Source organism: Paenibacillus sp. FSL A5-0031 (assembly GCF_001956295.1).
Classification (GTDB): Bacteria; Bacillota; Bacilli; order Paenibacillales; family Paenibacillaceae; genus Pristimantibacillus.
Genome location: NZ_MRTD01000004.1, coordinates 57672 through 288357 on the forward strand (window position 1 = coordinate 57672; position 230686 = coordinate 288357).

Consider the following 230686-nt stretch of genomic DNA (forward strand, 5'->3'; position numbering starts at 1 on the left):
CATTTTTGTCGAAGATCGTAATCCGACTGTTTAAGTCTGGGAAGAAGAGATCGTCCCCGTGATAATAGAAGCTGCAGGGCTGATCCATATCATCGATGATGACTCTTTTGAAATCGCCCTGTAGAGTGAAGACTTGAATCCGATGATTGCCACGATCAGCTACATAAACTTCTTCTATCCCACTGCGAATATCAATCGAAATACCATGCGGGCAGTTCAACTGTCCTAATTCCGTACCTTTCCCACCCCACGAACGGATATATTCTCCTGCTGCTGTATATTGATGAATCCAGCTTTGTCCATAACCATCGGATACATAAATATCACCATTTGCCGAAACGGCTACGTCTGTAGGGACATATTTAAGCTCCTCGTTATAAATATCAGGACGATCAGGTGTTCCCAATGTCAATAAGTGCTTTCCGCTCAAATCCATTTTCACAACATTACCGCGAGCTGTGTCTGTGATATAAAGGTATTCGCTATTTTGCTCCTTATGAAGATAAAATCCGTGTGCGCCACCCTCGAACTCTTCGCCCCAAGCCGCTTGAAACTCCCCGTTCTGATCAAATTTAAAAATAGAGGGTTTTCCTGTATGAAAGACATAAACATTATCCTGTTGGTCTACGACGATTCCATGTGTATAGCCAAACTCCAAGTGAGCAGGAAGCTTTGCCCAGCCTTGAACAAGATCGTAGCTGCGTGCCGTATTTCCTAATTGCGGTGTTTTGTTTGTGATCATATTTAAATCCTCTTTTCCTTAGTTGAGTGATTAACTTTTTTGTTAGCAAACGCTATCATGAATTGGCTCATCATTTGATTTAAGATCAGCTTCTACCCGCCCGCGAATCAACAAATGATAGTGTTGTCTGATATGATAAACTCCCAACCTCTATTAGTCTTTGAACTAACGAGACTTAATTTTGCACTATATGGACATTTAGATGAAAAAACGAAGATTTTGATCATTGGCTTCTTCAATAAAAGAAGAAGGGAAGGCTTTTCTGCCTCCCCTCTGTTCCAACTACTTTGGCCCTGAATTATACCTTTTCCGCTTCACTATTAATTTGCTTTTTCTTTATGTTCCAACATCCCCAAGATCATGATCACTGCTTCCGCTCTCGTGGCGTTCTCATTCGGTGCGAAGAGGTTCTTCCCGCGGCCTTTAATGAGATTCACTTCATACGCTGCGGAAACAGAGGGTCTTGCCCAATCAGCTACTTTGTCCGCATCGGCAAAAGATAACTTAGCATTCGGATCAACTTTGAGCTTTAGTGCACGAACGATCATTACCGTCATTTCAGCGCGGGTAATATTACGTGCCGGACGGAAGGTGTTATTGTCATAGCCTTTCAAAATGCCTGCTTCTATCGTTTGTGAGATGGAAGGTCTAGCCCATGCCGGAATTTTATTAAGATCCGTGAAAGGCAGATCTCTTTCTACGCCTTCTAGTTTCAATGCACGGCTCATCATGACGGCGAATTCACTTCGTGTGGTTTGTGCGTTCGGCCGGAATGTACCATCAGTAAAGCCCGCGATGAATCCTAACTTAACCGCTTCTTCGATAGACAATTTCGCCCAGTGACTGGAAATATCGGTAAACCCATTGGCATTAGTTCCTGTATCGTTTTTCACAACAGCTTTCACGCTGGAACGACTTGAAACGACCGTGGACTCTATTTCGGAATTTACGAGTTTCATGCTTGAAAGTGTAATTTCGACTGATCCCACAGCAATCGCCTTAAAGGTTAGTGTGGCTAGAGCCACATTTCCTTTTTTGCCTGCTTTTTCTCCTATTTGTGTATGAGCTAACTGAATCGTATTTCCTTTCAAAATCGGTTTTACTGCGAACCCGTCCTTTCCGAGGTCCGCGCTCACAAACTGAAGTCGTTTCGAATCGTAAGTTAAATTAATTTCATAAGCGTACAAATCAATAACATTTGTTCCATTCACTTTGACCTGAAAGGTTTGGTTCACCTTTGGACTAGCATTGGCAATGGATAACGAGTAGGCTTGCTCTTTCGCTGCAAACGCAGCTTTCGGAGGAACACAAGATATACACAGGAATAAAGCCAAACTGTACAAAAGTAATTTACGAATCATTATTGAATCATCCTTTCGATAGTTGAATGGCTATTCGCTCACTGTTTACTACCTCAGTATATGTTGATAACCTCACCATACTAAACATTAAAAAATGAATAAAACATCAAAATCAATAGACTCGACGCACCAAAAAATAAAGAAACTCTAAAAAGAGAATACTATTCAAGCTCTACATATAGTTAAGGCACGGCTCAGAATGATTGAGCCGTGCCTTCTCTGTTTTCACCGAACATAGCAGTCGACTTATTTATTAGTAAAGAGAATCATAGTGACCACTTTCGCCCATGTTGCAAACTTAATAATCTTCCTTTCTAGGTTTATAAAGGTCATTCCAAAATCTTTCTAGCAATCGCCGCAAGATCCAGAATATCGATAACGCCATTACGGTCAAAGTCTGCGGACTTGAACTGATTCCAATCTGGGTGCTTTTCATCCATACCATAATGAGCCGCTGCGATAGCGAGATCGGCGATCGAGTACTTGTTATCGTTGTTCGAGTCTCCTGGCAATACAGGAACCGTCATTACCTCAACGTGTACAGACGCTGGAATTGCTAGACTTTCATTTCCTTCCGCGTCGCCTAAAACGGCGCTTGTTACCGATATCGACCCGCTTGCGTTCTGCGAGACTTGCTTAGCTATAAATTTCAGCTCTACGATTTCTGCATCACCCTTGATCGCATTGTCCATTCCAAGACTAGCGACTAGCAAACGTATTTGTCCAGGAGCTGGTATCTCCTGTACATAGACACTAATTCCTTCATGAATGGCAACCGCCTCTTTGAATTCATAGAGACTGGAGTCATACTGGAGCAGCACATCCTGACCCAGCACCGGATTTTGTACTTCCTTCAGACCATATTTCAACGAGAACGGCTCGCCCTTCATAACGGAAGACGGTCCAGAAAGCTTCACAGCTGTTTGCTGCTCGTCACGCTTTGTCACATGAACCTGCGCCGTCACCGTTTTTCCGCCATAAGTTGCGCTCAACGTCGTGCTTCCTTCCCCTACCCCGGTCACCATTCCTTTGTTATCTACAGTGGCAATCTTCCGGTCCTCTGTCGTGAATATGGCTAGTGAGGTGACATCCTTCACCACTCCGGATTCGCTGTATGTCGATGTGACGACCGTTTGGTGCGTATCGCCTACGGTCAGGCTGTAGGACGGTTTGTTCAGGCTGAGCGTAAACAATTGTTGAACCTCAGCTACTCTAATCGTAGCTTTTGGTTCCACCGATGATCCTTCTACCGTTCCTTTAACGGTAATCACGCCCGCTTGGGCTACCATTTCTGCCGTAATTGGTGACCACACAACATCCGCGAGTCCAGTCGTTCCGTCGTTGTACACGGCTTCAACCTGTGCGGGAAGTGTGGGAATTACGCCTTGATCCGTATCTACGGCAACCGATTTATAATCCACGATTGTTTTTTCGAATGGTGCCTCTGCAGCGAATACTTCAAATTCTGTAAGTCCTAGCTCACCCTGTTCAGCAGGGGATGAGTTCGAATATTTATTGTCCGGGTCTATTGTGAATTTAATCCAGCTCGTCAAAATCGGCTCGTCAAAGATGACTACGTTATCGGGTTTGCCGTCCCACTTTATATTCTGAACCTTCCGGCTGCCGCCTTCCCATTCCAGAACCCCTTCCCCGATCTCATTGATTTTGTGACCGCGGTCAACTAGATTCACCTTACCGATTGTGTACGGAGCATCAAATTCCAATCGAATCCATGGAGCCTTGGTGTTGTCGCTTGGAGATGACGCCCAGCTTGTCGATTTGTCGCCGTCGATCGCTTTCGTGCCCACGTACCGGGCATCATCGAATCTGACCGACACGACTGAGACCTTGGCTGACCGAGCTAAATTCTCGCCGACCGCAGTAATTGCCATAGGGCTGCTAATTTGAGTTATCCCATCCAATGTGACCTTAACAGTAACATTCGCTTTAAATCCATTGCCGATATCACCCTTCACAACGATCGTATTGCTGCCTTCGACAACGGACAACCTTCCATCGCTGAATTGATATTCGACTACAGCCCTAGATAAATCAGCCTGTGTACCCGTGTTTAACCTTCCCTCTAAAGTCCCTATAATCGGTTCATTCAATCTTATGGAGCTGTTATTTAGAGATAGCTTCACTTCTCTCAGAAAAGGAGCTGAATGTATGTTACCGTCAGCGTCAACATCCACATAGAAGAAATCGCTAGCGCTATTGCTGCCAAGCCTTGCGGTTACATTGATCTTCGCCTTGCCTTCTGCCACGGCTGTAATCACCCCATCTGCGCCAACAGCTGCAACGGAGGGGTTTTCACTTGTGATCGTAATTTTTGCATCGGTAAGGTCCAGAGGTTCTCCTAAGAAGGAAAAACCTTCTACATTAACCGTTACCGTTTTGTTATCCACACCGACCTTCGGTGCAAGCTTAATGTTCCCAAGTGCTGTTAAATCTCCTGATGAGAATACCTTAACCTCCAGCACATCAATCGGGCTTCCTCCTTGACCGCCGCCTGGAAAGGATACTCTTACAAAACGCCCCTGTGCGTCGGGTTTGCTCGGATCAAGCGGATAGTTGTAATACAAGCCCTCTTGCTCCCAAGCATACAAGGTTGTATTGCTTTTTGGAACGGCCAGTGTATTTCTCGATGTCGGCAATCCACCGCCAGACAATGTATTAGTTTCATTGCCTGCTATCCAATTTGTTCCGTCAACGCTATACTCAATCTTTACCTTGTTCGGCACGTTGTAGTAAGTAACGTTGTCGGCATTTGGCATATGGTGGTTGAAGAAGATATTAACGCGGTTAAGCTTTTGCAGTTTGCCCAAATCATACGTGATGCTTGGATTTGCGTCGCTTGCCGGCGCTACCCATTTTGAGAGATTGCCGCCGGTGGAATCGTTGAGTATGCCATCAGATAATGTTCCGGCGTTACCGCTGTCGCTTGTAACTGTCGGTATAATTCCAGCTGCGACGTTTGCATCCGGGATAAGTGTAATGTAGTTACGCGTCGATGTATAAGTCTTTCCGTCTACAGTGATGTCAGCCCAGTAGCTGTACATCGTAGGAGTAGAAATTTTACCTGTAAATTGCATGGTGTTGCCATTCACAATGAACGGTACTTGATCGGCCGGCACTTCAGTTACTATGATTTTACCTGTAGAGTTATCGCGTTTACCGTCAACGGTTGCATAATGGTACTTGATAGTTGTGCCGCCCAGAATATCAACCGTACCGCCCTTTTCTGTAAAGCCCTGGAATGTCACAGCAAGGTCTTGATTGGTGGAGAATTGACCCCAGAATAAAGCGCCTTCTGTGAGCATATTCACACCAACAAGCGGAAGTGCAGCTGAAATCGCACCTCCCGATACCTTTACAGGATAGGTATCGGTCTTAACCTGAGGAGCGTTCACACCATCATCATAGGTTGCCGTAACTGTGATGGTAGCTGTACCGTCACCGACAGCTGTTACCAAACCTGTGGCCTGGTCTACAGTTGCTACGCTTGTCTTGTCGCTTGTGTAGTGAAGTGTAGCGGCCGCGAATAAATTGCTGTAGTTATTCATATAGCTCTCTGCTCTAAGTTTCAATTTGTTTGATTCCGTTTGGCTGCTGAACAATTTAACGCTTGTCATTTTGTATTTTCTTGCAGCGTTTTTTGTTGTAATTTTTATGATTGTATCAATAGGGTCTGCAACAACTTGTGATGTATCAATTGTAATGTAATATTTATTATTCTTTTCTTGCGTCGTGAATGGCAGTGAAACACCCTTGTTCAGCCACTCGACCTTGTCAACCGGGTAATCGAAGGGGCCAATTCCGCTCATCGAGGCTTGGCCGGTAAATCCGGTCTTGCTCACGCCGGAAATTAGGTTTTTAATCATGTGCATATAGACATACTGGTCACGGGACATAGCGTAACCCCAATCAGGACCCTGACCGTGGGAGATAGCCTTCTGCGGGTCGGTATGCCAGCCTGATTTAATGGTGTAATCCATCGTATATGGCAAGGTGCCGGACATGGACTCCCGCAGGTCCGGACTGCCGGCATTTGCCATCCATTTTGCAATGGAGCTGCGCATACCTAGCGCATTCTGTGATTCAATAGGCACCATTGAGAAGATATTTGCGTTATCCAAATTACTAAACAGGTTATCCATACCGCGGGTTCTACCAATGGACTGGTCATAATTCATGACATAACCGTGTCCATATTGGTTCAAGATTTCCTTTGTTAACTCAATCCAATTGTCTCGTTCGTTGCCTTTTGCGTATTGGGCCCAGATATCGAGTGCAGTTGTAAATGGATCGTTCCATTCCTCATGGGCAACTTTTTTCGTTTGTGGCAAAATACCGTTTATCCAGCCACCGTTGGTGTAAGGTTCACTGTGCCAGAATGGACGCTCGTGAAGGGTAATATCTTGGTCACCGGTTTGTGCATCAGGGTTTGCATTAATTAATACACGGTCGTTATAGTTGCGTGCAGAGCTCCACGCCACGTCAACATTGCCAGTGCCCTGAGGATTACCATCGGCAAAGACATACCAAGGGTTGTATCTTGCTACCAACCCTTGGATATCACTTTCTATAATGTCTCTACCTTCGTACTGTGACGACAAGTACACACCGAACTTCATGCCGTAACGCTCTGCAGCCTGCTTTGCCTGCATCACTCTGTCTTTGACATGCCAGTTGTCGTCATCAGATTTGTACAAAGCGTTGTATTTATACATTTTGTTACTGTCGCTTGGAGTTAAGTTTGCGTTGGGTGACGGCCAGTAGTAAATGGTGTTTTGCACGGTTTCTGTCGAAAGCATGGTCATTCCCAATTCTTTAGCTGCCTGTGCCCACGCGTCAAAGTTATAGTTTGGGTCATAAAGGTTCGGATAGGTGCCTGTAGTGTGTGACAGCGCTGACATCTTGCCCTCAATAAACCAATCCACCGGGTTTTCCTTGACCGTTATCGTATATTGCTGCGTTGCAATAGAACCTTGAGCGTCCGTCGCCTTCACTGTGAAGGTGTAATCCTTCTGTGATGTGCCTTGAGCGCCGTCTGCAACCTTACCTTCAATGTGACCGCCTTCTGCTAATGTCAGACCGGGCGGCAACTGACCATCGGCAATTTCCCAGGTGTAGCCGGGATTTCCACCCGCAGCCTGGAATGCAAAGGGAGATGCCTGCGGGGCATCAGATGATGTATTCAGTTTGTCGTCAATTTTCCCAGCCATCCATACATATGGATTTTCATCGTAAGCGTATGGTAGTGTGTTTGACGGATAGTCGTTTGCCGGAACATTTGCATTGCGGTCATCAAATGCAGTTTTATCAATAGCAAGGCCCTGTGTCACAATTTTCAGTTGGTTGTCTGTTACGTTTGGTCCCGTTACGGAATAGGTGAGACCTAAAATTTCATTTCCGTTGTTGTCGGAGAGTCTTGTGTAAAAACCGAGGAAATTCTTGTTCGTACTGGGGTTTTTGTGCTGAATTTCAATGAGAAGCTTGTTCCAACCTTGTTTTAAAGCAATTGGATATTTGGTGCCGTTCTTGTTCACACGAGATGCGGCTTGGGTTTGTTGTCCACTAAGCGTTTCGTTGGCGAATAGTTTATACACACCCGAACCACCAACCTGCCACTGAACCGTTTGCGCTTTGGGGCTGTAAACATAGGTCCCTGCAACAACCCACTTGTTGACTGTGTCCTGTCCCTGCTTGACATCAAAATAACCCATTAGGTCATTGTAATCATCATAGTTGCGGTTGAAGATACGATCATCGAAATATTGCCAGGTAGATGTTTCCGAGCTGTTCGGATCGACAAAAGACTCGCCAATGACAGGAACGATGTTTCCAAGAGGCTGCTCGTTGGTAAAAGGACCGGAAACCGCCCATTGGTTCAAGTAAGGCGCGGTTCCGTTCGTTCGAGCCGCGTCCACTTGATTTGTATTCATATACGTGAACGATGAAACCATTATAGTGGTTGCTAATAATAAAGAAGAAAATCGTTTCAGTTTTTTTCTCACTGGATTATTCCTCCATTAAAGTTTTTTAGAAACAGACTCTTTATTAGTCGTTTGGTCCGACATGATACCGCTTTCACGAAAACTTATCTATTCACAACGCAGAAATGAATACAAAGTATATCTCCTTTCTATCACACTCCTTATGTAATTAAGAATTTGTGCAGCTAACCCCCGATAAGCATCATCCTCCGCGATCAAAAAAAATGAATTCCTGTGGATTGCAACTCAACACTAATGGATCTGATTCATCTTGAATACAAAAAAAAGGAGGTATTCCTCTAAAAATTAACGACAGCAGATCTCCAAAATGAACTTTTTTCATTAAGATTTTAATATTTTCAATCCTAGCGTATGAAAAAGCCTTTGATATTCGCTAAGTTACGATTTCGGCATCGCATGAGAAACAACCACCCGCTCTGCATGATGACCAGGCGGATGGTTGCACGGTTAGCGTCTATGAATCTTCGTTACAGGTTTTGGATGCGATTCCCTTGGTCATTCCAAAATTTTTCTAGCAATCGCCGCAAGATCCAGAATATCGATAACGCCATTGCGATCGAAGTCTGCGGACTTGAACTGATTCCAATCTGGGTGCTTGTCATCCATGCCATAATGAGCCGCTGCGATGGCAAGATCAGCGATCGAGTACTTGTTATCGTTGTTCGAGTCTCCTGGCAATACAGGAACCGCCGTCACTTCTACGCGTATGGACGCCGGAATCGCCCCACTCTCGTTTCCTTCCGCGTCGCCTAAAGCGGCGCTTGTAACCGATATCGACCCGCTTGCGTTCTTCGAGACTTGCTTAGCTATAAATTTCAGCTCTACGATTTCTTCATCACCCTTGATCGCATTGTCCATCCCAAGACTAGCGACTAGCAAACGTATTTGTCCAGGAGCAGGCATCTCCTGTACATAGACACTAATTCCCTCATGAATGGCAACCGCCTCTTTGAATTCATAGAGACTGGAGTCATACTGGAGCAGCACATCCTGGCCCAGCACCGGATTTTGCACTTCCTTCAGACCATAGCTCACCGAGAACGGCTCGCCCTTCATGACCGAAGACGGTCCAGTAAGCCTCACGGCTGTTTGCTGCTCACCGCTCTTTGTCACATGAACCTGCGCCGTTACCGTTTTTCCGCCGTAAGTTGCGCTCAATGTCGTGCTTCCTTCCCCTACTCCCGTCACCATTCCTTTGTTATCTACAGTGGCAATCTTCCAGTCCTCTGTCGTGAATACGGCTAGCGAGGTGACATCCTTCACGACGCCGGATTCGCTGTATGTCGATGTGACGACCGTTTGATGCGTATCGCCTACGGTCAGGCTGTAGGACGGTTTGTTCAGGCTGAGCGTAAACAATTGTTGAACCTCAGCTACTCTAATCGTAGCTTTTGGTTCCGCCGATGATCCTTCTACCATTCCTTTAACGGTAATCACGCCCGCTTGGGCTACCATTTCTGCCGTAATTGGGGACCACACAACTTCCGCGAGTCCAGTCGTTCCGTCGTTGTACACGGCTTCAACCTGTGCGGGAAGTGCGGGAATTACGCCTTCGTCCGTATCTACGGCAACCGATTTGTAATCTACAATCGTTTTTACGAATGGTTTCTGAGCTTCGTATACTTCAAATTCTGCCAGTCCGCATTCTGCACCGCTTGGATTGTTGTATTTATTTTCCGGATCGATGGTAAACTTAATCCAACTTGTCGTTATCGGAGTATCGAATGTCACGATGTTATCCGGTTGGCCTTGCCATTTGATTCCCGTTACCTTTAGGCTGCCGCCCTCCCACTCAAGGAGTCCTTCAACAATTTGGTTCACATCGTGTCCTCTATCAACCAGATTAATATGGCTAATTTCCATAGGACTAGGGAATTGAAGTTTTATCCATGGGTTTTTATCCGCAGCTTTCGCTGCCCATGTAGTTCCTTTATCACCGTCAATCGCTTTAATTCCAAAATAGCGATCGTCCTGATTGTTTCCATCAGGGACGCCATTTCTATCTCTTACAGAGGATACAGATACGGTGGCGATGTTGGCTATATTTGCGGCTACAGCAGTAATGCTTTGCTGATTTGACTCCACAATCACTCCATCCAGCGTTACTCTTGCTTTCACAGTCGATTGGAACGTTTTGTTGACAGCTCCTTTTACCACAATCGTATTGCTGCCCGGAACAACCTCCAATCTCGAATCACTAAACAGATATTCGACTACAGCTCTTGATAAATCACCTTTTTCTTCCGTGTCTAACAAACCTTCAATAGCTGCAACGATCGGTTCGTTAGGTTTAATAGTCGTTTTATTCAACGTAACGCTAACTTTGTTCAAATAAGAACGAATATAGAGATGTCCTGACTTATCAACGAATAAATATGCCACTTTCTCCAGTGAGCGTCCGCCAATCATTACCTTAATATTCAATTTGGCCATACCTTCGGAAACAGCCGTTATCAGGTTGGATTCATTCACCGCAATGACATCCTGATTTTCACTTGTCACCACAACCTCAGCATTTCCATCGATTTGCTCGCCCGCGCCAGTGTAAGCTTTAATGTCATATTTCCCTGTCGTCGCGTTCACTGGTTTGAACTCATATTCGAAGCTATCGAACAAATTGGACTTATCAAGTCCATTCACAGCCACTTCTAACAAATCCATCGTCGATCCGTTTGAGCCGCCCTCGAATGCGAATCTGACATATTGCGCCGAAGTGTTTACTGGATATTGATTATAGAATCCAAAATAAGCATTCCCCGTCGGACCATTAACGGTGCTGACATCGTTCCAAGCCGTACCATCCTCGCTCGTTTGGATGTTAATCGATTTCGGCGTATTGATATATCTTTGATCTAATGAATTAAAATTGATATTGATGTTTGCAATCTCGGACTTGGTCGGCAGCTGAAATTGAATCCATGCCTTTTCCTCTGCTGCAACGGACCATTTTGCTTGATCAAAATGAATGCCGTCGATAGTTTTGCCATCCGCTAAATGTTCTACCGCAGCTTGATTATGGCTCGCTGTAATCTCGGCAGACTTCGCAAGATTGGTATAAGGAAGCACATCCATGAACACTTTATTGGTCGTAAATGTCTTCCCGTCTAACGTGACATCCGCCCAAACAACACCCTTCATTAGTTGATCGACATACGGCGTGATCATTACATTTTTGTTGAAAGTAAAAGTACTTATTTCTTTGATCGCAACTGGTTTATATTTATCCCCCGCCTGCACGTCAACGATGCCGCCGTGCCATACAATTTGTGCGGCATCCAATCCGATGGCTCCGCCTTTCGCTGACCTGCCCTCAATCTGATAGCGGAGTGTTTCTAATGTGTTGAATTCACCGAATGCCTCCTTACCATTGACAAGCAATGTTGCCCCAATCATACTTTCACCCACATAAATTTTGCCGTCTCTTGCAGTTACCTTCAATGTATCCTGTTTCTTAACTCCCTCATAAGTACCGCTTACGGTAATGGTTGTTGTTCCATTCGATACCGGAGTCACGGTTCCATTATTATTGACTGCCGCTATGTCAGCATTCCCGCTTTGGTAAGTTAAACCGGAAAGCTTGACTTTAAGCGCTGGGAAGGTCATATATCCCTCGGCGTTGATTTGGAGTGACGAAGGCGATAACTGCTCGCCCGTCGCATTAACATTCGTAAGTGTATATTTGCGAGCGGAATTGTCCGTTACAATTTTGATGATCGTATCGATCGGATCCTCCTGTACGCCCGCCAGATCAATGGTCAGGCTGTCCCCGCTTTGTGTAAATGATGGGATTGGACTATTTTCGTTTAACCATGTTACCGATGTTACGTTATCCTTGATCGGACCAATAGTCAAAGATCTATCCGCAATCGCATCGAATCCTTTTTTGCTGTCGGGACCTTTCATAATATGAAGGTAGATATTGTTATCCCGATAAGTCGCATATCCCCATTGCGGGCCTGTTGTGCTGTTAGGAAAAGCAAATTTCTCATAGTTTCCTTTTCCATCATCTGCGAAGCCATAGCCTCTGAGGAAATAGGGCGTTGTCCCTGTCGTGGATTCGTGCCTCTCCGGTTTGCCTGCAGGCGTAAACCATGCGATCATTGCTTCTCTCACATCTATGAATTCCTGCTCTGCTTTCGGATACCTTGTTGCTATATCCTGAACAGAATCCCAGAAAGGCCCCCGGCTGTCTACAGGCGTCTGATCATTATTGTCTACGTAGCCTCTGCCTGCATTCATCATCATTTCTTTGGCCACTTGCCGGAAATCGTCGCGTTTGCCGTAATAGGGAGACAGCGCGTTTTTCGTCCGAATCAGTTTCCACGGTTCCATCGGCGTCCGCTTCAACAGATGATTCGCCCCGGCATTGTGGTAAATGCCATCCGCTTCCGCCGTTCTTAGATCCGGGTCTCCAAACTCCTCGCCCCAAGCATTGGAATTGACGATAATTTCATCGCTATAATTGCGGATGTTGCTGTACATTACATCATAATTGGCGCTGCGCATAGCTTGAGGACCGTCAAAATAAAGGTAGGACGGATCATAACGCAATATGAGGTCCTCCACATTCTGCATAAACACATCCGTAGAATTATGCTGCAGCCCTCCGCCTTCGGTTGCGTAATAGATACCGAACTTCATGCCATGGCGTTTGACTGCCTCCTCAAAAGGCTTAATGGTGTCGAAGAGCTTGCCGTTTTCATCCTTGGGTAAATGCTCATGCCGAGGATGTTTCGGATCTGCAAATTTAGACGGCCAAGTATAAATTTGTTGCAGCGATTCAATCGAAACTAATGAATGTCCTTGACGCTTTGCTCTTTCTGCCCATAGATCAATCGAGAAATTCGGGTCCACAAAATTGCTGTACGACGGGAAAGCATGAGTTAAAGCACCCACACGCCCTTCTTCAAACCATTTGTTAGGACGTTCCTTTACTGTAATGGTCATATCCTTACTAGTTGTATTTCCATCTAAATCCTTTACTTGTACAGTAAAGTTATAATCACCTGGTTTAGTATTAATATCGATGATACCTTTCCTGCTACTTAAGTCGACATTTCCATTTACTAATCCATCTGCAATGGTTCCATCTGCATTTAATTCCAAGCCGTCAGGCAGTTTGCCGTCTACGATCGTCCACGTATAACCGGGCTTCCCACCGCTCGCCATAAATTGAAATGCCGATGCCGCGACGCCGTGTTGCTTAGCGGAAGTCGATTTATTCCATACATAAGGCCATTCCTTGTAACCAATCGGCATATTATGAGTTGGAAGTGCGGCTTCCAGCTCATCCTCGGTTGAAAGGCCTTGCGTGACAATTTTTAAAGATGCAGCTTCGCCTTCGACCGATTGGATTAGTCCGCTTATTTTATTGCCATTTTGATCCGCGACTCGGCCATAAAACCCGAGATAAGCCACGTTCTGATCCTTTCCTACCGGAACATTGTTGGCATTCACATCTTCTGTGTAGGTATGTTTGATTTGAATCATCAGTTTATTCCAACCCTGTTTCAATTGGATCGCTTGTTTTGTCAAATCCTTCTGCACTTCCACCGGGGTGGTCGGCGTGGTAACGCATGCATCATTTACATAGAGCCGATACGAACCGCTGGCGCCTACATTAAAATAGGCTTGTTGTTCAGTCGGACTATAAACATAGGAGTGGGCGTACACATATTTGTTTCTCGTGTCGACCCCTTTTTTGACCGTATAATAACCGTATAAATCTTGATAATCATCGTAGTTGCGGTTATAAATGCGATCATCAAAATATTCCCATTTATTATTTTCACTTGCTGAGCCTAACGAATCTCCTACTTTGGGAGCGATTACAGAATTGCCCGTACCGGATTCACTCTTAGGCTTGTTATAGACCTCTATTTCCGATATGCCCGTTATCGAAGGATACGGCGTACGTCCTTTGTCGACTTCAACCTTCATTTCAACTACATTTTTTAACGCAGTCTGCATGGTATATATGGTCGGTTCCGATGAGCTTGGAGACGTGCTGTCAATCTTTCCGGATTCTACTTTGCTTCCGTCTTCAAGAGTGAAAGTAAGATGATACCAATTGTTAATGTGACGCGAGTCGCCCCATTGCGTTAATTTAACTTCGTTGATTGCAATAGGTTCACTCCACTTCAAATTCACCCACGGACTGGAATCGTTTTCCGTAACCCACTGATTTTTTGTACTCCCGTCAACTAAATTGGAGACAGGATTCGCTGCAAGAGCTGCGGATGCCGTAACTTCCGATGCCTGCGGCGCTAAATTTACGATTTCCCCCGCATCGCATGCATAGATTTGATCCGCTACGGGCGAATCGAATGGACCGGAGACCAGCCACGAGTTCATAAACGGAGCATTGCCCGCCGTTTGCTGCGCGTATACGTTCGTGCTCAGAAAGCCAAACGAAAATGATGTAAAGATCACGGCAGTTGCCAATGCAAGGGAAGTCGTTTTTCTGATTTTTTTCATCATGAATACCATTCCTCCTCTATTGTCAATTTCCAGACGTTTTTATGACCGTTGCCTATTTGCTTGGATCCGCCGAACCGCAATCATGCATAAGTTCCCTCCTTTTTCTTTTCTCTATTAATAAAGGATACCAACTACCGTGGACGGTAATTTCACATTAGTAGAACGGCGAGATCTTGCATACACAAAAAAGCATACATTCCTCTAATAATTGACTGTTGAGATTCTCTGAAAAATATATTTTTCAATAATTAATCACTCTCTACTTAATTGATCCAACAAGCCTATGTCCTGTAAGGGATAAACAGCTATCCTCTCCTATTAGACTGACTCGAATTACAAAAAAACGACAGCCTTGGACTGAAAAAAAAGAGTCCTAGACTGCCGTTGATTTATTTCCACTATCATACATCTCAACATCTGTGTTGACCAAATGAATCATTGCGGAGTCCAGAGTCAGCTTCTCGACCGAGGTAGAAACACTTTGAAGTAATCCTTGTCTCTTCTTCGCAGTGTCAAAAGATCGAACACGACCGTGTTTTAGAGCACCATCCGGGATATACATCGACGTGTCAACACCCGTTGTCCTATGTGTCAAAGCATAATCATTTCCTATTCTTTAATTCATTGATATATTCAACCATCAAAATAACTCGGCTTTCCAAACGCGATTTTTCAGCGGCGAAAGCAATCAGATGACTCTTTACAGAAACACCTGCACCTGTAAGCCCTTCTTCCTTCCCATCACTCCGAACAAGACGTACAAAATCTCTCATTATACCTGTATCACCGCCCCCATGACCTGCCAAGTCCGTATCCAAAGTAATTGTCTCCGTCTCCCGAGTAACAAAGCTCGTCACTTCAATTACATTCTTCTCCATATCGCCTCTTATCTGACCATGAGTGCCCATTAGCTTCACCGAGCGTCCGCCTTCATAAGTAAATGCGCTCATTGTGAACGCAACCGTCACTTCATTTGCAAATTCCATGTTCACTACCTGATGATCGACCACATTGTTATCGCAATGATACACGCATCTTCCATATGGCCCATTTTTCAGTGCTCGAAGCACTCCCTCATCACTTGTATCGTTGCTAACGACCGTGCGCAGCACCTCACCCACCCAATCATCTCGTTCAATATACATTTTAGGTGCATAATAAGGGCAGCTGTCCTGCACGGGGCAACCGTCTAAGCAGTACTTAGGCGCGCCTTCCGGCGCACTTTCTTTGCGGAAATGAGTTAATGAGCCGAAAGATGAAACTTTAGTACAATCTGCATCAACAAGCCATTGTAATATATCCATGTCATGGCAGCTTTTTGCCAGAATCATTGGACTCGAAACCTCTGAATCACTCCAGTTTCCTCTTACAAAGCTATGTGCTTGGTGACGATGTTCTACATTTTCAGTATGTTGAATTGAAACGAGTTTGCCGATTTTTCCCTCCGTAATAATCTGCTTGATCGTTGAAAAAAAGTCCGTATACCTAAGTACATGACATATCGAAAATACCCGATTATATTTCTCAGCATATTCCCCCATGACAATACATTCTCTTGGATCGGGTGACATCGGCTTTTCCATGAGCACATGGTACCCTTTCTCCAATGCTTTCAACGCAGGCTCATAGTGCAGTTTATCTTGGGTACAGATGAGAATCGCATCGGCTAGCTTCGGCCCTGCAAGCAGATCCTCCCAGTTCGAGTAACAATTCTCATTCAGAACACCATGGTCTTTTTGGAATCGCTCTCTTCGCTCAGGATCGATATCCGCAACGGCAACGAATTGAATGTCGTCTGGATGTTGCAAGGCATATGGAGCATAAGCACCTCCCCCTCTTTGTCCAGCTCCAATTAATACAGCAGTAATTTTTTTCATTCCTGTGCTCCACTCCATCTCTATTGTTAGTTAATATCAGCTTAAATAGGTTCGTCCATTTTGAAAATAATAAAAAGTTTGTATTTCTTCGAAAAGTAATACAAATCGACTACTATTTAATATCTTTTCTCTGAATTCTATCTGATAACTTTCAAGTTAATAAAAAAAAGCCCAATATCCGCAATGGAATCAGGCTCTTCAGAACGATGCTAATATTGAAATGGCATATCATTTTCATGATCTATCTCTTGCCCAAGCTGCAGTCTGTAATCACTCAAAGACATGCCAAAATGCTTTTTAAATCGCGTGTAAAAATAATTATTCCTCTCTAGTCCCACCTTTTCAATAATGGATGTTAAAGGAAGCTGCGTATTGCGCATATATTCGTCCAGTTTTTGCATTCGCGTATCGAAAATAAACTGCGCAATAGACTGCCCATGTGCAGTTTTGAATATATGGCCGACATAGTTAGATGATAACCGTAATTTTTCGGCGATAGAGCTCAGGCATAACTCTGTATTGGAATATTCTTGCTCGACAATTGCGACAATACGTTGGATCAGATGGTCATTACTATTGGAAGTGTTCCTGAGAACCTCCACTTTATTACACAGCTTCTGTAAAAATGAATCCATAATGCTGTCCATATCTGTACTCACTTCTGCATTTTGAATCCCGCGCAAAAACTTTTGTAGAGTTAAATCCTGGCTATCCTTTACTGCAGGCATCTTGCTTAGCACACTGGAGTAAACACTGTAAATCAAATGAACAATGCAATACAAAATTTCGTCGTAAGTGTATTGATATAACTTTGGACTGATACTTTGATAGATTGCGGCAGCAGATTCATAATTGCCCTCGAGTACTTTCTCAACCAACTGCTCTTCTTTCTTGACGGGTATATGAAAATTATCCGTGTTGATTTCATCCATCATGTAAGGAGTAATAATACAACCATGTCCGTAGCGCATCTTCAACAGAATGGAGCCCTTCATATTATTGTACATGCTAGGTAAATGCTCAATCCCCTGAAACATCGTGCTGTACGCCATAGATAAAGAAATACGAAGATACTTAAGTGTATTACTGTGTACCTCGAGCAAGTAACGTTCTATTTTCTCCTGCAGCACTTTATATTGGGTTACTGTGGAACAATCCATAATCACAACGAATTTATCGGGCTCACTGCTGAAAATTTCGCACACACCATAGTCCGCTGCCAGTTCTGTTGCAATATTCACAATAGCATAGCGTAGTGCCCATCGTTCCTTCTGGCTATTTACAGATACAAATTGGCTGTAATTATCGATTTTAATGAGACACATGCACAACTGACTGGTGGCGATATAATCCAGTTTAATGTCATGTAGTTTCTCCTGCACTTGGTCTATAGAGTGTGTAGTACTATCACTTAATAGTGCATTAAGAAAGTCTTGTTTGACCGCATAGCCTGCTTCATGGATTATTTTATCAAGCTGTTGATTTCTCTCCTTCATAGACTCGAATACAGACAAAATAAATTGAAATTCTTCCATTCTCGAAATGACTACATCGTTTTTCTCAGAAGCTTCGCCGTTAATAATTTTCGTAATCGTTTGAATCGGATGATTCAGTCTGCGAGCCAAGTACAGGCAAATTATTGCGCAAATGATAAATACAACAACTACGATACCCGCAGACACCATTGATGCTTTAATTACATCCTTAAACGTTTCTTTTACAGGAGTAAGGCCCATAATGTACCAATTGTTTGCGTTGCTTTTACTGCTGGATACCAAATAGCTGATACCCCCAATTTCTCGTATCTGATTATTGCTTCCAACAAGTTCATTTACTTGCTGGCTTAATCCGCCTACTTCACTCATATTATGCTCAAACTCCGGTGTGAGCGTCTTACTTAGAATAGAGCCGTTTGAATCAACGACTAAAAAAGAAGATTTCGTTTCAGGGTCATTGCCATTGATCGCTTGAATAGATTCCGTAAGCGCTTTCGTGCGAATGTTGACGACAATAGCATTTTTCAAGCCCGATAAAGTCTCCCCCGGTTCAAATAATATATAGGAACATGTATCGGCCGATTGCGTTGCTTCTTCTACAGATGTCACAATAGGCCGACCACGATACTCCGCTATAAAATTTTTATCGGTTAGCAGCGCTACAATCGCTTGATCTGAGAAGGTAGAGGCTGATTGGCGTTCACCGCTCCTTGAAGAATAAAACAAATCCGCCCCCGCATTGTAAAGATAAACGCTATCGATATCTTTTAGTGTCAGAAAGTGCTTGTCAATGACCTTGCTTGCTAAAATCGCCACGATCTCATCATTTTTCTTCATATTAATAAATTGGATGATATCTTTATCGCTGTACAGTGCATTTCCTAATTTTTTTGCAGTCTCATCTAGGTAGGTAATACTGTAATTGTAATGTTCAATCAGCTCATGATTGAAGCGGTTAATCATCGAGATACTCGTGCGTAAATAAGTAATGGTCAAGAAAACAGTAAGCAATACAGTGATGAGGATCGTAATAATCAGAAAGGAGAAGAATGATTTGCGAAAAAAGCTCGTACTGTTTTTTTCCAATATCCTCGGTAGCTTCATTGTGATCCCCCAGTTCATACGACTTCGATTTTCTATGTATTTACAATTATCATCATAATAGCATAAGTATCCATTTAGCATCACAACGATTAAAGCTCTTTGTAGATTTCATTATTTTTTAGAGATGCCATCTGTCGAAAAACTAAGAGAATGATGGTTTTGATTGTTGTGGATAAAAGTACCACTAAATACAATGAGGGAAGTAAAAGATTAATTGCACGGAAGGGGGTGAACTCAATGAAACTAACTACAAGACCAATTCATAACAGAACATTGCGCAGCGTACGTAAACAGTTTCCTTTCTATTTAATGATGTCACCTGGTCTTCTATTCATTGCAATCATGTGTTATATCCCAATGGGCGGTGTCATAATCGCCTTTAAAGATTACAATGCACGCGATGGTATATTCGGAAGCGCATGGATGGATCCGCTGTTCAAAAACTTCGAATTTTTCTTTAAATCCGAAACAGCGAGAATTGTTACGTTCAATACACTTTTCTACAATATCATAGAGATGGTTGCCGTTACGCTCGGTGCACTAATATTGGCCATTCTATTGAGCGAAGTGAAAAATAAAAAGCTCTCAGCCACCTATAAAGGTGCTTTATTGCTGCCAGTTTTCCTTTCATGGATTGTAGTTCAGTATATTGTGTTCGGTATGCTTAGTGTAGACCGAGGTATTGTCAACAATGTTATCGAATCATATGGTGGAGAAGCTATTTACTGGTACAGTGAGCCTTCACATTGGCACTATATTCTTCCCTTAGCCTATCTGTGGAAGAATATCGGTTACTACTCGGTATTGTATGTAGCAGCGATTGCGGGGATTAATACAGACTATTATGAAGCTGCTCAATTGGATGGCGCTTCGAAGTGGCAGCAAGTCAAATATGTTACACTGCCGCTGCTGAAACCAATAATTATCGTCCTTATGTTGTTATGGGTAGGTAAGTTGTTCAATGGCGGATTGGGCGACTGGAATGGATTCTATACCCTTTCCAATGATTCAGGAGCACTATATGGTGCAACAGATGTTATAGACACCCTTGTATTCCGCTCTCTGAAAAAGCTGAACGACTATGGCATGTCGTCTGCAATTGGTCTATATCAGGCAGTGATTGGTCTCGTTCTTGTCCTGATTTCTAACTATATTATTAAAAAAACAGACCCCGACAGCGCCTTATTTTAATCGATCAGCGTAGAGAAAGGGAGGGATTTTCATTTTAGCAAGAAACTTTCACGTGTCAAAGATCGTGATTCATCTCATATTCATTGTATCAGCACTAGCCTGTATCATTCCGCTGCTATTAGTTGTATCGATATCGTTTACAGCTGAAAAGTCGCTTATGGTCGACGGATATAATTTTTGGCCCAAAGTGTTCGATATTTCAGCTTATCGATACGTATTTAGCGGAGCAGGCTCGATTGCCAATGCATACGCAGTAACGATCTTTGTAACCGTTGTTGGTACGCTGCTGCATTTACTTGTTACTTCGATGCTGTCCTATTCGTTGACGCGACCTGAAGTTACCTATCGAAATGCACTCACTTTATTCGTGTACCTTCCCGTGCTGTTCAATGGCGGACTTGTTCCATCCTACATTTTAATAACGCGATATTTGCATCTTAAGAATACCATCTGGGTTCTCATTGTCGTCTTCCTTGTGTCAGCGATCAACGTGCTCATTATGAAAAACTTTTTCAAATCGATTCCTAGTTCCTTGTTCGAGTCTGCACGTATAGACGGCTCAGGTGAAATTCGTACTTTTTTCAGTATTGCACTTCCACTTTCAAAACCGTCACTGGCGACTATCGGTCTGTTCACAGCGATTTCCTACTGGAATGACTGGACGACCACTGCCTTGTATATCGAAAAGCCGAAGCTGTACACATTGCAATATTTACTGCAATCTTTAATGAACAATATCGGCTATTTGCAAGCCAATGAAGCAGCATCTAAATCTATGGAAGCCGCCATCGGTATGCTTCCTAGTGAAGGAGCACGGATGGCGACCTGTGTACTTGCCATCGGTCCGATTATATTACTGTATCCTTTTCTACAGAAGTATTTCGAGAAAGGCTTAACAATAGGTGCTGTAAAAGAGTGATTTTACAAGAATCTAGTTGAGAATAAAATTAGTTTTTAGGGGGATATCAATGAAAAGAATTTCTATGTTGTTGATCAGCGTAACTCTGCTTCTCACCATGATCCTATCTGGCTGCTCAAAGGCTTCACCAAATGCTAACGGCGATTCTACGACTCCAGCACCTGATACTAAAAATGCTGAAAAAGAAAAGGAAAAAGAAAAAGAAGAACTCGTTACCCTTAACTTCTATATGTCGAACAGCCCTGTCAATGACTTTGACCGCATCATGAACAAAGCTAATAAAATTATTGCTGAAAAAATCAATGCCAAATTGAATTTAGTACTTGTAGACGGCAGTACTTATGCAGATAAAATGAATCTGATGATCAATTCGGGCGACGACTGGGATCTTGCTTTCACTGCATTCTGGGGTGGAATCAATTACTTCGGAAACGCTGCAAAGGGAGCGTATGCTGACTTAACTGACCTTCTTCCTGTACATGCGCCTGAAACGTTTTCCCGCATCCCTCAAGGTCTATGGGATGGTGTGAAAATAAATGATCGTATTTATGCAGTTGTCAATTATCAGCAATGGGGCGTTGCCAAGCGCAGTGGCTTTATCTTCCGCGAAGATGTTCTTAAAGAAACGGGGTTTGACTGGAAAGCTGTTAAAGGCAAGCCAACCATAGAAGCTCTCGAAATGGTAGGACCATTCCTTGGTCAAGCGTTAGCTAAGCATCCTGATATGATCGGATTTGAAACTAGCGCTAATCATAGTTTTTTTGCCAATGAGCCGCTTTACTGGGATATGGAGCCTGTAGGTGATTTGCTAACTCCTGGCTGGGTCAATCTCAATGCGCCAGACAAAGTTATCAACCAGTTTGAAACTCCTGAGTTCGCTAAATACGCAGAAATTATGCGTGACTGGTTCAATAAAGGCTATGTGCGCAAAGATGGTGCAACGGTAAAAGATACAACTCCTGATCGTAAAGCTGGAAAAATTGTTTTTGCGATGCACTATGGCTGGCCTGACAGCATCGATCTTCCAGGTCAAGAGCAAGCTATGTCCATGACAGAATACAAAGATTTCCCTGCTCTATCCGTATCTACTACTCGTACATTGATTTCAGCTGGAGCTGCCTCCAATGCAGCTATTGCTATCAATTCAGGTTCAAAAAACGTTGAAAAGGCTTTGCAATTAATTGAGTTGCTAAACACTGATGATGATCTATACAAACTCATTACATTAGGAGAAAAAGACGTTGACTACACCTACAACGAAAAAGGTGACTTCACTCAAATTGAAGGCAAATATAATTTCAACTGGAATGAATGGCAAATCGGTCAATCCTTCAGCCCAACATTCAACCGTGCCGATCATGCCGAAAATGCGGCTGGCGAAATGAAGAGAAAAGCTCAGTCAATCGTTTTTGAAAATGATCAAACAGCAGATGTTTCGCCATTATCAGGCTTTGTATTTGACCCAACTCCTGTAAAAACGCAAGTTGCCAACGTAGCTTCCGTTATGACTGAGATGATCCCGGCTATCAGCTCTGGTTCGATTGACCCGACTACAGCCGTGCCTAAATTCCTCGAGCGTTTGAAAACTGCTGGCGTAGATGACATCATCAAAGAAAAACAAGCTCAATATGACACTTGGAAAAAATAAAAATCTCTCACTAAGTAATGAAATCCGGTGTATCGCTTACACCGGATTTCTATTTTAATGAGCCAAGTAGAAGGGAATACGCTATTCATTATTCATTTATGTGTAAATCTTTTTCACGCTATTCTTTCGATCGAGTCAACTTGTAATGCCCTTACATTTTCTAATGCCACCAGTCACTCTTTAGTTTTTTGTTCTAATACCTCACAACAACCATTAAAAAAACGATCAAACTGAGCGCCATACAGCCGGCGAACTTGTAATTCGGTGCAGCTATCTCAAACACTGATTTCTTTAGCAAACCGGACAGCAAGTTGTTTACAGCCGAAGCCGGCGAGATGGGATTAGACAAAGCCCAGCTTCCAAGCAGCAGCACCGCAAAATAAGTTGGGCTGATTTGCACGCTCACGGGATCAATGGCTCCAGCAAGCATAGTCACTGGCACGATTGGATGGAGACCAATTAATGAAGTGCTTGCAATCAAAAGAACGGTTAATATCGTGAATGTGAAGGAAATCGGCATTGGAACAAACTCAAGTAAATTCGGAACCTTTGAGCCGAAGTTTGTAATCCCAATTGCGCCACTGAAAAAGCCAGCGGCCAGAAAAAGCGTAATCTCTTTCTGCAAAGCCGGCAAAGTGATTGTTACATGATTTATAATTCCTTCTCTGTATATATTCATGGTCCCCTTTATAATGCACCAGAACAAAGGGAAAGCTACTGCAGCCATACAGATTAATAAGACCATTGGCAGCTTGATCATACGTTCCATGGTTAAGATGACAATTATGGCGCCTATTAAATACATGCCGAGTCCAACTGGAAAATTCGAGTTCTCCTTTTTGTCTACTGCCTCTTCAAATTCATCTAGACTAGCGTCACGCAATTCCCGAAAATCGACTGCCCAGCTTATGCCGAGGCTAAGAATGGCGAGTCCAAGCATATAGGGCAGAACGGACGACCAGGACAGTCCTAACGTTGAAGTCACTAGTGTCATGGCAGCGAAATAAGGTGACCAGAGAATCGCTCCCGCAAAACCTCGGTTGAGCGCATTTGCAAGCAAACGGCTCATCCCTGGCTGCGGTTTAATAAAGACCATTTGATAAACAACCGGTATCGAACCTACGTTGATAAATACGCCCATAATTTGAGTGAGCAGCTGCGTTCCCAAGTATAGAGCGGCCTTGCTGTGCAGGTTAGCCTCGTAAAACCGCTTCAAGGCCTTAACGTATTCAGGAATACGAACTGGAATCCCGAACAACGGAGCGAATAGGAAAAGCGTTACAATGGTCACGTTTATTCCAGCCGACTCGAACCAAATCCTAGCATTTGCTTTCTGAAGCGCAAGAAGTACAACTCCAATAGTCACAAAGAAAATCGTGAGCCAAAACGTCATCCCCTTCAGTTTTGGCAACAGTAAGACGATTGCAGAAAACACCAATCCACCGAGCAGAAAGACCAGCATCTCAAGCTGCGCCGCTTGCAACGCAATATACACAGCGGCAATGGAAAATATTATTATCCTCTCCGCTGCCGTCTTAAATGCGGATGTCATCCGATCCGCCCTCTTTCATTTCATCTTAGTTGAATTGCCAGCAGCTTAAGCTTAGGTTACCGTATTGGTAGCTGCGGTGAAGAAGTTTTGCGTTACGGTTGACGTCACCTGCTCCCATGGCGAGAAGAAGCGGAATGAGGTGCTCATTCGTCGGTACAGCCTCTTGGGCATGCGGAGCGAGCTCACGGTATTGAAACAGGGCTTCGGTATCCCATGACTCCAATTTACTTTGAATCCAGTTGTCGAATTGTTCCCCCCACTCGTCAATTCCCTCCGACCGCCAGTTCAATTTCCGTAAATTATGAACGGTCCCACCGCTTCCGATGATAAGAACATCCTGCTCGCGAAGTTCTGCTAATGCCTTGCCGATTTGATACTGCCTTTCATTAGATAAATAACGATTTACGGATAGCGCTACGACCGGAATATCTGCATCCGGATACAGTAGTTTTAGAACAGCCCATGCCCCGTGGTCTAAACCTCTTTTTTCATTTTGAACGTTCTCAACACCATGCTTTGTAAACAAGTTTTGAATCTGATCTACTAACGATCGGTCACTTTGTGCCGGATAGGTCATCTGGTAAAGCTCATCTTGGAACCCGCCAAAATCATAAATGGTTTCATAAGTTTCTGCGGCGCTAACTGTCTGTATCGATTCTTCCCAATGAGCGGAGAAGAGAACGATAGCTTTCGGTCTTGGCGTATGTTCTTTAAATTGCTTAAGCAACTTTGTATATTCGTTATCATCGAGCACGATTGAAGGTGCACCGTGCGCGAAAAAATAAGATGGCATCATATGATCTCACTCCTTATTTACGTTTAGTTCGGCATCCTTCTTTATCCACTTCATAAAATCAAGCTGGTTCTCTTCAGATACGCCGTGGTCGGTCGGATATAGTTTGAAAGTTAAGCGCTCCGTCTGGTCTTTTAAATAGGCAGCTGTCTCGTGCCCGATACGAACCGGGAATACGGAGTCGAATTCACCATGCGAGACAAATACGGAAACATCCTTAACACTTCGAAGTGAATACTCCGTTTTCACAAATTCAGGAATATATCCGTTCAACGCTACGATTCCCTTTAATTGATCTCCCATTGTAAGTGCAAGCGTCATGGACAGGATTGCGCCTTGGCTAAAGCCGAGCAAATAACGTTTGTCAGGATCGATTGGATACTCCTCAGTCGCATAATGAATGAATGCTGCGAGATCTGTAACCGCTTGGTCATACATCTCTCGAATTGGGTTTCCTAGGCTTTTCAAATCGTAATATTGGAATCCCGTACCAAGCGGCAAATTACCGCGAACCCCAATGATGATGAACTCTTCAGCCAATGGAGCAACCAAACTGAACATATTTTGTTCATTCGATCCTTTGCCGTGGAAGGTGAATATCGTCGGATATTTCTTTCCTTGCTCTAGTTTAACCGGTAAGTGAACGTCATATTGATATTTCGGATTCATCTTCGTTTCCTCCATGCTGTAAGTTATACACTGCGCTTGCTCATAATAAAACTGTCAATAGAGAACGGTGATCGATCGGCAACAACCAGATACAACGAGACCAAGATGAATCCAAGATCCAGCTCATAGCCAGCCATTTGACCGTTACCAAGAAGTCCAGCCGATAATTTCGCGGTTATAATTGCACCGATGAGTATGATGACAAACAATCCTGCTACATAACGAGTAAACAACCCCAAGATCAACAATATACCGCCGATAAGTTCAATCGCTGCAACAACATAAGCTAAAACTCCTGGGATACCTATCGAACTGAACCAAGCTTCTACATTGCTTATTCCCTGAAACTTATCCACTCCGTGAAATATAAATATGATGCCCAACACCACACGCATGATAATGGAAACAAAAGCTGTTTTAGTCATTCTTTTTTCCTCCAAAAATATTAGTAATAGAAATATATTTTCTATAGGTGTAATTTAAAACGATTTACATTGACTTGTCAATATAAATATTGATAATATAAAATTAAATTTAGTATTACAAATATTCTAGAGGTGTGATTAGATGGATATTGGCTCCACTATACGAGCGATCCGGAAGCGAAAAAATATCACAATCGCTCAAATATGCGAAACAACCGGCTTGTCTCAAGGATTTATGAGTCAGGTTGAAACGAATAAGACCTCACCGTCCATCTCAACATTAGAAAGTATAGCTCAAGCACTTAAAGTGCCACTTGCCTACTTGCTTCTAAAGAAAGAAGAGCGAATGAGAATTGTTCGGAAAAACGAGAGGACAATCACTACAAGCGGTTCAGAAAATCTAAAAGTCGAACACTTGAGTTCCACAAAAAACGTACGGATGATGATTATAGAGTTTCCTCCTGGTTCTACGACTGGCAATACTCCTCATGCACATGAAGGTGAGGAAGTCCATATGGTCATTAAAGGGAGAATTTACGCGGAACAAGGGGAAGATAAGGCTGAATTTGGAGAAGGTGATTCCTTTAGTTGGAATGCTTGTACGCCACATTTAGTAAGAAATATAGGTGAAGATACGGCAATCGTGCTGATCTCCATCTATAAAGAGAATGAAAATGAAAATGAGAATGGATAGGACCTCATCTAACTAAGCCAAAAACCCACAATCGAGCCAGATAGGCCGAATGTGGGTTTTTTCAATAACTTTTGAAAACCTGTATTGGGTAAATTCGAAGCAGATGGTGTGAGAAATAGTAACAATTGAGATTAAACACACTTAAAAACTGCCGATTTCATACTCAAAAATGATACTTTTAATAATTTCATTTGAGACTTACCGTTATTTAAACATCTACATTTGACACTTTCTAATATATCAATTTAGAAGGTCTCTCTAACTCTTAAGGCAAAGCATCCCAAGATAGATACAGACACAATCCTGCAAGTACAAAGAATAATAAGGAGATCCGTTTGTTTCGCCTCATGTTTATACCAAACGTGCCGAAGAAAATTGCAACAGCTTGCTTTGATACACTTTCTTCATATCCATCGAGCGATATGGCAGCGGTACTTAGTACGATCGACACCCACGAAGAAATGACATTAATTGCACGATACCACAAGGGTTCTCTCTTAAAAAATCTATAGAAGGCTTTCAATCTCCTCAAAATGCTTGGCCTCCCGCAAGATTATGTTTCTTACGAATTATCTCAGTTATATTGGATGCTTACGTCGAATATATGCGTTGATAAAACTATTCTAACAAACTTGATATCTGTTGGAGGAGCTGATCTAGGGGCAACTGCTGTTTTTTACAAAAGTAACATATCTTCTGTGGTTTAAGTTCTCACTTTACCGAATGAAGTGGTGTTTTTCTATGTTGGCAAAATTTCAACTTAAACCGCCCCACCTTCACCCCTTCAGGCTCAACTCGGTTTTTATTCTGCGAAATTTGAGTAACTAACAACTTTATTTTTCCCAGATGTTTTAGCTTTTTTCAAATTTATTAACGCCTCTAATAGCGTCGCCCCCACACCTGCACTTAAGGATTCATTGCAGTTAATATTAAATTGATCCCTAATATAATTGGTAAAACTAAGCACTTTATCGATATCATTCTCTACTGTTGCAATTAATAAATCGTCTGCACCACTCATTAGTAACGAGTAGTTCTCACTTTCATCTATAAGTTGTCGTAATGCTTTCATACACTTTTGTATGCTATTGTGTATAGATTGTGCACCACTCCAATCATTGCAAAGTAAACTAAATTCGATTTTATCACCAATATTATCAGCATCTAACCTAATATAGTATTTATACAAGTCAATCCACCCTTATCTGATTTTTAATTTCTTCAAAAGTCGTTAAATGTTTCTTATTATAAAATTGAAGTGATATGGTTCCACACGTCTTATTCCTTGTCCAATACTTTCCCTTAAGGCATGTCTGGCCTTGCAATAATCTTAATTCTGTAGCACCTTGTCTTTTATCCTCTTCTTCACTATTAATGTCTGAACAGTACAAATATACTAAGTTGATTTCATCAGATCTTTCATTACAATCAAGCTTTTCAATATACGATTTCCCAACATAACTTTCTGTAAATGTTTTTATATTAATATTGATAAATTTTTGTTTAATAACTATATAGAATTCGAGCGGTTGGACTGAATTTCCATCTTCATTTTTCCAATCACTTTCTAAAGTTCCTATCCAAGTTCCATTTAGATTCGGAATGTTAAAAATCTTATCCAACCATTTGATTTTCCAACCAATATTAAAAAAAACCAACCAAAAAACTGTAACACATGTAACGACTTTTCCAGATGTGTGCATAAAATTAAATTCATTTCCTTCAACAAAATAAAAAACAAGAAATATAAAAATCGTTAAGTAAGCTGATATTTTCATGGTTTTATTTAACATTTGTATATCCACATTTAATCACTCCAAATAAAAAACATGATATTCTTCACTAAGCTAACAACAATACCTTGTATAAAAGAATCATGCAATATTTTATAATAGTTTTGGCAAGCCACTGAATGCCTCTTTAGTCCAATTGTAAGCAGGGAGTTCGATAGATCATTACGATAAGATCCTTGATTTCCAGCACTCCCTGATGCAATCATCGTTCTTTCAGTAATGGATCATTCTATATGCGGTGCTCCTTTCGGACATTGGGAGCAACGAAGTATGCCAAACGTTCGAATTGCTCCTAATCATCATTTTCGAGTTTTCTGCAGCATTCTTATTTTAAGTAGCTTTACAATTAAACGAACCTAATATCGAAAATACACGTCAATGGTAATTAACGTTTATCTATTTTTATGCTTATAGTTTTATATACTATTTCATTTCCCGTGTTCCTTCCAATCTTGTATATGAGCTACTCAGATATTTTTTTCTTTATGTAATAATAATATTTCCCCTGCTCCTTATCATATCTATAAAGTTCATCTTTTGTGTGTAGATACTCTTCCTCACATAGGATAATGTTTCTTGAATCAAGACTATACAATATAATTAGTCCTTTATTATCTAATAGCCTTTGCTCTGATTCCGAGGGGATTTTTAATTGATAATAAGTTTTTACTTTATTTGAAATCAATAAATCTTTAGGCAAAACTTCAAAATACAAATAATATAACAACAAGGGAGCCATCATTAATACCACAATTAGCACGATACCTTCCATGTAGCCAACTGATTTGAAACTAAAATATTGCGAGAAATAGAATACAACAAAGAGCAAATAAATATAAAAAGTAGTGATTCCATGTACCGGCACAATCACCATAAAAAATTTTCTTGTAAGATCTTTAATAGACGTTTTCTTCTGAATTGTAAATATGAGAATTAGTATAATCAGAAAAATAGCTACCAATCCCCAACATAAGAATATTACAAATAACACTGTAGCTACAACATTCCCTACTGGACTGCTCTCACTTGTTGTATCTGTTGAATCATTGCTGATATAAAGCAGAATGGAAATAAACATTAGTACAAAGTTTAATACGAAGACATTGATAATTTGCTTTATAAATTTTTGCCACATATTGTGTTCCTTAGTTTGATGTAGCTCATCAAATCCCGTTCTGGATATTGCATTAAAATATGGTTTGATAATAGGAACACTTGATATAAACGCTAGTAATAACACTGCAATAGGGTACTCAGTGAACATTTGCAAAAATTGCATAAACTACCTCCATATAATATTGCTCTATTTTTTCAGATTGTATTACAAAGCTCACCTTTGTAATGGAGCGCCCTCTTTATTCTAATCGTCTCTAGTTCAAAAAAAACAGCCAATGCTTGGCTGGCATCTTGAGATTTACGGTTAAATACAAAGCCTAGATAGCTACGCCCTGTACTCTGTACTTTTGCATTTCGGACAAGGAGGAAGACTATCAGAGTGGCATTTAGAACGATACTTCTGCCACAATTCGTACATTTAATAATCCCACTCCTCGGTTTTTAATCTGTCTCGACATCGCTATAGCTGCCTCATTCAAATTAGCTTTTATGTTAATCCTATCTACCTGGACCTTATTGGGGGTAACGGTTTTCTTTCAATTACCGAAAAGAATGCTGCAAGGCATGAGAGCTCGAGCAAAAAGCAACATTTTCAGAAAGAATAACGGCTGATTACAACCAAGCGGAACATGACTTGCTTATGGTCAAGCTGAAACAAAAGATCTCTGGAGTTTTCCGAACCATTTCCAGTGCAATGATCTTTGCTCGCCTTAACAGGCATCATTTCAACATTCATGAAACAGCAACGATCCACTATCTTTATCTTCCCTTACCAACGCCATAAATGGTCAATACATATTCTGGTCACCTATCCGGTTATTTCTGTCAACCAAATAAACCACCATCAGACCCTGTTTCATCTCTTGGATAAACTACACCTAGTGTCCTCTGTAGTATTGGATTAGAGGTGGATTACTAGGATCATCAGGAGTCATGTGTTTTACTTCTATCCGATCTTTTTCTTTAAAAAATTCTTTAAAATCTGAATCCTCAGGGTCAAAATATTCTTTATCGACGATAATAAGCTGCCTACTTGATAGTTCACTTGAATAAAGTTTGTAAATTAAATTATAGAAGCCCTCAAATATATCTCGGTTTTCTCTTTCGCTAATATTTTTCATCGGTGTATCGAGCATCAAAAATGAAGGAAACTGAATATTTTTTTGTGCCACTAATCGATGTATTGCGAGTATAAAGCAACATTTAAATATAGTCTTTTTACCACCACTACCAAGGTTAGCAAATTCGGTTGTAAATACATCGTCTTCACCTACCCGCGTTATGCGCGGGATAAAATCACTGGTATTAATTTCGATATAATCATTAGCATTAATACCTGGAAAACCAACTATCGTTAAGTTTTCAATAAACAAATCCTTTAATTCCTTTAGATTAGTAGCATCTAATTCAGCATTTCGTCTAGCGATTGCTAACTCATTTTTAATTCTTTCTTCTTCCTTTGCGAGATCAGCAACGTCTAAAAATATTTTTTCTATCTTCTTAGGCAATGGTAGTAAATTCAGCAGTTCCTTGCTCCTCCCCTCATATTCACCAATTTGTCTTTCTAATTCCTTTGCTTTAGCTAAAAATGCTGAATCATACTCCCGCTCGAGCTCAGAGATTTTTGAATCCAGTTCAATTTTACTTTTTAGTAATAATAGTTTTTCATTTTCTACTACACTTAATTGACGTTCAAGTTTTAGAACTGATTCTTTTAATTCATTTTGTCTCACTTTCAAATCCGCTTTTAACATTTCAACTTCTTCTATATTTCCTGAATTTTTAAAAGGTTGTAGACATAAGGAGCATGTACTTTCATTGTCAATTCGCTGTTGAATTTCTTGGCCACATTGAGGACAGTTACAAAATTGGACACCTTTCAATATTTCTTTAGCTACATTTGATCTGCTCACTTTCACAGCAGCTATTGCATATTCATTTTGTAGCTTTCTACGCCTACTTATTTGTTCATTTAGATCAATTACTAGCGTAGAAAACTCTGTTATATTTTTGGAGTGATCTATAGCACTTGCTTTATATTCTTCCAATATATGTCCATTGCTAGTACGGAAATTTTCTTTAAACTGCAATGCCTCTGCTTTCTTGAAAGTTATCTTACCTTGTAATAGGCCAAGTTCTTTCTCTATTTCCTCAGTGGTTCCTATATTATTTTCTTTTAAAAACCTTTCAATTTGGATGGCTGTCTCTAATAAAGTATTTTTTCTCTGCCTAGTTTCATATAGTTGTGACTCAAGTAAAGCAACTTGTTCTTGATGAAATCCCAATATGAGTCTCATCACATCTCTACTTTTCAAGCGCTTATAGTCATGCTCTTCTTTTCCTAAATTAAAAAAGGAACTATCGATTTCGTCTTGATCTAAATAACAATACCACATAATATCTCTATAACTCAGTCTGATTAGTTCCGTATCCTCTTTCAACTTACTCTTCCGTACCTTCGGCGGTTCTATACCAGAGATATAAAATAAGAGATCAGATAAATGCTGTACTCTCGTGTCTGGCAGTAAAGGCTGTGCATCGCTTTTTGCTTTTGTTGGAGCTATCACATTTAATACTTCACCCTCATCATTAAACCAAACTACATCTACCTGATTAGAACCTTTGTTTCGCGATAGTTCTACCACATTATTAGAAATGATCAAATGCAGATCAGCACCAATAAATTCTTGCTGGAGTGCTGGAGTTTCAACAAGTTCATTGCCTAAACAAAAATCAATCAGATGTAAAACCGTTGATTTACCAGCACCCATTTTTCCGTAAAAATATGTAATAATGTCTGAAAATTCTATATTAAAAATATCTTTTCTGCATCTAACTATTAAATTATTAATTTTAATATCCACATACACACACCCTCAATTTTTCATGTTTGTATATCTAATAACAAAAGTTAATAATGAATCGAGTTTAGCAATAGATAAGTTTGCAAAACTTGACTTAATCACTTTACTTTGTTTTAAAATATCAACAAATTCATCAATTAAGACGACTTGATCGCATAATTCTTTACCTAAATCCGTTAAGCTAAGTTCTATTTGCTTACCATTCACTTTCCAAATTATCAGTGCACGAGCAGAGAGAAGAACTAGTAATTTTCTGAATTCAGAACTCCATGGACTATATGAGAAAGCAAGCATTTCCGTTTCAATGCTATTTCTTTCTGCCTCACTGATTTCAAAATTTTTTATCACATTTAATTGTATTAGTGATCGCTCTAGAACAATAGGATAACGAAGGATAAAATCAAATTTTGAAAGTGTAGATATAGCAATCTTGGTTTCGTTTTTTTTACCTGCTAATGCATTAATTAAGATTAATAATCTAATTGAGTGTAAATCATCGTGATTTTCAAGCCGTATTACTTGTTCAATCAGTGAGGCTGACATTATTACGCCACCCTCCTTCAGGTACCTTGCTATATTCAATTTTACATTCGTTTGTAAGAATCCCTACTATACCTTTTAATATTTCATATGGGCACTCAAATACATCTTTTGACCTGGTTTTAGATACTTCTCGCAGTCTATTTTCAATCTCATGAAGCATGTCAGAACCATAAGGGACATTTTCTTTTTTTAATCTTGATTTTGATTCCCTAGACTCATTTAAGACTATTTTTCTTATTTGATTCAACTCTCTAATTGAATTGTCTTTGTTTTCTGCTTTATAACTCTGAACTAAAAAGTATTCTTCGGCATCTGCCCTAAAGTCATCTACCATTTCGATAACATCGTTGTCAATTAAACCCGAAGCCATTTTAAACTTCATTAATTGACTTGAATTTGACTGAGATAATTCAGAGATACCTAGCCTTGAACTAAGAAATAAATTAGTACTGATGTTTTCTGAGACTAGTTTGCTTAGCATTTGTTTCGTTATTCGTTTTGAATTAATTTCTTCAGCATTAATAATAGATTGGCCTCCAGCTAATGCAGCATAGTCCTTTACCGCATTATCTAATAATTTGGAAGATGCCTGATGCATTTTCTCACAAATTCGTCGATGAAGAACCCGTAGCTTTTCAATTCCTACACTCATACATTCAGGTAACTTACCAAGATGTTCAGATATTACCTTTGAGTCAATATCGTCTAATCCCGGCCCTGCTAAGTAGTCTGTTTTTTTCAGAACATCAAGCACAATATCAATTCCAGTTTCACTATCTTTAGCAACTTCTAGAATAAATTTATCAAGTGTTTTGGGAGTGAAATTTTCTATAGTCCCACTTTTTACTTGGGCTAATAAATTCAAAAGACTTTTACCTGTCTCATCATCTCGGCACGGACAATTTGAAACAATGACAAATTTAACAAATGAACCAGGGTAATTGATATTATGTTGAATAAATCTCAACAAGCTTCCCTTGATTGCAGGATCGTCTAATTCAAAGGGACCATCTTTTAATTGTCTTGTTTTAATTTGAATCCCATGATATTTCCCGATTCCCTCTACTGCTAAAATATCTTCGTGATGTTCGCAATACAACTCTTTATAAGGAACTTCACCTGATAACATCTTTATTGCAACCAATGCTGTAAAGGTGTGTTGATATCGAAATCTCTTTTGCGTCTCATCACCCGGATCACTTGAATTAATATTGATTGGACTAATTGAAAAACCGTTGTTTTGCAACATGCCCTCGTTAAGCATTAGATCTCCCCATTTTTTAAAATTGTTTACTTCACTCTGTAATTACATTGCTCCGCGAATTTATATTTAGTATAAAATATAATATTATGACCTTATAACCATCGTTTCGCCTGAACAACGACATGTTCAGAAAGAGCACGAGCGAATAACATACATCTATTCCAATAAGGCCAGCGGTATTTCTGGCTCGATTCTTTACATTTAATGGGAAGGATATAATCTTCCGGCACACTCTTGCTGTACGCTTCACTTTCTAATTGAATTCATGCCAGCACATATTGCTTTTACGCCCGCACACGAGCACCTTATTACATCAACATTTATCTAACCACTTTTTAAAAACTCTTCTTTTACAGACTCATAATTTTTTATTGTTTCACTTATATAACCTAGAGTTATAGATTCTCCAAAATTTACGCTCATAGGCATACCAAGAATTTTAAAACATTCATTTCTAACTATATAAATCAACGTATTTGTGTGATTTTTATACGCTTCTGTTGCATAAAATCGATTAATTAAATTTTCAAGATCAAACAAAGGATATTTAGTTACTATATTTTGTACTTGAAAGGGGACTTCATCGAGTTGATATTCGAGAACATCGTATCCATTAATATATGAGATAATATCTTTTAGCCCGTTTAAACAATGCAACATTATATTTATAGAGCATTTTTTTAAGTTAGTTTGGTCTAAAAAAATGAAGTCTTTTTCTTCACACAACAAATGTAATGATGTTTGATAAAGCAATTCTTTGCTGCGTTGATGACTTGCTTCAGTTGATCTTGCATATACACTAGTTCCGATATCAATAATTTTAGTAGTATTATCCTTTAATATCATAATATTCTTCCAATGAAGGTCACCCAATACAACTTCTTCCTTTTCAGCTAAACGTACTCCATCTATTAAAGATTGCATTGCAGTTCGTCTATACTCAAAAGGAGGACTAGTTAATAACCAATCTTTTAAAGTACTGCCTTCAATAAATTCCATTACAGCGTAATAAACTTCGTTACCCTTCCCAGCTGTATATATTTGCACGACTCGTTCAGAATTAATTCTAGCCGTTTTATTAACTTCTTCAACAAAACGTTTCTCGTCTGATACATCTATGTCTTTCCGAGATAACCATATTTTGATAACCACTTTTCTTTTGGGAAAATCACAGTGACCTTCAAAACATATACCGTTTTTACCTTTTCCTATTTCTTTTTCAAATCTCACATTTGGTATTTCGAGGATATGACCATCAATAAGTAGTTTTCCATCTTTTAGTTCATACATTATATACTTAATCTCCTTTTTTCTAATTGTCATTTGATTAATCTTTTTAGACTTCTGAAATATTTAATAAAAACAAAGATATGCATCAGACTATTTCGGTGCAATACACGAAATATTTATGGAAGAACTCCAATTAGCAATCTGCTTCGATATGATTTAGGATTTAATTGTCTAGTCGATATACGATACCAATTCTAGTTTTGATTTAAGAATTTCTTCACCTATTGCTCGTAGCTTAGTTTCAATTTCGTACGCAACGCTAGACTCAAGTATTATTACTCAAGCAAATCATCTCATGTAGGAATGAAACATATGCAATTTTCCAATGATTGACTCAAACAAATAAAGCTTTGATGTCAGATTATAGAAGAGGTACATATAGATGATCCCTTTTGTAAGTAACATATATCTCAAAATCATTAATCTATCTAAACAGGAGTATACTTCGATTTCTTTGTTCGGTTCTCATTGGGTTCTAATTAAGTATACAATTCTTCAAAGTCCTCAAGTAAGAATGGCGATTACTACAATATTGCTTTAAAACATCGTCAGGGATAAAAGAAATTAGATTAATCTCTTCCCTATAGGCCAAGTGAAGATTTAGTCATATTGTACCAGACAACGAGTGTCACTAACTGTCGATAATAGTCGTAAAATATCACAACCTTAAATAAAAGCAAAAGAGCTTTATATCCTATCTGATGCGATGCCTGGTTGAACCAGTTGACATAATCGTATAATCCCAAAGCCAGATAACGGAAACTCTGAAAGGTCATATGGTTAACAAACTCTGTTTTCATTACCTTGTAGATAGCTTCAGCCACAGCGTTGTCGTACGGACATCCTTTCATACTTAGCGATCGACCGATATTAAACGACTCCAGCAACTCGTCCATCTTGTGATTTTTGAAACCGTTGATACGATCGGTATGAAACCATTGAATCTGGTGTAACTCACCCTTAACGGTCGCGAAGGCACGGGTAACCAGAGCAGCGTCCTTGTTTGAACCTGCACTTCGACAAATGATTTCTCGATTAAACAGATCCACCAGCACACAATTGTAATGCCATCGGTTCTGGACTTTCACATACCTCAAATCACTGACGACGAAGCGTTTAGCTTCCGTCTGTTCAAGCTCCTCTTCAGTACATTTACTGTTTTTGCTTCGTTACAGGACGATTTAAAGGGCTTATATTGCGCTACCGTGTAAGTGGAAACGAGCCCTTTCTCTTTCATAATGCGACCAATACAGCAGCTGGAGACGTTGAAATTACGATCAAAGAGGTTTACTTTGATCTTGCGTGTACCGTAAGTGGTAAAATAATAATGAGGTATAGGAAGGAGTAGGCAAATGGGGAATTCAATAAAAGTGCATATGATGAACAAACCGATATCTGTGCAGTCATACGCGAACTACAAATACTGCAGTACCCTGAAGGCAAAGCAAAAGAAATTCTAGTTCATCATTACCGAGTTATCAAACGCACTATGGGATTTGGACCGATTGCTTGGGAAATCGCTCGAGATGTTGACGAAATTCATAAAGCGCTTCAGAAAAAATTACGATCCGAATGGTCTCAACCAGATATATATTGGAGATTTACGAGAGCGTATAAAACTGCATAATCTATGTTGATGGAAGTAAATACTACTACCTCCATTCTAACGAACGAACTCATCAGATGGCTTTCACGATTAACAACTTGGTTATATATCAATAACAGGGTGGCTTGGATCGTCTACACTAAGTTAGACAGAAAAAATAAGGGCTAGTAGAATGAAGGGAACAGAGAAGGAGCGAATCTACTATGCCAAAACCAAGAGGTACATTAACTGCCGAGTTTAAGAAGCAGATGATCCAGCTCTACGAGAGTGGAAAATCAAGAGCAAACATCATTAAGGAATATGATCTGAGTGCTTATGCATTTGATCGTTGGATCGCACAAAGTCAGAAGACAGGTTCCTTTAAAGAAAAAGATAATCGCACAGAGGAAGAGAACGAACTCCTAGCTTTACGTAAAGAAATTCAATGTTTGAAAATGGAGAACGATATTTTAAAGCAAGCCGCGCTGATCATGGGACGAAAGTAATTGTGATTCGCAATAATGCACACAAGTACTCGGTATCAGCAATGTGCGCAGTCCTACAACTACCACGAAGCACCTATTACTACAAGTCTGAGCCTGCCGTAACGAGGAAGAACAGCAGCTAGAAGATGCGATTCTAGAGATCTTCTCAGCTAGTCGAAACAACTACGGCACACGAAAAATCAAGGTTGAATTAGGAAAGCGAATCTTGTTAGCCTCGCGCCGTAAGATCGGTCAGATCATGAGAAAACATGGCCTGGTATCTAATTACACGGTAGCGCAGTACAAGCCTGTTAAGAACGATTCTAATGAGGCCGTCGTTGAGAATGTACTACAACGCAAATTTGATCAAAAAGAGCCATACGCTGTTGTCGTCAGCGATTTAACATACGTACGAGTAGCCGGTACATGGCATTACGTATGCTTGTTTGTAGACCTCTTTAATCGTGAAATTATTGGATGCAGCAGCGGTCCGAACAAGTCAAAAGAGCTTGTTTACAAAGCCATAGCGAGCATCTCACAGAGATTAGATCGTATTAAAATGTTTCATACGGATCGAGGCAGAGAGTTTGATAATAAGCTCATTTCTGAAGCGTTGACAACGTTTGGCGTTACACGATCCCTTAGCCGAAAAGGCTGTCCCTACGATAATGCCGTTGCAGAAGCAACATTTAAAATCTTCAAGACGGAATTCGCTAACCAAGTGCATTTCCTTACGGATGAGCAGCTTGATGTCGAACTCCATGATTACGTCCATTGGTTTAATTACCATAGGATTCACGGAACACTAGATTATCTAACTCCTGTTGAAGCCAGGAGTATGCCCTTATAAAAGTTGTTCAGTTTTATGTTGACAATCCAGCTTGGCTCTTATTCATAAACTCATTAGCGCTCAGGCGCCGGAATATCATAAGGAGTTTTGTAATGATTCTAAGGAATTCATTGATATTACGATTAGTGAAGAAATGATTAATAGAATTGATCAGTGGAATCAGTGTAAAGCAACCGATGATAGCGGGGCTAAGTTTGTAATCATCTTTGTACCATTGGGTCGTTTTTTCATAATTTCATTCATAAACTACCCGACACTCAGACAGATCTCGGCAACGGTGAAATAGACCACATCGTTGATGACAATGGATCCCGCATTCCCTTTGTCAACCGAGAAGGAGCACCAGACAAGTGATCCCACTGTAAAGCAGTCAGTCCGCCGTCATTGTGCGTATGAATGTAACTGCTCACAGTCATTCGATCCCAATTTAGAATGTCAGCAATCGCCGTCATGGATATGCCTTTCAAATGCAAATAGATGGCTTGATAGAGTTCATACATTCGACGATCTTTGAATTGCTTCATCGCTTCTGTTATTTTATCCAGTTTCTCCTTGTTATGGTTTGCTAAAAACTTTAATTCAACTAATATAGCAACTGCCGAGCTGCGGCTAGACATAGAGCCTCTAGCGGGTCCGGTACTCCCACGAAGGGCGAAGCGGCTAAAGGTCCGATTGAGTTCCGACGATCTGCCTATAGGACCCTACTCCTCCACGTAAAGTCGCTTGAATATGCTCCACCGCTTGGAATTCATTATTATATTCGTTCCTCCGAATTCAATTGTCGATAGGTTTAGTATGTTCCACTTGATCGTTTTCAAAGGTTCCAATTTTTATTTTAGACTCCACTAACTCGCTCTATGCCATGCAATAGTCGTCATAGAAGCATAGCCTAGCCCATATTTAACAGATATCTGGACCACCCGATAGAATTTATTCTGGACTTAGTATCACGTGTTAGCAATTTTTCCGTTCTCTTTTTGACTTTATTTCATTCCAGTTTTCATTTGTTTTATAGAGGTAACCTAAGAAGTAACAATAAAACAACAAAAAAACTACACTAAATGAAATTAATGTAGTTTTCTATGGATAAATATTTTCATTATACAGGAACGTTTTGTGTTGCGTTATGAAACATCTTTTTTCCTCTTATATACTTTTCAATCAATATCTTTCGATATTCCTTATAGGAACGTCCATCCCTGTTATGTTTATAACCTTCAATTTTATCATACATCCTGTCAAACTGTTCTTCAAAGGTTGTAAAATCAACGGCAACATTTTGTATTAAGTTCATTAATTGTATGAAAAGATTTCTCTTTAGCTGAATATCTACAATGTTCTCTTTGTTTAATTTCCCTGTGATATCTACATCCAATATATTTTCATCCAATTGATATGCATATTTCCATTGCCCATGTGCAATTTTATTCCGTATTATAATTGATTGGGAAAAATCTTCTTGGATAAGATTTACCAATCCTTCGTATCTTAATCTGTTTGTATATGGAAGTTCATATTTTAATAAAGATTTCGTGAAAGCAATATTATAATTTTTACACATAGCCATATTGAGCAGAAAAACAATTCTTTGCTCTAATGATTGTGCAGATCTTATTTCTAGTACATCTTCATTCGTAAATGCGTTATTATCAAAACAAATTTTCAGTATTACTGCTTCCATCCATATGACTGTAATAGTGGAAAGTAATCTTGTAAACACAATTTCTTGTTCTTTATTTTCCGTTTTTATATGATGTTTAACACTCTTTTCAATACCGGTATAAGCGTCTTCTATTAGCTTTACGTTCTGACATTGTTGTTTATAAAGTTCACTATACTTTCGAGTCAAAATGATTCCTCCCGGCCAAAACGTATAAAATATTATTTTATACACTTTGGACGAAGGGAATCGAACCCTTATCTTCTATACAAAAGTATAGACGAGTTAGCCATTACTCCACGACCATAAAGAAATTATACTATAATTTAGGAACTTTTTCAACATGTTTATGAATCATTTTTTCTAAGGTATGTTTCTATATTCTTATGTTTTTCATAATGATTGTAGGTACCTTGCAGAACTTCATCTTAGAAATGCTATCACATAAGATAGTAATTAGTGCATCAAATTACTACTGATTTATCCATTTGGTTAATTTTACTGACTTGGCAAGCTAAGCAACATCAAAAGTTATCTGGGTATGATTGGGCTAGCGTTAGTATTGTAGCAGTACAGTGTAACAGCAATCGCGTCCCTCTTTGATAAGGAACGAAATTCACAGGAGAAAAATCTTTAATTTCAATTGTAATAACGTCACAGAAATTATCAATTAATAGTATAACCAATGTTAAATCTATCTTTAAAAACATAAAGTGATTGCAGATCTCCTTCTTTAAATTTCTCTAGCACTAGCAGAGGTTCAATAACTTCCTTCGGAAGTTATTATTAGTGGCGCTTTCATTTCAGTATTTATACCAATCATGCTATTTGAAGAAATAACTTGACGAACATCAGTTAAAAAGACACCTACAGCTATTAGATGATAAACAAGGGGTTTAATGAAGAGTGGATCATATGAGTCAATGAAACTTAAAGATAATTGCTCAACCGTACATGGTCCTATAATATGCATTCGATTAATAACTCTCTCATACCATTCATTGTAGTAGGTATGAGTCCTAAGAAATCCTGATAAAAAACTTATGTTACGTGGTAACGGATGAGGGAGTGTTTTTGGAAACACTACAGCGTAGCTCCAACCATACATTTTAGTAATTTTTTCACACTCGAGATTACATTGGATAGTTTCCATTTTTAAATTATCTTCTTCGCACTATTTTATCTGAATAAGAGCCGGCTGTGAACCTTGTCGAAATACCAATACATCAGGAATATGAAACCACTCTTTTTTATCAGTTAAAATGGGTACTTGAATTGGCTGCACAAAATATCTAACAACATCTCTTTCTAATTCCAAAAAGTAATAAAAAAGCCTTTCATTTAAAGACTCAAATTCTACTACTTTAGAATTCCTAAAGCTGTAGAAGCTTCCTATAATATGAGGATGCCACTGACTCCCTTTGTTATTAAATTTCCTTTTTGGCGAATAGGCCTCATCTTCAAATTCCCATGTTTTATTGTTCCAGTCCATTTTCACACCTTCATTTCAGAAAATATCATTTGTTGACATTGACTAATTCGTATTCTAATATGATATCTATTATTTGTAAATTAAATCAATTAAACAAAAAATCCGGTTAGATCAAGTATTGATCTAACCGGATTTCAAAATCAGTCTCATTAAAAGATCTTATTAGTATCATTTAATGATATTACTGGTATCATTTGTAAATGTTACTCACAGATGGAACCAAGAACTACTCCTAAATCTTATACGCCTTCATAGCCTTGCGGATTTCTTTCAAGCTAGGGCGCTTGCCGTACATAAGTACGCCGGTGCGATAGATCTTAGCGGAGATGTAGACCGCTGCGTAGATCGAGACGAGCAAGATGCCGAAAGAGAGAAGCGTCTGCCACATCGGCACTTCCGTCAGCCCAAGGCGGAGCAGCATGACGAATGGCGAGAAGACCGGAATGTACGACGTCACCTTCACAAGCATGCTGTCCGGCGCGCTTATGCTGAAGATTGCGATGTAGAAGCCTGCCAGCGAGACGAATGTCAGCGGCATGACCGCTTGACCCAGGTCTTCCGTCCGGCTTACGATCGATCCGACCGCTGCGTACAGCGTCGCGAACAGGAAGAAGCCCGTCAGGAAGAACAGCAGCGCGTAGATGAGCAGAATTGGATCGACGAGCGACAAGTCGATGTCGAGATTGCCTAATGCCCCTTTGTTATGCGGCATGGATATGTTCGTCAGAATGACGACTAAATAGAATGTGACCTGCACGATGACGACGACGAACATGCCGAATATTTTGCCGAACATTTGCTTCAGCGGCGAAACGCTCGTAATGAGGATTTCCATGACACGCGAGCTTTTCTCCGCCGTAATCTCCGACGCGATCATATTGCCGGAGGTCATGATTGCCATGAACAGGAAAATAATCATGACATAGATGACGCCCATGTTGACGCCTTGCTCCGCCGGTGTTCTGCCCGTGTTGCCACTGCCCGAACCTTCACCGGTATAAATCTGAACGGTGCCGATCTTGATCGGAGCCGATAGCTGCGCCATTTGCTCGGCCGAAAGGCCCGCATCCTGGAGCACGTTCGTTTGGCGAATTTGCAAAAGCGCTCCCTGCAGTGATTCCGTCATGCCGAATTCCATCAGCTTCTCGGACTTGTAAGTCATTTCCGGGAAACCGCTGTCCGTCATATCGCCGAACTCAAGGTAGCCTTTGATTTCCCCTTCATCGATTGCTTTTTTCAACTGCTTCTCGTTTGCCGAGGCATCGCCTTTGTCCTCAAGAGGAACCATCACGATGTTCGAATTTTCTAGTTTCTCGTAGTACGCCTTCAAGCTGTCGCCTGTTGCCGTGCCGCTCGCCGCTTGTTCGCTCTGCGACTGGATATAGCCGATATTTGTTACTTTGTCGCCTTTATCAAACTGTGCAATGATATAAGGAAGATTAATGCCGATGCTGATAATTAACGCGATAATCAACGTTGTAATGACGAAAGCTTTGCCTTTGACCTTATTCCGGATCGTAAACCCTACTACCGTCCAGAAACTATTCATGACGATCACCCACCATTCGGATAAAGATTTCATTTAGCGTTGGTTCCTTGATTTCGAAATGATTCACGTTCGCCTGCTCCATCGCCAAACGCAGAATGTCAGCACCCGCCGCTTCGTAGGAAATGGCAATGTCGTAGCCGCGCTCCGTACGCGTGACGCCGGTTACGCCAGCCAGCCGATCGAGTCCGCTAATTTCTTTGTCAGTGCCAAGGATGACACGTTCTCTCGGAAATTGTTTTTTAATTTCCTTCAAGCTGCCCTTCAAGACCGTGTTCGATCGATGCAAAATCGTAATGTTGCGGCACAGCTCCTCGACATGCTCCATCCGGTGGGTCGAGAACAAGATGCTCGAGCCGGAGTCGCGCAGCTCCTTCACCGTCGACTTCAACAATTCGACGTTGACGGGGTCAAGTCCGCTGAACGCTTCGTCCATGACGACGATGCGTGGTTTGTGGTTGACAGCCGCGATGAACTGAATCTTCTGCTGGTTCCCCTTCGACAACTCTTCGACCTTCTTGTTGTAATATTCCGGCACCTCGAACCTCTCCAGCCACTGCTTCAGGTTGCGGTCGGCATCCGCTTTCGACATTCCTCTGAGCTGCGACAGATAGATGATCTGATCGCTGACCTTTACCTTCGGATATAGCCCGCGCTCCTCCGGCAAATACCCGAGCAGGCTAAGCTGCTCATTGCTGTAAGGCTTACCGTTGTAGAGAATTCGCCCTTCGTCCGGATAGATCAAGCCGAGCACCATCCGCATCGTTGTTGTTTTGCCGGCGCCGTTGGCCCCGAGCAGGCCGTAAATCTCGCCCTCGCTTACCTCCAAGCTAATTTCGTTTACTGCTGTTTTATCCCCGTATTGCTTAACTACTTTTTCTACTATTAATGGATTCATTTCATTACTCCCCTCTACTAGTTCATTCTTGTATTTAATCTATCTTGTGTAAGCAAGGCATTCATAATCTCATCCAGCTCTAGTGCCTGCCTGCTTACAATCTGATAGCCTTCCTCAGCACACCATGCTTCAGCTTCTGCAGCCTGATTTGTCGCAATTCGATAGGTCGTTCCACCTGCATGCTCAACAACGGTTTGACCTGGGATTAACGTTGCTTTCTTCGGAGTCAGATCCGCTCCACTTACAAATAGCGTAAACCAACTGCTGAATAACTCATCCTTCTCGTACATGCCAAGCACTCTGCCTTGAGCCATAAATATGATAAAATCAGCAAGTCGTTTCACCTCTTCGATGATATGTGAGGTCATAAGAATGGTACGATCTCCTCGATCCATGTACCGATGAAGCACCTCAATCATCGTTTTCCATGCAAGCGGATCAAGCCCCGAGGAAGGCTCGTCGAGCAGGAGCAGCTCCGGATTATGTGTTAGGGCTAGCGCAAATTCAAATTTGCGACGCATCCCCTTCGACATTTTGCCAAGCAGCTGATTATCATCGACCTCAAGAATGCGAAGCAGCTCCCGATAACGATTTACATCCCATTTGTCATACCAGAAGCGATGAAACTCAGCTTTCTCCGTCCCCTTCATGTTGTCCTCATGCGGGGAGGATTGATCATGCAAGTAACCAATTCGTTTTTTAACCTCTGTGCTGAGCCCATTCTCCACTTGCTCTCCAAGCAGCTGAATGGTGCCCACATCCGCTTTATCCAGATCAAGCATTAAGCGAAAGGTGGAGCTCTTACCGCATCCGTTCGGCCCAACAATGGCAGTGATGTAACCCTGTGGAATACTCATATGGACCGGCCCTAGTTTGAAGCTCGCACGATTTTGCACAACGCCGTCTAATTGTATCGCCATCGTCTCATTCATCATATGTCCCACCCTTTAATCAAAATGCTTGCTCATCGCTTCTTTAAACATCGTCTGCAGCTCTTCCTCTGTGCACTGAACCCGCTTGCCGGCTACAACTGCCTGCTCTAGCGCTTCAATAACAGCAGCAAGACGATGCCGGTCACGTTCCTGATCACCTACCTGTGCCACATAGGTGCCAGTTCCTTGCCTTGTTCGAAGCAGCCCTTCCGCTTCCAAATCGTTATATACTCTTTTTACTGTAATCACGCTGCACTTGACGGTTTGGGCAAGCTCGCGAATCGATGGCAGCAGCATCCCTTCCGAAAGTTGGCCGCTGACGATTAAGGCTCGCAATTGTACTTCGATCTGATGATAAAGCGGCTCTGCACTTTGTTCATTAATTTGGATCGGCAGCCGCATGAGGTTCACCTTCTTCCATTCTCAAATATCTATGCTCTGTAGGTTCTTTTCTCCAGCCGATTTTCAATTCGTTTAACGCCGAGGAACGCAGCAGCAACACCAATAGTTACGGTTATGATTGGCAGCCACCAACTGCCGTTCTCGATTGCATGCAGCGAACTTGAGACAATATTTCCAATATCCAAAAAGGCTAGACTGATTGAAAAGATAAGCAGAAAAGCGAGATAAGTGATGTTGAAGAAAAAATATGTTTTTCCTGAATGCCCCAATTCCCAGTATACATAACCAATCCCCATTGTCAGTGAATAGCCAAACCAGCTTGCTCCATATAACACGAAGCTTAAGGCTGAAATATCAACGCCCATATTCCGTGCAATGATAAATTGCAATAAGAAGAAAACAAGTTGAGCAGCAAACAATACGATAGCCAGCTGAATGATTCTCCCTAGTGCAATTTGTTTCGATGAAATCGGCAGCGTTCTCCATTGTGCGATCTTCCTCGTATAGGAATTCTCTTTCCAGGAACGCATCATTGTCTTATTAGCAATGAACCCTAGAACAGGCAGAATCGAAAGGTAAATGAAATCGAGTGACCAGTTTCCGAATGGTCCATTTTCCCCTATGAAGCCATCCCGCATTAAAGGAACGGTAAATAACAATAAATATCCAATAAAAAATAATGTAAAAAGACTTTTCCAACGATCTTTAGCCAGCTCATGCTTCGCTAAATACCATGCACCCTTCCATAACCCCACAGCATTTGCTCCCTTCAATCGCTTAGCGAATATACTGTATATATCCTTATACACAGTATATTCAGTGTATACACAGATGTCAAGTACTCCCATAAAAAGATTTTTGGAGGAGAATTCCCTTCTACGGTAAATAATCCTGCACAATGGAAATCCCCCTATTTGCAAGCCAATCACTTCTGCATAAACATAAAAAAAGCCATGTTCTCAAAAGAGTAGTCTCTTTTGAAATCATGGCTTACACAATATCTTTTCTATCCGAAAATAGCATCAATAACGGGTTTCGTATGGCCGCCTGGATACATAAGATACAGCAATACGTACACCGCTGTGCCTGTAATAGCTGTAATAAACCAAACTACTGAAGTTACTTTACCCCATTTGCGATGTTTGGCAAACTTTTTCTTATAACCAAGCGTTAGTGTTGTAATTCCGAAAGCGCCGCCAACTGTAGCAAGCACGATATGGAACAATAAGAAGACAAAATAGTAAGGCTGTAAGCTGTCTGGCCCGCCCCAGATTGTATTTCCTACGAATATCGAACGCGATACATATACGATGAAGAAGATCGTTGCTGACACTGCTGCATAGAACATAACCTTCTGATGCTCCGCCAGCCTGCGCTTAATCGCGAGCCTCCAGCCTACGGCTACCAGCACCGCACTAAGCACGATGAAGAAAGTACTGATTGTCGGTACAATATTATATTTGTCCACTTTTACCCCACCTAATGTTCGTTAAATAATTGGTATTAAGCTGTTCCTGTATTCGTATTCGGCAATTCATCGTCCTTATGCTCACGCTTGAACCATTGCTTGAATATATACGCCAATATAATGCCGTACATAATTTCCTGCACGAACTTCATGACGATTCCGCCAAGCTGCTGGTCTTCAACAACGTCCATAATATTAAAAAATTGCGGACCGCTAAAGCTCTCCAGCAAACGGCTCGGATCACCCGATACACAGTACCCCATCGCTGTAACCCAAACATTAGGATCGCTATAAATCGCATACATAGACGTTTTGGCAAAAATAATTAAAGCACAAGCTGGTGTCAGAAGCATGCCGTTCGCAAACACATAAGCCATTCTCTTCACATCGCTAAGTCTGCTCCACTCCGGAACAGGTGAGGCAATCTGCCACCACATCATAAACGACGTTACAAGCAAAATAAAATAATAAAGACGATGCACAGAGAAGTGCGTCATCACATAGTCATGGACAATTGGGACATGATAAACCGAGAACAAAATATTAAACAACAAAAGACAAATAATAGGATGCATCATGAAGCTCAGTTTTTTCCAAAACGGAGCGGAGAACATTTTTCGCCATAAGAAGCTTGGAACTCCAAGCAATACTAGCGGCGGTACAACTAAATAAGATACTGACATATTGACCATATGAAATGTAAACATAAGGTGACCTAATAGATTTAAAGGTCCTCCGTGAACCATATAAAACATAATTGCAGCCGAAACAAACATAAACTTCTGAAGCTTTGTCGCTGCATCAGCCTCAGGAGCATTCTTCTCACGCCATGGTCCAATTAAGTAAAAATATAGAATGACGATTGCGGCCATTCCGAATAGAAACATGGGGGTCCACAATTCCTCGAAGCGAAAATATTGTAAGCCAAGCATCGTGGAAACTCCTTTCAATTACGCTAGCTTTTTTACAAAAGAGGAGGGACCCAAGCCTCGGGACCCTCCTCTCCTCCAATAGTTAAATCGGTTACCACCAAGCCCAGTATTCAGCCATAATGACACATGTGAAGACGATGAATACACCAGTCAAAATCCCAATAATTGCGAAAGTATGACCACGGTCTTTCATGTGCATCCAGAATGCCATTTGTACGAATACTTGCAATACCGCTAAGCCGATCAAAATGATGTAGATAAAATCTTTGTTGATTTCTCCGCTTATTACGGTCGCGAATGCGATGAACGTAAGCAAGATCGAGAAAATAAACGCGATAATATGCTTCTTAGGTCCTTCGACCTTATGACGCTTGGGGCTTTCCTCAGTGGCTGTATGATTGCTTGCCATGGATTAAACCACCTTTCCCATCAAGTAGACGACGGTGAAAATGAATACCCATACAACATCGATAAAGTGCCAGTACATACCAGCTACATATACCTTAGGTGCTGTTACTACAGTCAATCCTTTTCTTGCTAATTGAATAATAATCAATGTGATCCATGTAATACCGAAAGCAACGTGTGCTCCGTGGAAACCTACCAGCGTATAGAACGAGGAGCTGAATGCGCTCGTTGTAAAGCCGTGGCCTTCATGTACATAGTGCCAGAACTCATAAATTTCAAGAGCAAGGAAACCTGCGCCAAGAATGACCGTAATAATCAGCCAATTAATTAACGCCTTCACTCTGTTTGTATGCAGCGCATGAACAGCGAACACGCTTGTTAAGCTTGACGTAAGCAAAAGTGCTGTCGCAAGCGCAACGAGTGGAAGCTGGAACAATTCATGTGCTGGCGGTCCATCAAGGACTTGATTCCGTAGTGCTAGGAACGCTGAGAACAACGTTCCGAACAATACAGTTTCTCCGCCAAGGAAAAGCCAAAAGCCTAATACTTTATTGCGTCCCTCGAGGGTCGCCTTTTCGGGCTCATGAGGCAATTGCCCCTCTACATGCGAATGCGCACTCATGCTTTACCCCCCATATCTCTAAGGATTTCTTCTTCTTCAATGTGGAAGCCGTGATCATCGATTACGGAACGAAGGAACATGCAACCGAACAGGATCAGCAAACCAACAATACCGAGAGCATAACCTGATTTGAATGATCCAAACAAGTTGCCCCAATCTTTAGCGTACATGAAACCTAAACCTGCGATAAACAATCCAAATCCCATGAAGAAAGGCAGGATCGAAGGAGAAGGCATATGAATTGGACCAATTGGCTCCGCAGGCGTCATGCCCTTGTGACCGTCCGTTTTTTCTTTCCAGTATGCATCATAGCCGCGTACAAGCGGTGTTTGAGCAAAGTTGTATTCAGGAGGTGGAGATGGAATCGTCCACTCTAGAGTACGACCGTCTTCCCATGGATCAGCTGGTGCATTTTGTGGTTTGAAAGCTGTGATAACAACGTTCAGCAAGAAGAAAATTGTACCAAAGCCCATCAAGAATGCGCCTACTGTACTGATCATGTTCATTTCGTTGAAACCAAGACCGTCGAGATATGTCCAAATACGACGAGGCATACCTAGCAAGCCAAGGAAATGTTGAATAAAGAATGTTAAGTGGAAGCCAATAAAGAACGTCCAGAACGTCAATTTACCAAGTGTTTCATTCAGCATGCGTCCGAACATTTTTGGCCACCAGTAGTGAAGGCCTGAGAAAATACCCAGTACCAAACCACCTACGATAACATAGTGGAAATGCGCTACGACAAAATAAGAATCATGATATTGGAAGTCAGCAGGTGCTGCTGCCAGCATGACGCCGGTAACGCCGCCCATTACGAAGGTTGGTATAAATCCGACAGCGAACAAGTTAGCTGTCGTGAATTTAATGGAACCGCCCCACATCGTAAATAGCCAGTTGAAAATTTTGATACCTGTTGGAACCGCGATAAGCATCGTTGCAATGGAGAACAGCGCATTCGCAACTGGTCCAAGACCAACCGTGAACATGTGATGCGCCCAAACCATGAAGCCCAAGAAGCCGATCAGGATTGTAGCGAATACCATCGAGCTGTAACCGAACAAACGCTTACGTGAGAATGTACTTATTACCTCGGAAATAACGCCGAAGGCCGGCAAGATGAGGATATAAACCTCAGGATGCCCGAATATCCAGAAAATATGCTCCCATAGGACTGCGTTACCGCCGCCAGAAGGATCAAAGAAATTTGCATCAAACAATCTGTCGAACATGAGTGCCGCTAGACCAACTGCCAAAGCAGGGAAAGCGAACAGGATTAGCGCCGAAGTAATGAACGCAGCCCATGTAAACATCGGCATACGCATGAACGTCATGCCTGGTGCACGCATGTTAATAATCGTTACGAGGAAGTTAATACCCCCGATAAGTGTTCCGATACCCGCTATTTGCAAACCTAGTACATAATAGTCAACGCCGTGATCGCCGTTATAGGTCGTCCCCGCGAGCGGTGCATATGATGTCCAGCCTGCATCTGGAGCGCCCCCAGTAAACCAGCTCACGTTAAGCAAAATACCGCCGAACAAGAATGTCCAGAAGCCTAATGAGTTAACGAAAGGGAATGCTACGTCACGCGCGCCGATTTGAAGCGGTATAACCGCATTCATTAAGGCGAATAAAAGCGGCATCGCTGCAAGGAAGATCATCGTCGTTCCGTGCATGGTTAAAAGCTCATTATATGTATCCGCGCTAACAAAGTTATTTAGCGGCTTCCACAATTGAACCCGAATCAAAATCGCTTCCAAACCACCGACAAGGAAGAAAAAACCGCCGGCAATCATATACAATATTCCGATTTTTTTATGGTCAACCGTAGTCAGCCAGTCCATCAGACCGCTGTAACGTTTGACCTTATGCGTATGCGCATGAGCCAAAGTAGGTACCTCCTTCAATCACCGATAAATTATTGTTCGTAGTTAAGCTTCAATTCAGATAAGTATTTAGCAATACCTTCAATCTCTTGTTCAGTCAAATCTTCGATTTTACCCATTTGGTTGCCCGGTTTAACTTCGTCCGGGTTTTTGATCCAACGGTGCAAGTTGTCGTATACTGAACCTTCATTGGAATATTGCGGATCATCGGTGTTAACAAGTATACCCCCGACAGTCTCACGGCTTCCGATACCTGTCAAGTTAGGATAAGCAGGTCCGCCCAAATCACCCACTGCGTGGCAAGATAGACATTTGCTTTCAAATGCTTTAGCAATTGCCGGATCGCTTGGAAGCGCTACAGGTTCTTTAAGTGCAGCTACCCAACGATCAAATGACGACTCGTCCACTGATTTAACTTTAAAGTCCATCAAACCATGTGAAGGTCCGCAAAGCTCAGCACATTTACCCAGGTAAACGCCTTCTTTTGGTGCAGAGAAGTACATTTTATTTACGTTAGCACCAGGGTTGGTATCGATTTTCCCAGCAAGCGATGGAATCCAGAATGAGTGAAGCACATCTGCCGATTTCGCTGTGATGGAGATCGTCTTACCTTTTGGAATAATAAGCTCTTGTGCTGTCTTGATTCCGTAAGCTGGGTATTCAAACTCCCACCAGTATTGGTGTGAAGTAACGATGACCTGAACCGCTTCCGGATCTTTGCTGTAGTCTTTAGCAAGATTAAATACGGATTGAACGGTTGGAACACCCAAAATGATAAGCATGATGATTGGAATTACTGTCCAAATAATCTCAAGCTTATGATTTCCTTCCACCTGCTTAGGAATTGTTTTGTCTCCCGGACGTCTGCGGAAACGAATAATTACAAACAAAGAAATCGCAAATACGGCAACAATCACGATTAACATGATTCCAATTGCCAGCTTCATCAGCCCGAATTGTTCTTCCGCTACAGGTCCCTGAGGATTCAGCGTCGACAAATCGCTCCGCCCGCAAGCCGCTAGTACTAGCACCATCATGGCCATAAGCGGCGCAAGCCGTTTTACAAATCGCCACCGTTTCATCATTAATCAACCCCACTTTTGACGTTTTCGCAGCTGCCTAATTTTCACGTGGCATACGGCTGGCTGCGTGTTTCACAGATGTTATTACAACTCCTGCAACTTAAATCACTTTATTAAATATAAAGTTGAAGCCCCTATTTGTCAATGTTCCACAGAGAGTTCACAAATTGTTCTCAAAGCTGTCAAATTCGCATCATTACTGCGTTTTTTCGCATGATAAACTGTGTTGTTTAGCCCGTCTGCATGGCGTTCTCTCTATCTTACATTGTGCACCAAACCCATGGTCAATTATGTATGCTTGCAAAAACGTATATTTACGGAGCCGCGGCAAAAACTAAAGCCATTATCGTATGAATGGGGGTCCGTTCTTTATGGTTAAACGAATTGCCGCATTGCTGTTGTCGGCAGTCATGATAACAACTTCAGCCGGCTGTGCCTACAAACAGTATGCTCAGCAAAGCGACACCGATTATGGAAGCCGTCAAGCTAACGATCCGAAGATGCTCGGCGGCAGAGCTTATGGCAAGGCTACGAACAATGCTGACCAGCATAATAATTCATTTTTTGAATACAGCTCCGTCATCTCACGCAAAGTAACTGATCTTAACGGCGTAGCTTCCGCAATCGTTATGCTCACAGACAAAAATGCTTATGTCGGCTTAATGCTTGATTGGACCGCAGTTGGCACTCGCAATTCCGGCGGCAAAAGCGAGCAAGACAATACAGGCACTAGTGAAGGCGTATATAACCATGATACGGGCAGTCCGTATGGCAACAGTAAAATTCTTGTATCACCGTACAACTCCTATTTCTCAGTCAACGATGTTAATGATTTGTCGGATGAACTTAAGCAGACTGTCGCTCTTAGAGTTCGAGAGCTCGCTCCAGCTGTACAAGAAGTTCATATTTCAGCCAATATGGAGTTCGTAAATTACTTCAACGATTTTGCCAAGGAAGCTTGGGGCGGTCGATCCTTAATGCCACATATCGATAAATTCAATACTGTAGTGAACTATCATTTTGCCGGTGGAAAGGATATGCCTTCTCCAATTACACAACCAGGCACCTACAGCCCCACCGAGACCCAAATGAATCATTAAAAAAAAATCGCTTCTATTATATATATAGCAAAAAGGCACTTCTCTCGAAGAGCCTTTTTGTTATTTCTATCATTTTGCTTTTTAACGCATCGGTGCAAAGCCACTGATTTCTGCCAAGATTTCTTCAGTTTGTGATAGCAGCTCATCTGTCAGCTCAATATCTACTGATTTTATGTTTTCTTCGATTTGAGCCGGTCGGCTCGAACCGATAATCGCTGAGCTTACATTCGGCTGGCGCAGCACCCATGCTAATGCAAATTGTGATAACGATGCTCCAATCGTTGCAGCCAGCTGCTCCAGCTTCTCTGCAACCTGCAGCAATCTTCACGCAAATAACTGTTTATGATGCCATTTGTTTTATCATTTGCAGCACGACTGCCTGCTGGCACGGCTTGGCCTGGCTTGTACTTACCTGTTAGAATCCCTTGTGCAAGCGGGGAGAAAACAACCTGTCCCATGCCTTCTTGCTCACAAGCTTCGATTACGCCTCGTTCAATATACCGCTCAAACATATTGTAAATCGGTTGATTCGAAATTAGCTTTCGGAGGTTAAGACGTTTGCCTATCGCAGCAGCATCCGTAATTTGTGCAGCTGTCCACTCACTGACCCCTGCATAAAGCACCTTCCCTTGTGCCGTCAAATCATCGAGTGCCCGCAAAGTTTCCTCAACCGGCGTTTCCGAATCAAAGCGGTGGCATTGATAAAGATCTATATAATCTGTACCCAAACGCTTCAAGCTTGCATCACATTGCTCGACGATATGTTTTCTAGAAAGTCCGAGATCATTCGGGCATGAATCGATTTACTCCGCTCTTCATCTGTAGTCTATAGTACAACGTACTATTATTAAAGTAGTGAATCTTTTTTCAAAATATAAGAAAGTATATTATTTTCTCATACTTATCTTATATTTCACCGTCTAAGCTGCTTCAGCGTCAGAAGGACGAAAGCGCTTTAGCTAGCTTTACTATCTTTAATATACATACTATACTATTGGTAGCAGGAAACAGAGAGGGGAATTGTCGATGAGTGCACATAATTACATTCCGAAGGAACCGCTCCATATCGAATGTAATATTGAGAAGACATTAGATGTGATTGGCGGTAAATGGGCTTTTTTAGTGCTGAGAGAACTGTTTTGCGGCACCAAAAGATTCGGAGAAATACAGAGGCTTATTCCGGCGGTTAGTCCTCGTGCATTAACAAGCACGCTCCGTCATCTCGAGGATAAGGGCGTGCTTGAACGCAAGGTTTTTCCAACCGTGCCCGTTACCGTCGAATACACACTGACACCTAAGGGCGAGGACTTGCATCATATTTTAAAAGAAATGAAGCTTTGGTCGGCTAGATGGACATAGGCTAATGCTTCAACAGCTGATCAGGCAGTGACTTGGTGCTTGCTTGAAAGCGATCAATTGCAGTCTGATAAACGCGTCGATCGCTTTCATTACGAGACAAGCGTTCAAGTCGAATCAACTCCGCCTCAAACTGCTCAATCAACATAATCACACGATCCTTTGGTTTGGATTGTTGACTATTTTGCGGCTGCTTGCTCTCTTCCCCAGTATCGATAAGCAGCTCGCCATTGCTGTCAATTTGAGCAAAAAACACCTCTGATTCCTTCACATTTCGCTTTTCCAACTCCTGCAGCAGCCATTGTCGGTCATGGCCTAGGTTTGAGAGCACTTCATCCTGTATTTCCCCGTCCATCAATACGGTCATTGCCTCTCGCTCGTTCGGCACCTGCCAGCCAAGCGTATCCGGCGTTAAAGGCTGATAGGCTTTCTTCAGCAGCACATTGACCTCACCGCTTGATTCCATAACAGCAAACTCCACGTCGGCTACACGGTATACATCCTTTTTGCGCAATTGCTCCAGCATCTCATCCAAGGTCAACCGTTCCTTGTGCAAGCTTTCTTTGAGCAGCTGGCCATCTTTAATTAGCACAGTACCTTTACCATCAATAAAGTCACGAGCCTTCTTGCTTTTTATGGTCAAAAATTCCATTCCGACCGACACACTAACCCAAACCGCTAATGATACCATCCCTAAAAACCATAAATTGTCGAGATCAAGCGAGATATATGCGGCAATATTACCGATAGATATACCTGTTATGTACTCGAACAGCGACAGCTGAGAAATTTGGCGTTTTCCCAAAACCTTCGTAAGCGCAAATAAAATAGTGATGGCCGCTAACGTTCGCAGTACAATTTCAATCCAACTTGGCATTTTACTTCCCCCTTCCATTTCTAGAGTATCCAGAAAGGAAAAAGTCATTCGCTGTAATTTGTTGTTGCATTTAAATATAATATGTAGTATGATAATGGGAATGTATAATATTTAACCCCATAACATCCCCAGTAAGATTCAATGATTTCCTCAGATTTTGATTTCTTTGCTGTTAATTCCAAACCTGTTACGTGATGTATTTCTGATTCACACTGGCGCGGTCATCGGAGCCGCGAGGACGGAAGAGAGGTAGGGCTTTCGTTGTTTTAGGATGCGAGTTTAAGACAACTTGGTACACATGCTGTTTGCTGTTAACAAGGGGACCCAATACGGCCTTTCTTATAAGAAGAAGAGGTCCGGTTAAATATATGATACAAATAAGGGCTGTCCGGCTAGCGCATTTATGTGCTATCGGGGCAGCCCTATCCAATTTTTCAACCTTTATTATTCATTAGGACAACCGCTTGCTGCAAAATGACCCGAACGATTCACTTTTGTCGCGAGATACCTCTCATTATGCTCCGATCGATCTCCCCACAGCGGAATACGATTTTTCACATCAAGTCCCGCCGCCTGCAAGGCATCCAGCTTCTTCGGATTATTCGTAATGAGTGACACTGGTTTCTCACGAAGTGCTTTCAATACGAGTATCGCATCACTATAACTGCGAGCGTCATCAACAAAGCCAAGCTCCTCATTCGCCTCTACGGTGTCATAACCCTTCTCTTGCAGTAAATAAGCCATCGCTTTGCTGAACAAACCGATTCCTCTTCCTTCATGATTGGCCAAATAAAACAATGCGCCTGTACCCTGTTCCACAATCATGTGCATTGATTCATGCAGCTGATAACCGCAATCACATCGTTTGCTGCCAAAAATATCGCCCGTATGACAAATGCTGTGCATACGAATCCACGCCTCATCTGCCTGTTCGAAGTCGCCATACACCAGCACGCTTGATTGCTGCATTTCTGCTAAATTAATCGACGAAAGCTTCTTGATGACTTGCTCCGCATCGTCAAGCTGCTCTTTGCAGAGCAGCCAACAATACCATTGAAAAATTGCCTCGCCTTCATCAAGCTTCACCGGAAGCTGAATGGGACCGACTAAATAAATAGTGCCATGATCGCTTTCAATTACTTTTATCTTCTGATCAACTATAGATACTGCTTCTTTAAACATATCGCAATGCTCCTGACCTGTTCATAGTCTTTGTTTCGACTATTATGTTCGGTAAGTACATTAGCTATGCTAAGTGCAGTTCGCAGCATTGGAATATCGCTTATAAAACCGGGATCATTCCTTTGTTTAACTCTCGGTAGGTTTCAATAGGAAGCTTCGGTTCACGCTCGAAGGACAGCAAGCCATTTTTCTCCTGCTCAACATCCGTTAACTGCGTATAACAATAACCTTGCAGTCCGCCAGCCGCTATAATCGGACGCATCACGGCAACTAAACGGTTCAAGAAATCCTGATCGTCTCTAGCCGAAGAATACCCCCAACCTACTTCATTATCCTTAATATACGAAATACCGCCGAACTCCGATAGCTGCACCGGCTCGCCATTATAAGTGAACCCAGGCACAAGTATTTTTCTGCCTTGTGGATCACATTTGACGGACATTTCTGGCGTTGCATATCGACTTGCCAGTATCTCTTCTTGGCTCTCGTAATCATGAACCGTGTAAATATCAGATTTCACATGCTCCCAGCCATCGTTAGAGATAACTGGTCTTGTATCGTCAAGTGATTTGGTCAAATAGTATAGAGTAGAGGCATGGTGCTGCTGCCTTTTGTCTATTAATATATTTGGCGTTCCCCAGCTTTCATTAAGCGGAACCCACACGACAATACAAGGATGATTATAATCACGGTGAACAGCCTCCTGCCATTCATTCATGATACGCGTCACGTATTGCTCGGAGTATTGATACGCATTAGCCATCTCGCCCCAAACGAGCAGTCCAAGCTTATCGCACCAATACAAATAACGCGGGTCTTCAATTTTTTGATGTTTTCTCGCCCCATTGAACCCCATTTGCTTGGTCAGCTCGACGTCTGTACGGAGCATTTCATCGCTTGGAGCTGTCAGCACACCGCCTGGAAAATAACCTTGATCCAAAATTAGCTTCATATAATAAGGACGATTGTTTAAGCAAATGACGCCATCCTCAATCGATATCTTTCTCATGCCGAAGTAGCTTTTGACATGATCCAATTCTCGTTCTCCATCAAGCAGCATAAATTCAACGTCATACAGGTTTGGCTTCTCCGGCGACCACCAGCGGCCAAGCCCATGATCATTAAAATCATGAAGCTTGATAGAGACCTCCTCTTCCTGCTCCATAACACGAATAACATCCTCAGCGATTAATTCACCTTCAAACGATATTTTAATGCTGAGGCGCAAGCCATTATATAATTCCGTTCCCTTAATAAAGCTGCGAATATGAATTTTATTATGATCGATATCCGGCGTCAACCTCACTCGGCTCACATGCGCCGGATTAACAGCCTCCATCCAAACCGTTTGCCAAATCCCAGTCGTCCGCGTGTAGAAAACTTGCTCTGACTGCTCCTTCCAATACTGCTTCCCTCTAGGCAGCGTGACGTCTTTACTATAATCTTGAGCACGCACGACTATGCTATTGGGTCCTATTGCATTCAACACAGCAGTAATATCTGCATGAAATGGGGTATGGCCTCCCTCATGACTTGCTACTAAATGTCCATTTACCCATACCTTTGCTTCATAATCAACAGCACCGAAATGGAGAATGATTCGTTTCCCAGCATACTCCGTTGGAACCTCAATACTTTTACGATACCATACGATATCGTGAAACGATTTTTCATTAATGCCGCTTAACTCGCTTTGGTAACAAAATGGCACCTGAATCTTGCGATCAAACTGTTTTCTCTCGAACCATTTATTATCACAACCTGCGTTTGAGTCATCATACTCAAATTCCCATTCCCCGTTCAGGTTTAACCAGGATGATCGCTCAAATTGCGGTCTTGGATATTCATTTCGTATTGCATCCATCATGTTCCCACTCCAGTCCTATTGCTTATGCTTATATATTATTTTTTTAGCGGATTTATCATTAAATGGTTGAACAACATTGTTGAACGTTCTGACCGAATGCCTACCTTGCCATGCAAAAATGGATAAGGGTCCGTATAATCAATAACTGGAGTTGAGCCATCCCCCAGAAATACTTTTATGTTCCCGTCTTTTGCAGCAACTCTGAACGAATAGGCTTTACCGGTTTCCAGTTCTGCGCTTTCACTAGCTACTAAATTGGAATCATAGTTCATCCGATTCAAAGTCAGCTGCGAAGAAGAAATGCCGATGTAATAGCCCATGACTGCATCCCTAACCTGAGCCGGATGGTAGGATTCATTGGAAGCTCGAACAAAAACGCCTCCGATATCCGTTTCTGCATTCAACTGCACATCAAACGCCAGCTCATAATTGTCCCAATTGTCACTGCCCGCAAACAACATGTCATCATCTATGCCGCTGCCGCTATAGTCATCCTCCGATTGTCCGAACAGCCCCATTCCCGTTTGGGAGGATAATGAATGGAACGGCTGCTCCTTATCCAGCAGGTCTATAGCAAACAGCTCAAAGGAATGCACTTCCACTGGTCCAGCTTTCAGTTCAATCTTAAGCTCATGAAAACCTGACGCAATTTCGATTGTTCCGATTCGAAGCTTCGCTGTGCCTTCTACAAAGGCTGGGTCATCGGCTTTGATCTTTGTCTTCACGGCTTCGCCGCCGTCAATTGACCACGCCAAGACAACATCCTTCTCCGGCTTTTTAAGCGTTAAGCCGATCCCGTATTTTGCATGATCCTTCACATTCAGCTTGTATTTCAACCAGTCACCGCCTTGCAGCAGGCTCACGGAATAACTGCCATCTTCCAGCTTGCGAATCGGAACTCCGTCTGCTTTCCTAAAATCACTGATCTCGGATGACTTCTGCTCCAAATAAAAGCCGCGATCAGCTTCCTTCAAATAATGAACTGCTTCAATTGCTCCAGGCACAGGCTTATAAGCTTCAAAATCACTGCTGCCGCCTGCTTCATTCGTAAAGGCTGTATATTCATAAATGGGCTGCGACTGATTGGCGATATAGCCAATTTTTCCGCCGGTCGGCTTAGCTGTATGCTCCTCTATCTTTTTCATTCCATCGAAGAAGACAAGAACACTTTCATCACGCTGCTCAACACGAATCGTATGCAGCTTCGAGTAATCAAATGCATTAGGAAGCAGTGCTTGTGCAAGCTGTTTCTCTGATCCATTTTGAACCGTTACATACCCAATCTCATGTTTGCCTGGCCACAGCTTGATTGCTGAATAATTAGCTTCATCTGCATAAGAGAATACAACTGCAATCGTACTGCTATCCACTGCACTGTCCGAAAGATTCAATCGGAAGTTATATTCCGCAATAAAGGCATCTTCCGTCGAAAGTTTACTCAGCACCTTTTGTTCAGCCGCGGATGAGGATTCATCCCATTGTTGTGAAGAAATGCCGTCTGTGAGCCAGCTATATAATGAAGGCATTGCTGGCGCAGGCTGCATATGAGCATGAGATGGTCCAAAAACAACCAGCTTATCACCGTTATAGGCAAGTCGATCAATATTCAATTCACGTACTGGCGGGCCTTCAGAAGAATGTCCAATCAGATTATGATAAGTCAAATAATAAGAGTCCATATCTGGCCCAAGCACTGTTGCACTATGGCCAAGCCCTTTAAATTCATCCTTTACGCTGATGACGATCGGATTGTTTGCAGGAATCGTATAATCACCGAAAGGCCCCTCCTTGGATACTGCGTAGTTCACCCGATAACCGTTGCTAAATACGTGATTGCCCGTATACGTCATATAGTAAAGGCCATTTCTCTTCCAGATCATTGAACCTTCTGTCCAATGTCCAAGAAATGCATTAGTCGTTACGCCAACATCAATCGTTAATGGATCTGGCATTTCATGCGCGACGATGCCTTGCGTACCTGCATTCGTAAAATACCATTTCCCGTCATCGTCAATAAAAACAGAGCCATCGATAGAATTCCCGAGATTTTCGGTTTTGACGACGAAAGGGCCCGTTGGGCTGTCGCTTTGCAGCACATAATGCCCTTGGCCTGCCGGTGATGTATATAGGTAGAAGCTGCCATTCCAGTAAAAGACCTCAGGTGCATAAGCCCCAGTCGTAATGAGATCTTCAGTAACTAGTCCTTCATATTTCCAATCTACTAAATTTTCGGAGCTCCAAGCTTTAATGCCCGGACGAAAGTCCTTTGTACTGCAATACAAATAAAACCTACCGTTGTAACGCATGATGAAAGGATCACCGATCCCGTAATCCTCCCACTCTTGCTCCAGCTTCAACGAATTTGTATACAATTTAGCATCCTCCTTCAACAGTACGACTGCTTTTTCTTCTGGCGTGGACTTGCAGCCACTTAACATGACTACCATGCATACAACGAGGAAGGCGACAAGCTTCGTCGCCCTCATTTGTGTAAGGTTAAAATATCTCATGCGCTAACCTTTTAAGCCGCTAATCGCCATAGACTCGATAAAGTAGCGTTGGCAGAAAAAGAATACAAGAATGACTGGAACCATCGATATAATCGATGCCGCCAAGATGACCGGATAGTTAGAAGATCCCATATATTGTGATTGCATAGAAGCAATGAGAACTTGAATGGTTTGTTTCTGCGGGGAGCTTAAATAAATAAGCGGTCCCATAAAATCATTCCAAATGCCCATGAAGCTAAGCGCCGCTTGAGCTGCAATCGCAGGTTTTGCAACCGGCAGTGCAATGGTCCAGAAGGTACGGAAGAAACCGCTGCCGTCCAGCTTTGCTGCTTCCACCAACTCATTCGGCAAACCTCCCGCCAAGTATTGGCGCAGGAAGAAAATAACGACGATATTGCCAAATAACCCTGGTACGATAAGCGGCAAAAGCGTATCCGTCCAATTAATTGACGAGAAGCCAATAAACTGAGGAATCATAACGACGGAAAAAGGAATCATCATCGTGCCAAGCAACGATAGAAAAATAGCATCTTTAAACGGAAATTCAATCTTAGCGAATGCATATGCCGCCATTGTGGAAACGAATATTCCAATGACAAGGACAAAGACGACAATAATCATGCTATTCATAAAACCGCTTAGCAACGGAGAATCATTCCAAGCCGTTACATAGTTTTTGAATGTAGCCGGGTCTGGAATCCATTTAGGCGGAATCTCAAAAACGTTGCGTTGATCTTTTAATGAAGTGGATATCGTCCAAACGAACGGCGCCAGCATAATAATAGAGCCGATACATAAAATGAATGCCACCCAAAGGTTTGTTAGTCGTTTCTGTTGCATTTGAAATCAAACTCCCCTCGCAAACTGTAACGGTAAAAGATTAATCGTTGTACACCCATTTTTTCGATAAACGGAACTGAAGGAGTGTAACGATGAAAATAATAATGCCAAGAACCCAAGCCACTGAGCTGGCATAACCCATGTTAAAATACTTGAACGCATTTTCGAAAATATAAAATACTACGGTTGCCGCACTATACTCCGGCCCTCCGTCGCCTGCCAATACGTAAATTTGGCTAAACGATTGGAACGCGCCGATAACGCCCATGACAATAACGAAAAAATGAATGTTCGTCAGCAGTGGAATGGTAATTAACCGCAATTTCTGGAATGCACTCGCGCCATCCACTTCAGCTGCCTCGTAATAGGACGACGAAATCGATTGCAGCCCGGCTAAATAAAGAACCATCGTACCGCCAACGCCGCCCCATACTCCCATCAAAATCATGGAAGGTTTAATCCAATTTGCGTCACCTAACCAGTTAGGCCCTTCAATGCCGAACCAACTCCACATCGTTTGGTTGAGCAAACCAAAATCTTGATTCAATATCCATTGCCATAACAACGACACCGCAATAATGGGCGAAATGACTGGCAAGTAATAGATGGTCCGTAAAAACGAGATTCCTTTGAGCGGACGGTTCATCATAATAGCAAGCAAGAGTGCCACGATCATGCCAATCGGTATGCCAAGCATCATAAATACAGTGTTAAAAAGTGATTTGTACACCTTCTCATCGTGAAAAACTTCGATATAGTTGTCAAAACCTACAAACTCAGGCGGCGTAACCAAATCCCAAGACGTGAAGCTTAACCACGCTGAGTAAAGAAGCGGTGCGACTCCAAAAATGAGAAAGCCAAGCACTGGGGCCGCCACAAACAGGTAGGCCCATGCATATTCTTTGCGGATATAACTAGGTTTACTTTTCCTCATGCGTACACATCCTCGCACTAGCTATTCGTTATTTATGTTTATCATTCGAAACTTTAGTTTACTTATTTCCCTTGTCATACAGCTCTTGAAGCTTCGGCTGCAATTCCTTCGCCCAGTCCGCTGCTGTCATCTTGCCGTCCCACACTTTGCCTGCCTCTTGCCACATCGTATCGATCCACTTCGTATCCTTCGAACCGAAATCAATTGGCGGATGACCGTAATCTTCAATAATATCAAGGAAAACTTGACGATTTGCTGGTGCTTTGTCATAAGCTACAAACTCGCCTTTTGCCATATCAATCAAGTTTGGCACCGCTTGCCCAAGCTCGTAGTTTTGCTTCTGTCCTTCTTTATCCAGCGCAAGGAATGCCGCTAAGTTAAACGCTTCTTGTGCATGCTTCGATTTGCTGGATACTGAGTATCCCATTGAGCCAACCCATGTTCCTGCTTTTCCTGTCTCCGGGTTCACCGGCCATGCCGCGATATCCCATTCAAACGGCAAATCCCAAAATCCCGGTTGATCCCATGGTCCCATTGGGAACATGCCTACTTTGCCAGCTACAAATCGCGAGTACGAATTCATCGCTTTCTCATCCTCCGGCGACGGCGATACATTATGCTTCAGGCGCAGGTCTGCTACCCATTGCATTGCTTTTGCGAATTCCGGTGTATCAATCGTTACTTTGCCTGTTGTATAGTCGATGAAGTCGCCTCCGCTTGCCCATACCGCGCCTTCCAGCGTAAAGTTGGCTCCGCCATAAATGTCGACTTTGCCATCGCCATTCTCATCCTTCGTCAGCTTCTTCGCTGCATCTAACCAGTTGTCCCATGTCCATTTGCCAACCTCTGCAGGCGGCAATTCGAGCCCAGCTTCAGTAAACATCGTTTTGTTGTATGCCATTGCCCACGGACCTACGTCCTTCGGCAATCCGTACAAATCCCCTTGCCCGAGCTGCTTACCGTCAAAGCGGTAACGATCTAGCGCTTGTTTCCATACGTTATCGGCTTGGAACAGCTCTGTCGTTTCTAGAAACGGCTGCAGGTTTTGAATCGTGCCTGCTTCGGCAAACTTATAAAACTGCGGCCCTGATACATAAAATACGTCCGGTGTTTTGCCCGATGCAACCAGCGTAGACAGCTTCTGATTGTATTCAGCTGGCGGCACGCTTGTGTACTCTACCTTTACGTTCGGATATTTCGTTTCGTATGATTTGATCAGCTTCGTAAATATATCTTTCTCCTGCGGACTGCCATGACCCATAAACGATATCTTCACTTTTTCTTGCGGTGCGTTTGTTGCTGCATCGCCTTTATTCCCCGTATTTCCATTTGTAGCAGAGCTGTTGCCATTTCCACCTGATGAACAAGCCGATAGCAGCATTCCAAAGCATAATAGCATTACAAGTCCAAGCTTCGCGGATAATTTTCTATTCATTTCGTTTGACGCCTCCCTTTTTTTGCAAGCGCTTCCTTGATGAACTCATTCTAGATTATATTGTTATACTTTTAAATACTCTATTTAGTATAAAAAAAGAGAAATAATCTTCTTTCAACTAATGCTTCATCTTAAAAAGCAGTCTATAACCCCATCTTCTAATGAAAACTTCTGCATTTTCATTCAACTTCTATCATTCCAGCGTTTTTAAAGCACAGGATATACTAACTTTAGTATATATTTAAATACTAATATATTCTATAATCCGTTTTGAAGCGCTTACAAAACAATAAGAGGAGATGGTTTCACATGTTTGTCCAAAGCAAGGTTAGAATAACCGCTTTATGGATTGGCTTGCTTCTTATAATCAGTATTCTGCTCCCTGGTTTTCAAGCTTTTGCAGCTCCTGGATTAGCTTGGCCCTCAAATACCGCAACCGTATTCACCCCTCAAAATGGCGGAGTATGGTATCCACGGCTGCTAAAGCTGAATAATAACGATATTTTAGCCTCTTTCGATACGAATGCAGGCGGGGGAAATACAAGAGTCATGCTTTCTCGCAGCACGGACGGCGGTCATACCTGGTCTCCTGCCATACAAGCTGCAGCTGATTCCAGCGGTAATGTAGGTAATGGCCAAATGCTTCAGTTGCCGAATGGCGAGATTTGGCTATCGTACCGCCTTGTTGTGCAATCGGGTTCGATTTATAACACTTACCTAAAAACCAAAAAAAGTACCGATGGCGGCAGCACCTGGTCAGATTTAACGAACGGCCAAATCGGATCTGCCACAGCAAACTCGTTCAAAGGATTATGGGAGCCGCATCTACAAATGCTTGGCAATACAATAGCTGTATATTATGCGGATGATAGTCCTGCCACTGTAGGCAATACAGGCCTTCAGAAGCTTATTATGAAAACATGGACCGGTAACGGCTGGAGCGGCGAAATAATTGTCAGCGACGGCGTTGCCGCAGGCTCTAGAGATGGAATGCCAGTTATTACCCAAATGGCTAATGGCCAATACCTCCTAGTGTTCGAAGCGACCGACGTCGCAGGTCATCCTTTTGTTATAAAATATAAAATATCGTCGGATGGTTATAACTGGAACGTTCCTCGTCAAACCCTTTATGTCCCTTCCAAAGCCGGAAAAAAAGCTGGTGCGCCTTTTGTTGTTAAGCTTGGAGATGGCCGCTTGCTTGCTTCTTTTCAAACGGACAATGACAGTACGAATACCGGCGACGCATTCTCCTCCATGTACACGATGATTAGCGCAGACAATGGTGCAACTTGGCAATATCGGACTAATATTTTCCCAGTAAGCGACTCGACCAGCTCCAATTGGAATGCCTTGCTGCCCATAGATTCTACTCACGTCCTTGCAGCGACGAGTGCAGACTATCCAAGCAGCGGAGTGTATATTCGATTTGGTCATGCAGTTACACCATCGAACACAAATCTAGTAACAAATTGGAGCTTTGAAACGGCAAATGTAAGCGGCTGGACGACATTTGGCGATGATTTCCCCGCTCGAATTAAAGTACATGGCACAAACGATGGTGTCGGTGTACCCGCCGCCCAAGGCAATTATTTTATCGGACTAGCCGGAACGAGCGGACCTGCATCGGCTTATGTTGGCCAAACGATTAGCGGGCTTGATAATGGCAGCTATACGCTGCGTGCGTATATGCGGAGCAGCGGCGGGCAGAATTCTTGTGTAATGGAAGTAAAAGATTTTGGCGGAACGTCGCGGCAAACCAATTGCCCCGTAACCACAGCTTGGACGCCGGTTACCCTCTCGAACATCGCAGTTGTAAACGGGCAGGCAACCATTGGCTTTTTCACATCAAACAGCCAAACGAGCCAATGGGTCGATATTGACCGGGTTGAGTTTACTCGCAACGATGTCTACAATGGTGTCGTTTCAGGCGGTGTATACAAGCTTATCAATACAAATAGCGGCAAAGCGCTTGAGGTGGATGCTTGGGGAACAACGAATGGCTCCAATGTGCAAATTTGGACGGAGGGTGCGAATCAGGCAAATCAGCTCTGGCAGATTACGCATGTCGGGGGCGGAGCATACAAGCTCATTAACACGAACAGCGGCAAAGCGCTTGATGTCAGCGGGGCAGGAACAGCAAACGGCACCAATGTTCAAATCTGGGATTACGCGAACTCAGATAACCTGCATTGGAAGATCATCGACACAGGGAGCGGTTATTTCAAGCTTATCCACTCACTCAGCAATAGAGCGCTGGATGTCGCTGCTTCTGGCACAGCCAACGGATCAAACGTTCAAATCTGGGATGATCTCGGAAACGGCGCCCAAAGATGGAAGCTTGTTCGCGTTAGCTGATGAGGCAACCCCTGTTTGTTTTATTAGCATAAAAAAGAATTCAATACATGGGTTGGTTGGCCTAGAAGGTAAAAAGCTTATCGGACATTTCATCACCGTATTAACACATCGTTTCTTTTGTGCTCTTTCCGGCAACAACTAGTCTAAAATAGGTCACCTTTCTATCCACGAAGCGTTTGGAAGTGGAGTCCTATCTAATTGTGTAATATGAAGGATTGCATAAAAAGTAAGCCATGAAGTAAATACTCATCTCGCAAAAGCTGCCTAAACCATTCTAGAGAGGAGTATTTATTCATGGCTTCATTTCAGGTTACACTAAGTTTAGGTCACCAATGATGCATCCCAGAGCTGTTTATCGAAGAGTCTCGGGACGTAGGCGTAACAGTTATAGATGGGGTTTCACACATAAGCATGGACTTCGCACCTTTTTAAAAATTGATCTAGAAAATAGCCTTATTTTCGCTCATCACCCACGATAACGCTCAATATGAGCCAATTCAGCAAAAATAAGACTAAAATATAGTCTTATTTTTATCAAACGTACCCTTCTCACCAAAATAGAGCTAGAAAATAGTCTTATTTTCGCTCTTCACCTTCGATCTAGCACGTTAGGAGCCTATTCAGCAAATATAAGGCTAAAATATAGTCCTATTTTCATCAAACATTCCCTTTTTACCAAAATAGATCTAGAAAATAGTCTTATTTTCTCTCATCACCCACGAAGAAGCTCAATAGGAGCCAATTCAGCAAATATAAGGCTAAAATATAGTCCTATTTCATCAAACATTCCCTTTTTACCAAAATAGATCTAGAAAATAGTCTTATTTTCTCTCATCACCCTCGATGATGCTCAATAGGAGTCAATCCAGCAAAAATAAGACTAAAATATAGTCCTGTTTTCATCAAACGTGCCCTTCTCACCAAAATAGAGCTAGAAAATAGGCTTATTTCAGCTCCTCTTAGTCAAGTAAAATCACTGCTTTAAATAAAGCAATGGCAGTCTCAAAAGCAGATAAACTGCTTTTGAGACTGCCTCTTTTTGTTAAACAAATATACTCCATACGGCGCTGGCTCACTACGAGATCTGCTCCAACTCCTCCGCCCTATGCCATTACACTCGCTCTACATCGCCCGTCAAACTACTCCTCATAAATCATTTTTCTCGTCATACCGCCATCAATTGTGATGTGGGTTCCGGTTACAAAATCATTTTGAGGGTCTGTTAGATACAAACATGCCCGTGCAATATCCTCCGGTTTACCTACCCGCTTAGACGGATGCTGCTCATGATCCACTGGGCGCAGCTTGCTGTAATCACCCGTTTCGATCCAACCTGGACATATTGCGTTAACCGTAATATGATCTGGGCCGAGCGATACCGCCATCGCGTGGGTTAGCGAGAGAATCCCACCTTTGGATGCCGCATAGGCTTCTGAATTCGGTTCTGACATCATTGCTCTCGTAGAAGAAATGTTTACGATAGCTCCGCCGCCGGTTGTCCGCATCAACTTGGCAGCCTCACGCGTACAGACAAACGTCCCGCGCAGGTTCGTATTCACAACGCTGTCCCATTCATCAATGGATAGGTCGTATGGCGACTTCCATATGCCAAACCCCGCATTGTTTATGACGATGTCTAATCTCCCGACAATCATTTCCAAATCACGCAGCATTTTAATAATGTCATCAGGTTTGCTCATATCGGCAGAAAGGGATAAAGAATCATAACCTGCCTCTTGCAGCAGCAAGCCGGTCTGCTCCAGTCCTTCTTCGTTTTTATCCACTAATACAGGCAGTGCTCCTTGTTCCGCATAAGCTAGTGCAAGCGCTCGTCCAATACCAGCTCCAGCGCCTGTTATGAGTACAACCTTATCTTCGTGTGCTGCTTTCATTTTGAATGCCTCCTTAGCGTGCCCTTTTACCTAAAGAGTTTAAAGCAATTCGAAGCAAAATGAAAATCCCATCCGCTCGCCCTCCATGAAGAGGACAAATACATCAGTATCACGAAATAATAGGCAACAGAACGATGGCACAATTAATAATAAATTTGAAAAATGGAGCTGATCACCCTGAACACCAGAGCTATCTTTTTCGATTTATTTGAAACGTTGATAACTGAATTTACGGATGGCAAGCGCACCATCAATAGATCCACGGACGATGCTGCACTTCTCGGCATGAATCATGGCGATTTCAAGAAAGAATGGCGCAAACGTCAAGAAGCAAGAATGACCGGACAATATGTTAACTTCATTGAAGTGATGAGAGACATTTTGGAGAAGCAGAATTTGCCTTACAACGAACAAGTGGTGGAGCAATTGTATCGAACAAGAATCGATGAAAAGCAGGCTCCATTTTTAACAATTCAGCCAGCTGTTCTTGCCATGCTGAAAGAGCTGCAAAGCAAGCACATAAAAATAGGGCTTATTAGCAATTGTACAGAAGAAGAAATTCGCCAGTGGCAAGCTAGCCAGCTTGCTCCCTACTTTGATGATGCCCTCTTCTCGTATGAAGTTGGCTTAGCCAAACCAGACATTCGTATATATCAATTAGCCTGTGAGAGGTTAGGCGTATTGCCCGAAAATGTAGTATTTGTAGGCGATGGAGGATCTAATGAGCTAGATGGCGCATACAACGCTGGCTTAAAAGTTTTTCATGCTTTTTGGTTTAATACCTACATAACAAGCCCCTACACGAAGCTGCTCCATCCTGATCATTTAATAGCTCATTTGCCATAATAAAATAGAAGCAAAAAGATACTTTGACGATTCACAGCCGCTGCTCTGAGTTTATTATCATCTAATCGTATGGATAAATGGTTACTGTGGAAGTTGTGGACAAAACGTGTCAAATAATCTGAAAATTTAATTAATATTGTAAAAACAGCTTGAACACCCCTTGTCAATTTTCTCAAAAGCGAATATGATAAAAGCAATCAAAGGTTGTGAATCTTTTCACACTGTATAGTATATTGTGAATTAATTCACGTTGTAAGGGCGGCTGCCATAGCAGACTACCCTCTACACATCCCATAGGAGGCGTTTTTTATGACGATGAACATTGCTGTTATTGGCTGTACACATGCAGGAACGGCTGCAATTAAACAAATGGCTGCACTTTACCCGGAGGCCAACATTACCGTTTATGAACGGAATGACAATATCTCGTTTCTATCGTGCGGCATCGCACTGCATGTTGGCGGTGTAGTAAAAAATGCTGAGCAGTTATTTTATGCTTCGCCCGAGCAGCTTGCTGAGCTTGGCGTGAAGACGCATATGCGACATGATGTGCTTGCAGTAGATACGGATGCCAAACAAATTGAGGTCCGCAATCTTGTAACTGGCGACGAATTTACTGAAAGCTATGATAAGCTCGTCGTTACAACAGGCTCGTGGCCGATTATTCCGCAAATGGACGGCATCGCGCTTGAAAATATCGTTCTTTGCAAAAACTACAACCATTCGAAAGAAATCATCGAGAAAGCAAAAACAGCGAACCGCATTGCAGTTATCGGAGCTGGCTACATCGGTATTGAACTCGTAGAAGCATTTGAACAGCTTGGCAAACAAGTAACCTTAATCGACAATATGGAACGCATTTTATATAAATACTTGGATCGTGAATTTACAGATGTTACAGAGCAGGCGTTGATTGATAAAGGGATAACGATCGCAACTGGTCAGACGGTTACTTCGTTCAAGGGCAGCGAGGGACATGTAACGACGGTCATCACGACAGCTGGCGAATATGAAGCGGATCTCGTCGTACTATGCATCGGCTTCCGTCCTAACACTGAACTGCTGAAAGGCCAAGTAGATATGCTTCCTAACGGCGCGATTATTGTGGATGATTATATGAGAACGAGCAAATCGGATGTATTTGCTGCTGGCGACAGCTGCGCCATTCACTATAATCCAACAGGGCAAAACGCCTATATTCCTTTAGCCACAAACGCTGTCCGCATGGGAACGCTCGTTGCCAAAAACCTGATGAAACCAACGGTCAGATATCTCGGAACACAAGGCACGTCGGGCATTAAAATTTACGATTATAACATTGCATCGACTGGTTTAACGGAAACAGGCGCGCTTGCTGCGGGAATGAATGTGAAAAATGTCACAATCATTGATAGCTACCGTCTTGAATTTATGCCTACCTTTGAGCAAGTGACTTTAAAGGTCGTATATGAAGCGGATAGCGGCAGAATCGTTGGCGCACAGGTGTTATCGAAGGTTGATCTTACCCAGTCGATTAATACGTTGTCGGTTTGCATCCAGAACGGAATGACAATGGAGGAATTAAGCTACGTCGATTTCTTCTTCCAGCCGCATTACAACAAGCCATGGAACATGCTTAACCAAGCTGGTTTGCAAGCTGTATAATTTTATAAAAGCTGCAAGGATGGCACTCTGCCATCCTTGCAGCTTTTTTATTAAAATAACAAAAGCCGCCCTTATACAGGCGGCTCTTGCCTATTCACTACAAATTATCAGCCGGCGGCTTCCCGAAATGAGGGGTCCCATCGACGTTCCACGTAAATACCTTGGCGCGGGCGTGACGATTGGGATCAAATAACGGATCACCTTCAATGTCCTTGTAGCTGCGAGCATGATAGATCAAAATATCCTGTTCCCCATCCTCAGACACGGTGAAGCTGTTGTGCCCTGGCCCATACTGACTATTTTCCGGGCAGCTTGTAAACACTGGCGACTGCGTCTTCACCCATGATCGCGGATCGAGCAAGTCGCTCGTATCGTCAGCTGTCAATAAACCCATTGCATAGTTATGATTGGTGGCGCTGCCGGAGTAGGTCATAAATATTTTCCCTCCCCGCTTCAGGACAGCCGCTCCCTCATTTACCATGAAACCAATGACTTCCCAGTCGAGCTCCGGCTTCGTAATCAATACCTGCTTGCTCTTCAACGTCCAAGGATTGCTCATCGAAGCGATATACAAATTTGTATTGCCTTGAATGGCTGGGTCTTGCTGCGCCCATACTAAATATTGCTCGTCATTATGCAGGAAGCTTGTCGCATCAAGCGAGAAAGAATCCCAATCCGTAATGATCTGGCCCCTCTCCGTCCACTCGCCCTCAAGCGGGTTAGCCGAATCATTTTCAATAACATACATGCGATGCCTGAATGGCGCATCTGCCCTTGCGGCAGCGAAATATACATACCATTTTCCAGCGATAAAATGCAGCTCAGGTGCCCAAATATTGTGGCTCATTGGACCCGAATCGTGTTTTTTCCATACCACAACCTGCTCAGCAGCAGTAAGTCCTTCCAGCGTTTGTGCTCTTCGCAGCTCAATCCGATCATACTCCGGCACGGAGCCTGTGAAATAATAATACCCGTCTGTGTGCTTCACAACCCACGGATCTGCTCGTTGCTCGATTAACGGATTTCGCAGCTGCTTCTGCGACTGTTCAGATGCTTGTGTGCTCATGTTTCTCTCAGTCCTCCAGCTAATATTTCTATTTTTATAAAATAACTTCATCGATTCATTACTATAAATACGAAGGGTTCCAGCGGTCTAAATATAAATTGTCAACGTTTCTCTTTGCATATAAAATAGATAAGATATATCAGAATAACATTTTCATTAACGAATTCGACTTCATATTTTCAATCACCAGCTGTAAGGCAAATCCAATGTTAAAAAATTGAGCGGAGTGAACGTATGAAAATTGATATTTCAGATACTCATTTACCCATCTATGAAGCATTAGCCAGCGATGTAAGGCTTAAAATCATACAACTGCTTGCTCTGCAGGAGATGAACATCAAGGATCTCGCACAAGCGCTCGAGCTGAGCAGCCCCATTATGACGATGCATGTGAAGAAGCTCGAAAAAGCTGGTTTAATCAGCTCCGAGATGGTTTCCAGCAGCGGCGGGACCAAAAAAATGTGCAAACTTATCACGGATAGCATTGAGATAGATTTCCCGTCAACACGGCGCCCAGCGCTTCGCACTTATCATGAATCCATCATTTCCATCGGTCACTACACCGACTTTGAAGTGGAGCCTACCTGCGGCCTCGCTACGACTGCTAAAGTCATTGGCATGTTCGATGAGCCGCGTTTTTTTCTCGATCCTGATCGTATCAATGCCAGAATCCTTTGGTTTAGCAGCGGCTTTATTGAATACAAAACAGCCAATTTTCTATTGAAAAGCGAGAAGCCTACTGAGCTCGAAATATCGTTTGAAATTTCCTCCGAGGCTCCTTTTGCTAATGACAATTGGCCTTCGGATATTTCCTTTTACTTAAATGACACCAAAATCGGCCTATGGACGAGTCCTGGCGACTTCGGCGGTAAACGAGGAAAGTATACCCCCGATTGGTGGTGGGATGAAATTAATCAATATGGCCTGTTGAAGGTGCTGAAGATTACGCAAGCCGGAACCTTCATCGACGGTCAGCAAATTTCCGATGTTACCCTTGATGATGTCAGCATATTAAGCAAGCAATGGAAATTTCGCATAGCTGTCGAGAAGGACGCCGAAAATGTCGGCGGCGTTACGTTATTCGGCTCTGGATTTGGCAATTACAATCAAGACATCGTCTTTAAGCTTTATTATGAAAGGAACGAATAAGAGCTAGCGGCGCGAGCTGCTAGCTCTTCATCCCCTTTTTACGGTAAATTTTTCAGCCTAAAGATTGTAATGGATTGTTGCCCAAGCTCAAGCTTAAATTTGTTAGACAACCCATCGACAGCCTGCTCCTTAGGCAGCACGGCCGCTGGCATCGCAAACGAATTCTCCACAACCATATCCGCTTGGAGCGACAGCTTCGTTCCATGCGGGGCTATCGTTTCCCCCTTTATTTCAATAGACGCATTCACTGTATAGTCATTGGCATTTACGATTTTCAGAATGATCTCATCTGTTTTCTCATCTCTGCCCGCTATGAAATAGAACGGCTCCTCACCTTGTTTACCGCCGCGTCCCGCCTCGTACGATTCGCCGCTGCGCATGCTAATTGAAGCAGGCAGTACCGAGCTCGCAACATGATGGCTGAACATTTGCTGCAAATTAACTGGAAAAACTCCTGCTAATATAGTGCCATCAGGGGCGTTATTCTCACTTAGAAGGAATTTCTCCCGTTAATTCCTATTATTTAAGCCAAAAGAGGCTTCCATAGTTAAATTAACGGGACAATTTCCTGTTGTTTCTCACTTATCCCGGCATTTCAGAAAATTAGCTGGAGAAATTCCAGTTAGTTTCACTTGGATGCTGGATGTTAGATGGTGTCTCCTACTATTCACCTGCGATACCGGAACGCTCGACGCTCTCGACGAAATAACGCTGCGTGAACATATACAAGATAAGCACCGGCAGGATCGTTAGCATAACCCCAGCCATAACTTGGTTTTGCAGCGTCGGCGCCATGCCGAGCGTACCTGAGGATACCGAGCTGGATGCCTGTTGAAGATCCAGATTCGCATTGCCGTTGAAGAAGGCCATATTTTGCGCCAGGTTGAAATACTCTGGAACGAGTAAATACATATTCGGCTCAAACAGGTCATTCCAGTGCCACACGACCGAGAACAGGAAGACAACCAGCATGGCAGGTTTCGCGAGCGGAAACATAATCATCCAGTACGTCCGGAACGCACCCGCGCCATCGATTCTTGCCGCTTCCTCCAGCACATTCGGCAGCGTTCGGTAAAATTGAATAAAGATAAGGACGAACAAAGAGCCTTTCAGTCCGTGTCCAAGCAGCGCCGGCACAACGAACGGCAGATGCGTATTTACCCAGCCCAAGTCGAGGAAAAAGGTAAACAACGGTACAACGATCGTCTGCGGCGGCACAAGAAATGTAAATACAACCATCGCCAGAAACAACGCTTGACCGGGAAAACGGTAACGTGCAAAGCCATATCCTACAATTGAACAGCTAACGACTTGAAGCATCGCGCTGCCAAATGAAATGATGGAGCTGTTCAGCAGTCCCGGCCAGAAGTTGATTTCCTCCATCGCGATCGAATAATTCGTTAGATTAAACTGCTTCGGAATCCACTGAATCGTAGCATCCGCCACATCCTCCGGCCGCATTAGCGATTTTGATACCAGATAAAGCAGCGGATAAACGAAAACAAACGCCAAGCTGAGAATAACGACATAATAGAAAATCGTTCCGATTACGCCGCGTCCGCGCTTTATCCAAGTAATCTTCCAGACCTCTTCCGCTTTGCCTTGAAGGTCGGCATATTTTTCGGTCATGCTAGGTGAATTCATGCCCTCTACCCCCTACCTTCGGTTGCTGACAAGCTTTTGCGGAAGATGAAGAATACGACCGCTAGCACAACCGAAATCACAATAAAGTAAATCCAGCCCATTGCCGAGCCATAAGCGTAATTATTCGTTTTGAACACATTGTTCATAATGTGATTCATAATTTGGTTATCTGTTTTGGTGAACGAGTTGACGACGCTATAAAGCGTGTTGACGAACAGCATCGGCATAATCATCGGAAACGTAATCTTCCAGAAGCTTTCCCATTTTGTCGCGCCATCACATTTGGCTGCTTCATATAACGCCGGTGAGATCGTCTGCAAACCCGCGATAAAAATCAATATTTGCACGCCCGAATCCCACATGACGAGGGTTAAAGAATCTGCATATTGAAGCAGCGGGTCCAAGATGCTGTCCGGTATAAATGCGTTTAGCTTGCTGTAAAGATCATATTGATAGAAGATCGGGAGCTGAGCAGCACCCTGCTCCAGGAGCTCCCTCAAGATGGCGCCGGAAGCGATAATAACCGGCAGAAAGAATATGCCGCGGAACAACGTACGACCGCGAAACGGACGATTAAGCAGCAATGCACTAAACATCGCAAAAATTAGAATAAGCGGTACCTGCGTCAGCATCGTTGTCAGCGTAGCTTGCAGCAGCGGCACAAAATCGATGTCTGTCGTAAAGGCAGCCCGGTAATGGGTCAAACCCGTGTAAGATGCCTTTAGCCCTGCCTTCGTAACCTCCAAATTGTTAAGCGAATAATAAAGTGATTTGCCAAGCGGAATGACCATGAACAGTAAGAAACCGACAACCCATATGGAAATGAACGAGTATCCCTCAAAGATGTGGCGGCCTCTCATCGAGAGTCCAAATTTTTTGCCCATGCTCATTTCCCTCCGTTTCGCATGAAATATCCTGCCGCAGGAATAGATAAGCCGTCAACCGTTGCTGAAGCACTGCCATAATTGACAATAACCTTTGTTCCATTCGCATACGTTGTTTGGTATACGTTATTGCTCAACTTCTCATGATCAGCAATCGTCTGATTAGCAATCGCTTTATAAATAGACTCAAGATCGTTATATTGCTGAACGGCATCATCAATCCATGTCCTATATTCGGAGCTCCATAACCGATCCTCCAGCGTTCTTTGAAGCTTCGTCGTAGGCTCATAAGTCAGTTCTAGACTAGGCAGCGCACCATACTCTACCATCCGAAGCAGCTCGTTCTGAGCATCATTTCGCAAATTGATTGGATTAGCCGTATAAGGCACCAGCCCGCGTACCGCAATCTGATAGAAAGGAACCGTCTCGTCATTGTAAATAAAATGGCTGGAATCAAGCGGTGCTCCGCTAATGCCATCAATATGCCCAAGCATATAAGCAAATCCGTAATCGACTGACGCTCCGCCGGTAGTCTCCCGAATAGCATCCGTTGCTTTCACCCAAGCTGATGCTGTCTCGCCGCGCGTTGTCAGCGACTTCGGATCGATATCGGAGTACAATGTATTTCCCCAAAAGCTAAGATGGACACCAGAGATGCCAAGCTTAGAATAATCCTTCAGCTCTTTGTTCAGATGTTTGCTGATGACACGCTCTGGCTTCATCCAATAGTAGAGTCTGCTGTCGTCATTCCATCTGCTGCCAATATAATAGTCCGTACTTGGCGCTACTTCACGATCCATGCCGCGAATGGCGTCTTTTGACTTCTTCATGCCGTCGCTATCCGCGATTGCGCGAGCATAGTTTGCTTCCAAATAAAGCGAAACCCCTTTATTAGCGGCATAGGCGGCAAGATCCTTCAAGTCCTTTGCTCCGCCCAGCTTCTTCTCCACTGGAAAGTGATCCGGCTGATCGCCATATAGACCATCATCAGACCATCCGGAAAACGTAAGCTCTAAATTCGCGATTCCTTTTTTCTGAAAAGCATCAATAATTTCACGTGCTTGATCGAATGTCGTCATCGAAATGAACGTATTGCCAAGCACCTCATCACGCAAAATACCGCCAAGCAGCTTCACCTTAAAGGGAACTGCCGTTTGCTCCAAAGGCTTAACTCCTTGCTCTTCTTTCAGAAATTTGCCATATGCCTGTGCCATTCCGACATAATCAGCTTCCTTGTCTTGAAGCAGTACGTAACGCAGCTGCCGATCGCCTTTGATCCAGTTGCCTTGGAAAAATGGGATTTCACCCGATGTCCCGATGAAAATAACATCGCTCCAGCGGTACACGAATTCCGCCGACGTCCGGTAATAGGAGATCGCGCGGATGCCTGACGGCGTTCCATTAATCTTCGCATCGTATTGACCCTTCGTTATGATACCGAGCGAGCCTATATCGTTGCGGTAATTGCCGAATACCGGCAGCGCAACCATTTCTTTTGGAGCAAGCTTTTGCCGCCACATTTGATCAATATTCGTATGTGATTGCGTAACATAAGCCGGGTCGGCGCCATAGATCATTTCGGAGTAGCCTGCAAAATACTGCGGATGCTTCGCGCTGTATTTCATAAGCGCGCCGGAGCCGTCCGGCAGGAAAATCGCTCCTTCCTCCGTATCCGCAGCAGCGTTCCAGAATGGCAGCGGCTCAATACTTACAAACTTTGCTTTGCCCGCTTCCTTAATGGATGCTTCCGGAATCGACAGCTCGAAGCCTTTCTCATTCAAGCGATATTCAATCGCAAACTCCAGCTTTTCCTTCACGAATTGGAAGGTTACTTTCGCCCCGCCGTCGATTGTCTCGATCTTCAGCTTGTTTTCCTTTTCCTTTGCCAAATACGTTTGTACAGTATCCGAGCCCTCTGTATACTTCACATGAACGGCCGCATCCATAAACTTCTTGTTATTAGGCATCGTCGTTCTAGGAAGCTGCGGCGTCCCCAGCCATTCTTTCTTCGTTCGCTTGTCAACGAGGCGAACATTGCCTGTTTTATCGTCGATGTACATCTTGTAGCTGTCATTCTCCGCAATCTGCTTTGTAGCCGATACAGGATACAGCTTCACTTCGCCTTGGTCAACAGGTTCCGTTGTCTCTGCAGCAGACTCTTCTACTGGAGCCTCCGAAGCAGCAGTTGAATCCGAAGCCGCTGCGGCATCTTCATCCGTGGTCGCCTCCGACGCAGTCGCAGTTGCACTCTTGCCCGCGTCTTCCTCTGCTTGAACACGGGTTTCGCCTTCCACGCTCCCGAAGTGAGGGAATATGCTGACAACGAGCAGCAATGCCACGATAATAAGCCATTTTCGTTGTTTCCTCATCTCGTCCACCTACCTTCGGAAGTTTATTTCTTTGAACATGTCGATTATAAAGTTAAGGAGTTGATTGATTAAGCCAAACATCAGAATGCCAATAAACCAAATAATTAATATGCCGACGATGCTCAGCACCGTAATCCAGATCATTTTGCCAAGCTCAAAATCATGAACGATTCTTACCTTAAGCAAGAGCAGCCACCCTACCCAGTAAAGAGTAAGATTGATTAAAAACGAATAAATAGAGCTTTCATCAAGCGCCAAAATATTGGTTAGCAGCGTGATTGGGATAATAAAGATCGCATAAGGAACCAGCGCAAATGCACTGCCGACAAACACTTCCTTAAATTTCCCTTCCCCTTCAAGAATCGCACTGACGCCCCAGTTCGATATCGTCCACGTTACCCATGGCACAACGATCCAGATCAACTCATGCACAAACGAGATCTCATACGTTTCTCTCGTCTCGAACGCATACCCCGTAATTAGAATGGCAACCATTCTCGCGATATAAGCCAGTGCGACGATGAATAACGCTTGCCCCCATTTAATGCGGCCCGGCTCCTGAATATCGTGGTAAAAATCGATCGGGTGCACGAGCACCTGCCGCATCATTTTAAACGTTGCGATCATAAGGCACTCCTCCCTTCACCTGAACCACTTTAGCCGACTTGCGGTCTTTCAGCATCGCAGAAGCTCTGCGCCAAACAAAAGGGATGATGTAGCGCAAAAGCACGATAAGCACGATAATGGCTAAACATATCCATGCAAAATGCTCTCTAATATATTCCTTTCGATATTCCTTAAAAGCGACCGAGTAATCGTAACGCGATCTTGCCAGCTCAAAATACTCCATAGCTCCCTTATAGTTTTCCGCTTTATAGAGAGACTTGCCGATTGCAAGGTAGGCTAGATCAAAGTTTGCATTCAAATGCAAAACCTCGTTCCACATTCCCTCCGACTCTTTGTATCGTCCATCAACGAATAACCGCGATGCGTCATGCACCAGATCTGCAAACGGCGTCGTACGGAACAAATCGATGCGATTGCGTCCTTTATCGACCACATACACCGTGCCGTCTGCTGACTGATCAAGGCTTGATGGCGTTATAAACAAGCCGTTCTGATCGCCGAGCCCTCCGAACACGAACAAGAAATTCCCGAGCTTATCGTACTGATAAACTTTGCTGGACTGAAGGTCAAGTGCAGTGATAACACCGTCCTTATCTACAGCTAGATCAAGAAACGACGGTACTTCGAAAGGTCCAGCATCAAAACGTCCACCGTATCTCTTAGGAACAATATTGAGCGTATCCACACCAACAGGCGATAAACGCTTTAATTGGTTCATTTCTGTTCCAAGTGTGGACGTGTAGACGAAACCTTCCTCATCCTGCACCGCATTGGAGAACTCGAGCGGCTTAACAACCGACAATTTTGCCTTCTGCTCCTCCGTTGCAACGAGCTTAACGAACAATCTGCTCCAGCTGAAGCCTACATGATTCGCACCATAAAACCCTTTAAATTGCCCGTTCGGATCAATTTGAATGAGGCCCTGTGTGTTTCCGTCACTTACGACAAACATGTAATTCCGCTTATCCACGAGCAGCTTTGATGGAGAATACGAGAAAGTTGCTCCGAGCAGCGGACTTTCAGGCTTGCCGAACTGCTTCTGGAATTTCCCGTTTTTATCAAAAATAGCGATTCGTTGGTTTTTGGTATCAGCTACATAGATGGTTCCATCCTGCTTCACGTAAACGCCTTTTGGCTCGTTCAGCTTGCCGTCGCCTTCTTCGTCGCCGATAATGTTCAGCACCTCATGCTTCCCATCCAAATGGACGACCCGGCTATTTCCTGTATCCACGATATAGATCGTTCCATCGTCAGCAAGGAAAATATCTTCGGGTGAGCTAAATGGTCCAGATGATAGGTTATAACCGTCAATTGAGCTCTCATACATGTACCCGTTGATCGAGTGAACATCTTGGCCCAGCTTATTTCTCGTATACCCTTCATATGGAGAGGCCGCGAACGTTTGAACAGGTAGAGCTGTAACTAGCATCAGTAAAGCGATAGCTGTACTGACAACGAATCGGAATATCGTAACCTGCTTCATCCCGGTTGTCCTCCTACTCTTTCAGACCTGAATGCGCCATCGTTTGCAGCACTAAGCGCTGCGTTACGATAAAGACGATTATCGTCGGCACAATCATCAATAAACTTGCCGCGGCAAGCGTGCCGACACGCGCAACGACGCCGTATCCACCGCTTAACGTCTGGATTGCCAGCGGCAGCGACTTCATATCCTGATCGGTCGTATAAACCATTGCTGGGTATGGATCATTCCAGGCTGATATGAAGCTGAATAATGCAAAGGTCGCGATGGCTGGCTTCAGCATCGGCATAACGACAACCCAGAACACCTTCCACTCGGATGCACCGTCCATGCGTGCTGCCTCCAGCAGGGCATCCGGAATTTGGCGCAAAAACTGCGTCATCAGAAACATCCCTATCGGAGCCGCCAAATATGGCAAAATCATCGCCCAATACGTATTAATCAAACCGATTTTGCTAATGAGCAAATATTGCGGAATTTGCACGACCATCGGCGAGAACATAATTGCAAGCACGACCATGTTGAATATAGCGCTGCGAAACGGCATATTGTGCTTCGCCAGCGGATACGCTGCCATGGCCGATACGAGAATGCCAAAGCCAACAATACAGGAGCTGATCAGCAAGCTGTTAAAAATAAACCTGGAGAACGGAACGCTTGTCGTTCCCGTTATGAGCAATAGATCGCGAAAATTGACTAATGTCGGATTGTTCACGAAAAATCGCGGCGGAAACAGGAACAGCTCGCTTGTTGGTTTAAAGGCTGTAGATACCATATAAACCAGAGGGGCAAGCATCAAGAGACCGAACAACGTTAGAAATAGATAAAGGAAAAACCCTCCCCAATCCTTCCTGCCTTTCACTGCGCCAGTCATATCGGTTCAGTCCTTTCCTAGCCATTTGAATATGAGACGGTTTAGTCCGATCATCATGACGAACAGAACAACCGCGATCGCCGCAGCGTAACCCATCTCAAACTTGATAAAGGCATAATCGAATAAATGTGTCAAAATCGTATGGCCTGCATAAAGCGGACTCGGCAATCCGACGAGCTGCACGCTGACATCAAACACGGTCAATGAGCTAACAACCTGAAGCACTGCGCCGAACAGCAATTGCGGCTTTACGGATGGAACTGTAATATAAATGAGCTGCTGCCATCTATACTTAATTCCGTCGATTTCCCCGGCCTCGTAAAGATCCTTCGGTACGTTCTGAAGTCCGGCTAGGAAAGCCAAGAAACCTACCCCCATCGACATCCATAGCGAGACGATGATGATAACAGGTACAATTGAATTAATATTTTGCAAAAATAAATAAGGCTCGTCGATAATGCCCAGCTTCGATGCAAAATAGTTAAGCAAGCCTTTGCGGTCGCCCGCAAACAAGTAGAGCCATACGACCGACATCGCCGTAGCGCTCGTAATGGACGGCGTGTAATAACAAAGCGTATAGAAGAAGCGGTATTTTTGCGGAATTTGGCTGATGAGCCAAGCCAGCAAGAACGCCATCACATAGCCGACCGGCCCTGTAATGAACGCGAATTTCAACGTAATGCCAATCGCCTTAAGGAAAATATCGTCATCGACAAACAACAGCTTGTAATTGGAGAGACCAATAAACTTTGGCGCCTCCAGAATGTTGTAATAGGTAAAGCTGAGTACAACCGAAGTGACGACCGGTACGATCGTAAACAAGGTGAACAGGATAAGAAATGGAGCGAGAAACAGGTAGGAAACCCTGTTTCTCTTCATTTCATGCCACAGCAAAGACAATTTGCTCGGTTTGCGGAGGCGCTCCGCTGCCGGAGTGACCACGGTTGCCGCTGAATCAGTGTTCATTTTCACGGGCTGTCGCCTCCTTTGGAAGTTGCTTGACTGGAAGATGCAGGCGCATCATTTAAACCAAATTCCTCGCGCTTCTTGCGCAATTCCTTATCGATTTCCTTAACGCCTTCCTCCACCGCTTCACGCGGTATTTTGCCATTCAATACGATTTGGTTCCAAATATTCGCGATATGTCTGGTCGTGTAGTAACCGCCAATGACAACCTCGCGCTCCTTGAACCATTCCCACTGCTCGAGAATCGCGTTAATATCAGAGGATTGCCACGGCATACGCTTCAGCGCCTCGATATTAGCGGTGTTCCATCTTGCTTCTACGCCAAGCAGCGCTTCAAGCTCGGAGCCGAATCTTTCCTGCGTATCTGCACTCGTCCACCATTTCAGAAATTCCCATGATTGTTCTTTCATGTCGGTATCTTTGAAAATCATGCCCGTTTGCGCGAGGCCGCCAGTTGAACGGTTTATTTGTCCATCCTCTTGCGGGGTGCCCGGCATCGGCTTCATGCCCCACCAGCCTGTAAGCTCCGGCGCTGCAGTGGATAGCAGCACATAAGTAGAATAGTCCGCTACCCCAATTGGCATTTCGCCGGAACGGAAACGGTTATAGAAATCGGCTTGCTTCGAAATTTTAAAGTTCGTGAACAATCCTGTCCAAAGCTTAAATGCCTTCATCGCCTCTGGCGAATCAAGGTTCGAATATTTACCGTCTTCACGGTAAAACTCGCTGTTTTGCTGGAACAGGAACGGCGCAAATTCATTAATCGCAAGCGCCGGATTATTCGGAGCATGCGGGTAGAAAAAGTCCATTCCGTTTTGCTGCAAGATCGGAATAAGATCCATAACCTCCTGCCAAGTGTCTGGAATTTCAGACTCGGAAATGCCCAGCTGCTGCAAAATATCTTTGCGATAGAACAGCATGTTGAAATTTTGATTTTCTGGCAAAGCGTAGCTGCCGTTATTATATTTATAAGGAATAAGTGCACCTGGTCTGAAGCGAGCGGCTACTTCATCGTAATCGTCGTATTCCTCCAAGTTGACCAAACCATTGCGCACAGCATAATCAATTGGAATCTCACCTTCTACGCCAAGCGCAACATCTGGCGCTAGACCCGCCGTACTCGCTAGCAAGAGCACTTGCATCTGCTGAGCCGGAATCACGTTGACATTTACTTTGATGCCTGTTTCTGTGGTGAAATCCTCATCAATCATTTGCTTAATAATGTCGACCCAGTCGCGCCCTCTCGCTACCCAAACGTCCAGCACCTTCTCGTCTTCATACACGTTGCCGATACCGCCATAGTTTTTCGTAAACGAGCTCGTAAAGTCGTAAATCATCGTACCCGTTCTAGCCAACCAGCCTGCATCAGGCTTCGGCCATGCCGTATCTGGCGATTTAATGATGAGATAATCAAGCAGCAAGCTCTGCTTGCTCAGACCATTCACCCATGTCCCAAGCGATGCCTGCAAATCATTGAATTGCAGCATGCGCCCTGGAATAGAGGTTGTGTCTTTAGACATGCTGAGCAGTACGTCGCGCGCTTCGTATAGCGGACTTACTTCAGAGCTGCCCTTGTCAACGCCCAGCTCATAAAGACCTTTGATCGTATCGTCGAAGCTCTTGGCCATAAGCTGCAGGCGTTGTACGAGATTCGCGATATTTTGCTCCAAGCGCCAGTCGCCATTCGGATCGGGGTTCGTACCCGTAACTTGAATAACCTCACGGCCGAGCAGTGACATTTTGCGTGTCGTATCTGTAACCGTCTCGAGCATACGCCCAAGCGCACCGACCTGAACTTCCATTCGAATCGTATGCTTGCCCTTTTCTAGATAATAGAGATAGGGCTCTTTGCTCTCGCTGTCGCCGCCGAACTTAGCAACTTGGAACTCTGCCTTATAAGGAAAAGAAATTTCATTCATTTCTTTAAATGGCAGCTTGCCGTCAATCGTTACTGTCCGCTGTGTTGGCATTCCGTTAAGAAACCACTGCCCATAACGTGCTCCGATTTCATACAGACCACTTTCAGGCACCTCAATTTCCCATTCCGCCCACTGTCCGCCCGTTCGCCAGCTAGCGCCGCCGAACGTGTTAAGTACAATAGAATCTTTTTTGAATGGCTCTGTTAACGGCTCGCGATCCTCGATACGCTTCAGCGTCGGATCGGATTTTAAGGTCGACAGCTCGGCCTGTGCCTTAATGAGCTGCCCTGCCGTTTTCTTGTAGCCCTTCTGTTCATATGTGCTGGCAACCTCGGCGTAAGTCGGTACCTTGACCGGCGAGTAAATGTCAATTTTCCCAATTGCCGCAGGTTCCCTAACCGCTTGAAGGCGCAGCGTATGCTTGCCCTTAGTCAGATAGAAACGAAACGGCTCGTACGTTTTGCCTTCTGCATCACGGAATTCCCGGTATTGCCAACCGAATGTCTCTTCCCTTCGCGGATTGAATTCATTATTCTGATTGTCAAACCATGTTTTTCCGGCTTCCTTCCACATCCTTTGGAATTCCAGCTTCTTCGCTTGGAAAAACGGATATTTTCCGTCAATTTGCAAGCTGCGAACGACGGATGAGCGCTTGCCCTCCATCGCGTAATAGCTCATTCCCATTTGATAATAGCCATCCTCCGGCACTTCAAAGGAATAGTCCGCCCAGCTGTCCTCATCCATAAGAGCCAAGGCTTGACCTGGCTGATCACCTAAGCCCGAAACGATTTGTGTTCCTGACTCGCTGATTCCCTCATAATCTGTAGAAGACAGCGTGATGCTGAAATCCGTCGTATCCGACGCTCCTTGTTCACTCCAGCTGTCTACATATTTATTAAAAGACGGCTCCAGCTTACTGCTGGCGTCTTCACCTTCCAAAATTGACGATTGATCGATTCCAGCATCCAGCGCAATTCCAGCCATCGCATCATCGTTGTAGCCCCTTGAATTATTCCACCATAAAAAGAAGCAGACTAATGCGGCAATGACAATCAATGTTACCTTATACTTGCTTAGTGAGCGGATCACCAAGGAGCACCCCCTTGCCATACTAGCGTAAACGGCTTGCGTCATTTAAAGCAGGCGCAGCTATCGTTTCGCGATAAATGTTAAAACGTATAGTTGTGTTATCATGCCGAATCATCCTTCAATGAAGGATGATTCGGTTTTCTGATAAAGGAAACAAAATTATTGGGCGAGCTCTTTAATCAGTTTTTCCTTTTCAGCCTTCAGCTTGTTCTCAATGTTTTCTTGCGTTTGCTGAATGGCTGTTTTTGAATCAACGTTTTTATCAAGTGCGGCTAATACACCTTCAACCCATAAAGGCCATGCTAAACCGTCAAGACGAGTAAAACGTCTAATAGGAATGAGGCTTGCAAGCTCATTGTAGAACTTGTAATCCTCTTGGTCGCCGAGGTAAGGATTTGTATGTGACAGGTACCATTCTTGGCTTGTAATATGCTTGTAATCCGGTTGAACCGATTGTTCAATCCATAGTTTCCACGCTGCTTCGGACGTTGTAATAAATTCTACGAATGCCCATGCTGCATCTTTATTGCTGCTTTGTGAAGGAATGACGAATGTCGATCCGCCCATACCTACGTTAAGCCCAAAAGGCATTGTTGTAGCTTTCCATTTGCCTTTTTGATCCGGGAAGTTGATTTCTAGATCACGTGCGCCGTAAGTTCCCGCTACGTACATTGGGGACTCGCCTTTTTTCACGCGCTGCTTGCCTTTGTCACTGTAGATGCCGTCATGCGGAGCAATTTTCAATTGGTTAACTTGTTTTGAAATATCGAGGAATTTTACGAACTCATCCGTGTTGCGAACCCAGTTCATTTCGCTGTCGTAGTATCCAAGTGAATCGCCTAACCAGTGAACGGGTGAATCACGCCATTCCATGGAATACTTTCCGTTTGCTTTCAACGTTTGAGCTAGTGTGAAGAAGTTGTCTGGATCTTGAATGTATTCGCCAAGCTCGGCTGGATCAGATGGCAAGCCCAGCTCTTCAAAGATGTCTGCACGATAGTAAGTTACAGCAGGTGTAACATCCCACGGCATACCTAACAATTTGCTGCCGTCAATGGACGACCAGCGGTTCCAGTTATACTCCGATACAAGGCTTTGATATTTGCCCGCATCATATTGTGGTTGAAGCAAATCCTCCAGCACATTTCCTGTGCTATAGCGTGTAAATTGGCCTTGCTCAACAAGTGCAACATCCGGTGCTCCTTTGCCAGCTGCCAAAGTCGTTTGCAGCTTATCGTGCAAATCTCCGAACGGTACAAAAATCGTTTTCAGCTTAATATTCGGATAAACTTCATTAAACGCCTTTTGAAGCGCAGCATCCTTCTCTTTGTTGTCAAGGAACGTCCAGAACGTTACTTCACCTGCAATCGACGAATCAATGGAGGACTTGGCAGCCCCGCCATCAGGCTCAGAATTATTAGCGGCCGGCTCATTTGTAGACGCTTCCTTATTGCCTTCCGTATTCGCAGGCGTATTCTCTTTACCATTATTAACCGAGTTTTTACCTGCACCGCTGGAGCATGCCGTTACGAGCATAATAAGAGCCAACATAAAAATGAAAGTGCTTGTTAACTTTTTCATTTAAAAAAGCCTCCTCCGTAATTTTGAATAAAGCGTTTACATTTTAACCCTTAAACGATATAGTCATTAATGCCTTGCTTGATTATGGTTCATAGATGAGTAAACAGTGTTTAACACATTTGTTAATCAGAAGCATTTTTTGCAGGCATCAAAAACAATTTCTATTTTTTGTTTCTCTTGCTGCTATGACTCCCTCTAGTTATCAGCATTGTAGAGCTTAAACAACTCCAGCTTACTTTCACTGCTCGGCTTCTGTTTTGAATCAAACATAAGCAGCTCTTGACTTAACAGCCCAGTTTGCTTATATTCTAGTTAATTTATTAACCGTATAGCGCGAACCTATATTATTGCATTAAAACATACGTAAACTTATTTAGCTCAAGCTTCACCTCCATGAGAAATAACCATTATGTTAATTGATTAATGATTATGTTACATGATTTAGTTTAACACGTATTTTTACGTTTTCAAGTACTAAAATTCGATTCAAGCAAAATTTTCGTTCAACTTTTTTCAATGCAGAATCACATTTTTATTAACAATCTGCTTATTACCCGCTGGACTGCCTCGTTTTTCATGTTTAAGCACAAAAAAATCACCCATTTCTGAGTGATTAGCATTTATATAAATATTTAATGTTGATCAATTCTTTACTCTGCCTCAATCGTAAACGGAACAATAAATGTTTTTCCTCCACGCTGAAATTGTCCCCAAATTTTATATAACCCCGGTTCAGGGAAACGAGTGGAGAATTCAGCAGTCGGTCCACTTCGGTTGTCATCCTTCGGATGGACATGCAGGTAACGGCTCATGTCCTCGCTCAAAATAACAACATGTCCGATAGCCCCTAAGTAAGGCTGTAAATCAGTAATCGGTTCTTTCGTTTTTTCATCGCTTAACGTGAATATCAAATCTGTCTCTTGATCGGCTTTAAATGAGGAAATCTTCAAGGAGACAGCAATACTATCAACGATTTTTGTTAAGTTTTTATCCTTCTTCAGCGGCCCCTGAGCTTGTTTTGCTCCAGACACCTGTAGAAGGGAGGTAACTGTCATTTGCGGAGAACCTGTTGGAATAAAATCTGCGTACAGCTTATAGTTTCCACTCTTGTTGAAGGATGCAGCTACCTCGAACTTACCTTTTCCTTTATACTCCGGATGAATATGCATGAAGTCCTTCAAATCCTCGCTTACGAGAATGAGATGCATGAGCTTCTCATGATTGACATCATATTTTTCAATCGCCTTTCCCACTTGATCATAAAGAAACAGCTCGATATTTGTTTCTTCCCCAGGATCAGGACGCACTGGAGAATAACGCCATTCCAGCTTAATATCGGCTGCTGACATTTGTTTTAAGTCGTTGTGGCCGCTATGATTTTCCGAAGTCTCATGTTCTATCTCATCACCCTCTGTTTTAGCAGTGTGACCACGATGTTCATCTGCGACAGCAGCATTGCTCACAGCATGCTGGGAATGCTCACTCCCTGCCGGACTTCCGCAGCCCGCCGCAAGCAAGCCAAGAATTATGAATCCCGCAGCTACTGTCCGCTTCTGATATTTTTTTGAGTGCAAAGCCGATTTATTCATAACCATTCACCTCATGCTTTAAAATCTAATCTCATCCATTATTGCCCATCGGCCTCAGCCTCAATCCTGCTAACGGACGACAGTAAACGTTATCCCAGTGCTTAGAATATTGTAATAAATAGTACCAAGTCATAGTACCTTGTTATATGATTATAGTAGATATTACCATCCGCTTAAGGAGAGGATCAGATGGATGATTTTAATAAGTATTTATCTACAACTAGAGAGAATTTGTTAAATGAAATATCATTCCTAAATGACGATGAATTCAATCGTACATTTGAAACTTCAATGTGGAGTATAGCTCAGGTTTGCCATCATTTATTGAAAACGGAAAATTTGTTTAGAAAGGCCATTTTATTCGGGATTAAGCAAAAGATTTTATCCAAAACCGAACGTCAGCCTATTGAGATTGTGTTGGATAAGTCGGTGAAGTATCAAGCTCCCCAAATTTCAGAACCTGATTCAGGACCATTTCAAGTATCACAGATCATTCAATTATTAAGCGAATCAAGAATTAAATTAATGGATGTTCTTGTTAAGATTGAGGATAAATCTATTGTGGAGGAAATAGCAGTGAATCACCCGAGGTTTGGCAACTTGCCATTAGATCAATGGATCGAACTGCTATATTTGCATGAGCAGCGGCATACCGAGCAAATTAAAGATTTAAAAGCACTTCTTTAATATAAACGTTACATTTATTGCTTTCATAATAAACGAAATCAGAACCAAAAAAAGAGGGGCTGCATTCAGCCCCTACCTGCTTTATTTTATACGATATCGTAGCCTTGATCCTCGATCGCTGCTTTTACTGCCTCTATCGTAACCTTCGATTCGTCGAAATCGACCGTTACTTTCTTGTTTGCCAAATCTACCTTGCCTACCGCTCCTACATTTGCAACGGCCTTCTCAACCGAACTGACACAATGACCACATGTCATGCCCTCTACCTTCAATACTGCGTTTGCCATCATTAAAATCCCCTCTCCGTCTATTATTTCATTAGTTTGTTAACGGTAATGAGCAATTCATCGATAACTTCACTTTCGCCTGCTTGAATCCGTTCAATTACGCAGCTTCGCATATGTCCTTCAAGCAGCAGCTTGCCGACACTGTTCAGAGCGGATTGTGCTGCGGCAATCTGATTAAGCACGTCATCACAATACGTATCCTTCTCTATCATCGCCTTAATGCCCCTAATTTGTCCTTCAATTCGGTTCAAGCGCTTTGTTAAATTGTCCTTCATTTGTGAGGAGTGATGACTCTTCCGCGGACCATTTGGGTCGCAGCAGTCATCCGGTGGATGGGAATGCTCATGACTCCCATCGATTATTGCTTCATTGTTCATTTCGCATACCTCCATGGGGTATTACTTAATAAATTTATAATATCATACCCCTTAGGGGTATGTAAATACTCTTTTCAATAATGTAAATTTATCCCTTATATTACACTTTTATTCTTTTCTCTAGTATGCTACGATCATCCTCGTGTTCATCCTAAACCACATCGAATCGGAGGAATATCAGTTAATGGATTATTATGCACATGTCAAATGGTTTACAGACATCATCGCGGAGAAACAACCGCTTGCCGCCATTCTTTCTCCTTTTTTCATGAAGCTGGCAATGATCATCACCGTTCTGCTCGCCGCGCTAACCAAGTTCCTTCCTGAGTTGTCGAGCTCAAATTTATCTACAAAGGTGGATCGCCAGCTCGTTAAGCTCCGGCGATATTCCTTACCCATCCTAAAGTACGGCACAGCTGCTGCTCTTCTCATTCAAGCAGCTTCCGGAACACGCTTCGCACTGGAATTTAAGCTTACAGACGGCTGGCAAACGATCCTCATGTGGGCTGCAATCATATTACTGCTTATTCCGCGGCACTATGCAACAAAAATTGGTGCGCTTGTGCTGCTCGTTCTGTTCATTGAAACAGGCATTGAAGCCGGAATATTTCATATGCTTGATTATGGTTTTTATTTGGCCATTATCGGCGCCTTGCTGCTCGAGCGGACCAAACAATCCGAATGGGGATTCCCCCTTCTCTATTTGGGAACAGGCTTATCGCTTTGCTGGGTCGCCGTAGAGAAATGGATTTACCCGACAATGGCAGAGGACATTATTATGAAACATCACGTACCCACGTTTGGTTTCGATACCTCACTATTTATCGTCATGGCTGGTTTTATTGAGTTTGTGGTCGGTTATTTACTCGTAATCGGTATTTTAAACCGAATGTTGTCTGTGGTGCTAACCTTCATTTTCATCTCCGCAACGATGCTATTTGGCATGAAAGAGCTGATTGGTCATTTTATGATTCACATCGTACTGCTTTTGTTTATCATCGAAGGCGCTTGCATTTATAAGAAACCGCTCTCCGTTTATCGCACGACCTTCACGCAAATGGTGTTTGTTCCGCTTAATTTTATTTTCGTACTGGCTACCTACCTCCTCCTGTATTACCGCTTCGCTTAACTCTTATTGGAAACATTCCGAAGCCCGCTTTTTTTTCGTGTTTGACACAGCCATAATATTACTTCTATATAGTTAGTAATAGACTCTATTGTGCAGAAAGGATGAATCGTTATTAAAACTATTATTAATTTCGCCCATCGCGGAGCAAGCGGTTATTGTCCCGAAAACACGCTCGCTGCATTCAAGAAAGCCATTGAGCTAGGAGCTACTGGCATCGAAATTGATGTTCAACTAACGAAGGACGACCACATGGTTATCATTCATGATGAATCACTAATGCGAACAACCGGCTTGAACAGGCTTGTAAAGGATACAGCATACGAGGAGCTTATGTCACTCGATGCTGGCAGCTGGTATGGCCCCGCCTTCCACGCCGAACGAGTTCCACTTTTAGAGCAGCTTCTTGAGCTTCTCCGTCATACGGATATCATTTTAAATATCGAGCTTAAAAACGGAATCATCCAGTATCCAGGTTTGGAGCAAAAGGTAATTGACATGGTTCGAGCCTTCGGAATGGCTGATCGCATCATCCTATCCAGCTTCAATCATTATTCGCTCTTGCTCTGCAAGCAGCTGGCGCCTGAAATTCGTACCGGTATTCTATATATGGAAGGGCTTTATCGTCCTTGGGAATATGCGGCGACGCTTCAGGCTGATGCACTGCATCCTTTCAAATACGCTGTAACGCCAGAATGGACAGCTTCCGCCGCTGCACATGGCATTGCCTACCATCCGTTTACGGTTAATGATGCGGAAGAGATGGAGCGACTCATTGACGCAGGTGTAGACGGCATCATTACGGATTATCCTGATCGATTGGCTGAGGTGCTGTTAAGGAGAGGGGCATAAGCGGTATGAAAAAAACATGGCTGCTCGGGTTCGGTTTTTTTAGCATCAGCATTACATGGGCGCTTTACAACGCATTCGTCCCCTTTTTTCTTGATAAGTTTTTGACGAGTACGGCGCTGATTGGATTCATGATGACGATCGATAATTACTTTGCTCTTTTTTTGCAGCCATGGATTGGAAGCCGCAGTGATCGTACAAACACACGCCTTGGCCGAAGAATGCCCTATTTGCTCATCGGCATGCCACTTGCAGCCTTGTTCGGTGCGCTCATCCCTTGGCACACAAGCTTGCTCACGCTCGTATTGTTTATGGTGCTTATGAATCTGTCGATGAGCTTGTACCGCTCCCCGACCGTCGCGCTTATGCCCGACATCACTCATGACAGCAAGCGTACAAAAGCAAATGGCATTATTAACTTCATGGGCGGAATCGGCTCCATTATCGCTTTCGCAGGAGGCTCGTTTCTATATGAGAAACATCACTCACTCCCTTTTCTAGTTGCATCCATTTTAACGCTCATTTGTTTAGTCATTCTATTGAATAACATAAAAGAAAAACGTGATGCACTCTCATACTCGCCTGCTGAGGAAAAAACAAAAATATCGTTCAAAGAACAATGGAACCGTCCTACGATCTTTTTGCTTGGCGCAATTTTCTTCTGGTTTCTTTCCTATCAAGGGGTTGAAGCCTTCTTTACTCTGTATGGCACAAAGCACTTACAGCTAACCGAAGGCCAATCATCATTCTCGCTCGCCTTCTTCTCACTCGCTTTTGTAGCTGCCGCCATTCCAAGCGGACTGCTTGGCAACCGCTTCGGCAAAAAGCTTATTATCACGTTAGGGGTTATTGGCCTCATCGTTATTTTTGCAGCGATCTCTTTCGCAGACGCGCTGCTCCCGCTTCGTACCTTGCTTATTGTCGGAGGCATCTGCTGGGCGATGATCAATATCAATTCCTATCCGTTTATTGTTTCGCTCGGCAAAGAGCAAAGCATTGGTACACGGACAGGCATCTATTACTTAATTTCTTCACTTGCTGCTATCGCTTCACCGCCGCTCATGGGCGGCTTGATTGATCTGCTTGGTTATTCCGTGCTGTTCTATTTCTCATCAGGAGGCATGGTTATTGCGCTCTTGTTTCTGCTATGTGTAAAAGACAAGGGTCTCGCTAGGCCTGTGAGTGATCCATCTATTTCGACAAGCTTATAATATAAAAAAATCCGGCTGCGCGTCTTCTGACGTGGCAGCCGGATTTTATTGTTATGCCTTAGTGGATGCTGCCTTTGCTGAATCCGCCGCCCATGACGTCGGATACATGCTCGATAGCAATAAAGGCATTCTCATCGATGGATTGCACGATAGCTTTGAGCTTCGCAAGCTCAAGTCGGGATACGACGCAATAGATCATTTGCGTTTCATCCTTCGAATAGCCGCCGCGCGCTTGGATCAATGTCGTTGTACGACCTAAACGGTCAATAATCGCTTGCGATACCTCATCATATTCAGAAGAAATAATCGTTACCGATTTCGACTCATCGAGACCTTCCACAACGATATCAATTAATTTAATCGCTATATAATATGTAAACATCGAGTACATGGCTGAATCCCATTCAAACACAAATCCCGCAATTACAAAAATGATAACGTTAAATATCATGATAATTTGTCCGACTGGCATACGCATTTTCTTCGAAATCAGGATCGATACAATTTCTACGCCATCCAGCGAGCCGCCAAAACGTATTGCAAGACCAACTCCTGCACCGAGAATAAGACCACCGAACAAAACAGCAAGCAGCTTTTCTTCTGTAAATGCTTCAACGTGATGGAGCAATGATGTCGTGATCGACATGACGATAATGCCATAAAGGGTTGAGATCGCAAACGTTTTCCCAATTTGTTTGTATCCAAGAATTAGGAATGGTACGTTTACTACGAACAAGAACACGCCGAGTGGAAGCGATGTGAGGTGCGCCAACATAATCGATATACCGGCAATGCCACCATCGATTACATTATTCGGAACAAGAAACAATTCGAGTGCGACGCCCATTAAAATCGAACCAATCGAGATAAAAATAAACCGCTTAAAAATTTCTAAAGAAGATAACCCCTTATGCGTTTTTGCCAACTGCCCATCCTCCGTTTTCCCGATTTCATCCTATAACTTTAGCATAAAAAAGCATTTTTTTCAAAAACGCATGTACCTCGTTTAGAACATATGCTGTACTATCCTGTCCTTATTCCGTCGCAATAACCGTGCAAAACATCTATTTTCAGCTAGTGTTTACAAAAATATTATAAACTTTCCAACACAAGAAGAACTGCCTCAGCCAACATGCGCTTAGAAGCAGTCCTTCATAGACTTACCTTTTTGTGCTCACAGATTAGTCTACGTAACCTGCAAGGCCTTTGTCCATCAAATAATCCATTTCTGCGTCCAAGATCGATTCCACAACCAGCTCGTTCGACTTTACATCAGGACGGCTCAGTACATAATCTACGAGCTCGTCGCCGTCAATATCTACCTCGCCATTTTTATCTTCCTTCGCGCTGCCGATAAACGCTTGCTCATGCTTTAATACAAGCTTAATCAGCTTCTCATCCGCATTTGTTTCGTTTGCTATATACTGCAAAAGTTCTTGCTCGTTCAGTTGTTCTGTCATCGTCTGTCATCTCCTAATTGTATCGCTCGTCTCATTGTACCACATTCATATGACCTTTATGAGACCGTACGTCTATACTTGTTGTAAAAATTGACTGCCATGCAGTTGATCATATAACCCTTTTTTGGCGAGCAGCTCATCATGTGTACCGCGCTCCGCGATTTCACCATCTTTAATAAATAAAATGGTATCCGCATTTCGTATGGTACTGAGTCGGTGCGCAATAACGAAGCTCGTTCTGCCGCTAAGCAGCTTCTTCATCGCTTCTTGAATTTGGAGCTCAGCCAGCGTATCTACACTGCTCGTTGCTTCATCGAGTATAAGCAGCGCGGGGTCTCCAAGAATGGCCCGAGCAATCGTGATAAGCTGGCGCTGACCGTGACTTATGTTCCCGCCTTCCGCTGTCAATTCGGTCTCATAGCCTAGTGGAAGCTTCGTGATGAAGCTATTCGCATTCGCTTGGGCAGCCGCCTCCTCCACCTCTTCATCGGTAGCATCCAGCTTGCCATAGCGGATATTCTCACGAATGGTACCCGAGAACAAATGGGCATCCTGCAGCACGATTCCTAGCTGTTTGCGCAAGCTGTTTTTGTTTATCGTGCAGATGTCTTCGTCATCAATCAGTATTTGACCGTCCTTGATCTCATAGAATCGCCCAATCAGATTAATGATCGTAGTCTTGCCCGCTCCAGTTGGACCCACTAGCGCAACGGTCTCTCCCGGCTTCGCAATAAAGGAGATGTTATTAAGCGCTGCGGTTCCGTCGTTATATTCAAACCGCACATCACGAAACTCTACCTTGCCGCCAATCGTTTCCATCTCTTTCACGGCCTCGGGTTCTTCATATTCTGATGGAATATCCATCATCTCAAACACCCGCTCCGCGCCTGCTACCCCCGACTGAATCATGTTATATTGATTGGCAACCTCATTCAAAGGGCCTGAGAATTGCTTTGAATAACCGAGAAAGCTTATGATGACGCCCACTGTTGCATGGTCATGAATTGCCAGCCAGCCGCCGACACCTGCAATGATCAAATAGCTGATATGACCAAACATGTTCATAAACGGGCCCATCGTACCCGAATAAATTTGAGCTTTTGTTCCGACTTTCTTCAGCTTGGCATTAGCGGCGCTGAACTGCTCCGCCATTCGCTCCTCTTGATGAAACAGGGCTACGACCTTCTGCCCTGATACCGTCTCCTCGATAAAGCCGTTAAGCCCGCCAAGCTCCTGCTGCTGTCCTTTGAACTGACGCTGTGTTACCTTCGCAATTCGTTTCGTTACCAAAACAATGACCGGAATAACAATGAGTGCTACAAGCGTTAGCCACACATTTAAGAAAAGCATCATCGCGAACGAGCCTATGAGCATGATAACGCTCGATATAATTTGAATTAAGCTTTGATTCAGCGTATTCGTAACATTGTCGATGTCATTCGTCGTACGACTCATGAGCTCACCGTGGTTTTTACTCGCAAAAAACGGAATAGGCAGCTTTTGCAAATGATTAAATAATTCCTTGCGAAGACTCCATACGGTCCGCTGCGATACATCAGCTAAATAAATGGCTTGAAGCCAGCTGACTAAGCTGCCAGCCGCGTATATGCCAAGCATAAGCAAACAAATAGAAAGCAGCCCCTCGTATCGATTCGCTACAATATAATCATCCAAAGCTTTGCCCAAAAAATAAGGACCGGCGAGCGTAAGTCCTGCGGCAACTATCGTTAGTGCAATAACCGCCAGCAATCTAGCGCGGCCATGAAGCAAATAAGTTCCAATTCTTCTTAATGTCGTTAGCGTATGATTCATCTATCAAGCTCCTTGCTGGGAAAAGGCCATTTTCTGGTATAGCTTGCTTTGTTCAAGAAGCTCCTGATGCGTGCCAATTGCAGTAATTCTTCCATCCTCAAGCACAATAATCCGATTTGCCTGCTGTACGGATGCAATTCGCTGACCAATGATAAGACAAGTGCTGCTCTTCATAATCTCTTGCAATGATTTGCGTATGAGTAAATCCGTTCTCAGATCAACCGCGCTTGTACAATCATCAAGGATGACAATTTTAGGTTTCAGCAGCAACGTCCGAGCTATGGACAACCGCTGCTTTTGGCCGCCGGACAGATTGACCCCGCGCTGGCCAAGCAGCGTATCGTAGCCATTCTCCAGCTTCATAATAAAGGCATGAGCCTCAGCCGCCTTGGCTGCTGCCTCTATTTCATCCTGACTCGCATCCGGTTTGCCATAGCTGATATTGTCACGAATGGTTCCACTGAATAGATGCGCCTGCTGAAGCACCATACCGATATGGCTATGCAGCTCTGCAGAAGCGATCTCGTTAATCGGATGGGAATCAATGCGAATCATCCCCTCTGTCGCTTCATAGAACCTTGGTATAAGGCTGACCAGCGTTGATTTTCCTGAGCCGTTTACTCCTACGATCCCAATTGTCTCGCCTGGCTCTATATCCAGATCTATGTCGTGAAGTATGTTTTTCTCCGAGCCTTCATAGCTGAAGCTCACATGGTCAAACGTAATTCTGCCAGCCTGTATTTTCTTGGACTGCTCGTTAGCTTTTCGTTCAGCTGTCCATTTATCTGCCGGTACCTCCAATATCTCGTTAATGCGGTCAGCAGAAGCCTTCGCCCGAGAGATTGCAATCAATTGATTTCCAAGTCCTAGAGTAGAGAAGAGAAGCTGTGTAATATAAGTTAAAAAGGCGGCGAGACTGCCCACCGACAGCGCCCCGTGCTCAGTGAGCATTCCCCCATACCATAATGCAGCTACAATACTAAAATTAAGAATGATCGACACAAGCGGCGTATTAAGCGCAACGATCTTAGCTGCTTTTAGACTGGCATGCAGTAAATTTGAGTTCGTTTCATTAAAACGTTCTTCCTCGTAATCGGACCTTACAAATGCTTTCACAACGCGGATACCAGACAAATTCTCTTGCATCACGGTATTCACTTGATCAAGCCGGTGCTGCATCATTGAAAACAAAGGAACGGTAATCCGAGTTGTAATGATGAGGAATAGAGCTAATAAGGGTATCATTGCGAGCAAAATAATAGAAAGGCGCGGGCTTATTACAAAAGCCATGACCAGACTGCCGATAATAATAAATGAACTGCGTGCAAATACGCGGAGCAGCAGCAATACTAAGCTCTGAATTTGTGTGACATCACCCGTCAGTCTCGTCACGATAGAGCCTGAACCAAAACGGTCAAGCGATCGAATCGACAGCGACTGGATTTTTTGAAACAGCTCCTGCCTGAGATCAGCCCCAAAGCTTTGTGATGCTATCGTCGAGAACACCGTGCAGCCGACACCTGCTATTAGTCCGATTAATGCGGCGATCAGCATTTTGGGCGCGGTGCTCGCGATTGCTGTGAGATCCCCCGCTATAATGCCATCATTCACAATGCTCGCCATGAATTGCGGCTGCAGCAAATCCATAAACACCTCTAGCAGCATAAACAATGGTGCAAGCACAGCGCTAAGCCAATATTTCCTCAAAAATCTAGTGAGCTTTAACAACTTATCACCTCTATCTCCCATCATTTTGCGCAAACTGCAATAAAGAGGGCAGCGCGACCCGCTCCCTCTTGATAAAGTAATTATAGCATCCATCCTCTCATTTCTACACCTAAATAATCATAAAATAACGTTAATGACTCGCTTTTAAACTTTCCACCTGTTAAAATCAAAATACCATTAAAAAGCTGTGCGTAACTGGCGGAACATGGATAGCCATGAGGAAGCGCACAGATCATTAGCCGTACGCCTGGGCAAAGGTAAGGGGACATACCCCTTGCCTTTTTATGTTTTTTAACATCTATTTATAAGGGGCTGAGGTAGAAGATGACGGAAAAATTGATTTTGGATGGAGCCATTGTGGCCGATGCAATTAAAGAGCAGCTGAAAGCAAGAGTGGAGACTCTAAGCAAGCGGGGAATCATTCCATGCTTAGCGACAATACTGGTGGGCGATGACCCTGCCTCTGAAACCTACGTTCGAATGAAGGGCAATGCATGCAAGCGGCTTGGCATTGATTCCAAACGTATTCATCTGAACAAAAACATATCCACAGATGATTTGATTGACGTTATTTTGCAGCTTAATGAAGACCCGCTTATTCACGGCATCCTCTTGCAGCACCCCGTTCCGCATCAAATTGATGAGCGCGCTGCCTTTGAAGCGATTAGTATCCATAAGGATGTTGATGGTGTAACCGCGCTAGGTTTTGCTCAAAATGCATTTGGTTATGCCCAGTATCCGTCATGTACCCCTGCTGCTATTATGGCTATTCTTGATTACTATGACATCAAGGTTGAAGGCAAACATGCCGTCGTCGTTGGACGAAGCCCGATTCTAGGCAAACCCGTTTCTCAGATGCTGCTGAACCGCAATGCAACCGTAACAACCTGTCATTCCAAAACAGAAAATTTAGCAGAGCTATTGCGTCTTGCCGATATCGTCGTTGCTGCAGTCGGCAAACCAAGCTTTATTCAAGGCGAATGGATTCGCGATGGCGCTGTAGTACTTGATGCAGGGTACAATAAAGGGAATATTGGGGACGTTGACTACGAGGCATGCCTAGCAAAAGCAAGTGCGATCACCCCTGTGCCAGCAGGCGTAGGTCCTGTTACGATCGCCACGCTTCTGAAGCATACGGTTGACTCCGCTGAGCGATTTGCACTTCAATAAGAGATATAGGAAGAAAAACGAGGGGATCTTATTTGCTGCCTTGCAGCTAAGATCCCCTCGTTCGTTCTATAGGATGTTTACACATCCCGTTCTAATAAATACCTCGCTGTAAACTGATCGGTAATGAGTACATTCGTGTAGCCGCCGCGCAGCGCGCCATAAATGCCATCTACCTTCTTCGCACCGCCCGCCACAAGTATCGACTGGTCCTTGCGCTTCAGTTCATCGAGACTGATTCCAATCGTGCGCTGGTTCATGAGTGTTGAACAAATATTGCCTGTAATATCAATATAGCGTGAGCATATATCGCCAGCGGCCTTCTCGCGAATAATTTCCAGATCGGAATCTGTGAAATAATTGGCTCTAATTAATACAGAATCATCCGTAGGGGCTCCCACGGTTACAACGGCAATATTAGAAAGCTTTCCTAGCTCCAAAATATTGCGGATATGGCGATCCGATTCAATCGTCCGCTTGACAACCTCATGGTCAACAAGCGCCGGCAGCGGAATAAAGTAAGGAATCGTATGGAAAGCCTTGCCGAATAAATGAACAATTTCATAAGCGTATGTATTGGTTTCCGAATGGCTAACCCCGCCGTTGAGCTGCACGACCTTAACGTCGCGAACCGGCTTATCCTTAAGCTGAGAAGCCATTTGAAAGAGCGTCGTTCCCCACGTTGTCGCAATGATATCGCCATCTTTTACCGTATCGTATAAATAGTTCGCTGCCGCTTCGCCAATATACCTCTTTACGATGCTGTCCTCATACTGCGGCACAGAAACGATAACCGCTTTTTTCAGCCCAAACTTCGCTTCCAAACGATTCGCCAGAACAAAATTGTTTTCGTTCGGGTGTACGATTTTTATTTGAACGTACCCCTCATCCTTCGCCTGCTGTAAAAATCTTGATATCGTAGGGCGCGATACCCCCAGCTTCTGGGCGATTTCTTCCTGATTATAATCCAGTTCATAATACAGCCTTGCTACATCAATCATTTTGCTAAGCTTATCATCCAGTCGATCATCAGCCATCCAAGTTTCACTCTTTCTATTTATGTCTAGAAATGCAAACGGTATCTACTCCCTCTAATTTAACATAGGTTTCAAATGAAGTGTCGCCTTCTTTGTATGAAAACAACAAATCTTACTAAAAAAAACGTCCCACCCCACTCTTAACAAGTGGAATGGGACGCTTTTGCTTAATTAAATTCCGTTTCTTCCTTCATACTCTAATGCGGACAAAATCAGTGTAACCACATCTGCTCTTGTTGCATTTTTCTTAGGTGCAAATTTATTGCCGCCCATGCCTGCTACTAGTCCTTCGGCTTGTGCCGCAGCGATATAAGGACGTGCCCATACAGGGATGTCACTCAAATCAGCAAACGTCGGCTTCGCCTTCGGATCAACTTTAATGCCTAGTGCGCGAACAAGAATTACGGTCATTTCCGTTCTTGTTAATTCACTTGATGGTCGAAGCGTATTATCCTCGTAGCCTGCAATGACCTTATCTTCAATAAGCTGTGCAAAGAAGGAGCGTGCCCATGCAGGAACTTGATCTGCATCTGCAAAGTCCAGCTTGCTCGTCGACGATTCAAGCTTCAGCGCTCTGCCTACCATTGTAATAAATTGCGCTCTTGTTGCTGTGTCTCCAGGGTGGAACGTACCGTCTCCATACCCATTAACAAAACCAATTTCCACTGCCTTCGCAATAGCATCTGCCGCCCAGTGGCCGCGTACATCACTAAATGTGATGGATGGTGTCGGCGTTGGTGTCGTCACCGGCGGTGTCGTCGGTGTTGGCGTTGGTGTCGGCGTCGGTGTTGTCACCGGCGGTGTTGTTGGTGTTGGAGTAGGTGTTGGAACTACAACATTCACATCAACAATGCGTCCTTCAGTCGTTGCATTAATCGTACCTAGTTGATTGATATACTCCAAGAATACCTCGTAGTCAACAATGTTCATTTCGTGCTGACGTCCAGCATCTTTGGCTTGCTTCATCGAGCGATAGAAATCGCCGCCATTAGCCATAAATGAGTTTGTTGCTACAAAATAATAAGCGTTCAAATCAATTGCACTGTAGCTGCCATCTGCGTTTTTGATTTCAACCTTCGTAATGCGTTCGCCAGTTTGCTTAAGAATTCCGTCTGCATCCAAAATTTCTGGTTTCTTACTAGAATCGTAGTAGAAGCGCATGCCCGATACTTGCGGGAAGCGGCCTTGTCCTGTTTCGATTCCACTTACACCGTTCTCAAGCGCAGCAACAATTTCTTGCCCTGTCATACGAAGCGCTGTAAGGTTGTTTCCGAAAGGCATCACAGTAAGCAATTCACCCATCATGATGTCTCCATCTACTTTACCTTCAGCTGTCTTCTTAATCGAAGCGCGAATGCCGCCACCATTCTGAATCCCTACATAACCTTTTACATCTAATTCCTTTAATGCCTCATTGCTGTTTACAAAGCTTTTTACTTTGGAGACCATTCCGTCTGTCATTAGGTTTCCGAGATTGGTTTCCTTTGCTCGTGCAGAAGCACGTTCACCATCTAGGAACACATTTGTTTTGCCGATCACTTGTTTCTGAATACTCTCAACACCCGCACTATATGGCTTCAGCATTTCAACAGCTTCCGGGTCCGCTGCATAGCCGCTAACTGTAAGCAGCTTGCCATTCCATGCGGTCAATATCCCTTTGTTATTGAATTCGAGGTCCAAGCGGCCCAAATAATTGCCATACTCTTCTGCCTGTACAACGAGTGTCGGCTCTCCCGCAGCATGATATACAAGCGGTGCGTCAACCTTCGTGTGGCTATGTCCACCGACGATAACGTCGATGCCCGTAACCTTCTCAGCCAATACTTTATCAAATTCATTTCCTAGATGCGTCAATGCCACAATCTTATTGATGCCTTCTTTTTCGAGCATTTTAACCGTTTCTTCAGCTTTCTTAATATAATCCTCAAACACAATATTATCTCCTGGCGAAGCAAGGAATTTTGTGTCCTCCGTTGTTAAGCCGAATACGCCGATTTTTTGCCCGCCTTCATCCAATATAATTGCGTCATAAATTTTACCTTTCGCAGCTGGTTTACCGATTGCCTGCTCAGATACAAGTCCGTTCATTGCAGGTTCCTTGCTGAAGTCAATATTGGAGCTTACAAACGGGAACTCCGCTTTTTTGATAAAATCAGCAAGTACGTTTGGACCTTTATCGAATTCGTGGTTTCCGAATACCATCGCGTCATAACCAATCTTGTTCATAAACTCCAAGTCCGCTTGACCAAGATATTTGTTGAAGAACAGCGTACCTGAGAATACATCACCTGCATCAAGCAAGATAGAGTCTTTTACTTCTGCACGAATTTCTTTAATCGCTGTAAAACGTTTTGCAATCGAATCAAGGTGAGCATGCGTGTCGTTCACATGCATAATCGTTAGCTTGAATGGATCGTTCTCACCTGGAAGCGGCTCGCCTTTTAGATCAACAATCCGGCCCTCAACAGCAGAAGTTGCCGCCGTAATAGCTCCAAGCTTCTGAATGTAGTTCGTAAACACTTCGTAGTCCGGCAAATACAATAAGTTTACGCGTCCTTCTTTATAGGCCTTCTCAAGTGAAGCATAGAAATCTCCGCCTTTGGCCGTAAAAGCATTTGTCGCAACTTCATATTTTGCTTTCAAATCGATCGGAACGTAGCTATCTCCGTTTTTCACTTGAATGCGCACTACACGCTCGTTTACTGGTTTAGTCGAGTCATAGTCAAAACGCATTCCAGCGATATGCGGGAAGCGACCGTCCTTAGTCGTTGTAATCGTAGACACACCGTTTTCCATTGCGTCCTTGATTTCTTGGCCCGTTAAAGTGATCGTAACCAAATCGTTATTGAATGGAAGAACGGTTAATACTTCCCCTTGAGTGATCGGCCCCTCACTAATCGTTTCACGTATTCCGCCGCCATTTTGCAGCGCAATGACCGCATTTGTTCCTGCCGCTTTCGCAGCTGCCAGCATACCGTCAGCGATCAAATTTCCAAGGTTCGTTTCTTTTGAACGAACATCAGCACGAAGGCCATTCAATATAACATCCGTATTTCCTACTACCGTTTTTGACATCTCAACAACGCCGGGCTTATACTTCGATTCTAAAATTTGTTTAGCTTCGGTATCCTCATCAATGTTAAATTCCTTACCTGTCATCGCATCGATGGATATCAGTTGATCATGCCATTTGGTTAGAATACCTTCATCGTTAAAGCTCACTTCAAGCTTGCCAAGGAACTGGCCTTTTTCACCCGTTTGAACGATAAGCTTTGGTGCGCTCGGATCCGAATTGTCGACAACTGCTGCATCTAGTTTCGTATGACTGTGTCCTCCGACAATGATATCGATACCTTGCACCGCTTTAGCAAGCTCCACATCTGCCTCATAACCAATGTGAGATAAAACAATGATTTTGTTAATGCCTTTTCCTTGAAGCATAGCAACTGTCTCTTTGGCCTTCTCGACTGCATTTTCGAAAGTTACATCGCCCGGTGAAGCGATATTAGCCGTATCTTCCGTGGTAAGACCAATGATTCCGACTTTCGCACCATTAATATCTTTAATAAGTGCCGGATATATGGTTGCACCAACGGTTCCATTGCCAATTTCGTTTTTGAACAATTCGTTCAAAACAACATCTTTCGAAAAATTCACATTTGATGAAACGAAAGGAAACGTTGCATTTTTAATAAAATCAGCAAGTACATTCGAATTTTTGTCAAATTCATGATTACCGAAGGTCATCGCATCGTATTTAACTAAATTCATAAATGCAAGGTCCGCTTGTCCCAGGTATTTGTTGAAATACAGCGAGCCTGAGAACACATCTCCAGCATCGACCAGAATCGGATTCTTCGAGCTTGCTTTCGCTTCCTTAATCGCCGTCACACGGCGTAAGATATTGTTCGGTACGCTCGTCGTATCTAAATCCAAATTCGCATGCGTATCATTTGTATGCAATACGGTCATTGCAAATTCTTTCTTTTTCTTAGCTGAAAGATCCAACTGCGCGAGAAGCGGATCATGATCGCTAACTCTGCCCTGTTCTGTAGAGAAATCTGCATTGACATGTACTACGTCGATTTCTGCTGTTGTCCCAATCGTTTTATCCACGAGAATGTGATCAAGCGTTTGTGAATTACCGTCATAGATATACGAGTAACGCTCTGAAACTGGCAGCGTATCAACAAGATTTGTTAATTCATTGCCTTTAATTTTGTTCAATGTGCCTGAGAATTGGAAATCGTTAAAGTCGCCTAATACGACTACGCTTGCTTCAGGGTCTTTCGTTGTCAATTCCTTCACGAAGCTGTTAACAGCTTCCGCTTGCTTCGCGCGCTGCACTTCGCTGCTGCGAACAACCGGCTGAACATCGCCCCAAGGCTTGCCGTCTCCACCTTTTGAATTCAGATGGTTCGCAATCGCAACAACTCGTTTTCCTTGGAACATAAATTCTGCTACAAGCGGTTTACGAGATGAAGCAAATGTTGAAGCGTCATCAGAGCCAATACGGCCAGGATTTTGCGTTAAGCCGCCAATTCCGTTTACTTTAATTGTTGATTTGTAATCGCCTTTCGTTCCTTGAGCAAGTGTTACACGGTCGGCTTGATATAAGAAGCCTACACGGATATTACCGCCAGGAGCGCCGCCATCTTTATTTCTCTCAGGAGCGATGTCTGTATAAGAATACGTAGGTCCGCCTTTTGCTTTAATCGCATCAATCAGCGTTTTGAAGCTTTGTTCAGCATCCGTATTTTCGGTATCCTTTTCGCCATCGTTGTCTTGTACTTCCATTAAACCGATAATGTCTGGCTGCTTCATATTCGTTACAATAATTGAAGCTATTTTTGCAGCTTTAGCTGTTTGATCTGCGCTGAAGTTTTCCACATTAAATGTAGCAATCGTCAGCTTTTCCGCATTCGGCACGATACTCGTTACCTTCTGGACGTTTGTACTGCGTACGATAGTTGGCAAAGCTTGTGTAGGCAACAGTTTATACAGATCACCAGCGTATTGAATTACGCCAATAATATTGCCGTTAAATGCATCGCCAGTTTTAATCTCTGCACCAGCTGGCTTTGATCCGCCTACATACAGCTTCTGCGGGTTCAAGCTGCTATCAATAGCAGACAAACCATTTCCTTGCAATACAATTCCGCCTACAGCGGTTTTCTCTGGATTGTTAGCACCATTATCAAACGTAATTGGAGTTACCGCATTCGCGTAAGGTCCAGTAATCGTTGGATTTTTCACTTCAACGAGCATGCTCTCCAAACTCTCGAAGAAATCAATTGCATCGTTTTCTGGGTTGAACTTACTGAAGCTGTCGGTATCGATCAGGTTAGGAATGATTCGACCGCCTGTTCCTACCAATGTAGCTTTAGGAAGCTGGTTATCGCTCGATACCTTAGTGATTGTTGATGCATTGATTTGCGTTACAGTCAAAGATGGACTGTTTCCAAATTCCTCTACAGTACCTGTGACTGATACTCCATCCTTAACAGCTAGACCATGTGCTGGCTTGTACACCTGAATAGCCTCGGACGTATTCGAATTCTCATCCTGATCCGCATCAGGTGCCTGCATGTAGAAGGAATTCGCGCTGACCGAAGTAATAATACCAGTAACATTCGAAACCTTTACATTGGTATAGATCGATTTATGCGTCTCACCTTGAATTGTATGAATGGCAATACCATTCGTATTTTCTAATACTTTATACGTAAACGTCGATACATCACTTGTCACTCCACCAGCTGTTACAACTGCTTTAATGACCATATCCGCATTTACAACAATGGCTTTCGTATAAAGCGTTCCTGTTGTAGCTGTAGGAACAGTTCCGTCTGTCGTGTAACGAATCACACCACCCGGAACTAGTGAGCTTAGCGATACAGCTCCTCCAGCGTTAATGCCGCCTGACGGAATGCTCGCTTGAACAGCCAACCGTTTCTCAACAATGTCGAGTGTATTACGCGGCAATAATTCCAATCCTACACTGGAATGGAACGTCATAACGCCAGTAACCTGCTCGAAAGTTTTACCTGCCACGAACGAAGCATCGGAAGAATAAATAATAACTTTGCCGCCATTCACAGCATCGGTAGCTGTAACAACGCCGCTGGCAACACTTTCAACTTTAATATTTTTGACTTGAACCAAACGACCTTCGAATTTGTTGCGATTTTCAGTCGTTTTGCCAAAGCTCGAAGAATCAACAACGATCTGATCTGGAATAGGAGCAGAACCCGTTACTTTTGCATTTTCAGCAGATGCCTCCAATTGAAGCAATCCCGAAAATTCAGTCAGCTTGCCGTAAGCCTCAATCATGTCGCCCGGTTGTGCGGAGACGCTGTTTGGAACTCTGACAATAATGCCTCCGTTTTGATCCTGTACAAAAAGATTTACAAAAGCGCCTGAATCCGCTCGATGTGTTACAACACCACTAAGCGTTACGCTTGTACCAAGTGCAGCCGCACGTGCTTGCGCGATAGTCACTAGTGTAGATATCGTATAAGAATATTCACGCAAAGCACTATTTGGAAAACCTTCTTTTTTGGCATAAGTATGAACCGTTGTAGGCGCATCAATTTTAATTTCTGTTACATTCGGTTGATACCATGTAAAGTCCTCTGGAGCAACTTGCGTTTCTCCTGCACCGTATACACTGTAGTAAACACTAGCGCCAACCGTTGGCGTCGAGAGCTTAATGATTGTACCCGGAAGTACAGCTCCTTCGTTTACGTCTGGCGTTACTGCTTCAACATCAACAGCGACAACACCGTATGTGGAGTTGCGCGGGTCGGGTGTTAGAATGTCAAAGTCCGCGGAGTTATTATCTGTATCCTTCCCGCGGCTGTCACTTGCTGCTCCTGTATCTGCTTTACGAATGGCAGCTTTTGAGCTGGATAAAGCTGCTGTTGGCTGCTTTTCAGATTCGTTCGCTGCTCCGTAACCAATAAAGTCAATCTTATCTGATGTTTTGTTTAACAGTTCTACTTTCCCATCAGAGACGCTCATTGCCAATGTCCCTACAACATCAGGTGTTGGAAGGCTTGCTCCCACGGCAGCGTTACTCGCTTGTTGAATTAGAAAGTAGCCTTTTGATTTAATAGTCCCTGTTAAATTTGTTGTATTTCCAACTGTGAAGGCACCTTCTTTACTTGCGTATCGAACGCTCCAACCTGTCAATACAACGTCTTTATTCGTCGGATTATACAATTCGATAAAATCATTTCTCAGTGTTGCTCCGCTGTTCCCCCCACCGCCATACACTTGTGAAATAACGATATTATCTCCTGCAGGCGACGCCTGAACCGGCGCACCTAAGCTGCCGAGCGTACCTCCAACCAAAAGAAGAGCCGCTAACAGCATGCAAGCTTTTCTTTGTATTCGTATGACCAATTTGTGCATCCTACATTTTCCCCTCTCCACAACCATTAATGAATAAAATAGTTTACCCAACAATTAGATTAGCTACAAAGTGTAATCACAACATCAAAATGAAATTAAGTTCTCGTAAACATGCACATTTGTTCATAGATGGCAATAAAAAATCCCCTTACTCCAAAAGCATGCATAACATCCGTGAACAGACTATTTGCATTGATGAAGGAAGGGGATTTCAACTTCGGGCCCAAAGTTTATGAACCATCTACTTTTAAATGTAATGTAAACTAACACAAGACTTTATGGAGAGTATACAACGGAACATTTTTCCTGTCAATTGGTAGAAGGATTTGTTTTAAACAGACTGAAATTGTGTTTTAAGTACCATGTACATAACTTAACATGTAACTTTAATGGGTCATTTTGTCTATTTTATAAATGCCGAAGTGGTTCTTTCCGTATATTCAAGCTTAATGTTACAATATTTTCAAATACTTAAGCGTGCCTAGAGATGTGTTGCCCTTCTAATTTCTCTACGAAACTCCTATTAATATGTCGAAAGATACGATATTCATAGGATTTAATAGCAAAAATAAAGGCTTATCGAAATAGTTTGAAAATGAAAGGATGGGCAATAGTTCCCCACAACTGAAAACTAACGAACACCAAACACCTTATTTGCTTTAAAATGCTACCTTTTTAGTTCTAACGAACCTAGGGAGCTTTAATAGACCTCAATTGATGTAAATGAGCTCTTTTTTACGCATATAACGTTATCTGAGTTCGTTAGAATTTATTTAGGACCTGATTATTGCAAATAGCAGCATATAGGTTCGTTAGAATTCAGTTTATGCTCGTTGCTTCTAGGCTAGGCAGAATTCAATCTCTGCTCGTTGCTTCTGAGTTCAATAGCATTCAGTATCTGCTCGTTACTTCTGGGTTCACTAGAATTCAGTCTCTGCTCGTTACTTCTGGGTTCATTAGCATTCAGTTTATGCTCGTTACTTCTGGGTTCGTTAGAATTCAGTCGCTGCTCGTTACTTCTGGGTTCATTAGCATTCAGTCTCTGCTCGTTGCTTCTGGTTTCATTAGCATTCAGTCACTGCTCGTTGCTCCTATATTCATCAGAACCAGCCGCCCCAAACCCAACAAGCACTACTCTCTACAATAAATCCACATTCACAGGTGATTACTTTGAAAATAGAACGATTGCTCGCTGTTATCATTTATTTATTGAATCACGGCAGAACAAGTGCTTCGGTATTGTCCCAGAAGTTTGAAGTCTCAAACCGAACGATTCAGAGGGATATGGAAGCTATTAATATGGCAGGCATCCCCATTCTTTCATTCCCCGGACTGCTCGGAGGTTTTGAAATTATGGAAGGCTACCGCTTAAGCCATCAGGTTCTCACTAAAGATGAGCTCGTTTCCGTAATGACAGGGCTAAAAGGGCTGCAAAGCCATTCGGATGATCTTGATGTTGCCCGTACGCTGGAGAAGATGCGAGCCCTATTGAAAAAAAGCGATATTCATTATACAGACAAAGCACTGGAACAATGGATTATTGATTTATCCTCATGGGGCTGCAATGAGGAGGAGAAGAAAAAAACAACTCTCCTTCGACAGGCCATTCAGAAGAAAATGGTCGTAACTTTTGACTACACCAATTCCCAAGGCTGCTCAGCTAAAGCTGTCGTGGAGCCGGCTTCCGTCGTTCATAAAGGGTTCCATTGGTATTTGTATGGCTATTGCAGAGACAAAAATATAACAAAGCTTTATCGACTATCAAGAATGCGAAAACTAGCTGTCATCTCCGAATTTTTCGACCGCGAAATCGCCGCTTATGACGCTGCAGCCATTGAAGCCGAATGGAAAATGAATACGAAGACGGTGCATTTGGTGATGCGTTTTCAACCTAGCGTTAAGGTGAGAGTCGAAGATTCTTTTCAAGAAGGAATCATTCGCTGCGAGAACGACGGTACAATGTTTGTTGAAATCGTTTATCCTGAGGATGAATGGGTTTATGGCATGATTTTGAGCTACGGGGATACCGTGGAAGTAATGGAGCCGATATATGTGAGGGATATCATCCGAGATAGAGCGAAAAATATATGGCGGCTTTACAGCTAAAAAAAAGGAACGAAACGATGACAGGCAGTTGTCGTGGTTTATGTTCTACAATTCAGTTATATCTGATTGTAGGAGGATTATATGATTAAACAAAATGAACTTATTCAACAGTTTGGCAGCTTGGCGCCGTGGTATTCATCCTTATCCCATATCGCACCTGAACCAGCATGGCTTAACCCGATCAAGGAAGGCAAATGGTCCGCCGCAGAAATCATTGCCCATTTAGACAGATGGGATCAATATTTCATAACAAGCGTACTGCTCGAAGCTGAAAAAAACAGCAATGTTGAATTCCCGAACCACGATGAATATAATGCTGCCTCCTCGGCTTACGCATTATCGGGCATATTGCCTTCTGAAATTTTGAATCAAGCGATGGAGACAAGACAAAAGCTCGTGCAAAAATTAACCGAAATGACTGAGCAGCAATTTTTTCATCCTATCACTGTACACGGAAATACACATTGTCCACAAACGAAAGCTCCCTATTCGATCGGATATTTAATCTTTGATTTTATCCAGCATGACGAGCATCATCGCAAACAAGTGGAAGAGTTTCTACTTCAGCCGCAGTCTAACAAGTGATACAAGAGATCACATAAATGAAGTCGATTTCAACTAAATCAGCACATGGTTTAAAATATATGACTCTATAAGGTCATAACATAGCAGCGGCAGCCTCGGAATAATTCCATGGCTGCCGCTATTCTCATTCCTATTCTAAGCGTTAAAAGTAAACTTCTATCGTCCTTGTGTTTCCATCGTAACAGCGGACGTCTCAGTCGATACTTTCTCGCCTTTCTGCAGTTGATACATTTTATAATATCTGCCTCGCAGCGCCATTAAAGCATCATGATTGCCGCGCTCCACGATTTCACCGCGATGCAAGACGAGAATCTGATTCGCCTCTCGAATGGTGGACAAGCGATGAGCGATAATTAGTGTTGTCCTGCCTTCACTGACCACCTTCAAGGCTTGCTGAATCAGCCCCTCCGTCTCACTGTCGATGCTGGCTGTCGCCTCATCCAATATAAGTATAGAAGGATCGAAGGCTAAAGCTCTAGCGAAGGAGATAAGCTGCCGCTGTCCCGAAGACAACGTACTGCCGCGCTCAACCACTGGCTCATCATAACCGCCAGGCAGCTGCTCTACAAAATTTGCCGCCCCAACATCCTTCAGCACGCTTTTCACGCGATCTATTGTGATGTCCTTGTTGTACAGGCTGACGTTGAATTTAATGTCGCCTGCGAACAAGTACGGATCTTGCAGCACAATGCCCATATGCTTGCGCAGCTCCTGCTTCGAATACGTCGCTATATTACGTCCATCAATCGTAATGTTCCCTTTGTCCGGCTCATAAAAGCCAAGCAGCAGATTCATGATCGAGCTTTTGCCCGAACCGGTATGACCGACTAATGCAACCGTCTCTCCCCTGCGCGCTTCGAATGAAATTTGCTTCAGAACGTTTTCGCCCTCTTTATACGCAAACGTAATGTTATCGAATTTCACGACACCATCCGGACGTTTCACCTGAGCTACCTCTTCGACCTCCATGCCTTCCATGTCTAATATTGCAAATACCTTCTCCGCAGAAACAAAAGCACGCTGTGCATTCGTCAATTGATCGAAGATACCGATAATCGGCTGAAAAATACGACCCAAATAATCGATAAAAGCATAAAACACGCCGTAAAGAATTGCTGTTTCCAGTGAAGCACGCCCAAAGTACCAAATAACCATCGCTGTTACCAAGCTTCCAATGGTGCCCACAATGTTTCTTGAAGACAAAGAGAAAACTCTAAACTGCTTGATCTGGTTAATGTAACGATCCTCGTTCAGCACCTCAAACTCTTCGAGCGTCACCTTCTCGCGGCGAAAGGCTTGAATAATCGGCATAACGACAATCGATTCGTTGATCATCGCATTCATGTCGCTGAGACGTGCGCGCATAATCGTAATGTATTTCTTTGAGTATTTTAAATGTATAACCATAATGATCGCGAAGAGCGGCGGCAATAACAAGCAAAACATCGCTAGCCGCACATCCAAGATAAACAATGCAGTAAAAATACCGAGCAGCTGTACGAAGCTGACAACAAAGGTCGCCATGAAGCTCATGAATAAATCCCTGACCGCCTCTGTGTCGTTCGCAATTCTCGATACAATTTGCCCGATCGGCGTATTGTCGAAGTAGCGCAGCGGAATTCGCTGGATATGACTCATTAAATCCATACGCATATTTTTGATAATGCGAAGCGCCGTCGTCTGCAAAATATAGGATTGCGAGAAATTGCTAATACTTGCAACAAGCAGCAGCCCCATATAAACGCCCAGCAGCCCGAGAACTGGCATGATATCATTCCCGCCGACGGATAAATGCTTGTCGATTATCGTTTTTATAATAAAAGGTCCGCCGAGCTCAGCACCTACCGCGCAGCACAGAATAAGCAGGGCGCCGATAATTCTAAACTTATAGACGAGAGCATATGCGAATAGTCTTCTCGCCGTTGATTGTTTTGGCATTCTAAGCCTCCTATTCTTCCAAGCTAGCTTCCATTTGCTGCCGTTCCCATTGTTCCTTGTACCAGCCGCCAAACAGCATCAGCTCTTCATGAGTGCCTTCTTCGATGATTCGGCCCTCATTCAGCACAAGTATCCAGTCCGCGTGGCTAACCGCTGATAGGCGATGAGTCGTAATAAATGTCGTCTTTCCTTCACGCTCCAAACGAATATGGTGAAGAATTCGGCTTTCCGTCCGTGCATCAACAGCCGAAAGTGAATCATCGAGCAGCAATATTTCTGAATCAACGAGCAATGCCCGAGCAATCGCCAGCCGCTGTTTTTGTCCACCTGAGAGCATGACACCATTTTCCCCAACGACCGTTTCAAGTCCTTCTGGCATTTGTGCAATATCTTCTGTAAAAGAAGCCATTTGAACCGCTCGAGCGATTTCGTCTAGCGTTGCGTTCGGCTTGCCTAGCGCAATATTTTCTCGAATGGTCTTGGAGAGAAGCAGATGCTCCTGAGGCACATAGGCAATCCAGCGTCTCATCTGGTCTATCTCAATTTGCTCAACTGGAACTCCCGCTATCATTAAACGATCCGCTTCAAGCGGATATTGACGCAGTAGCTGCTTAAGCAGCGTACTCTTTCCACTCCCCGTCTTCCCTACGATTCCAAGTGTCTGGCCTCGTTCAAGCTGAAAGGATACATTGTTCAAGCTAGGCTGGCTAGCCGTAGGATAAGTAAAGGTGAGCTGCTTCATCTCAATGCGCGTAGGCAACTTAATGGCAACAGGCTTATCTGAATCTTGAAGATCCGGCTTTTGCGTTAACGCCGAGTCCAATCGGTCAGCAGAAGCACTGCCGCGCTGCAGCACATTAATAAACTCGCCAAACGAAATCATTGGCCAAATGAGCATGCCCAAATAGATATTAAAGGAAATGAGCTGGCCAAGTGAAATCTCGTCTTGGAATACGAGATATGAGCCATAACCTATTCCAATCGAATAACTGACTCCTACAATTAACGAGATAATCGGCTGAAACATCGCATTTAGAATCGAGACTCGTTTATTTTTGTTCATAACCTCTGAGGTTACATGATCAAATGCAACAAGATCATTGTTTTCCTGCACGTACGAGCGAATAACGCGTATGCCCGAAATCGATTCCAGCGCATGTTCATTCATTTTCCCAAAGGAAGCCTGCGCGTCCAGAAAGCGGGTTCTTACTTTTTTGCCCAGCTTGCTAATTACGACTGCCAGCAACGGAAGCGGAATAAGTGCCGCGATCATTAATTTGTAGCTGACTAATGAAATCATCATAATAATGACTACCGATGCCCCTACCAGCGTGTTGACGAGCGTCATTACACCGTATCCCGCTGTCTGGCCAATTGCGAGTACATCATTAGTCGCGAGCGCCATCAGCTGTCCCGTGCTGTTGCGCTGAAAGAAAGCAGGCGTCATCCTTGTTAAATTTGCGAGCAGCTTCCCTCTCAGCACCTTCTCGATAAGCGCCGAATTGCCAAACAGCGTCGTAATCCATATATAGACCATGACATAAAGAAATAACGCAAGCAGAACTAGTATCAACACCGTCTGCGTTAAACCAGCTGAGGTCAGCTGGCCATCGCGGATGTTGTCAACCGTTCGTCCAATTAGATTAGGCGGTATTGTGGAAAGCAGGCTAACTAACGCCATAATGCCTATGGCAAGCGCATAGCTGCCCCATCTATCCTTAAAAAACCATCGCAACCGTTTTACAAAAGACATGAGATCCCCCTTTTCCGCTAATTCAACGACCTTTTCTCTCTAACATTTGAGACTCGAAATGGCAATCGAAGAAATAGCAGCTCCATAATGAATAACAATATTCCAAAAGCGATTAACAGCATGACCCAGCTATCTTCTACATTCAACAAGAACGGATATATTATAACCATTAAAATGTTGAACACCAAATAAGTATTTCTGCGGCTAATCGCAGTATCCAACAACTGAACAGCCCCATCCTGTTTCAGCATTTCAATAAGTCCATTGAAAATCCAATACGCCATCAAAATATGAAGAATAAACAGCAGTTGCGAATAGAGATGGACGGCGAGCGGTATAGACGAAAATTCCGTAATCATTACATTTGTTTGGATAAACAGAACTGGAATAGTAAGAATGACCAGAACAATAGAAATGTACTTCGCTTTTTTATATGCCGGGTGCATGGAGCCCAGATGCTGCAGGGCTGACAAAACCATCAAGTAACCTATAATGTCAGGCAGCAAATCAAAGTATCCAATCCTTATATCAATCATTGCAATAACAAGGCCCCAGCCAAGTCTCCTTAGTTCACGTCTGAAAGGGGTGCTCAATGCATTTCACCTCCCGTACGGACTAAACGCTTCAGCTGCCGCTCACTAAAATTAAGGTTATGATTAATCGGAATATCCTCAATCATTTCCTGTCCATCTTCCAGCTTGAAATGAAGAATGATTTTGGATTTAAACATCGAGACGGCTTCGGGCTCATTATCCGGAATAGACCATTGATATGTAAATGCTAATGAATCATCTTGCGACAGCTTCATAGGGAATTCAACCGACGCAAGCGGCTTCCCTGATAGATCAAGCTTGAACCATGGCTTCACTTTGTCGCTGAACGTATATTCAATCTTCTCCAAAACAGCCGTTTTCCTTACATAAACCTTATAGCTTCCAGAGCCATTTGAGGATGAGCTTCCCGAAGCAAAGTCCAGTATGCTTTCTCGTTTATTCCACACGACATTAATTTCACCAATCGGAACTTTTCTAGACTGCCCTTTCTCGTAATACACCGTAATCTCTCTTATTGTGAACGGTATTTTCCTATCCTCGTTGATAAGATCTGGCATCAATTGTCCAGAGGCTCGCATCTCAGATTGATGAGTATGTATGTTTCTTTTATAAATTTGAAATCGAAATTCGGGCAGTTCTTCTATTTGAATGCTGCTTACTTTATTAGATGCTTGTTTATTTTCAAAAAATGTAAAATCAAGTATTTCACCAGTGCTCCCATTTATGGTGCTGTCATGCTTTAGAAACAGCGCCTCCTTCAGCTGCATGCTCTGAAAATACCAAAGGTTTCCTAGCCAGCTTCCCGCAATGAGAAACACGACGACAAACCATCTTATTTTAATTTTCAGTCCTGTCACCCCTCTCCTCATCTGTTCATATTACCACTTATTTGTGCTAGAGATAATAATTGGTTTAAAAATAAGAGGTTGTTCTTTATAACGAATATGATATGATTATTTTGAACATTGCTTTATGAAATTCAAACGATCGAACACGTCAGAGGTGTAGCCTATGAATTACGCGATAAGTGCGATTGTACCTATATTCAATGCTGAAAATTGGCTGCGTCCCTGTTTGAAAAGCATTCTTAATCAGCCTTTTCGAAATATTGAGGTGCTGCTCGTCAATGACGGTTCCACTGATCTCAGCGGCGCGATATGCGAAGAATTCGCTATAACAGACAATAGAGTTAAAGTGATTCACAAGCCAAACGGCGGTGCAAGCAGCGCCAAAAATACCGGTTTACAAGCGGCAAGCGGCAAATACGTCGCCTTTCTTGATGCTGATGATGAAATCGATCCGCTTTTTTTCGTAAAGCTATACGCCATGGCAGAAGAGCATGCTTGCGAAGTGTTGATTGGAGGTTACGCGACAATTCCAACCAAACAGAACGTATCGCCCTGCTTTCGGCTGCATACCGTTATGAACGGCAAAGATTTAATACTAAGCGCCGCAGCTGTTCATTCTAATAATGACCTGTGTTTTACTTGGCGCAGTCTATTTCTTCGCGCATCGCTTGAAAAAAACGAGATTCTGTACAACGAGGGATTAACGGTAGGAGAAGATACCATTTTCCATTTGGAAGCCTTGCTGGCCTCTGATCGTGTCTGCGCGATTCCGGACCCTTTGTATTTTCACAACACGGTTAACAATCTGAACAGTCTGATACGTTCTCCCTATAAACATTATCTTGAAGAAAGCCTTGTTCTGCAGTACCAGCTGCGAAAGAGCTTATCCGAGAAATTCGGTTTATTAGCGCATGCCCATTATAGAAAGGATATGGCGTCCTACCACATCCAAACGATCCTTTCGATGCTGATCAACAATTTCAAACACAATCCTGTCGCCCCTGCAAAAAAAGATTTGGCAAGAATCATCGACCTTAAAATGATGACAGACAGTACGAAGGAGCTTGGCTGGCTTCACAATTACAGCAACATCAAGTCATTTCTTTATTATTTAACGCTTAAATTCAAGCTTGCGGCATGGCTGTATCACTTTGAATTCCGCTTGCCGCGCCAATCGCCATTGCTGTTTCTCAAGCTTTTTGGTAGAAAAAAAACCGTTCATAACCGACTGATTCGCTACACTAAGCGTTAATCGCACATCGCCATTCCTTTGTCCGCCCATCCTTTTCATGTATACTAGAGGCTTCAATTCAATTATACAAAGGATGCGACAATAACTTGGAAAATAGAAACAATCTATTCGTATATACCTATGGCTATCGCATTGAAGAGGCTGATTTATGCCGCTTGGAGATGCGTTCTTTATTTGGAAAACAATCAGAAACTGATCTTTTGTTTAGCGAAATAGACGTACATCCCGATCGAAGTCCTTTTATGAGAGAACGGCTTGAAGTTTTATATCAAGGCGAACGGCTTGAGGATATTTTGGAGCAGGTGAAGCAAATTCAATTAGGAGAGGCTACATTTAAGGTGATTTTCCTAAAAATGAATGACCTGACGGCGGAAAACAAAATCGATTTTGAAGGACAACGCGCAATTGAACGTGAACTTGGCGTTTATATCGAAGGCGAGGCTGATGTACGCAAACCTGATCGCGTTTTTGGCATTTTAACTTGGGGCGGACGCTGGTACTTTGGCAATTATATAAAAAGCAAAGCCGTCTGGCTCGCTCACATGCAAAAACCGCGCAGCTATTCCATTGCACTCAGCACGCGAATTGCGCGCGCCATAGCCAATATCGCTATCCCGAATCCAGTCGGGATCAAAGCGATCGACCCTTGCTGCGGCATTGGGACGGTACTGGTAGAGGCGCTGTCTATGGGCATGAACATCGTCGGCCGAGATATCAATCATTTTATCATTCGCGGGACACGTGAAAACCTGGCTCATTTCGAATATGAAACAGATGCCGTTTGCGGTGATATTGCTGATATCTCAGACCATTATGATGTAGCCATTGTAGATATGCCTTACAATCATTTCTCTAATACGACACCTGAGGCACAATTCTCCTTGCTGCAGCATACTCGCCGAATCGCAAACAAAGCTGTCATTGTGACTGCTGATCCAATGGACGAGCTTATTGCAAACGCAGGCCTTAACATCTTAGATCGCTGCACGACTCGAAAAGGCAGCTTCGTCAGACAAATAATCGTCTGCGAATAGTAGATTACAGCTATTATTTGTACCCATTAAATGCTAGCCAGGATGCGCAAGCAGCCGTCCATTCTTTTGTATGCTCCTCATCCTCGGCTAAGCCAAGCCCATGACGTCCTTTCGTGTACACGTGAAGATCAAAAGGAATCTGGTGCTTGCTCAGCGCGGATGCAAACAAAAGGCTGTTCTCGACAGGAACGGCGCCATCATCTGCTGTATGCCATAAAAAAGTTGGCGGTGTATCAGGGGTTACCTGCGTTTCATTGCTGAGCTGTTCGATTTGATTCAGGTTCGCTTCTTTGCCAAGCAAATTTTCTCTTGAGCCCTCATGCGTAAAAGGGTCTTTGAGTGTGATGACAGGATAACATAAGACGAGTAAATCCGGACGGCAGGACTGTCGTTCAATAACATCCACTGCATTTTCATTCCCTTGGTCATAGCTTGTCCCCGCGTTCGAAACTAAATGCCCGCCTGCTGAAAATCCAAGAATGCCTATTTTATTCGGATTAATTCGATACATTTCTGCTTTGAAACGGACGGTACGTATCGCCCGTTGAACATCCAGCAGTGCGCAAGGATATTGATAAGGCGCCACCCGATATCGCAAAACGAACGCAGAAATGCCTAAACTGTTCAACCACTGTGCAATCGGTTCTCCTTCATGGTGCGCTCGCATGCCATAACCACCGCCTGGACATACGATAATTGCTGGTCTATTCTCGCCATCTACAAGATAAGGCGTTATAGCTGGACAATCCTCATCTGCATTTCCCTGTGCATACGGCGCTCCGTGCATCCATAATAATTGCTCTGCCACCTTATTTCCCCCTTATGCTGCATAAGAATTGAAATCTTTTACCATTATATAACTAACGATAATGTCAGTCATCTGCAATCCTATATTCAAATAAAAACAGGCTTAAGCCGAAAAAACGCGGCTAAGCCTGTCTGTTCATTTTACAATTGCTGCTTGCCTTATTTCTTGATAATCGTCAAAGCTCCAACGAAACCGATAAGTGCTCCAAGCAGTGAGCCAGCTAAAACTTCACTAGGCTGATGACCGAGACTTTCCTTAAGCCGTTCACGCCTGCGCTCATGATACAATCCTGGATGCTCGCCAGCCAGCTTCTCCACATCCTCGTCCAAATCATTTACCTGCACAGCAATTTCACCTGTATGTCTGCGAATATTCATCGCATCGTACATCACAATAATGCCAAGCATCGCAGATATGGCAAATTCCGGCGTCTTTACGCCATACTTGGTCGCCGTGTATGCAGCTAGCGCGGAAACGCCGCTTGAATGTGAGCTCGGCATTCCACCTGAACCAATAATTTTCCGCACATCCCATTTGCCGCTTCTCGCAAAATGTACAGGCAGCTTAAGCAATTGGGCTGTCCCAACAGCCGTCAACGCTGTCACAAGTCCTCTGTTTGACATATCCGTCAACCTCCAGTCCTTATTCCCATCTCATTTTGCCCTGCTGAGCGTAAATTATTTCATATAAATAAATCGCTCACCAGGTGCGAACATATGGAACTTCTGGGCTGGATAATGACGCTGGATATAATCGACGAAATAAGCCGGGTTCTCATCATTGTGTGGAAATAAGCCATAATGCATCGGAATCAATAAATCAGCATGAATTTGTACCGCAATCTCAACAGCCTCACGATAATTGCAATTGCCGACGATCCCCTGTTCATTGCGAACAAAATCTCTTCCATTGATCGGCAATAATGCAATATCGATTTGTCTGCTTTGCAGCCAAGTGACAAGCTCTGGGAAACCAACGGTATCGCCAGAGTGATAAAGATGAATGCCATTAAAATTCGCAACATAACCTAGAAACTTATGTTCACCTGCTTCATCCTGTTCGAACTGTTCATGCTTGGCAGCGAATGCATCGAGCCTTATGCCGCCTGCAAGCTCAATCGATTGTCCATGAGAAATACCGATCAGCTGCTCATCACGGAAACCCCATTCCTTCAATAGCGGAAGATGTGCTCTCGGCACGATAAATCGTGTTTTGGATGATTGCTGAATAACTTGCAGCGTCTGCTTGTCCATATGATCCTCATGGTGGTGGGAGCATACGACATAATCGACATCGAGGCAATCCGAAGGCGACAGCGGCGATTCGAAGGCTCGTGACCACGGCGGTCCTGCCATCTCATACACCCAGTTTGTCAAATACGGATCAAATAAAATCGTTTTTTTGTTCCATTTGACGAGAAAGCCCTCTTGTCCAAGCGCCCATAACGCCAAAGCTTGATCTGGAAGTTCAGTTCCGGCTATTTGCTTTACTAAATTTTTCCCACTGTTATATACGTTCACGACGGTCATCACCCTTTTTGCTCCATATTTTGAATGCGAAGGTCTTTCGTAAACCATAGCTTATAGCTTAATAAACTTAAAATAATGCTCGTAACCGCAGCTGAGCTTGCGAACGCAAACACAATTAATATTTGGTACCGAACCGCTTCGATCGGATTCGCGCCAGCGATAATCATCCCTGTCATCATACCGGGAAGCTGAACCAGCCCTACCGTCTTCATCCCGTCTATCGTCGGAATCATGCTCGATTTAACCGATCGCTTCATTACATCTTGAATCGCTTGCCTTGCTGTCGCTCCAAGTGAGAGCAGCGTCTCCATCTCGCCTTTCGAGGATTCGACCTCTCTTCTCATTTGATTGAGCAGTAAACCAGAAACGACCATCGCATTGCCGATCGTCATGCCGCTAATCGGAATAATGTATTGCGGTGTCGCTTCTATAATTCGAAAGCCGAGCAGCAGTCCCATCATAAGCAGCTCTGTCGATGTGATCGCAATCGCGATTTTCCAAATGATGCCCTTCAGTCCAGCTCCCCTTTTACCAGCATGATAAGACGCTACACTAATCATAAGTACAAGGATCATTGTAATAAACAGCGGATTGCTCGTATTAAAAATAAATTGCAGCACATAGCCGACAAGCAGCAGCTGCACCGCAGAACGAATGGTGCCAATCGCGATGTCTCGCTCAAGCCCAAGCTTCTGCCATACGGAGATAAGCATCGTAATCATCACAAACAACAAGGTAAAGCTAAGTGCTACGATTGACATGGCTGCTCCTTTTGTATCGGCGCTTTTATATAATTTTGTGCGAGCTCAGATGTTGGATGTTCAAAAAAAGCAGCCGTGTCGCTGTTCTCCAGCAGCGTTCCTTCCCCCATGAACCATATCGAGCTGCTCATCTGCTGAGCCTGCTCCAAATCATGTGTAACCCAAAGCATCGTTGCCCCTTCTTGATGATGCCACTCTCGCAGCACTTCCTCCACCATTTCCTTGCTGCCTCGGTCAAGCGATGCGGTAATCTCATCAAGAAGAAGCACGGTAGGATGAAGAAGCAAGGAACGGAGCAGCGAGATTCGCTGTTTCTCTCCTCCTGACAGCTGTTCGGCGCTTTTGCCCATATCAAGATGATCCAGCCCTAGCCTTGGCAGCATATGACGTACGAGCTTCTCGTCATACGGCATGCGATGCAGCATACTCACGGTTCTCAAATTTTGCTCAATGCTCCCATTCAGCATAACGGACTGCTGAGCAACGTAACATACCTTCATTCTCCAAATCCTTGGATCTAATTCTCGCTGTGAAACATTATGTAAACGGATATCACCCTCATCGGCGTTATCCAGACCTGCAAGCAAACGAAGCAGCGTGCTTTTGCCTTGTCCAGATACACCTAATATAGAAATAATAGCCGGATCAGCAATCGTTGCAGAAACATTTGCGAACAGCTGAACATTCCCATCACCACTGCGGTTTTTCCTAATACTCTGAAGTTCCAAAACACTAGCCACAAACGTTCCTCCCTTCGGCTTCCCTTACATTATAGCTGTAATGCTTGGCTCTAAAAAGTAAATTTAATAAGCTACAGACCCGCTCGTATGCAAAAAAAGGCTGATGACTACTGCCGCAGTTGCGGAAGCAGGCCACCAGCCTTCATAGTCCATCTATGCTTGCTGCTATTATTTTATCGCTGCGTCAATTTCTTTAACCATTTCCGCTACAGAGATAAGTCCGCCGCCGGAAAGGTACCAGAAATCTGGATTAAGATAAACGATATTTCCTTCTTTGTACGCTTTAGTGTTTTTCACCAAAGCATTCTCAACGGAAGAATGTGCATCCCCTGATCCTTCTGTCACTGCATTGCGGTCAACAACGAATAAGTAATCAGCATCCTTCTCTGCTACATATTCGAACGTTACAGGGTCGCCGTGCGTTGAAACTTTAATGTTCTCATCTACAGCCGGTATGCCAAACACGTCATGAATGATACCGAAACGCGATGCTTTACCATATGCGCTGATTGCACCTTCGTTTGCCAAAATAATAAGGCCATTTTTTCCAGAAGCTGTTGCTTTTTCATTCAATGATTTAATGGAATCATTAATTGCTGCTAGCTCTGTATCTGCTTCAGCTTCTTTAGAGAAGATTTGAGCCAGTGTTTTCACGTTAGTCGTAAAGGACTCCATGAAGTTTTTGTTGTCCACACCCATAAAAATCGTAGGAGCGATCTTCGTAAGCTCTTCGTAAGCATCCTGTTGACGACCTGAAATAATGATCAAGTCAGGTGCAGTTTCATTGATTTTCTCAAAGTCCGGCTCTTTCAAGCTGCCTGCGTTTACGTATTTTGCATCTTTAAATTTTTCAAGGTATGCAGGAACGCTAGCTTGCGGAAGTGAAGCAACCTCTACCCCTAGCTTGTCTAGTGTATCAAGAGTTCCATAGTCAAATACGACAACCTTGCTAGGATTAACAGGGACAACCGTTTCGCCAAGCTGATGTTTAACTGTAATTTCTGTAGGTGCATCTGTTGCAGGTGTTTCAGAGGCTGGTGTGTTCGTAGCGCTGTTAGCACCTTTATTTCCGTTATTATTTGCGCCGCATGCAGCAAGCACCAAGCTTAGAATGACTAAAATAGCCAATACAGGTATAGATTTTTTCAAAACATTCACCCCTAAATCAATTTTTTTATATTGAAAAACTTGAAAACCGGAAGTAAGTAAATCTTTCATGACTACTTAAAATAGACGCCGATACGATTCCCGTTTATGAGCTCAATCGGTATGTCCATGTCATAGATGTCATGAAGCACGGCGTTGTCGATGATCGTCTCGGTTGAACCTTCCTTGACGACCTTTCCATCCTTCAACGCCACGATATAATCGGAGTAGCAAGAAGCGAAATTGATATCGTGAATAACGAGCACGACCGTTTTGCCAAGCTCCTCAACGAGCCGCCGCAGCACCTTCATAATTTGGACGGAGTGCTTCATATCCAAGTTGTTGAGCGGTTCATCCAGCAATATGTATTCGGTGTTCTGAGCGATAACCATCGCAATAAATGCACGCTGGTTTTGTCCACCGCTCAGTTCATCAAGGTACTTGGCTTGCAGATCAACAAGATCCATATAAGCAATGGCTTCATCTACTTGCTGCCAATCTTCCTTCGTCAGCTTGCCTTGTGAATAAGGGAACCTGCCGAAGCTGACGAGCTCCCGTACCGTTAAACGAAGATTAATATGATTCGACTGTTTTAAGATCGATATCTTTTTGGCAAGGTCAGCACTTTTCCAGCTACTTACTTCCTTCCCCTCAATTAACACTTGGCCGCTGTCCTTCGCTAACAATCGGCTAATCATAGAGAGAAGCGTACTCTTGCCTGCACCGTTCGGTCCGATAAACGAAGTGACCTTTCCCTTCGAAATCCGAATCGATACATCCTCAATAACCGGCTTGCCGCCATATGATTTGGAAACATTTTTAACCTCTATCATGCTTTCTTCTCCCTTAGCAGCAAATATAAAAAGTACGCTCCGCCGATGAAGTTAATAATGACGCTAATCGTCGTTTCAAACGTGAACACATGCTCTACGAGCAGTTGACCGCCTACGAGTGAAATGATGCTGATGAGTATCGCTCCTGGAATGAGATAGCTATGCCGGTAGGTCTTCATGAACTGATAGGCTACGTTGACGACGAGCAGTCCAAGGAAGGTAATCGGCCCAACTAAAGCCGTGGATACAGCGATCAGAATGGCAACGATGACGAGCACTCTTTTGACAACATAATCATAAGGAATGCCAAGATTGACTGCATGCTCCTTGCCCAGCGACAACACGTCAAAATATTTGCTTAACCGCATGCCGTAAATGGCTACAAGAGCGACGATGATGATTGAAATGATAAGCAGATCCGTGTTGACGTTATTGAAGCTGGCGAACATTTTCCCCTGCACAATTAGAAATTCATTCGGATCAATAAGAACCTGCATGAACGTCGACATGCTCCCGAACAATGTGCCCATCACTAGCCCTATTAATAGAAGGAAATAAAGATTTCTGCCTTCCCTTTTGAATAGAAACTTATAGAGCAGCAGGGCGAATGCTATCATTGCCGCTATCGTAATAAAAAAATTAAGATGCTTGTTTGTGCTTGGCAGACTCATCGATCCAAAGGTAAAAACGACGAAGGTTTGAATCAGCATATAAAGGGAATCCAGCCCGATAATGCTCGGCGTCAAAATACGGTTGTTCGTAATGGTCTGAAAAATCATAGTGGAGTAAGCAATAGCGCCCCCGGTTACGACAATCGCCAGTACCTTCTTCAATCTTCTTGGCAGTGCATAATCCCAATGGGTCCCAAGATCGATGAACAAAAATACGGCAATTAATGCGACGCCCAGCACCGCAAGCAAACTTAGTTTAAGCTTCATATGCCTTTCTCCTCATCAACAAGTAAAGAAAAATAATGCTTCCGACAACGCCGATCGTGAGTCCGATTGGAATTTCATACGGAAAAATAATTAGGCGGCCAAGCACATCGCACACCAGTACGAATATGGCTCCAAGCACCGCCGTGTGCGACAGGTTTTTCTTCAAATTGTCGCCCATATACAGCGTCACGATATTCGGAATAATGAGGCCAAGGAAAGGCAGCGTACCGACGGTCAAAATGACGATAACCGATACAAGAGCTACAATTACAAGTCCGATGTTAACGACAAGCTTATGATTCATTCCCAAATTGGTTGAAAACTCTTCGCCAAGGCCAGCAATGGTAAACTTGTTCGCGTAGAGATAAGCTACTACGAGCAGCGGCAGGCTCACATACAGCAGCTCGTAACGTCCGCTCATCACAAGCGAGAAGCTGCCTTGCAGCCAAGATGAGATGTTTTGAATAAGATCATTTTTATAGGCAAAAAATGTAGTAACAGAGCTGATGATGTTACCGAACATCAATCCTACCAGCGGAATGAAAATCGTATCTTTAAATTTCAGACGATCGAGAATTTTCATGAACAGATAGGTTCCTGCGAGTGCAAAAGCAAACGCGATCAGCATTTTCTCAAGCGTACTCGCCGATGGAAACACCATTAAGGCAACGAGTATACCGAGTCTAGCGGAATCATCCGTTCCGCCGGTCGTTGGCGATACAAATTTGTTGCGGCTTAGCTGCTGCATTATCAAACCTGTAACGCTCATGCCGACGCCGGCAATTATAATACTGATAAGCCTAGGGAAACGGCTGATGGTGAGAACCTGAAGCTGCTCATCCGTCAGACTGAACAAGTCCAGCGGCGAGATGTCTTTTACTCCGATAAATAAAGAAGTAATCGATAATACAATAAGCACGACAAAAAGATACCATAGCTTCATACTCAATCCTCGAATCATCACGAATATTATCAGAGATAATCATTCTCATTAATTATCAAAAAAATACATTGCCTCCGCTTATCATCATTCAATGATAACCATTATCAGCAACATTCACTATGTTACACGAATTTCAGATGATCGGAATGGACTTTCCTGTTTTCAAGGATGGACATTTCTATACAGCTGGGAGGTGTGACGGGTTGGTGAACATGGATACGCTCCGTTCGGGGAAGCTAATTAGCGGTTTGTGGCTCTGTCCTCACCAAATTCACTATTTCTGCGCAGATAGCTCTATAAACTAGTCTTATCCAAGTAGCTCATCTCGCCAATGTGCCTCTAAAGTGTGAACTGATCAGAAATAGAGCTAGAATATAGCTCTATTTTCACCATATCCACCATTTCGAGGCAGTTAGAGCTAGAAACTAGTCTTATTCAAGCAGCTCGACTCGTCAAAGTACCTCCAAAGCGTGAAATCATCAGAAATAGAGCTAGAAACTAGCTCTATTCTCACCAAAATCACCAAGCCAGCGCAAATAGAACTAAAAACTAGTCTTATTTAAGCAACTCATCTCATCAAAGTACCTCTAAAGTGTGAACCGATCAGAAATAGAGCTAGAAACTAGCTCTATTCTCACCAAAATCAACATTTCAGCGCAAATAGAACTAAAAACTAGTCTTATCCAAGCAGCTCATCTCATCAAAGTACCTCTAAAGTGTGAACCGATCAGAAATAGAGCTAGAAAATAGCTCTATTCTCACCAAAATCACCATTTCAGCGCAAATAGTGCTAGAAACTAGTCTTATTCAAGCAGCTCATCTCGTCAAAGTGCCTCTAAAGTGTGAACTGATCAGAAATAGAGCTAGAAACTAGCTCTATTCTCACCAAAATCACCATTTCAGCGCAAATAGAGCTAGAAACTAGTCTTATTCAAGCTGCTTTTCTCGCCAAAGTGCCTCTAAAGTGTGAAGTAATTAGAAATAGAGCTAGAAACTAGCTCTATTCTCACCAAAATCAACATTTCAGCGCAAATAGAGCTAGAAACTAGTCTTATTCAAGCAGCTCATCTCGTCAATGAACCTCAAAAGTAAAACATATTAAAAATAGAGCTGGAATCTAAATCTAGATTCCAGCTCTACCTCCATACAAACAGCCTAACTTGCTTGCTGCTTCATAAATTGCATCTAATGCTGCGCCATGAGCAGCTGTTGATACACCTTGCCTGTGGCGAGCAGCTCTTCATGGGTGCCGGTCTCGGCTAACGATCCTTGATCCATAACAAAAATCACATCAGCATTCTCGATAGTGGACAACCTATGTGCGATCATAATTGTCGTCAGCCCCTTCCGTCTTGCTTCTAGACCAGCCAGCAGCTGACGCTCTGTCTCTAGATCGAGCGCTGACGTCGCTTCGTCCAGCACCAAAACTTCCGGATCACTGACAATTGCCCGTGCAATTGCAATACGTTGACGCTGTCCGCCGGATAGCTTGATGCCCCTCTCTCCAATATTCGTGTCATAACCGTCAGGCAGCCCCAGAATAAAATCATGAATCTGAGCGATACGGCAAGCTTCCTTCACATCCGCTTCGGTGACCTCGTCTCTGCCTAACATCAGATTTTCACGAATGGTATCAGAGAACATATACGGGTCTTGGAATACAACAGACACCTTACTCGCCCACTGCTCGCGGTTGAAGATTTGGGCGTCCATATCGTTCAGCTTAAAAGTCCCCTTCGGCGCATCAAAGAAACGAACCAATAGCTGAGCAATGGTTGATTTTCCTCCCCCGCTCGTCCCTACAAAAGCAATTTTGCTTCCGATCGGCAGATCAGCCGAAAACCTGCGAATGACCTCCGGCAGCTCTGGCGAATAGCGAAAGCTCGTATCCTTAAAGGACAACTGCTCAATCGGTCCCGCTATACTCTTTTGACCCTTATCTTGCTGTTCCATTTCCAAAATACGCTGAACCCTGTCCACGTTAGCAAGCTGCGACGACATGCCCATAATAAATTGAAATAGATTATAGAAGGAATCCGACATTTGCGTAGAAAACTGAAACAAGATGACGAACGTTCCGATCGACATTTGTTCATGAATAAGCTGCATACCGCAGTAGCCAAGCACAAGAATGCCAATGCCCCATTTCATCGGGTCGCTGTAGCGAATTTGCCGATTCACGAGTTTTCCTTCAGCCATTACCTGCTCAAAGTATTCCGCAAACATTTTATCGTAAAGCTTCATTTCCCACTTCAATCGGTGATAAGCAACCACTTCTCGTGTTGATGCTACCCCCTCTTCAATTTGTATCAGCAGCGCGGTACGTTTCTCCGCTACCTGTCTAGCCTGCGCCTTCAGCTTGGGCGTAAAATAAAAGCCGATGAGTACATATATCGTACAAAGCCCCACAATCATAAGCAGCAAAATAGGGCTGGAAATGCCAATGATCGTCATCAATATGCAAAGGTTTAACGTCTCCTGTATACCGCGCGGAATCTGCCAGCCCATCACGCTAGCCGAGACGAACAGATCCTGCGTGAACGAATATACGTATTTGCCGGTCCGCTCATTTTGGAACCGTTCAACAGGTACACCTTCAAGCCGCTTCAGCATTCGGGAGAGCAAAGAGCGGCTGACTGCAAACTCATTGCGAACGAGACTTCGGCTCGTCATCGTAAACATTAGCGAGTAGACGAGCCCTGCAAGCGCGAATATGGAGATGACAATCGGCATCAGCTCATACTTGCCTTCCGTAAACACGTCATCAATTAATATTTTTTGAACATATACAATCGTATAATTGGATACGGACTCCAGTGCGAGATAGAGCAGCACAATGAGATAAGTGCCTTTCAGCATAACGGAGTTCGACCAAAAGATTTTAAGATACTTCATGTGCCACCCTCTCTTCCACTGCTTCGGATTGCCCGATTTCCAGCTCATACAGCAGCCCTTTGCGTACAATCAGCTCTTCATAGCTTCCTGCCTCCGCGACGCGGCCCTCGTGAATGACAACAATTTTGTCAAAATGCTTCACTGTTGACAGCCTATGTGCAATCGCAATCGTCGTACGGTTAACCAGTACTTCATCAAGCGCACGCTGCACTTCATATTCACTTACATTATCTAGAGACGAAGTCGCCTCATCGAGCAAAATAATAGCTGGCTGCTTTACAAACATCCGCGCAATCGATACTCGCTGCTTCTGTCCGCCAGACAGCTTCATGCCTCGCTCGCCAACGAGCGTATCGTAGCCTTCGGGCAGCTGCATAATGAAATCATGCGCATAAGCAGCTTTGGCGGCTGCAATCACTTCTTCATCGCTTGCTTCTGGTTTGCCGAATCGAATATTCTCTTTGACAGAAGACCCGAACAGATAGGTTTCTTGAAATACATAACCGATCGACTCTCTCAAACGCTCTAGCGTCATTTGCTGTATAGGTACACCATCCAGCTTAATCATGCCAGCAGTCGGATCGTAAAAACGCCCAATCATTTTAAACATCGTAGTCTTGCCGTTGCCGCTTGCCCCTACAAAGGCGACCTTCTCTCCTGGCTTGATGGTGAGCGAGAAGCCGTTAATAACAGGAGGCTGCTCCGGATACTGAAAGTAAACATCCTCGAACGTAAGTCCGCCGCGTACCTCATCAAGAGCGATGGGATCGGCCGGATCATCAATCTCAATTTCTTTGTGCATGAATCTATATAGCGGAATCGTTTGGTGGATGATGAGCTTCTGTTCCGTAAGCTGGGTGACGAGCAGCGTAAGGCGGAACATCGTCGTCATGTATAAGAGGGTGAAGGCGATAAAACCGCCTAATGTAATCCAATTATTTTGGAGAGAGTAGTAGCCCGTAATAAATAATGCAATGGCGCCCAAATAAAATGTAAACCGCCGAAAGCTGCCTCGCCCGAAGCTATACGTAGCAGCAAGCAAGTAAACATGCGACCACTCTTTATGTTTCCCGAGCGTCCGTCCATGGTACCAGGGCTGCGAGCCAAACGCTCGAAATTCGCGCAAGCCGGATATGCTTTCGTAAACCGATTGATTATAGGCAATTCGTGATTGACCGGATTCTCTCCCGTAAAGGGAAGCTTTCCGTTCAAAATAGGGCCCAAACAAATAATAAAGCCCGAATGTTGGCAGCATGATGAGGCATAACCAGCCGCTAATGCTGAGCAGCAAACAAATAGCTACCGCTATAAAAAGCAAGTTTTCGATGACGCTCGGAAGGACATTGCGGTATATTTTCTGAACCGAAGCTACCTCGGAGTTGAACATCGACAGCGTCTCGCCCGCAGGGTGCCGCTCGTAATGAGCAAAGCCGAGCTTGCGCAAATGCTTGAAAATCGCCGTTTGCATATCGCGAGAGGCAAGCTCTCCTATCGTCCGCTGCAATAGATTACGATAATTTTTGGCGATAAGCATGAGCAAATTAATAGCTACAAGAGCTCCCAAAATCATCATAAAAAGCGAGGTATCCTTGTTGACTACGACATGATCGATAACATATTGGATCATCTTTGGCGTTAATGTTTCCCCGAGCACCGCCATCGTACCGCAGGCCGCAAGAGCTGCGATTTGCTTCTTATAAGGCGTCAAAAACTTTAGCGCCCAAATGTAGGAGCTTTTTGACTCATTCAGCTCAGCCTTCTGTTTTCCTTTGTCCGCTTGCTTGCGAGCCTGTTCGCTCATCTGCTGCGATGGCCTATCGGCTTCCGCAGCTTTTTCTGTTTTTAGCATCGTTGTTCCCTCCTCGTTTCTGTTTGTTAAACCCCTTTATACAACCTATTTTTTGGCAGTTGGCTACCTATCATAATTCTGGGTACACATTTTGTCAACGCACAAAATGATTATAATCATTCATTACCAAGCAGCATCACCACTGCACATAAACACGTAAAAAGCCCGGCTCAAGGCACCAGCGCCTGTTGACCGGACTTTCTATAATAGTTGCGATATCTTGGCTATAATTCCACAATCGCTTTAATAACCTTTGATTCTGGCTTCAGCCAGCTATCGAAGTGGTTGATCATTTCCGCAAACGGCACACGATGCGTAATGAAACTAGCCACATCAATGCTGCCGCTTCGCACAGCTTCTTGAACTGCTGAGAAGTCCTCAATAGTCGCATTTCGGCTTCCCATTAACGTCATCTCCCGCTTGTGAAACTCAGGATCGTTGAAGGAGAGCTCCGCTTTGACGAGGCCAACATATACAAGCTTGCCTCCGTGTGCGACAAAACTAAATGCATCGCTCATCGATCTTGCGCTGCCGGTTGCATCGAATACAACGGTTGGAAAATCGCCATCCGTTAATTCTGAAATTTTCGCCGCAGCGCCTTCCCGAGCATTAACCGTCTCATCCGCCTTCGCCCATTGCTTGCAAAAGGCTAGGCGTTCCTCCTGAATATCCATTGCAATCACCCGCGCACCGCGATGTTTGGCAAAAGCCATAACACCAAGACCAATCGGTCCAGAGCCAAAAACGAGCACCGTTTCGCCAGCTCGAAGCTCCGCGCGGCGAACGGCATGTGCGCCAATGCTCAGCGGCTCAAGTACGGCTGATTGATCAAGCGTCAGGTCGTTCGTCACGAGCAAATGTGTGGTCGGTACGACAACTAGCTCGCGCATGCCGCCATCAATATGCACGCCTAGCACCTTCATGTCCGTGCAGCAATTCGTTTTCCCATTGCGGCATGCAATACATGTCCCGCAGTGCATATATGGAATAATGCTTACCTGATCGCCCGCTTTAATCTTGCCTTGCTGATCATCCACCTGCTCAACGATGCCAGCCAGCTCATGACCCAGCACGCGCGGATAAGAGAAGAAAGGTTGATTTCCTTTATAGGCATGCAGGTCGGTTCCGCAAATTCCTATTCTCCGAATACGAACGACTGCAGTCCCCGGCTGCAGGACAGGCTCCTCTTGCTCAACCAGCCTAAGCTGATCGACTTGTTCACATATGATTGCTCTCATCCTGCACCTCTCCCTTAAGCGTCGATTCTCGTATTGTATTCTTCTCTTCCACTTTTCCAGCTAAGGTTATGAATCGGCTCCAATATAGCAAGAACCTCTCGCAGCAGCTGTTCATTAATCGGCTCGTCCGTCCATTCTATATTTTTACGGATATTAGCCGGATTAGCTGTACTCACCAGTGTGGTTGGGATTCGTTCATTCGCCGTGGCGAATTGTACAGCCAGCTTGGCGATATCCTCGCCCTTAGCAGCACAATACTCGGCGGCTTTCGCACATAAAGCACGTATCTGTTCACCAGCAGGATGCCAGCTCGCAACTGCGCGATTGCCAAGCAAGCCCATCGAAAGCGGCGATGCACTAACAAGCCCAACCTGCTTTTGCTCCAGAAGCGGCAATAGCTCCAGCAAAGCGGTATCATTTAAAGAATAATGGCAATAGGAAAGTACAGCATCGAGCTCGGTATACGCGAGCGATTTCTCAAATACAGCAAGCGGAAGCCCAGATACACCCGAGTATCGGATTTTCCCCTGTTGTTTCAGCTTATCGAGTGCTAAGAACGCACCCTCTGCAACTTGCTCGAAGGGAACAAATTCAATATCATGCAAAAACAATATATCGATATAATCCGTCTGCAGCCTAGTGAGGCTTTCATCCACGCTGCGGATGATACGCTGCTCCGAGAAGTCGAACTCGTCCGCACCATACCTTCCAGCCTTCGTTGTCAGAATAAACCGATCTCTCGCAATCTCAGTTATCGCCTTGCCAAGCACCGTCTCCGCTTTCGTTAAGCCATAATACGGCGAAACGTCGATCAGATTAATGCCCATATCCACCGCAGTATGCACGGTACGAATGCTTTCTGCTTCGTCCGTCTCTCGAAATACAGAACCTAGCGAGGATGCGCCAAAGCTGAGAGCTGACACCTCGAGTCCTGTCTTGCCAAGTTTACGATATTTCATTTATATCCACTCCGATTTTGAGAATCAATCTGTTATTGCCGTTTATCACCGTTCGCCGCCGCTTTTACAAAATAACGCCGTCTTTAAAAATCGCGATTTCCTTAAACCCGTTCCGCTCATTGTGTGTTTGCACTTCGCCTGAAGCTAAGCTGATTAATTGCTCCCACAGCTCGTCGGTCAGCGTCTCCATGCTTTTGCTCTCAAGCAGCTCACCTGCGTTAAAATCGATCCAGTTTTTCTTGCGGGCAGCAAGCTCACTATTCGTCGCAATCTTCACCGTTGGAACCGGCCCGCCAAACGGCGTTCCCCGTCCTGTCGTGAACAGCACGATATGTGCTCCTCCGGCTGATAACGCCGTAACCGATACCAGATCATTGCCAGGCGCTTCTAATAAATTGAGACCGCTGCTCGTAATGCGCTCCCCATAAGGCACAACATCCCTTACAATAGCGTGTCCGCCCTTTTGAGTGCAGCCGAGTGATTTTTCCTCTAACGTACTGATGCCCCCTGCCTTATTTCCGGGCGATGGATTCTCATAAATTTCTTGGTCATGCTTTATAAAATATTGCTTGAAATCGTTTATTAAATGAACAATTTTGTGAAAAACCTGCTCATTTGCTGCGCGGCTCATCAATATCGTCTCTGCGCCAAACATCTCAGGCACCTCGGTCAATATAGCTGTGCCGCCCGCTTCGATCAAACGATCCGATACCGCCCCTACGAGCGGATTCGCCGTTATGCCGGACAAACCATCCGAGCCGCCGCATTTCAGGCCAAGCTTCAGCTTCGATACGGAAACCGGCTCGCGCTTGAATCGCTCTGCATAACTTACGAGCTCTTCTACCAATCCCAGCGCGTCCTCGATCTCATCCTCTGCCTCTTGCGACTTGAGAAACTTTACTCGTTCCGCGCTATGTTCGCCAATTGCCCGCTTAAACGCATCAATCTGATTGTTCTCACAGCCTAAGCCGATAACGAGTACGCCCGCTGCGTTCGGATGGTTTACGAGTGAGGCAAGCAGCTTCTGTGTATGCACAAGATCATCGCCAAGCTGCGAGCAGCCGAACGGATGTGCAAAATGGTACACCCCATCCACACGTCCTTCATAAAGCGCATGTGCTTTTCTTGCTACAATCTCACAGGTTTTATTAATGCAGCCGACCGTGTTAATAATCCAAATTTCGTTTCGTATACCGACATCGCCATTCTCGCGAATAAAGCCTCGAAAGGTACGATCAGCATCACGCAATACTGCTTTCACTTCTGCTGGCGACGGAGTCTGCTCATACGAATAATCGAGAAATCCTTTTAAGCCCGTCCCCATGTTATGGGTATGAATCCAGCTGCCTGGCTCAATATCTTCCTTCGCAACTCCAATCGAGTAACCAAACTTGAGCACATGCTCCCCTTTGCGGACAGCTCGCGTCAGCACCTTATGACCCTTCGGCACCTCATCTTGCAGCTCAAGAACTAGCCCCGATTCAAGCGTCAGCTTATCCCCTTTTGCAAATGACTGCAGCGCAATAACGACATGATCATCCTCATGCAATCGAATCCAGCTATTCATTCGCTACTCGCTCCATTTCCTCTATGCTCGTGCTTACCGCAGCTGCTAGTTCTGGCCATAGTGCCGCCAAATCACATCCCCACACGTTTTCCAAATGCAGCAGTCTAGATATGGTCTGCTCCAGCGGCCATTTCTGCTCTTTCGCTTCCGACCATACAGACGCAATGATGGCAAGCAAGCCAGCATCATCCCGCACCACGTACGACAATCCGCTTAACGTTTTCCCTTCGTAACCCGTCTCACCAAGCATTACTTTGTAATACCGCAACAAACCAGCAAAACCTTGTATAAGCCCAGTTGGCAGCATATTACCATCTTCCGCATAATGAAGCAGGGATGGAAGCAGACGCACTTTAAATTTACTTAAGCTGTTCATCGCAATATCCGCAAGTCGATGACGAATGAACGGATTAAGAAAACGTTCATAAACATCCTGTGCATAGGCGTGCAACTCCTCTTCAGAAATGGCAAGTGACGGAATAATTTCTGTCTCTACTGTTGCTCTCACCAGAGGACCAAGCACTGTATCCTCCATCGCTTCCCGCACCTGCTCCATATCATGCAGCAAGCCAAGCGGCGTCATTAACGTGTGTGCACCATTCAAAATTCGTACCTTCCTCAGCTGGAAAGGCTTCAAATCCTCGACATAATGTACATTCAGACCCACCTTGCGCAGTGGGAGCAGCTCATCAAGCTCCGGTCCTGTCTCAATCGCCCATAAATGATACGGCTCTGCTGTGCTCAGCATGGAATCGGAGTAGCCCCATTCACCAAACCAAGCTTCGGCCTGCGCTGCATCGGGATAACCCGTAACAATGCGATCGACTAATGAGTTCAGAAAACGGTTATGCTGAGTAACCCAATGTTTGAATTCTTCGGAATATCCCCAATCATCGCTATAGCGCAAAATACAGCTGCGAAGCTCATCGCCATTACGTTCCAGCAGCTCGCAAGGCAAGCATACTAAGCCGCGCTTCGGATCGCCTTTAAAATAATTAAACCTACGGTAAAGCAGCTGTGTCAGCTTGCCGGGAAACGACTGAATCGGTTGTCCCTCGATGAGCTCCTCCGGTCGATAAACAAGTCCCGCTTCCGTCGTGTTGGATACGACAACCTGCAAGTCGGGGCTTTCGGCCAAAACGAGATATTCATCCCAATTGGAATACGGATCAAATACTTTGCTAAACACAGAAACAATCTCTGTACGCTCCACGCTGGCACCATTCTCCAAACCGCGAACAACAAGCGTATATAGACCGTCCTGTTCTGCCAGCGCATCAATCTTTGGTTTGCCTCCGGGACGCGGCTGCGTCACCGCAATGCTTCCCTCGTATAAGCCTTGATTCTTGCAAGCTTGAATCATCCAGTCAAAAAAGCCGCGCAAAAAATTGCCTTCGCCAATTTGCAGTACCGTAATCTTAGCTTGCTTCATTTCCATATATCGCTGTTTCTGATCTTCATTTAATTGCTGCTCGTTTAAAGTATTCATATTCGATAAAACTCCTTTGCGTTTCGTCCAAACAACCGCTCTCGCTCTAATTCCGTCCATGTCTGCGGCAGCGCCTGCTCCAGCACGGACACAACCTCGTCGTAGCTTGCCGCAAGCAAACTGACCGGCCAATCACTGCCAAACATGACCCGCTTGTAACCAAATGCTTCGAGCGCATGCTCGATGTAGGGCAAGAAATCAGCTGGTTGCCAGTTATCATGATCCGCTTCTGTGACCATTCCCGAGAGCTTGCAAAATAGATTAGGATGAGCGGCCATTTGGCTAATCTGGCTTTTCCAAGGCTCAAGCTCCCCAGCTTTTATTCTAGGCTTCGCGATATGGTCAATGACCGCATGAAGGCCTGGCACTTTATCCAGCAGTTCAACTAGAGGAGTAAGCTGATGCGACACAACTAACAAATCTATCGGTATTCCTTTGTCTGCAAAATATGTGAACGCTTCCAAATAGCTTGGTGCCAAAATCGCATTCGCATCGGGCATCTCTTGAATCATGACACGGAAGCCTACACATTTCGGATGCTGCGCAAAACGCTCGTAATGATTGCGATAATCCGGATCGGCAAGATCCAGCCATGCGACAACGCCTAATATCGTATCGGACGACTCGCTTAATGTCAGCAAATAATCCGTTTCTGCAAGCGTCGCTGCCGCCTGCACAACAATCGTACCGTCCAGCTTATGTTTATTTAGAAGAGGCTCCAAATGCTGCGGCAAAAAATCGCGGTAAAGCACCGGAATATCTGGTGTGATCCAGCCGTAATCCCCTCGATCAATCTTCCAATAATGTTGATGCGCATCTATTCTCATCTCATCAGCCTCTTTTCTAACAAAGTAGCTTCCTCTTCATTATAAAAAACAATATTGATAGCTGAAATAATCAATTCATGCATATTTGTACTCTTTTTTGATATTTGTTACAATCAGGCTGATACTAGGAGGACTAGCGCTTTTTGAAACTTAAAATAGAATGAAAAAGGTGATCGGATGATCCGTCCGTTTAAATTTGAAGATGTAGATTACATCATTAACTCCCACTACAATCTTTACAATAAGGAGTTCCAATACGATCTTTCTTTCCGAGCGTTTATTGCTGATCGTGTACATGGTTTTATCGAGAGGTCAGATCCTAATGAGAACATTTGGATTTTGGAAAGCGAAGGAAAGCAGCGTGGTTCGATTAGTATTCATAAAGTAAATGAGGATACCGCTCAGCTCGGTTTGTTTCTCATTGAGCCTGACGTAAGAGGAGCTGGTTATGGGCAGCAGCTGGTACAAACGGCGATTGATTTCTGTAAGGGGTTAGCTTTCAAAACCATCATCCTCTGGACCAACAGTGAGCTCGTAACAGCAAGACGAATCTATGCTAAAAATGGATTTGTTTTAAAGGAGAGTCATACTGAAATGTTGTCTAATAAACAACTTATCGAAGAGAAGTGGACGTTATCTATTCATACAGGAGAGTGAGGGAAAGCTATGAATCCCTATCGTAAAAGGTTCGATGCCCATACACCGTTTCCGTTTGAATGCGTATATCGTGACACCAAGAGCGCGCAAAACGAATTGCCTGATCATATACACGATTGGTATGAACTCGTTTATATTTATAGCGGCAAAGGTACGTTCTTTATCGATCAGACGTTTTATGATGCTGTTCCCGGCGACATCTTTCTCATTCCCGGAAACACGATCCATCGCTCCTTTCCAGATTCGAATGACCCGAAAACATCAACTGCGCTTTTCTTTAACGCTTCACTCGTGCACAGTCCGCGACTTGGCGATTCTTTCTCCTATTTGCGCTGCTTCGAGCAAGCCAAGCGCCATAAGGCGTACAAGCTGTCGAAGGCATCTGCTGAAGAGAAACAACAATTAGTCGATTTAATCGATCGGATACATTTAGAGGAAATGGACAAGCTGCCAGGCAATCGCCTAGCTATCCTTCTTCATCTCCAACAAATATTGCTGTTCCTCGGGCGCATCCTCGCTCCCTCTGAAGAAGGCCAAACGGTTTCCTCAACCGCTCCAAGCTGGATGACCGCTGTATTAACCTATATCGATGAGCATCCGAGCAGCCCTCTAGGGTTGTCACAGCTTGCCAAACGCGCATCGGTTACGCCCGCTCATTTTTCGCGTGTTTTCAAAAAACTAACCAGCATGAACGTTACGGAATATGTCACGACCAAACGAATCATCCGCGCGAAAGAGCTTTTGATGGAGAGCGATGCCAATATTGCCGAAATAGCCGAGCAATGCGGCTTTGAAAGCCTTCCGCATTTTCACCGTATGTTCAAGAAGCTAACAGGCATGACACCCTCGCATTATAAGAGGAATGAATAATGGATGAAGTAAAAAGGCTTCCTCCGCAAGGTTTTCACAACCTGTGCAGGGCAGCCTTTTCTACATATTAAACTCGCCAGCTGACCAGTCGATTAACGATGACCAGTGTCATAGCTGTGTAGAGAAGCATCATGAGGCAATCCAGCATGACCCCTTGTGTCCAGCCTTGAAGCAAAACTACGCGCATGGCGTCGGCTGCATAAGTTGTAGGGAAAATATACGAGACGACCTGCAGCGCTTTAGGCAGCTGATTGAGCTCTACCATGACAGGTGATAGGAAGGTTACAACCATCATAAGCAGCTGAGCTAGCATGCTGGTCAACTGCTGATTCGGCGACCAGAAGCCGATGCATACGCCAAGTCCTACCACACTCGTCAGCGACAGCAGCATAACGACTGGCAAACCCCATGATAGATGAAGGTCTACGCCATAAACAAAATAACCAATGACACCCAGCAATACGAAGGACGGAATCGTGCTCATAAGCCCGCGCAGCAAATTAGCGGCTACGAAGTTTATTTTCCGGATTGGAAGCGACGAATAAAATGTAAAATGTCCTTGATGCTTTTGCATCGATATTTCTTGCCCCATACTGTTTAAGCCCATAATAATGACGCTAAATATCATATTGCCCGCAATGATTTGAACCATCATCTCCGGGGCAGGGTCAGCGATAAAGAAACGCATAAATAAAATCGTCGTGAGCGGAAACATCGTTGCCAGCAGCACAACGATTACCCAGCTGTCACGTATAAGCGCGAATTGAATGCGGAATAAAATTTCCAGCTCCGTCCATAATCGCTTCGGTCCAGATAGTTGTATGGACTGCATGTGTCGCAAGCCAAGTGGTGTTCCATTCATGATGCGGATACCTCCTTCATCGCCAAATCATCAATATGGAAATAAACATCCTCTAAGCTTGGAGGCACTACGGCATATTCCAAAATCGGCAGCTCTGTATGGTCGATAATATACTCTAGCACTCTGCCGGCAACATTCTTCTCAACTAGCAGCAGCAAACGATTCTCTCCGCTCTCCTGCACGATCCCGTAATGATGAAGGGCAGCAGCCGCTTCGGCACGACGCCCATTCTCTGTCGTAAGCTCAAATTTCAAGCGCTGATCAACCTTCTGCTTTAACGTTGCTACATGATCAATCGCCAGCAGCCTGCCATGATTGATGACAGCCGCTCTGTCTACAACCTGCTCAGCCTCCAGCACATTATGCGTGACCAAAATAATCGTCGCGCCTTCGCGGTTGCGCTCCTGGATTAAATTCCAAACGAGCCGCCTTTTTTTCGGATCAAGCTCATTGGTAGGTTCATCAAAGATAAGCACAGGTGAACGGCCAATTAACACTGTGCCAATACCAATCAATCGTTTCTGTCCCCCGGACAGCTGCTTCAGCAGCTTGTTTCTTACATCCGCCATATCAAATTGCTCCAATAATTCCTTCGCCTGCTTTTCTGCCTCTGATGCTGGCATCCCTCTTAGCCTGCCCGTAAAAGACAGAGCCTCATGCACTTTCAGCGCTGACAGCACATGCGGCTCCTGCGCGTAATAAGCCACCATGCCGGATACGTGACGAGTATTCTTCATCACATCCTCGCCGCAAAACAAAACCTGCCCTTTGGTAGGTTTCAATTGACCGACCATTTGTTTAATGAGCGTCGACTTGCCCGCCCCATTCGGGCCGAGCACGCCGAGTATCTCTCCCTCTCTAATCGTAAGCGAGATATCATCATTGGCTGTGACCATCGTTTTGCCTTTCTTATATACCTGACTAACTCCCTTTAGCTCGTATACATACTCACCCAATCTCATTCACTCCCTTATGGATTACGGCAGCAGCTTGCGCCTTGTTTGCTCCCAGTAATAAGCGATTTTTTCTTTGTCGAGCTCATAATAGATGCGATTATCTACCCGAATCAGCTGAATGAGATTAAGATCAAACAACATATTCGTATGATAGCTTATAGCAGCAGGCGTTAAGCCCATTTCCTGAGCAAGCTCATTGCCATAGTAATTTTTATGGCGGAGCAGCTCAATCAATTCCAGCCTTCGCCTATCGGCAATAACCTTCAAGAAACGCTCAATCGTCTCTTGATCCTCGTTACGCCATGCAAAAGCGTCATTGTTGATTCCAATCACCACCAAATGGGAATGTCCTTCCCGGTCATCGCGATGAATGCCAACACGCACCTGCGAAAAATAACTAACATGAACGGCTGTCTCTTTATCGACCAGATCAACATCCATCTTCGTAATATCACGGATCGCGCGCTCTGGCTGTTCATCAAATAAGGCACGATATTTCACAGCTCCAGCTTCGCCAAGCTCCTTCAAGCGATCTCGCATAGGCATATAGGCGTAACGATGAAACTGCTCCATTATAAACAGAGTCCGCTGTTTGTATTCCTCAGAAAATCGAATATGTTCCAGCAGTGCCGCATGCTCCGCTTGATCAGGCAGCTCACATCCCGCAACGAGCTCGTAAAGCAAGCCCGCATCCTTTGAGATGTCTCCCCAGTCTCTCCCCTTCGTCCATTCCATGTTCTCGTCATTATATTTCGCAGCTGTCAGATGGAAGACGAGCTCGCTTGCAGGCTTGCCACGGTAAAACGCCAGAAAATCTTCAGAACTATTCAGCTTGTCTCGTTCCTCTACAAACAGCACAACCATGACATAGTCAAGTCGCTCTTTAAACATGTTGTCACCAAACAAGGCAGCTATCTCTGCTTTCACATAATTGCTCATGCTCGCATTCGCAGTCTCTGCCATACGAATCATTTCGTCATCCAGTATAAAATGAATCTCGCGCGCAAAAGCCTTCATATGCTCGAATTGCGCAACAAATTTCATCGTGACTAAAAATTCAATAGGCTCATGATAAGAAAAATGCAATCTTTTGGCTGCTATTTCCCAGTCTAAAATAATTAACGCCTCCATACTTCGTTAAGTATTCGTTTAATGTTATTTAAATAATACATAAAATTCATTTAACATTGGTTAAACATTAATTTAAATGAACCAACCTAAATTGTCAATATCATCCACTAAAAAAGCTCTGCACAGGCTTAACTTCTTAGCCCATGCAAAGCTTCTTCTATTCATTATTTCTTACGATCCGAATAATCGCATCAGCAAGATACCCGCGAAGGCAAGTGAAATGCCGGTAATCTCTATCTTCGTGAACTTCTCTTGCACAACGAATCGTGTATAGAGCAGCACAATCAGAACGTTTAGAGCCGTGACAGCTGATACTAGCCCCGCTTTGCCAAGATCAAATGCGGTTACAATAAGCATCATGCCGACAGCGTTAGTTGTGCCGACGGCCAAACCAATAAGAAACGTTTTTTTGCCGCTCCAAGCCGGTGGCTTAGCGGTTAAACTAACGCTGGAAGAATGCTGTGACACACGCACTTCACCCCGGGCAGCGACCGCACCCTGCAGCGACAACGCTCTTCTAGCTCTCTCCGCTTGCAAGTCTCGCAGCCACCATATACCAAAACACGATGCGCCCGTCACAAACATAAAAAACATGGTAGGAAACAAATCTGCTTCCATAATTGTTGACCATTTGCCTGACAAATCATTTGCTGCAAACAACAGCATGGCCAGCAGCCCCCACTGTGCTCCTTGCAAATTGCGCAGCGAGATGTCATTCGACAGCCGAACGAGAAGCACTCCGCCAACAATTACGACAAATGCAATGAATTGCATCGCATGGAGTTTTTCTCCCCAAAGTCCAAACGCAACGATCACAACAACGACTGAAGGCAATGCCGTTAGTATCGCTACAAGTGAAGCCTTGCCGACTGCAAAACCCTTGAACATGCTGGCATTCGCACCGAATGAAAACAAGCCCATTTGAATGCCTATCAACGCCGCGAGCGTCCAGTTCGATGAGAACACTAACGCGCAAATACCATTTACGAGCGCTCCCATAGTAAACGCACCGCATAGCAACAAGTTACGGTTAAGCGGCTTCTGACTCGTCCAATGGTACAGAATGCCTCGCAAGCCAAAACATAAGGCTGCAAACACTGAATAAGTAAGCCACATGAGTGCAATAGAACCCCTTTCTTAAATCAAACCTATATGAAAGATAAACAAAAAGGAAGCGGTTGTCTACACCGCTTCCCTTATTTAAACGAAAGTAATAGGCTAAATTCCTCTCTCACTTCAAAACAGCTAACAAAGAATGGTGAATGTACGAATTGGAGGCAACTAGCGTATCATCGCTCAATTTAAACTCATTTCCGGCACGGTTTGATATCTTCCCACCCGCTTCTTGAATAATAATCAAGCCAGCGGCGACGTCCCAAGGATAAAGCCCATCATGCCAAAATCCAGTCAATCTCCCCGATGCCACTAAACATAAATCAAGGCTAGCGGAGCCAATAATACGCACATCTCTAGCTGCACCTGTTATTTTTGCTATTTGCTCCACTACGCTTGAATTGGCTTTCCATTCCTTGGCTGGGAATCCCGTGCCGAGCAGAGCTTGACCTAACTCTTGCTCCTGACCGACTTGAATCGGAATGCCGTTCAGAAACGCACCGCCATGTTTCCGGCCGAAATAAAGCTCATCCGTTACCGGATTATAAACGACTCCACCTATCGGTATTCCATCCTTTATGATGCCAACCGAAATCGCAAAATGGGCCATTTTATGAATAAAGTTTGTTGTCCCGTCGATGGGGTCAATAATCCACCCGTATCCTAAAGGCGGCTGCAGCATTAAATGATGAGAGTCTTCCCTGCAGCCATCGGTTTCTTCCGACAAAATCCAGTGGCTCGGATAATCATTCATGATTCGATTGCGAAGCAGCTCTTCGCTTTGCATATCTACTATCGTGACAAGGTCGGATTGATTTTTCTTTTCATGAATTTGAAGAGGCTGCTTCATGAGCTCCAAAATCAATGCACCTGCTTCTTTCACATATCGGACCGCATCCCGCATTATCGTATCTTCCATTTCTAGCTGTTCGTTCATTACTGCACTACTCCTATCACAACTAGATTAATAATAAGTTTATGAATCCATAGTTAAAATCCGATTTGAACCTTTAAACTCCCATTTTCGATTTCGAGTTTCTCACCAGGGGCTAGGCTGCCCGTCAAATAGAAAGATGCGTCTGTATTGGAACGAAGCTCCTCCCATTCATTCAGAAAAGCCGAAGATCGTATGATGCTAATGGGTATAATGCAATGCTTCGGTTGTATCCAAGATAATATGCGCGCATTAAAACCATCCTGCAGCCCATGATGAGAGACCTTTAAGATTGAGCTTCTAATGTCTATTCGCTGTGCTAAACGTTTCCATCCCGGCTCCAATAAATCACCGCCAAAAAGAACAGTCGAATCCGGCTCCTCCATGAAGCTAAGCCGATAAACAGAACTATCATGATTGGACAGCTCAAAAAATTTGGCGGTATTCTCAAGAATATAATCATCCTCGTAGCATGCTGAGTTCGTGCCCGCTTCAAATAAAACATCAAAAGCCGGCAGAGGATCGCTATGCCATGGGTACAACTGAGTGAAGACAACGCCTTCCTCTGACCAAACGATACTGTCCTCGCTAGATCCATAGGCGCTCCGCCATATCATTTCAGTCCCTTGCTCGCTTAATACGTGAACCAGCTCCAAATAAGAGGCCAGCATAGCGAATACTCTTTTTGTAAAATCGTCCCCTCGTTCTTGAACCAGCTGCTCTGGCGGAAGGATGAACGGTTCATAGGGGAGAATAGCTTTGGTTACTGATTTCACTCGGGCGATGTCCAAAAGCCCATTAACATGATCCTCGTGGATATGCGTTAAAATCATCCAGTCCAATTGTTCAACGCTGTTACGGTTCATCCAAGATAAGGGATGGTCTTGAACAGGCGAGGATACACCGTCTCCCCCATCAATTAAACAAACTTTTCCTGAAGGGAGCTCGATGAGGTGAGCATCTCCCCAGCCTACATTCAGAAACTGAACTTTAGCGCTCATCATATCTCAACACCTTTATGGTTAGTTTCGTTGTTTCACCTTTCCATAGGCAGCAGATGAATTTTTTGCTTATCTACAGACAAATGCACGGTGCCCTGCAGATACCCGCGCACACTTGGGCTCGAATCATCCACAATCCACTGCAGCGGCGAGCCATCGATCCAATAACGAATCATCCGTCCTTGAAAGCTGCTTCTTTGAATGCTCCCGCTCCAAACGTTCTCTTCTCCATTTGTCGCTTCGCCTATTGAAATGCATTCCGGTCGAATGACCAAGGTTACTCTGTCGCCGGACCGAAACGGATATTCGCCACGATTCACCTTTAGCACAGAGACACCGCATTTTATGATCAAATCGTCTCCTTCTATCGCTGCTACTTCACCCTCTATGAAATTAGCTGTCCCTACAAAATCAGCTACAAACTTATTATTTGGTTTAAAATAAATGTCCCAAGGCGTCCCGACTTGCTCGATACGCCCTTTGTTGAACACAGCAATCCGATCAGAGATGGCCAAAGCCTCATCCTGATCATGTGTCACGAAGATAGCTGTAATTCCGAGGCGCTGCTGCAGCTCTCTAAGCTCATTTCTTACTTCAACTCTCATTTTGGCATCCAGGTTGCTAAGCGGTTCATCCATCAATAATATCTTCTGTCCCATAATAAGTGCTCTTGCAAAGGCAACTCGCTGCTGCTGTCCGCCGCTAAGCGCTCTAGGAAGACGATCCTGCATCCCTTGAAGCCCAAACATATTCAGCATCGCATCCACTTTCTCCCTCGCTTCTTGCCGAGGAAGCTTCATGAGCTTTAAGCCGTATGCAATATTTTCATAGACGGTCATATGCGGGAAGAGCGCATATTCCTGAAAGACTAGCGGCGTATTGCGCTTGAATGCCGGAAGCCCGTTCGCTTTTTTGCCTTGAATATATATGTCACCGGCATCCGGTTCATAAAATCCTGCAATCAGCCGCATCAGCGTCGTTTTGCCGCAGCCGCTTGGCCCGAGCAGCGTAGTAAAGCTGCCCGCCGGAATATCGAGGGAAACGTGACTGATCGCCTCGAAGTCTCCAAATCTTTTCGACATATTCGTAATTTGAATCATCTGTTCCTCTGTCTTCATGTTATCCTCCACTTAAAGTTCTATCGATCTGCCTTGTTTCTTTAGAAACAGCTGAGCGGCTGCCAGTACAATAAAAGCAATAGAGATGAGTACGATAGTAAAGGCTGATGCGCTTCCCCATTCCCCATTTTGTACAAGCCCGAGAATCGACACTGTACCTACGGAAGTTTTTGCTGAGTAAATAAAAATGATGACGCTGAGGCAGGTGACGGACCGCAGGAAAGATACGACAATGCCTGAGATAAACGCTCCTCTCAATAACGGAAGAAGCACCTTCCTGAAGGTCGTTATGTTACTTGCCCCCAGATTAAGCGATGCCTCCTCCAGCGCTCCGCTGATCTGCTGCAGTCCAGCAAGACACGCACTATAGCAGGTTGGCAAATTCCATACCATGAGTGCTAGAACCATGATAAGAGAAGTCCCTGCAAGATGAAGCGGCTGTCCATTAAAAGCCATTGCAAAGCCCAGCCCTAGAAATACGCCCGGAACAGCCCCTGGCAATATAGCTAAGAAATCAAGCAACCGATTAATACCTACTCGTTTTCTTTGCACGATAAAAGCGAGCGGCAAAGCCAGAATGCCTGAAGCCAGCGACGCAATCGCCGCAAACTTGATACTGTTAACCATCTCACGGCCCTTTGCAGCAACATAAGTCAAATTCTCGAGAGTGAACGACCAATCATACCCCCAAGTTTTAGTAAAAGCGCCGTATACCAAAACGCCATATACCGCAAGGATAAAGACTGTAACGAACATGCAGAAGCCAAACAATGTCCATTTCACAGCAGGAGGCAGAGGGAAATGCTCAAGCGATGTTTCTTTGCCTGTGACAGTAACGTATGATTTTTTGCCAACCCAGACTCTATTCCATACAAATAAACCAAGTGCAGGAAGCAGAATAGCTGTTGACAGCACAGAAGCCGATTTCAAATCAAACATACCTGACATCTGCATATAAGCCTCTGTCGGCAGTACATTAAAGTTTCCGCCTATAACGATGGGGTTGCCAAAGTCAGCTAAAACACTCATCGCTGCAATTAGCACCCCGCCCGCTATACCCGGTCTGCAAAGAGGCAGCAGTATGTTCTTAAATACTTGCCAATGCGTTGCTCCAAGATTGTAAGCCGCATACTCCAAATTCGTTGAGGTTGACTTCATAACGCCATATATGACGGCATAAGCGTATGGAAAAAAAGTAATGGTCTGAACCAGCCATAAGCCGTGCCAGCCATAGATATCAAAATTTACATGCAGCACATATTTCGTAATCATCCCTTGTCTGCCAAAGAGCAGGATATACGATAACGCCACAATAAACGGTGGTGAAACAATTGGCAGGATCGTTATAAATCGGAACAGTCCCTTAAATGGAACGTTCAATCTTGTCATCGTATAGGCAAATATGAATGCGACGACCATACATGAGATGCTGGAAATCACCATCATGAACAAGCTGTTCAATGCCGCATGATACCATCTGGGATATGTAAATAACTTCAAATAATCCCCTAGTTGAGAGAAGCTGATTACTTTAAGGATTGGCCACACAACAAAATAACTTGTAATAAGCATGATCACAATAATAGCTGCCGCTAAAACAGGATCATTTTTTAACCTTTTCAATTCCGCCCAGGTGTCTTTGACAGTAGTTGAAAACAAAACCTTTCACACCTTTCGGTTAAACGTGTATACACTCCGCTTGCTAACGCATGGCCGCAGGCGGAGTGCATTCGTTTATCTGTTAATTATTTCTTGTCGATCATTTCCGTAAATTTCGCTACAACGTCTGCTTTCATTTCGGAAGCCTTGGTTCTGTCATAATCAACAAGCTTCACATCTTCAATCTTGATCATGCCTTCTGGAGCGGCTACATCTTTTCTTACAGAGTAGCGGTTGGAAAGCTGAGTATTCATTTCTCCAACTGGCTTCGTTAACAGCCAATCTACAAATATCTTCGCATTTTCTAGATCCGCTCCGCCTTTTACAATACTTACACCGCCAATTTCAAATGCGGTTTGCTCTGGAACGATAACTTTAATCGGGTAACCTGATTTAGCGGATTTGACGATATCATGCGCCCAAGACATTCCGGCAATGAATTCGCCTGTTGCTGTAAGGTTGATTCCGTCTCCTGCAGCTTTTGTATAGTGATGAACGTTTTTATTTAGCTTAGAGAGATAATCCCAACCTTGTTCTTCACCCAAGCGGAATAATTGATCTGCAACAAAGATGTAGCCGCCGCCCGCTGTCGCAGGGTTCGATGTTACAAATTGACCTTTATAAGCAGGATCAAGCAAGTCGTCCCACGTAGCCGGTTCTTTAATCCCTTTCGGCTCCAGCTCTTTTTTGAATCTTTCCGTATTTAGAACAATACCTAGAACACCCATATACCATCCCTGCCAGAAGCCTTTCGGATCGTTGAAGCGCTCTTCAATCTCTTTGGCATTTGGAGAAGTGTAGGCCTCAAGCAGCCCTTGATCAGCAAGTGTCTGATGAAATTCAACCGAACCTCCTACAAAAATATCTGCTTGCGGCGCATCCTTCTCCGCTTGAATTCGCGTACTGGTCTCTCCAGCATTACCTACACGCAAATAGTCCAGCTCAATGCCTGTATCCTCTTTGAATTTCTTCTGAATTTGGACAATGTCATCCTCATTCAGCGCAGCATATACAACCAATTTCTTCGATGCTGGTGCTGGTTTTTCCGTTTCCACTACCGGTGCATTCGTTGGTGCATTGGTTGCTTTATTTGCAGATTCTTGATTATTATTATTTGCTCCGCATCCCGATAAAAGGCTTGTTGCCATAAAAGCTGCCAGTACTGCCGTACCCCATAATTTAGCTGTTGGTTTCTTAAACATTTCCATCCTCCTATTTTTTATAGGGCTATGCCCATTCTCTATCCTTCAATTACTTCGCTGACACAATCGCTGATATGATGGCTTGTCCATTACTTGTTACAGCATTGTTCCATGTCACCGTATTTCCAGGAGCAACGACTGCTGATACATATCCCATGTCATCGTCACCAGAGGTTCCGTCTGAATCATAAGCATGGATTTCTACATTCGTATTGGATGGTTTGGCAACATAAACGGTGTTGTAGCTCTCCGAGAAGTTAGGTCCAAATTCCGCATCATTTGCGCCAAAAGCGATGTTGAAATTTTGGAATTTCGGTGCATCATTTTTTTTCCAGAACCTAGCGTCCGTCTGACCTTGGCCATTTACGTAAGCTTTAATAAAGATATCGCTTTTTCCGCCAAAGGGATCACGATCCTCTAGACTCTGCATATTAAGTAAGGTAATCTTATGAGAATAATACGGATTAGAGACATACGTATGCGAGAATTGACCAAGACCATTCAGATGCACGTCTACTTGATGAGCCGGATCTGACCAGTTCATCCCCTGAAGGGCAGGGCCATCGTCACTATCATCCCAGCCCCAAGGCGCTTTTGCTGAGTTGGACGTATGATTATCGCCTGCAAATGTACCGAATGAGGAAAAAATGTTAGGATCGGTTCTTTTGCTCCAAAGATCGCCCCATTCCATTAAATCGTAGCCGTATTGGTTAGTGTAGCTTCCGGAAGTATTGGTTGGAAACTCGGCTGTACCCGTATAATTGTAAACAATCCCATCTCCGCCTGGAGCGCTTGATCCGTCATAGGCTTTGACGCCATGTCCTCCGCTAGGGCTTTGGCCATTCGCCTGGCTGAATACTTTAGGATGGCTTCCATTGAATAGAACCCCGCCATCGACATCGTCTGAGCCTGAAGTAATGTTAGGATCATTCGTATAGTCATACCACTGATTATGGCCCATAGTCTCCATTAGCTGAAAAGATCCATATGTAGATCCATCTTTTCTGATGACTAAGAACAAACCTTCGAGGTCATTCTCATGCGCATCAAGAGGTCTCGTATAAGCATCGTCCCTAGCGTGGAAGAGATCGTACTCGATGAAATAATGAGTGAGCGTTTCTGATACCTTATAGTAGACATAAGCATTTTGATTAAAGTTGTTAAGATTTTCCCAATTATTACGCGCAATAAAGTCGCCATCATAATTGAAATTAGTTATAAAATCGGCTCTAACGTCTAGATCAGCATTCACATCTTGATAAATCTGAGGCGCCCAGTGAGCGGCTAATTCCGAATGACTTGCTGCATGCGTTACAGCAGCTCCGCTGAAGAAAGGAATGACCAATGCACATGCAGTCACAAGACTTAAAATGGTTTTCTTCATATACGAACTTCCCCTCCGGTAAATGAAATGAATTTCAATTGAAGATCGGTATAAGCTTACGAGCTAAAAATTCTGCAGCCCAGAGCAGCAGCACAGAATCATTGCAGCCTCATTCGAGAACCCCTCCATTCTTCGTTTCATGCAAGCTCATGCTGTCTGACATCTCAAATTATAGGGAAAATATCTTCGTAGTGTCAATCCATCCAATGTTAAATAATTGTATAGATGATTAGTGCTATATAAGCTGTATAGTTGATCAAAAAAACAAAAATATGCTACAATTATGTTGTCAGACAGCATAGATCTGAAGAAAGTTATAATCAACTTATCGAGAGAGGAAAAGCGCAATTTGGAGAAGAAACTGCTTTACCTCAAAGTCAAAGAGGAAATTGAAAGAAGCATTAACGAGGGTGAACTGCAGCCCGGGGATAGACTTCCTTCCGAGCCTGAGCTAGCAAAGAAATATGAAGTGAGTCGTCCTACTCTTCGGGAAGCGCTCAAGATGCTTCAGCGGGAAAGGATTCTTATAAGCAAGAACGGGGTCGGTACTTACGTTAACAACCGCTCTGATTTTATAATCAATCCACTCAGCAAGCTTCAAAGTGTGGGGCAAATGATTAAAAACGGGGGCTATACCGAAAGCGAGTTAGACATCAAGATTTATTCGCGTGAGCCGGAGGACGATTGGAAAAAACAACTGCAAATTGATGAATCCGTTGTCGTATTGGAGCGGTCTAGAACTGCGAATGGGAACAAGGTAGCTTTTTATTATAATATTTTCCCGCAAAGCTTGGTCACAGGGCATATCGATGGGGAATTTACGGGGGCTATCTTTGATTTTTTGAAAAACAAGATGGGGATTAATATTGCTTATGCCATTACTGAAATCTGCGCGTTAAACAGCTCCAAGCTGCTCGACCAGAATGCTATCGATGTACTCGGCAATGAAATTATTTTATTAAAGCAGCTCCACTATGACGATAACGATAAACCTGTTTTTTACTCCCTTGATTATTTGAAAAATAGTGTATTTAAACTATTTATTAAACGCGAATAAACAAACCTTCGAACAGTCGAGAATCTGAACTCTCGTATTCCCCCGTGTTCCCTTGACTGAAATAGGGTATCCATCTTAGTCAAGGGCGTTATTCGAACGGGTAAGAAGCTTAACTACTTAACGAACTGCTGCTCGGCAGAATGTCCGCACTCACGACTCGTTCCCGGCTGGAATATGTTTTCCCTGCTTCCCGCAGTACCAGTAATCCAATGAATAAGGACACCCCGCCTATAATGATCAGCAGTGCTCCGAGCTCCTGACTGTAGGCAGTTAGCGCTCCATCCCGAAACGCCATCCCGCGTATGAGGCGGTTAAGCCAGTTCATTGGCAATACCCATGCAAAAATTTGAAAGGGCTCTGGGAAGGCAAGCGGAGTCAGTTGAATTCCAGTTGCAAGAAATGAGGGATACAATACGAAGCTGGTTCGCAAATTGACTTTAGACAAATCTTTGGCAGAATAGCCGATCAACAGCCCCATAAGTGACAACGCAAAGGCATAAACAAGCAATGGGATAATAAAAAGATAAGGCTCCGCTTCAAACCGCATTCCCCCCACCTGCTTCAGTAATCCATAACATAAGAGCAGCGAAAGGGCGGTCATGACCGCGTAAGGAACACTGCGAATCCAAAGCTGCAAGGGCGACTTACCGTTTGCGAAGAGCTTTCCTTCCTGACGCAGACGAGGCGCAATAGAGCCCGCTGCGCTTGTTGTAATCATGAGAACCACAATATTCACAAAACCAAGCACCATAAAGCCGACATAACTTGTGGTTGGATTAAACAGCATCCGCTGCTGAAGAGACAACGGAGAAACAACGCCTCTAGCGGTTTCGGCGTCCATCCCTTTTTGAAGCAGACGGGACATAGAAAGGGTCATATTTTCCGTTACGATGACTTCCTGAATCGCTGTCCGAATGCCGGTTAACCCTGAGGGCATCGTGTTATCCATTAAAATGCCGATATTCGTTGATATGCCATGCTGCTGAAGCTGCTCCAGCTGCTTAGGCAGCATGATGACCGCTACAGCCTGCTCATTTGCAAGCAATATTTCCGGGCTCAGGCGGCTCGCGTACACATTTGTAACTTTCATGTAGGGGGAAGCATTTATTTTCGAGATCAGCTGCCGCGAATACGAGCTGTGATCCTCATCAATGACTACAACAGGCGATTCACTAATTTGGTTATGCGAGAACATTAATCCAAAAAATAAGGCCGCAACTAGCGGACCAATAAAGATTAAACGCAAATACTTGCTGCCCGATACGTACCTCCATTCGTCAATCAGCGATTTCATCAAGTCTCACCTCCGCCGTCATCCCCGGAAGCAAATCAGCATTTGAATCCACAGCTATTCGGACAAGAAACATACTTAAATCTGCCTGCCCTTTTTCACGTGACATGCGCAAGTTCGCAAATTGAGGGGCCGCTGAAATCGAAGTCACAACACCAGTCGCCTGTGCGGGATCATCCAAGTATGGAAAATGAATACCAATGCTTTGATCAACCTTAAGCTTTTGTATCTCACTTTCCTGTATGTAGAGGTCTGTATAATAGTTGTTTATTTGCAAAACCGCCATCGGCGCTCCTTGCTTTACTTGGTCCCCCGGTTTAACCGCAATTCTACTGATCAACCCGTCATCTACTGCAAGCACATCTGCTTCTCCTTCTTCAGCTGATTTAACCTTGAACAACACATCACCCCGGTTTACCCAGTCACCCGCAGCCACACCCACCTCTACAATCGAGCCTGGACTTTTCTGATAAAACAGGGTCGTTTGCTCCGCCTCAAGCACACCTTGTTTCCTCATCTCAGCCTGACTGACTGCATCCTTTCCTTTAACAACCAGAAGCGAACCTCCAACGATCAGCGCAACCGCAATCCCAATATAAAAACCTGCTTTTATTTTCATTCCTCAATCTCTCCCATTCTCTATTTGCAGTTAAATCTGCTGCTCTTTTTTTATCTTCATCATTTTTCTAACCGCATTTTCGGCAGCTTCCATAATTACTTCTCCCAATGTCGGATGGGGGTGAATGGTCAAAGCCAAATCCTCCACGGTTGCTCCCATCTCAATAGCAAGTCCAAGTTCTGATACGAGTGTTGAAGCCTCCACGCCAACGATTTGCGCACCGATCACGATTCCTGAGGCTGGGTCCGCCAAAATTTTCACAAACCCTTCAGTCTCCCTCAATGCCAAAGCTCTTCCGTTGATTGCAAAAGAAGCTTTGCCTATAACAATCGGGATGGATTTAGCTTTTGCTTCCGTTTCATTTAAACCTACGCTGGCCAGCTCTGGATGAGAAAAAACGACGAGCGGAATGGCTTTATAATTAACCTCAGAGGCATGACCAGCAATGGCTTCTGCCGCAATTTTCGCTTCGTAAGAAGCCTTGTGGGCGAGTGACGGACCAGCCGTAATATCTCCAATTGCAAAAATATGCGGGATAACCGTTCTGCACTGTTCGTCTGTCTCAATCAGTCCCCTGCTCGTCACGGGCAAGCCTATGTTTGCAAGCCCTAAAAGACCGTCTGTGTTTGGTTTTCTGCCGATAGTGACTAACACATAATCTGCTGTAACCTCATGTTGCTCCTTATTTTTTAAATAATGCAGTGTAACTGAATCAGCATGCTGCACCACTTTCTGTGCTGTCGCTCCAGTCATCATTTGAATACCATCGGCTTTCAACTGCCGAACCACAGGGATCGCGAGATCTGCCTCGAAGCCCGGCAGCACTTGTTCTCCTCCTTCTAGAATCGATACCCTTGTTCCAAATTTGGCATACATTTGGCCTAGTTCGATTCCGATATAACCTCCGCCAATAACGACCAAACTGGTCGGAACTTCAGGGAGCGATAGCGCTTCTGTGGAAGATAAAATACGTCCTCCAACCGGAAAAGCTTGCAGCTCGATCGGACGAGATCCCGTTGCCAATATGGCGTTTCTAAAAGAAATGGTTTGCTCCCGGCCGCTTTGCTGAATAATAGCTGTATGCTCATCAACCAAACTAGCCTCTCCCTCCAAAATGCTCACACCAGCATTCTTTAATAAATAGCTAACTCCTCCTGCCTGCTTTCTCACAATTCCCTGCTTGAAATGCTGCGCAATTTCAAATGCTGCTGCCGCATCCGCATGATTGAACTGCTTAAGCAAATGATAGCGATGCGATTCTGCAATTAATGCTTTGGATGGAATACAGCCAACATGCGTGCAGACTCCTCCAAGCTGACTGCGTTCCACAATCGCCGTCTTCATTCCAAGCTGTGAAGAACGCAGCGCCGCCACATAACCTCCCGGACCTGATCCAATGACCAACGTTTCTACGGATTCAAGCTTACTCATTTTCTGATCCCTCCTGATGAAACCATTTAAAATATGATGACCATAATATATTATAACCATCATATTTTAAAATCGTCAACAACCGTATTAAGCCCTTCCCAAGCTAACCGTTGCTGAATTCACTCAATTGACACCCTATATTATGACGACTATAATATTTTGAAGATACAATTATGAAGCTGTGGAGTGATTACAATACCGTATCCCAAAGGTCATAAGATGAAAGTGCGGAATAAGATCGTTGAAAGTGCTGCCCAAGCTTTTCGCACGAAGGGAATACTCGATGTAAGTGTTCCGTTCATTATGAAGGGGGCAGGACTTACGCATGGAGGGTTTTATTCACACTTTGACAACAAAGAACAGCTGGTCGCCGAAGCCTGCCGGTATGCGATCAGCGATACCATAGCCATTTTGCAGAATGCTGCTGATCAGGAGAAGCATCATCCTAAAATCAATAGTGTCATCGATTATTATTTAAGCCCGTATCACCGCGACAAAACAGAGATGGGCTGCATCCTTCCTGCTCTTTCTGGTGAAATTTCCCGTTCTTCCGAAGAGGTCAGACAGGTATTCACCCATGAACTGGAGCGGATGATTGCTTTCATCTCCAATCTAGCGGAAATTGACACAACCACGGGCAGCGCACTGATCAGTACAATGGTCGGCACTCTTGTTCTTGCACGGTCTGTTCATGATCCAGAACTGAGCGGCACTCTTCTTTCGGCAGGCAAGCAGTATGCCAAAGAGCTGGTTAGGGCCTAGTATTGCCCGTGGCATGTCCAATAAATGAAAAAAAGGCGTCACAGAAATAAATCTCTGTAACGCCTTTTTTTCAATATTCTCATGATTTTTATTTAAATCTAATTATTTTTGAGACATTCTCTTCTGTGTGTTTCGTGGAGCCTAGTAATTAGAATAATGTTCTTTCTCTGATCTGACCCATTCAATCAAACCATTCCTTGCGGGATAGGTTTCTGCACATAAATGCCTATCCCATACAACTAATTAACCAGCTCTAATTCTTTTGCACGTGCAATGGCCTGACTCCGCCGTTTCACGCCTAATTTTCCGTATAGATGGAATACATAACTTTTCACAGTGCTTTCCTTTAACCCAAAGCGATAGGCGATTTCCTTATTCGACAATCCATCGGTTAAAGCATACAAAATCTCTGCTTCACGGTTTGTCAGCAGTTCAACTAACGGCTGCGGCTGTGCAGCATTGGCTGCGATATCTAGTGGACTATGCTCCGAATCGCTGCTAGACGCACTGCTTTGCATTAGAAATTCCTCTGACGATTTCAAATAAACCATCCGTGCAATCATCAGATCCAGCACTTCCAGCCTCTCTTTCGTAAATACATCGGAGATCAGATTATTCTCCAAATAAAGGACTGATTGCGATGATGTCCCTGGAAAGGAAACCGGCATACAAAGAACAGACTGAGACTTACTGCGAGTGATATAGGGATCAGCTGCGTATGAGCTGCGTGAAGCATTTGCAAGCACAACCGAATCACCTGTCTTAACCACATAACGGACGATAGCCTCCGCGTACGAAAGCTCTCCATCACTCTCATTTCTAGTGCCAGCTTGATCTGCAATGGTGAAAATCTCTTCATGGCTCTCCAGCACATATCCCTTTTCCGCACCGGAATACCGAAGTGCCGACTCCAGGAATTGGCTCATTACATTAGAGTCATCTGCCTTCCTTGACCAATCTGTAATTTGCCGTATAAATGCCTTTTCATCAACGAACATTGGCGTGGTTTCACGGATAGTGTTTACTTGTCCAATTTCCTCAGTGACTGCCACGCTTTCTGTTTGTAGTTCAGCCATAGCTAATCTCAGTGTGGAATTTGAATCTATCAGTCTTTTTGCTTTAGCAGTTGCCCCCCATCTTGAATAAGCAGCGCAGGCATCTGCAATCAGAACATCCGCTCCGGTAATACTCCCAGCTTCCCTATAGAAGAGTGAAGCACGCTCACAAGAAATAGCCTCCATTAGCCCATTTTCTTCTCTTCGAGCTTCTCGGGTCGCTCCTTCAAATCCTTTGGCTGCATTCACTCGGTCACCATCAATACGGTGGAGCTCAGCGGTTATGAGCAAATACGCTGAAGATTCATTCCCGTAATATCCCGTCCAATGCCTCATGCTGCGCAATTGCTTGTTAAGCTTTGCGCGAATGCCTTTTTGCTCATCCACCGCTGCCTCCGCATACATGGCAGCAAGCGTCAGGGAATGGTAAATATGCTGTTTGCGCACTTGCATCCGGGTTTGGCGAAACGTGTTGAATTTGCCCTTCTCAACCCATTCTAGGGCATCGTGATAGCGTCCGAACAAATAAGCAATTTCTATCTGAAGGGTACAAGTATAATAAACCTCATTATTCAGCTTCTCCTCGAATCGATCCTTCAGCACCGGCACTACGACTTCATCGTATTCACCCGCTCCATCCTGCATTTGTGCGGCATACCACCTTGCAATGCGAAAGATATTCACTGTGACTTCATCCAGAAGCTGCTGTGAAATTTCTTCAAAATTCGAAATCCTTGCAGTAAGTGTATGCAAATCACCGGTATGAGTGGTCGTAGAGGTTAGCATAGCGATACTTACATAGGACAGATTAATCGATTCCATCCCATAATAAATCGATTTCTCAAAATGCTTGACGCTTGCGTCAGGATTCTGCTGCAGCCCAACAAGCCCCTTAATATAGTGCAGTCTGCTTCGCAAATCCGAGCTTTCAAAGGAGGCTGATAGCTTAAATGCCAAATCTATATATTGGGGTCCCGTATGATAGAAAGAAATTTTAAAAATAATCATGCCATAGCCAGCAAGCATAAAAGCGAACGCTTCGTTGCTTCCATGCTTTAGAGCGTAGCGAATGAACCTTGAGAAAAGTACAGCAGACAGTTCAAGGCTTAATGTAAATACAGATGATGATATCGCCATGACCAAGTCCGACAAGGCTTTATACTCAGGATTACGATTAATCGGTAAATTCATAATCTCATGCCGCATACTAAATAATGCACTTTGCGTCATGATCAATTCCTTTACGATGACAGCTTTAGAGGGCTTACTGGAAAAAATCCAGCCAAATTCCGCCAGCGCCTGCTTTCCAATATGGACAGCAAGCTCGTCATTCTTCAAGTACGAATACATGGCTATGCGTTTCAGGTAAATCTGAGAGCGCTCCACCAAGTCCGTAGTACAGGACATCAATTGTTGGAGCAGAGCTTCTGCCTTGTCTATGCGACGGCACATATATTCACATTCAGGCAGCTCCAGCATCAGACGATAGGCAAGTGAGCTCGTACTTCTACAATCATCCCCCGCAAGCTGCAAGCCTTTTTCAAAAAAGTTCAGAGCAGCCGCAAATGCTGTTGCTGCCTTCGATTTCAAACCGGCCTGATAGTTATATTCAGCTAGCTCCATCTTTTCTGCTTCATTTACCAGCTTATCGCTGCCCATATTCAAGTGATACACCATATCATAAATGGAGTGTTCACGCTCTTCTAATGAATGGTCGCGTAACACACGGCCGATGGTCAGATGCAAGCTCGCTTTTTCCGCTTCGGTAATGGTCATATAAGCTGCCTGCTGCACACGATCATGCATAAATGTATAATATCCTTCATCCGCTGCTGCATCATCCATCTCAATTTCTCTACTTAATAAACCCTCTTCCTCTACTAAACGTAAAAGCTGAAGTGTATGAAGCTGAGAGCGGCCGCTTACTAAAGCGATCGTAGAGGAATGAAAACGATGACCAATCGCTGCACCTATGGCAAGCAGCTCAACCATATCCGGAGAAAGCATACGAATACGGGTTCCGATTAAATGAAGAATGTCAGGATGCTCCGGTATTTGTGTAACTGCCGCAGCATCCCAATTCCAAATCGCAGCTTCCTCATCGTAATAAAGCTTATTCTCACGATACAGGCTGTCTAGAAGACGATGTACGAATAATGGATTGCCGCCTGTTCGATGATATAGCACCTCTGCAAGTGTTCGTACACGAGCCGAATTTTCGTTAAGAACATGCGAAAGGACTTGTCTTACATCCAAATAGGTCAGCGCTTCGAGCGCGATATGCTGTACGGGTATGGATGAGCTTGCGTGCTGTAAGGAAAGTGTGTTCTCCATCCATACGGCTGCTTCACCTTGATTTGCTCCGTTGTTCGAGCAGCCAGCAGCCGTTTCCACTCTGAACGTACCTATTACTAGTAAGTTTAGTCGATTGGGAGCATGGGCAAGCGAACGAAGGACATCCAACGTAGCTGGGTCTGCCCATTGTAGATCATCTAGAAAAATAAGGAGAGGATGTTCCTTTTCAGCAAATATATTCATAAAAAGAGGAATCAAGCGATGAAACCGAATAGCCGCTTCAGCAGGAGGCAGCGGCTCCACAGACGGAAGTTCACCAAAAAGCTTAGCTGCTTCTGGCAGCAGCTGTACGATAACGGCTGCTCCTTGACCTAAAGTCTCTTCCAACTGCAACTTCAGCTTTGCCATTCGTTCAGGGGATTGGCTGTATATTTGCCGAATCAAGCTCCTCAGAGCCTGCAAGAGCGGCGAGAGAGGAACGTCCCGATTCATCAAATCACATTTTCCTCCAATGAACAGACTGCCTTCATTTCTAGCCAGCACCTGAAACTCTCGAATGAGCGCAGTTTTCCCACTGCCAGCACTTCCGCTAACGAGTACAAACGAAGATACACCGGCTTGCGCCTGTTGCAAAGCCTCTCGGAGCGCCCTTCCTTCCATTTCGCGGCCAAAAAGAGTTTTTGGCAGCTGAAACCGACTAGCCTCATCGACACGGGCGATTTCGAAAGGGATGATTTCACCTTTTTTCTTCATAGAAGAAGCACAGCTTTTCAAATCAAATAACAAACCAAAAGCACTCTGATAGCGGTCTTCTGGCCTCTTCGACAACAGCTTCATAATTATATTTTCGAGAGAAGCCTCCAGCTCCAAACGCACCTCACGCAAAGGCATCGGCACAATGGCAAGATGGGCATGCAGCCATTCTTCCATAGTCTGTGCTTGAAAGGGCAGACGACCTGCGAGCATGTGATAAAATATCATGCCGATTGCATACAAATCGCTTCGTTCGTCAGCTTTACGATTGATTCTGCCTGTTTGTTCAGGAGATAGGTAGGCGTAATCTGTTATTCTTTCGTCTGTGAGCACAACGGTACTTATTTCCGATTGAATGAGTATCCCTGCTGGATTCAAATGACCGATCAGTAGGTTTTGCTTATGAGCCTTATGTACGGATTCAGTCAGCGCGATCGCTATATGTAAAAAGGAAGGTGTATCCATTTTATTTCCGTTCAGCAAATCCTTTAACTTAACATTATTTGCAAGCAACATGTTATCCAGTCCTCCATCTAATCCGTGCAATGCTACTTTTCCAAAACGTTAAAGGCTATTCCATAGTTTATCACTGTTCAGTCATGTAATGAATAAGAATTACAAACAGGTCTGGTTGCCAATAAAAGAGCCTCAGAGACTAGTCTCTGGGGCTCAATAATAAAGTGTTTTTCTCGATTATATTAGGCTCACTATAATAACATTTACGGAATGGGCAGCCAAATTTATTATGGCAGCGTTATTCTCGATATGTATTTCTGCTTCCATTGGGGTTATTTTCTCATCGTTTTTTTTGTTCACATTCGGAACATGCACAAGTGAAGCATCACCCGTTAATAAGACCCATTTACCTGTAGTAGCTGCATTTATCCCTTTAAAATCAAGCTTCACTGCTTTCTCCACACCGTCTGCATTAACCAGCTTCACATACATTTTCTTGTCATCTTTGGTAACGGAATGATAGATTTCCCTGTTATAGGCTTCCAGTTTATAATCCAGAACCTTGCTTGCTGCTGCGCCATCCGTATAGGAACAGATCAAATGCTGGCCATCGGCTCCTCCATAATTCACTGTAATCGTGTATTCGGTATGGTCGGCGAGCTCTTCATAGCAGCTAGCTCTCAAGTTGCCTGCGGCTGTACTCGAGGAGTAATCCCCTAACGTATAGCCCTCGATTCCTTGCTTATACACCTTGACGCCAGTGGCGCTGCCATTATAGCCGATCGCATATTCTATAACATCCTTATTGTCAGGTGAAATATCGGTCAAGCCTGCACCCACATAAAAACCGTCTGTACCGGATATTCGTTCTGCTGCAACCTCAACTTTGTAATTGGTCCATGCTTCATTAAGGATATACAATCCATTCAAGCCGCTGCTCTGCGCTTTTAATACCAAGCCTTTGGCCGAATCAAGCGTATAACCTGCCGAGCCCGGAATGACTTGCCAAGCCGCATTTAATTCCTTCGTAAAATCCTGTTCAAAAAGTACGCTGCCATCCACATTGGACGTTACTTTCACACGTTTCACAACAATATCTGCATTTCCAGCAGCCACTTCAATGCCACCGCGAGGGATGAGCGCAGACCGCTCACCGTTCCGATAAGTCGTAAACGATGTGCCTGCAACTTTGGTGCCTATATATTTTCCGAAAAGCTGCTGCACGTAATAGTTCGGTGTATACCATACCGTTTCATCATCAAACCAAATACAATCCGGGGTCCATCGATATGTATTATCCGTCAGAACCTTATTGAACAACGGTGCAGTTGCAGCTAATCGAACGACATCTGAGTTATTCTCGAAGCTGGTCATAATCGCAGCTTCTGCAATTGCCCCAGCCAATGTGTTCTTATCCGTTGAAGCATATTCGCCGACAAATACTTTGGAGGTCTCGGCTTCATTCAGGCTGCCATCATCATTGTAAGCTCTATAATAGTAATTATATCGGTCCGCATTAGCTAACAAATACTCATTCGAACGATAGTAGTGCTCATCCGCAATCGTATCCATGTAATTTTTTTGCTTCTCATACCACGTAACGGTTTCTTCAATGCGCAACAGCCCGTCCGTAAAGCTTATCGTCTCCGAGCCTGCCAAGCTGCCGCTTAAAAACTTCCAGCCCTGCTGATATGCGTCATCGTCCGCTTGCGCGCCCACGGTTGAAATAATATGCAGCTCATATCCAGCGTAATGCTGCTCCATATAGTCATCAATAGCTGCTTTAAAATATTCAAAGTTCGCAAAAAATTGTGTGCCCCAGTTTTCATTGCCCACGCCTAAGTAACGCAAATCAAACGCCGCTTCGTGGCCCATTTTTTTACGCAAAGCAGCCCATTCGTTATTTTCAAAATCTGTACTAATCGCAAAATCAATTAAGTCTGTAAAGTTTTTGACGTAGTAGTCCCTAAGCTTGCCGCCAGCGGGATTCGCGTAATCCGAACGAGCCTGGCAAAGCACGCCGCAGGCCATAACAGGGAGCGGTGTGGCATTCAGATCTTCAGCCAACTGGAAATATTCCATATAGCCAAGGCCCATCGTCATCATGTAGCCCCATACGTTAAAGTTTTCTTTGCGCAGCTCCACATCCCCTACGGATTCCTTCCAATCGTATACGTTTTCCCAAATGTGAGAGCCCTCCGAAATACAGCCGCCTGGAAACCGAAGAAAAGTAGGATGCAAATCAACTAGTGCGTTTACTAAGTCTTTTCGCAGTCTATAGTTTGGATTTCCTTTAAAGTTTGCATGAGCCGTCGAAGAACGCTGTTCCTCGCCCGCGCCCCAAACATCCTCCGGCATCAGTGAGACCATCTCGATCGAAATTTCGCCGTTAAAGGTTAAAGCCAATTGACCAAGCACCGTTGTTAAGCCCGTCAATGCAAGGGGGGCGTCCACACCGTATTTTTTCCATATGCCTCCGCCTTCTATCTGAACAACCACTGTGTCGCTGATGGAGGCACCATCTTGATCCAGCAGCTGCAAGGTGATTGTTCCTGCCGCTTCAGCTTTTGCCCAAATCGTAAAGTTGTATTTGGCAGCTTGTCTAATCGCCATTGCACAGTTTTGATTGGAATCCGCAAAACCTCGATTGGTTATCGTCGCTCCGCTTGCTACCGTTACATAATGAGCATTCACATCTTTGTCTGTTATTCCAAAAAAGTCATTTAAACCGCCCGTATTTTTCACCGTCATTTGCTTTGTATCGCCAGACCATGCATGCAGAGGCGTGTAGTTTCTTCCTGTTGAAGCGCCATGCTCGCCGCACACATGAGAGTAGCTGTCGAACGCAAATGACTCGAAGGAGCGGTTCTGTACGAGCTCCGCGTATATACCGCCATCAGCTGCATTGTTAATATCCTCATAAAATAAGCCGTATAAAACGGGACTGACATCCAATATCTCTTTGCTTCCATCAATAGTCAACGTATACGGTGGTACTCCTTGAGGAAGTACAGATACGGTGAAGCTTTTTACAGCGGAGCTTGCTCCTTTACTTACGATGGCTGTCATCGTTACGCCCTTTGCCGACTGTATTTCCTTGTTGACGATTCCCTCATTAGAAATCGTGCCGATATCACTCGATGCCCATGATACGCTCACTTTGCCGCCCATTAGAGAAGAAGGCAGCGCAATATCTTTTGTAATAATGAAGGTTGGGAACGTTAAGTACTTGTCTTTGGCAAGTTCAACAATCTCTTCATCCGTCAACGATTCGCACATCACTTCAATTACTTCATCTTGTGTTAGTCCCGCTTTGTATACACGGAAATCCGAAAGCGAACCGCAAAAATCCACATCTGCATCGTACTGGGACATTCCAATATAGTTGTTGCAGTAATTCTCTTGGTCGGCGAAAGAAGCAAACCATGCACGCAATTTAGCATAGGTACCGCTTGATGTCTGACTGATCGTTCCATCTGCAACCACCTCGCCATTCACATATACAATCGGTCCTGCACTGCTGGATGTACCGGACTTCGTGCCTGCTACAGACATAGAAATATGCATCCATTCTCCCGCCGCAAAAGTCTTTCCAGGATCTGCAATCAAGTCTTCCCCTGCAAAACAAGCTGCACGCAAATTGCGTGTTAAGAACATATAAGGCCCTGTCTGACCTTTACCGAAATCGAAAATCCTTTCCCATACGCTTGATCCTTTTCCCGCATATACCCAAGTTGAAATGGTAATACCGGTCAAATCACTAACATCCTTCAGGAGATTCACAGGCAGCTTCACATAGGATGTGCCCTTGCGTCCCCCTGAAAGCATGACTGCAGTCTTGCCTCCTACGGTTTGAATGGAAGCTCCTGATGCCGACCCGTCATTTCTATTCCCAGAGCTGTCCTTGCCGATATGTTCAGCAAGATCAAACTTATATTGTGCGATTAAATTATCATTAATAAATTCATTACCGTCATTACGTTTCATGTAAGATCACCCGTCATCTTTATTTTAGAATCATAAATAACCTAACTATCATATGGATTCATACGAGAAAAGACAGTAAACACACAAATCATTTTCATTTCACATGAGTATAATAACATAAATATTATTTGATTAATACAATTACTAATTATTGTTTTTGATGATTATAGTATGTTCAACATGATGGCTGTAAACGAAAGCACAAAGAGCCTCTTTCAGCTTTAGGAAGAGGCTCTTTCTTCTGTAATCCGATGTAAAAATAAAAGTATTGGCTGAAACTGGGACTAACCTTATAATAACGAATAGAGGTTTCCTCATTGCCTCTTAACACAAGCTAGTATCTTATAAAAATAAGGGGATTTTAATGGCACAATTAGCAAAAAGACCATATTTACCTGCGCTAGACATTTTTAGAGCATTCGGTATTTTAGCGGTCATCATGATTCACGCAACATCAGCGGTCGTAGCTAACTACGATCACAAGGCTACGCTATATCCTCTTTATGTCTTTCTAAACACATTTACCAAATTCGCAGTACCCGTCTTCATCTTTCTAAGCGGCTTCGTCCTGTTTTACAACTACTACAACAAACCCTTCACAGCAACAGCAATTGGGCAGTTTTACAAAAAACGAATATCTAAAGTATTGATTCCTTTTATATTATTTTCGTTCCTCTATTTCGCCTTTACGAGATTGGCAGCTTACGGATTTAGTGACCTGCAGACCTTTATCGGTTACTTTACAACGACTAAATTTCTCAAAATGCTTATCTTTGGCAAAACCTATGTCCATCTTTATTTTGTCGTTATTATTATTCAATTTTATGCAATATCACCACTAATGCTGTACGCCGTTAATCGGTTTCGAAAATCCAGCCGGCATATCGTCTGGATAGGTTTGCTGGTGCAATGGTTATTTATTTTTATCATTGTCCGGGAATATCATGTGGTTAGCCCCGGCAGCTATGCGTTTACGTATATGCTTTATTTTACAGCTGGTGCGTTTATCGGTATTTATTATGAGAAATTCGCTGAATGGATTAATCTCACAAGAAAAAATGCTACGCCGGCAAAAATTGCAGCTTCACTTGTGCTGTGGGCACTATTCTTATCGTCAAATATGACTATGGTCTACTTTTATTACGAGAAACGGTTAACTGGGCTTTCTGTTATAAATACAAGTCTATTAGAGCTGATAGATGAGGTGCGGTGCGTTACGGCTGCTATTGTGTTGCTTCAAGTTTCCTTCTGGATTTATACATCATGGAACAAGATGGTCGTCAAAGCTCTTATACATATCGGTGCCACATCCTTTGGCATATATTTGGTACATCCATTAATTCTGTATCTATACCGCCAGACGAATGCCAGCGGCTCTCCGATTCTGTTCCATGTTTGGGTGGCCGGCGGCTTCCTGCTCGCACTCGTTATTCCTTGGGCCATTATGGCACTGAGCGCACCATTCAAATGGCACTGGCTGCTGTTTGGTCCGCTTCCAACTAAGAAGAAACAGCCTGCTTCTCCAATACAGCCAAGTATTCAAGGATAATAAAAAAAAGAGCCGTTCGATCGCTTCCAAAGAAAGCGCGGACGGCTCTTCTATTAAGTTGCTTCCTTCATTTCCGTTTCTGATTTCGCATCCGCTTTAATTTCCCGCTGCTCATCATTTAGCTCATATAATAATTGCCCGTTTGCATCATAGGCATACACCTTATTCATCCTGGAAGCCGACTGCTCTTTAGTAGAGCTGCGAATAGAACGCCCAGCAAGATATACCCCGTCTTTCATAAGCGCATCCTGCTCATATCCATCCCACCATGCAATTTGCACCCTGCTTATATTCGGATCATTCAGTTGACCAACAGCATAATAATGTCGATACTTGCCAAAAGTAGACATGCCCATCCGAAAGCTGAGTATGATTTGCGGGTCCAGCATCATCCCAAATCCACCGCCGCGGAAGCTCCAAAAAAATCCAAGCGAACGTTTCACGAACAATTGATGTTGGAGCTCATGTTTACGATCAACGATTAGCAACAGCTCATAGCCTTGGCCTGTCTTTGATTTTAAGGAAATAGGAGCGTAAGGAGACTCCATCATATCCAGTGCATGCTGTGCTACTTTCTCCACACGAATAGAGCTTTGTGAGAAAAGCGCAGAATAGATAATGGAGCAAGCCAGAAGAATCAATAACCAACGGATTAAGTGTCCGAAAATTATTTTTGTAGTTATCTGCATTAGTCTGCCTTCCCCCTTTCAAGTGGAATATAAAAGGAAAAGGACTCGCCATAAGCTTCATTAAATACGGTGACGCTTTTCAGATTAGGCGGCACGTTAGTAAACGTAAATTGACCATTTGATCGATAAAGCCGCATGGATGCACCTGAAGATTGATACTGAAGCATCTCATTGGCATCTGTTTTTATTTGAATGGTATTAGGCAATTGCGGCACCGAAAAAAATCGTTTTGAAGACAAATAAACCGTCAGCTTCCCTTCCCCATAAACAACGCCGTCAATACTTATCTCTTTGTTGAAATAGGTTTGCTTATCTTCATCCACCTTATAATAAAAACCCTTCTTCTTAGCTTCGCTCAGCTCAGCATTATGATCAAACATATCAATTGAAGGAAGCGCAAAAAGCAGCGAAAAACCTCCAATAACAATAAGCAGCACCCACTCTACCCTACGTAATATTTTTCTCATTTCAACCTCCTTTTTGATTAAAATACTATAAGTTGATTACTTTTAATAAGCTACTTTAATTTTTATACTGCATATGCTATTATAAACCTAATTCATACGATTTGAGCTTATAGCAGCCTTAATGTTTGTTGGTTACATTTTCCAATATTGTACATGATATAGACGTAAAGGACTATGCTTTAGGTGCAGTTTATTTAAAGCAATCAAGTATCGCAACCATATATACTTCAAGGAGGATTAATCATGTCGACATTTTTGGATGAACATATTTCACTGGGAGAAGTAAAGCTTAAGGTTAGCAATCTCGAGCGTTCAATCCTTTTTTATACGGAAGTTGTCGGGCTAAAGGTTTTGCAGCATGATGAAGTACATCGTGTTGCAGCGTTCACTGCTGATGGGAAACATACGCTGCTCGTTCTAGAGGAAGTACCGAATGCCGTTGTGCCGCAAAAACGCTCTCATGCTGGTTTGTACCATTTTGCAATTCTGCTGCCGGATCGTCGCTCCTTATCGCTTGCGCTCCGCAACTTGATTACAAGCGGCATTCATATTGGGCAGGCCGACCACTTGGTAAGCGAGGCGCTTTATATTTCAGATCCGGATCATAACGGCATCGAAATTTACGCGGATCGTCCGCGTGAAGAGTGGAAGCGAGATGCCGAGGGCAATTATGTGATGGCAACAGACCCGCTTGATTGGGAAGATCTGCTTGCTCAGAGTGAAGGTCTTACATGGAGCGGTCTCCCGCAAGGAACCGTTATTGGACATATCCATCTTCACGTAGGCGACCTTAGGAAGTCGCGCGCGTTTTATGAAGGCAAGCTAGGCTTTGATGTAGTTGGCGATTATGCGCAAATGGCTGCTGTATTCGTCTCGGCTGGCGGATACCATCACCATATCGGCATGAACATTTGGGCAGGCGCAGGTGCTGCCTTACCGTCAGCCAACACGGTTGGCTTATCTTATTATACGATTGTTTTCCCAACTTCAACTTCTCGTGAAGCTTGGCTCGAGCATCTGCGCAGCGACGGTGTTGAAGCTGTGGAGCAAGGAAACGCGTTCGTTGTACATGACGCTTCCGGCATTGCTATTCACGCGACTGTAAAATCGGATTAATTGCGTATTCTAGTCGGCAGAGCTGATTCAAATAACAAAGGCAGACTAGGACATCAAATCATGTCTTAGACTGCCGACTGCCTTTGGTTTGTTCACCCATAAACTATCTTTTCACTAGGCGATTCATAAATCGTTCAGTATCTTTTATAAATCCATACTGTTCATACAATTCATGAGCATCATGCGTTCGCAGTATGCCGCCAATCCCTTCAAATTCTTTGGTAATGAATTCAACTAACTTCTTTCCGAGTCCTCTGCCTCTATATTCTTCATCAATAAAGACATCACACAAATAATAAATCGTTGCCCAGTCCGTTACAATTCGAGCAAATCCAACCTGCCTTTTATTATCGTAGATGCCAAAACAAACTGAATTTTGAATTGATTTATGAATCGTTTCCTTTGGCCTTTGGTTTGCCCAATGGCTCCTTGATAAAAACTTGCAAACGGTATCCATATTAATAAGTGACTTGTCATCACTAATTAGAAACTCTTTATATAGATGATTCAAGTTGATGGCCTCTTTTCGTATTGTATTTTTATACATATAAATTAATATATATTCAGATTAATTTTATTTATATTTCTTGTCAATACAATGCAGGTTAACAGCTTCTTCTGTAACTAGTCCATAACATCAACAAAGAAAAGAGGAACTGCATACCTGCAGTTCCTCAAATCGCACAAGAATTGAATTAGTCCATCGGAATGACCTTATCAAAAAATTCGACAGCTTTTATTTCTTTATCATTGATAATGGGGGTAAATGGCTTCACAATCGTTATGGTGTTAGTTATAAGATCCCCCGAGGACATCCCCTTAAAAACAGCCGTTGTCTCCGATGTTCCATCTTTGTAATGTATGGTGATCAGATAATGATCCGCATACTCGTTTAACCCTATTTCCCGCGAGGAGCGGCTCGCTGCCTCAGAAATCTCTTTGGTATGCGCACTGTCTACTTTTATTGTAACGGAAATGGGCGAGATAGAAATGGATGATAGTGTTGCAGCGTAGTTATATAATGATATGCCCTGATCAATCTGATACGTTGTTGACATATCCTTATAGTCCAAATTGAATTTGATTTTCCATGAACCTGGATTTACTTTTTCAAATATATCGGGATAAACATCTGCCGCCTCTAAATGACTAAGCATCAAAGTAACAGGACTTCCTGCGATTGTTCTATTCTTCGTTAAATAACTCATCATTAGACTGATTTTATTATCGCTTGGATTCTCATCGTCCAATAAGGTGTAACCGGTTGAAGAGCTATTTGAACTCATATGATCAAAACTTAAATATGTCTCAAAACGATACCTTTTGGCATCTAGAACGATACCTTCCGGCGCGGTGAAGTCCAAAAGAACATATATCAAATTGCTGTCTCCGATAATCTGTTTAACTTCAATGATTCCATTCTCGTTTACCGCTTTTTTGTTGACTAATTGAGCGCCGTTTTCCAAATACAGCTCCTGTTCGTCATTCGACGGGTTTAGAAAGTTCAAAAATTTCATATCGAGACCCATATAGCTTGCTGCAAAAGCAGTGGTCGTTAGCAAACAGATCATAACCGCTGCTGCCAGCATCGCAGATCTTGCATGTCTCCAGGATACAGGTATTCTTTTGTCCACGGTTTCCGATTCAATTTTTACAATCATGTCGTGTAATAGTTTGTCCTTATGTTCCTTATTAGGCTTTATGGTTTCAAATATTCCCTTGAACTGGTTTTCCGTCAACATATATCCCTCCCAAGTCAGCCTTCAGGCGTGTTCGTCCTTTTGATAATTGTGTTTGCAGCGTGCTCTCTTTTCGATCTAATAGTTTTGATATTTCTTTTACAGAATAATCCTCCACATAGTAGAGGTATAACACCGTTCTGTACTTTTCTGGAAGCCGCAGCAATTTCTCGAGTATATCCCTCTGCTGCTCATTGTTATCCCAGTATGTTTTTTCCGGCAAAACGTCTACATCAACCCGGCGTGATCTCCACCAGCTTTTTAATATGTCTTTACAGGTATTTTTGGTTGTCACTATAAGCCATGCTTTTTCATGCTCACGGTCATTAAAGGTTTTGTTGTGCTTGAATAGCTTTAAAAATACAGACTGAACAGCATCATCCGCATCCATCGTATTTTTCAATAGGATGAAACATAATCTGTACACCATATCGATATTCCGCTCATACATTTCAGAAAACTCATTATGGGTACGACTTATAGATTGGTTGTCCATTTATTCACCTCCTATATAAAACACGAACGACCATTCAAAAATATCTTATAAGAACTTTTTTTATATGGCTTCATGAAATAAGAGCAGCCTGCCATGCGGCAAACTGCTCCTAGTTCTTTATTTTATTAGAATTCAATCCATATTGGCAGTATTAAAAAAATAATTGTAACTACCACGCTTATAGCAAGCAGAAGCTCACCAATTCTTTTGCTGACGACTGCTCCAAAATCATGAATATTTCTTTTCGAAACTAATATTGTCGCTAACCAAAATGGCATGGAAGCTAAAAAGGGATAGTTGAAACCATCTGTGCCGTTTGAATGTATAGCTAGACCCATTAGGTTAAAGAGATAATGAGTTAAAATAAAACCATTCCCAAAATTATAATTTATTAAAAACCCGGAAAATAAAAAGAGTATAGAAAGTGATCCATATCCAAAAGGTTTTCTAACTGTCAAAACAAATCAACTCCTCCACAGATATAATATCCATATTGTACCATGTGAATTTATGCGAGGAAATCTATTCTGGGAGTTTGCCTGATCTAGCAGGTCAATTAAATCAGCGTTTTGTAATAAAAAACCGTTGCATCTAATTTACCGTCTGCCGATCGTGCATAGCCAGGAATGCGTCCGGCTTCAATGTACTCTAATGAAGTATACAGCATATTCGAAGGATCCCCCTCCCTCGTATCGAGAACTATCAATGTTCTGCCTTCGTGCCTTGCTCGCCCTTCTGCCTTTTGCATAAGAAAACGTCCAATTCCTCTAAGACGATAGTTTGGATGAGTCATTAATTTTGCAATTTCCCCTCTATGTCCGCCATTTTGCTTCGTACATAGATGCAGCTGTACGCTCCCAACGATTCGATCATCGATTTTGGCAACGTATAAAATCACCTCTGGACTTAACACAGCCTCCCAGTACATTACAGCATCAGAAAGCTTCATTGGGGGTAAAAAGCCAATTGACGCACCATCTTCAACGACCTGCACCAACAGATCCGCCAGCCCGTTAACATGCTCTTCAATGGATTGTATTTGTTCAATTATCACATCACCAGCCATTCAAATCTCCTCCAAACCATGAGTATAGTTTAATAGTAATGAACGAAGTATAATTTGTATAACGAATTTATTTGATTACAATGATTCATATTTCAAATTAGTTGAGGTGCTGCGATGGATATTCCACAGTTAGAGGCTTTCTTATCGGTGTGCAAAATTCGCAATTTCACAAGGGCTGCAGAGTATTTGCATATCTCGCAATCTGCTGTTACAGCAAGAATAAAAGCGCTGGAATTGTCCGTTGGAAAGCCGCTGTTTCTACGTGATAATCGGAATGTAAGCTTAACGCAGGCAGGCATCCATTTCCTTCCTTATGCCGAGAGGATGCTGCTGCTGTTTGAAGAAAGCAAGGTAACGTTATCCGAAGGATTAGAAAACTATATCGTCATGAGCGGACCTGGCTCTGTTTGGCATTACTATTATTTGCAGCACATTGTTTCGTTTAGGCAAGCACACCCGAAGGTGGCTATTAAATTTCTGAGCTACATCGATTCCAGCTACATGATTCGTGATCTTTTACTCGATGGCGTTGTACAAGTAGCTATTCGATACGACCCTCTTGATCGCCCTAATGTTACTAAACATTTCCTATTTGAGGACGAAATTATTCTTGTTTCTTCTCAAAATAGTTCTAACTTGTTTACGAAAACAGACTTCTTTTCGGGACAATATTGTCACATCGAGTGGGGATATCCGTTTCCAGATTGGTTTCGCTCGATCGTTGGTGAAGGTTATCTGCCTACTTTCGAAACGGATCATTCCACCATAATGCTTACATTGCTTTTACAAGGAGCAGGATTTGGCTTCCTTCCCCGATCTATTGCGAAGCCTTTTCTAGATGATCACCGTTTATATGAACTGCGCTGCGAATTGCCTTTTCCAGTTACGAGGGCCTATGCTCTCTATTTAACAGACAATCGCGACCATCCAAGTGTAAAACTAGCCATGCAATTGCTCGATGTTCCTCTAGCTTCGACAGGAGATTCAACACACTGATCGTTTTCAAAATCTCCGAACCATTCCGGCCTCCGCCTTAAGACCGAGTCCGAAGCATGCTTAAGACGGTACTCTCATAAAATGGATACGGTTAAAATTATTGTAGCAGATCAATTAAATCGGAAACCTTATATCATAAAAACAAAGCTTATGCTTTCGAAGTAAGTTTTTGCTTCACAAAAACAAAGCTTATGCTTTCGAAGTAAGTTTTTGCTTCACAAAAACTAAGCTTATGCTTTCGAAGTAAGTTTTTGCTTCACAAAAACTTTAGGAGGTTACATAATGCCCGTATTAGAAGTGCGTAATTTACAAAAGAGCTTTGGATCAGTCAGCGCTGTAGCCGGCATTAGCTTCACCGTCGAGGCGGGAGAAGTGTTCACCATCATCGGTCCAAACGGCGCTGGAAAAACGACTACGCTTGAAATGATTGAAGGGCTGCAAAATCCTGATTCCGGCCAAATCGAATTTGGTCCTCTGAATTGGACAAAAAACAGTGAACAAATCAAGGTGTCCATCGGTGTTCAGCCTCAATCCAGCGCTTTGTTCGATTTATTGACGGTAGAAGAAAATTTAGATTTGTTCGCTACCTTTTATCCAAAATCCCGGCCAGCAGCAGAAGTGCTCGAAATGATTAATCTCACTGATCAGCGCAGCAAGCAGGTTAGAAAGCTCTCCGGCGGACAGAAACAACGGCTTGCCATCGGACTCGCCATGATTAATGACCCTACGATCATTTTTTTAGATGAGCCTACAACAGGACTAGATCCGCAGGCAAGACGGAATATATGGGACATTATTCTTAAGCTGAAGGAGCTAGGCAAAACAACTATCCTTACTACCCATTACATGGAAGAGGCCGAAAAGCTGAGTGACCGTGTATGCATTGTTGATCAAGGGAAAATCGTCACCTTAGATACTCCAGCTGCTTTAATTGATCGGCTCACGAAAGAACGAGAGGTCAGGCTTACCTTTATTGATGGCGCTGAGGCAGCTCTTGAGACTGAGAAAGTTGCTACTCACCACCATGCTGTCGTCCGAACGAATCGCGAAGGCGCTTCGCTCCAGCTATGGACGACCCAGCCTGAAGAAACATTGTATGAGCTGTTTGGATTTACAAAGGATCGCGGTTTCCGCGTCGAGCAAATCTCTATTCGTGAAATGAGCCTGGAAGATGTATTCATTGCCTTCACCGGCAAGGAATGGAGGGATTAAGTTAAATGAACAGCACCAAACAATTTTCCAAAATGTTTAGCGCCCAGGTCAAAATGATGTTTCGCGAAAAACAAGTATGGTTTTGGAACATCTTTTTTCCGATAATTTTAATGGTATTATTTATGGTCATTTTTGGCGGAGGCTCACCCGATAGCTTTAAAGCTACAATTGCCGTTGTTGATTCACAGCCGAATGCCAATTCGAGCATGCTGCTTGAGCAGCTGCGAAAAATCCCGGTATTCAAGTTTAAAGAAGAGCAGCCAATCACGAAGGAAGCTGGCAATACGCTCATTGAGAAACAAGATATTGATGCGCTCATTATTTTGCCTGAATCCGACAGCTCCACCACAATGCAGCTCGTTGTAAACAAAGCCAATGAGCAAGGTGCTACCACGCAGGCTATTGCCGGCATTTTAGATCAATTTATTCAACAGACGAATTGGACCGTTGCCAAAGCTACGCCAACATTCAGCTTAACTAGACAATCCATTTCGCAAGGCTCCGAGGATTTGAATTATGCGGACTTCCTGCTAACTGGCATGATCGGTCTAACTCTCGCGCAAGGCGGTCTATTCGGCATGGTCAGTCTAGTTGAGATGCGCAGAAAGGGACTGATGAAACGGCTTCGCATGACGCCAGCCAAAATGGGCCTTTACGGTCTGGCAGGCGTAATTGTAAAGCTTTTGCTCGGCGTTTTTCAAATCATTATTTTAACATTGATTGGCGTATTCGGTTTTGGCGCAAATCTTCATATTAATGTATTAAGCTTAGTTATTGCTTTCTTTGCAGGCGCACTCGTATTTAATGCGATGGGTTATTTATTCTCTTCCTTCAGTAAATCCATAGAAGCTTATATGGGGATGTCCAACATTGCCAGCATGCTCATGATGTTTCTTAGCGGTGTATTTATCCCACTCGAAATCATGCCAAACTGGCTGCAGCCGATTGCACAAATTTTGCCGCTTACTTACTTCGTGGAGGGCATGCGGGATGGTCTCATCTACAATTCCGGGATCGTTTCAACCTCATTCTGGATCGGTATTGGCATTATGGTCACATGGGGCGTTGTATCCTTCTTAATCGGCTCACAAGTGTATAAATCGAAATCGGCTGTTGAAGCAGCCTAGTCGTAATCATAAGCTAAAAAATAGGGCTGTCACAAATGTAGATCGTTCTACTGAAGTGACAGCCCTATTTTACGATTACCAGATCTATACCTTGCAAGCAGAGTGCTTCAATTGCGATTTCTCGATTTGAATCGTCGAATGTTCAATTTGGAATCTGTCGGCCAGATGTTGAATCGCTTCCTGAAGAATGGCTTGGCAATCCTTCTCATCCTCAACAATAAGATGGCAGCTTAAGGAGTCTATTCCCGAAGTTATCGTCCAAATATGAAGATCGTGAACGTCTTTGACACCTTTAATGTCTAGCAGTGCTTCTTTAACCTGCTCAGCATTCACATGAGCTGGCGTTCCCTCCATCAGAATATGAACGGTTGATTTAATCACTCCCCATGCGCTTCGCAAAATAAGAAGAGCAACCACTACACTAATGATCGGATCAGCGATATACCACGAAAATGAATACATCAAAATGCCGGCAATGATCGCGCCTACCGAACCAATGGCATCTCCGATGACATGAAGATAAGCACTGCGAACATTTAGATTGTCCTTCACATCTGCCTTCCGCATAAGAAACCAAGCACTTGCTATATTAGCCAGCAAACCGATACCAGCAATAATCATCATCGACCCGCTCGCGACGGTCGGCGGTTCACCGAACCGCTTGATTGCCTCCGCAATGATAAACGCGGCGATAACGAACAGTGTAATGCCATTAAACAAGGCTGCCAATATTTCAAAACGATGAAATCCATAAGTGCGGTTAGAAGAAGCTGGACGCACGGCAATCCACATTGCTGCCAAGCTTAACGCCAGTGCCGCCGTATCGCTCAGCATATGCCCTGAATCAGACAATAGCGCCAACGAGTTCGTCACAAGTCCCCCTACAAACTCCAGAACCATAATACCTGCTGTAATAATAAGTGCGATCAGCAGTCCCGCTTTATTATTCGGAGCATGAGAATGTCCATGATGACCATGACCATGCGAGTGACCATGGTGGTGACCGTGATGGCTGTGATTCCCATGCGAATGCTTAGGTGCGTTCTGTTCATGGCTATGGTTATGGTCGCATGCTCCATCTCCATGATCATGTTGATGGTTTTCCGCAATGGCTGCTGTTTTTAAATTTTCCCCTAGTTTTCCATCCTGTGATCCGTTCATAATTCTCTCCCCCAATCCATTTGAGCAGACTTTATTAGTCTGCATCTAAACCAACTATTTCATGAATACAATCAAATTTCTATAACATATGAATACATGCTCATATGTTATTAGATTTATTATATGTAATTTATGCTAATGTTGCAACTACTTTTACGCACAAAAAAAGAGGCGCATCTCTGCACCTCCATTTCTATTCGGGTTCCGTTGATCTAACGAATATCGAAGCAGCTTAGCCTTTCAGCGGCTCTACTGCTTCAATCAGCTTTTCTTCCAGTTCCAATGTATAAGCAGTGCGCTGCTCATCATTCCACTGCAGACGATTCGCCATCGCGGCTATGACCTGTGTTTTCCACTGCTGAACATATCCGATTCGGAAGAACAGATCACCCGTGCGGCGAATAAAGAAATCGGTTGGCTTTACTGTCATTTCCGCCTCTATGGCGTAACGAAGCTGTACCGCTAGTATGAGCGGCAGTTCAAAGGTTTCCGCCCAAGCGCCTGTGCTTTGCGCCAGTGGGAACAGCTGATCCACGTTTGAGCCATAACGCTGCGCCAGAAAAGCAGACTCTTCCTTGCTGAAGCCATAATGCGCTCCCTCTGCTGATTTCTTCTGAACAAAAGGCTCAAAACCTTTTGACCCGCCTAAATCCCCGCCTGACATCGTAATCGTCTTGGTTTCGCTTTTGGCAAAAGCTTTGCTGCTGCCCTCTTGCCCGAACAATTCAACCACTTTATCTACAACGGTTTCAGCCATCTTGCGATAACCCGTCAGCTTGCCCCCCGCAATCGAAATCAGCCCGGAATCCGATACAAAAATCTCATCGCGACGCGATATTTCCGAAGGCGATTTCCCTTCTTGCTGGATAAGCGGACGTAGGCCTGCCCAGCTTGATTCTACATCAGCTTCCACAAGCTTCAGGTCTGGGAACATAAAGTTCACAGCTTGCAGCAAATAAGTGCGATCCGCAAGCGTCATCACAGGATTGACGGTATTGCCCTTATAGTTGGTATCCGTCGTACCGAAATACGTTTTTCCCGCGCGCGGAATTGCGAACACCATCCGGCCGTCCGGCGTATCGAAGTAGACGGCTTGGTGCAATGGGAAACGATTCTGGTCGAAGACCACATGAACGCCTTTTGTCAGTCGGAGCGTTTTCCCCTTCTTCGATCCATCAATTTCGCGAATATCATCGACCCAAGGGCCCGTAGCATTAATGACTTTAGCTGCCTTCAACTCGTATTCAGCGCCGTTAATCATATCTTTAACCAACGTGCCTGTTATTTTACCGTCCTTGCCATAACGAAGCGTCTCTACCTTGGCATAGTTCACCGACAATGCGCCGGTTTCTACCGCCTTCTTCATCACTTCTATCGTGAGCCGTGCATCATCGGTACGGTATTCCACATAATAGCCGCTGCCCTTTAAGCCATCCCGCTTCAAAAGAGGTTCCTTAAACAGCGTATCCTCTACGTTCAGCATCATCCGGCGCTCTTTTCGTTTGACGCCAGCTAGAAAATCGTAAACACGCAAACCAATCGATGTTGAGAATTTACCGAAGGTGCCGCCCTTATAAAGCGGAAGCAGCATCCATTCAGGTGTCGTAACATGCGGCCCGTTCTCATATACGATTGCCCGCTCCTTGCCAACCTCGGCTACGACACCAATCTCTAGCTGCTTCAAATAACGCAAACCGCCATGGACCAGCTTCGTTGAACGGCTAGAGGTCCCTGCTGCAAAATCCTGCATCTCCACTAAAGCCACTTTCATACCGCGCGCAGCAGCATCAAGCGCAATGCCCGCGCCAGTAATTCCTCCGCCTATGACGAGTACATCCAGCTGCGATTGCTGCATCTGCTTCAGTACTTGCTCACGATTTTGGGCGGCAAATATTTCTTTATTATGAATGGTCATCATGATTTCCTCCCGATTGTCTATTTATTATTGTTCTGCCATTTACAGTTCATTACTCATGAATGAATCTAAATAAACAAAAAAACCACGCAAACCGCTCCCCAATCCCTAAAAAGGGTGTGGAAGCGGTTCTCGTGGTTTCTCCTGATCTCCAACCGTTATTAACTTGCCATCAGTATACCATAATTATTGCGCGAAAGCCATGGCCGCTCGGACTGCACGATGCCATCCGCTGTATAAATCGGCACGTGTCTCCTCTTCCATAGCAGGCTTAAATACTTTATCTACCTGTCTCAGCTTAGCCAGCTCCTCGCGGTTTTGCCAGAATCCTACCGCAAGTCCGGCTAAATATGCAGCTCCGAGCGCTGTAGATTCATTTACTACTGGACGCTCCACGGGAACGCCAAGCAGATCACTTTGGAATTGCATAAGCATGTTGTTGGCAACGGCTCCGCCGTCTACACAAAGCGACTCCAGCGGCAAACCTGATTCCTCCTCCATAACGGAGAGGACATCTTTGGTCTGGTAAGCCAGCGACTCTAATACTGCACGGACAAAATGTGCCTTGGACGTCCCCCGCGTGAGTCCAAATACGGCTCCTCTAACATCGCTATTCCAGTACGGCGTACCGAGTCCAACAAATGCGGGCACGACATAAACGCCGTCCGAAGACTCCACCTGCTCCGCCAGAGCTTCCGTCTCGGATGCTGATTCAATAAGCTCTAGACCATCTCTAAGCCACTGAATCGCAGCACCTGCCACAAATACGCTGCCTTCAAGCGCATACTCCAGCTTGCCATCAACCTCCCATGCTATCGTGGTGAGCAGCCCCTTCTCGGAGACGATTGCTTTGGTGCCTGTATTCATTAACATGAAGCAGCCCGTACCATATGTGTTTTTTGTATTTCCTTCTGCATAAGCATTTTGACCAAACAAAGCTGCTTGCTGGTCACCAGCTGCTCCTGCAACAGGGATTTTGCGTCCGACTATTTCATCAACCACATGTCCGTAAACTTCAGAGGAAGAGCGTACCTCCGGCAGCATCGCTTTAGGAATGTTCAAAATATGCAGAAGCTCATCGTCCCAGCTCCGCTCATGAATATTGAACATAAGCGTTCTAGAAGCATTCGAAACATCCGTTACATGCACCTGTCCGCCGGTTAAATTCCAGATCAGCCACGTATCAATCGTGCCAAAGAGCAGCTCGCCTTTCTCAGCACGCTCGCGTGCGCCCTCCACATGCTCAAGCAGCCAGCTCACCTTCGTGCCTGAGAAATAAGCATCAATGAGCAGGCCCGTCTTCTCATGAAACTGTTGCTCATAACCCTTTTTCTTAAGACCATCACTAATTTCCGCCGTTTGGCGGGATTGCCATACGATCGCGTTATGAATCGGTTGACCCGTCGTTTTGTCCCAGACAACGGTTGTTTCCCGTTGATTTGTAATTCCGATTCCAGCAATTTGCTCAGCGGTAATGCCTGTTTTGGCCAGCAGCTCTGCCATTACCTTTTTCGTCGACTGCCATATAAACATCGCATCTGCTTCTACCCATCCTGCATGCGGGTAAGACAGCGGAAGCTCTTCTCTTGCTATATCTACAATGGTTCCACTTTTATCCACGAGCAGCGCGCGCGTGCTGGTTGTGCCCTGATCGAGCGATAACATATACGTTTCCACTTGAACCCCTCCTTCACTTTTCAGCTTCCGCTTATTTTCCTAGCTTCCACAGCTCTTTACGTGATGTCGTTATCGCCGAAGCTCCCGCTTCAAGCGCCTGGCTGACATGCGCCTCCGTACGAATTAGTCCTCCCGCTATAATGGGAATGCCGCTCCGCTGCTTCACTTCACTTATAATATCCGGTATAACACCCGGCAGTACCTCAATGAAATCAGGACGATTTTTGTCCAGCACCGTATAACTTCTCTCCAAAGCATCCGAATCAATAAGAAATAATCGCTGAATGGCAATCAGTCCATTCTGCTTCGTACGACCAATAACGCTGGATCGCGTCGAGATAATGCCTGCTGGCCTGATAGACTGGCAAAGAAACTCTGCCGCGTATTCATCGTTTTTCAAGCCATCGATCAAATCGGCATGCAGCAGTACCTTTTTGTTATGCTGACTCGCCAGATCAACGATATGCTTTAACTGCCCTAAATGCCCACCAAGAAGCACCATGTACGAAAAAGGCGAGGCAAGCACCGCTTCCACCTCCTTCAGCTTATGCACTGCCGGCAATACGTTTTGCCCGTTTAGCAACATCGACATCTTGTCACCTCCGCTCGAATGCTTGAATTTACTCGTCTTAGCTGCTTCTTTATTCAGCGCTTCACTCGTTTAATGCTGCTCTCACGTTCCTGCAGCTTGGTCGGCAATACGATCTTTTTCGCAATATCCCGCTTTGAAGCCAGACGATCAGCAAGCAGCTCAACAGCCGTCTCGCCCATATACTCCATGTGCACCTTAACCGTCGTAAGCGGAGGCTGCAAAAAGGCTGAAATAGCGATATCATTGTAACCGACTATGGAAATATCTTCTGGCACCCGAAGCTCCGCTTCATGGAGTGCTCGGAGGGCGCCGACGGCCATAGAATCATTTTCGATAAAAAAAGCGGTTGGCACTTTATTCCCTTTTATCGCTTGCTGCATCAGCTTATATCCGTCTTCGGAATACAAATGCTCTCCCGTATAAACAAGCTCTGCATCGTACAGTCCTTTATCAGTCATTCGTTCTATAAATACATGCTCACGCTCATCACGCACACGCTTATTATTTACTAAGTTATGCCCGCCAATATAACCGATTTCTGTGTGGCCTAGGCGAGTTAGATAATCAATCACTTCTGAAACCGACTTTCCGATATCAATAACAACAGAATCAAATCGATTGTCATCTGGGGAAGAATCAACGAACACAATAGGCTCCAGCCCCTCTGGAAAACGGTTCAGATCCTCTTTCTCGAAGCGCCCGATTGCAATGATGCCATCAAACGACTCGCCTCGCCAATCTTTCTCGTCAGAGTGGACTTGCATAAACAATTTTACCAAATCCATATTTCTGTGGAAGCACTCTCGCTCGATACCTAGCCGAATGGCCATGTAATATGGATCCAGCATTTCCTCTTGATCAGAATACCAGTTCACAAGACCAACCCGATAACGCTCTTTAAGCCCAGCACCGTTACGTTGACGCAGCGTCTTGTAATTCAATTGCTGCGCAATTTCAAATATACGTTTGCGTGTCTCATCTGCAACCGATATGGCTGGATCATAATTAAGAACCCGCGACACGGTCGCAATTGAAACCTTTGCTTTTTGTGCAATCTCTTTAATTGTAGCCATATTCCCTTTCCTTCCTGCTAACCCGTGACGATAAGTAAAATTATACTTTAATTTTACTAAAAATCAATAAAATCCATTCCAATAAAACAAAAGCTGCTCCTCATGGTTGCTAACCGTGAAGAGCAGCTTTGTTTGATATATTATTCATGCTTCAAATGCTGAAGCGTCAGCATAAAGACTTGTTCTACATGATCGTCATCGAGCGAATAAAAGACGGTTTTCCCGACTTTCCTGCGCTTGACGATACGCATGTTACGCAGCAGCCGAAGCTGATGAGAAACCGCCGATTGCCCCATGGAGAGCACCTCAGTCAAATCATGTACGCAAAGTTCAGACTGCACTAGCGCATGGATAATCTTCACTCGCGTGGGATCGCCAAGCGCCTTGAACAAATCAGCCAACTGAGCAGCTGTTGTTTCATTAATCATTTTGCTTCTAACATTCTCTATGTTTACCTCAGAGCCTGCGCACGAATCATCACATGCTGCGACAACTTGATTATCCATCATCATCCCACCAACCCTATTCATCCTAAAGCATATTATAACATGTTTCAGTTGATGGGGTGAATTTGAAATACCTGCTTGCAGCTTGCACAGATCTACCAAGCAAATCGATAGCTGCCAGACCCTACTTGTATTGTAACGCCTGCCTCGGTCTCAACTGCTGATGTTATTCCCGCACTCTCAGCTAGCAACCCGCCGCTCTCGGTCACCTTCGTTCCCGATTCCGCACCTGGCAAACGAATTTCCGCAGTGGTATTCGAAGGAATCGTCACATCAAGCATGAAGTGCCCCTCTTCCGATTTGGACCATTTTGAGCTAACTGAGCCATATACCGTCTCAATCTTCCCTTCCGCCCACGCCAGCCCTTCGCCCGGAAGCGGTGCGATGATGATTCGTTTATAGCCAGGAGCATCTTCCACCGTTTGAATGCCCGCTACCGTCCGGTACATCCAATCGCCAATCGCTCCGTAAGCATAATGGTTAAATGAGTTCATATCCTTGCTCCAGAAGCTTGCGTCTTCCTTGATACCGTCCCAATGCTCCCAAATCGTCGTAGCGCCTTTGGTCACAGGGTAGAGCCAGGATGGATAGGTTTGCTGAAGTAGCAGCCTATATGCCACGTCGTTTTTACCGAATGCACTAAGCACATGGTTCAAGTAAGGAGTACCGACAAAACCTGTTGTCAGATGATCTTTGCTTTGCTCAATCAGCTCTGTCAGCTTGGCTATAGCGCGTTTCTCTGCTGCTTCATCCAAAAGTCCAAACATCAAGGCTAACACCTGAGCCGTTTGCGTCGGAACAGCCAGCCGTCCAGCACCTGTTACAAATTCTTCTCTAAGCGCGGCTACAATATTGTCATACAGCTCCGAGTATCTCTTCGCATCCGCATCCTTGTTGAGCACAGCTGCCGTCTTCTGAACGATGGATACCGAATAGGCATAAAAGGCTGTCGCGATAAAATCCCGATCCGTTGCCCCTACATAATCGCCCGACTTGGCATCAAGTCCAAGCCAATCCCCGAAGTGAAAACCTGTATTCCATAAAAACTCATTTTCGCCTTGGCGCTGAATATACGATACCCACGCCTGCATGCTTTCATATTGCTCTTCTAATATCCGTTTGTCTCCGTAACAAATATATAACGTCCAAGGGCAAATCACTGCTGCATCTCCCCATGCTGCCGAGGACATGTCATTCTCGCCCAGCACGTGAGGAACCACGAATGGAACGCCGCCGTCTTCTGCTTGATCCGCTTCTACATCACGCAGCCACTTCGTAAAAAAAGGAGCGACGTTAGATAAGTAAGATGCCGTTTGAATGAACATTTGCGCATCGCCAGTCCAGCCTAGACGTTCATCCCGCTGTGGGCAGTCGGTCGGTACGTCAAGGAAATTCCCCTTCAGGCCCCATTTGATATTATGCTGAAGCTGATTGACGAGCGGTTCAGAGCATTGAAACTCACCGGTTTCCTCCATATCCGAATGCAGCACAACACCTGTAAAATCATCAAGCTTAATGCTCTCCGTTTCAGGGAAGCCAATCAGCTGCACATATCGAAAGCCTTGAAACGTAAAGCGCGGCTCATATGTTTCGGACTCTCCGCCCTTCAGCACATATCGAATCATTTGTTTTGCCGCACGCAGGTTTTCAGTGTAGAAATTGCCTTCCTGATCAAGCACCTCTGCATGCAGCAGCGCTACTTCGGAGCCCGCTTTTCCCTTTATGGCAAACTGCACCCAGCCAACCATGTTTTGGCCAAAATCAAGCACGGTTTCCCCTTTTGGTGTCGTAATCAGAGCAACTGGCTTTAACCTCTCCTGCTTGCGAACAGGCTCATTCACCTGCGGCCTAAGCATACGCTTCTCATGCTGAACCACTTCAACCGTCTGCCACTCTTTCGTATTGTCGTCATAAGCGGCTGTACTCCAGCCCTCTTGTTCCAGGCGTGCATCATACGTTTCGCCATGATAAATTTCCGAGAACTGAACTGGACTGACCCCGGCCTTCCACTTCGTATCGGATACAATGACCTCTTCACGTCCATCCTCGTAAACGACGTGCATTTGCAGCAGCAGCGCCAAACGATCGCCGTACACGCAGCGCTGATTGCCCCACGCCAAGTTCCCTTTGTACCAGCCGTTTCCAAGGGAAGCGCCAATTGCATTCCCGCCTAATTTCAGCAGATCAGTCACATCATAAGTTTGGGTTTGCAGCGTATGATTGTAACTCGTCCAGCCCGGCGTAAAATAACTATCGCCAACTCGCTGTCCATTTAGCTCTAGCTCATATATGCCGAGGGCAGTCGCATAAACCCGCGCTTCCTTCACTTTGCCTGTAAGCTCAAAGCTTCTCCTCATTAGCGGGCTAGGCTCCGCCTCAATTGGCAGCATCGCAAGCGGTGCAGCGATCCAGTCGCCAAGCCACTCGTCTGGACTAAGCAGTCCCATTTCCCAGAAAGCTTCAGCAGACCATGCGGTTGCATCTCCATTTTGATTCCAAGCCCGAACACGATAATAATAACGCTTACACGATTCAGCGACAAAAGAGTTCAGCTCAACATGCGTGGACTGCTCGCTGTTCACGCGCCCTGACTGCCATAGGATCGATGCAAAGTCTGGTTCTGCCGCAATCTCAATCTCGTAAGCCGTTTGCTTGACAGCCCGCTCATCTGAAAGCAATTTCCATCCTAAACGAGGTTTTCTCACTCCGATTCCAATTGGGTTTTGCTGATATTCACAATATACCGCACTAATTTCAAACATCCTATAATCCTCCTTAAGATCATTGATAACTATTAATTGTTTGTCCGAGCTTATTATAGAGTTGGCGCCCTTTTTTTTGCGTGTTCGCCTTCCTTGCCACAACGCTTTACACTATAATTATAAAAAAGCATGCTTGAAAAATGTTGGGTAAAACGGACAATATCATGCGGCAAACAGGACATTTTCACAAAATGTAGAACTTGCGCAGGGAGAGCTCACGATGAATCATCCCGTAGAAACATACCGTGGAGAGTACTTTTTTCAGAACAACCAGCTGCTTTACGTTAATCGTGCAAGTGAAAGCATCATGAGCCCCTATCATGATCACGATTTTCTCGAATGCGTATATATTGCAGAAGGAGCCGGCTATCACCATATCGGAGATCAGGTGCATAAGGTGCGGAAAGGTCAGGTATTTTTCATCCCTATCGGCATTTCTCATGTGTTCAGGCCCATTTCCTCCGACCAAGCCCGCAACCCATTAAGCGTATTCAACTGCGTCTTTTCTCCATTGCTGCTGCATAAGCTTAGTGCATTCGCTTCCGATTATCGCAGCGCGCAGTTTATTAATGATATGGAAAGCGGCAATTTTCCCTATTATTCTTGTTTGGATACAAATAGTCAGTTTGAGAAGCTGTTTCTATCCTTGCATAGAGAATTTGAACTGACTCAGAGCGGCTCGTCCGATTACTTGCATACGCTGCTGCTCCAGCTGCTCATTACTCTGCAGCGCTCTGTTGCTAGCGATCCGGAAGTTACGGCTCGTGCACCGCAGCAGCTGGAATTTATAAAGCTGTTACATGATCTTGATCAGCGTTTCCAGCAGGAGCTGACCCTAGCGAAGCTGGCCGAGACTAGCGGCTGGAGCGAGCGTCATCTGCAGCGGCTCTTTCAGCAGTATACGAAACAAAGCTTTCATCGTTATTTGCAAAATTTGCGTATTCAAAAAAGCCAAGAGCTGCTTCGCGGCTCTCAGCTAAAAATCAGTACCATTGCCGAAATGGTTGGCTATCGCGATATTCATTCTTTTAACGCATTGTTTAAAAGGTGCACCGGCATGACGCCTAGCGTCTATCGCAGAGGCTAGAGAATAACCTCAGCTGGCATGCCTAAGCAGAAGGAGGTTCAATATCATCATGTTTACTCTAAAAGAAAAGCTTTATTTGCTTCAGCTGCTGAAGCAGCAAAATCGGAAACGTTTATTTGGCTTTGGCAAAAAAGACCCGGTCCATGATCGGCTGGTAGAGAAGCTGGAGCAAATGGTTCGAAACGAGCAAGTTAACAAAGAACAACTATAATAGACTGCCATATTTCATGCCACGCATAGTCAGTCACAGGAGGAATTATGACAGGAAAGACCCATCTTGCCATCGGAGCAGCTGTTGGTGCAGCCGCTTCTGTTTATTATCCCTTTACGATCGAGCACGCCGCTTTGTACATTGCTGTAGCCGGATTTTCAGCGCTAAGCGCTGATCTTGACGGACCAAGCATGCTCAGCACCAAGCTCAGCAAGCTATCGAAGCTCATTCGTGAGCTTACGCTTTGGTCCGGGTGCCTGCTAGCCGGAATCGTTGCCTATTATTTTTTCACAGATCAGTCTCCATCACCGGTGTACATAGGCGTCGCAGCCGCTATCTTCCTACTGGGTCTTGTTGCTAAACAAGGCGTTATCCGAAATGTGCTTGCCAGCGCGGTTGGCTGTGCGGTTATGTACGCAGGCTACTACTACCAAATGAACTGGCTTATCGGCTTCGGACTGTTTTCTGCTTGGGTGCCTTGGCTGAAGCACCGCGGTATGACGCATACAATATGGGCCGTTCCGATTTGGGGATATATCGGCCTTGGACTGGAAAATCAGCTCCAAATCGAAGGGATCGCGATCGTGGCTATGCTAGGTTATTTATCTCATCTCGTAGCGGACACGCTCACGCCAAGCGGCGTAAAGTGGCTATATCCGCTTACGAAAAAATCTTTTAAAATCCGTTTATAATCTAAAATAAAAGCGGCAGCCTGGACGAGTTACTAACGTCCGAGACTGCCGCTTTTTATTTAGCCCACTATCTTCTTGATCAGCATCTGCTTCAAAATAATCATCTATTTGTCTTGTTTTACTTGCTCCATAAATGCCCGGAAGTTCTCAGCGATTTCTTTTGACTTGGTATGGTGCAAATAATGACCACCTTCAAATGTCATCACTTTACCATGAACAGAATCTTTTATTTGCTCTTCATGCAGCGGTATCCAACCTTTTACGCCTGTGTTATTCGCTTGTATAAAGAAAATAAGGGGAAGCTCTTTTGGGAATGATAAGCTTCGAGCTGCAACAAAATTGGGATAAAGATTTTCCAATTCATTTATGCTGGTGCTATTAAACATGTTTTTGTTTTGCAGCATCTTCATTTGTTTTTTTGTTTCATCATCATATGGCATCCCAGCAAACGGATCCTCACCAAAACTCGTCATCAATCTGCCGAAACCTGATTGCTTGAGCAGTTTAAAAGTTCCTAATGGTAATTTTTTATCCATACCGCCTTGCGTTGGAACACTCGTATCGATCCCAACAAATGCACTCACTTCGTTTGGATATTTGTTCACATAATCGAGTCCGTAAATGCCTGTAATGGAGTGACCCATTAAAATAAAACGATCAATATTAAGGCTCTGCAGCGCTTCATGAATTTCACTTACAATATTATCTGTCGTTCTTTCTTTGTTGGTTCTATCACTTAATCCATAACCAAAAGGCTCAACCACGACAACTTTGTAAAATGGCGACAGCTCATCAATTAACGGCTTAAAATCAAGCGCTGGTGTCGCAGTTCCTTGACCAGGCAGGAGCACGATTGTTTCTTCGCCTTGTCCCTGAATCAGAACATTCATATTTTTCCCGTCTACCTTTACAGACTGACCATAGGGTTTAATTTTACCTTCCTCTGATTTGCTGTTGATCTTATTCACAACAAATACTGTAGCTACAAAAAGGACGATTGCTATAACTATTACTGCTAATACTTTAAGTAAAATGAACAATATTTTTTTCATTTTACTGGCTGGTTTTTTACCTGAATTCAAATCCATTTTCTTTACCTCTCTTATGCTCACTCTCATCTTCTCCTGTCATTTTCTCTGTGTTGGGCACTCTTAATTGGCCGCTAAAGAAAGCTTATACGACGAAGATGTACTCCGCGTGACGGCAATATGAACTGAATATGAACAGCAAAAAAAATGCTGCGGCAACACATGCAATGAGTTTGCACAGGCTGCTGCAGCATAAAGTAAACGAGCGATGTCGACTAATACAATATGAATCGAATTATTCTGTCGGAGTAATGATTGGCAGGGTGACAATGAAGGTCGTTCCTCGGCCGGGCTCACTTTCCACTCGGATGTCACCTTGATGAAGCGATACGATCTGTTTAACGATGGCAAGCCCCATTCCGCTGCCTTCATATTTACGGCTATGGGAGCGATCCGCCTTAAAAAAGCGCTCGAAGATACGCTTCTGATCCTCTGGCGCAATACCGATGCCGCTGTCGGATATTCGGACGGTCACGTTTTTGATATCTTGTTTGATACTCACTTTAATGATGCCGCCATCCTGCGAAAATTTGATGCTATTGCCGATTATATTAGTCCAAACCTGATTTAACAGATCATGATCAGCTGAAAAAATAATGGTAGGCAAATGGAGCTCGAAATCGATATTGCGAGTCGACCACTGCGGCTGAATCGCGACGATAATTCGTCTTATTTGTTCGTCAAGTCTAAATGCGGTCAGCCGCATCTGTTGTGACTGTGATTCAAGCAAACTCAGCTTTAGCAGACTATCACTCATTTTGGACATCCGTTCGGCTTCAGCAATAATAATATCTAGGTAGCGAATTCGATCCTTATCCGCAACATTTGCTTGCTTGAGCGCTATAGCATAGCCAGATATCGACGTGAGCGGAGACTGAACTTCGTGCGAGACATTCGTTACGAATTCTCTGCGCATCTGCTCCAACTGCTGCAGGTCATGCATCATTTCTTCGAAGCTTCGAGCCAGCGTTCCCAGCTCGCCCGTTTGTTTAATATTCAGCTTGACGTTGAAATCGCCAGATGCTATCCGTCTAGTCGCTTTTGTCAGCTTTTTGATTGGTCTTATTAGAAATATAGAGGCAATTAGAATAAATAAGCTGCCTGTAATCAACGCATAAGCGACAAAAGATAATCCCCATTTGAATACAAAAGAAGCAGATGGAGGGGAGAGTGCCTCCACAAACATCGCTTTCGTTCCCATGTCTGTTTTGAGCGGCAATCCTATGAAAGTAACAGTCACCCCCTTCATACGAACCCGAACCATTTCTCCAGCTAATACCTTCATCACTTGTTCCTTGGCTATTACAGCAGGCTTATGCCCGTGCAGCGCTCCGAAAGACTGGAATCGATCCGTCGTTTCATAAATTCGAATATGATAGGAATTGAGCTGCTTCATTCCACTTACGAACTTGTCCGCATCACGTGAGGGGATAGCCTCATAAATTCGCGCGATGTCTTGTCCAAAATTACGCATCAAAATTTGCGAGTTTTCACTCAATTTTTCTTCAAATGCCCAAGTTGCCACAAAAAAAGCAATGATCGTGCCCCCGATCGTGGAGACTAGAAAAATGAGGACGACTCGTGTATATAAAGATTTAATCATTCGTGCACCTCAAGCCGGTAGCCAAGCCCGCGCACCGTCTCGATATGAAAATCGGTAGTCGTCGCGAACCGTTCGCGCAGTCGTTTAACATGTACGTCTATCGTTCGATCGTCGCCTGCATAATCGATCCCCCAAATTTGATCGATCAGCTGCTCACGCGTATAGATTTGTCCAGGTGTTCCGGCGAGCTTATAAAGGAGTTCAAACTCCTTGAGCGGCAACGCAAGTGATTCCGTCCCTCTCATTACCTTATAGGTCTGCCGGTCAAGAATGATGCTGCCGAGCCGTATCGTCTGCGTAGAGCCAATTCGGTATCTTTTCAGAAGAGCCCCAACACGAGCCGTCAGCTCCAGTGGATCAAATGGTTTCGTCAAATAATCATCCGTCCCGAGCTGGAAACCCTTCACCTTCTCCCATGTTTCGCCTCTTGCAGTCAGCATAAGTAACGGAAGATCAGGATTGCTTCTTCGGAGCTCCTTGCACAACGTCCAACCATCCATAATCGGCATCATAATATCGAGTACGACAAGATCAATATGTGTCTGTGCATAGACAGCCAGCGCTTCCTTGCCGTCTCCCGCTTCAGCCGTTTCGAATCCGTCATTGCGTAGAAATAAACAAACGAGTTCGCGAATGTTCGCATCATCATCAGCAACCAGTATAGTAGGCATTCGTTCCCTCTTTCCCTGTTATGCGTCCATATAATAGTAATCATTATACTATAAATCGTGTTGAATGATAAAAACAGCACAGAACAGACAAAAGCAGCTGACCTTTGAGGTGAGCTGCCGCTTTTTTTATATCAGGTACCGCAAAAGGTTTGGTATGGACGAGTTGATACCCCAGGGAGCGTGTAATGATCAGACCGTTCGCGGGAGTGATTGTATGGGCTCGAAAGAACACTCAGAAGCTGCTCCATCACACGGTTGTCGCCTTGCTTCACTGCGGCTTCTAGCGCCTCTTCTACTCGAAGGTTGCGCGGAATTACCGCAGGGTTGCTTGCGCCCATCAACTGATAAGATGCCGCTTTGGATTCCGGCTGCCTGCCAAGTCTCGCTTGCCACAGCTCATACCATGGTGCAAATCCCTCGGTACCAAAAATAGCTGTGTCTTCAGGTTTATCTATTGTGAACGAGCGGAAGGTATTGGTGTAATCCGCACCATGCTCCTGCATCATGCGAAGCAAATCTGTAATTAGAGCCTCGTCCTCAAGCTCCTCATTAAAAATTCCAAGCTTCACTCTCATTCCATTAAGCCAGCTCTGATGGTACAACTCTGCAAATCCAGATAACGCATCCTCTGCCAGTTTTATAGCTTGTTCTTCGTTGTCATGCAGCAGCGGCAAAAGCGCCTCAGCAAATCTAGCGAGATTCCACGCGGCGATACGCGGTTGGTTGCCATAGGCATAACGGCCATGAACATCAATGGAGCTGAATACCGTTTCGGGATCATAGGCATCCATAAAGGCGCAAGGCCCATAATCAATGGTCTCCCCGCTAATCGACATATTGTCTGTATTCATCACACCGTGGATAAAACCAACGAGCTGCCATTTGGCGATTAGCCCTGCCTGACGCTTAATCACTTCTTGAAGCAGGCGAAGATAGCGATTTTCAGCGTCGCCAACCTCTGGGTAATGCCTTTGCAAAGTGTAATCAGCAAGTTGTCTGAGTTCTTCAGCCGTACCCCACTGGGCAACATATTGAAAAGTGCCAACGCGCAGATGGCTGGAAGCCACGCGGGTCAGAATTGCACCCGGCAGCTCCGTTTCGCGGTATACAGGCTCGCCAGTTGTGACAACGGCGAGGCTGCGAGTGGTAGCAATACCAAGCGCGTGCATAGCCTCACTTATAATATATTCGCGAAGCATAGGTCCAAGTGACGCCCGGCCGTCGCCTCCACGGGAGTATGGCGTTCTGCCAGAACCTTTAAACTGAATATCAAACCTCTCACCTGTGGGCGTAATTTGTTCACCCAGCAATAGCGCACGGCCATCCCCTAATCTGTTAAAATGTCCAAATTGATGCCCAGCATAAGCTTGAGCAAGCGGCAAAGCGCCTTCGGGAATCTCGTTGCCAGAAAGCATAGCAGCACCGTCCTGGCTTAGAAGCGATTGAACATTTAAACCTAGTGATTTTGCGAGCGATTCATTCATAATATTCAACTGCGGAGAGTGCACAGGCGGCGGGCTCATTTTTGTGAAAAATGAGTCCGACAGCCGTGCATAACTGTTGTCAAAGTTCCAACCTATTTTATCTAATGCTGTTTCCTCAGTCATCGTATCTCCTATATTCTTGTGTCGTTTATCTTCGTTATTGCATGGTCATCTAATGGAAAAAAGTCATAAATACCATTTATCACCTAGATGGTTCCCATATTTTCGCAAGGCAATTCGTTTTATATAGATTGATTATAACACCATTTCCTCCTTCGCTTCTCCTCTTTGAACCTGAGCAAGCGTTTGTGGGTGGTTTGATTGGTCCAATACTGTGAATAGCAGACTTCGAATAGGAAAATGAATGCATAGCCATTGAGCAGAGTGCTGCATGATCAATCTAAGTACTTCTCGGGATATAGCAGCTTCTGCAGCCTCAAAAGGATCGCCGCCGCTTGCTCTCGGACCAGCGTCTGCCGCGGATTGAACTTGCCGTCGCTGCCGACCATCACCTTATACTCGTTGACGGCTTGGATAGCGTGGAGACTCGTCGCGGATAGACCCTTAATGTCGCTGAACGCCATTCGACCCTCACTGCCGAAGGTTGCTAAACGACCAGCATTTGCGGTCATCATCGCTGCCTCTTCACGGGTAATCGTACGCTCTGGCTCGAACCGCCCGGACGTACGGTCAGTAATGCCGAGCTTTGCAGCTCTTGCGATTTCGTCGCTGTACCATTTGCCCGCTGGAACATCATTGAAGGGAGAGCTGCCAGCAGGCTGATCCGTAGCGCCGTGTACCAAGCGGAGCAGCATGGCTGCGAACTCAGCGCGAGACAATGTCTTTTTCGGAGCCAGCACATTATCCTTCACGCTTACGCCCTGAATGTAACCTTCATAAAGTGCATGTGCCATATTTTCTCTTGCCCAGCCAGCAACTTGATTAGCATCCTTAAAGTCAGCCAACGGAGGAGCAGAGACCGATAAATAGTAAAGATTTTTGGCCACAGCAGGCGCAGCATCCTTCCGATACCCGGTAAGAGTAACAACATGCACACCGGATGGCATGCCTGCAAAAGCCACTTTCCCTTTCGCATCGGTCACCATCGTCTTCCCACCTACTGTCACCGTTATATTCGGCGCCGGCAGATGACCCGATTTACGATTCGCTTTCTTAACGAACAGCTCGAAAGGAGAATTCGCTGAAGGCCGTCCCTCAGCTAGTTCGCCATTTACATTTGAGCCATTAACCACGACTAAGTCGATAACCTCGGTTGTATCCGAACCATAATAAAGCAGCAATCGACTTCTATCACTAAGAACATTCCCGCTGCTAGCATTTTCTGGGAACATCCAACTGCCATATCTACTATACTCAGCGAACTTCCATCCATTCTTTCCGCCGTATTGCAGGGCGTCGATGCCTTTAATCGAGGTGATTACCATCTCCCCGGAAGGAGCTGTCTTCGTCTCATAGGCAATTCCTTCTTGCTTAAGAAAAGCAAGAGCCGTATCAATCGCCTTACCGCCACTTGGAACGCGTCCTTGTGCAATCGTACCGGTAGGCCCCTCGATCTGAATAATCGCGCTGCCCGCAGCCAAATTCAAGTCATCGATCAGCCGTTCTTTGCCGTTCACATGCAGCTTATAAGCGGTCAACGCCAAATAAGCGTGGAGCGTCGCCGTCATATCCAAAACGCCATCGCTGCGCTCCGAGAATCCACCTTCATCCAATCGACGAGACATCAGAAAATCGAGCGGCTGAACGCCTCCCTGCTGCGCGAACGCAGCAGCGTCCATTCGTTGCGATGACAGTGCAATGATAACCTGTGCTGTCGCCGCTGTGCTGAATTCGAAACCGCCGTCGACTGATTGCTGCATGCGCAGCCACTCCAGCGCTTTCTGCTCTGACTCCGTCAGCTCCCGATCTTGCGATCTCGAAATGAGTGACAATCCTGTCACAGCTACAGCCGTTGCCATAGCACTACCTTTCCCATTAACGGACTCGGACCAGCTTCCATCTTTCAGCTGCTGATTTGTGATGATATGAGAAAACGCGTCAGGATACCAGAAAGGGTTTGAATTAGGAGAGTAGGGACTGGAACTCTTCGCCACGACATAAGCGGGTACGAGTTCATATATCCCTTTCTTCTCAAGGTCAGGATTGTTCAAAACGGCTGAGAAAAAATCAAGACCAGCGATATTGTTAATGTTGCTGCCGCCAGCAGCAGCATAAGCGATCACCGTTCTTGTCATTTCTGTATACGTATCAAATCTTCCGCCATTGTTTAATATGACATCCGCTTTCTCCTGCAGGAAGCCTTTTGGAACTGCTCGGCCGTTCTTTGCAAATCCGATCGCCGCCCAATCCGAAAAGGGCTTCTGATCATATAGCAATTGCTCCGCTTCCTTTAATGCATCCTGCATGTCTGTTGTGAAGGCCAGCGAACGATCGACCTTGCTGCTTGCGTTAACGCTGCCGCCAGATGCCAGCTTCTCCGGCGTATTGGCTGACGCGACGCCAACAAGCAGCTGCAACATCAGACATCCAGCCAGAAAGACGCGCCCCATTCTCATTATTAATTTCAATCCATTTTGTTTCATTCGTATTGCTCCCCCTCCTGCAAATCAACGTAAATCGTTTTAATGGTAAAATTTACACTAATTGTTAGACGGTACAAAACGTTATTTGTTTCGAATCATCTAAATAAAAACGGCGATAGACTAGGGCGTCATCATGACGTGCTAGTCTGTCGCCGTATAGTTGGACAATAGCAGGCTGGCTTAATTCCATACCTGATCCAATTTGTCTGAATAAAAAAAGATAGCTCTCTTGTACGACTGAACTCCCTCATCAGCGCTCGTTTCAGCTAATTGCTTCAATAAAATTTCCATTGCCTTGTCGTAAGCCTTCAAGTTGTATTGAACCATCGCATAAAACACCTGAAACTCTCTACGTTCTGGAAACTCTTTTATTGCTACTTCAAATATACGTTTTGATTCATCATACATGCCTAAAGTACGATATGTACTCCCTAGGCCTAACAATGCCCCTTCTCTTTCTTTACCTACTAATCCTAGTTCCAATGATTTTTCATAAAAAGGGACGGCTTCCCTTTCGAGTCCCATAGCATCATGAACCCATGCTAGTTGATACCATATCGAAGAATTTTGCTGCTCTTCTTTGACTAAATCTATTAGCAATGTCTTGGCTTCTTCCAGTTTCCCTGCTTCTCTTAAACTTATGGCGGTATGAAGCTTATCCATGATATTCATTCCTTTTAAAATCAATTCGTTTCGTTTCGTTTCGTTTCGTTTATAGTATCATAATTAGGAAATCAGCCTAATTCTAGTTTATTTATAAAACAAAATCGAATCTGAGCCGCACTTGCCCGATTACACTTTCCGATTCAATCATCAGTCCACAGACAGCATGCCAAGATCACTTTTCTAACGAACAGTATCATGCTTATTACGCAAAAAACTGCATCTTTTTAAATTTAACGAACCTTATTCACGCTATTCCATGATTTACAGGGTGCTATAAGTAGTTTTTCGCGAAATAACGATTCTGGAGTTCGTTATAATTTTAAACCGTTCCGAATGATTCAAATAAGACCTGTTGGGTTCGTTAGCCATAGTCTAGCCCAAGATCTAAGATCACAATGACCTCTCCTATCAGAGGCCGTACAAGCATCAAAAGTATAGTTACCTTGTGTGGCAACGAAAATGTATAATTTGGAATATAGCATGTTGATTTGGCACAATTAAAATAGGGCTGTTCCAAAAGTAGATAAATCTACTTTCAGGACAGCCCTACCCTATTATTAACCTAGCTTACACCTGCAAAGAATGTTTCGCACGAGCGATCTGTGTCGCTTCAACCATGTTGCGCAAGGAATCAACGGTTTCTTCGAGTCCACGTGTTTTAAGTCCGCAGTCTGGGTTAATCCAGAACAACTTCGGATCAAGCACACGCAAAGCGCGTTCGATCATACTCGTCATTTCCTCCACTCGCGGAATACGCGGGCTGTGGATGTCGTATACGCCTAAACCTATACCCAGCTTGTAAGTATTCAGCTCAAAGCTATGAATCAATTCACCATGACTGCGTGAAGTCTCGATGGAGATAACATCTGCATCCATCGCTTCAATGGAATCAATCATGTCATGGAACTCGCAATAACACATATGCGTGTGAATTTGCGTCGTATCCTGAACCGTGCATGTAGTCACGCGGAAAGCTTTGACAGCCCAAGCTAAATAGTTGGCTTGGTCTTCTTCCTTAAGCGGCAGACCTTCGCGAACCGCAGGCTCATCAACCTGAATCATCCCAATGCCCGCTTGCTCAAGCGCTTCTACCTCTTGTCTAAGCGCATAGGCAAGCTGGTAAGCGATTTGCTCACGCGTAATGTCATCACGGACGAACGACCAGTTCATGATCGTGATCGGTCCCGTAAGCATTCCTTTAACTGGACGTTCAGTCTTCGACTGAGCATACTTCGTTTCCTCGACAGTCATTGCTTCTTCAAACGCTACATCTCCAAAAATAATTGGCGGCTTCACGCAGCGGGAGCCATACGACTGTACCCATCCGAACTGAGTGAACGCAAAGCCCGCAAGCTTCTCACCGAAAAACTCAACCATATCTGTCCGTTCAAATTCGCCATGCACAAGTACATCCAGTCCGATTTCTTCCTGAAGCTTAATCCAGATATCGATTTGCTCACGGATGAAGTTAGCGTATTGTTCATTGTTCCAATCACCCTTGCGCCATTGTTGACGGGCTTTGCGCACCTCTGCGGATTGCGGGAAGCTGCCAATTGTCGTCGTTGGGAAAATCGGCAATTGCCATTTTTTCTGTTGTGCAATATGACGCTCAGAAAATGGCAGATTGCGTGTTGGATTCTGCTCGCTAATAGCGGCTACGGCTTGCTGAATGTTGCTCCGATTGCGCTCGCCTGATTGCTTAAGCGCCTCTAGAGCAGCATCACATTTCTCAAGCTCGGCAGTAATGAAAGCATCTTCTGAAGTAACTGCTTTCGCAAGAAGAACAATCTCATCCAGCTTCTCATCTGCAAATGCTAGAGCACCCTTTAGTTCAGGCAATAGCTTAGTCTCATTTTGCACTGTGACTGGAACATGAAGCAGGCTGCAAGATGACTGTACAATTAGCTGTTCAGCCGTTACGACTTCAGCCAACTCTTTCAACAATGCCAATTTATCGCGAAGTGACGCTTTCCAGATGCCGCGGCCATCAATGACTCCTGCACCTAGAACCTTGTCCTGAGGGAAGCCAAATTGCTTAATGAATGACAAGTTTGCGGACAAACCGTGTACGAAGTCAAGCCCAATTCCTTTGACCGGCAACGCAACGATGTCAGTATAGTTTTCTACGGATTCGAAATACGTTTGCAGCATGATGTTTAGATTAGTTACCGATGCAGCAAGCGTGGTATAAATATTTTTTAGGCGACTGCGATCAGCATCGCTAAGTTTTGTTACAAGAATTGGTTCATCTATTTGTACCCACTGAACGCCTTCTTTTTCAAGCTCTTGCAGGATCTGCACATAAAGCGGCAGCAATCGATCCAGCCAAGCATCCGTCTCTGATTGACTATATCCTTTTGACAGCTTCAAGAAGGTTAATGGGCCAACAATAACAGGTTTACCCTCGATACCGAGCTTTTCTTTAGCTTCCAAATATGCGATAAGCGGCTTATTCTCTGTAAGTACAGGTGCTGCTCCGTCCAGTTCAGGTACGATGTAGTGATAGTTGGTGTTAAACCACTTGGTCATTTCGCTTGCCGTTGCATCCTTCGTTCCGCGGGCAATGCCATAATAAACCGACAGTGGTACTGAACCGCCTTCATATGTGAAGCGCTTCGGAATGATCCCGAACATTGTTGCTGTATCAAGAATGTGATCGTAATAGCTGAAATCATTGACCGAGATAAGGTCGATGCCTTTCTCCTGTTGCTTGCGCAAATGATTCAAACGGATTTCTTGAAGCTTGCCATGGAACTCTGATTCTTCAAGCTTGCCTGCCCAGAACGCTTCTAGCGCCTTCTTCCATTCCCGATCCGCACCAATACGTGGATATCCCAAAACACTGCTTTTCACCATCTCGTAACACTCCTATACAAATTGTTACAAGAAAGATAACACGTATTCACTGTTATAGAGTAACTGGATTAAACTATATCTAGTCATAGCCTTAAGCTATACCCGCACTTTTATTTGCCAATCGCTTGTTTGAGTGCCTCAATATAGGCCGATCCGAGCTTGGATAAGGAAGCATTTCGCTGTGAAATCCAACCTACATTAATCGTCTCCTCGCAATCGAGCGGCACAGGAATAATCTCATTGCCGTTTAAATCAGCGCTTAGAACGCCAGTTGATATTGTATATCCATTTAATCCGATCAACAGATTGAACAGCGTCGCCCGATCATTTACACGGATGCTTTTTTTATGAGTCATCGTACTTAAAATTTCTTCTGAAAAATGAAATGAATTGTATTCGCCTTGGTCAAAGGACAAATAAGGATAATTTTGAAGCTGGTCAATGGTCACGATCGATTGATTGGCTAACGGGTTATTAATGCTGATGAAAATATGAGGCTTAGCTGTAAATAAGCTAATAAACTGTAAATTCGCCGTTTTGAGCAGCTTATTGATGACCTTCCCATTGAACTCGTTAAGATACAAGATTCCAATCTCGCTGCGCAGGCTTTTAACATCTTCAATAATTTCGTAGGTTTTAGTCTCACGCAATGTTAATTCATATTCTTCCTGACCATACTCGCGAACCAAACTGACAAATGCATTCACTGCAAAAGCATAATGCTGAGTAGAAACCGAAAAATGCTGCGGCGAAGGCTTGGCATTAAGGTAACGGCTTTCCAACAATTCCGCCTGCTCAACGACTTGCCTTGCATAACTTAAAAACTCAACACCTTCCTTAGAAAGTGAAATTCCTTTATTGGATCTCTCGAAAATCTCTAGCTGCATTTCCTCTTCCAGATCCTTAATGGCATTGGAAAGACTAGGCTGAGAAATAAACAACCGCTTGGCTGCCTCATTAATGGAGCCTCGATTGGCAACCTCAATTACATATTTTAATTGTTGTAGAGTCAATGAAATACTCCCTTCTAACATCCTGCTTGTCTTTCTTACATTATACATATAAAACAAGTCAAACATTGCATCCTCTGCTGTTTAAGCATAAGAAAAAGGAACCCGAATTGCAGCGGATTCCCAAACGTTCTTTAAAGCTATCGCTGGAAGACTGACTCTACGTCCATCCTTCAGTTTTTGGCTATAGCACTGCTTTCGGTACAATCATTTAATATACCTCTACTGATGAAAGGTGCGATTGACACTAGTGCTTTTAAGCATTCTTTCTCAAAAGCTTTTTTCGCGCATTCATCAATCGCACCTTGATTAATAAATGGGGCTAACGATACGTACTTTTTGTATATCAATCGGTGCTTGAGCCCAGAATTTCTCAAACCAGATAAAATTCAAGTAGTGCTTGCAAGGCCTCACGATGCTCGTTCAACCAGTTATTTCGTGTTTGAAATTGATGGAGTATATAGTTGAAATTAGCTTCAATCGGTTTACCTGAGTAATGCTGGCCTATATAAATATGGAGAACTGCAATATGATAAATCTGCGTCATGAGCTGCAAATGATTAATTTCTTGAATAGTTGCCTTGCGATAAACGGCATAGCCCTTGATATAAGCTTCAGTCAGTTCCATAGATCCATTCGATATTTGCAAAATATGATTAAGGCTGATGACAAATTCCATAAAACCAGCATCAATCGAAGTGAAATCAAAATCCAATACGCCACATATGTAGTTGTTTTGGGACAATAGGTTGAATATGAGCAAATCATGATGAACGAGCTGCCTTGGCAAACTTTTTAGCTGGTGAATAGACATCTCAACGGACAAAATCGTATCTTTATAGAAGTTCAGGTGGGATTCAGAAATGTAAAATGGCGGATTTTCAATAAAAGAAGTTATATCATTACGCTCGGCGAGTGGATGAAGATCATAAAGATCCGAGAAAGCTTTTCCATGGTGATCTAGCAGATCAGTTTCATATTTGCTCAGTGTTGAAGAGATTTCTCCAACTACCTGACCAAACTTCAAGGCTTGTTGTGCTTCTACTATTTCTGGTACACGGCCTTCAATAAATGATACGACCGCACCTAAAGTACCGTCTGCTAATTGTATGTATTCCTCCCCATTGAGCGCCCGAAGAAATACAGGCACTTGAAAAGTAAGATTACTGCCACTTAAAAACGAAGTTATTTTCGATTCCATTTCCATGCTTTGAACATTTTTCGTATAGCGATCGTAGATGCGGACTACATATTTTCGATCATTGATTTTAACAATCTTCGTGAGGTTTGTTAAACCAAAAGGAACGGACTCGATTTCATAGCTCGGATGAATAAAATAATAGTGTATTAGCTCATCGATTACTGTCTGCATCATATCCCCCTAATCCTAATAAAGAATTCTATCCTTCTATTTCCGAGCTTTCACAATGAGAAAATGAGGATTAGTCGAAAGACGATCATACCAACGCTTATACCAATCCATAGCATGTGGTTTATCTTTAAAAGCTAAATCCGGCTGCGGCTCGATGATTTGATCAATGATAAATTGGTCAGATGTGACATTCAGAATCTCTTGAAGAGGCCTCCTATAAAATGTAACCTCCACAGGGCCAGATTCTTTCTTGTTCCAGGTTTCCATAAGCAGCTCGTGAGCGAAATAATCAGGTCTTTCAAAATGTTTAAAGTCCATAAATGGATGATGTACGGAGAAAATAACTTGTCCACCCGGTTTCAATATGCGATGGAATTCTTGAAAGGTTGGCGCCCAATCATCGATATAGTGCAGGGTTAATGAGCTTACTATAAGGTTGAATGTTTCGTTTTTAAATGGGAGGGGCTCAGTTAAATCACAAGCGAATACTTCTGCCTCATAACCAACTCGTCTTTTGCATGCTTCTACCATAGCAGGACTCAAATCAATAGCCGTTACTTGAGCACCGCGCTTTAAAAATTGCTCCGTGTACCAACCTGCAGCACAGCCAGCATCAAGGACTGTAAGTGAATTCATATCATTTGGCATAAGTTTCATCATTGCTTGCCGCTCATAATAAGCGTTGTGCCCACTCTCCGTATCCACATGCTTTTCGTAGTCTTTTGCAAGTTTGTCGTACGCTGTGACAACCTTTTCCTTCATTTAGTTCACACCCTCCTATTTCTAGCTATAACAGCAGCTTGATAATACCATAATTTTTCAATTATTAGGTAAAAGACAGCCATCACAATGGCTGCCTCCTATTGGATCAAATGATTATATTTTAAGAGCTGGAAATAATGCTAGAGATATGCTCACAATTTTCAACCATAACCTATCAAAAACAAATTTGAAAAATGCCACGTAGAAATAGCTAGCGGGATAATGGATAACAGCTTAAGCCAATTCTTTTTAGCTGCAAATCCGACCACTAACATGATTACTCCTATGATTAACAATACAATCAGTGCTAAAAATGACATCTTGATGCCTCCCAGCTCGTAATCCAGCAATCATCTGCTTCCTTACAGATCAATTCTAATAAAAACCTTTTCTTGAAACGAGTACCAACTTTTTGTAGTACCTATTCATATATGGTTTCTATCATCTTGCTTGATTGTTAAGAGAAGCTTGCCAGTACAAAGCGTTTAAACGAGGTTAATCAAGGTCAGTGAATAGCTCTTCTGCCCTTATCTTTAATTGATTATTTCGATGCTCCAAAAAACTTTTCATGTACCTTTTTAATATCAATCTTTCTGTGATCCACCCAATTAATCCAAACGGAGCTTCAAAAACCAATATGTCTTTCATTAATGTCATTCCATCATGTTCCTCAAATATATGCTCATGTCTTAAACTTTTAAATGCCCCCTTGCTCATTTCGTCTACAAAAAGATAGGGTCTTTCATATTCCGTAATTTTCGAGGTGAGTTTTTGTCTGATTAGAAAATGAGTAGCCTGAAAGGTCACGGTTTCTCCTTTATTAATCATGCCTTCAATCGTTCCTGCTATGGCCCTCTCCTTCGTATGTTTCCAGACCGTTTGAGTATGTACGTCTATATTCCTCGCTAGATCAAAACAATGATGTATTGGAGCATTTATAAGAACCTCGGTTTTAACAGTAACCAATCCAAACACCTCATTAAGCTACAATTACTCTTAAAGCCAGCATTGTACCCATTTTTTAATTAACTTATTAGGCAGCCAAAGATCAGAAGTTAATAAATACCTTCCCGAGCTGCAACTTCATTTTATCATTACTGGAAATTCGCTGCCTGCCAGCTTGATAAAATAAAGCTAATTTTTTTTTTGGAAGCTGTCGATATTCTAATTTCTCATTCGTTGTCTAATTAGAGGCTGAGTTCATCGGTTATCTACAAAAATAATCCAAACTATGGGATGAGAGGATGTTATAAGATGGCAAAACACACAACTTATATTATGTCGGAGGACGCAAAAGCTCAAGCTGAGTTCTATACTCATGCGCTCGGTGGTGAGATCCTGTCCGTTATGACGCATGGACAGCTTCCTGATGCAAAGGAAGAACTCAAGGATAAAGTTGTTAACTTGAGTCTGATGGCTGGAGGAATTCACTTTTTAATGTCCGATTCTGTATTTGAACCAATCATTCGCGGGAACGCCATACATCTGTGTCTCGAGTATGAAGCAGAGGCTGAAGCCCGCGAAGCCTTCGATAAGCTAGCTGTAGGCGGCAACATAAAATGCCCGTTAGAGCCCGCATTTTGGGGCACATTGTTCGGACATATTGAAGATAAATACGGCGTAATGTGGATGATCACCACTGCTGGACCAACTGCCTAAACAATCATTGCATGTGCAAAGCCCGCCCGAACATAAAATCGGGCGGGCTTTTTTGAGGTCTGCACATCTGCAACTCTTCCACCATAGTTATCCGTTAGCTGAATATATTTGAGGGAATCTCGCCATCGGAAAAGTAACGGATTGCCTTACCTTTTTCTTCAGCATATTGAATCTCTTTTTTTGTACTGTTGCCTATATATCCATCCACATCAATTACGAATATTTCATCAGAAATATCTATTTTTCTAAAATGCAGCTGCCCTAGTAACTCTGCTTGTTCTTCTGTAATTTTAAAACCATCACTTTGTTCAAAAAAAGCAACGCTAATAATAATATTGCCTTGAAGTGTAAGAAACGCGTTTGCTTTTTCAAATTGATCTTTGAATTTTGTAGAACCGCATAAAGTTATTACTGCCATGTTCAATTCCTTTCTGATGATGATCTTATTATAGGGCATCCATTGATAGCTTCAATTCCGTTTTCATTCATCCAACACGCTGGATATTTTGAATTTGACATGTGAGTGCTGTTCAATTTGCGTTTGCAAAAAATCTTCAAATGATTCAGAGAGCATAACAATCCCCTTATCACTTCCTTCATACCACTCCAGGACAGGTGAATTGTCATTTCCATTTAACTCAAAAAATCGAATTTCATATCCTTGATGCATCGAGAATATAAATGCGTTCTCTAAAAGTATTATCGGATAATTATTCTCTCTTACTAATTCTCTAGCTTCAATCTGTAAATCCCTCAGCTGCGAGAATCCACTATCGCTTCCTTGAAACAATTTCCCATGATTATGACCAGCTGCCAATAAGAATTCTTGATAAGCAAATGGTAATTTATTGCCAATCTCACTTTCCAATAAGCTAAGTTCTGCTTCTGTACATCCTTCAAAAGGTATATTCATTTGCAATTTGTTATCATGCAACAGCTTCAATATTAGATGTCTATTCAGAACAAAATCTCCTATTCTCTATTGAGTTTTCGTTAAACATAGATTATCTGCATCCATCCCTTAATGAAAATGCATAGTGATACGGTCAGCTGTTACCGTTATTTCAGTAACAGACATCTGAACTTACTCTGTGTACTTAACTACTCGCCAAAAAGGGCTCTATGTGAATGTGTACGTAGGAAATGCTGTGCAATTCAGCAATACGTTTCTCAATTTGTTCTGAAATGTCATGGCTTTCGCCTACATTTAGCTGATGGTCTACGGCAATCGTTACGTCTACCAGTTTGTTATTCCCGTGAATACGAGCTTTTATATCAATTATTTTCTCTACGCCTGGGGTATCGGAAACGGTTTGTTTAATGGTTTGAAGTTCTTCATGATCAAAACCGTCAGTAAGCGCATGCGAACAATCACGAAAAATATCCCATGCTGTTTTACAAATAATGATGCCTACAATTAGGGCTGTGACTGGGTCAAGCCATGGCAAGCCAAATTGTGAACCGATGATGCCAACAAAAGCGCCCATGCTTACAAGAGCATCCGAACGATTATCTTGTGCGGCCGCCATCATTGCGTGACTATTTATCTTTTTTGCTAAACGAATGTTGTAAAGGTAAACGAAATAAATGGCTATGGCACAAAATAGGGCAGTCCAAGCTGCTATAATATCTGGTGATTCAATTGTTGGAGCTCTGAACTTCATAACCGTCTGATACAATACTTGTATACCAACAGCGAACATTATAAAAGAAGCGATTAGGGCAGCTACCGTTTCAGCTCTGTAATGACCATACCGATGGTTTTTGTCCGGTGGTTTCCGTGATATTTTAAGCCCAATCAACACGGCTATAGAAGCAATAATATCGGTTGAGTTGTTCAGACCATCAGCTGATAAGGCTTCGGAGCCAGTGAGGTAACCTATAATTAACTTTATTGCGGACAAGAAAATATAAGCGCCAATGCTCAGCCATGCACCTTTTTCGCCTTGTTTGATATCATCATACGTATCTTGCACTTATTTCACTCCCAGTCGGTTTTGCAGAACAAAACCTATGTTACTTGATAGAATGCGTGTGGGTCTAGAGAAACAGTTTTGTTTTTGGCATCAAAAATAAGCTCAGACAAACAGTGTTGCACAGCCCCAATTTTTAATATCGAATCATACAACTTGCAAATAATAAAACTGGCCTTCGATTACACACACAAAAACAGCAGCCTTATGGCTGCTGTTTCGATTAAACGATACGATTTTTAGTCAAAGTTTCCCGTCAGTTCAATCGTTTTTGTGGCGACACGGTCGTGAAATTCACGATCATGTTCCACGAACACAATGGTCGGTGCGTACTCATGCAGCAGCTCCTCAATCTGCATCCGGGAAATAACGTCAACAAAGTTCAGCGGTTCGTCCCAAATATGCAGATGAGCCTCTTCACATAGACTTCTCGCGATCAGAACCTTTTTCTTCTGTCCGCCGCTAAACGCCGACATATCCTTCTCAAACTGGATACGGGCGAAATCAAGCTTTCGCAGCACGCTCTTAAATAAACTTTCGTCGATTCCGTGCTCTGCTGCATAATCAGAAAGTGACCCTCGCAGATGAGAAGTATTCTGGGATACATAGGAAACGCGCAGCTGAGGATCAAGCCGAAACGTACCGGTATAGTGAAGCGCCTCGCCGTTTAGCAGGTGGAGCACGCTAGACTTACCCGAACCGTTTGGACCCGAAATGGCGATCCGATCTCCTTGTTCGATCGTCAAACTAACGTTTTCGCAAACTGATTTTTCCCCGTAATAAATCGAGATGTGATCCAGCACAGCCAGTTCAGATTTGGAATACGCGAGTTGAGAGATCACAAGGCTTTCTGACTGTTCAATATTTCGAAGCAGTTTCGATTTCTCTTCTACAGCGGCGTTTTGCCGCTGCTCAATGGATTTCGCGCGTTTCATCATTTTAGCAGCTTTGTGACCGACATATCCTTTATCCAGTTTGGAACCGGAGTTTCGTGTGCCGTTTTTCGATTTTTCAATCTCGTGGGACCAGCCGCTCGTGCGTTTGACAGAGCTAGATAAACGCTCGATATCTTTGTACAGCTTCTCGTTTTGTGCCAATTCGAACGTGTCCTGGCGGGTTTTGTTCGTCCACCAGCTGGAGAAGTTGCCTTTTTGAATTTCTATATTTGTTTTGTTGATCGATAAAATATGATCGACACAGCGGTCGAGAAATGAGCGGTCATGTGACACAAGAATAAAACCGCGCTTCGTGTTTAGATAATCACCGACAAGTTTGCGTGCATGTAAGTCGAGATGATTGGTTGGCTCGTCGATGAGCAGAAAGCGATTGTCCTGGATGAACAGCACGGCAAGCAGTACCTTCGTTTGCTCGCCTTGGGACAGCGTTTCGAATGGCCGGTACAACACATCTTCCGAAACCTTAAGCAGATTTAGTTCTCGCATCAGCTTCCAGCGCTCATAGTCTGGCACGATTTCTTCGATGACGTCGACAGTCAAATATTCCGGATGTTCAACGGGAAACGGAAAATAATCAAAGGCAACGGGTGCGGAGATCTTGCCGCTGTATTCGTATTTCCCCTGCAGCAGGTTAAAGAACGTCGTTTTCCCCCGACCGTTTCGCCCTGTAAACCCGAGCTTCCAGTCTGTATCGATTTGAAAATGAACATTCTCGAATATGAGGTCATAGCTGACTGGATAGGCAAAAGTGAGATTAGATACTTGAATCGCGGGCATGGCGATCATCCTTTCGTATGAAAATAAAAAAGAGACGCAAGAAAGGTGCTTTCTTGCGTCTCTAATCCATACGAGGAAATACAGCCCCATTTTATGAGACTGGATGACTAGCCGGATAGGGAGCGCAAACGAAATACAGACCTTTCTTGCAGAGACGAAATAAACCAACCACAGCGGATCGCTGAGTTCGTTCTATTCGTGATCTCACAGCAAGAAAGTTCTACATTGTATTCGTTCAACTCCCGTCATCAAAATTAGGTACAGTTTATCACAATCTTAATTTAACTACAACCTGCGAAGTCCCGTCATACGCTCTGAGCCATTTAGTTCTTTTCGATAATAGATTCTCGAAGACTCTTAGAAAGACTTTTGACAACCAGCTCGTAAGAATGATCAATCATTTCAAAAACATCCGACTCTGGCAAAGAACCGTCGATCGTAATTGTATTCCAATGCTTTTTATTCATATGGTATCCTGGTCGAACAGCCTCATGCTGTTCCCTTAAGTTTTCCGCAATTATCGGATCACATTTCAGGTTTAAGCGAAGATGCTCCCCTTTGTCCTCAAAAATAAACGCGAATATTTTACCTGCAACTTTAATGACCAACGGTTCGAATCCGAAGGGATAATCCTTAGACGCTCCGTTCTTCGTTAAACAGTATTCGATGATATTATTCTTCAAAACAGCAGCTCTCCTTTTACGATATTAAAATGACTCATTATAAAATTAACCTACAGCTCAGCTAATGGCTTTACAAATTTCATAATCGGTTAAATCGATATCCACTTCCATTCCTAGTGCTAGCTTAGCCAACTGGTCTCCGATATAAGGCCCCATCGTCAAGCCGGAAGCCCCGAGACCGTTTACCGCAAGCAGTCCCTCCCAATCTGGAATGGCGCCTATAACCGGAAGAAAATCGGCAGTAAAAGGGCGAAAGCCTACTCTTACTTCCTGAAATGTACTATCTGCCAGATCAGGTGCGAATGGAAGACATTTGCTTAAAATTTCATGCATTCCACCGGGTGTGATCCTCGTATCATAACCTTCGATATCATTTTCATGAGTTGCCCCTATGACGATTTTTTGCTGATCAAAGGCGAGCAAATATTGATCGGAAGGCGGCATAACAACCGGCCAGCTGCCAGTATTCTGTTTGGCATCTGGAAGCTGCAAATGCATAATTTGCGCTTTCTGATAACCCACTTTAAAATCAATGCCCAACGGTTGCAGCAGCTGCCCTGCCCAAGCCCCTGCACAGACGATCACGATGTCAGCCGGATAACTAATTGCCTGGGCCGTTACACCCGTTATTCGGTTGGATTGATATTCAAGCCTAGCATCCCCATAGATAAGCTCAGCCCCATTCCTCTGTGCAGATCGAAGCAAAGCATCGCGCAGCGCACGGCCGTCCACACGAGCGGCTCCACTAATATGAACGGAAGAATATCCTTCGACGAGCAGCGGGAAGAGCTCTCGGGTCCGATGTTCATCAAGCTGCTTTATCTCACCGATTTCTGGAGCTTCTTCTAAACGCTTGTAAGCTCTCTCTTCCATCTTCTCGATTTTCTCCGAATCCATATGTATACTGAGGGCGCCGACCTTGGCATATCCGGTTTCGGTTTCCCCTTCAATTTCCAGCTCTTCAATTAAAACAGGGTAATAACTCGCTCCGGCCTTAGCAAGGCGATACCACGCCTTATTGCGCCGCTGCGACAGCCAAGGACAAATAATGCCAGCTGCTGCATCCGTAGCCTGTCCTTCATCTTTCCTATCGATAATGAGGACGTCTGCACCCTGCTTAGCCAAATGGTATGCAGTTGATGCTCCAGCAATTCCTGCACCAATGACAATGATCTTCATGATGATTTCACTTCTTTCTATAATCGCTCTTCTCATTATAACGAGATCCCTCTCAAATAGAAAAAGCCGCGTATGACGCGGCAATTTATGTTTCTTATGAAGTGCAATGGTCTATTATCTAATTTTAATCATCTGACATATCCGTTAACGATATAGGTATTTCAACATAATCAGGTCCTACAATCTTTACACCATCTTTTTCATCTGAGCCCACCGCAACCGAAATACTGAATTGATCTGACTCTTGTATTGCCTTTTTATCAGAAACTAAGTCAATCACAACCGTTCCTGTACCGCCTCCCGTTGATTTATAGGCGTTTCGTCCTCTTCCAACTTCAATTATCGCTCTCCATTTATTTTCTGTATCCGCGGTAGTCAATGTCGTTATATAGTCCGCAGGTATGGATTTTGTTTCTTTTTCAGGATAACTGCTTGTAATGTTTGAAATATACCATTTATCAGGAATATTGAAAGCAACACCACCCCAGTCTTTAGGGTCGATTGAAATCGAAGCAACAATCTGTATATGTTCCGGAATTCCTTTGTCTCCCTTGATAAATAATGTTCCTTTTGCTGATGTATTCAAATCTGTAGAATCAGAACTCACGCTAAAACTTCTAGTTTGAACTATCTTTTCGTTAATTGCTGTTTTGTGAATAAATTTCTCTTGTCTTGATGACAGCAGTAAAATTAAAAGGGTCACACTAATTATTAATACAGCAAGCAACATGTATCTCGCTTTTATAGTCATATCTGCCCTCCTTAGCAGTCCACATAGCTTTACCTTTTACGAAGCAAATCAGCTTCTAAATACTTTATAAGGTAAAACGTTACTCGTAAATGATATCGTATAAATATCTTAACATATATTGGTTTTTCATCCTTATTGAATTAATCTTTCAGTGAGACACACACTTACCACTAAAATAAAAACAAAAATAAGAAAAGACCGCCATCAGCGGTCTTGGACTTACAGCGACAGCACGAACAAAAAAAGCAATTCCCTCTCAAAAAGGAATTGCTTTACCTGTTTTTTGCTACAGGTCCCAGCCAGGCAGCATCGACTTCGTGTTCTGAAGCATTTTCTCAAACAATGCTGCGCCAGCATGATTAGGCAGACTAACAAGCGGATCGTTCATGAAAGCCTGAAACGCCAAAGCTTTGTCTTTGTTTAAGGCTGCCTGAAGGGTCATTTCCTGATTTATTACATGGGGCAGCACCAGCTGCTCTACCTCAGGAATAAGCCTGCCAGCAACAATCGGGCTTACGCGGTTATAACCGAATACAGCGTTCGTCTCCACGACGGCACCCGCCGGCAAACCTTCGATCTGTCCGCGATTCGGCATATTTACGTTCGTAATCAGCTCGCCCATTCCGAGTAATGCTTTTATCATCTCAATGCCTTCCTCTCCGGTAGGCTTCACCTCGAATGCTTCCTCACCAGTTGCTAGCCGCTGGCCCTTGGCATAAAGTTCTGCCTGGTTTTTCTTCCGCCAATCCACCTTCGTTAGGCTGAATTTCCAGCTTTGCACCGTCTCAGGGTTCTTTAAATAAAGCTCGCCCGGCATAAACTCCTCCAAATGCCTATCGCCAGCCGCAGCAATGATGCCGTACTTGCGGAATAAATCAAATTTGACCCGCTGCGCAGAAGCAAAATGATCGTTGAGCCAGTGGCCTTTTTTCTTGCCTTCATACCCTTCCGCATAATGCTCTTCAACAAATTCCTTGTAAAGCGGGAATAAATCGATGCCTTGGTAAGAGGCTCTGTCCAGCCATGTAAAATGATTGATGCCCAGTACATTAACCTTGATGTCACGCCGGTCAACCGAAGGGACTCCCAGCTTTTTCTCCACCATGGAAGCGAGCAAATGCTGCGTGCCAAACACCTCATGGCAGCATCCGATGGCCTTCACCTCCGGGAACACCTCGTAAAGCGTTCTCGTGCACAGTGTCATTGGGTTCGTATAGTTAATGACCCACGCGTCTGGCGCATATTGTTTGATCGCATTCGCAATCTCGACATATAGCGGGATGGTACGAAGCGCACGGACAAGTCCTCCTGGTCCGACCGTATCGCCCACCGACTGGTAAATCCCGTATTCTTCCGGCAAATGGACATCCGATTCCATCTCGGCAAAGGTTCCTGGCAGAATGGAAATGATGATAAAATCTGCACCTTGCAATGCGTCTTGCAATGCAGGCACTGCCTCATAGCTCCACTTACCCTTCGTGTCAGTCGCCTGCGACAGCCTGTTGCCGATGATCGCATTTTGCGCGGCTGATTCATAATGAATATCATACAGCTTAACGTTGCCGGCAAGCTCGCTTTCTGCTGCAAGGTCGCTCATCAATCCCCAAGCCCAGCCGCGGGAGCCGCCTCCGATATAAGCAATTTGAACGTTCTCTTTATGTTTCTCATCCGGTTTCATATCGTTTCTCCTTATCCTTTTAATCCTGTAGTGGAGATGCCTTCAACAAAATATTTCTGCGCCAAAAAGAATAACAAAATGCACGGAACGACGCTCACAACCGACATCGCAAGCACCTGATTCCACGAAACGGCCGAGGAGGCATCCAGCGACAAGCGCAGGCCAAGCGAGACCGTGAATTTTTTTACGCTGCTTATATAAATGATTGAGTTAAAGAAATCATTCCAGGTCCAAATGAACTGAAAGATGCCCACCGAGAAAAGAGCTGGCTTGCATAAGGGCAGCAGTACACGAATGAGAACCATAAACGAATTGCAGCCGTCAATTGTAGCCGATTCATCCAGTTCCCTTGGCAATCCCCGAAAAAACTGAATAAGCATATAGATGAAAAAAGCTGAGGTTGCGAAAGCGGATGGTACGATAAACGGCAAATAAGTGTCCAGCCATCCAAGCTTATTGAACAGGATATAACGCGGAATCATAACGGTTGCATCCGGCAGCATCAACGTCGCCATCATAATGGAGAACAGAAACGTTCGAAGCGGAAACACAAACCGGGAAAAGCCATAAGCAACGATAACACTCGAGATGATTGTCAGAACGACCGTAGGCAGCACCATCTTAAGCGTATTAACAAAAAAATGCTGAAAGCCGTATTGGCCAGTTCCTGCCCAGCCCAAGGAATAGGAATCCCAAACGTAGGTATCCGCAAACAGCTTGCTGGAGCCGAAAATATCTTGATTCGTCTTAAACGATGATACAAACAGCCATATTAACGGATAAATCATGACAAAGCCTAACAATGTCAACAGCACATAAGACAACCACTTATTCGAGCTGGTATGCGTCATTTGGTTTTACCTCCGTCTTCATAGTAGACCCAGCGGTTAGAGGTTTTGAAAATAATGCCTGTTACGACCATGATGATCGCGAACAAGACCCATGACAGCGCTGAAGCGTACCCCATTTTAAAGAAGGTGAAGGCTTCCTCATACAGCTTCAAAGCATAGAGATAAGTAGACTTCATCGGTCCGCCGCTCGTAATAACGAAGGCGCCGGTAAATTCTTGGAACGCGTTAACCATCTGCATGACCAGATTGAACAGGACAATTGGTGTCAGCAGCGGCACGGTAATTTTAAAGAACATGCGGGTCTTGGAGGCACCGTCGATGGAACCTGCTTCGTACAGGTCACTAGGAATTTGCTGAATACCTGCTAGAAATAAAACCATTGAAGACCCAAATTGCCAAACCGATAATAAACCGAGTGTATAAAGCGCGATATCTGGGTTGCCCAGCCAATCGATTGAAGGAATGCCGACATTAGCCAGCAAGCTGTTGACGACGCCGTCCTTCATGAATAGGAACCGCCAAAGCACCGATATCGCCACGCTTCCGCCAAGAATCGAGGGCAAATAATAGATGGTTCGAAACAAATTAATGGCTCGCAGCTTGGCGCTAAGCACGATAGCAACGAATAAGGCAAAGGCGAGCTTCACCGGCACGGCAAGAACCACATAAATCGACGTTACTTTTAGCGCTTGGGTAAAGCCGGGATCATTCATGAAAATTTGCTTATAATTATCCAAACCAATGAATTTGGGGGCATTCACCATGTTGTAATCCGTCAAGGAATAATAAAATGACGCGATGAAGGGATACAACTGAAAAATGAGCAGCCCCAGAATCCATGGAAGAACATATATAAGTCCGATATATCGAAAGCTGCGCTTCTTCCTGGCCACTGGCTCACACTCCTATTCTCTATCGGAAATGTGGGAGAGCACGCCAGTCAATCGCATAGCTATCACTGGCGTGCACCCCGTTCTTTAAATCCGTTTTATCTTCCTTGCAGCTCTTTCAGTTTTTTCTCCAGGCTGCTAACGAGCTCTTGCGCGGCCTTGTCTGGCGTCAGCTTTCCGTAAGCCACCTTCTCGATAACATCCTGCAGCAGAGCGGATACCTCCGAGTTAGTAGAGATTGCATTATCTACAATGCCTGCGTTTTTCAGACCCATTTCGACTGCTTTCGTAATCGCTTCGTCTATTTTCCCTGCCTCTACAGCAGCGGTTTGCGCGGAAGAGGATGCTGGAATGGAGCGGACATCGCCTAAGATAACTGCTGCTTCTGCGTCATTCATCAGCCAGTTCAGAAATTTCACGGACTCTTCCGGGTGCTTCGACTTGCTGCTTACGGCAATCAACTGCGAGGGCCTTACCAATACGGCTGAGTTTTTCGCATTTTTATCGATGGCAGGCAAGGCAGTTACGACTTCCACACCTTCAGGCAGCACCGAGCGAAGCGACAAGAGCGTACTGCTCATAGCCGAGATGATCGGAATATCTTGATTGATCCATTTCGGATTCTGTTCGGTTTTGCCGAAAAATAAATCGGATTCTCCGAGCGGCTGGTATACGCCAGCTTTCATGGCCTTGTCGATCCATTCCAAGGCACTCGCGGCTTCCTCTTTCGTAAAGCCAAGCGAATAATCTTCATTGATCCACTGAGTTCCGGTGCGCTGCTTAAGCATGTTCGTGAAATCCTGCATCAGCATGCCGTGGTCAGCAAGAAGCAAATACTTGGTATTGTCTTTATCATGAAGCTTCTTGCCTTCCTCGTAGAGGGTATCCCAGTCCCACTGAATATCGGTCGGTACGCCGAGCTTATCGGCTGCCGTCTTATTAATAACGAGCGCATAAGCATTTACGCCGGAAGGGAGCGCTACCATTTTGTCGTTATAAACGCTGAAATTGTTCAGGAAGTCTTGATCAAAGCCCTCCAACGACAGTCCTTCCTGCTTACTAAGATCGAGGAAAAAGTCATTTTTCGTCAGTTCCTTCATCCATGGAACGTCAAGCTGAATAATATCGGCGGACGTAGCGCTGGCCAGCTGTGTTTTGACCTTTTGCTCATAGCCGTCAAAGCCCTGGTATTCCGCTTCGATCGTCACGTTCGGCGCAATCTTCTTGTACGCTTCTATAGCAGCAAGCGTAGCTTCATGGCGGCCGTCGCCACCCCACCAGCTAAAGCGCAGGGTAACCTTCTTATCCGAGCCGCTGCCTTGATTTTCTTTGTCCGGTTTCCCGGAGGAACAACCTGAAATGATGATTGCAAATACGACTATCAAAGCAATGAAACCGTTTAATCCTTTCAATCGGTGCATATGAACCTCTCCCTTTTGTTTTCTTGGAAACGCTTTCTAAAGTATAGGATTGATTGATTATTTACATAAGGCATCTAATCTTAGATTTAAGTATCATTATTTGAGCAATCCCATTCCGTAGTATCATTTTATCGGTTAACGTATCATTTTTATCTTAGATGCCGCATGGCTTCTCTATGAACACATTAGCCTGATCCTGCTGTGCTATAATCTCATTATCAGCAAAGGAAGACTACATCGTTAAGAGGTGATGAGATGTACAGGCTGCTGCTAGTTGATGATGAGGCGGATACAAGAGAAGCTTTATCTTCCTACTTTCCGTGGCAGGAGGTCGGTTTTCAAATTATCGGCCAATGCGGAAACGGTAAGGAAGCATTGAATTTCATTCAAAATCATGACAAAATCGATGTCATCCTTACCGATATTAAAATGCCTGTCATGTCCGGCCTTGAGCTTGCCGAGGTCATTCATGAGCAGAAGCATAATATTCATGTTATTTTTCTTAGCAGCTACCGCGAGTTCGAATATGCCCAGAAGGCGCTTCGTTATCGAGTCAACAACTATATCGTGAAGCCCGCAAAATATCAGGTTTTATTGGACGTATTCGCCGGCCTGAGAGACGAGCTGGAAGCAGCGAAGCACGCCTTGGATCAACCGCCTTCTGGCACGAGCAACGAAGGGCTGATTATTACACAAATTAAAGCGTATATCCAGAATCAATATAAAGATGCGAATCTGGAGGATGCGGCAAAGCAGGTATATTTGAATGCCAACTATTTGAGCTATTTGTTCAAACAAAAAACCGGTCAAAATTTTACCGATTATCTCATACAGGTGAAAATGAAGGTTGCGATGAGGCTCATTCAGGAGAACCAATTTAAAACATACGAAATTAGTGAAATGGTCGGCTACAGCAATGCCAAAAATTTCACCCGGACATTCAAAAGCTACTATGGCAAAACACCTAGCGAATGTAAGAACGGATGATCTAAACGATGAAAGAGCGCTATTTTATCAAGCATTTGGCTACTTTTCTCATTCCTTTAATATTGCCTTTAATCATATTAGGCTCGTTATCCTTTATAACCACACAGAGGGACATGAAGGCAGACATTAACAAGAACAGCCGTTTCCTGCTATTGCAATCACAGCGCCAGATCGAGATGATTTTGGATGAACTAGACACGTTGAAGCTTGCATTATACCAGAACGCTAAAGTTTTCAATGAGCTGTCCAACGTTCTGCAAAATCCGATCTATACGTATGAGAGTTCTACTTCGTATCAAATTATATCCAGCTATTTGAATGCGCTTACCAGCTCAAAACCTTATATCCATTCTATTTATTTCTACTCGGACAATCCGAATGGCCGTTTCGTGTCCTCACTTGACGGCTTGTCTTCAATCAACCGTTTCAACGATACGGGCTGGTTCGAGGAATTCATGAAATACGATGGGCCCGCTACGGAATGGACGTCCAAAAGGGAAGCCAAAATTTTTGCGTTCGAGACGCAGCCGACCGAATTAATATCTATTTACAACGTGCTGGCGCCACGGAAAATCGGTATTATTTTAAACGTTCGTCCAAAATATATTGAAAATATTTTATCCAACATCACGACGTATAAGGATCAAATTCTGCTCGTTCTAAACGAAAATAATCAGGTTATTTTCTCCAATAAAGAAGAAAATATTTTAACAGATGCCGAGCTGGATCAAATGGCAAACCACCCATCTACCTACTTCGACCTGGCTTCCTCTCTGGGAGAAGTCAACGTGACGAAGGTGGAATCGGAGCAGTACAACTGGAAATACGTGTCCGTCATTCCGCATGCTTCGTTGTACGAGACACCCTCGCGCATATTAAACTATACAATCATTTTTGCGTGCTTGTCCTTCTTTTTGGGACTTGCATTGACCTTTTATTTGACCCGAAAAAATTATAGGCAGCTGCTTGCTATAACCTCGCTGCTCAGATCTGCCGAGAATAATCGCACGCCGCTGAAGCCGCCTAGCAAAGTTAATGATGAATATTCTTACATTATTCAGAACATGATCGCCCATTTCATTGAACATCGCTATATTCAAACCCAACTCTCAGAGAAGAAATACAAGCTTCAAGTGATGGAGCTGCTTGCGCTTCAATCCCAAATCAATCCACATTTTTTGTATAACACGCTCAATTCGATTTATTGGGAAACCGTCGGTCTAACAGGAAAACCGAACAAAGCGAGCGATATGATTGAGAACTTGTCCGACATGCTTTCCTATTCCTTCAGCCGTCCAACCAATGAGGTAACGTGGGAGGAAGAAATCGCGAACACCGTCAGCTACATCAATATTCAGAAGAAACGGTACAAGGATACCTTCGATGTACTGTTTGAATACGACGAAGAAATTCTCAAGCTCCATACGATGAAGCTGCTGCTTCAGCCTTTAGTCGAGAACAGCTTATACCATGGCATAAAGGAAAAGAACGGGAATGGCCTGATCAAAATAAAAATTTTAATCATTGGGGAACAGCTTCGGCTTGTCGTCTCCGACAACGGGAACGGCATTCCTTCAGACCGGCTCACTGAAATCAGGAGATCTTTGGTTGCATCCGAAGAGCAGTCCAAGCACATCGGCTTATTGAATACGAATAAACGGCTGAAGCTGCTGTATGATCGGAGCTATCACATCACGATCAAGAGCAAGCAGGGGCTCGGGACCGTGATCAGTATTACGCTCCCCCAAATCAAGCAATAGCAATGAAGAGGGCAGGGATTGTTCCTGCCCTCTTTATGTTAGTTAACGCCCAATGCTTCTCGGGACCAGTCTGTTGTCACAGGGCTGATTAATAAAAAAAGCCGCCCGCCGGCAGCCCCATCCTTTTCAAACTTTTGCTACTCTTTATCCAAATAATCGCTCACTAAATATGATATCATCTCAGCATTAGTGCTTCGCGGAGCGTTGGCAAAGTCATCGCGATTTGAACGCAACTGAAAATAATATGTAGCAGCATCATCTTCATATAATCGTTCTCGCAATATACTCTTTTCACTTCCTAATTGCTTTAAAATTTGTTCATAAAATTGCCCTTGTGTCAGCGTATCCACTGCGTCTAAATGAAAAATTCCTTTTAGCTCTTCTTCAATAATGAAGCGCAGCTGTTTAGCGAGCAAAACATCCAGAAGATTGTTAAACACGAGATTGCTGTAAACCTCTATCTCTTTATTATTTTCGATACTATCTTTAACGGTGTTCCATCTCGGAGAATCTTTCCCCCATATCGCGGGTATTCTGACAATCATCGCTCGTTCACTCAAAATTTCTGTAAGCATGTTTTCACATTCGATTTTGAATTTCCCATAATCGGTTCCGGAAATAGGGAGATCTGTTTCAAAATGAGGCTTTGAGAAGTCTCCATCAAATACGTTCGTCGTAGAAAAGAAATACAGTCGACTATTATGCTTAGCTAGTTCCATAGCCAATTCTTTATGGAACAACAGCTGTTGATCAAACTCTCCTCTTAAACAAGAAATAACAATATCGGGTTTAATCGAATGGATGATTTTCTTCATTTCAGCCATTTGCTCAACATCTAATTTGTGCTGCTTATCAGCAGGCAGACTCGTAAATGATGAAGAATAAGTGCCATACAGGTCAAAACCGTGCTGCAATTCATCGACCAATGCCCTTCCTACAAGACCGCTTGCACCTAGAATAAGTACCTTTTTCATTATAAATTCACTCCTCCAAAACACCTTTATTAGAAAACGATCTATAACGAATAAAAGATACGCAGTCTCTAAAAAACATAACAAGCCATACTGGTTTCTATTCCTTATTTCTTCCCAAAAAACAGACGCAAACTAGCGGATTATATCCGTTGTTTACGCCTGCTTATTTCAAGCTATTCAATTAAAAGCTGACGGAGATACACGATGCTTGGTCGCCTGCTCAAAGCCATAGGCTAGTTTAATTAAGGTAGGCTCGCTAAAGGCTGTACCAATAAAGGTGACCCCCTGCGGCCCCTTGGTCGTATAGCCGCCTTCGGCAATGATTCCCTTCTCCGCATAACCGCCAGGCACGGTAATGACCGGATAACCCGCTCTTGCGGCAAGATCATCGCCATCATCATTGCCTAGAAACAACAAAGCATCCAGTTGATGCCCCTGTAAAGCGAAGTCAATTCCATGCTTGCCTGCCAGCTCTTTATTTCTCAAAATACTATCGACATATTCCTGTTCGGTCAACGTTCCGCTCGTTTCCTCCGCCGACAGCAGCGTATCCTGCCCATATTTTAAAGCAATGTCTGCGTGCTCTTCGTTATAAGCAATTAGCTCCTTCAAGGAATGAACAGGAACCGATTCATCCAGCTTGCCGAGGTAGTCATTGATATATTTTTTGAATTCATATCGCAGCACATGCCAATCCCAATCAACCTTCTCACACGGCAGCTCAACGGGATCGATAATCGTCGCGCCAGCCTGTTTCAAAACCGCAATAGCCGACTCCATGATCGCAAGCCTGTCTTCGTCCAAATCTTTATAATAAAAGCGCGGAATTCCGATCCTTGCTTGCTTTAAATAACTAGCATCAAGAAATGGCGTATAGTCGGATTGAGCTTGCTTTGCCCCATTTACCGTAACCGCATCTCGCTCATCGGCGCCTGCCAATGTTCCAAGAAGAATAGCCGCATCCGTTACCGTTCTAGTCATCGGACCTGCCGTATCCTGACTGTTTGTAATCGGTATAATGCCAGTTCGGCTTACTAAGCCTATCGTTGGTTTAATTCCTACTAAGCTCGTTTGGCTTGCAGGGCTAATGATGGAGCCCGAAGTTTCCGTGCCAATTGCAGCAGCTGCCAAGTTGGCGGCAACCGCAGCGCCCGATCCCGAGCTTGAGCCTCCAATGAACAGCTCTCCCGGACCATATGGGTTAAGCACAAGGCCTCCTCTTGAGCTGTATCCCGCCCACATCGTGCCTGACATGAAATTAGCCCATTCTGTCATGTTCGCTTTGCCTAGCAGAACCGCTCCTGCGGCACGTAATTGCGAAGCAACAAAGGAATCTTCCGCAGCATATGAATTCGCTAAAGCTACGGATCCCGCGCTTGTGTGCATATTGTCGTGTGTATCGATGTTGTCCTTGAGCAAAATCGGAATACCGTGCAGGCTGCCACGACTCCCTTTTTCTTGTCGCTCTTTATCTAAAGCTTTGGCAATCTCAATGGCATCGGGGTTCGTTTCCAAAATAGATCGAAGAACGCCATCATAATTGCTGATTCGCTCCATATATAACTGGACCAACTCTTCTGAGCTTATCCATCCCTTTTCCATTGCTGATTGCATGCTTGTAATATCCGCTTCCACAATCCATGTATCCTTATTCTCGATCACTTGATCATCCCCTTAACGCCGCTTCTAATAACCTACAAACCTAATCATATCCATTATTAGAGCAGCTGTCAGCGTAGAGAATGAGTATAACTAAGCTTTCCGGCAGCAGCTGTTCGACTCAGATGGAATCGCTGCCTTCTGTTATCGTTCCACCTTTTGAGAAACACTTATCGAAGATGTTCCCTTTCTTTTACCGAATGCCCCCATGTTCGTGCCCAGCACACCAACAAGGATAACTGCAGCGCCAATGAAATGGTAGTATGCCAGCTTCTCGCCGAGAAACACAAATCCACCGATAACAGAGACCAACGTAGCCAGATGATTAAATACGCTCACTTTAGACGCTTCAAGCTTGGATAAGGCGTAATTGCTGAGCAAGCTGGATACGAGCGAAGAGAGTACGCCCAAATATAATATCGATAGGAGGAACACTGGACTGGCAAATGGTTCAAAATAATGAGCAATCGTTCCTTTGGCGACATGTTGACTTATTGCGATAAAGTTAAATACAAGGAAGCCAATAGCCGTCATCATATACGTCATCGACATTACCTTCATGCGACCTGAGAGTCGCCTCGCTAGTACGCTGTAGCCTGCCAAGGAAAGAGCTGACAAAAGTATGAGCAAGGTGCCTTTTACATTAGAAATATCGATTGACGTCCCCTTCATGACAAAGATGAATATAACCCCAACAACGGAGAGCAGGGTCGATAGCTTCTGTACCTTAGTCGTCCGCTCCTTCAAGAAATACGCTGCGGCAATCATCGTGAAAATAGGCACTGTGGCATGAATAATGCCTGCTTCTGCGGAGGATGTAAACTGTAATCCATAGGCTTGGAAAGCAAAAAACATCGACGGATAAAAGACAGCTAGCGGAAGAATGCTTAGCATATCCCGTGCTTTAAGCTGCAGCTTGATCCAACCGAATAAGACTGGTATTGTTGCCGCAATAAAAGATATGGTGAAACGGTGGGCGAGACTGTCCAGCGGACTTGTAACCGTCAAGGCTAATTTCCCGAAAAGAAAAGAAAGCCCTACGATAGTGGAATAAACAATAATCGCTGTATACGCAAGCCGTTTCGACTTCAAATTATTGTGTGTTGTCATCATGGTCTACCTCCTAGTAACTGTTCGCTTTATATAGGTATCGTATCTCCAAAGCTGCACATGCTACAATATACAAAAAAGCCATCTGTATCGGTACAGATGGCAGGAGGTACTGTTAAAATGTACTTTTATTTAAAGCTCATGAATGAGCTGGAGGAGCTTATTGCAAAGCAGCCCTATAAAGATGGGCAGAAGCTCCCTTCCATTCGAGCGCTGGCAGAGCAGTTCAATTGCAGCAAGAGCACAATTATTAAAGCTTTGGATGAGCTGGAGAAACGCCATCTCATTTATGCGATGCCAAGAAGCGGCTATTTTGTTGTAAAAGGGATGAACGCCGCTCAAGATGAAGCAGCTCGCCTGCTCAACTTTGCAGCATCGGCGCCCGATCCGGCATTGTTTCCTTATTTGGATTTTCAGCATTGCATTAATAAAGCAATCGATACTTACCAGAAGGACTTATTTGTTTATGGCACCGCCAAAGGAATGGATTCCTTAATTGATATCGTTCGCAAGCAATTGATGAGCTATCAGGTGTTTGCGCCAGAGCGCAATATATTTGTTGTCTCCGGGGTTCAACAGGCGCTGTCTCTGCTTGCATCTATGCCATTTCCGAGCGGCAAGCAGAAGGTGCTGATTGAGCAGCCAGGTTATCATCTGTTTATAGAGTATTTACAAACACGGCATATACCCGTAATCGGCATCGAACGTCGTTTCGCCGGCATTGATTTCAACAGGCTGGAGGAGATCTTTCGCACAGAGGACATTAAGTTTTTTTATACGATGCCGCGGTTTCACAACCCGCTTGGCTGCTCCTATTCGAAGAAAGAGAAGCAGCTGCTCGCTAAGCTGGCCGCCAAATACGATGTATATATCGTTGAAGACGACTTTCTAGCTGATTTCGAGCAAAACAGCAAAGCCGATCCGATCTATGCTTATAACGACTCCTCTCATGTCATCTATTTAAAGAGCTATTCCAAAATTATATTTCCCGGCCTGCGGATCGGTATTGCGGTCATTCCTGATTTACTTGCACAAGCGTTTCGACTATACAAAAAACAAGACGACATCGACAGCTCCATGCTGTCGCAAGCCGCTCTTGAAATCTATTTGCGCAGCGGCATGTTCGAGCGTCATCGCGCCAAAATCCGCGGGAAATACTCGGCAAGGGCGAAGCTTCTCGATACGGCGCTTGCGAAGGAAGCTTCACGCAGCAAAGGTGCCTTCACCTATGAGCGATCCAAATATCCGATCGTTCATACTCATATTTTGCTTCATGAGACCATTTCTGTCCCGCTTCTAATCAGCAAATTGCGCAAGGAGGACATACTGGTTGATGCCATGGATCGTGACTACTTGTCTACTTTTCAGAGGGCAAATCTATTGAAGCTTAATGTGACCAATGTGATTGAGGGGAACATTGAGAGCGGCATTGAACGGATCGGCAGTTTGATAGCCCAATCCGCTCGCCTATAACGATTAGAATTTTTCTGATACAACCTTCGCCTGCGTGAAGAGCAGCAAGTAATCACGCCCGCCAGCTTTCGAATCTGTACCTGACATATTAAATCCGCCAAAAGGATGGACGCCAACTAAGGCACCTGTACACTTGCGGTTAAAATAAAGATTGCCGACATGAAACTGCTCGCGGGCCTGCTCCAATCTGCTGCGGTTCCGCGAGATAACGGCACCCGTCAGCCCATAATCGGTGTTGTTCGCGATAGCAAGCGCTTCGTCAAAGCTGCCTGCTTTAATAAAAGCGAGTACTGGCCCGAATATTTCCTCTTGCGCGATGCGGGCAAGCGGAGCGACATCCTTAATGATTGTAGGTTCAATGAAATAACCGCTGCTATCTCCAATTTTGCCGCCATGCACGATGATTCCTTCGCTGCGCCCAACCTCGATATATTTTAAAATACTCATGTAGGCTCGCTCGTCAATGACCGGTCCAACGTAAGTAGACTGCTCGCTTGCTTTCCCAAGCTTTAGCCGTTTTGTTCGTTCAACAACCTTGTCAATAACCTCGTCATAGACGAGTTCATGCACAACAGCACGCGAACAGGCCGAGCATTTCTGTCCAGCATAACCGAAAGCGGATGCTGTAATCGCATCGGCCGCCAGCTCAAGATCCGCCTCCGCATCAACAATAATCGTATCCTTGCCGCCCATCTCTGCAACGATGCGTTTCAACCATTTCTGATCCGGCTGGCCGGTAGAGGCTTTCTCGTTAATACGCAGGCCAACCTCCCTTGACCCCGTAAAGCATATAAAGCGGGTTAATGGATGCTCCACCAAAAAATCACCCACCTCATTTCCCGCGCCGGGCAAGAAATTCACAACACCGTCAGGCAGCCCTGCCTCCTCCAGCAGCTCAACAAATTTCGCCGCGATAACAGCCGTCGCGCTGGCCGGCTTTAATACTACCGTATTGCCGGCAACAACCGCCGCCATGGTCATACCAGCCATAATCGCAAGCGGAAAATTCCATGGCGGAATTATAACGCCAACGCCAAGCGGGATATAGACTAGCTCATTATCCTCGCCTGCTGCAGCAACAATAGGCTGACGCTCTGCAAGCCGTTCCATCTCCCGCCCATAATACTCCAAAAAATCGATGGCTTCGGCTGTGTCTCCGTCGGCCTCCGCCCAGCTCTTGCCCGCTTCATAAACGAGCCATGCAGAAAACTCGTGCTTACGCCTTCGCAGTAACGTCGCTGCTTTATACAATACTCTCGCCCTCGCAGAAGGCGTCACTTTCTTCCAATGCTCGAAAGCCTCTGCGGCGGCAAGTATGGCTTTATGCGCCAGCTCGGAATCCGCCTGTGAGACGATTCCTACAAGCTGCCCAACATCAGAGGGATTGATTGATTTTCGCTTTTGAATCGTCTCGATGCGGTCAGCTCCAATCCTTAGAAAATACTCTTGGCCCAGCTCCAGTTCAACTTTGCGCAGCGCCTCCTGAAAATCATTAATATGGTCGATTACCGAAAAATCGGTAAATGGTTCGTTCTGATATGGCTCTCGCATAGCTCAGTTCCTCCTGCTCATTCGAATCTTTGCTAGTCGCTTGAGGCGCTTTCTCCTGATTCACAAAATCTGTTCGCCCAGCAGTGAGCCAATTAGCTCCACCGCAAGCTTAGCCGTCTGGTCATTATGGTCGAGGCTTGGATTAACTTCCACGACTTCGGCTGATGTGACCAGATCCGATTGATAAAGAAGCTCAAGTGCAAGATGCGCTTCACGGTAGCTGAGCCCGCCCCTGACAGGCGTGCCCGTACCCGGTGCCTCAACCGGATCAAGGCTATCAATGTCAAAGCTGACGTGGACGCCATCAGTCGTTTGCTTAAGCTGCTGTATTACCTTCTCCATTACGCGTGCAATACCAAGGCGATCAATATCATGCATAGTATAACAAGCGATGCCTAGAGATCGGATATAGGCCTTCTCGCCGGAATCAAGCGATCTGGCTCCGACAATCGCGACATGCTCTGGCTTTATTTTGGGTGAAAATCCTCTTAAATTCGTTAACAATGGGATACCTCTGCCAAGGCTGATGCCCAGCGACATTCCATGTATATTGCCCGATGGACTTGTATCCTCCGAATTCAAATCCGAATGCGCATCAAACCAAATGACTCCAAGATTTTTATAATGCTCGGCTAAGCCAGCAATCGTCCCAATGGAAATGCTATGATCTCCGCCTAGCACTAACGGGAATTCCCTTGCCGCAACGATCTCCGATACGCGCTCAGACAATCGGCTGGTCACTTCGTGCACCTCAGATAAATGTTTGGCATTTACGGATTGAAGCGGCGGTATTGGAGTGATTAAGCCAATTTCGCCCGCTAACCGATGCGGGATGTGAAGCTCCGCCAGCATGCGGCTAAGCTCTGCCGCCTGCAATATATGCGCTGGACCAAGCTCCGCACCGGGATTCCCTGCCCCTTTCCCAAAAGGAACAGCAACGATTGCCACCTGTTGAATGCTCATCGCCGTCACGCTCCTGCCTGTATGCTATTCGCGAAGACCGTTTGAATTTGTTCGAAGGCAAAGTCGAGCTCCTCTTCCGTGATGATGAGCGGCGGTGCCAACCGAATGACATGCTCATGTGTTTCCTTGCACAGCAGCCCCAGCTCCATCAACTTCTCGCAATAAGGCCTTGCAGGCGTCGAAAGCACAATGGCGATGAACAATCCGCGTCCTCTAATTTCAGCAATGTCCGGATGGCGCAATGTAGCAAGCTTACTCAACAAATACTGCCCCAACAGCTGCGAGCGTTCCGCCAGCCCTTCCTCTTCGGTTACTTCAAGCGCTGCAATCGCAACATCGCAGCTAAGCGGATTTCCTCCAAAGGTTGAACCGTGAGAGCCCGGCTCGAATACATCCATAATGCTCCCGTTCGCGGCGATAGCCGATACAGGCATGACCCCTCCACCCAGCGCTTTCCCCATAATATAAATATCAGGAATGACATTTTCCCAATCGCATGCAAATTTTCGTCCTGTACGCCCGAAGCCGGTTTGAATCTCATCTGCCACAAGCAGCACCTGCTGTTCTGCACATAGCTGAGCAACAGCAGCAAGAAATCCATCCGGAGGAATCCGAATGCCCGCCTCACCTTGAATTGGCTCAATCAATATCGCAGCGGTATTCGGCTGCATCACCGACTTCACTGCCTCTAAATCGCCATATGGAACAACACGAAATCCAGGTGTAAAGGGGCCGTAACCTTGCTTATATTCCTCCGTTGAGGAGAAAGACGTCAGTGTCAGTGTTCTGCCATGGAAATTGCCCTCAAAAGCGATGATTTCAGCTTGATCATTCGGTATTTTCTTGACGCTGTAAGCCCAGCGACGTACAGCTTTGATCGCCGTCTCAACTGCCTCTGCCCCTGTATTCATAGGAAGAATTCGTTCCTTGCCGGCATAGGCCGCCAGCTTCTCGCAAAACGCACCAAGTGCCTCATTATGAAAAGCTCGTGATGTAATCGTGACCTTATCCGCCTGCTCCTTTAACGCTCTAATGATCCGAGGATGTCGATGCCCTTGATTCAATGCCGAATAAGCGCTCAACATATCCATGTAGCGCGCACCTTCTGAATCCTGCACCCATACGCCCTCTGCGCTGCTAATCACAATCGGCAGGGGATGATAATTATGGGCGCCAAATCGCTCTGCCAGCTCAATATCCTTATTTGCCCTGTTCATCACCTGCTCCTCTCTGCATGCACCGCAAAAAATAGCTGTTTTTGAATTTTATGCGGTTAAGGGGTGACAAATAACAAAGGGAACCGAGGATAGGCAGAAAGTAACAATTTCACTTGTACAAATCCGCGAGGCTTGCTTTAATAATATTTGGGGGAAAGGGGGTTGAGTGATGAAAAACAAAAAGGTTTTTCTTACAATGCTAATTAGCCAAATCTTGTTCGGAATGTTTACGATTGTTTGGCTTTTTGTCGCGTTAATGTCTGTTATGATGTTCGACTCGCCAGGTTCAGAAAATCTATTCTGGCCTGTGCTTTTATTTATTGTGATTTGGCTTTATCCGGTAGCTCTTATTTTGTCCATTATTGCAAGCTGGGTGCTTTATCGGTTCAACAAAATGAAAATAGCGGTTACCATCGCAATGGTACCGCTCATTTGGGTGCTGCCTCTTATCGGTTTTTTAATCTATGCCAATGTCAGCTAATCGATGACATGGCTAAAAAACGCTGCCAGCCCTGCTCCATACTGAATTATGTATTATAATTCAACTGCTAAAAGGCTGTTTATTCCTCCGGCTTGTCAAAATGCTCCTGACAAAACGCCAGTACCATCTTCTCTTCATCCTCTTCCAGCTCAAAATCAATATACTTATTGGAGGAAGTGGTTAGAAATTCATACTTTGCGATGCGGGCTGTATCCTCTTCGATCACATAAATGACACGGAGCGTCACGCCCTCATCATGATAAAGCTCATCATCATCCGCTACATCCAGATCAAGAATGAACTCATACCTCTTTCCTGACAAAATGCCAAACGGGTCCTTCATTAATTCAGCGCTATATTCTGTTACAGTAAACATGTCATCCGCTCCTTCTTCTCTAGTATAGCAAAACAAAAGCAGCCTGAAACTTGAAATCCAAGCTTCAGACTGCTATTTTTTTGGCAAACGGCTGCTGCCTCGCTATTTTTTACAGGCTGCTTAGCGTTTCTGTAAGAACAGGTACGATTTGCGATTTGCGGGAGACAACGCCTTTAAGTACCGCTTTATTGTCTACCAACGTTACGTTGTAAGCTTTCTCAACCGCGTGGGCTTGAGCGCCAAGTGCAAGCGCTACGGAATCATTGTTCAAAATGTCCGTTACAACAAGCACAAACAGATCCAGACCTTTTGTTGCAATAATATCGTTAAGAGCTGCTTCCAGCTCAGCTTGGCGAGAAATAACATCGTTTGTATCAACCGCGTTTACTTGCGCAATTTCTACTTTGTAGCTGCCCATTGCGAATTCTTTCGCATCTAGGGAAATCAGCTGTGCAATCGTTTTGTCGCTAAGATCCGCGCCTGCTTTAAGCATGTCCAGACCATAGCTTTCTGCATTAACGCCAGCGATTTCAGCAAGCTCGCGAGCGGCTGCTACATCTTGCTCCGTGCAAGTTGGCGATTTGAACAGCAAGGAATCAGAAATGATAGCAGACAGCATAAGGCCAGCAATTTCTTTGCGGATTTCAACGCCGTTCTCTTTGTACAATTTATTCAAAATCGTCGCTGTGCAGCCTACAGGCTCAGCGCGGAAATATACAGGGTGGCTTGTCTCGAAATTAGCAATACGGTGGTGATCGATTACTTCAAGTACACGTACGCTGTCGATATCGTTTGCGGATTGTTGACGCTCGTTATGATCGACCAAAATAACCGTGTCAGTCTCATCAGCAACATTCTCGATCAAACGAGGTGCTTGGATGCCGAAATAATCAAGTGCGTATTGTGTTTCGCCGTTAACGTCTCCAAGGCGAATCGCCTCAACGTCAGCACCTAGCTTTGTTTTTAGCTCAGCGTATGCGATCGCTGATGTAATCGTGTCGGTATCCGGGTTTTTGTGCCCGAAAATAAGCGTTTTAGTCATTTCGAGTACTCCTTAAAAGTTATTTTTCGGCTGGACCAAACAGTCATTAACGGCCCATGTCCTTTTGTAAATGCTATACTAAAAACCATTATAGCTTTAAGTGCTCTTTATTCCTATACCTTTACACTGAATTAAATCAGAAAATTTGTGAATGTTGTATGTGCTTAAGTTTGTAGTAACTGTATTCCCTATTTTCAATAACGATATTGTTTTGAAATTCAAAACCGCATTTTAGGATCACTTTATTCGATGGTACGTTGCGTATCTGAGCGATAGCCACGAGCTCCTCGACATTCGTATTTTCAAATAAATAGTTAATTAATCCGTTTGCAGCTTGAGTCGTGTAACCCTTATTTCTATGATCATTTGAAATTCCATAAAAAATCTCTCTGTTTGGCGGCGATATTTTATCCAATATTCCTGTCCCGCAAATACCGATAAATTCGCCAGTATCTCTGGATATTATACTCAGTCGCAGACGCAGCTCTCCAATATCGCCATCTTTGGATACCGCTTCTAAAAAACGCAGGTTTTCTGGTATTTCATAATGGTTGAACCAGTCTGTCCTTTGTTCCTTAGAAACATTCCAATCCAGCAAAAATTTATGAAAATGAGGCTGCCAAGTGAGATTATGCAGAGCATCTAAATCCTCGACCTGATACTCTCTCAAAATAATATCTTTGCACGCTATAGTTAAAATGCTATTGCCTGTATTTTGTGAATGACTCATCGATATCCTCCTAATGTATAGAAGGAATACAAAGCAGAATATAGAGAAGCATCATAAATCACAAAAAAAGCAGCAAATCACAAGGATTCGCCGCATGATGTGATGTATAACACACTTTGCTTTGTTTCCTTGTAATAGTAAAAATAGAATTGTAGATTAAACTATTACAAAGTAACTGGCATAGTGTTGATTCCCCTTCCAAATATAACCTGATAAAAATTGTAGCAAAATTCAAGCTCAAAGACAATTAAATATACAGAATCTTTCTGTGCATGCAAACTATTTCTGACCGGACTTCGAATATACAAGCAAGCGGCAATTTACTATGCGGGAAAGAGAGAGCGATATGGACACAGAAGCAGCATGGATCAAGCAAGTTCAGCGACAATCCAGTGAAACGGCAGCGAATGCACTCGTTTCCCGGTACTACAAGGAAATGTACAGCTACGCGTACAGGCAAACAACGAACAAACAGCTGTCCATGGATCTTACACAAGACATTTTCATTCATATGCTGCAGTCGATTGGAAAATTTGACGGAGCCCGCGGTTCCTTCCGTACTTGGCTGTACAAGCTTGCCACAAACCGAATCGTCGACTACTATCGCTCCAAATATTACAGCTATACCCGTCATACCGCTCCGATAGAGGAGGAAATGCCAGATGACGGCGATTTTACATTGGAAATAGAAAAAAGAGAGCAGATTGAAACGATAATGCTCCAGGTAAATCAAATGGATGCTGCCTCACAGCATATTTTCCGCTTGAAGTTTTTTGCTGAGTACACGTTCTCTGACATTGCGCCGCTGCTCAATATTCCAGAATCAACAGCGAAGACCAAATACTACGCCATGATCAGAAGGCTAAAAAAACAGCTTGGAGGCGACAGCAATGAATGAGCAAAAATTTCAGCAAGTCGAACTGCCGGATGAACTTGAGATGGAACAGCAAATCCGCAGCATTGTTGCAGCTGGCCTTGTACCAAAGCAAACGTTCTATCACTATTTACGAACGATGTATCGTCGTCTCGGCTTCAGGCATCTGTTCCATGACTGGACAGAAATCGTCTTTGCGCTAACTGCCGGGTTCGCTCTTATCATCTGGTTCGCACTCACCGCATTTGAACGTTCAAGAGTACTGAGTGAAGACCTATATTCAGCCATATTCATCGGATCTCCCGTTTTGTATCTCGTCATCGCTCTCCTATTTTTTGTCCGCCGAAAGTACAGCGATACGTATGAGACAGAAATGACCTGCAAGTACAATGTGTACCAGCTAGCCTCGCTGAGGATGCTCGTATTCAGCCTCGTCTGCATGGTCGTTAATGCGGTTTTAATTGTCGCGGCAGCCATCATTTACAGCCAACTAAACGTTTTATTCGCAATATCGCTGTCAGCCGCCTCACTATTTCTTTTCTCTGCTGCTTTCTTGTACATCATGGTCAGCGTGCATTCGGACATGATGAAATATGTGCTCATTGCAGGCTGGTTTATTTTGAATCTGACTCTCCTGCAGCTAAACAAAGAGTTTTATCTTCATTTCATTTCCGCCATTCCAATTTCTATTTATATTGCAGTCGCCATCTTTGGATGCGCCATATCCTTAAAAAATCTTAAGAAGCTAACGACATTCCAAAGCTCGGAAGGAGCTCTCTGACATGCTAACCGTACAAAATGTGTCCAAACGCTTCGGCAACTTCAGCGCGCTGGAGCACATTAATCTTGAATTCAACAACGGCGTTTACGGACTGCTCGCTCCGAACGGAGCAGGGAAAACGACGTTGATTAAAATGCTAGTCACACTGCTGTACCCCAGTGAGGGTGAAATATTGTACAACGGCGAAAATATTATAAGGCTGGATGAACGCTATCGCGAGCAGCTCGGCTATCTTCCCCAGCATTTCGGCTATTACAAAAATTATAGTCCGAGGAAATATCTTCTCTATATTGCGGCTTTAAAGGGCATCGAGACCGCTGCCGCGAAGTCCAAAATCGTGGAGCTGCTGAAGCTCGTTGCGCTTGAAGATGTGATCGATAAAAAAATGAAAAAGTTTTCCGGAGGCATGATCCAGCGTGTCGGCATTGCACAAGCGCTGCTGAATGATCCGCGAATTCTTATTCTGGACGAGCCTACAGCGGGTTTGGACCCGAAGGAACGAGCCCGGTTTCGCAATATGTTGACCAGCCTAGCGCGTAATCGAATCGTTATATTGTCTACACATATCGTGTCGGATGTGGAATCGATTGCGAATGAAATTATTTTGATCAAGGACAAACGCGTGCTGCATAAGGATTCCATTGCGAATATTTGCAGCCTCATCGACGGTATGGTGTATGAAACTACGGTTGATTTTGATGCTGCAGATGCATTTCGACATTCGTATCTGTCGCTTTCTGAGAAGCAGGAATCAGGTCGGATGAAATTTAGGTTTATAGGCACAGGGCATCCTAAGCCCGATTGGCACCCTTCAGCGCCAAGCCTTGAGGATGTATTCATCTACATTTATCAGGATGAATCCGCTGCGGAACAACCGGTATGAGCTGGAAAATTCGAGTTTACGAGCTGAGAAAAGCGCTTCTCTCACCCGTCATTATCGCGCTGCTGCTGGTGTTTACCGCTTATAATCTATTCCTCATTGCTCAAGAGGCTTATAAAAAGGATGAAATGAGCATATTGAACGAGCTTGTTGCACAGTTCGGTTCCGAGATTACTAAGCCGATGCAGGAGGATTACAAGTCTTACTATTTGTCGCGACTGGACGAAATGAACAAGCTGACGAATAAACGGACATCTCAAACGTATGAAATGCCCAGCGATTTTTTTGAATATGAAAATTATAAGCGTTACGTGACCGATCAACCGAATCTTTACAGCACTGACGAGCTAGATTTGTTTAATGAGCTGCGAGTTATTCAAAATTATTATTTCTTGATGCAAGACATCGATGATACCTATGCTGGGTTCGATATGAAGCAGATCGCCGAGGGCGAGATAAAGAAATATGGATTCAGCGGCTCGGCGGCTGATTTGGTGAGACAGCGGTATGACTACATTGCTGAGAGACTACATCAGCTTATCGCAAGTGGCGAGCACAAGAATCTATTCTTCATTGGTCAAATCTATCAATCACATTCGATGCTGTTCAAAACGCTCATTGGATCTATTTTGCTGCAGCTGATGATTTTAGTTGTATTAATGACCGGGTATATAAGCAATTACGAATTTGAGCAAGGTACACATCTGCTGCACTACTCCACCAAACGAGGCAGAAGGCTGCAAACGGATAAGCTGCTTTCCTCCTTCGCAGCCAGCATAATCGTGACGACCGCTCTAACCGGAATTTCGTTGTCCGCCTACTTCCTGACCTTCAGCTACAAGGGACTTTGGAAGGTGCCGGTCAGCAGCTTTTTCAATTGGGAATTCGGTATGCCTTATCCTTATTTAACTTGGCACTCGATGTCTTATATTGCCTTTTTAGGCTGTGCTATCGCGCTCATCTTTGTGCTCCTGCTTATCTTTACCGCCATCACCTTTGTGTTAACCGCAATTATTCGCAACAGCTATTTGGTATTTGGAGCATTTGCCATACTTTTCGGCTCTTTTCTCCTAATCATCAACCTCGTACCAAGAGATTTAAAGCTTATTTTATTTACAGGGTTTACCCCTTTTCATCTTGTATTGAATCCGAAAGCGTGGTTTACAGCAAGCGGCGCCTTCATGAGCCTTCCAAATAACGAATGGATCACAGCTGGCATTTGGCTGGCGCTGCTAACACTGTGCTGCATCCTCTGCTTGCATCAATTTAAACGACAAAATATTAATTAGATAGGAGCTCCTATGACAATCGTGCTGCATGAAATAAAGAAGGTTTTTGGCCTGAGGATGGTCATTATGCTTCTAGCGATCAATGTTGTATTTTATTTCTTATTCATACAGTTTTATTTTCAACATTTTCCTAACGGAAATCCCGATACTGAAATTCATAAAGCCAGCATTGAGATGAAAAAGGATTATGGCACGCATATGGATAATGCTGAGTATGAGCTGTTTAGACAGAAATACGATGAAACAATCGAAAAAGCAGAACAATTCATGAAGACCGATCAGCAATTCATGGATGCTGGGATCACTACCTATGAGCAATTTTACAACAGTGATTATAACAATGAGCAACTGAACAAGCTCCATAATTATGCTGTATTCGAGTCGGATACCGAACTGTTCTGGGAGCTGCAAGCACGCAGGTACATGATCGAACGCTATGAAAATAGTGAAAAATATCCTTACAACGCATATGGCGAGGTTGATGCGAAGCAGCAGAATAGAATGGAGAAGCATGTTGCTTCCGATGAGGGTGACTCGATATTTACCGATGTTGTTTTCAGTAATTATATGAGTTTAATCATCTACATGACCGTTCTTATCGGTTTAAGCATCCTCTTTATGGTTTCACCTATTTTTCTTCACGATAAACGAAGCAAGCTTATTCATTTGCAATATACTGCGCGAATCGGACGAAGGCTTTTCTTGCGAAAGCTTACTGCTGCAATGATTTCCACACTTCTTATCGTAACCGTACAGCTTGGCGTCTTCTTCCTCATGTATAGCAGGCTGGGAACAGGATTATTTCTGGACTCGGGCATCAATTCGATATTTAATATAGGTTACTTTTGGTATGATCTCACATTCGGACAATACATCGGTCTGACTGTAGCAGCTATATATGCGCTCAGTCTAATCACCGCGGTGTTTGCAGCATGGATCTCGAGCATAGCTCCTAATTACATGG

185 protein-coding genes, 4 pseudogenes and 1 riboswitch (2 of these 190 only partly in view) are annotated in these 230686 nt (G+C 44.1%); of the genes and pseudogenes, 42 read left to right on the top strand and 147 right to left on the bottom strand.

The window, feature by feature from the left end; all coding sequences use genetic code 11:
• The 7 genes from BK120_RS08700 to BK120_RS08730 all read right to left on the bottom strand — a co-directional run.
• On the bottom strand, positions 1-742 hold the 5' portion of the coding sequence (locus BK120_RS08700) for an NHL repeat-containing protein (RefSeq protein WP_076267113.1). The gene continues 191 nt to the left of window position 1, outside the view; only the first 742 of its 933 coding nucleotides appear in the window; its start codon is at positions 740-742; its stop codon lies off the left edge, out of view.
• Between the two features lie 320 nt (positions 743-1062).
• The gene (locus BK120_RS08705; RefSeq protein WP_083681757.1) at positions 1063-2103 is read right to left on the bottom strand and encodes an S-layer homology domain-containing protein; all 1041 of its coding nucleotides are present in this window, start codon (positions 2101-2103) and stop codon (positions 1063-1065) included.
• A 329-nt stretch (positions 2104-2432) separates the two neighbouring features.
• Positions 2433-8123 carry an Ig-like domain-containing protein gene (locus BK120_RS08710; RefSeq protein WP_076267115.1) on the bottom strand — a complete coding sequence of 1897 codons (5691 nt, stop codon included), beginning with the start codon at positions 8121-8123 and terminating at the stop codon, positions 2433-2435.
• A gap of 495 nt (positions 8124-8618) precedes the next feature.
• Positions 8619-14603 carry a DUF7402 domain-containing protein gene (locus BK120_RS08715; protein ID WP_076267116.1) on the bottom strand — a complete coding sequence of 1995 codons (5985 nt, stop codon included), beginning with the start codon at positions 14601-14603 and terminating at the stop codon, positions 8619-8621.
• Positions 14604-14976: 373 nt separating this feature from the next.
• Positions 14977-15198: a hypothetical protein gene (locus BK120_RS08720; protein WP_144376715.1), complete on the bottom strand. Its 222-nt coding sequence runs from the start codon at positions 15196-15198 to the stop codon at positions 14977-14979.
• A 7-nt stretch (positions 15199-15205) separates the two neighbouring features.
• Positions 15206-16480 carry a Gfo/Idh/MocA family protein gene (locus BK120_RS08725; protein WP_076267118.1) on the bottom strand — a complete coding sequence of 425 codons (1275 nt, stop codon included), beginning with the start codon at positions 16478-16480 and terminating at the stop codon, positions 15206-15208.
• A gap of 209 nt (positions 16481-16689) precedes the next feature.
• Complete coding sequence (locus BK120_RS08730; protein ID WP_076267119.1) at positions 16690-19080, bottom strand: AraC family transcriptional regulator; 2391 nt, start codon at positions 19078-19080, stop codon at positions 16690-16692.
• 237 nt (positions 19081-19317) lie between these two features.
• On the opposite strand from BK120_RS08730, the gene BK120_RS08735 reads away from it, so the two are divergent.
• From BK120_RS08735 to BK120_RS08745, 3 genes are read left to right on the top strand one after another with little or no spacing between them, the layout of a single operon-like run.
• Positions 19318-20271, top strand: coding sequence for an ABC transporter permease (locus BK120_RS08735; protein ID WP_076267120.1), 954 nt, complete (start codon positions 19318-19320; stop codon positions 20269-20271).
• A gap of 52 nt (positions 20272-20323) precedes the next feature.
• A complete protein-coding gene (locus tag BK120_RS08740; RefSeq protein ID WP_256710832.1) occupies positions 20324-21190 on the top strand; it encodes a carbohydrate ABC transporter permease in 867 nt (288 codons plus the stop codon).
• A gap of 49 nt (positions 21191-21239) precedes the next feature.
• Positions 21240-22838, top strand: coding sequence for an ABC transporter substrate-binding protein (locus BK120_RS08745; protein WP_076267122.1), 1599 nt, complete (start codon positions 21240-21242; stop codon positions 22836-22838).
• A 193-nt stretch (positions 22839-23031) separates the two neighbouring features.
• On the opposite strand, the gene BK120_RS08750 is transcribed toward BK120_RS08745, so the two are convergent.
• From BK120_RS08750 to BK120_RS08765, 4 genes are read right to left on the bottom strand one after another with little or no spacing between them, the layout of a single operon-like run.
• A complete protein-coding gene (locus tag BK120_RS08750; protein ID WP_076267123.1) occupies positions 23032-24390 on the bottom strand; it encodes a hypothetical protein in 1359 nt (452 codons plus the stop codon).
• Between the two features lie 25 nt (positions 24391-24415).
• Entirely contained in the window at positions 24416-25186 is a 771-nt protein-coding gene (locus BK120_RS08755) for a DODA-type extradiol aromatic ring-opening family dioxygenase (RefSeq protein WP_076267124.1), read from the bottom strand.
• 6 nt (positions 25187-25192) lie between these two features.
• Positions 25193-25852, bottom strand: a complete 660-nt coding sequence (locus BK120_RS08760; protein WP_076267125.1) for an alpha/beta hydrolase — start codon at positions 25850-25852, stop codon at positions 25193-25195.
• Positions 25853-25875: 23 nt separating this feature from the next.
• Positions 25876-26277 carry a DoxX family protein gene (locus tag BK120_RS08765; protein WP_076267126.1) on the bottom strand — a complete coding sequence of 134 codons (402 nt, stop codon included), beginning with the start codon at positions 26275-26277 and terminating at the stop codon, positions 25876-25878.
• 142 nt (positions 26278-26419) lie between these two features.
• Between BK120_RS08765 and BK120_RS08770 the strand changes: the two genes are divergently transcribed.
• Positions 26420-26971 (top strand): helix-turn-helix domain-containing protein, encoded by a 552-nt coding sequence (locus BK120_RS08770; protein ID WP_076267127.1) that lies wholly within the window; start codon positions 26420-26422, stop codon positions 26969-26971.
• 265 nt (positions 26972-27236) lie between these two features.
• On the opposite strand, the gene BK120_RS08775 is transcribed toward BK120_RS08770, so the two are convergent.
• From BK120_RS08775 to BK120_RS36380, 11 genes and pseudogenes are all read right to left on the bottom strand, one after another.
• Entirely contained in the window at positions 27237-27503 is a 267-nt protein-coding gene (locus BK120_RS08775; protein WP_076267128.1) for a hypothetical protein, read from the bottom strand.
• Between the two features lie 270 nt (positions 27504-27773).
• On the bottom strand, positions 27774-28160 hold the full coding sequence (locus BK120_RS08780; protein ID WP_076267129.1) for a mCpol domain-containing protein: 387 nt from the start codon (positions 28158-28160) through the stop codon (positions 27774-27776).
• Position 28161: 1 nt separating this feature from the next.
• Positions 28162-28776, bottom strand: coding sequence for a Cap15 family cyclic dinucleotide receptor domain-containing protein (locus BK120_RS08785; protein ID WP_076267130.1), 615 nt, complete (start codon positions 28774-28776; stop codon positions 28162-28164).
• 451 nt (positions 28777-29227) lie between these two features.
• Positions 29228-30043: a hypothetical protein gene (locus tag BK120_RS08795; RefSeq protein ID WP_076267132.1), complete on the bottom strand. Its 816-nt coding sequence runs from the start codon at positions 30041-30043 to the stop codon at positions 29228-29230.
• A 715-nt stretch (positions 30044-30758) separates the two neighbouring features.
• Positions 30759-32744: an AAA family ATPase gene (locus tag BK120_RS08800; protein WP_076267133.1), complete on the bottom strand. Its 1986-nt coding sequence runs from the start codon at positions 32742-32744 to the stop codon at positions 30759-30761.
• A 12-nt stretch (positions 32745-32756) separates the two neighbouring features.
• Positions 32757-33287: a hypothetical protein gene (locus tag BK120_RS08805; RefSeq protein ID WP_076267134.1), complete on the bottom strand. Its 531-nt coding sequence runs from the start codon at positions 33285-33287 to the stop codon at positions 32757-32759.
• Positions 33268-34551 carry a dsDNA nuclease domain-containing protein gene (locus tag BK120_RS08810; RefSeq protein ID WP_076267135.1) on the bottom strand — a complete coding sequence of 428 codons (1284 nt, stop codon included), beginning with the start codon at positions 34549-34551 and terminating at the stop codon, positions 33268-33270. The genes BK120_RS08805 and BK120_RS08810 overlap by 20 nt, the downstream gene beginning before the upstream one ends.
• 324 nt (positions 34552-34875) lie before the next feature.
• Positions 34876-35841, bottom strand: a complete 966-nt coding sequence (locus BK120_RS08815) for a protein kinase domain-containing protein (protein WP_076267136.1) — start codon at positions 35839-35841, stop codon at positions 34876-34878.
• A gap of 581 nt (positions 35842-36422) precedes the next feature.
• The gene (locus tag BK120_RS36370) at positions 36423-36692 is read right to left on the bottom strand and encodes an IS3 family transposase (protein WP_372238972.1); all 270 of its coding nucleotides are present in this window, start codon (positions 36690-36692) and stop codon (positions 36423-36425) included.
• Positions 36693-36695: 3 nt separating this feature from the next.
• A pseudogene (locus tag BK120_RS36375) lies at positions 36696-36947 on the bottom strand (DDE-type integrase/transposase/recombinase); the annotation flags it as partial.
• The gene (locus BK120_RS36380; protein ID WP_372238967.1) at positions 36935-37228 is read right to left on the bottom strand and encodes an IS3 family transposase; all 294 of its coding nucleotides are present in this window, start codon (positions 37226-37228) and stop codon (positions 36935-36937) included. The gene BK120_RS36380 and the pseudogene BK120_RS36375, both read right to left, overlap by 13 nt.
• A 422-nt stretch (positions 37229-37650) precedes the next feature.
• Between BK120_RS36380 and BK120_RS08830 the strand changes: the two are divergent.
• Positions 37651-38761 (top strand): annotated as a pseudogene (locus BK120_RS08830) (IS3 family transposase).
• 257 nt (positions 38762-39018) lie between these two features.
• Here the strand turns inward: BK120_RS08830 and BK120_RS08835 are convergent.
• The 15 genes from BK120_RS08835 to coxB all read right to left on the bottom strand — a co-directional run bounded on the left by BK120_RS08835 (position 39019) and on the right by coxB (position 52092).
• Entirely contained in the window at positions 39019-39378 is a 360-nt protein-coding gene (locus tag BK120_RS08835) for a helix-turn-helix domain-containing protein (protein WP_076267138.1), read from the bottom strand.
• Between the two features lie 482 nt (positions 39379-39860).
• Positions 39861-40610 carry a hypothetical protein gene (locus BK120_RS08840; protein ID WP_076267139.1) on the bottom strand — a complete coding sequence of 250 codons (750 nt, stop codon included), beginning with the start codon at positions 40608-40610 and terminating at the stop codon, positions 39861-39863.
• A 571-nt stretch (positions 40611-41181) separates the two neighbouring features.
• The gene (locus tag BK120_RS35205) at positions 41182-41574 is read right to left on the bottom strand and encodes a hypothetical protein (RefSeq protein ID WP_076267140.1); all 393 of its coding nucleotides are present in this window, start codon (positions 41572-41574) and stop codon (positions 41182-41184) included.
• A gap of 21 nt (positions 41575-41595) precedes the next feature.
• Positions 41596-41913, bottom strand: coding sequence for a hypothetical protein (locus tag BK120_RS08850; RefSeq protein WP_076267141.1), 318 nt, complete (start codon positions 41911-41913; stop codon positions 41596-41598).
• Positions 41914-42145: 232 nt separating this feature from the next.
• A complete protein-coding gene (locus tag BK120_RS08855; protein ID WP_076267142.1) occupies positions 42146-43462 on the bottom strand; it encodes an ABC transporter permease in 1317 nt (438 codons plus the stop codon).
• Positions 43455-44357 carry an ABC transporter ATP-binding protein gene (locus tag BK120_RS08860; RefSeq protein ID WP_076267143.1) on the bottom strand — a complete coding sequence of 301 codons (903 nt, stop codon included), beginning with the start codon at positions 44355-44357 and terminating at the stop codon, positions 43455-43457. The genes BK120_RS08855 and BK120_RS08860 overlap by 8 nt, the downstream gene beginning before the upstream one ends.
• A 17-nt stretch (positions 44358-44374) precedes the next feature.
• On the bottom strand, positions 44375-45292 hold the full coding sequence (locus BK120_RS08865; protein ID WP_256710833.1) for an ABC transporter ATP-binding protein: 918 nt from the start codon (positions 45290-45292) through the stop codon (positions 44375-44377).
• 12 nt (positions 45293-45304) lie between these two features.
• Positions 45305-45691 carry a GntR family transcriptional regulator gene (locus tag BK120_RS08870; protein WP_076267145.1) on the bottom strand — a complete coding sequence of 129 codons (387 nt, stop codon included), beginning with the start codon at positions 45689-45691 and terminating at the stop codon, positions 45305-45307.
• A 29-nt stretch (positions 45692-45720) separates the two neighbouring features.
• On the bottom strand, positions 45721-46446 hold the full coding sequence (locus BK120_RS08875) for a hypothetical protein (RefSeq protein WP_076267146.1): 726 nt from the start codon (positions 46444-46446) through the stop codon (positions 45721-45723).
• 251 nt (positions 46447-46697) lie between these two features.
• Positions 46698-47159, bottom strand: coding sequence for a DUF420 domain-containing protein (locus tag BK120_RS08880; protein WP_076267147.1), 462 nt, complete (start codon positions 47157-47159; stop codon positions 46698-46700).
• 35 nt (positions 47160-47194) lie between these two features.
• Positions 47195-48091, bottom strand: a complete 897-nt coding sequence (gene ctaG, locus BK120_RS08885; protein WP_076267148.1) for a cytochrome c oxidase assembly factor CtaG — start codon at positions 48089-48091, stop codon at positions 47195-47197.
• A gap of 91 nt (positions 48092-48182) precedes the next feature.
• Positions 48183-48500, bottom strand: a complete 318-nt coding sequence (locus BK120_RS08890) for a cytochrome C oxidase subunit IV family protein (protein WP_076267149.1) — start codon at positions 48498-48500, stop codon at positions 48183-48185.
• Between the two features lie 3 nt (positions 48501-48503).
• Positions 48504-49121: a cytochrome c oxidase subunit 3 gene (locus tag BK120_RS08895; protein ID WP_076267150.1), complete on the bottom strand. Its 618-nt coding sequence runs from the start codon at positions 49119-49121 to the stop codon at positions 48504-48506.
• On the bottom strand, positions 49118-50965 hold the full coding sequence (gene ctaD, locus BK120_RS08900; RefSeq protein WP_076267396.1) for a cytochrome c oxidase subunit I: 1848 nt from the start codon (positions 50963-50965) through the stop codon (positions 49118-49120). The genes BK120_RS08895 and ctaD overlap by 4 nt, the downstream gene beginning before the upstream one ends.
• A gap of 74 nt (positions 50966-51039) precedes the next feature.
• On the bottom strand, positions 51040-52092 hold the full coding sequence (coxB, locus tag BK120_RS08905) for a cytochrome c oxidase subunit II (protein WP_076267151.1): 1053 nt from the start codon (positions 52090-52092) through the stop codon (positions 51040-51042).
• Positions 52093-52460: 368 nt separating this feature from the next.
• On the opposite strand from coxB, the gene BK120_RS08910 reads away from it, so the two are divergent.
• The gene (locus BK120_RS08910) at positions 52461-53189 is read left to right on the top strand and encodes a YhcN/YlaJ family sporulation lipoprotein (protein WP_076267152.1); all 729 of its coding nucleotides are present in this window, start codon (positions 52461-52463) and stop codon (positions 53187-53189) included.
• An 81-nt stretch (positions 53190-53270) separates the two neighbouring features.
• Here BK120_RS08910 and BK120_RS08915 read toward each other — a convergent pair.
• Positions 53271-53980: pseudogene (locus BK120_RS08915) on the bottom strand (aldo/keto reductase); the annotation flags it as partial.
• A 235-nt stretch (positions 53981-54215) separates the two neighbouring features.
• Between BK120_RS08915 and BK120_RS08920 the strand changes: the two are divergent.
• The gene (locus BK120_RS08920) at positions 54216-54548 is read left to right on the top strand and encodes a winged helix-turn-helix transcriptional regulator (RefSeq protein ID WP_076267153.1); all 333 of its coding nucleotides are present in this window, start codon (positions 54216-54218) and stop codon (positions 54546-54548) included.
• Between the two features lies 1 nt (position 54549).
• Here the strand turns inward: BK120_RS08920 and BK120_RS08925 are convergent, their stop codons facing one another.
• The 7 genes from BK120_RS08925 to BK120_RS08955 form a co-directional block, all read right to left on the bottom strand.
• Positions 54550-55422 (bottom strand): DUF421 domain-containing protein, encoded by an 873-nt coding sequence (locus BK120_RS08925; RefSeq protein ID WP_076267154.1) that lies wholly within the window; start codon positions 55420-55422, stop codon positions 54550-54552.
• Positions 55423-55866: 444 nt separating this feature from the next.
• A complete protein-coding gene (locus tag BK120_RS08930; protein WP_076267155.1) occupies positions 55867-56604 on the bottom strand; it encodes a GTP cyclohydrolase II in 738 nt (245 codons plus the stop codon).
• 100 nt (positions 56605-56704) lie between these two features.
• The gene (locus tag BK120_RS08935; protein WP_076267156.1) at positions 56705-58471 is read right to left on the bottom strand and encodes a glycoside hydrolase family 2 protein; all 1767 of its coding nucleotides are present in this window, start codon (positions 58469-58471) and stop codon (positions 56705-56707) included.
• 35 nt (positions 58472-58506) lie between these two features.
• On the bottom strand, positions 58507-60981 hold the full coding sequence (locus BK120_RS08940; RefSeq protein WP_083681769.1) for a family 43 glycosylhydrolase: 2475 nt from the start codon (positions 60979-60981) through the stop codon (positions 58507-58509).
• 3 nt (positions 60982-60984) lie between these two features.
• Complete coding sequence (locus BK120_RS08945; protein ID WP_076267157.1) at positions 60985-61821, bottom strand: carbohydrate ABC transporter permease; 837 nt, start codon at positions 61819-61821, stop codon at positions 60985-60987.
• Between the two features lie 40 nt (positions 61822-61861).
• On the bottom strand, positions 61862-62755 hold the full coding sequence (locus BK120_RS08950; RefSeq protein WP_076267158.1) for a carbohydrate ABC transporter permease: 894 nt from the start codon (positions 62753-62755) through the stop codon (positions 61862-61864).
• A gap of 58 nt (positions 62756-62813) precedes the next feature.
• Positions 62814-64190, bottom strand: a complete 1377-nt coding sequence (locus BK120_RS08955) for an ABC transporter substrate-binding protein (RefSeq protein WP_076267159.1) — start codon at positions 64188-64190, stop codon at positions 62814-62816.
• Between the two features lie 309 nt (positions 64191-64499).
• Here BK120_RS08955 and BK120_RS08960 point away from each other — a divergent pair, with 309 nt between their 5' ends.
• Complete coding sequence (locus BK120_RS08960) at positions 64500-66545, top strand: RICIN domain-containing protein (RefSeq protein WP_076267160.1); 2046 nt, start codon at positions 64500-64502, stop codon at positions 66543-66545.
• Positions 66546-67684: 1139 nt separating this feature from the next.
• Here the strand turns inward: BK120_RS08960 and BK120_RS08965 are convergent.
• Entirely contained in the window at positions 67685-68437 is a 753-nt protein-coding gene (locus BK120_RS08965) for an SDR family NAD(P)-dependent oxidoreductase (protein ID WP_076267161.1), read from the bottom strand.
• 162 nt (positions 68438-68599) lie between these two features.
• Here BK120_RS08965 and BK120_RS08970 point away from each other — a divergent pair, with 162 nt between their 5' ends.
• Together BK120_RS08970 and BK120_RS08975 are read left to right on the top strand one after the other, a co-directional pair.
• Positions 68600-69283, top strand: a complete 684-nt coding sequence (locus BK120_RS08970) for an HAD family hydrolase (protein WP_076267162.1) — start codon at positions 68600-68602, stop codon at positions 69281-69283.
• 315 nt (positions 69284-69598) lie between these two features.
• Positions 69599-70927 carry an FAD-dependent oxidoreductase gene (locus BK120_RS08975; protein ID WP_076267398.1) on the top strand — a complete coding sequence of 443 codons (1329 nt, stop codon included), beginning with the start codon at positions 69599-69601 and terminating at the stop codon, positions 70925-70927.
• 97 nt (positions 70928-71024) lie between these two features.
• Here the strand turns inward: BK120_RS08975 and BK120_RS08980 are convergent, their stop codons facing one another.
• Positions 71025-71993, bottom strand: a complete 969-nt coding sequence (locus tag BK120_RS08980) for a glycoside hydrolase family 43 protein (RefSeq protein WP_076267163.1) — start codon at positions 71991-71993, stop codon at positions 71025-71027.
• Positions 71994-72227: 234 nt separating this feature from the next.
• Between BK120_RS08980 and BK120_RS08985 the strand changes: the two genes are divergently transcribed.
• Complete coding sequence (locus BK120_RS08985) at positions 72228-73142, top strand: ArsR/SmtB family transcription factor (protein WP_076267164.1); 915 nt, start codon at positions 72228-72230, stop codon at positions 73140-73142.
• Between the two features lie 38 nt (positions 73143-73180).
• Here BK120_RS08985 and BK120_RS08990 read toward each other — a convergent pair whose 3' ends face one another.
• The 11 genes from BK120_RS08990 to BK120_RS09040 all read right to left on the bottom strand — a co-directional run bounded on the left by BK120_RS08990 (position 73181) and on the right by BK120_RS09040 (position 88167).
• On the bottom strand, positions 73181-73579 hold the full coding sequence (locus BK120_RS08990; protein ID WP_076267165.1) for an alpha-L-arabinofuranosidase C-terminal domain-containing protein: 399 nt from the start codon (positions 73577-73579) through the stop codon (positions 73181-73183).
• 226 nt (positions 73580-73805) lie between these two features.
• Complete coding sequence (locus BK120_RS08995) at positions 73806-74786, bottom strand: carbohydrate ABC transporter permease (RefSeq protein ID WP_076267166.1); 981 nt, start codon at positions 74784-74786, stop codon at positions 73806-73808.
• A gap of 5 nt (positions 74787-74791) precedes the next feature.
• A complete protein-coding gene (locus BK120_RS09000; protein ID WP_076267167.1) occupies positions 74792-75670 on the bottom strand; it encodes a carbohydrate ABC transporter permease in 879 nt (292 codons plus the stop codon).
• A gap of 2 nt (positions 75671-75672) precedes the next feature.
• Positions 75673-78039 carry a DUF5696 domain-containing protein gene (locus BK120_RS09005; protein ID WP_076267168.1) on the bottom strand — a complete coding sequence of 789 codons (2367 nt, stop codon included), beginning with the start codon at positions 78037-78039 and terminating at the stop codon, positions 75673-75675.
• Between the two features lie 9 nt (positions 78040-78048).
• Positions 78049-78666 carry a YIP1 family protein gene (locus BK120_RS09010; protein WP_076267169.1) on the bottom strand — a complete coding sequence of 206 codons (618 nt, stop codon included), beginning with the start codon at positions 78664-78666 and terminating at the stop codon, positions 78049-78051.
• Positions 78650-80149, bottom strand: coding sequence for an NHL repeat-containing protein (locus BK120_RS09015; RefSeq protein WP_076267170.1), 1500 nt, complete (start codon positions 80147-80149; stop codon positions 78650-78652). The genes BK120_RS09010 and BK120_RS09015 overlap by 17 nt, the downstream gene beginning before the upstream one ends.
• Positions 80150-80162: 13 nt before the next feature.
• Positions 80163-81023 carry a carbohydrate ABC transporter permease gene (locus BK120_RS09020; protein WP_256710834.1) on the bottom strand — a complete coding sequence of 287 codons (861 nt, stop codon included), beginning with the start codon at positions 81021-81023 and terminating at the stop codon, positions 80163-80165.
• Positions 81024-81029: 6 nt separating this feature from the next.
• Positions 81030-81989: a carbohydrate ABC transporter permease gene (locus tag BK120_RS09025; protein WP_076267399.1), complete on the bottom strand. Its 960-nt coding sequence runs from the start codon at positions 81987-81989 to the stop codon at positions 81030-81032.
• A 2-nt stretch (positions 81990-81991) separates the two neighbouring features.
• Positions 81992-84997, bottom strand: a complete 3006-nt coding sequence (locus BK120_RS09030) for an extracellular solute-binding protein (protein ID WP_076267171.1) — start codon at positions 84995-84997, stop codon at positions 81992-81994.
• Between the two features lie 159 nt (positions 84998-85156).
• Positions 85157-86578, bottom strand: a complete 1422-nt coding sequence (locus BK120_RS09035; RefSeq protein WP_076267172.1) for an ABC transporter substrate-binding protein — start codon at positions 86576-86578, stop codon at positions 85157-85159.
• Between the two features lie 650 nt (positions 86579-87228).
• Positions 87229-88167: a hypothetical protein gene (locus BK120_RS09040; protein WP_076267173.1), complete on the bottom strand. Its 939-nt coding sequence runs from the start codon at positions 88165-88167 to the stop codon at positions 87229-87231.
• A gap of 189 nt (positions 88168-88356) precedes the next feature.
• Between BK120_RS09040 and BK120_RS09045 the strand changes: the two genes are divergently transcribed.
• Positions 88357-88854, top strand: a complete 498-nt coding sequence (locus BK120_RS09045; RefSeq protein WP_076267174.1) for a DinB family protein — start codon at positions 88357-88359, stop codon at positions 88852-88854.
• An 86-nt stretch (positions 88855-88940) separates the two neighbouring features.
• On the opposite strand, the gene BK120_RS09050 is transcribed toward BK120_RS09045, so the two are convergent.
• Complete coding sequence (locus BK120_RS09050) at positions 88941-89141, bottom strand: copper ion binding protein (protein ID WP_054023077.1); 201 nt, start codon at positions 89139-89141, stop codon at positions 88941-88943.
• Between the two features lie 23 nt (positions 89142-89164).
• Positions 89165-89518: a metal-sensitive transcriptional regulator gene (locus tag BK120_RS09055; protein WP_076267175.1), complete on the bottom strand. Its 354-nt coding sequence runs from the start codon at positions 89516-89518 to the stop codon at positions 89165-89167.
• Between the two features lie 184 nt (positions 89519-89702).
• Between BK120_RS09055 and BK120_RS09060 the strand changes: the two genes are divergently transcribed.
• From BK120_RS09060 to BK120_RS09070, 3 genes are all read left to right on the top strand, one after another.
• Positions 89703-90647: a DoxX family membrane protein gene (locus tag BK120_RS09060; RefSeq protein ID WP_083681775.1), complete on the top strand. Its 945-nt coding sequence runs from the start codon at positions 89703-89705 to the stop codon at positions 90645-90647.
• Between the two features lie 111 nt (positions 90648-90758).
• Positions 90759-91496, top strand: coding sequence for a glycerophosphodiester phosphodiesterase (locus BK120_RS09065; protein WP_076267177.1), 738 nt, complete (start codon positions 90759-90761; stop codon positions 91494-91496).
• 5 nt (positions 91497-91501) lie between these two features.
• The gene (locus BK120_RS09070) at positions 91502-92704 is read left to right on the top strand and encodes an SLC45 family MFS transporter (protein WP_076267178.1); all 1203 of its coding nucleotides are present in this window, start codon (positions 91502-91504) and stop codon (positions 92702-92704) included.
• A 58-nt stretch (positions 92705-92762) separates the two neighbouring features.
• On the opposite strand, the gene BK120_RS09075 is transcribed toward BK120_RS09070, so the two are convergent.
• The 4 genes from BK120_RS09075 to BK120_RS09090 form a co-directional block, all read right to left on the bottom strand.
• Positions 92763-93629 carry a YitT family protein gene (locus BK120_RS09075; RefSeq protein WP_076267179.1) on the bottom strand — a complete coding sequence of 289 codons (867 nt, stop codon included), beginning with the start codon at positions 93627-93629 and terminating at the stop codon, positions 92763-92765.
• Positions 93630-93885: 256 nt separating this feature from the next.
• Positions 93886-94164: a hypothetical protein gene (locus BK120_RS09080; RefSeq protein ID WP_076267180.1), complete on the bottom strand. Its 279-nt coding sequence runs from the start codon at positions 94162-94164 to the stop codon at positions 93886-93888.
• A gap of 72 nt (positions 94165-94236) precedes the next feature.
• Positions 94237-95976: an ABC transporter ATP-binding protein gene (locus BK120_RS09085; RefSeq protein ID WP_076267181.1), complete on the bottom strand. Its 1740-nt coding sequence runs from the start codon at positions 95974-95976 to the stop codon at positions 94237-94239.
• A 3-nt stretch (positions 95977-95979) separates the two neighbouring features.
• A complete protein-coding gene (locus tag BK120_RS09090) occupies positions 95980-97728 on the bottom strand; it encodes an ABC transporter ATP-binding protein (RefSeq protein ID WP_256710835.1) in 1749 nt (582 codons plus the stop codon).
• Between the two features lie 157 nt (positions 97729-97885).
• Positions 97886-97964, top strand: a riboswitch (ZMP/ZTP riboswitch).
• A gap of 64 nt (positions 97965-98028) precedes the next feature.
• Here BK120_RS09090 and BK120_RS09095 point away from each other — a divergent pair.
• Complete coding sequence (locus BK120_RS09095) at positions 98029-98874, top strand: bifunctional 5,10-methylenetetrahydrofolate dehydrogenase/5,10-methenyltetrahydrofolate cyclohydrolase (RefSeq protein WP_076267182.1); 846 nt, start codon at positions 98029-98031, stop codon at positions 98872-98874.
• Positions 98875-98951: 77 nt separating this feature from the next.
• Here BK120_RS09095 and BK120_RS09100 read toward each other — a convergent pair whose 3' ends face one another.
• On the bottom strand, positions 98952-99908 hold the full coding sequence (locus BK120_RS09100; RefSeq protein WP_076267183.1) for a DNA-binding transcriptional repressor DeoR: 957 nt from the start codon (positions 99906-99908) through the stop codon (positions 98952-98954).
• A 171-nt stretch (positions 99909-100079) separates the two neighbouring features.
• Complete coding sequence (locus tag BK120_RS09105) at positions 100080-107324, bottom strand: 5'-nucleotidase C-terminal domain-containing protein (RefSeq protein WP_076267184.1); 7245 nt, start codon at positions 107322-107324, stop codon at positions 100080-100082.
• 1170 nt (positions 107325-108494) lie between these two features.
• Between BK120_RS09105 and BK120_RS09110 the strand changes: the two genes are divergently transcribed.
• A complete protein-coding gene (locus tag BK120_RS09110; RefSeq protein ID WP_076267185.1) occupies positions 108495-109430 on the top strand; it encodes a helix-turn-helix transcriptional regulator in 936 nt (311 codons plus the stop codon).
• A gap of 81 nt (positions 109431-109511) precedes the next feature.
• Complete coding sequence (locus BK120_RS09115) at positions 109512-110015, top strand: DinB family protein (RefSeq protein WP_083681781.1); 504 nt, start codon at positions 109512-109514, stop codon at positions 110013-110015.
• Between the two features lie 156 nt (positions 110016-110171).
• On the opposite strand, the gene BK120_RS09120 is transcribed toward BK120_RS09115, so the two are convergent.
• The 4 genes from BK120_RS09120 to BK120_RS09135 are packed head-to-tail and all read right to left on the bottom strand — an operon-like array spanning position 110172 to position 115117.
• A complete protein-coding gene (locus BK120_RS09120; protein WP_076267186.1) occupies positions 110172-111953 on the bottom strand; it encodes an ABC transporter ATP-binding protein in 1782 nt (593 codons plus the stop codon).
• A 10-nt stretch (positions 111954-111963) separates the two neighbouring features.
• Positions 111964-113706, bottom strand: coding sequence for an ABC transporter ATP-binding protein (locus BK120_RS09125; protein ID WP_076267187.1), 1743 nt, complete (start codon positions 113704-113706; stop codon positions 111964-111966).
• Between the two features lie 17 nt (positions 113707-113723).
• Positions 113724-114299, bottom strand: coding sequence for a hypothetical protein (locus BK120_RS09130; RefSeq protein ID WP_076267188.1), 576 nt, complete (start codon positions 114297-114299; stop codon positions 113724-113726).
• The gene (locus tag BK120_RS09135; protein ID WP_076267189.1) at positions 114296-115117 is read right to left on the bottom strand and encodes a hypothetical protein; all 822 of its coding nucleotides are present in this window, start codon (positions 115115-115117) and stop codon (positions 114296-114298) included. The genes BK120_RS09130 and BK120_RS09135 overlap by 4 nt, the downstream gene beginning before the upstream one ends.
• 154 nt (positions 115118-115271) lie before the next feature.
• Here BK120_RS09135 and BK120_RS09140 point away from each other — a divergent pair, with 154 nt between their 5' ends.
• On the top strand, positions 115272-116360 hold the full coding sequence (locus BK120_RS09140) for a glycosyltransferase (RefSeq protein ID WP_076267190.1): 1089 nt from the start codon (positions 115272-115274) through the stop codon (positions 116358-116360).
• Between the two features lie 86 nt (positions 116361-116446).
• Positions 116447-117394 (top strand): TRM11 family SAM-dependent methyltransferase, encoded by a 948-nt coding sequence (locus tag BK120_RS09145; protein WP_076267191.1) that lies wholly within the window; start codon positions 116447-116449, stop codon positions 117392-117394.
• 13 nt (positions 117395-117407) lie between these two features.
• On the opposite strand, the gene BK120_RS09150 is transcribed toward BK120_RS09145, so the two are convergent.
• The 16 genes from BK120_RS09150 to BK120_RS09225 all read right to left on the bottom strand — a co-directional run bounded on the left by BK120_RS09150 (position 117408) and on the right by BK120_RS09225 (position 135916).
• Complete coding sequence (locus tag BK120_RS09150; RefSeq protein WP_076267402.1) at positions 117408-118181, bottom strand: alpha/beta hydrolase; 774 nt, start codon at positions 118179-118181, stop codon at positions 117408-117410.
• 179 nt (positions 118182-118360) lie between these two features.
• On the bottom strand, positions 118361-118825 hold the full coding sequence (locus BK120_RS09155; protein ID WP_076267192.1) for a divergent PAP2 family protein: 465 nt from the start codon (positions 118823-118825) through the stop codon (positions 118361-118363).
• Between the two features lie 54 nt (positions 118826-118879).
• Positions 118880-119731, bottom strand: coding sequence for an MBL fold metallo-hydrolase (locus BK120_RS09160; protein WP_076267193.1), 852 nt, complete (start codon positions 119729-119731; stop codon positions 118880-118882).
• Positions 119731-120492, bottom strand: a complete 762-nt coding sequence (locus BK120_RS09165; protein ID WP_076267194.1) for an ABC transporter permease — start codon at positions 120490-120492, stop codon at positions 119731-119733. Before BK120_RS09165 ends, BK120_RS09160 begins: the two co-directional genes overlap by 1 nt.
• A complete protein-coding gene (locus BK120_RS09170; RefSeq protein ID WP_083681785.1) occupies positions 120480-121232 on the bottom strand; it encodes an ABC transporter ATP-binding protein in 753 nt (250 codons plus the stop codon). Before BK120_RS09170 ends, BK120_RS09165 begins: the two co-directional genes overlap by 13 nt.
• A gap of 168 nt (positions 121233-121400) precedes the next feature.
• Positions 121401-122381 (bottom strand): siderophore ABC transporter substrate-binding protein, encoded by a 981-nt coding sequence (locus BK120_RS09175; RefSeq protein WP_076267404.1) that lies wholly within the window; start codon positions 122379-122381, stop codon positions 121401-121403.
• Between the two features lie 71 nt (positions 122382-122452).
• The gene (locus BK120_RS09180) at positions 122453-123211 is read right to left on the bottom strand and encodes an iron ABC transporter ATP-binding protein (RefSeq protein WP_076267195.1); all 759 of its coding nucleotides are present in this window, start codon (positions 123209-123211) and stop codon (positions 122453-122455) included.
• Positions 123208-124149 carry an iron chelate uptake ABC transporter family permease subunit gene (locus tag BK120_RS09185; protein WP_076267196.1) on the bottom strand — a complete coding sequence of 314 codons (942 nt, stop codon included), beginning with the start codon at positions 124147-124149 and terminating at the stop codon, positions 123208-123210. The genes BK120_RS09180 and BK120_RS09185 overlap by 4 nt, the downstream gene beginning before the upstream one ends.
• A complete protein-coding gene (locus BK120_RS09190) occupies positions 124139-125092 on the bottom strand; it encodes an ABC transporter permease (protein WP_076267197.1) in 954 nt (317 codons plus the stop codon). Before BK120_RS09190 ends, BK120_RS09185 begins: the two co-directional genes overlap by 11 nt.
• Positions 125093-126277: 1185 nt before the next feature.
• On the bottom strand, positions 126278-127987 hold the full coding sequence (locus BK120_RS09195) for an ABC transporter ATP-binding protein (RefSeq protein WP_076267198.1): 1710 nt from the start codon (positions 127985-127987) through the stop codon (positions 126278-126280).
• Positions 127974-129836 carry an ABC transporter ATP-binding protein gene (locus BK120_RS09200; RefSeq protein WP_083681789.1) on the bottom strand — a complete coding sequence of 621 codons (1863 nt, stop codon included), beginning with the start codon at positions 129834-129836 and terminating at the stop codon, positions 127974-127976. Before BK120_RS09200 ends, BK120_RS09195 begins: the two co-directional genes overlap by 14 nt.
• Before the next feature lie 224 nt (positions 129837-130060).
• Positions 130061-131074 (bottom strand): zinc-binding alcohol dehydrogenase family protein, encoded by a 1014-nt coding sequence (locus tag BK120_RS09205; RefSeq protein ID WP_076267199.1) that lies wholly within the window; start codon positions 131072-131074, stop codon positions 130061-130063.
• Between the two features lie 14 nt (positions 131075-131088).
• Entirely contained in the window at positions 131089-132033 is a 945-nt protein-coding gene (locus BK120_RS09210) for an aldo/keto reductase (RefSeq protein ID WP_076267200.1), read from the bottom strand.
• A 64-nt stretch (positions 132034-132097) separates the two neighbouring features.
• Positions 132098-133600 carry a UxaA family hydrolase gene (locus BK120_RS09215; protein ID WP_076267201.1) on the bottom strand — a complete coding sequence of 501 codons (1503 nt, stop codon included), beginning with the start codon at positions 133598-133600 and terminating at the stop codon, positions 132098-132100.
• Entirely contained in the window at positions 133593-135089 is a 1497-nt protein-coding gene (locus BK120_RS09220; protein WP_076267202.1) for a tagaturonate reductase, read from the bottom strand. The genes BK120_RS09215 and BK120_RS09220 overlap by 8 nt, the downstream gene beginning before the upstream one ends.
• Positions 135086-135916, bottom strand: a complete 831-nt coding sequence (locus BK120_RS09225) for an amidohydrolase family protein (protein WP_076267203.1) — start codon at positions 135914-135916, stop codon at positions 135086-135088. The genes BK120_RS09220 and BK120_RS09225 overlap by 4 nt, the downstream gene beginning before the upstream one ends.
• 177 nt (positions 135917-136093) lie before the next feature.
• Here BK120_RS09225 and BK120_RS09230 point away from each other — a divergent pair, with 177 nt between their 5' ends.
• Positions 136094-136573 carry a GNAT family N-acetyltransferase gene (locus BK120_RS09230; RefSeq protein WP_076267204.1) on the top strand — a complete coding sequence of 160 codons (480 nt, stop codon included), beginning with the start codon at positions 136094-136096 and terminating at the stop codon, positions 136571-136573.
• A 9-nt stretch (positions 136574-136582) separates the two neighbouring features.
• Entirely contained in the window at positions 136583-137443 is an 861-nt protein-coding gene (locus BK120_RS09235) for an AraC family transcriptional regulator (RefSeq protein ID WP_076267205.1), read from the top strand.
• 67 nt (positions 137444-137510) lie between these two features.
• Here BK120_RS09235 and BK120_RS09240 read toward each other — a convergent pair whose 3' ends face one another.
• From BK120_RS09240 to BK120_RS09285, 10 genes and pseudogenes are all read right to left on the bottom strand, one after another.
• Positions 137511-138305, bottom strand: a complete 795-nt coding sequence (locus BK120_RS09240) for an ABC transporter permease (protein ID WP_083681793.1) — start codon at positions 138303-138305, stop codon at positions 137511-137513.
• Positions 138302-139177, bottom strand: a pseudogene (locus BK120_RS09245) (ABC transporter ATP-binding protein); the annotation flags it as partial. The gene BK120_RS09240 and the pseudogene BK120_RS09245, both read right to left, overlap by 4 nt.
• 105 nt (positions 139178-139282) lie before the next feature.
• On the bottom strand, positions 139283-140347 hold the full coding sequence (locus BK120_RS09250) for an ArsR/SmtB family transcription factor (RefSeq protein WP_179089770.1): 1065 nt from the start codon (positions 140345-140347) through the stop codon (positions 139283-139285).
• 216 nt (positions 140348-140563) lie between these two features.
• Positions 140564-141508 carry an EamA family transporter gene (locus BK120_RS09255; protein WP_076267208.1) on the bottom strand — a complete coding sequence of 315 codons (945 nt, stop codon included), beginning with the start codon at positions 141506-141508 and terminating at the stop codon, positions 140564-140566.
• Between the two features lie 115 nt (positions 141509-141623).
• On the bottom strand, positions 141624-142442 hold the full coding sequence (locus tag BK120_RS09260; RefSeq protein WP_083681795.1) for an inositol monophosphatase family protein: 819 nt from the start codon (positions 142440-142442) through the stop codon (positions 141624-141626).
• A 53-nt stretch (positions 142443-142495) separates the two neighbouring features.
• Positions 142496-143443, bottom strand: coding sequence for a ComEC/Rec2 family competence protein (locus BK120_RS09265; RefSeq protein WP_083681797.1), 948 nt, complete (start codon positions 143441-143443; stop codon positions 142496-142498).
• Positions 143444-143475: 32 nt separating this feature from the next.
• The gene (locus BK120_RS09270) at positions 143476-144558 is read right to left on the bottom strand and encodes an ABC transporter ATP-binding protein (protein ID WP_076267210.1); all 1083 of its coding nucleotides are present in this window, start codon (positions 144556-144558) and stop codon (positions 143476-143478) included.
• 12 nt (positions 144559-144570) lie between these two features.
• Entirely contained in the window at positions 144571-146217 is a 1647-nt protein-coding gene (locus BK120_RS09275) for an ABC transporter permease (RefSeq protein ID WP_083681799.1), read from the bottom strand.
• 86 nt (positions 146218-146303) lie between these two features.
• Positions 146304-147419: an ABC transporter substrate-binding protein gene (locus BK120_RS09280; protein WP_076267211.1), complete on the bottom strand. Its 1116-nt coding sequence runs from the start codon at positions 147417-147419 to the stop codon at positions 146304-146306.
• A gap of 49 nt (positions 147420-147468) precedes the next feature.
• Complete coding sequence (locus BK120_RS09285; RefSeq protein WP_076267212.1) at positions 147469-148803, bottom strand: hypothetical protein; 1335 nt, start codon at positions 148801-148803, stop codon at positions 147469-147471.
• A gap of 349 nt (positions 148804-149152) precedes the next feature.
• On the opposite strand from BK120_RS09285, the gene BK120_RS09290 reads away from it, so the two are divergent.
• Entirely contained in the window at positions 149153-149860 is a 708-nt protein-coding gene (locus BK120_RS09290) for a GntR family transcriptional regulator (RefSeq protein ID WP_179089771.1), read from the top strand.
• Positions 149861-149969: 109 nt separating this feature from the next.
• Here the strand turns inward: BK120_RS09290 and BK120_RS09295 are convergent, their stop codons facing one another.
• The 3 genes from BK120_RS09295 to lpdA are packed head-to-tail and all read right to left on the bottom strand — an operon-like array spanning position 149970 to position 153201.
• On the bottom strand, positions 149970-151154 hold the full coding sequence (locus BK120_RS09295; RefSeq protein WP_076267213.1) for an ABC transporter permease: 1185 nt from the start codon (positions 151152-151154) through the stop codon (positions 149970-149972).
• On the bottom strand, positions 151138-151770 hold the full coding sequence (locus BK120_RS09300) for a biotin/lipoyl-containing protein (RefSeq protein WP_076267214.1): 633 nt from the start codon (positions 151768-151770) through the stop codon (positions 151138-151140). Before BK120_RS09300 ends, BK120_RS09295 begins: the two co-directional genes overlap by 17 nt.
• Before the next feature lie 30 nt (positions 151771-151800).
• Complete coding sequence (gene lpdA, locus BK120_RS09305; protein ID WP_076267215.1) at positions 151801-153201, bottom strand: dihydrolipoyl dehydrogenase; 1401 nt, start codon at positions 153199-153201, stop codon at positions 151801-151803.
• A 195-nt stretch (positions 153202-153396) separates the two neighbouring features.
• Here lpdA and BK120_RS09310 point away from each other — a divergent pair, with 195 nt between their 5' ends.
• Positions 153397-153963, top strand: a complete 567-nt coding sequence (locus BK120_RS09310; protein ID WP_076267410.1) for a TetR/AcrR family transcriptional regulator — start codon at positions 153397-153399, stop codon at positions 153961-153963.
• A gap of 239 nt (positions 153964-154202) precedes the next feature.
• Here the strand turns inward: BK120_RS09310 and BK120_RS09315 are convergent, their stop codons facing one another.
• Positions 154203-158582: an AAA family ATPase gene (locus BK120_RS09315; RefSeq protein ID WP_076267216.1), complete on the bottom strand. Its 4380-nt coding sequence runs from the start codon at positions 158580-158582 to the stop codon at positions 154203-154205.
• 177 nt (positions 158583-158759) lie between these two features.
• Complete coding sequence (locus BK120_RS09320; protein ID WP_076267217.1) at positions 158760-162509, bottom strand: alpha-L-arabinofuranosidase C-terminal domain-containing protein; 3750 nt, start codon at positions 162507-162509, stop codon at positions 158760-158762.
• A 364-nt stretch (positions 162510-162873) separates the two neighbouring features.
• On the opposite strand from BK120_RS09320, the gene BK120_RS09325 reads away from it, so the two are divergent.
• On the top strand, positions 162874-164058 hold the full coding sequence (locus BK120_RS09325) for an acyltransferase (protein WP_076267218.1): 1185 nt from the start codon (positions 162874-162876) through the stop codon (positions 164056-164058).
• Between the two features lie 53 nt (positions 164059-164111).
• Here BK120_RS09325 and BK120_RS09330 read toward each other — a convergent pair whose 3' ends face one another.
• Together BK120_RS09330 and BK120_RS09335 are read right to left on the bottom strand one after the other, a co-directional pair.
• Entirely contained in the window at positions 164112-164747 is a 636-nt protein-coding gene (locus BK120_RS09330) for a hypothetical protein (protein WP_076267219.1), read from the bottom strand.
• Positions 164747-165214: a hypothetical protein gene (locus BK120_RS09335; RefSeq protein ID WP_076267220.1), complete on the bottom strand. Its 468-nt coding sequence runs from the start codon at positions 165212-165214 to the stop codon at positions 164747-164749. The genes BK120_RS09330 and BK120_RS09335 overlap by 1 nt, the downstream gene beginning before the upstream one ends.
• Before the next feature lie 243 nt (positions 165215-165457).
• Here BK120_RS09335 and BK120_RS09340 point away from each other — a divergent pair, with 243 nt between their 5' ends.
• On the top strand, positions 165458-166330 hold the full coding sequence (locus BK120_RS09340; protein ID WP_076267221.1) for a VOC family protein: 873 nt from the start codon (positions 165458-165460) through the stop codon (positions 166328-166330).
• A gap of 103 nt (positions 166331-166433) precedes the next feature.
• Here the strand turns inward: BK120_RS09340 and BK120_RS09345 are convergent, their stop codons facing one another.
• From BK120_RS09345 to BK120_RS09365, 5 genes are all read right to left on the bottom strand, one after another.
• Positions 166434-166841 (bottom strand): GNAT family N-acetyltransferase, encoded by a 408-nt coding sequence (locus BK120_RS09345; protein WP_144376720.1) that lies wholly within the window; start codon positions 166839-166841, stop codon positions 166434-166436.
• A gap of 184 nt (positions 166842-167025) precedes the next feature.
• Positions 167026-168072 carry a DUF4179 domain-containing protein gene (locus BK120_RS09350; protein WP_076267223.1) on the bottom strand — a complete coding sequence of 349 codons (1047 nt, stop codon included), beginning with the start codon at positions 168070-168072 and terminating at the stop codon, positions 167026-167028.
• A complete protein-coding gene (locus BK120_RS09355) occupies positions 168038-168565 on the bottom strand; it encodes an RNA polymerase sigma factor (protein WP_076267224.1) in 528 nt (175 codons plus the stop codon). The genes BK120_RS09350 and BK120_RS09355 overlap by 35 nt, the downstream gene beginning before the upstream one ends.
• Positions 168566-168690: 125 nt before the next feature.
• The gene (locus BK120_RS09360; protein WP_076267225.1) at positions 168691-169023 is read right to left on the bottom strand and encodes a hypothetical protein; all 333 of its coding nucleotides are present in this window, start codon (positions 169021-169023) and stop codon (positions 168691-168693) included.
• A 98-nt stretch (positions 169024-169121) separates the two neighbouring features.
• Positions 169122-169631: a GNAT family N-acetyltransferase gene (locus BK120_RS09365; RefSeq protein WP_076267226.1), complete on the bottom strand. Its 510-nt coding sequence runs from the start codon at positions 169629-169631 to the stop codon at positions 169122-169124.
• Positions 169632-169745: 114 nt separating this feature from the next.
• On the opposite strand from BK120_RS09365, the gene BK120_RS09370 reads away from it, so the two are divergent.
• From BK120_RS09370 to BK120_RS09380, 3 genes are all read left to right on the top strand, one after another.
• Entirely contained in the window at positions 169746-170627 is an 882-nt protein-coding gene (locus BK120_RS09370; protein ID WP_076267227.1) for a LysR family transcriptional regulator, read from the top strand.
• A gap of 282 nt (positions 170628-170909) precedes the next feature.
• Positions 170910-171839: an ABC transporter ATP-binding protein gene (locus tag BK120_RS09375; protein WP_076267228.1), complete on the top strand. Its 930-nt coding sequence runs from the start codon at positions 170910-170912 to the stop codon at positions 171837-171839.
• Between the two features lie 5 nt (positions 171840-171844).
• The gene (locus tag BK120_RS09380; RefSeq protein WP_076267229.1) at positions 171845-172966 is read left to right on the top strand and encodes an ABC transporter permease; all 1122 of its coding nucleotides are present in this window, start codon (positions 171845-171847) and stop codon (positions 172964-172966) included.
• Between the two features lie 84 nt (positions 172967-173050).
• Here the strand turns inward: BK120_RS09380 and BK120_RS09385 are convergent, their stop codons facing one another.
• The 7 genes from BK120_RS09385 to BK120_RS09415 form a co-directional block, all read right to left on the bottom strand.
• On the bottom strand, positions 173051-174127 hold the full coding sequence (locus tag BK120_RS09385) for a cation diffusion facilitator family transporter (RefSeq protein WP_083681805.1): 1077 nt from the start codon (positions 174125-174127) through the stop codon (positions 173051-173053).
• Positions 174128-174359: 232 nt separating this feature from the next.
• Positions 174360-176042, bottom strand: a complete 1683-nt coding sequence (locus BK120_RS09390) for a glycerol-3-phosphate dehydrogenase/oxidase (RefSeq protein ID WP_076267230.1) — start codon at positions 176040-176042, stop codon at positions 174360-174362.
• Positions 176043-176228: 186 nt separating this feature from the next.
• Positions 176229-177719 carry a glycerol kinase GlpK gene (gene glpK, locus BK120_RS09395; RefSeq protein ID WP_076267231.1) on the bottom strand — a complete coding sequence of 497 codons (1491 nt, stop codon included), beginning with the start codon at positions 177717-177719 and terminating at the stop codon, positions 176229-176231.
• Between the two features lie 31 nt (positions 177720-177750).
• The gene (locus BK120_RS09400) at positions 177751-178305 is read right to left on the bottom strand and encodes a glycerol-3-phosphate responsive antiterminator (protein WP_076267412.1); all 555 of its coding nucleotides are present in this window, start codon (positions 178303-178305) and stop codon (positions 177751-177753) included.
• Between the two features lie 59 nt (positions 178306-178364).
• Positions 178365-179384, bottom strand: coding sequence for a LacI family DNA-binding transcriptional regulator (locus tag BK120_RS09405; RefSeq protein ID WP_076267232.1), 1020 nt, complete (start codon positions 179382-179384; stop codon positions 178365-178367).
• Between the two features lie 140 nt (positions 179385-179524).
• On the bottom strand, positions 179525-179893 hold the full coding sequence (locus BK120_RS09410) for an ArsR/SmtB family transcription factor (protein ID WP_372238973.1): 369 nt from the start codon (positions 179891-179893) through the stop codon (positions 179525-179527).
• 92 nt (positions 179894-179985) lie between these two features.
• A complete protein-coding gene (locus BK120_RS09415) occupies positions 179986-182652 on the bottom strand; it encodes a glycoside hydrolase family 78 protein (RefSeq protein WP_076267234.1) in 2667 nt (888 codons plus the stop codon).
• A 220-nt stretch (positions 182653-182872) separates the two neighbouring features.
• Here BK120_RS09415 and BK120_RS09420 point away from each other — a divergent pair, with 220 nt between their 5' ends.
• From BK120_RS09420 to BK120_RS09425, 3 genes are read left to right on the top strand one after another with little or no spacing between them, the layout of a single operon-like run.
• Complete coding sequence (locus BK120_RS09420) at positions 182873-183739, top strand: AraC family transcriptional regulator (RefSeq protein ID WP_076267235.1); 867 nt, start codon at positions 182873-182875, stop codon at positions 183737-183739.
• Between the two features lie 49 nt (positions 183740-183788).
• Positions 183789-183950, top strand: a complete 162-nt coding sequence (locus tag BK120_RS35210; RefSeq protein WP_179089772.1) for a hypothetical protein — start codon at positions 183789-183791, stop codon at positions 183948-183950.
• A 47-nt stretch (positions 183951-183997) separates the two neighbouring features.
• The gene (locus BK120_RS09425; RefSeq protein ID WP_076267236.1) at positions 183998-184642 is read left to right on the top strand and encodes a metal-dependent hydrolase; all 645 of its coding nucleotides are present in this window, start codon (positions 183998-184000) and stop codon (positions 184640-184642) included.
• A 104-nt stretch (positions 184643-184746) separates the two neighbouring features.
• Here BK120_RS09425 and BK120_RS09430 read toward each other — a convergent pair whose 3' ends face one another.
• The 12 genes from BK120_RS09430 to BK120_RS09485 all read right to left on the bottom strand — a co-directional run bounded on the left by BK120_RS09430 (position 184747) and on the right by BK120_RS09485 (position 199732).
• Positions 184747-185730 (bottom strand): alpha/beta hydrolase, encoded by a 984-nt coding sequence (locus BK120_RS09430; RefSeq protein ID WP_076267413.1) that lies wholly within the window; start codon positions 185728-185730, stop codon positions 184747-184749.
• A gap of 235 nt (positions 185731-185965) precedes the next feature.
• Positions 185966-187333: a sensor histidine kinase gene (locus tag BK120_RS09435; protein WP_076267237.1), complete on the bottom strand. Its 1368-nt coding sequence runs from the start codon at positions 187331-187333 to the stop codon at positions 185966-185968.
• Entirely contained in the window at positions 187330-188004 is a 675-nt protein-coding gene (locus BK120_RS09440; protein WP_076267238.1) for a response regulator transcription factor, read from the bottom strand. The genes BK120_RS09435 and BK120_RS09440 overlap by 4 nt, the downstream gene beginning before the upstream one ends.
• Before the next feature lie 131 nt (positions 188005-188135).
• Positions 188136-189611, bottom strand: coding sequence for a protein adenylyltransferase SelO (locus BK120_RS09445; protein WP_076267239.1), 1476 nt, complete (start codon positions 189609-189611; stop codon positions 188136-188138).
• Between the two features lie 272 nt (positions 189612-189883).
• On the bottom strand, positions 189884-192091 hold the full coding sequence (locus tag BK120_RS09450) for an S-layer homology domain-containing protein (protein WP_076267240.1): 2208 nt from the start codon (positions 192089-192091) through the stop codon (positions 189884-189886).
• A gap of 180 nt (positions 192092-192271) precedes the next feature.
• Entirely contained in the window at positions 192272-192754 is a 483-nt protein-coding gene (locus BK120_RS09455; RefSeq protein WP_076267241.1) for a tetratricopeptide repeat protein, read from the bottom strand.
• A 570-nt stretch (positions 192755-193324) separates the two neighbouring features.
• Positions 193325-195613 (bottom strand): 5-methyltetrahydropteroyltriglutamate--homocysteine S-methyltransferase, encoded by a 2289-nt coding sequence (gene metE / locus BK120_RS09460; RefSeq protein WP_076267242.1) that lies wholly within the window; start codon positions 195611-195613, stop codon positions 193325-193327.
• Between the two features lie 110 nt (positions 195614-195723).
• Positions 195724-196626, bottom strand: coding sequence for a LysR family transcriptional regulator (locus BK120_RS09465; protein WP_076267414.1), 903 nt, complete (start codon positions 196624-196626; stop codon positions 195724-195726).
• Between the two features lie 370 nt (positions 196627-196996).
• Entirely contained in the window at positions 196997-197998 is a 1002-nt protein-coding gene (locus BK120_RS09470; protein WP_083681807.1) for a phosphotransferase, read from the bottom strand.
• 33 nt (positions 197999-198031) lie between these two features.
• Positions 198032-198757 carry a class I SAM-dependent methyltransferase gene (locus BK120_RS09475; protein WP_076267244.1) on the bottom strand — a complete coding sequence of 242 codons (726 nt, stop codon included), beginning with the start codon at positions 198755-198757 and terminating at the stop codon, positions 198032-198034.
• 161 nt (positions 198758-198918) lie between these two features.
• Positions 198919-199077 (bottom strand): hypothetical protein, encoded by a 159-nt coding sequence (locus BK120_RS35215; RefSeq protein WP_179089773.1) that lies wholly within the window; start codon positions 199075-199077, stop codon positions 198919-198921.
• Positions 199078-199252: 175 nt separating this feature from the next.
• On the bottom strand, positions 199253-199732 hold the full coding sequence (locus BK120_RS09485; RefSeq protein ID WP_372238969.1) for an SRPBCC family protein: 480 nt from the start codon (positions 199730-199732) through the stop codon (positions 199253-199255).
• A gap of 279 nt (positions 199733-200011) precedes the next feature.
• On the opposite strand from BK120_RS09485, the gene BK120_RS09490 reads away from it, so the two are divergent.
• Positions 200012-200416, top strand: coding sequence for a VOC family protein (locus BK120_RS09490; protein ID WP_076267247.1), 405 nt, complete (start codon positions 200012-200014; stop codon positions 200414-200416).
• 94 nt (positions 200417-200510) lie between these two features.
• Here BK120_RS09490 and BK120_RS09495 read toward each other — a convergent pair whose 3' ends face one another.
• The 11 genes from BK120_RS09495 to BK120_RS09545 form a co-directional block, all read right to left on the bottom strand.
• The gene (locus BK120_RS09495) at positions 200511-200834 is read right to left on the bottom strand and encodes a hypothetical protein (protein ID WP_076267415.1); all 324 of its coding nucleotides are present in this window, start codon (positions 200832-200834) and stop codon (positions 200511-200513) included.
• Between the two features lie 63 nt (positions 200835-200897).
• Positions 200898-201329: an SMI1/KNR4 family protein gene (locus BK120_RS09500; RefSeq protein ID WP_076267416.1), complete on the bottom strand. Its 432-nt coding sequence runs from the start codon at positions 201327-201329 to the stop codon at positions 200898-200900.
• Between the two features lie 184 nt (positions 201330-201513).
• Complete coding sequence (locus BK120_RS09505) at positions 201514-202392, bottom strand: cation diffusion facilitator family transporter (protein ID WP_076267248.1); 879 nt, start codon at positions 202390-202392, stop codon at positions 201514-201516.
• Positions 202393-202628: 236 nt separating this feature from the next.
• Positions 202629-204122, bottom strand: a complete 1494-nt coding sequence (abc-f, locus tag BK120_RS09510; RefSeq protein WP_076267249.1) for a ribosomal protection-like ABC-F family protein — start codon at positions 204120-204122, stop codon at positions 202629-202631.
• Between the two features lie 323 nt (positions 204123-204445).
• Positions 204446-204805 (bottom strand): MmcQ/YjbR family DNA-binding protein, encoded by a 360-nt coding sequence (locus tag BK120_RS09515; protein ID WP_076267250.1) that lies wholly within the window; start codon positions 204803-204805, stop codon positions 204446-204448.
• 57 nt (positions 204806-204862) lie between these two features.
• Positions 204863-205987, bottom strand: a complete 1125-nt coding sequence (locus BK120_RS09520; protein WP_076267417.1) for an NAD(P)/FAD-dependent oxidoreductase — start codon at positions 205985-205987, stop codon at positions 204863-204865.
• Positions 205988-206108: 121 nt separating this feature from the next.
• Positions 206109-206735 (bottom strand): hypothetical protein, encoded by a 627-nt coding sequence (locus BK120_RS09525; RefSeq protein WP_076267251.1) that lies wholly within the window; start codon positions 206733-206735, stop codon positions 206109-206111.
• Between the two features lie 286 nt (positions 206736-207021).
• Positions 207022-208413: a family 4 glycosyl hydrolase gene (locus BK120_RS09530; protein WP_076267252.1), complete on the bottom strand. Its 1392-nt coding sequence runs from the start codon at positions 208411-208413 to the stop codon at positions 207022-207024.
• An 11-nt stretch (positions 208414-208424) separates the two neighbouring features.
• Complete coding sequence (locus BK120_RS09535; protein ID WP_076267253.1) at positions 208425-209264, bottom strand: carbohydrate ABC transporter permease; 840 nt, start codon at positions 209262-209264, stop codon at positions 208425-208427.
• Positions 209261-210157, bottom strand: coding sequence for a carbohydrate ABC transporter permease (locus tag BK120_RS09540; RefSeq protein ID WP_076267254.1), 897 nt, complete (start codon positions 210155-210157; stop codon positions 209261-209263). Before BK120_RS09540 ends, BK120_RS09535 begins: the two co-directional genes overlap by 4 nt.
• A gap of 95 nt (positions 210158-210252) precedes the next feature.
• Positions 210253-211575: an ABC transporter substrate-binding protein gene (locus tag BK120_RS09545; protein ID WP_076267255.1), complete on the bottom strand. Its 1323-nt coding sequence runs from the start codon at positions 211573-211575 to the stop codon at positions 210253-210255.
• 255 nt (positions 211576-211830) lie between these two features.
• Between BK120_RS09545 and BK120_RS09550 the strand changes: the two genes are divergently transcribed.
• Together BK120_RS09550 and BK120_RS09555 are read left to right on the top strand one after the other, a co-directional pair.
• The gene (locus tag BK120_RS09550) at positions 211831-212562 is read left to right on the top strand and encodes a response regulator transcription factor (protein ID WP_076267256.1); all 732 of its coding nucleotides are present in this window, start codon (positions 211831-211833) and stop codon (positions 212560-212562) included.
• 8 nt (positions 212563-212570) lie between these two features.
• Positions 212571-214322, top strand: a complete 1752-nt coding sequence (locus BK120_RS09555; RefSeq protein ID WP_076267257.1) for a cache domain-containing sensor histidine kinase — start codon at positions 212571-212573, stop codon at positions 214320-214322.
• Between the two features lie 137 nt (positions 214323-214459).
• On the opposite strand, the gene BK120_RS09560 is transcribed toward BK120_RS09555, so the two are convergent.
• The 3 genes from BK120_RS09560 to BK120_RS09570 all read right to left on the bottom strand — a co-directional run bounded on the left by BK120_RS09560 (position 214460) and on the right by BK120_RS09570 (position 218068).
• Positions 214460-215296 carry a sugar nucleotide-binding protein gene (locus tag BK120_RS09560; RefSeq protein ID WP_076267258.1) on the bottom strand — a complete coding sequence of 279 codons (837 nt, stop codon included), beginning with the start codon at positions 215294-215296 and terminating at the stop codon, positions 214460-214462.
• Positions 215297-215473: 177 nt separating this feature from the next.
• The gene (locus tag BK120_RS09565) at positions 215474-216958 is read right to left on the bottom strand and encodes an amidase family protein (protein WP_144376721.1); all 1485 of its coding nucleotides are present in this window, start codon (positions 216956-216958) and stop codon (positions 215474-215476) included.
• A gap of 141 nt (positions 216959-217099) precedes the next feature.
• Positions 217100-218068 carry a DMT family transporter gene (locus tag BK120_RS09570; RefSeq protein ID WP_256710836.1) on the bottom strand — a complete coding sequence of 323 codons (969 nt, stop codon included), beginning with the start codon at positions 218066-218068 and terminating at the stop codon, positions 217100-217102.
• Between the two features lie 117 nt (positions 218069-218185).
• Between BK120_RS09570 and BK120_RS09575 the strand changes: the two genes are divergently transcribed.
• A complete protein-coding gene (locus tag BK120_RS09575) occupies positions 218186-219538 on the top strand; it encodes an aminotransferase-like domain-containing protein (RefSeq protein WP_076267260.1) in 1353 nt (450 codons plus the stop codon).
• Positions 219539-219541: 3 nt separating this feature from the next.
• Here the strand turns inward: BK120_RS09575 and pruA are convergent, their stop codons facing one another.
• From pruA to BK120_RS09590, 3 genes are read right to left on the bottom strand one after another with little or no spacing between them, the layout of a single operon-like run.
• Positions 219542-221089, bottom strand: coding sequence for an L-glutamate gamma-semialdehyde dehydrogenase (pruA, locus tag BK120_RS09580; protein WP_076267261.1), 1548 nt, complete (start codon positions 221087-221089; stop codon positions 219542-219544).
• 60 nt (positions 221090-221149) lie between these two features.
• Positions 221150-222052, bottom strand: a complete 903-nt coding sequence (gene rocF, locus BK120_RS09585) for an arginase (protein ID WP_076267262.1) — start codon at positions 222050-222052, stop codon at positions 221150-221152.
• 5 nt (positions 222053-222057) lie between these two features.
• On the bottom strand, positions 222058-223269 hold the full coding sequence (locus BK120_RS09590; RefSeq protein WP_076267263.1) for an ornithine--oxo-acid transaminase: 1212 nt from the start codon (positions 223267-223269) through the stop codon (positions 222058-222060).
• 169 nt (positions 223270-223438) lie between these two features.
• On the opposite strand from BK120_RS09590, the gene BK120_RS09595 reads away from it, so the two are divergent.
• Positions 223439-223750, top strand: coding sequence for a hypothetical protein (locus BK120_RS09595; RefSeq protein WP_076267264.1), 312 nt, complete (start codon positions 223439-223441; stop codon positions 223748-223750).
• A gap of 79 nt (positions 223751-223829) precedes the next feature.
• On the opposite strand, the gene BK120_RS09600 is transcribed toward BK120_RS09595, so the two are convergent.
• From BK120_RS09600 to BK120_RS09610, 3 genes are all read right to left on the bottom strand, one after another.
• Positions 223830-224126 (bottom strand): DUF6509 family protein, encoded by a 297-nt coding sequence (locus BK120_RS09600; protein ID WP_076267265.1) that lies wholly within the window; start codon positions 224124-224126, stop codon positions 223830-223832.
• A 109-nt stretch (positions 224127-224235) separates the two neighbouring features.
• Positions 224236-225168: a manganese-dependent inorganic pyrophosphatase gene (locus BK120_RS09605; protein ID WP_076267266.1), complete on the bottom strand. Its 933-nt coding sequence runs from the start codon at positions 225166-225168 to the stop codon at positions 224236-224238.
• 136 nt (positions 225169-225304) lie between these two features.
• Entirely contained in the window at positions 225305-225898 is a 594-nt protein-coding gene (locus tag BK120_RS09610) for a GNAT family N-acetyltransferase (protein ID WP_076267267.1), read from the bottom strand.
• Between the two features lie 346 nt (positions 225899-226244).
• On the opposite strand from BK120_RS09610, the gene BK120_RS09615 reads away from it, so the two are divergent.
• The 5 genes in view from BK120_RS09615 to BK120_RS09635 are tightly spaced (at most 12 nt apart) and all read left to right on the top strand, a layout consistent with a single transcriptional unit that may run on beyond the window.
• Positions 226245-226796 (top strand): RNA polymerase sigma factor, encoded by a 552-nt coding sequence (locus BK120_RS09615; RefSeq protein WP_076267268.1) that lies wholly within the window; start codon positions 226245-226247, stop codon positions 226794-226796.
• Positions 226789-227553, top strand: coding sequence for a hypothetical protein (locus tag BK120_RS09620; RefSeq protein WP_076267269.1), 765 nt, complete (start codon positions 226789-226791; stop codon positions 227551-227553). The genes BK120_RS09615 and BK120_RS09620 overlap by 8 nt, the downstream gene beginning before the upstream one ends.
• Before the next feature lies 1 nt (position 227554).
• The gene (locus BK120_RS09625) at positions 227555-228436 is read left to right on the top strand and encodes an ABC transporter ATP-binding protein (protein ID WP_076267270.1); all 882 of its coding nucleotides are present in this window, start codon (positions 227555-227557) and stop codon (positions 228434-228436) included.
• The gene (locus tag BK120_RS09630) at positions 228433-229722 is read left to right on the top strand and encodes a hypothetical protein (RefSeq protein WP_076267271.1); all 1290 of its coding nucleotides are present in this window, start codon (positions 228433-228435) and stop codon (positions 229720-229722) included. The genes BK120_RS09625 and BK120_RS09630 overlap by 4 nt, the downstream gene beginning before the upstream one ends.
• Positions 229723-229734: 12 nt before the next feature.
• Positions 229735-230686: the 5' portion of a hypothetical protein gene (locus tag BK120_RS09635; RefSeq protein ID WP_076267272.1), read on the top strand. The gene runs 194 nt beyond the window's last position; the window shows 952 of its 1146 coding nt (coding positions 1-952); its start codon is at positions 229735-229737; its stop codon lies off the right edge, out of view.

Bases quoted from the DNA above. Each gene is read 5' to 3' on its own strand.
- BK120_RS09535 (WP_076267253.1), bottom strand. From the start codon at position 209,264: ATGACGCATACCAGCTCGAATAAGTGGTTGTCTTATGTGCTGTTGACA.
- BK120_RS08920 (WP_076267153.1), top strand. From the start codon at position 54,216: ATGAGTGCACATAATTACATTCCGAAGGAACCGCTCCATATCGAATGT.
- BK120_RS09590 (WP_076267263.1), bottom strand. From the start codon at position 223,269: ATGAACAGGGCAAATAAGGATATTGAGCTGGCAGAGCGATTTGGCGCC.
- BK120_RS09500 (WP_076267416.1), bottom strand. From the start codon at position 201,329: ATGAATATACCTTTTGAAGGATGTACAGAAGCAGAACTTAGCTTATTG.
- BK120_RS08935 (WP_076267156.1), bottom strand. From the start codon at position 58,471: ATGATGGATGCAATACGAAATGAATATCCAAGACCGCAATTTGAGCGA.
- BK120_RS09210 (WP_076267200.1), bottom strand. From the start codon at position 132,033: ATGAAATATCGTAAACTTGGCAAGACAGGACTCGAGGTGTCAGCTCTC.
- BK120_RS08965 (WP_076267161.1), bottom strand. From the start codon at position 68,437: ATGAAAGCAGCACACGAAGATAAGGTTGTACTCATAACAGGCGCTGGA.
- BK120_RS09000 (WP_076267167.1), bottom strand. From the start codon at position 75,670: ATGGGCAAAAAATTTGGACTCTCGATGAGAGGCCGCCACATCTTTGAG.
- BK120_RS09270 (WP_076267210.1), bottom strand. From the start codon at position 144,558: ATGAAGACAGAGGAACAGATGATTCAAATTACGAATATGTCGAAAAGA.
- BK120_RS09060 (WP_083681775.1), top strand. From the start codon at position 89,703: ATGGATTATTATGCACATGTCAAATGGTTTACAGACATCATCGCGGAG.
- BK120_RS09140 (WP_076267190.1), top strand. From the start codon at position 115,272: ATGAATTACGCGATAAGTGCGATTGTACCTATATTCAATGCTGAAAAT.
- BK120_RS09595 (WP_076267264.1), top strand. From the start codon at position 223,439: ATGAAAAACAAAAAGGTTTTTCTTACAATGCTAATTAGCCAAATCTTG.
- BK120_RS09600 (WP_076267265.1), bottom strand. From the start codon at position 224,126: ATGTTTACTGTAACAGAATATAGCGCTGAATTAATGAAGGACCCGTTT.
- BK120_RS09255 (WP_076267208.1), bottom strand. From the start codon at position 141,508: ATGTGGCTTACTTATTCAGTGTTTGCAGCCTTATGTTTTGGCTTGCGA.
- ctaD (WP_076267396.1), bottom strand. From the start codon at position 50,965: ATGGACTGGCTGACTACGGTTGACCATAAAAAAATCGGAATATTGTAT.
- BK120_RS09300 (WP_076267214.1), bottom strand. From the start codon at position 151,770: ATGAAAATAAAAGCAGGTTTTTATATTGGGATTGCGGTTGCGCTGATC.
- metE (WP_076267242.1), bottom strand. From the start codon at position 195,613: ATGGTGAAAAGCAGTGTTTTGGGATATCCACGTATTGGTGCGGATCGG.
- BK120_RS09530 (WP_076267252.1), bottom strand. From the start codon at position 208,413: ATGAAACCGGATGAGAAACATAAAGAGAACGTTCAAATTGCTTATATC.
- BK120_RS09195 (WP_076267198.1), bottom strand. From the start codon at position 127,987: ATGAAGTATCTTAAAATCTTTTGGTCGAACTCCGTTATGCTGAAAGGC.
- BK120_RS08795 (WP_076267132.1), bottom strand. From the start codon at position 30,043: ATGCAATTTTTGCAAATGTTCACTGAGTACCCTATTGCAGTGTTATTA.
- BK120_RS08770 (WP_076267127.1), top strand. From the start codon at position 26,420: ATGGATATTGGCTCCACTATACGAGCGATCCGGAAGCGAAAAAATATC.
- BK120_RS09280 (WP_076267211.1), bottom strand. From the start codon at position 147,419: ATGTTTAAGAAACCAACAGCTAAATTATGGGGTACGGCAGTACTGGCA.
- BK120_RS08835 (WP_076267138.1), bottom strand. From the start codon at position 39,378: ATGTCTAGCCGCAGCTCGGCAGTTGCTATATTAGTTGAATTAAAGTTT.
- BK120_RS08995 (WP_076267166.1), bottom strand. From the start codon at position 74,786: ATGAATTCACCTAGCATGACCGAAAAATATGCCGACCTTCAAGGCAAA.
- BK120_RS09035 (WP_076267172.1), bottom strand. From the start codon at position 86,578: ATGAAAAAGTTAACAAGCACTTTCATTTTTATGTTGGCTCTTATTATG.
- BK120_RS09230 (WP_076267204.1), top strand. From the start codon at position 136,094: ATGATCCGTCCGTTTAAATTTGAAGATGTAGATTACATCATTAACTCC.
- BK120_RS09220 (WP_076267202.1), bottom strand. From the start codon at position 135,089: ATGAATACTTTAAACGAGCAGCAATTAAATGAAGATCAGAAACAGCGA.
- BK120_RS09005 (WP_076267168.1), bottom strand. From the start codon at position 78,039: ATGAGGAAACAACGAAAATGGCTTATTATCGTGGCATTGCTGCTCGTT.
- BK120_RS09555 (WP_076267257.1), top strand. From the start codon at position 212,571: ATGAAAGAGCGCTATTTTATCAAGCATTTGGCTACTTTTCTCATTCCT.
- BK120_RS09410 (WP_372238973.1), bottom strand. From the start codon at position 179,893: ATGATGGATAATCAAGTTGTCGCAGCATGTGATGATTCGTGCGCAGGC.
- BK120_RS09320 (WP_076267217.1), bottom strand. From the start codon at position 162,509: ATGAAACGTAATGACGGTAATGAATTTATTAATGATAATTTAATCGCA.
- BK120_RS09050 (WP_054023077.1), bottom strand. From the start codon at position 89,141: ATGGCAAACGCAGTATTGAAGGTAGAGGGCATGACATGTGGTCATTGT.
- BK120_RS09185 (WP_076267196.1), bottom strand. From the start codon at position 124,149: ATGAAGCTTAAACTAAGTTTGCTTGCGGTGCTGGGCGTCGCATTAATT.
- BK120_RS08895 (WP_076267150.1), bottom strand. From the start codon at position 49,121: ATGAGTGCGCATTCGCATGTAGAGGGGCAATTGCCTCATGAGCCCGAA.
- BK120_RS08810 (WP_076267135.1), bottom strand. From the start codon at position 34,551: ATGCTTAACGAGGGCATGTTGCAAAACAACGGTTTTTCAATTAGTCCA.
- BK120_RS08910 (WP_076267152.1), top strand. From the start codon at position 52,461: ATGGTTAAACGAATTGCCGCATTGCTGTTGTCGGCAGTCATGATAACA.
- BK120_RS35210 (WP_179089772.1), top strand. From the start codon at position 183,789: ATGTTTACTCTAAAAGAAAAGCTTTATTTGCTTCAGCTGCTGAAGCAG.
- BK120_RS09420 (WP_076267235.1), top strand. From the start codon at position 182,873: ATGAATCATCCCGTAGAAACATACCGTGGAGAGTACTTTTTTCAGAAC.
- BK120_RS09430 (WP_076267413.1), bottom strand. From the start codon at position 185,730: ATGGATTTGAATTCAGGTAAAAAACCAGCCAGTAAAATGAAAAAAATA.
- BK120_RS09415 (WP_076267234.1), bottom strand. From the start codon at position 182,652: ATGTTTGAAATTAGTGCGGTATATTGTGAATATCAGCAAAACCCAATT.
- BK120_RS09350 (WP_076267223.1), bottom strand. From the start codon at position 168,072: ATGTTGACGGAAAACCAGTTCAAGGGAATATTTGAAACCATAAAGCCT.
- BK120_RS09525 (WP_076267251.1), bottom strand. From the start codon at position 206,735: ATGACTATAAAAGCGAGATACATGTTGCTTGCTGTATTAATAATTAGT.
- BK120_RS09240 (WP_083681793.1), bottom strand. From the start codon at position 138,305: ATGAATGGAACACCACTTGGCTTGCGACACATGCAGTCCATACAACTA.
- BK120_RS08735 (WP_076267120.1), top strand. From the start codon at position 19,318: ATGAAACTAACTACAAGACCAATTCATAACAGAACATTGCGCAGCGTA.
- BK120_RS09455 (WP_076267241.1), bottom strand. From the start codon at position 192,754: ATGGATAAGCTTCATACCGCCATAAGTTTAAGAGAAGCAGGGAAACTG.
- BK120_RS09550 (WP_076267256.1), top strand. From the start codon at position 211,831: ATGTACAGGCTGCTGCTAGTTGATGATGAGGCGGATACAAGAGAAGCT.
- BK120_RS08970 (WP_076267162.1), top strand. From the start codon at position 68,600: ATGGAGCTGATCACCCTGAACACCAGAGCTATCTTTTTCGATTTATTT.
- BK120_RS09080 (WP_076267180.1), bottom strand. From the start codon at position 94,164: ATGACAGAACAACTGAACGAGCAAGAACTTTTGCAGTATATAGCAAAC.
- BK120_RS09105 (WP_076267184.1), bottom strand. From the start codon at position 107,324: ATGCACAAATTGGTCATACGAATACAAAGAAAAGCTTGCATGCTGTTA.
- BK120_RS09265 (WP_083681797.1), bottom strand. From the start codon at position 143,443: ATGATGAGCGCTAAAGTTCAGTTTCTGAATGTAGGCTGGGGAGATGCT.
- BK120_RS09225 (WP_076267203.1), bottom strand. From the start codon at position 135,916: ATGAGAATAGATGCGCATCAACATTATTGGAAGATTGATCGAGGGGAT.
- rocF (WP_076267262.1), bottom strand. From the start codon at position 222,052: ATGAGCATTCAACAGGTGGCAATCGTTGCTGTTCCTTTTGGGAAAGGG.
- BK120_RS08745 (WP_076267122.1), top strand. From the start codon at position 21,240: ATGAAAAGAATTTCTATGTTGTTGATCAGCGTAACTCTGCTTCTCACC.
- BK120_RS08925 (WP_076267154.1), bottom strand. From the start codon at position 55,422: ATGCCAAGTTGGATTGAAATTGTACTGCGAACGTTAGCGGCCATCACT.
- BK120_RS09625 (WP_076267270.1), top strand. From the start codon at position 227,555: ATGCTAACCGTACAAAATGTGTCCAAACGCTTCGGCAACTTCAGCGCG.
- BK120_RS08980 (WP_076267163.1), bottom strand. From the start codon at position 71,993: ATGAGCACACAAGCATCTGAACAGTCGCAGAAGCAGCTGCGAAATCCG.
- BK120_RS09045 (WP_076267174.1), top strand. From the start codon at position 88,357: ATGGATGATTTTAATAAGTATTTATCTACAACTAGAGAGAATTTGTTA.
- BK120_RS35205 (WP_076267140.1), bottom strand. From the start codon at position 41,574: ATGGAAACTATCCAATGTAATCTCGAGTGTGAAAAAATTACTAAAATG.
- BK120_RS09390 (WP_076267230.1), bottom strand. From the start codon at position 176,042: ATGACCATTCATAATAAAGAAATATTTGCCGCCCAAAATCGTGAGCAA.
- BK120_RS08850 (WP_076267141.1), bottom strand. From the start codon at position 41,913: ATGGACTGGAACAATAAAACATGGGAATTTGAAGATGAGGCCTATTCG.
- BK120_RS09235 (WP_076267205.1), top strand. From the start codon at position 136,583: ATGAATCCCTATCGTAAAAGGTTCGATGCCCATACACCGTTTCCGTTT.
- BK120_RS09295 (WP_076267213.1), bottom strand. From the start codon at position 151,154: ATGAAATCGCTGATTGACGAATGGAGGTACGTATCGGGCAGCAAGTAT.
- BK120_RS36370 (WP_372238972.1), bottom strand. From the start codon at position 36,692: ATGAAAGGATGTCCGTACGACAACGCTGTGGCTGAAGCTATCTACAAG.
- BK120_RS35215 (WP_179089773.1), bottom strand. From the start codon at position 199,077: ATGTCATTTTTAGCACTGATTGTATTGTTAATCATAGGAGTAATCATG.
- BK120_RS08865 (WP_256710833.1), bottom strand. From the start codon at position 45,292: ATGATGAATGAGACGATGGCGATACAATTAGACGGCGTTGTGCAAAAT.
- BK120_RS09400 (WP_076267412.1), bottom strand. From the start codon at position 178,305: ATGTTGCTAAACGGGCAAAACGTATTGCCGGCAGTGCATAAGCTGAAG.
- BK120_RS09260 (WP_083681795.1), bottom strand. From the start codon at position 142,442: ATGAACGAACAGCTAGAAATGGAAGATACGATAATGCGGGATGCGGTC.
- BK120_RS09150 (WP_076267402.1), bottom strand. From the start codon at position 118,181: ATGCACGGAGCGCCGTATGCACAGGGAAATGCAGATGAGGATTGTCCA.
- BK120_RS09365 (WP_076267226.1), bottom strand. From the start codon at position 169,631: ATGGCTGGTGATGTGATAATTGAACAAATACAATCCATTGAAGAGCAT.
- BK120_RS09020 (WP_256710834.1), bottom strand. From the start codon at position 81,023: ATGACTGGCGCAGTGAAAGGCAGGAAGGATTGGGGAGGGTTTTTCCTT.
- BK120_RS09380 (WP_076267229.1), top strand. From the start codon at position 171,845: ATGAACAGCACCAAACAATTTTCCAAAATGTTTAGCGCCCAGGTCAAA.
- BK120_RS09090 (WP_256710835.1), bottom strand. From the start codon at position 97,728: ATGATGGGAGATAGAGGTGATAAGTTGTTAAAGCTCACTAGATTTTTG.
- BK120_RS08750 (WP_076267123.1), bottom strand. From the start codon at position 24,390: ATGACATCCGCATTTAAGACGGCAGCGGAGAGGATAATAATATTTTCC.
- BK120_RS09200 (WP_083681789.1), bottom strand. From the start codon at position 129,836: ATGCTAAAAACAGAAAAAGCTGCGGAAGCCGATAGGCCATCGCAGCAG.
- BK120_RS09630 (WP_076267271.1), top strand. From the start codon at position 228,433: ATGAGCTGGAAAATTCGAGTTTACGAGCTGAGAAAAGCGCTTCTCTCA.
- BK120_RS08725 (WP_076267118.1), bottom strand. From the start codon at position 16,480: ATGAAAAAAATTACTGCTGTATTAATTGGAGCTGGACAAAGAGGGGGA.
- BK120_RS08930 (WP_076267155.1), bottom strand. From the start codon at position 56,604: ATGTTTAAAGAAGCAGTATCTATAGTTGATCAGAAGATAAAAGTAATT.
- BK120_RS08940 (WP_083681769.1), bottom strand. From the start codon at position 60,981: ATGAGATATTTTAACCTTACACAAATGAGGGCGACGAAGCTTGTCGCC.
- BK120_RS09355 (WP_076267224.1), bottom strand. From the start codon at position 168,565: ATGGACAACCAATCTATAAGTCGTACCCATAATGAGTTTTCTGAAATG.
- BK120_RS08755 (WP_076267124.1), bottom strand. From the start codon at position 25,186: ATGATGCCATCTTATTTTTTCGCGCACGGTGCACCTTCAATCGTGCTC.
- BK120_RS09335 (WP_076267220.1), bottom strand. From the start codon at position 165,214: ATGAGAAAAATATTACGTAGGGTAGAGTGGGTGCTGCTTATTGTTATT.
- BK120_RS09055 (WP_076267175.1), bottom strand. From the start codon at position 89,518: ATGAACAATGAAGCAATAATCGATGGGAGTCATGAGCATTCCCATCCA.
- BK120_RS09095 (WP_076267182.1), top strand. From the start codon at position 98,029: ATGACGGAAAAATTGATTTTGGATGGAGCCATTGTGGCCGATGCAATT.
- BK120_RS09470 (WP_083681807.1), bottom strand. From the start codon at position 197,998: ATGATGCAGACAGTAATCGATGAGCTAATACACTATTATTTTATTCAT.
- BK120_RS08950 (WP_076267158.1), bottom strand. From the start codon at position 62,755: ATGAGGAAAAGTAAACCTAGTTATATCCGCAAAGAATATGCATGGGCC.
- BK120_RS09425 (WP_076267236.1), top strand. From the start codon at position 183,998: ATGACAGGAAAGACCCATCTTGCCATCGGAGCAGCTGTTGGTGCAGCC.
- BK120_RS08815 (WP_076267136.1), bottom strand. From the start codon at position 35,841: ATGTATGAACTAAAAGATGGAAAACTACTTATTGATGGTCATATCCTC.
- BK120_RS08870 (WP_076267145.1), bottom strand. From the start codon at position 45,691: ATGCGGCTGCCGATCCAAATTAATGAACAAAGTGCAGAGCCGCTTTAT.
- BK120_RS09615 (WP_076267268.1), top strand. From the start codon at position 226,245: ATGGACACAGAAGCAGCATGGATCAAGCAAGTTCAGCGACAATCCAGT.
- BK120_RS09085 (WP_076267181.1), bottom strand. From the start codon at position 95,976: ATGAATCATACGCTAACGACATTAAGAAGAATTGGAACTTATTTGCTT.
- BK120_RS09120 (WP_076267186.1), bottom strand. From the start codon at position 111,953: ATGCCAAAACAATCAACGGCGAGAAGACTATTCGCATATGCTCTCGTC.
- BK120_RS08715 (WP_076267116.1), bottom strand. From the start codon at position 14,603: ATGATGAAAAAAATCAGAAAAACGACTTCCCTTGCATTGGCAACTGCC.
- BK120_RS09490 (WP_076267247.1), top strand. From the start codon at position 200,012: ATGGCAAAACACACAACTTATATTATGTCGGAGGACGCAAAAGCTCAA.
- BK120_RS09010 (WP_076267169.1), bottom strand. From the start codon at position 78,666: ATGATCGCAACGTTTAAAATGATGCGGCAGGTGCTCGTGCACCCGATC.
- BK120_RS09370 (WP_076267227.1), top strand. From the start codon at position 169,746: ATGGATATTCCACAGTTAGAGGCTTTCTTATCGGTGTGCAAAATTCGC.
- BK120_RS09575 (WP_076267260.1), top strand. From the start codon at position 218,186: ATGTACTTTTATTTAAAGCTCATGAATGAGCTGGAGGAGCTTATTGCA.
- BK120_RS09375 (WP_076267228.1), top strand. From the start codon at position 170,910: ATGCCCGTATTAGAAGTGCGTAATTTACAAAAGAGCTTTGGATCAGTC.
- BK120_RS09450 (WP_076267240.1), bottom strand. From the start codon at position 192,091: ATGAAACAAAATGGATTGAAATTAATAATGAGAATGGGGCGCGTCTTT.
- BK120_RS09330 (WP_076267219.1), bottom strand. From the start codon at position 164,747: ATGCAGATAACTACAAAAATAATTTTCGGACACTTAATCCGTTGGTTA.
- BK120_RS09215 (WP_076267201.1), bottom strand. From the start codon at position 133,600: ATGAATAGCTGGATTCGATTGCATGAGGATGATCATGTCGTTATTGCG.
- coxB (WP_076267151.1), bottom strand. From the start codon at position 52,092: ATGATGAAACGGTGGCGATTTGTAAAACGGCTTGCGCCGCTTATGGCC.
- BK120_RS09440 (WP_076267238.1), bottom strand. From the start codon at position 188,004: ATGCCTACTATACTGGTTGCTGATGATGATGCGAACATTCGCGAACTC.
- BK120_RS08955 (WP_076267159.1), bottom strand. From the start codon at position 64,190: ATGAATAGAAAATTATCCGCGAAGCTTGGACTTGTAATGCTATTATGC.
- BK120_RS09435 (WP_076267237.1), bottom strand. From the start codon at position 187,333: ATGATTAAATCTTTATATACACGAGTCGTCCTCATTTTTCTAGTCTCC.
- BK120_RS09545 (WP_076267255.1), bottom strand. From the start codon at position 211,575: ATGCACCGATTGAAAGGATTAAACGGTTTCATTGCTTTGATAGTCGTA.
- BK120_RS09070 (WP_076267178.1), top strand. From the start codon at position 91,502: ATGAAAAAAACATGGCTGCTCGGGTTCGGTTTTTTTAGCATCAGCATT.
- BK120_RS09100 (WP_076267183.1), bottom strand. From the start codon at position 99,908: ATGGCTGATGATCGACTGGATGATAAGCTTAGCAAAATGATTGATGTA.
- BK120_RS09015 (WP_076267170.1), bottom strand. From the start codon at position 80,149: ATGAAGCAGGTTACGATATTCCGATTCGTTGTCAGTACAGCTATCGCT.
- BK120_RS08705 (WP_083681757.1), bottom strand. From the start codon at position 2,103: ATGATTCGTAAATTACTTTTGTACAGTTTGGCTTTATTCCTGTGTATA.
- BK120_RS08860 (WP_076267143.1), bottom strand. From the start codon at position 44,357: ATGAATCCATTAATAGTAGAAAAAGTAGTTAAGCAATACGGGGATAAA.
- BK120_RS09385 (WP_083681805.1), bottom strand. From the start codon at position 174,127: ATGAACGGATCACAGGATGGAAAACTAGGGGAAAATTTAAAAACAGCA.
- ctaG (WP_076267148.1), bottom strand. From the start codon at position 48,091: ATGCTTGGCTTACAATATTTTCGCTTCGAGGAATTGTGGACCCCCATG.
- BK120_RS09570 (WP_256710836.1), bottom strand. From the start codon at position 218,068: ATGATGACAACACACAATAATTTGAAGTCGAAACGGCTTGCGTATACA.
- BK120_RS08730 (WP_076267119.1), bottom strand. From the start codon at position 19,080: ATGAAGCTACCGAGGATATTGGAAAAAAACAGTACGAGCTTTTTTCGC.
- BK120_RS09560 (WP_076267258.1), bottom strand. From the start codon at position 215,296: ATGAAAAAGGTACTTATTCTAGGTGCAAGCGGTCTTGTAGGAAGGGCA.
- BK120_RS09165 (WP_076267194.1), bottom strand. From the start codon at position 120,492: ATGTCAATCGTAGCACTTAGCTTTACCTTGTTGTTTGTGATGATTACG.
- BK120_RS08760 (WP_076267125.1), bottom strand. From the start codon at position 25,852: ATGAATCCGAAATATCAATATGACGTTCACTTACCGGTTAAACTAGAG.
- BK120_RS09025 (WP_076267399.1), bottom strand. From the start codon at position 81,989: ATGAACACTGATTCAGCGGCAACCGTGGTCACTCCGGCAGCGGAGCGC.
- pruA (WP_076267261.1), bottom strand. From the start codon at position 221,089: ATGCGAGAGCCATATCAGAACGAACCATTTACCGATTTTTCGGTAATC.
- BK120_RS09605 (WP_076267266.1), bottom strand. From the start codon at position 225,168: ATGACTAAAACGCTTATTTTCGGGCACAAAAACCCGGATACCGACACG.
- BK120_RS09205 (WP_076267199.1), bottom strand. From the start codon at position 131,074: ATGAGAGCAATCATATGTGAACAAGTCGATCAGCTTAGGCTGGTTGAG.
- BK120_RS08890 (WP_076267149.1), bottom strand. From the start codon at position 48,500: ATGGCAAGCAATCATACAGCCACTGAGGAAAGCCCCAAGCGTCATAAG.
- BK120_RS09180 (WP_076267195.1), bottom strand. From the start codon at position 123,211: ATGATAGAGGTTAAAAATGTTTCCAAATCATATGGCGGCAAGCCGGTT.
- BK120_RS09340 (WP_076267221.1), top strand. From the start codon at position 165,458: ATGTCGACATTTTTGGATGAACATATTTCACTGGGAGAAGTAAAGCTT.
- BK120_RS08985 (WP_076267164.1), top strand. From the start codon at position 72,228: ATGAAAATTGATATTTCAGATACTCATTTACCCATCTATGAAGCATTA.
- BK120_RS09125 (WP_076267187.1), bottom strand. From the start codon at position 113,706: ATGTCTTTTGTAAAACGGTTGCGATGGTTTTTTAAGGATAGATGGGGC.
- BK120_RS08855 (WP_076267142.1), bottom strand. From the start codon at position 43,462: ATGAATAGTTTCTGGACGGTAGTAGGGTTTACGATCCGGAATAAGGTC.
- BK120_RS08960 (WP_076267160.1), top strand. From the start codon at position 64,500: ATGTTTGTCCAAAGCAAGGTTAGAATAACCGCTTTATGGATTGGCTTG.
- BK120_RS09315 (WP_076267216.1), bottom strand. From the start codon at position 158,582: ATGTTGCTTGCAAATAATGTTAAGTTAAAGGATTTGCTGAACGGAAAT.
- BK120_RS09160 (WP_076267193.1), bottom strand. From the start codon at position 119,731: ATGACCGTCGTGAACGTATATAACAGTGGGAAAAATTTAGTAAAGCAA.
- BK120_RS09285 (WP_076267212.1), bottom strand. From the start codon at position 148,803: ATGAAGAAAACCATTTTAAGTCTTGTGACTGCATGTGCATTGGTCATT.
- BK120_RS09405 (WP_076267232.1), bottom strand. From the start codon at position 179,384: ATGGCTACAATTAAAGAGATTGCACAAAAAGCAAAGGTTTCAATTGCG.
- BK120_RS08945 (WP_076267157.1), bottom strand. From the start codon at position 61,821: ATGCAACAGAAACGACTAACAAACCTTTGGGTGGCATTCATTTTATGT.
- BK120_RS09620 (WP_076267269.1), top strand. From the start codon at position 226,789: ATGAATGAGCAAAAATTTCAGCAAGTCGAACTGCCGGATGAACTTGAG.
- BK120_RS08975 (WP_076267398.1), top strand. From the start codon at position 69,599: ATGAACATTGCTGTTATTGGCTGTACACATGCAGGAACGGCTGCAATT.
- BK120_RS09115 (WP_083681781.1), top strand. From the start codon at position 109,512: ATGATTAAACAAAATGAACTTATTCAACAGTTTGGCAGCTTGGCGCCG.
- BK120_RS09610 (WP_076267267.1), bottom strand. From the start codon at position 225,898: ATGAGTCATTCACAAAATACAGGCAATAGCATTTTAACTATAGCGTGC.
- BK120_RS09475 (WP_076267244.1), bottom strand. From the start codon at position 198,757: ATGAAGGAAAAGGTTGTCACAGCGTACGACAAACTTGCAAAAGACTAC.
- BK120_RS09325 (WP_076267218.1), top strand. From the start codon at position 162,874: ATGGCACAATTAGCAAAAAGACCATATTTACCTGCGCTAGACATTTTT.
- BK120_RS09040 (WP_076267173.1), bottom strand. From the start codon at position 88,167: ATGAATAAATCGGCTTTGCACTCAAAAAAATATCAGAAGCGGACAGTA.
- BK120_RS08805 (WP_076267134.1), bottom strand. From the start codon at position 33,287: ATGTCAGCCTCACTGATTGAACAAGTAATACGGCTTGAAAATCACGAT.
- BK120_RS09495 (WP_076267415.1), bottom strand. From the start codon at position 200,834: ATGGCAGTAATAACTTTATGCGGTTCTACAAAATTCAAAGATCAATTT.
- lpdA (WP_076267215.1), bottom strand. From the start codon at position 153,201: ATGAGTAAGCTTGAATCCGTAGAAACGTTGGTCATTGGATCAGGTCCG.
- BK120_RS09190 (WP_076267197.1), bottom strand. From the start codon at position 125,092: ATGAAGCTATGGTATCTTTTTGTCGTGCTTATTGTATTATCGATTACT.
- BK120_RS09155 (WP_076267192.1), bottom strand. From the start codon at position 118,825: ATGTCAAACAGAGGACTTGTGACAGCGTTGACGGCTGTTGGGACAGCC.
- BK120_RS09445 (WP_076267239.1), bottom strand. From the start codon at position 189,611: ATGACTGAGGAAACAGCATTAGATAAAATAGGTTGGAACTTTGACAAC.
- BK120_RS08765 (WP_076267126.1), bottom strand. From the start codon at position 26,277: ATGACTAAAACAGCTTTTGTTTCCATTATCATGCGTGTGGTGTTGGGC.
- abc-f (WP_076267249.1), bottom strand. From the start codon at position 204,122: ATGCCCGCGATTCAAGTATCTAATCTCACTTTTGCCTATCCAGTCAGC.